233 protein-coding genes, 6 tRNA genes, 1 other RNA gene and 1 riboswitch (2 of these 241 running past the window's edge) are annotated in these 230686 nt (G+C 41.6%); of the genes, 92 read left to right on the forward strand and 148 right to left on the reverse strand.

The window, feature by feature from the left end; genetic code table 11:
- The 4 genes from gyrA to AC6CHI_RS04550 all read right to left on the reverse strand — a co-directional run.
- Nucleotides 1-1077, reverse strand: partial view of a DNA gyrase subunit A gene (gene gyrA, locus AC6CHI_RS04535; protein ID WP_498119673.1) — the 5' end (the start) only. It extends 1899 nt beyond the left edge of the window; 1077 of the gene's 2976 nt are visible here — the first part of the coding sequence; its start codon is at nucleotides 1075-1077; the stop codon falls past the left edge of the window.
- Between the two features lie 454 nt (nucleotides 1078-1531).
- Complete coding sequence (locus AC6CHI_RS04540; protein WP_458891357.1) at nucleotides 1532-2467, reverse strand: FAD-binding protein; 936 nt, start codon at nucleotides 2465-2467, stop codon at nucleotides 1532-1534.
- 17 nt (nucleotides 2468-2484) lie between these two features.
- On the reverse strand, nucleotides 2485-3237 hold the full coding sequence (locus tag AC6CHI_RS04545) for an electron transfer flavoprotein subunit beta/FixA family protein (RefSeq protein ID WP_458891356.1): 753 nt from the start codon (nucleotides 3235-3237) through the stop codon (nucleotides 2485-2487).
- Between the two features lie 493 nt (nucleotides 3238-3730).
- The gene (locus AC6CHI_RS04550; protein ID WP_458891355.1) at nucleotides 3731-4336 is read right to left on the reverse strand and encodes a LysE family translocator; all 606 of its coding nucleotides are present in this window, start codon (nucleotides 4334-4336) and stop codon (nucleotides 3731-3733) included.
- A gap of 116 nt (nucleotides 4337-4452) precedes the next feature.
- Between AC6CHI_RS04550 and AC6CHI_RS04555 the strand changes: the two genes are divergently transcribed.
- Entirely contained in the window at nucleotides 4453-4947 is a 495-nt protein-coding gene (locus tag AC6CHI_RS04555) for an Lrp/AsnC family transcriptional regulator (RefSeq protein ID WP_241627675.1), read from the forward strand.
- Nucleotides 4948-4955: 8 nt separating this feature from the next.
- The gene (locus AC6CHI_RS04560) at nucleotides 4956-5516 is read left to right on the forward strand and encodes a GNAT family N-acetyltransferase (RefSeq protein WP_498119675.1); all 561 of its coding nucleotides are present in this window, start codon (nucleotides 4956-4958) and stop codon (nucleotides 5514-5516) included.
- Here AC6CHI_RS04560 and AC6CHI_RS04565 read toward each other — a convergent pair.
- The 8 genes from AC6CHI_RS04565 to AC6CHI_RS04600 all read right to left on the reverse strand — a co-directional run bounded on the left by AC6CHI_RS04565 (nucleotide 5496) and on the right by AC6CHI_RS04600 (nucleotide 13423).
- Nucleotides 5496-5864 carry a hypothetical protein gene (locus tag AC6CHI_RS04565; RefSeq protein WP_498119677.1) on the reverse strand — a complete coding sequence of 123 codons (369 nt, stop codon included), beginning with the start codon at nucleotides 5862-5864 and terminating at the stop codon, nucleotides 5496-5498. The genes AC6CHI_RS04560 and AC6CHI_RS04565 overlap by 21 nt on opposite strands.
- Nucleotides 5865-6071: 207 nt before the next feature.
- Nucleotides 6072-6998, reverse strand: coding sequence for a site-specific tyrosine recombinase/integron integrase (gene xerA, locus AC6CHI_RS04570; protein WP_498119679.1), 927 nt, complete (start codon nucleotides 6996-6998; stop codon nucleotides 6072-6074).
- Nucleotides 6999-7009: 11 nt separating this feature from the next.
- Entirely contained in the window at nucleotides 7010-7624 is a 615-nt protein-coding gene (locus AC6CHI_RS04575; protein ID WP_498119681.1) for an alpha/beta fold hydrolase, read from the reverse strand.
- A 105-nt stretch (nucleotides 7625-7729) separates the two neighbouring features.
- The gene (gene dapF / locus AC6CHI_RS04580) at nucleotides 7730-8575 is read right to left on the reverse strand and encodes a diaminopimelate epimerase (RefSeq protein ID WP_498119683.1); all 846 of its coding nucleotides are present in this window, start codon (nucleotides 8573-8575) and stop codon (nucleotides 7730-7732) included.
- 11 nt (nucleotides 8576-8586) lie between these two features.
- Nucleotides 8587-9831, reverse strand: a complete 1245-nt coding sequence (lysA, locus tag AC6CHI_RS04585; protein ID WP_498119684.1) for a diaminopimelate decarboxylase — start codon at nucleotides 9829-9831, stop codon at nucleotides 8587-8589.
- Between the two features lie 23 nt (nucleotides 9832-9854).
- Nucleotides 9855-10079, reverse strand: a complete 225-nt coding sequence (lptM, locus tag AC6CHI_RS04590) for an LPS translocon maturation chaperone LptM (RefSeq protein WP_458891349.1) — start codon at nucleotides 10077-10079, stop codon at nucleotides 9855-9857.
- 133 nt (nucleotides 10080-10212) lie between these two features.
- Nucleotides 10213-11616, reverse strand: a complete 1404-nt coding sequence (locus AC6CHI_RS04595; protein ID WP_498119685.1) for an amino acid permease — start codon at nucleotides 11614-11616, stop codon at nucleotides 10213-10215.
- A 307-nt stretch (nucleotides 11617-11923) separates the two neighbouring features.
- A complete protein-coding gene (locus AC6CHI_RS04600) occupies nucleotides 11924-13423 on the reverse strand; it encodes an alanine/glycine:cation symporter family protein (RefSeq protein WP_498119686.1) in 1500 nt (499 codons plus the stop codon).
- A 351-nt stretch (nucleotides 13424-13774) separates the two neighbouring features.
- Here AC6CHI_RS04600 and radA point away from each other — a divergent pair, with 351 nt between their 5' ends.
- The 3 genes from radA to tehB all read left to right on the forward strand — a co-directional run bounded on the left by radA (nucleotide 13775) and on the right by tehB (nucleotide 17253).
- Nucleotides 13775-15157 carry a DNA repair protein RadA gene (gene radA / locus AC6CHI_RS04605; protein WP_498119687.1) on the forward strand — a complete coding sequence of 461 codons (1383 nt, stop codon included), beginning with the start codon at nucleotides 13775-13777 and terminating at the stop codon, nucleotides 15155-15157.
- 123 nt (nucleotides 15158-15280) lie between these two features.
- Nucleotides 15281-16255, forward strand: coding sequence for a Tim44 domain-containing protein (locus AC6CHI_RS04610; RefSeq protein WP_498119688.1), 975 nt, complete (start codon nucleotides 15281-15283; stop codon nucleotides 16253-16255).
- A 134-nt stretch (nucleotides 16256-16389) separates the two neighbouring features.
- Nucleotides 16390-17253, forward strand: a complete 864-nt coding sequence (tehB, locus tag AC6CHI_RS04615) for an SAM-dependent methyltransferase TehB (RefSeq protein WP_498119690.1) — start codon at nucleotides 16390-16392, stop codon at nucleotides 17251-17253.
- 64 nt (nucleotides 17254-17317) lie between these two features.
- Here the strand turns inward: tehB and cysN are convergent, their stop codons facing one another.
- From cysN to glnA, 8 genes are all read right to left on the reverse strand, one after another.
- Nucleotides 17318-18928 (reverse strand): sulfate adenylyltransferase subunit CysN, encoded by a 1611-nt coding sequence (gene cysN, locus AC6CHI_RS04620; protein ID WP_498119692.1) that lies wholly within the window; start codon nucleotides 18926-18928, stop codon nucleotides 17318-17320.
- Nucleotides 18929-18973: 45 nt separating this feature from the next.
- Nucleotides 18974-19882 (reverse strand): sulfate adenylyltransferase subunit CysD, encoded by a 909-nt coding sequence (gene cysD / locus AC6CHI_RS04625; RefSeq protein WP_026441297.1) that lies wholly within the window; start codon nucleotides 19880-19882, stop codon nucleotides 18974-18976.
- A gap of 220 nt (nucleotides 19883-20102) precedes the next feature.
- On the reverse strand, nucleotides 20103-20315 hold the full coding sequence (locus tag AC6CHI_RS04630; protein WP_458891342.1) for a hypothetical protein: 213 nt from the start codon (nucleotides 20313-20315) through the stop codon (nucleotides 20103-20105).
- A 103-nt stretch (nucleotides 20316-20418) separates the two neighbouring features.
- Complete coding sequence (locus tag AC6CHI_RS04635; RefSeq protein WP_498119694.1) at nucleotides 20419-21867, reverse strand: alpha/beta hydrolase family protein; 1449 nt, start codon at nucleotides 21865-21867, stop codon at nucleotides 20419-20421.
- A gap of 108 nt (nucleotides 21868-21975) precedes the next feature.
- Complete coding sequence (ubiA, locus tag AC6CHI_RS04640; protein ID WP_498119696.1) at nucleotides 21976-22857, reverse strand: 4-hydroxybenzoate octaprenyltransferase; 882 nt, start codon at nucleotides 22855-22857, stop codon at nucleotides 21976-21978.
- An 18-nt stretch (nucleotides 22858-22875) separates the two neighbouring features.
- Nucleotides 22876-23343, reverse strand: a complete 468-nt coding sequence (locus AC6CHI_RS04645) for a chorismate--pyruvate lyase family protein (RefSeq protein ID WP_458891339.1) — start codon at nucleotides 23341-23343, stop codon at nucleotides 22876-22878.
- A gap of 68 nt (nucleotides 23344-23411) precedes the next feature.
- Nucleotides 23412-23687 carry a hypothetical protein gene (locus tag AC6CHI_RS04650; protein WP_458891607.1) on the reverse strand — a complete coding sequence of 92 codons (276 nt, stop codon included), beginning with the start codon at nucleotides 23685-23687 and terminating at the stop codon, nucleotides 23412-23414.
- Between the two features lie 90 nt (nucleotides 23688-23777).
- Nucleotides 23778-25193 (reverse strand): type I glutamate--ammonia ligase, encoded by a 1416-nt coding sequence (glnA, locus tag AC6CHI_RS04655; protein WP_458891338.1) that lies wholly within the window; start codon nucleotides 25191-25193, stop codon nucleotides 23778-23780.
- A gap of 818 nt (nucleotides 25194-26011) precedes the next feature.
- Here glnA and AC6CHI_RS04660 point away from each other — a divergent pair.
- On the forward strand, nucleotides 26012-26803 hold the full coding sequence (locus tag AC6CHI_RS04660) for a transporter (protein ID WP_458891337.1): 792 nt from the start codon (nucleotides 26012-26014) through the stop codon (nucleotides 26801-26803).
- Nucleotides 26804-26856: 53 nt separating this feature from the next.
- Here the strand turns inward: AC6CHI_RS04660 and yddG are convergent, their stop codons facing one another.
- Nucleotides 26857-27744, reverse strand: coding sequence for an aromatic amino acid DMT transporter YddG (gene yddG, locus AC6CHI_RS04665; RefSeq protein WP_498119698.1), 888 nt, complete (start codon nucleotides 27742-27744; stop codon nucleotides 26857-26859).
- Nucleotides 27745-27990: 246 nt separating this feature from the next.
- Here yddG and AC6CHI_RS04670 point away from each other — a divergent pair, with 246 nt between their 5' ends.
- From AC6CHI_RS04670 to AC6CHI_RS04680, 3 genes are all read left to right on the forward strand, one after another.
- On the forward strand, nucleotides 27991-28575 hold the full coding sequence (locus AC6CHI_RS04670) for an NAD(P)H-dependent oxidoreductase (RefSeq protein WP_498119700.1): 585 nt from the start codon (nucleotides 27991-27993) through the stop codon (nucleotides 28573-28575).
- A gap of 8 nt (nucleotides 28576-28583) precedes the next feature.
- Nucleotides 28584-28910 (forward strand): putative quinol monooxygenase, encoded by a 327-nt coding sequence (locus tag AC6CHI_RS04675; protein WP_498119702.1) that lies wholly within the window; start codon nucleotides 28584-28586, stop codon nucleotides 28908-28910.
- Nucleotides 28911-29181: 271 nt separating this feature from the next.
- Nucleotides 29182-31152 carry an alkyl/aryl-sulfatase gene (locus AC6CHI_RS04680; protein ID WP_498119703.1) on the forward strand — a complete coding sequence of 657 codons (1971 nt, stop codon included), beginning with the start codon at nucleotides 29182-29184 and terminating at the stop codon, nucleotides 31150-31152.
- A gap of 518 nt (nucleotides 31153-31670) precedes the next feature.
- On the opposite strand, the gene AC6CHI_RS04685 is transcribed toward AC6CHI_RS04680, so the two are convergent.
- Nucleotides 31671-33323, reverse strand: coding sequence for an amidohydrolase (locus AC6CHI_RS04685; RefSeq protein WP_498119705.1), 1653 nt, complete (start codon nucleotides 33321-33323; stop codon nucleotides 31671-31673).
- A 942-nt stretch (nucleotides 33324-34265) separates the two neighbouring features.
- Here AC6CHI_RS04685 and AC6CHI_RS04690 point away from each other — a divergent pair.
- Entirely contained in the window at nucleotides 34266-35486 is a 1221-nt protein-coding gene (locus AC6CHI_RS04690) for a tyrosine-type recombinase/integrase (RefSeq protein ID WP_498120053.1), read from the forward strand.
- A gap of 312 nt (nucleotides 35487-35798) precedes the next feature.
- Here AC6CHI_RS04690 and AC6CHI_RS04695 read toward each other — a convergent pair whose 3' ends face one another.
- The 49 genes from AC6CHI_RS04695 to AC6CHI_RS04935 form a co-directional block, all read right to left on the reverse strand.
- Nucleotides 35799-37766 carry an amidohydrolase gene (locus AC6CHI_RS04695; protein WP_498119707.1) on the reverse strand — a complete coding sequence of 656 codons (1968 nt, stop codon included), beginning with the start codon at nucleotides 37764-37766 and terminating at the stop codon, nucleotides 35799-35801.
- Nucleotides 37767-38098: 332 nt separating this feature from the next.
- Nucleotides 38099-40294, reverse strand: coding sequence for a TonB-dependent receptor (locus AC6CHI_RS04700; RefSeq protein ID WP_498119708.1), 2196 nt, complete (start codon nucleotides 40292-40294; stop codon nucleotides 38099-38101).
- A 251-nt stretch (nucleotides 40295-40545) separates the two neighbouring features.
- Nucleotides 40546-40923, reverse strand: a complete 378-nt coding sequence (locus tag AC6CHI_RS04705) for a hypothetical protein (protein ID WP_498119709.1) — start codon at nucleotides 40921-40923, stop codon at nucleotides 40546-40548.
- Nucleotides 40924-41427 carry a lysozyme gene (locus AC6CHI_RS04710; RefSeq protein WP_498119710.1) on the reverse strand — a complete coding sequence of 168 codons (504 nt, stop codon included), beginning with the start codon at nucleotides 41425-41427 and terminating at the stop codon, nucleotides 40924-40926.
- Entirely contained in the window at nucleotides 41414-41674 is a 261-nt protein-coding gene (locus tag AC6CHI_RS04715; protein WP_498119712.1) for a phage holin family protein, read from the reverse strand. Before AC6CHI_RS04715 ends, AC6CHI_RS04710 begins: the two co-directional genes overlap by 14 nt.
- A gap of 59 nt (nucleotides 41675-41733) precedes the next feature.
- Complete coding sequence (locus AC6CHI_RS04720; RefSeq protein WP_498119713.1) at nucleotides 41734-45261, reverse strand: hypothetical protein; 3528 nt, start codon at nucleotides 45259-45261, stop codon at nucleotides 41734-41736.
- A complete protein-coding gene (locus AC6CHI_RS04725; protein WP_498119715.1) occupies nucleotides 45245-45424 on the reverse strand; it encodes a hypothetical protein in 180 nt (59 codons plus the stop codon). Before AC6CHI_RS04725 ends, AC6CHI_RS04720 begins: the two co-directional genes overlap by 17 nt.
- A gap of 8 nt (nucleotides 45425-45432) precedes the next feature.
- A complete protein-coding gene (locus AC6CHI_RS04730; RefSeq protein ID WP_498119717.1) occupies nucleotides 45433-45669 on the reverse strand; it encodes a hypothetical protein in 237 nt (78 codons plus the stop codon).
- A 7-nt stretch (nucleotides 45670-45676) separates the two neighbouring features.
- On the reverse strand, nucleotides 45677-46594 hold the full coding sequence (locus AC6CHI_RS04735; protein ID WP_498119719.1) for a phage BR0599 family protein: 918 nt from the start codon (nucleotides 46592-46594) through the stop codon (nucleotides 45677-45679).
- On the reverse strand, nucleotides 46591-47799 hold the full coding sequence (locus AC6CHI_RS04740; RefSeq protein WP_498119721.1) for a hypothetical protein: 1209 nt from the start codon (nucleotides 47797-47799) through the stop codon (nucleotides 46591-46593). Before AC6CHI_RS04740 ends, AC6CHI_RS04735 begins: the two co-directional genes overlap by 4 nt.
- 23 nt (nucleotides 47800-47822) lie before the next feature.
- Nucleotides 47823-51368 carry a tape measure protein gene (locus AC6CHI_RS04745; RefSeq protein ID WP_498119723.1) on the reverse strand — a complete coding sequence of 1182 codons (3546 nt, stop codon included), beginning with the start codon at nucleotides 51366-51368 and terminating at the stop codon, nucleotides 47823-47825.
- A gap of 63 nt (nucleotides 51369-51431) precedes the next feature.
- Nucleotides 51432-51986: a hypothetical protein gene (locus AC6CHI_RS04750; RefSeq protein ID WP_498119724.1), complete on the reverse strand. Its 555-nt coding sequence runs from the start codon at nucleotides 51984-51986 to the stop codon at nucleotides 51432-51434.
- A gap of 28 nt (nucleotides 51987-52014) precedes the next feature.
- Nucleotides 52015-52692 carry a hypothetical protein gene (locus AC6CHI_RS04755; RefSeq protein WP_498119726.1) on the reverse strand — a complete coding sequence of 226 codons (678 nt, stop codon included), beginning with the start codon at nucleotides 52690-52692 and terminating at the stop codon, nucleotides 52015-52017.
- 158 nt (nucleotides 52693-52850) lie between these two features.
- On the reverse strand, nucleotides 52851-52976 hold the full coding sequence (locus AC6CHI_RS04760) for a YHYH domain-containing protein (protein WP_498119728.1): 126 nt from the start codon (nucleotides 52974-52976) through the stop codon (nucleotides 52851-52853).
- A gap of 74 nt (nucleotides 52977-53050) precedes the next feature.
- Nucleotides 53051-53653, reverse strand: a complete 603-nt coding sequence (locus AC6CHI_RS04765) for a hypothetical protein (RefSeq protein ID WP_498119730.1) — start codon at nucleotides 53651-53653, stop codon at nucleotides 53051-53053.
- 524 nt (nucleotides 53654-54177) lie between these two features.
- Complete coding sequence (locus AC6CHI_RS04770) at nucleotides 54178-54651, reverse strand: phage-derived protein YdaY family protein (protein WP_498119731.1); 474 nt, start codon at nucleotides 54649-54651, stop codon at nucleotides 54178-54180.
- A 39-nt stretch (nucleotides 54652-54690) separates the two neighbouring features.
- Entirely contained in the window at nucleotides 54691-55626 is a 936-nt protein-coding gene (locus AC6CHI_RS04775) for a phage tail tube protein (protein WP_498119732.1), read from the reverse strand.
- A 62-nt stretch (nucleotides 55627-55688) separates the two neighbouring features.
- Nucleotides 55689-55910, reverse strand: coding sequence for a hypothetical protein (locus tag AC6CHI_RS04780; RefSeq protein WP_498119733.1), 222 nt, complete (start codon nucleotides 55908-55910; stop codon nucleotides 55689-55691).
- A gap of 6 nt (nucleotides 55911-55916) precedes the next feature.
- Nucleotides 55917-56171: a hypothetical protein gene (locus AC6CHI_RS04785; protein WP_498119735.1), complete on the reverse strand. Its 255-nt coding sequence runs from the start codon at nucleotides 56169-56171 to the stop codon at nucleotides 55917-55919.
- A gap of 1 nt (nucleotide 56172) precedes the next feature.
- Nucleotides 56173-56586: a hypothetical protein gene (locus AC6CHI_RS04790; RefSeq protein ID WP_498119737.1), complete on the reverse strand. Its 414-nt coding sequence runs from the start codon at nucleotides 56584-56586 to the stop codon at nucleotides 56173-56175.
- Nucleotides 56583-56957 (reverse strand): hypothetical protein, encoded by a 375-nt coding sequence (locus tag AC6CHI_RS04795; protein WP_498119738.1) that lies wholly within the window; start codon nucleotides 56955-56957, stop codon nucleotides 56583-56585. Before AC6CHI_RS04795 ends, AC6CHI_RS04790 begins: the two co-directional genes overlap by 4 nt.
- A gap of 3 nt (nucleotides 56958-56960) precedes the next feature.
- Nucleotides 56961-57218 (reverse strand): hypothetical protein, encoded by a 258-nt coding sequence (locus tag AC6CHI_RS04800; protein ID WP_498119740.1) that lies wholly within the window; start codon nucleotides 57216-57218, stop codon nucleotides 56961-56963.
- Nucleotides 57219-57252: 34 nt separating this feature from the next.
- The gene (locus AC6CHI_RS04805) at nucleotides 57253-57918 is read right to left on the reverse strand and encodes a hypothetical protein (protein WP_498119742.1); all 666 of its coding nucleotides are present in this window, start codon (nucleotides 57916-57918) and stop codon (nucleotides 57253-57255) included.
- 28 nt (nucleotides 57919-57946) lie between these two features.
- Nucleotides 57947-58318, reverse strand: coding sequence for a glutamate 5-kinase (locus AC6CHI_RS04810; protein WP_498119744.1), 372 nt, complete (start codon nucleotides 58316-58318; stop codon nucleotides 57947-57949).
- Nucleotides 58311-58691 (reverse strand): hypothetical protein, encoded by a 381-nt coding sequence (locus AC6CHI_RS04815; RefSeq protein ID WP_498119745.1) that lies wholly within the window; start codon nucleotides 58689-58691, stop codon nucleotides 58311-58313. Before AC6CHI_RS04815 ends, AC6CHI_RS04810 begins: the two co-directional genes overlap by 8 nt.
- Nucleotides 58688-59062: a hypothetical protein gene (locus AC6CHI_RS04820; protein ID WP_498119747.1), complete on the reverse strand. Its 375-nt coding sequence runs from the start codon at nucleotides 59060-59062 to the stop codon at nucleotides 58688-58690. Before AC6CHI_RS04820 ends, AC6CHI_RS04815 begins: the two co-directional genes overlap by 4 nt.
- Before the next feature lie 3 nt (nucleotides 59063-59065).
- Nucleotides 59066-59647 carry a hypothetical protein gene (locus AC6CHI_RS04825; protein ID WP_498119749.1) on the reverse strand — a complete coding sequence of 194 codons (582 nt, stop codon included), beginning with the start codon at nucleotides 59645-59647 and terminating at the stop codon, nucleotides 59066-59068.
- Between the two features lie 50 nt (nucleotides 59648-59697).
- Complete coding sequence (locus AC6CHI_RS04830; protein ID WP_498119751.1) at nucleotides 59698-60654, reverse strand: major capsid protein; 957 nt, start codon at nucleotides 60652-60654, stop codon at nucleotides 59698-59700.
- Between the two features lie 20 nt (nucleotides 60655-60674).
- Nucleotides 60675-61424, reverse strand: a complete 750-nt coding sequence (locus AC6CHI_RS04835) for a DUF6651 domain-containing protein (protein WP_498119753.1) — start codon at nucleotides 61422-61424, stop codon at nucleotides 60675-60677.
- A gap of 113 nt (nucleotides 61425-61537) precedes the next feature.
- Nucleotides 61538-61840: an Acb2/Tad1 domain-containing protein gene (locus AC6CHI_RS04840; RefSeq protein WP_498119755.1), complete on the reverse strand. Its 303-nt coding sequence runs from the start codon at nucleotides 61838-61840 to the stop codon at nucleotides 61538-61540.
- 52 nt (nucleotides 61841-61892) lie between these two features.
- Complete coding sequence (locus tag AC6CHI_RS04845) at nucleotides 61893-62165, reverse strand: hypothetical protein (protein WP_498119757.1); 273 nt, start codon at nucleotides 62163-62165, stop codon at nucleotides 61893-61895.
- 145 nt (nucleotides 62166-62310) lie between these two features.
- Nucleotides 62311-63435: a minor capsid protein gene (locus tag AC6CHI_RS04850; RefSeq protein ID WP_498119759.1), complete on the reverse strand. Its 1125-nt coding sequence runs from the start codon at nucleotides 63433-63435 to the stop codon at nucleotides 62311-62313.
- A 2-nt stretch (nucleotides 63436-63437) separates the two neighbouring features.
- Nucleotides 63438-64877 carry a DUF4055 domain-containing protein gene (locus AC6CHI_RS04855; protein WP_498119761.1) on the reverse strand — a complete coding sequence of 480 codons (1440 nt, stop codon included), beginning with the start codon at nucleotides 64875-64877 and terminating at the stop codon, nucleotides 63438-63440.
- Nucleotide 64878: 1 nt separating this feature from the next.
- Nucleotides 64879-66165 (reverse strand): terminase large subunit domain-containing protein, encoded by a 1287-nt coding sequence (locus AC6CHI_RS04860; RefSeq protein WP_498119763.1) that lies wholly within the window; start codon nucleotides 66163-66165, stop codon nucleotides 64879-64881.
- Nucleotides 66104-66646 carry a DUF2280 domain-containing protein gene (locus AC6CHI_RS04865; protein WP_498119765.1) on the reverse strand — a complete coding sequence of 181 codons (543 nt, stop codon included), beginning with the start codon at nucleotides 66644-66646 and terminating at the stop codon, nucleotides 66104-66106. Before AC6CHI_RS04865 ends, AC6CHI_RS04860 begins: the two co-directional genes overlap by 62 nt.
- Nucleotides 66647-66704: 58 nt before the next feature.
- Nucleotides 66705-67346: a putative metallopeptidase gene (locus tag AC6CHI_RS04870; protein WP_498119767.1), complete on the reverse strand. Its 642-nt coding sequence runs from the start codon at nucleotides 67344-67346 to the stop codon at nucleotides 66705-66707.
- Entirely contained in the window at nucleotides 67306-67782 is a 477-nt protein-coding gene (locus tag AC6CHI_RS04875; protein ID WP_498119768.1) for a hypothetical protein, read from the reverse strand. Before AC6CHI_RS04875 ends, AC6CHI_RS04870 begins: the two co-directional genes overlap by 41 nt.
- A 53-nt stretch (nucleotides 67783-67835) precedes the next feature.
- Nucleotides 67836-68693 (reverse strand): hypothetical protein, encoded by an 858-nt coding sequence (locus tag AC6CHI_RS04880; protein ID WP_498119769.1) that lies wholly within the window; start codon nucleotides 68691-68693, stop codon nucleotides 67836-67838.
- Nucleotides 68694-69491: 798 nt separating this feature from the next.
- The gene (locus AC6CHI_RS04885) at nucleotides 69492-70016 is read right to left on the reverse strand and encodes a hypothetical protein (RefSeq protein WP_498119771.1); all 525 of its coding nucleotides are present in this window, start codon (nucleotides 70014-70016) and stop codon (nucleotides 69492-69494) included.
- Nucleotides 70017-70125: 109 nt separating this feature from the next.
- Entirely contained in the window at nucleotides 70126-70602 is a 477-nt protein-coding gene (locus AC6CHI_RS04890) for a hypothetical protein (protein ID WP_498119773.1), read from the reverse strand.
- A 9-nt stretch (nucleotides 70603-70611) separates the two neighbouring features.
- On the reverse strand, nucleotides 70612-71019 hold the full coding sequence (locus AC6CHI_RS04895) for a DUF1064 domain-containing protein (protein ID WP_498119774.1): 408 nt from the start codon (nucleotides 71017-71019) through the stop codon (nucleotides 70612-70614).
- Complete coding sequence (locus AC6CHI_RS04900) at nucleotides 71016-71312, reverse strand: winged helix DNA-binding protein (RefSeq protein ID WP_498119776.1); 297 nt, start codon at nucleotides 71310-71312, stop codon at nucleotides 71016-71018. Before AC6CHI_RS04900 ends, AC6CHI_RS04895 begins: the two co-directional genes overlap by 4 nt.
- Nucleotides 71309-72103, reverse strand: a complete 795-nt coding sequence (locus AC6CHI_RS04905) for a hypothetical protein (protein ID WP_498119778.1) — start codon at nucleotides 72101-72103, stop codon at nucleotides 71309-71311. Before AC6CHI_RS04905 ends, AC6CHI_RS04900 begins: the two co-directional genes overlap by 4 nt.
- A complete protein-coding gene (locus AC6CHI_RS04910; RefSeq protein WP_498119780.1) occupies nucleotides 72100-73020 on the reverse strand; it encodes a YdaU family protein in 921 nt (306 codons plus the stop codon). Before AC6CHI_RS04910 ends, AC6CHI_RS04905 begins: the two co-directional genes overlap by 4 nt.
- Nucleotides 73013-73375: a hypothetical protein gene (locus AC6CHI_RS04915; protein WP_498119782.1), complete on the reverse strand. Its 363-nt coding sequence runs from the start codon at nucleotides 73373-73375 to the stop codon at nucleotides 73013-73015. The genes AC6CHI_RS04910 and AC6CHI_RS04915 overlap by 8 nt, the downstream gene beginning before the upstream one ends.
- Entirely contained in the window at nucleotides 73372-73668 is a 297-nt protein-coding gene (locus AC6CHI_RS04920; RefSeq protein ID WP_498119783.1) for a hypothetical protein, read from the reverse strand. The genes AC6CHI_RS04915 and AC6CHI_RS04920 overlap by 4 nt, the downstream gene beginning before the upstream one ends.
- On the reverse strand, nucleotides 73665-73982 hold the full coding sequence (locus tag AC6CHI_RS04925) for a hypothetical protein (protein WP_498119785.1): 318 nt from the start codon (nucleotides 73980-73982) through the stop codon (nucleotides 73665-73667). Before AC6CHI_RS04925 ends, AC6CHI_RS04920 begins: the two co-directional genes overlap by 4 nt.
- 53 nt (nucleotides 73983-74035) lie before the next feature.
- Entirely contained in the window at nucleotides 74036-74311 is a 276-nt protein-coding gene (locus tag AC6CHI_RS04930) for a hypothetical protein (protein ID WP_498119786.1), read from the reverse strand.
- An 8-nt stretch (nucleotides 74312-74319) separates the two neighbouring features.
- Complete coding sequence (locus AC6CHI_RS04935) at nucleotides 74320-74505, reverse strand: Cro/CI family transcriptional regulator (RefSeq protein WP_498119788.1); 186 nt, start codon at nucleotides 74503-74505, stop codon at nucleotides 74320-74322.
- Nucleotides 74506-74603: 98 nt separating this feature from the next.
- Between AC6CHI_RS04935 and AC6CHI_RS04940 the strand changes: the two genes are divergently transcribed.
- A complete protein-coding gene (locus tag AC6CHI_RS04940) occupies nucleotides 74604-75278 on the forward strand; it encodes a LexA family protein (protein WP_498119790.1) in 675 nt (224 codons plus the stop codon).
- A 48-nt stretch (nucleotides 75279-75326) separates the two neighbouring features.
- The gene (locus AC6CHI_RS04945) at nucleotides 75327-75605 is read left to right on the forward strand and encodes a hypothetical protein (protein ID WP_498119792.1); all 279 of its coding nucleotides are present in this window, start codon (nucleotides 75327-75329) and stop codon (nucleotides 75603-75605) included.
- On the opposite strand, the gene AC6CHI_RS04950 is transcribed toward AC6CHI_RS04945, so the two are convergent.
- Nucleotides 75586-75789, reverse strand: a complete 204-nt coding sequence (locus AC6CHI_RS04950; RefSeq protein ID WP_498119794.1) for a hypothetical protein — start codon at nucleotides 75787-75789, stop codon at nucleotides 75586-75588. The two genes, AC6CHI_RS04945 and AC6CHI_RS04950, sit on opposite strands and share 20 nt — an antisense overlap.
- Before the next feature lie 203 nt (nucleotides 75790-75992).
- On the opposite strand from AC6CHI_RS04950, the gene AC6CHI_RS04955 reads away from it, so the two are divergent.
- From AC6CHI_RS04955 to folE, 15 genes are all read left to right on the forward strand, one after another.
- Entirely contained in the window at nucleotides 75993-76247 is a 255-nt protein-coding gene (locus tag AC6CHI_RS04955) for a hypothetical protein (RefSeq protein WP_498119796.1), read from the forward strand.
- The gene (locus AC6CHI_RS04960) at nucleotides 76244-76624 is read left to right on the forward strand and encodes a hypothetical protein (RefSeq protein WP_498119798.1); all 381 of its coding nucleotides are present in this window, start codon (nucleotides 76244-76246) and stop codon (nucleotides 76622-76624) included. Before AC6CHI_RS04955 ends, AC6CHI_RS04960 begins: the two co-directional genes overlap by 4 nt.
- Nucleotides 76621-76929, forward strand: a complete 309-nt coding sequence (locus tag AC6CHI_RS04965; RefSeq protein ID WP_498119799.1) for a hypothetical protein — start codon at nucleotides 76621-76623, stop codon at nucleotides 76927-76929. The genes AC6CHI_RS04960 and AC6CHI_RS04965 overlap by 4 nt, the downstream gene beginning before the upstream one ends.
- A 10-nt stretch (nucleotides 76930-76939) precedes the next feature.
- Nucleotides 76940-78100 carry an ATP-binding protein gene (locus tag AC6CHI_RS04970; RefSeq protein WP_498119801.1) on the forward strand — a complete coding sequence of 387 codons (1161 nt, stop codon included), beginning with the start codon at nucleotides 76940-76942 and terminating at the stop codon, nucleotides 78098-78100.
- Nucleotides 78097-78771, forward strand: coding sequence for a putative quorum-sensing-regulated virulence factor (locus AC6CHI_RS04975; protein ID WP_498119803.1), 675 nt, complete (start codon nucleotides 78097-78099; stop codon nucleotides 78769-78771). Before AC6CHI_RS04970 ends, AC6CHI_RS04975 begins: the two co-directional genes overlap by 4 nt.
- 4 nt (nucleotides 78772-78775) lie before the next feature.
- Nucleotides 78776-79681, forward strand: a complete 906-nt coding sequence (locus AC6CHI_RS04980) for a hypothetical protein (RefSeq protein WP_498119804.1) — start codon at nucleotides 78776-78778, stop codon at nucleotides 79679-79681.
- Nucleotides 79682-79820: 139 nt separating this feature from the next.
- Nucleotides 79821-80093: a hypothetical protein gene (locus tag AC6CHI_RS04985; RefSeq protein ID WP_498119806.1), complete on the forward strand. Its 273-nt coding sequence runs from the start codon at nucleotides 79821-79823 to the stop codon at nucleotides 80091-80093.
- Nucleotides 80093-80470 (forward strand): hypothetical protein, encoded by a 378-nt coding sequence (locus tag AC6CHI_RS04990; RefSeq protein ID WP_498119808.1) that lies wholly within the window; start codon nucleotides 80093-80095, stop codon nucleotides 80468-80470. The genes AC6CHI_RS04985 and AC6CHI_RS04990 overlap by 1 nt, the downstream gene beginning before the upstream one ends.
- The gene (locus AC6CHI_RS04995; protein ID WP_498119810.1) at nucleotides 80463-81911 is read left to right on the forward strand and encodes a DNA cytosine methyltransferase; all 1449 of its coding nucleotides are present in this window, start codon (nucleotides 80463-80465) and stop codon (nucleotides 81909-81911) included. Before AC6CHI_RS04990 ends, AC6CHI_RS04995 begins: the two co-directional genes overlap by 8 nt.
- 46 nt (nucleotides 81912-81957) lie before the next feature.
- The gene (locus AC6CHI_RS05000) at nucleotides 81958-82227 is read left to right on the forward strand and encodes a hypothetical protein (protein ID WP_498119812.1); all 270 of its coding nucleotides are present in this window, start codon (nucleotides 81958-81960) and stop codon (nucleotides 82225-82227) included.
- Nucleotides 82228-82344: 117 nt separating this feature from the next.
- Nucleotides 82345-82929, forward strand: a complete 585-nt coding sequence (locus tag AC6CHI_RS05005) for an anthranilate synthase component II (RefSeq protein WP_100241397.1) — start codon at nucleotides 82345-82347, stop codon at nucleotides 82927-82929.
- Nucleotides 82930-83976 carry an anthranilate phosphoribosyltransferase gene (gene trpD / locus AC6CHI_RS05010; protein WP_498119814.1) on the forward strand — a complete coding sequence of 349 codons (1047 nt, stop codon included), beginning with the start codon at nucleotides 82930-82932 and terminating at the stop codon, nucleotides 83974-83976. It abuts the gene before it with no gap.
- A gap of 14 nt (nucleotides 83977-83990) precedes the next feature.
- Entirely contained in the window at nucleotides 83991-84797 is an 807-nt protein-coding gene (gene trpC, locus AC6CHI_RS05015; RefSeq protein ID WP_498119816.1) for an indole-3-glycerol phosphate synthase TrpC, read from the forward strand.
- Nucleotides 84798-85206: 409 nt separating this feature from the next.
- Complete coding sequence (locus AC6CHI_RS05020) at nucleotides 85207-85893, forward strand: Smr/MutS family protein (RefSeq protein WP_498119818.1); 687 nt, start codon at nucleotides 85207-85209, stop codon at nucleotides 85891-85893.
- Between the two features lie 93 nt (nucleotides 85894-85986).
- Nucleotides 85987-86535 carry a GTP cyclohydrolase I FolE gene (gene folE, locus AC6CHI_RS05025; RefSeq protein WP_171069590.1) on the forward strand — a complete coding sequence of 183 codons (549 nt, stop codon included), beginning with the start codon at nucleotides 85987-85989 and terminating at the stop codon, nucleotides 86533-86535.
- 57 nt (nucleotides 86536-86592) lie between these two features.
- Here the strand turns inward: folE and arsH are convergent, their stop codons facing one another.
- From arsH to AC6CHI_RS05040, 3 genes are all read right to left on the reverse strand, one after another.
- A complete protein-coding gene (arsH, locus tag AC6CHI_RS05030) occupies nucleotides 86593-87297 on the reverse strand; it encodes an arsenical resistance protein ArsH (RefSeq protein ID WP_498119820.1) in 705 nt (234 codons plus the stop codon).
- Nucleotides 87294-88343 carry an ACR3 family arsenite efflux transporter gene (arsB, locus tag AC6CHI_RS05035; RefSeq protein WP_498119822.1) on the reverse strand — a complete coding sequence of 350 codons (1050 nt, stop codon included), beginning with the start codon at nucleotides 88341-88343 and terminating at the stop codon, nucleotides 87294-87296. Before arsB ends, arsH begins: the two co-directional genes overlap by 4 nt.
- Before the next feature lie 209 nt (nucleotides 88344-88552).
- Nucleotides 88553-88876 carry an ArsR/SmtB family transcription factor gene (locus tag AC6CHI_RS05040; RefSeq protein ID WP_458891324.1) on the reverse strand — a complete coding sequence of 108 codons (324 nt, stop codon included), beginning with the start codon at nucleotides 88874-88876 and terminating at the stop codon, nucleotides 88553-88555.
- An 88-nt stretch (nucleotides 88877-88964) separates the two neighbouring features.
- Between AC6CHI_RS05040 and arsC the strand changes: the two genes are divergently transcribed.
- Complete coding sequence (gene arsC / locus AC6CHI_RS05045; protein WP_498119825.1) at nucleotides 88965-89387, forward strand: arsenate reductase (glutaredoxin); 423 nt, start codon at nucleotides 88965-88967, stop codon at nucleotides 89385-89387.
- Nucleotides 89388-89437: 50 nt separating this feature from the next.
- Here arsC and AC6CHI_RS05050 read toward each other — a convergent pair whose 3' ends face one another.
- From AC6CHI_RS05050 to hemE, 4 genes are all read right to left on the reverse strand, one after another.
- The gene (locus AC6CHI_RS05050; RefSeq protein WP_498119827.1) at nucleotides 89438-91321 is read right to left on the reverse strand and encodes an Lnb N-terminal periplasmic domain-containing protein; all 1884 of its coding nucleotides are present in this window, start codon (nucleotides 91319-91321) and stop codon (nucleotides 89438-89440) included.
- A 62-nt stretch (nucleotides 91322-91383) separates the two neighbouring features.
- On the reverse strand, nucleotides 91384-91854 hold the full coding sequence (locus AC6CHI_RS05055; RefSeq protein WP_498119829.1) for a DUF3015 family protein: 471 nt from the start codon (nucleotides 91852-91854) through the stop codon (nucleotides 91384-91386).
- A 145-nt stretch (nucleotides 91855-91999) separates the two neighbouring features.
- On the reverse strand, nucleotides 92000-92800 hold the full coding sequence (locus tag AC6CHI_RS05060) for a DUF817 family protein (protein WP_498119831.1): 801 nt from the start codon (nucleotides 92798-92800) through the stop codon (nucleotides 92000-92002).
- Between the two features lie 20 nt (nucleotides 92801-92820).
- Nucleotides 92821-93891, reverse strand: a complete 1071-nt coding sequence (gene hemE / locus AC6CHI_RS05065; RefSeq protein ID WP_458891319.1) for a uroporphyrinogen decarboxylase — start codon at nucleotides 93889-93891, stop codon at nucleotides 92821-92823.
- A gap of 204 nt (nucleotides 93892-94095) precedes the next feature.
- On the opposite strand from hemE, the gene AC6CHI_RS05070 reads away from it, so the two are divergent.
- From AC6CHI_RS05070 to AC6CHI_RS05080, 3 genes are all read left to right on the forward strand, one after another.
- Entirely contained in the window at nucleotides 94096-95349 is a 1254-nt protein-coding gene (locus tag AC6CHI_RS05070; RefSeq protein ID WP_498119833.1) for a L,D-transpeptidase family protein, read from the forward strand.
- Between the two features lie 174 nt (nucleotides 95350-95523).
- A complete protein-coding gene (locus tag AC6CHI_RS05075; RefSeq protein WP_498119834.1) occupies nucleotides 95524-96213 on the forward strand; it encodes a pirin family protein in 690 nt (229 codons plus the stop codon).
- Between the two features lie 156 nt (nucleotides 96214-96369).
- The gene (locus tag AC6CHI_RS05080) at nucleotides 96370-96900 is read left to right on the forward strand and encodes a hypothetical protein (protein WP_498119836.1); all 531 of its coding nucleotides are present in this window, start codon (nucleotides 96370-96372) and stop codon (nucleotides 96898-96900) included.
- Between the two features lie 39 nt (nucleotides 96901-96939).
- On the opposite strand, the gene AC6CHI_RS05085 is transcribed toward AC6CHI_RS05080, so the two are convergent.
- From AC6CHI_RS05085 to AC6CHI_RS05095, 3 genes are all read right to left on the reverse strand, one after another.
- A complete protein-coding gene (locus tag AC6CHI_RS05085) occupies nucleotides 96940-98388 on the reverse strand; it encodes a capsule assembly Wzi family protein (protein ID WP_498119838.1) in 1449 nt (482 codons plus the stop codon).
- 141 nt (nucleotides 98389-98529) lie between these two features.
- Nucleotides 98530-100056, reverse strand: coding sequence for a lysine--tRNA ligase (gene lysS / locus AC6CHI_RS05090; RefSeq protein ID WP_498119840.1), 1527 nt, complete (start codon nucleotides 100054-100056; stop codon nucleotides 98530-98532).
- A gap of 128 nt (nucleotides 100057-100184) precedes the next feature.
- Nucleotides 100185-100625: an SRPBCC family protein gene (locus AC6CHI_RS05095; protein WP_498119841.1), complete on the reverse strand. Its 441-nt coding sequence runs from the start codon at nucleotides 100623-100625 to the stop codon at nucleotides 100185-100187.
- 300 nt (nucleotides 100626-100925) lie between these two features.
- On the opposite strand from AC6CHI_RS05095, the gene AC6CHI_RS05100 reads away from it, so the two are divergent.
- On the forward strand, nucleotides 100926-101438 hold the full coding sequence (locus tag AC6CHI_RS05100) for a YqiA/YcfP family alpha/beta fold hydrolase (RefSeq protein WP_498120055.1): 513 nt from the start codon (nucleotides 100926-100928) through the stop codon (nucleotides 101436-101438).
- A 55-nt stretch (nucleotides 101439-101493) separates the two neighbouring features.
- Here the strand turns inward: AC6CHI_RS05100 and AC6CHI_RS05105 are convergent, their stop codons facing one another.
- Complete coding sequence (locus AC6CHI_RS05105; RefSeq protein WP_498119843.1) at nucleotides 101494-102039, reverse strand: adenine phosphoribosyltransferase; 546 nt, start codon at nucleotides 102037-102039, stop codon at nucleotides 101494-101496.
- Nucleotides 102040-102519: 480 nt separating this feature from the next.
- On the opposite strand from AC6CHI_RS05105, the gene rubA reads away from it, so the two are divergent.
- The 7 genes from rubA (at nucleotide 102520) to pgaD (ending at nucleotide 109845) form a co-directional block, all read left to right on the forward strand.
- Nucleotides 102520-102684 carry a rubredoxin RubA gene (gene rubA / locus AC6CHI_RS05110; RefSeq protein WP_100241419.1) on the forward strand — a complete coding sequence of 55 codons (165 nt, stop codon included), beginning with the start codon at nucleotides 102520-102522 and terminating at the stop codon, nucleotides 102682-102684.
- A 57-nt stretch (nucleotides 102685-102741) separates the two neighbouring features.
- Nucleotides 102742-103920 carry an FAD-dependent oxidoreductase gene (locus tag AC6CHI_RS05115; protein ID WP_498119845.1) on the forward strand — a complete coding sequence of 393 codons (1179 nt, stop codon included), beginning with the start codon at nucleotides 102742-102744 and terminating at the stop codon, nucleotides 103918-103920.
- Between the two features lie 57 nt (nucleotides 103921-103977).
- On the forward strand, nucleotides 103978-104916 hold the full coding sequence (gene estB / locus AC6CHI_RS05120; RefSeq protein WP_498119847.1) for an esterase EstB: 939 nt from the start codon (nucleotides 103978-103980) through the stop codon (nucleotides 104914-104916).
- Between the two features lie 13 nt (nucleotides 104917-104929).
- The gene (oxyR, locus tag AC6CHI_RS05125; RefSeq protein ID WP_498119849.1) at nucleotides 104930-105823 is read left to right on the forward strand and encodes a LysR family transcriptional regulator OxyR; all 894 of its coding nucleotides are present in this window, start codon (nucleotides 104930-104932) and stop codon (nucleotides 105821-105823) included.
- A 299-nt stretch (nucleotides 105824-106122) separates the two neighbouring features.
- Nucleotides 106123-108117, forward strand: coding sequence for a poly-beta-1,6-N-acetyl-D-glucosamine N-deacetylase PgaB (pgaB, locus tag AC6CHI_RS05130; RefSeq protein ID WP_498119850.1), 1995 nt, complete (start codon nucleotides 106123-106125; stop codon nucleotides 108115-108117).
- A gap of 12 nt (nucleotides 108118-108129) precedes the next feature.
- Entirely contained in the window at nucleotides 108130-109392 is a 1263-nt protein-coding gene (pgaC, locus tag AC6CHI_RS05135) for a poly-beta-1,6-N-acetyl-D-glucosamine synthase (RefSeq protein WP_498119851.1), read from the forward strand.
- A gap of 27 nt (nucleotides 109393-109419) precedes the next feature.
- Nucleotides 109420-109845 carry a poly-beta-1,6-N-acetyl-D-glucosamine biosynthesis protein PgaD gene (gene pgaD / locus AC6CHI_RS05140; RefSeq protein WP_498119852.1) on the forward strand — a complete coding sequence of 142 codons (426 nt, stop codon included), beginning with the start codon at nucleotides 109420-109422 and terminating at the stop codon, nucleotides 109843-109845.
- A 372-nt stretch (nucleotides 109846-110217) separates the two neighbouring features.
- Here pgaD and AC6CHI_RS05145 read toward each other — a convergent pair whose 3' ends face one another.
- The gene (locus AC6CHI_RS05145; protein ID WP_498119853.1) at nucleotides 110218-111840 is read right to left on the reverse strand and encodes an inorganic phosphate transporter; all 1623 of its coding nucleotides are present in this window, start codon (nucleotides 111838-111840) and stop codon (nucleotides 110218-110220) included.
- Nucleotides 111841-112280: 440 nt separating this feature from the next.
- Between AC6CHI_RS05145 and metH the strand changes: the two genes are divergently transcribed.
- The 3 genes from metH (at nucleotide 112281) to AC6CHI_RS05160 (ending at nucleotide 118240) form a co-directional block, all read left to right on the forward strand.
- Nucleotides 112281-115967 (forward strand): methionine synthase, encoded by a 3687-nt coding sequence (metH, locus tag AC6CHI_RS05150; protein ID WP_498119854.1) that lies wholly within the window; start codon nucleotides 112281-112283, stop codon nucleotides 115965-115967.
- Between the two features lie 112 nt (nucleotides 115968-116079).
- Nucleotides 116080-117363, forward strand: coding sequence for an AAA family ATPase (locus AC6CHI_RS05155; RefSeq protein WP_498119855.1), 1284 nt, complete (start codon nucleotides 116080-116082; stop codon nucleotides 117361-117363).
- On the forward strand, nucleotides 117356-118240 hold the full coding sequence (locus AC6CHI_RS05160) for a hypothetical protein (protein ID WP_498119857.1): 885 nt from the start codon (nucleotides 117356-117358) through the stop codon (nucleotides 118238-118240). Before AC6CHI_RS05155 ends, AC6CHI_RS05160 begins: the two co-directional genes overlap by 8 nt.
- A 112-nt stretch (nucleotides 118241-118352) precedes the next feature.
- Here AC6CHI_RS05160 and AC6CHI_RS05165 read toward each other — a convergent pair whose 3' ends face one another.
- Together AC6CHI_RS05165 and AC6CHI_RS05170 are read right to left on the reverse strand one after the other, a co-directional pair.
- Nucleotides 118353-118661 (reverse strand): endonuclease domain-containing protein, encoded by a 309-nt coding sequence (locus tag AC6CHI_RS05165; protein WP_498120057.1) that lies wholly within the window; start codon nucleotides 118659-118661, stop codon nucleotides 118353-118355.
- Nucleotides 118662-118817, reverse strand: a complete 156-nt coding sequence (locus AC6CHI_RS05170) for a hypothetical protein (RefSeq protein WP_498119858.1) — start codon at nucleotides 118815-118817, stop codon at nucleotides 118662-118664.
- Here AC6CHI_RS05170 and AC6CHI_RS05175 point away from each other — a divergent pair.
- The gene (locus tag AC6CHI_RS05175) at nucleotides 118816-119019 is read left to right on the forward strand and encodes an amino acid transport protein (RefSeq protein ID WP_498119859.1); all 204 of its coding nucleotides are present in this window, start codon (nucleotides 118816-118818) and stop codon (nucleotides 119017-119019) included. The genes AC6CHI_RS05170 and AC6CHI_RS05175 overlap by 2 nt on opposite strands.
- A 1-nt stretch (nucleotide 119020) precedes the next feature.
- Here the strand turns inward: AC6CHI_RS05175 and AC6CHI_RS05180 are convergent, their stop codons facing one another.
- Nucleotides 119021-119473 (reverse strand): hypothetical protein, encoded by a 453-nt coding sequence (locus AC6CHI_RS05180; protein WP_498119860.1) that lies wholly within the window; start codon nucleotides 119471-119473, stop codon nucleotides 119021-119023.
- A gap of 217 nt (nucleotides 119474-119690) precedes the next feature.
- Entirely contained in the window at nucleotides 119691-120911 is a 1221-nt protein-coding gene (locus tag AC6CHI_RS05185; protein ID WP_498119861.1) for an MFS transporter, read from the reverse strand.
- Nucleotides 120912-121013: 102 nt separating this feature from the next.
- Here AC6CHI_RS05185 and AC6CHI_RS05190 point away from each other — a divergent pair, with 102 nt between their 5' ends.
- Nucleotides 121014-121796: an AraC family transcriptional regulator gene (locus AC6CHI_RS05190; protein ID WP_498120059.1), complete on the forward strand. Its 783-nt coding sequence runs from the start codon at nucleotides 121014-121016 to the stop codon at nucleotides 121794-121796.
- A 16-nt stretch (nucleotides 121797-121812) separates the two neighbouring features.
- On the opposite strand, the gene def is transcribed toward AC6CHI_RS05190, so the two are convergent.
- The 7 genes from def to AC6CHI_RS05225 form a co-directional block, all read right to left on the reverse strand.
- On the reverse strand, nucleotides 121813-122298 hold the full coding sequence (gene def / locus AC6CHI_RS05195) for a peptide deformylase (RefSeq protein ID WP_498119862.1): 486 nt from the start codon (nucleotides 122296-122298) through the stop codon (nucleotides 121813-121815).
- A 991-nt stretch (nucleotides 122299-123289) separates the two neighbouring features.
- The gene (locus AC6CHI_RS05200) at nucleotides 123290-124585 is read right to left on the reverse strand and encodes a hypothetical protein (RefSeq protein WP_498119863.1); all 1296 of its coding nucleotides are present in this window, start codon (nucleotides 124583-124585) and stop codon (nucleotides 123290-123292) included.
- A gap of 102 nt (nucleotides 124586-124687) precedes the next feature.
- Nucleotides 124688-127312, reverse strand: a complete 2625-nt coding sequence (gene acnD / locus AC6CHI_RS05205; RefSeq protein WP_498119865.1) for a Fe/S-dependent 2-methylisocitrate dehydratase AcnD — start codon at nucleotides 127310-127312, stop codon at nucleotides 124688-124690.
- A complete protein-coding gene (gene prpC, locus AC6CHI_RS05210; protein WP_458891293.1) occupies nucleotides 127312-128463 on the reverse strand; it encodes a bifunctional 2-methylcitrate synthase/citrate synthase in 1152 nt (383 codons plus the stop codon). The genes acnD and prpC overlap by 1 nt, the downstream gene beginning before the upstream one ends.
- A gap of 101 nt (nucleotides 128464-128564) precedes the next feature.
- A complete protein-coding gene (gene prpB, locus AC6CHI_RS05215; RefSeq protein ID WP_458891292.1) occupies nucleotides 128565-129449 on the reverse strand; it encodes a methylisocitrate lyase in 885 nt (294 codons plus the stop codon).
- Between the two features lie 23 nt (nucleotides 129450-129472).
- Entirely contained in the window at nucleotides 129473-130156 is a 684-nt protein-coding gene (locus AC6CHI_RS05220) for a GntR family transcriptional regulator (RefSeq protein WP_498119867.1), read from the reverse strand.
- Between the two features lie 443 nt (nucleotides 130157-130599).
- The gene (locus AC6CHI_RS05225; RefSeq protein WP_498119868.1) at nucleotides 130600-133584 is read right to left on the reverse strand and encodes a heavy metal translocating P-type ATPase; all 2985 of its coding nucleotides are present in this window, start codon (nucleotides 133582-133584) and stop codon (nucleotides 130600-130602) included.
- Between the two features lie 81 nt (nucleotides 133585-133665).
- Here AC6CHI_RS05225 and AC6CHI_RS05230 point away from each other — a divergent pair, with 81 nt between their 5' ends.
- The 4 genes from AC6CHI_RS05230 to AC6CHI_RS05245 all read left to right on the forward strand — a co-directional run bounded on the left by AC6CHI_RS05230 (nucleotide 133666) and on the right by AC6CHI_RS05245 (nucleotide 137787).
- Complete coding sequence (locus tag AC6CHI_RS05230; RefSeq protein WP_458891289.1) at nucleotides 133666-134055, forward strand: MerR family transcriptional regulator; 390 nt, start codon at nucleotides 133666-133668, stop codon at nucleotides 134053-134055.
- 50 nt (nucleotides 134056-134105) lie between these two features.
- The gene (locus AC6CHI_RS05235; protein ID WP_498119870.1) at nucleotides 134106-134696 is read left to right on the forward strand and encodes a 5-formyltetrahydrofolate cyclo-ligase; all 591 of its coding nucleotides are present in this window, start codon (nucleotides 134106-134108) and stop codon (nucleotides 134694-134696) included.
- 148 nt (nucleotides 134697-134844) lie between these two features.
- Nucleotides 134845-137274, forward strand: a complete 2430-nt coding sequence (lon, locus tag AC6CHI_RS05240) for an endopeptidase La (protein WP_458891287.1) — start codon at nucleotides 134845-134847, stop codon at nucleotides 137272-137274.
- 132 nt (nucleotides 137275-137406) lie between these two features.
- A complete protein-coding gene (locus AC6CHI_RS05245; protein ID WP_498119872.1) occupies nucleotides 137407-137787 on the forward strand; it encodes a VOC family protein in 381 nt (126 codons plus the stop codon).
- A gap of 291 nt (nucleotides 137788-138078) precedes the next feature.
- Here AC6CHI_RS05245 and AC6CHI_RS05250 read toward each other — a convergent pair whose 3' ends face one another.
- On the reverse strand, nucleotides 138079-138978 hold the full coding sequence (locus AC6CHI_RS05250; RefSeq protein ID WP_498120061.1) for a M20/M25/M40 family metallo-hydrolase: 900 nt from the start codon (nucleotides 138976-138978) through the stop codon (nucleotides 138079-138081).
- Between the two features lie 206 nt (nucleotides 138979-139184).
- Here AC6CHI_RS05250 and rlmH point away from each other — a divergent pair, with 206 nt between their 5' ends.
- The 3 genes from rlmH to AC6CHI_RS05265 all read left to right on the forward strand — a co-directional run bounded on the left by rlmH (nucleotide 139185) and on the right by AC6CHI_RS05265 (nucleotide 141443).
- The gene (gene rlmH / locus AC6CHI_RS05255; RefSeq protein ID WP_458891285.1) at nucleotides 139185-139667 is read left to right on the forward strand and encodes a 23S rRNA (pseudouridine(1915)-N(3))-methyltransferase RlmH; all 483 of its coding nucleotides are present in this window, start codon (nucleotides 139185-139187) and stop codon (nucleotides 139665-139667) included.
- 115 nt (nucleotides 139668-139782) lie between these two features.
- Complete coding sequence (locus AC6CHI_RS05260) at nucleotides 139783-140559, forward strand: DODA-type extradiol aromatic ring-opening family dioxygenase (protein ID WP_498119873.1); 777 nt, start codon at nucleotides 139783-139785, stop codon at nucleotides 140557-140559.
- A 116-nt stretch (nucleotides 140560-140675) separates the two neighbouring features.
- Complete coding sequence (locus tag AC6CHI_RS05265; protein WP_498119874.1) at nucleotides 140676-141443, forward strand: DUF4377 domain-containing protein; 768 nt, start codon at nucleotides 140676-140678, stop codon at nucleotides 141441-141443.
- A gap of 67 nt (nucleotides 141444-141510) precedes the next feature.
- Here the strand turns inward: AC6CHI_RS05265 and gdhA are convergent, their stop codons facing one another.
- Entirely contained in the window at nucleotides 141511-142902 is a 1392-nt protein-coding gene (gene gdhA, locus AC6CHI_RS05270; protein WP_498120063.1) for an NADP-specific glutamate dehydrogenase, read from the reverse strand.
- A 293-nt stretch (nucleotides 142903-143195) separates the two neighbouring features.
- Between gdhA and AC6CHI_RS05275 the strand changes: the two genes are divergently transcribed.
- Both AC6CHI_RS05275 and nth read left to right on the forward strand, forming a co-directional pair.
- Entirely contained in the window at nucleotides 143196-143990 is a 795-nt protein-coding gene (locus AC6CHI_RS05275; protein ID WP_498119875.1) for an RnfABCDGE type electron transport complex subunit B, read from the forward strand.
- A gap of 2 nt (nucleotides 143991-143992) precedes the next feature.
- Nucleotides 143993-144691, forward strand: coding sequence for an endonuclease III (gene nth, locus AC6CHI_RS05280; RefSeq protein WP_498119877.1), 699 nt, complete (start codon nucleotides 143993-143995; stop codon nucleotides 144689-144691).
- 51 nt (nucleotides 144692-144742) lie between these two features.
- Here the strand turns inward: nth and AC6CHI_RS05285 are convergent, their stop codons facing one another.
- The 4 genes from AC6CHI_RS05285 to AC6CHI_RS05300 all read right to left on the reverse strand — a co-directional run bounded on the left by AC6CHI_RS05285 (nucleotide 144743) and on the right by AC6CHI_RS05300 (nucleotide 147660).
- Nucleotides 144743-144925: a hypothetical protein gene (locus AC6CHI_RS05285; protein ID WP_458891280.1), complete on the reverse strand. Its 183-nt coding sequence runs from the start codon at nucleotides 144923-144925 to the stop codon at nucleotides 144743-144745.
- Between the two features lie 85 nt (nucleotides 144926-145010).
- Nucleotides 145011-145670, reverse strand: a complete 660-nt coding sequence (gene adk / locus AC6CHI_RS05290; protein WP_044740200.1) for an adenylate kinase — start codon at nucleotides 145668-145670, stop codon at nucleotides 145011-145013.
- Nucleotides 145671-145755: 85 nt separating this feature from the next.
- Entirely contained in the window at nucleotides 145756-147072 is a 1317-nt protein-coding gene (locus AC6CHI_RS05295) for a DUF445 domain-containing protein (protein ID WP_458891278.1), read from the reverse strand.
- 60 nt (nucleotides 147073-147132) lie between these two features.
- Nucleotides 147133-147660, reverse strand: coding sequence for a hypothetical protein (locus AC6CHI_RS05300; RefSeq protein ID WP_498119879.1), 528 nt, complete (start codon nucleotides 147658-147660; stop codon nucleotides 147133-147135).
- A 253-nt stretch (nucleotides 147661-147913) separates the two neighbouring features.
- Between AC6CHI_RS05300 and mrdA the strand changes: the two genes are divergently transcribed.
- Together mrdA and rsmD are read left to right on the forward strand one after the other, a co-directional pair.
- A complete protein-coding gene (mrdA, locus tag AC6CHI_RS05305) occupies nucleotides 147914-149947 on the forward strand; it encodes a penicillin-binding protein 2 (protein ID WP_498119880.1) in 2034 nt (677 codons plus the stop codon).
- Nucleotide 149948: 1 nt separating this feature from the next.
- A complete protein-coding gene (gene rsmD / locus AC6CHI_RS05310; protein WP_498119881.1) occupies nucleotides 149949-150503 on the forward strand; it encodes a 16S rRNA (guanine(966)-N(2))-methyltransferase RsmD in 555 nt (184 codons plus the stop codon).
- A 317-nt stretch (nucleotides 150504-150820) separates the two neighbouring features.
- On the opposite strand, the gene AC6CHI_RS05315 is transcribed toward rsmD, so the two are convergent.
- Nucleotides 150821-151030 carry a hypothetical protein gene (locus AC6CHI_RS05315; protein ID WP_498119882.1) on the reverse strand — a complete coding sequence of 70 codons (210 nt, stop codon included), beginning with the start codon at nucleotides 151028-151030 and terminating at the stop codon, nucleotides 150821-150823.
- Between the two features lie 357 nt (nucleotides 151031-151387).
- Between AC6CHI_RS05315 and AC6CHI_RS05320 the strand changes: the two genes are divergently transcribed.
- From AC6CHI_RS05320 to AC6CHI_RS05330, 3 genes are all read left to right on the forward strand, one after another.
- Complete coding sequence (locus AC6CHI_RS05320) at nucleotides 151388-151573, forward strand: hypothetical protein (RefSeq protein ID WP_498119883.1); 186 nt, start codon at nucleotides 151388-151390, stop codon at nucleotides 151571-151573.
- Between the two features lie 638 nt (nucleotides 151574-152211).
- Nucleotides 152212-152415: a hypothetical protein gene (locus AC6CHI_RS05325; RefSeq protein ID WP_498119885.1), complete on the forward strand. Its 204-nt coding sequence runs from the start codon at nucleotides 152212-152214 to the stop codon at nucleotides 152413-152415.
- 329 nt (nucleotides 152416-152744) lie between these two features.
- Complete coding sequence (locus AC6CHI_RS05330) at nucleotides 152745-154370, forward strand: bifunctional 3-(3-hydroxy-phenyl)propionate/3-hydroxycinnamic acid hydroxylase (protein WP_498119886.1); 1626 nt, start codon at nucleotides 152745-152747, stop codon at nucleotides 154368-154370.
- 62 nt (nucleotides 154371-154432) lie between these two features.
- Here AC6CHI_RS05330 and AC6CHI_RS05335 read toward each other — a convergent pair whose 3' ends face one another.
- From AC6CHI_RS05335 to AC6CHI_RS05395, 13 genes are all read right to left on the reverse strand, one after another.
- A complete protein-coding gene (locus AC6CHI_RS05335; protein ID WP_498120064.1) occupies nucleotides 154433-155044 on the reverse strand; it encodes a glutathione S-transferase family protein in 612 nt (203 codons plus the stop codon).
- 127 nt (nucleotides 155045-155171) lie between these two features.
- Nucleotides 155172-156065 carry a LysR substrate-binding domain-containing protein gene (locus AC6CHI_RS05340; protein ID WP_498119888.1) on the reverse strand — a complete coding sequence of 298 codons (894 nt, stop codon included), beginning with the start codon at nucleotides 156063-156065 and terminating at the stop codon, nucleotides 155172-155174.
- Between the two features lie 11 nt (nucleotides 156066-156076).
- Entirely contained in the window at nucleotides 156077-157270 is a 1194-nt protein-coding gene (locus tag AC6CHI_RS05345) for an MFS transporter (RefSeq protein ID WP_498119889.1), read from the reverse strand.
- A gap of 1 nt (nucleotide 157271) precedes the next feature.
- Nucleotides 157272-157856, reverse strand: coding sequence for a TetR/AcrR family transcriptional regulator (locus AC6CHI_RS05350; RefSeq protein ID WP_498119891.1), 585 nt, complete (start codon nucleotides 157854-157856; stop codon nucleotides 157272-157274).
- Between the two features lie 165 nt (nucleotides 157857-158021).
- The gene (locus tag AC6CHI_RS05355) at nucleotides 158022-158546 is read right to left on the reverse strand and encodes an acyl-CoA thioesterase (protein ID WP_458891267.1); all 525 of its coding nucleotides are present in this window, start codon (nucleotides 158544-158546) and stop codon (nucleotides 158022-158024) included.
- A 320-nt stretch (nucleotides 158547-158866) separates the two neighbouring features.
- Entirely contained in the window at nucleotides 158867-159058 is a 192-nt protein-coding gene (locus AC6CHI_RS05360; RefSeq protein ID WP_498119892.1) for a hypothetical protein, read from the reverse strand.
- Between the two features lie 267 nt (nucleotides 159059-159325).
- Nucleotides 159326-160237, reverse strand: coding sequence for a patatin-like phospholipase family protein (locus AC6CHI_RS05365; RefSeq protein WP_498120065.1), 912 nt, complete (start codon nucleotides 160235-160237; stop codon nucleotides 159326-159328).
- A 378-nt stretch (nucleotides 160238-160615) separates the two neighbouring features.
- A complete protein-coding gene (locus AC6CHI_RS05370) occupies nucleotides 160616-162091 on the reverse strand; it encodes an alanine/glycine:cation symporter family protein (protein ID WP_498119893.1) in 1476 nt (491 codons plus the stop codon).
- Nucleotides 162092-162169: 78 nt separating this feature from the next.
- A complete protein-coding gene (gene gltS, locus AC6CHI_RS05375) occupies nucleotides 162170-163411 on the reverse strand; it encodes a sodium/glutamate symporter (RefSeq protein WP_498119895.1) in 1242 nt (413 codons plus the stop codon).
- 147 nt (nucleotides 163412-163558) lie between these two features.
- Nucleotides 163559-164938, reverse strand: a complete 1380-nt coding sequence (locus AC6CHI_RS05380) for a DcaP family trimeric outer membrane transporter (protein ID WP_498119896.1) — start codon at nucleotides 164936-164938, stop codon at nucleotides 163559-163561.
- A gap of 314 nt (nucleotides 164939-165252) precedes the next feature.
- On the reverse strand, nucleotides 165253-166605 hold the full coding sequence (locus tag AC6CHI_RS05385) for a DcaP family trimeric outer membrane transporter (protein WP_498119898.1): 1353 nt from the start codon (nucleotides 166603-166605) through the stop codon (nucleotides 165253-165255).
- 670 nt (nucleotides 166606-167275) lie between these two features.
- On the reverse strand, nucleotides 167276-168181 hold the full coding sequence (ypfJ, locus tag AC6CHI_RS05390; RefSeq protein WP_498119899.1) for a KPN_02809 family neutral zinc metallopeptidase: 906 nt from the start codon (nucleotides 168179-168181) through the stop codon (nucleotides 167276-167278).
- A gap of 40 nt (nucleotides 168182-168221) precedes the next feature.
- The gene (locus AC6CHI_RS05395; RefSeq protein WP_498119900.1) at nucleotides 168222-169148 is read right to left on the reverse strand and encodes a DUF808 domain-containing protein; all 927 of its coding nucleotides are present in this window, start codon (nucleotides 169146-169148) and stop codon (nucleotides 168222-168224) included.
- Between the two features lie 198 nt (nucleotides 169149-169346).
- Here AC6CHI_RS05395 and trpS point away from each other — a divergent pair, with 198 nt between their 5' ends.
- The 4 genes from trpS to AC6CHI_RS05415 all read left to right on the forward strand — a co-directional run bounded on the left by trpS (nucleotide 169347) and on the right by AC6CHI_RS05415 (nucleotide 174062).
- On the forward strand, nucleotides 169347-170360 hold the full coding sequence (gene trpS / locus AC6CHI_RS05400; protein ID WP_458891258.1) for a tryptophan--tRNA ligase: 1014 nt from the start codon (nucleotides 169347-169349) through the stop codon (nucleotides 170358-170360).
- 383 nt (nucleotides 170361-170743) lie between these two features.
- The gene (locus AC6CHI_RS05405) at nucleotides 170744-171385 is read left to right on the forward strand and encodes a YqiJ family protein (protein WP_498119902.1); all 642 of its coding nucleotides are present in this window, start codon (nucleotides 170744-170746) and stop codon (nucleotides 171383-171385) included.
- A 24-nt stretch (nucleotides 171386-171409) separates the two neighbouring features.
- Nucleotides 171410-173119 (forward strand): flotillin family protein, encoded by a 1710-nt coding sequence (locus AC6CHI_RS05410; protein ID WP_498119904.1) that lies wholly within the window; start codon nucleotides 171410-171412, stop codon nucleotides 173117-173119.
- Nucleotides 173120-173240: 121 nt separating this feature from the next.
- Nucleotides 173241-174062 carry a VOC family protein gene (locus AC6CHI_RS05415; RefSeq protein WP_498119906.1) on the forward strand — a complete coding sequence of 274 codons (822 nt, stop codon included), beginning with the start codon at nucleotides 173241-173243 and terminating at the stop codon, nucleotides 174060-174062.
- Nucleotides 174063-174086: 24 nt separating this feature from the next.
- Here AC6CHI_RS05415 and AC6CHI_RS05420 read toward each other — a convergent pair whose 3' ends face one another.
- The 13 genes from AC6CHI_RS05420 to sdhC all read right to left on the reverse strand — a co-directional run bounded on the left by AC6CHI_RS05420 (nucleotide 174087) and on the right by sdhC (nucleotide 190689).
- Nucleotides 174087-174473: a hypothetical protein gene (locus AC6CHI_RS05420; RefSeq protein ID WP_498119908.1), complete on the reverse strand. Its 387-nt coding sequence runs from the start codon at nucleotides 174471-174473 to the stop codon at nucleotides 174087-174089.
- A gap of 221 nt (nucleotides 174474-174694) precedes the next feature.
- Entirely contained in the window at nucleotides 174695-175450 is a 756-nt protein-coding gene (locus AC6CHI_RS05425) for a TorF family putative porin (protein ID WP_498119910.1), read from the reverse strand.
- Between the two features lie 70 nt (nucleotides 175451-175520).
- The gene (gene tynA, locus AC6CHI_RS05430; RefSeq protein WP_498120067.1) at nucleotides 175521-177773 is read right to left on the reverse strand and encodes a primary-amine oxidase; all 2253 of its coding nucleotides are present in this window, start codon (nucleotides 177771-177773) and stop codon (nucleotides 175521-175523) included.
- 167 nt (nucleotides 177774-177940) lie between these two features.
- Nucleotides 177941-178624, reverse strand: a complete 684-nt coding sequence (locus AC6CHI_RS05435; RefSeq protein ID WP_498119912.1) for a response regulator transcription factor — start codon at nucleotides 178622-178624, stop codon at nucleotides 177941-177943.
- A gap of 127 nt (nucleotides 178625-178751) precedes the next feature.
- Complete coding sequence (gene sucD, locus AC6CHI_RS05440) at nucleotides 178752-179642, reverse strand: succinate--CoA ligase subunit alpha (RefSeq protein ID WP_498119914.1); 891 nt, start codon at nucleotides 179640-179642, stop codon at nucleotides 178752-178754.
- 11 nt (nucleotides 179643-179653) lie between these two features.
- Entirely contained in the window at nucleotides 179654-180820 is a 1167-nt protein-coding gene (gene sucC / locus AC6CHI_RS05445) for an ADP-forming succinate--CoA ligase subunit beta (protein ID WP_458891250.1), read from the reverse strand.
- A gap of 171 nt (nucleotides 180821-180991) precedes the next feature.
- Nucleotides 180992-182425 carry a dihydrolipoyl dehydrogenase gene (gene lpdA, locus AC6CHI_RS05450; protein ID WP_016165823.1) on the reverse strand — a complete coding sequence of 478 codons (1434 nt, stop codon included), beginning with the start codon at nucleotides 182423-182425 and terminating at the stop codon, nucleotides 180992-180994.
- A gap of 60 nt (nucleotides 182426-182485) precedes the next feature.
- Nucleotides 182486-183703, reverse strand: a complete 1218-nt coding sequence (gene odhB, locus AC6CHI_RS05455) for a 2-oxoglutarate dehydrogenase complex dihydrolipoyllysine-residue succinyltransferase (protein WP_498119916.1) — start codon at nucleotides 183701-183703, stop codon at nucleotides 182486-182488.
- On the reverse strand, nucleotides 183703-186543 hold the full coding sequence (locus tag AC6CHI_RS05460; RefSeq protein WP_458891600.1) for a 2-oxoglutarate dehydrogenase E1 component: 2841 nt from the start codon (nucleotides 186541-186543) through the stop codon (nucleotides 183703-183705). Before AC6CHI_RS05460 ends, odhB begins: the two co-directional genes overlap by 1 nt.
- A 746-nt stretch (nucleotides 186544-187289) precedes the next feature.
- Nucleotides 187290-188000, reverse strand: coding sequence for a succinate dehydrogenase iron-sulfur subunit (locus AC6CHI_RS05465; RefSeq protein WP_458891247.1), 711 nt, complete (start codon nucleotides 187998-188000; stop codon nucleotides 187290-187292).
- A gap of 14 nt (nucleotides 188001-188014) precedes the next feature.
- Complete coding sequence (locus tag AC6CHI_RS05470) at nucleotides 188015-189913, reverse strand: FAD-binding protein (protein WP_458891246.1); 1899 nt, start codon at nucleotides 189911-189913, stop codon at nucleotides 188015-188017.
- A gap of 12 nt (nucleotides 189914-189925) precedes the next feature.
- A complete protein-coding gene (sdhD, locus tag AC6CHI_RS05475; RefSeq protein WP_004695554.1) occupies nucleotides 189926-190291 on the reverse strand; it encodes a succinate dehydrogenase, hydrophobic membrane anchor protein in 366 nt (121 codons plus the stop codon).
- The gene (gene sdhC, locus AC6CHI_RS05480; RefSeq protein ID WP_458891245.1) at nucleotides 190291-190689 is read right to left on the reverse strand and encodes a succinate dehydrogenase, cytochrome b556 subunit; all 399 of its coding nucleotides are present in this window, start codon (nucleotides 190687-190689) and stop codon (nucleotides 190291-190293) included. Before sdhC ends, sdhD begins: the two co-directional genes overlap by 1 nt.
- Before the next feature lie 997 nt (nucleotides 190690-191686).
- Between sdhC and gltA the strand changes: the two genes are divergently transcribed.
- Nucleotides 191687-192964, forward strand: a complete 1278-nt coding sequence (gltA, locus tag AC6CHI_RS05485) for a citrate synthase (RefSeq protein WP_100240904.1) — start codon at nucleotides 191687-191689, stop codon at nucleotides 192962-192964.
- A 107-nt stretch (nucleotides 192965-193071) separates the two neighbouring features.
- Here the strand turns inward: gltA and AC6CHI_RS05490 are convergent, their stop codons facing one another.
- The 4 genes from AC6CHI_RS05490 to AC6CHI_RS05505 form a co-directional block, all read right to left on the reverse strand.
- Complete coding sequence (locus AC6CHI_RS05490) at nucleotides 193072-194670, reverse strand: flavin-containing monooxygenase (protein WP_498119919.1); 1599 nt, start codon at nucleotides 194668-194670, stop codon at nucleotides 193072-193074.
- A 15-nt stretch (nucleotides 194671-194685) separates the two neighbouring features.
- Nucleotides 194686-195531, reverse strand: a complete 846-nt coding sequence (locus AC6CHI_RS05495; RefSeq protein WP_458891244.1) for an SDR family NAD(P)-dependent oxidoreductase — start codon at nucleotides 195529-195531, stop codon at nucleotides 194686-194688.
- Between the two features lie 16 nt (nucleotides 195532-195547).
- The gene (locus AC6CHI_RS05500) at nucleotides 195548-196504 is read right to left on the reverse strand and encodes a metal-dependent hydrolase (protein WP_498119920.1); all 957 of its coding nucleotides are present in this window, start codon (nucleotides 196502-196504) and stop codon (nucleotides 195548-195550) included.
- 193 nt (nucleotides 196505-196697) lie between these two features.
- Nucleotides 196698-197183, reverse strand: coding sequence for a type IV secretion protein Rhs (locus tag AC6CHI_RS05505; RefSeq protein WP_498119921.1), 486 nt, complete (start codon nucleotides 197181-197183; stop codon nucleotides 196698-196700).
- Between the two features lie 239 nt (nucleotides 197184-197422).
- On the opposite strand from AC6CHI_RS05505, the gene AC6CHI_RS05510 reads away from it, so the two are divergent.
- Entirely contained in the window at nucleotides 197423-199048 is a 1626-nt protein-coding gene (locus AC6CHI_RS05510) for an NAD+ synthase (protein ID WP_498119923.1), read from the forward strand.
- Nucleotides 199049-199165: 117 nt separating this feature from the next.
- Here AC6CHI_RS05510 and AC6CHI_RS05515 read toward each other — a convergent pair.
- Nucleotides 199166-199242 (reverse strand) — tRNA-Met (locus AC6CHI_RS05515).
- 251 nt (nucleotides 199243-199493) lie between these two features.
- On the opposite strand from AC6CHI_RS05515, the gene AC6CHI_RS05520 reads away from it, so the two are divergent.
- Both AC6CHI_RS05520 and AC6CHI_RS05525 read left to right on the forward strand, forming a co-directional pair.
- Nucleotides 199494-199628 carry a hypothetical protein gene (locus AC6CHI_RS05520; protein ID WP_498119925.1) on the forward strand — a complete coding sequence of 45 codons (135 nt, stop codon included), beginning with the start codon at nucleotides 199494-199496 and terminating at the stop codon, nucleotides 199626-199628.
- Nucleotides 199621-199833 carry a hypothetical protein gene (locus tag AC6CHI_RS05525; protein WP_498119927.1) on the forward strand — a complete coding sequence of 71 codons (213 nt, stop codon included), beginning with the start codon at nucleotides 199621-199623 and terminating at the stop codon, nucleotides 199831-199833. The genes AC6CHI_RS05520 and AC6CHI_RS05525 overlap by 8 nt, the downstream gene beginning before the upstream one ends.
- Nucleotides 199834-199907: 74 nt before the next feature.
- On the opposite strand, the gene AC6CHI_RS05530 is transcribed toward AC6CHI_RS05525, so the two are convergent.
- From AC6CHI_RS05530 to coaD, 4 genes are all read right to left on the reverse strand, one after another.
- Nucleotides 199908-199984, reverse strand: a tRNA-Met gene (locus AC6CHI_RS05530).
- A 73-nt stretch (nucleotides 199985-200057) separates the two neighbouring features.
- Nucleotides 200058-200435: RNase P RNA component class A (gene rnpB / locus AC6CHI_RS05535), an RNA gene on the reverse strand.
- Between the two features lie 27 nt (nucleotides 200436-200462).
- Nucleotides 200463-200726 carry a YfhL family 4Fe-4S dicluster ferredoxin gene (locus AC6CHI_RS05540; protein ID WP_458891238.1) on the reverse strand — a complete coding sequence of 88 codons (264 nt, stop codon included), beginning with the start codon at nucleotides 200724-200726 and terminating at the stop codon, nucleotides 200463-200465.
- A 1-nt stretch (nucleotide 200727) separates the two neighbouring features.
- Nucleotides 200728-201219, reverse strand: coding sequence for a pantetheine-phosphate adenylyltransferase (gene coaD / locus AC6CHI_RS05545; protein ID WP_458891237.1), 492 nt, complete (start codon nucleotides 201217-201219; stop codon nucleotides 200728-200730).
- A 251-nt stretch (nucleotides 201220-201470) separates the two neighbouring features.
- On the opposite strand from coaD, the gene smpB reads away from it, so the two are divergent.
- Complete coding sequence (gene smpB / locus AC6CHI_RS05550) at nucleotides 201471-201947, forward strand: SsrA-binding protein SmpB (protein WP_498119928.1); 477 nt, start codon at nucleotides 201471-201473, stop codon at nucleotides 201945-201947.
- A gap of 43 nt (nucleotides 201948-201990) precedes the next feature.
- Here the strand turns inward: smpB and AC6CHI_RS05555 are convergent, their stop codons facing one another.
- From AC6CHI_RS05555 to rluD, 3 genes are all read right to left on the reverse strand, one after another.
- Complete coding sequence (locus AC6CHI_RS05555) at nucleotides 201991-202557, reverse strand: flavodoxin family protein (protein ID WP_458891236.1); 567 nt, start codon at nucleotides 202555-202557, stop codon at nucleotides 201991-201993.
- A gap of 106 nt (nucleotides 202558-202663) precedes the next feature.
- Nucleotides 202664-203404 carry a peptidoglycan editing factor PgeF gene (gene pgeF, locus AC6CHI_RS05560; RefSeq protein ID WP_498119929.1) on the reverse strand — a complete coding sequence of 247 codons (741 nt, stop codon included), beginning with the start codon at nucleotides 203402-203404 and terminating at the stop codon, nucleotides 202664-202666.
- A gap of 84 nt (nucleotides 203405-203488) precedes the next feature.
- The gene (rluD, locus tag AC6CHI_RS05565; RefSeq protein WP_498119931.1) at nucleotides 203489-204541 is read right to left on the reverse strand and encodes a 23S rRNA pseudouridine(1911/1915/1917) synthase RluD; all 1053 of its coding nucleotides are present in this window, start codon (nucleotides 204539-204541) and stop codon (nucleotides 203489-203491) included.
- Between the two features lie 71 nt (nucleotides 204542-204612).
- On the opposite strand from rluD, the gene AC6CHI_RS05570 reads away from it, so the two are divergent.
- Both AC6CHI_RS05570 and AC6CHI_RS05575 read left to right on the forward strand, forming a co-directional pair.
- The gene (locus AC6CHI_RS05570) at nucleotides 204613-205602 is read left to right on the forward strand and encodes an outer membrane protein assembly factor BamD (protein WP_498119933.1); all 990 of its coding nucleotides are present in this window, start codon (nucleotides 204613-204615) and stop codon (nucleotides 205600-205602) included.
- Between the two features lie 183 nt (nucleotides 205603-205785).
- Nucleotides 205786-207693 (forward strand): DNA primase, encoded by a 1908-nt coding sequence (locus AC6CHI_RS05575; RefSeq protein ID WP_498119934.1) that lies wholly within the window; start codon nucleotides 205786-205788, stop codon nucleotides 207691-207693.
- A 19-nt stretch (nucleotides 207694-207712) separates the two neighbouring features.
- On the opposite strand, the gene hemA is transcribed toward AC6CHI_RS05575, so the two are convergent.
- Nucleotides 207713-208996 (reverse strand): glutamyl-tRNA reductase, encoded by a 1284-nt coding sequence (gene hemA, locus AC6CHI_RS05580; protein ID WP_498119935.1) that lies wholly within the window; start codon nucleotides 208994-208996, stop codon nucleotides 207713-207715.
- A gap of 78 nt (nucleotides 208997-209074) precedes the next feature.
- Here hemA and AC6CHI_RS05585 point away from each other — a divergent pair, with 78 nt between their 5' ends.
- The 12 genes from AC6CHI_RS05585 (at nucleotide 209075) to ribB (ending at nucleotide 216297) form a co-directional block, all read left to right on the forward strand.
- Nucleotides 209075-210787, forward strand: coding sequence for a tetratricopeptide repeat protein (locus tag AC6CHI_RS05585; protein ID WP_498119936.1), 1713 nt, complete (start codon nucleotides 209075-209077; stop codon nucleotides 210785-210787).
- A 9-nt stretch (nucleotides 210788-210796) separates the two neighbouring features.
- The gene (lolB, locus tag AC6CHI_RS05590) at nucleotides 210797-211378 is read left to right on the forward strand and encodes a lipoprotein insertase outer membrane protein LolB (protein ID WP_498119938.1); all 582 of its coding nucleotides are present in this window, start codon (nucleotides 210797-210799) and stop codon (nucleotides 211376-211378) included.
- Between the two features lie 11 nt (nucleotides 211379-211389).
- Nucleotides 211390-212220, forward strand: a complete 831-nt coding sequence (gene ispE / locus AC6CHI_RS05595; protein WP_498119939.1) for a 4-(cytidine 5'-diphospho)-2-C-methyl-D-erythritol kinase — start codon at nucleotides 211390-211392, stop codon at nucleotides 212218-212220.
- A tRNA-Gln gene (locus AC6CHI_RS05600) sits at nucleotides 212219-212293 on the forward strand. The genes ispE and AC6CHI_RS05600 overlap by 2 nt, the downstream gene beginning before the upstream one ends.
- 25 nt (nucleotides 212294-212318) lie before the next feature.
- Nucleotides 212319-212393 (forward strand) — tRNA-Gln (locus AC6CHI_RS05605).
- A 16-nt stretch (nucleotides 212394-212409) separates the two neighbouring features.
- Nucleotides 212410-212484 (forward strand) — tRNA-Gln (locus AC6CHI_RS05610).
- 92 nt (nucleotides 212485-212576) lie between these two features.
- Nucleotides 212577-212651, forward strand: a tRNA-Gln gene (locus AC6CHI_RS05615).
- Between the two features lie 36 nt (nucleotides 212652-212687).
- Entirely contained in the window at nucleotides 212688-213641 is a 954-nt protein-coding gene (locus AC6CHI_RS05620; protein ID WP_016165799.1) for a ribose-phosphate pyrophosphokinase, read from the forward strand.
- 100 nt (nucleotides 213642-213741) lie between these two features.
- A complete protein-coding gene (rplY, locus tag AC6CHI_RS05625; protein ID WP_241628088.1) occupies nucleotides 213742-214038 on the forward strand; it encodes a 50S ribosomal protein L25 in 297 nt (98 codons plus the stop codon).
- Between the two features lie 20 nt (nucleotides 214039-214058).
- Entirely contained in the window at nucleotides 214059-214640 is a 582-nt protein-coding gene (gene pth / locus AC6CHI_RS05630; RefSeq protein ID WP_458891226.1) for an aminoacyl-tRNA hydrolase, read from the forward strand.
- Between the two features lie 144 nt (nucleotides 214641-214784).
- Nucleotides 214785-215165, forward strand: coding sequence for an aspartate 1-decarboxylase (panD, locus tag AC6CHI_RS05635; protein ID WP_004990637.1), 381 nt, complete (start codon nucleotides 214785-214787; stop codon nucleotides 215163-215165).
- Between the two features lie 199 nt (nucleotides 215166-215364).
- Nucleotides 215365-215527, forward strand: a riboswitch (FMN riboswitch).
- Between the two features lie 110 nt (nucleotides 215528-215637).
- A complete protein-coding gene (ribB, locus tag AC6CHI_RS05640; protein ID WP_498119942.1) occupies nucleotides 215638-216297 on the forward strand; it encodes a 3,4-dihydroxy-2-butanone-4-phosphate synthase in 660 nt (219 codons plus the stop codon).
- Between the two features lie 60 nt (nucleotides 216298-216357).
- Here ribB and AC6CHI_RS05645 read toward each other — a convergent pair whose 3' ends face one another.
- Both AC6CHI_RS05645 and AC6CHI_RS05650 read right to left on the reverse strand, forming a co-directional pair.
- Complete coding sequence (locus AC6CHI_RS05645) at nucleotides 216358-216969, reverse strand: LysE family translocator (RefSeq protein WP_498119944.1); 612 nt, start codon at nucleotides 216967-216969, stop codon at nucleotides 216358-216360.
- Nucleotides 216970-217014: 45 nt separating this feature from the next.
- A complete protein-coding gene (locus tag AC6CHI_RS05650) occupies nucleotides 217015-217500 on the reverse strand; it encodes a DUF1289 domain-containing protein (RefSeq protein ID WP_458891220.1) in 486 nt (161 codons plus the stop codon).
- 204 nt (nucleotides 217501-217704) lie between these two features.
- Between AC6CHI_RS05650 and trhO the strand changes: the two genes are divergently transcribed.
- The 3 genes from trhO (at nucleotide 217705) to AC6CHI_RS05665 (ending at nucleotide 219848) form a co-directional block, all read left to right on the forward strand.
- Nucleotides 217705-218637, forward strand: a complete 933-nt coding sequence (gene trhO, locus AC6CHI_RS05655) for an oxygen-dependent tRNA uridine(34) hydroxylase TrhO (RefSeq protein WP_458891219.1) — start codon at nucleotides 217705-217707, stop codon at nucleotides 218635-218637.
- A 136-nt stretch (nucleotides 218638-218773) separates the two neighbouring features.
- A complete protein-coding gene (locus AC6CHI_RS05660) occupies nucleotides 218774-219397 on the forward strand; it encodes a DedA family protein (protein ID WP_498120069.1) in 624 nt (207 codons plus the stop codon).
- Between the two features lie 22 nt (nucleotides 219398-219419).
- Complete coding sequence (locus AC6CHI_RS05665; protein WP_498119946.1) at nucleotides 219420-219848, forward strand: ABZJ_00895 family protein; 429 nt, start codon at nucleotides 219420-219422, stop codon at nucleotides 219846-219848.
- Between the two features lie 12 nt (nucleotides 219849-219860).
- On the opposite strand, the gene AC6CHI_RS05670 is transcribed toward AC6CHI_RS05665, so the two are convergent.
- Nucleotides 219861-220739 carry a LysR family transcriptional regulator gene (locus tag AC6CHI_RS05670; RefSeq protein WP_498119947.1) on the reverse strand — a complete coding sequence of 293 codons (879 nt, stop codon included), beginning with the start codon at nucleotides 220737-220739 and terminating at the stop codon, nucleotides 219861-219863.
- A gap of 103 nt (nucleotides 220740-220842) precedes the next feature.
- Between AC6CHI_RS05670 and AC6CHI_RS05675 the strand changes: the two genes are divergently transcribed.
- Nucleotides 220843-221445, forward strand: coding sequence for a LysE family translocator (locus AC6CHI_RS05675; protein WP_498119948.1), 603 nt, complete (start codon nucleotides 220843-220845; stop codon nucleotides 221443-221445).
- Nucleotides 221446-221566: 121 nt separating this feature from the next.
- Here AC6CHI_RS05675 and AC6CHI_RS05680 read toward each other — a convergent pair whose 3' ends face one another.
- Nucleotides 221567-222091, reverse strand: a complete 525-nt coding sequence (locus AC6CHI_RS05680; protein WP_458891216.1) for a YecA/YgfB family protein — start codon at nucleotides 222089-222091, stop codon at nucleotides 221567-221569.
- Nucleotides 222092-222159: 68 nt separating this feature from the next.
- Nucleotides 222160-222369 carry a PA3496 family putative envelope integrity protein gene (locus tag AC6CHI_RS05685; protein ID WP_016165788.1) on the reverse strand — a complete coding sequence of 70 codons (210 nt, stop codon included), beginning with the start codon at nucleotides 222367-222369 and terminating at the stop codon, nucleotides 222160-222162.
- Nucleotides 222370-222787: 418 nt separating this feature from the next.
- Between AC6CHI_RS05685 and rpoD the strand changes: the two genes are divergently transcribed.
- From rpoD to AC6CHI_RS05715, 6 genes are all read left to right on the forward strand, one after another.
- Complete coding sequence (gene rpoD / locus AC6CHI_RS05690; RefSeq protein ID WP_498119950.1) at nucleotides 222788-224674, forward strand: RNA polymerase sigma factor RpoD; 1887 nt, start codon at nucleotides 222788-222790, stop codon at nucleotides 224672-224674.
- Between the two features lie 111 nt (nucleotides 224675-224785).
- Nucleotides 224786-225073, forward strand: coding sequence for a YbeD family protein (locus AC6CHI_RS05695; RefSeq protein WP_498119952.1), 288 nt, complete (start codon nucleotides 224786-224788; stop codon nucleotides 225071-225073).
- Between the two features lie 135 nt (nucleotides 225074-225208).
- On the forward strand, nucleotides 225209-225871 hold the full coding sequence (lipB, locus tag AC6CHI_RS05700) for a lipoyl(octanoyl) transferase LipB (RefSeq protein ID WP_498119953.1): 663 nt from the start codon (nucleotides 225209-225211) through the stop codon (nucleotides 225869-225871).
- Nucleotides 225872-225952: 81 nt separating this feature from the next.
- On the forward strand, nucleotides 225953-226486 hold the full coding sequence (locus tag AC6CHI_RS05705; protein WP_498119955.1) for a hypothetical protein: 534 nt from the start codon (nucleotides 225953-225955) through the stop codon (nucleotides 226484-226486).
- Nucleotide 226487: 1 nt separating this feature from the next.
- Nucleotides 226488-227672, forward strand: a complete 1185-nt coding sequence (locus AC6CHI_RS05710) for an iron-containing alcohol dehydrogenase (RefSeq protein WP_498119957.1) — start codon at nucleotides 226488-226490, stop codon at nucleotides 227670-227672.
- A gap of 243 nt (nucleotides 227673-227915) precedes the next feature.
- Nucleotides 227916-229310 (forward strand): APC family permease, encoded by a 1395-nt coding sequence (locus AC6CHI_RS05715; protein ID WP_498119958.1) that lies wholly within the window; start codon nucleotides 227916-227918, stop codon nucleotides 229308-229310.
- A gap of 68 nt (nucleotides 229311-229378) precedes the next feature.
- Here AC6CHI_RS05715 and AC6CHI_RS05720 read toward each other — a convergent pair whose 3' ends face one another.
- Nucleotides 229379-229933 carry a flavodoxin family protein gene (locus AC6CHI_RS05720; RefSeq protein ID WP_498119959.1) on the reverse strand — a complete coding sequence of 185 codons (555 nt, stop codon included), beginning with the start codon at nucleotides 229931-229933 and terminating at the stop codon, nucleotides 229379-229381.
- A 199-nt stretch (nucleotides 229934-230132) separates the two neighbouring features.
- Here AC6CHI_RS05720 and AC6CHI_RS05725 point away from each other — a divergent pair, with 199 nt between their 5' ends.
- Nucleotides 230133-230513: a winged helix-turn-helix transcriptional regulator gene (locus tag AC6CHI_RS05725; protein ID WP_498119960.1), complete on the forward strand. Its 381-nt coding sequence runs from the start codon at nucleotides 230133-230135 to the stop codon at nucleotides 230511-230513.
- 29 nt (nucleotides 230514-230542) lie between these two features.
- Here AC6CHI_RS05725 and AC6CHI_RS05730 read toward each other — a convergent pair whose 3' ends face one another.
- Nucleotides 230543-230686, reverse strand: the end of a protein-coding gene (locus tag AC6CHI_RS05730; RefSeq protein ID WP_498119962.1) for a tRNA (cytidine(34)-2'-O)-methyltransferase. The gene runs 339 nt beyond the window's last position; only the last 144 of its 483 coding nucleotides appear in the window; its start codon lies off the right edge, out of view; the stop codon is at nucleotides 230543-230545.

A 230686-nucleotide genomic window follows, 5' to 3' on the forward strand; every position in this document is an offset into this window, starting at 1 on the left:
CACTTCTTGGCGATGACGGATAAATGCCGCAATGATATCTTTAAGATTCATTAACTTTGGTTGCCCATTGTCTAGGCAGACCATGTTAATGCTGAAGGAATTTTCAAGTTGGGTATGCAAGAACAAGTTGTTCACCACAACTTCAGCATTTTCACCACGTTTTAAATCAATGGCGATACGCATCCCTTCTTTATCAGATTCGTCACGAAGCTCAGAGATACCTTCCAGTTTTTTCTCTTTCACCAATTCAGCAATACGCTCAATGGTTCTCGCCTTGTTCACCTGATAAGGAATTTCAGTAAAGACAATCGTGGTACGGCCGGTTTTCTCATCTTCTTCAAAATGATACTTACCACGAATATGCAAACGCCCCTTACCAGTACGGTAAGCATCTACAATGCCTGATTTACCGTAGATAATGCCGCCTGTAGGGAAGTCAGGACCCGAAATATGCTGCATCAAACCTTCAATGCTAATATTTGGGTCATCAGCATACGCCAAACAAGCATTCACAACTTCGGTCATGTTATGTGGCGCCATATTGGTCGCCATACCTACCGCAATACCGGTTGCACCATTAATCAGCAAATTCGGGATGCGTGTTGGCATTACTTGAGGAATGCGCTCAGAACCGTCGTAGTTATCTTCCCAGTCAACGGTATCTTTTTCTAAATCCGCCAAAATCTCATGGGTCAATTTTTGCATACGTACTTCGGTATAACGCATCGCAGCAGCGCTATCGCCATCTACAGAACCGAAGTTACCTTGACCATCAACCAACATGTAACGCAAACTAAAGTCTTGCGCCATACGAACAATAGTTTCATAAACAGCAGAGTCACCATGTGGGTGATATTTACCGATTACGTCACCTACAACACGGGCAGACTTTTTGTACGCTTTGTTGTAGTCATTACCCAATTCGTGCATTGCATAAAGCACACGACGATGAACAGGTTTTAGACCATCTCGTACATCAGGTAAAGCGCGCGATACAATCACGCTCATTGCATAGTCCAAATACGAGTGCTTGAGTTCATCCTCAATGGCAATCGGTCTAATTTCCGATACGCTCATGCATACTCCTTGTTATACAAGCAGATGTTCTGCCCGCATTTATATATCTTAAATCTTGCAAAAATTTAACTCAGGAAATTGAGCTAAAAAACTAAAATACAGCCGTAAATTTTAGCATATTTTATCACTTTTAGGTGGTGAATTAGATGAGTTAATTTCGTTAGTTTTCCTTTATTTATCGTATTTTTTTTAAACAATAAGTGGCTTTAATTTAAGTGGAAAATTAAGCTAAAGTTTCATGCGGTGTGCCGCATTATATAAAAAGATTTAAATGCTTGTTTTATATAAGTTATAAGAAGGAAAAATGAAGTTTTCATGTTTGAAGCGACTTGCTTCAGCACAGATCGCAACTTTCAAGCTGGCAAAAAGCAGCGCGAATACCATCAGTACTGATGGCATCAACATAAAAAAACGCCCTGTAAAGGGCGTTTTTTAAACTACAGCAGTTCAGTTATTAGATTTTAGATACTAATTCTGGCACTACAGTGTTTAAGTCACCCACTAACCAGTAGTCAGCAACTGCGTTAATTGGCGCTTCTTCGTCTTTGTTGATCGCAACGATCACTTTAGAGTCTTTCATACCCGCCAAGTGCTGAATCGCACCAGAGATACCGACAGCGATGTACAAGTCTGGAGCAACGATTTTACCTGTTTGACCCACTTGCATGTCGTTAGGAACGAAGCCAGCGTCTACCGCAGCACGTGAAGCACCTTGAGCAGCACCAAGCTTGTCTGCTAATGGGTCAAGTACTTTGTGGTAGTTCTCGCCAGAACCCACACCACGACCACCAGAAACTACAATACGCGCAGCTGTTAATTCAGGACGTTCAGATTTTACGATCTCTTCAGCAACAAACTTAGAGATACCCGCATCTTTAACTTCACTTACAGCTTCAACCGCCGCCGCACCACCTTCAGCAGCAACAGCATCAAACGCTGTACCACGGATCGTACCGACAATGATCGCTTCGTCTGATTGAACAGTCGCAATCGCGTTACCCGCATAAATTGGACGCTTGAATGTATTTGCAGATTCAACAGCAATAATATCTGTGATCATGCTTACGTCAAGAAGTGCCGCTACGCGTGGAAGAATGTTCTTGCCCGTTGTGGTAGAAGCCGCCAATACGTGTTTGAAACCACCTTTAGCAATGTCAGCCACTAAAGCAGCAACATTTTCAGCCAATTGGTTTGCATAAACAGCGTTGTCAGCAAGTAAGACTTTGCTTACGCCTGCAACTTTTGCAGCAGCATCCGCAACAGCTTGTGCACCAGCACCAGCTACCAATACAGTGATATCACCACCAATTTTTTGTGCAGCAGCAACAACGTTTAAAGTTGCACCGTTAAGTGTCTTGTTGTCGTGCTCAGCGATAACTAAAATACTCATGATTTTATCCTTCTGTATTAGATCACTTTCGCTTCATTTTTCAATTTTTCAACAAGCTCATCTACAGATTTCACTTGTACGCCAGCTTTACGATCAGCAGGTGGTTCAACTTTAACTGTTTTAAGTTTAGTTGTCGTTGTAACACCAAAATCAGCTGGAGACTTAGTATCAAGCGGCTTTTTACGCGCTTTCATGATGTTTGGAAGAGCAGCATAACGTGGCTCGTTCAAACGTAAGTCTGTAGTGATGATTGCTGGAAGTGATAATTCAACAGTTTGTAAACCGCCATCAACTTCACGAGTTACTTGTACTTTGTCGCCATCAACTTTAACTTCTGATGCGAACGTACCTTGACCTGCACCTAAAAGTGCGCCAAGCATTTGACCAACTTGGTTAGAGTCGTCATCAATCGCTTGTTTACCCAGAAGAATTAATTGTGGTTGTTCAGCTTCAACAACACCTTTAAGGATTTTAGCAACTTCAAGAGCACCAAGTTGGCTGTCATCAGCTTCAACTAGGATACCGCGATCAGCGCCAAGTGCCATTGCAGAACGAATTTGTTCTTGAGCTTCTTTAGGACCAATAGAAACAACAACGATTTCTGAAACAGTTCCTTTTTCTTTTAAGCGAACCGCTTCTTCCACTGCGATTTCACAGAATGGGTTAATTGACATCTTAACGTTAGTAAGGTCTACCCCACTATTGTCCGGTTTAACGCGAACTTTAACGTTGGCATCAACCACACGTTTTACAGCAACAAGAGCCTTCATGTAATCCTCGGCTGTTTTAGCAAAAGTAAATGTTGAGAAAAGTTAAACTAACTCTTCACTTAAAATTTTTTAGGTGTCCTATCTTGCAATGCGTATGGCATTTCGGTCAAGTCACAATTGCCGAATCAAGAGTAAAAATGCGTAAAAATGGCTGAACGCAGCGTTCAAAGTTTTATTTGCATCCAATTTCATTTTAAAACCCAGCTGGGTTCGTACTATTTTTATGCATTGATTTTTATTATTTTTTTACTTTATTTAGCTCATAATTATTTCTGATCAATTCTGAAAATTCTTAAGCTGATTGGCGCTATATACGACATTCTCATGGGAGTTAAAACTGTATTGATCTTGTCATTTTTGACAGCAAAGTGATGTTTGAAAGATCCAGTTCAAATTTTTAAGCTTGCTGTTCAACAGCGTGAATTCCGATCGGCATGACGCTAAGATTTTCTGCAAAACAAGCATGCTATGAATCACAGCATGCTTGTTCGACTTAATGCGCAATTAACCATGTTGCAGCCAGCATCAATAAACCGCCTGAACCTGCATCGACCCATTTTTGTTTTTTGGCATCTAATTGAGCATTAGCCGTAATTTTAGCAATCACAAAGCTTAAAGCAGTATACACCACAAGGCATAAGCCTATGAAAATAAAAGATAAGATTAATCCTTGTGTCACGGTATTTTCTGCATTGCGCATAAACTGCGGCAAAATGGCAAAATAAATCAGCATGCCCTTCGGGTTCAGTAACGAAGTTAAAAATCCTTTAGCAATCGGACTCCCTGCTTGCGCTTTAGGCACATGCAAGGCTTTGCTATTAAAGACCGCGCGAAACAAACTAAAAGCCAGATATAAAAGATAGGCAATCCCTAACCAACGGATTGTTTCAAATAGCATCGGAAAAGAAACCAGAATTGCTGCAATCCCCAACGCAACTAAGACCGAATGCACCATATATCCCATACACACGCCCCAAGTCGCCATAATGCCGGCCTTTAATCCTTTCGCCATGACTTGCGAAAAAATAAACAGCATGTCAGGTCCTGGGGTACACACCAGTGGTAAAACGGTCAACGCAAAGAGTAAATATACAGACATATCCTTTTCCCTTTCCCAGATAGACTGAAAGTGAAAATTAGTATCTGCGAATTTATATAAAATAGGATTGCAAATATTCTATAATTAGATTTATTTTTCGAATTTAATTCTACTTTATGAAATCATCTTCCAAGAATATTTTAATCAAGCTAGATCGCATTGATAAAAGTATCATTCAAGCATTGCAACAAAATGGTCGGATTCAAAATAATGATTTAGCTAAAGAAGTCGGACTTTCCCCATCTTCTTGTTTACGTCGAGTCAAACTGTTAGAAGAAGCAGGAGTGATCCAGAACTACACCACGGTGGTTGATCCACAAAAAATTGGTTTTCAACTGATTTTATTTTCACGCATTTGGTTGGTCGGTCAGGATGCTGAAACCATTGACTGTTTTATTGAAGCCATGAAGGAACTGCCTCAGGTCATGGAGTGTTATATTATTTTAGGTGAATGTGATGCCATGCTGAAAGTGGTGGTGCCAGACCTAGAAAGCTATCGTAAATTTCAGTCGACCCATTTAACCAAGAAAAATGGCATTACCAGCGTTAAGACCGATTTACCAAGCCAAATTATTAAACAAAGCTTTCAGTTGCCTTTAGAAGATTTATAAGAGACTTGATGCAGATGCAACTTGAAAGTAGCCGCTTGATTTTACGGCCTTGGCAAGAATCGGATCGCCTGTCCTTCTATCAGCTCAATGCCGATCCAGCCGTGATGCGTTATTTCCCCAAATGTTTATCTCGGGCTGAAAGTGATCAACTTATCGATAAGTTCCAAGCTTTAATTACAGCACAAGGCTGGGGGTTTTGGGCGGTAGAATTGAAATCGGCACAGCGCTTGATTGGCATGACAGGATTGCATCATCAGCCCGATCAATTTTGCTTTTCCCCGTGTACTGAAATGGGTTGGCGTTTTGCTCAAGAGTATTGGGGCTATGGCTATGCCACTGAAGCGGCACAACTTGCACTGAATTTTGCTTTTCAAACACTGCATCTTCATGAAGTCGTGGCTTTCACTGCATCAATAAACCATCCCTCTCAAGCTGTAATGCAGCGTCTAGGTATGCAGTATCAACAGGAATTCTTACATCCCGCCCTGCCAGCAGACAGTAGCTTGCAAAAACATGTCCTTTATTCAATTCGGCGCAGTGGATTGCGCTCAAACATGGGCATGACCTAAAAAATCTCGATGAACATGACTGAGTTCAATCAACTCATAATCGGACAAAGTAAAAATTTCCCAGACCGATTGAAAGTTTTGTGTCGTATCCATAATCGGTAGATGGCTGGCGGAGACATCCCATGTCGTGCCGTTCCAGACATAGCACTTTTGCGTGTCTTGTTGCGTGGCTTGAACCATACCCGAGGTATTAATACCATCAATCACAGAATTTTCAGGCAACAGTGGTTGAACTTCTGGTAAACAATATTCAATAAAATGCTTAATTTGACGCAAACCATAGCCTGCAAAAATCTCCTTTTGCACTTCGTTCAGCTGCTCATATTTTTCTTGTATGTTGGCAATCATGGTCTGCAATCCTCTACCCTTTAAAATTAAACAAAGCCGTGTGCATCAATTTCTGTTATCACACGACACTTATACGTTATCTTCTGGTTTTTTATTATTCTACAATAGTACAAAAACCTCCCATGCGGCTCTAACTTGTATTTAGCAAGTTTTGTACCAAGGCTCTTGCAGCATTGGGGAGGTTTTTTTTGATAGCATAGCTACAAATTATGACTGATTTTTGAATTGCGCTCGAGGATGAGCCTGATCATACACGTTAGCTAAACGGTCAAAATCGACATGAGTATAAATTTGCGTGGTACTTAAATTACTATGTCCCAACATTTCCTGTACTGCCCGCAAATCTCCACTATTCGACAACATATGACTAGCAAAACAATGACGTAACAAGTGCGGATGTAAATCGACATTTACGCCTGCCCGTTGAGCCTGAAATTTGACCCGATTTTCAATTTGTCGTGCACCTAGCGGATTACCTTTACGGGTAATAAACACCTGTGCATCCGGTACAAAATCACCCTGCCATTGGGGATACAAGGCTAACCAGTCCATGAGTGCTGTTTTGGCTTTAGAGCCAAACGGAACCACACGGGTTTTATTACCTTTACCCGTAATGCGTAATAATTGACGATTAAAATCAATATCTTTAATTTTTATACTTTGAATCTCTGCCAAGCGTAAACCACTGGAATAAAGCAGCTCTAAAATGGCTCGATCACGTCGCCATAACTCCTGATCGGATTCCTTTTCGGGTTCAGCCTGATCTAAAATCTGTTGAATCGTTTCAATATCAATCATTCCCGGGAGTGGGCGTGGCTGACGTTTTAGCTGAAAATCATCGGAAGGGTTCATGGTCAGATATTGCCCTTCCTGCGCCCATTTCATAAATTGGCGTATAGCCGACAGCAGTCGTTGCAAGCTACTAGAACTCAACTGCTGACGCTCAACTTTCACCGCCAAATATTCACGTAAATCTGCAGTTTCTACATCTTGCAGCATTAATTTCTTTTGCGCACAAAATTGTAAAAAGTCCCCCACATCTCGCTCATAAGCCAATAAGGTCAATTGAGATTGATTTTGGATTTCGCGCGCTTTCAACCACATGGCTAAAAGCTGCTGAGCGTCCTCAACCATGGCACTGCTCCTTATGGTCTTGAGTCAAATTGTAATAAGTAAGGCTTTAAATGTTCAGCAACCACGGCCGCATACTTTGCTGCAAAGGCATGATCACCCCCGTCAATAATATGCAGTTCTGCTTGCGGTAATTTTTGCTGCAAGGCTTGACCGACTGCCACGGAACTAATCAGGTCTTGATTGCCCCATAGCAACAGCACGGGCAACTTAATTTTTTCAAATTGCGGAGATAAATCAATTTGAGTTGTCACGAACCAGTCTGGATAATTGACATACTGATGCTGATAGTCGGTTCGCCAGTCTTGCAACTGAAAACATGATAAATCAATTCCGCCTGAGGTTGCCATGAGTACCAAGCCTTTAACCAAATCTGGACGGGCTAACGCGGCCTGTACAGCAAAAACGCCTCCCATGGATTGGGCAATCAAAATACATTCATCCTGAATCTGATTCAGGACAAAATCAGACAAACTGGCAAAGTCAACAACCGACTGCTGGCTTGGCTCGTCAGCAAAACCCGGATAGGCAATCACCTGTTTCGGATGCTGATTTTCCAGAGCTTGAATTAATGGCGTCCAAAAAGTTGTACTTCCAGATGCACCAGGGAGAAAAATTAATTTTGGCATGCACTTATAGTCAAGAATAGATTGATCTTTTAACTCAGCATAGCCGATTTTTGCCCATAAAAAAGCACCATCTTATGGATAGTGCTTTTTTCTTTCAAAATAAACTTAGCCTTGGAAATAGCGTAAATCGATACGGCCTTCATAGACATTTGCTGTTGGACCCGTCATCCAGACCACATCGCCATCACGCCATTCAATTTGCAACTTGCCACCCGCCAGTTCAATTTCAACTTGATTCGCCAATAAACCACGGCGCATACCCGATACAGCAGCAGCACATGCTCCTGTACCACAGGCCAAAGTCTCACCCACACCCCGCTCAAATACGCGTAAACGTGCATGTTTTTCATCAATGATTTGCATGAAACCCGCATTTACACGCGCTGGAAAACGAGCATGTGACTCGACTTGTGGCCCCATCGTTGCCACATCAGCCGTAATGACGTCTGGCACAATGGTCACCGCATGCGGGTTGCCCATATTGACCACGTCAATTGTAATCTGCTGCTGATTTGCCAATTCGAGGTCATACAAGTTTTCGGCTTGATCAGCTAAAAATGGAATGTCCTGTGGCAAAAATTTAGGATAACCCATGTTTACGCGTACCCAGCCATTCGGACCCAATTCCGGCTCGACGATGCCCGCTTTGGTTTGTACCTTAATTTTGGTTTTAGTGGTCAACTGACGCTCATGCACAAAACGCGCAAAACAGCGTACCCCATTACCACACTGTTCAACTTCCGAACCATCCGCATTAAAAATACGATATTTGAAATCGGCTTCTGGTACATCGGGTGGTTCAACAATCAGTAATTGGTCAAAACCAATGCCAAAATGACGATCTGCCAGACGTTGAATGGTAACGCTATCTAAATAAGCACGTTGACTAATTAGATCAATCACCATGAAGTCATTACCCAGACCATGCATTTTAGTAAATTCTAAAAACATTCCCTGACTCCTTAAGGCAACAAGTGTTCATTTGCCCAAAGTGACTCAACTGTTTCACGCTCACGAATGAGATATGACTCAGCAGCATCGACCATAACTTCAGCAGCACGACCACGGGTATTGTAGTTTGAACTCATCACAAATCCGTATGCACCAGCACCCAAGACCGCCAAAGTATCCTGTTCACGCAGGGCTAAATCACGCTCTTTCCCCAAGAAATCGCCGGTTTCACAAATGGCACCCACCACATCCCACTGTAGCGTCTCAACATCGGTGCGCGGAGTCACAGGTTGAATATCCATCCATGCTTCATATAGCGCAGGACGGATCAAATCGTTCATCGCTGCATCAATAATGGCAAAATTACGGTGATTGGTTGGTTTTAGTAAATCCACCTTAGTCACCAATACACCTGCATTCGCAGAAATACTGCGTCCGGGTTCCATATACACTTTTAAGCCCAATTTTTCTAAAGCGGGCTTCATTGCATTGGCATATTCAAAAACGGTAGGCGGCACTTCATCTTTATAGGTCACGCCTAAACCACCACCAATGTCGATATGTTTGAGCTGAATTCCCAATTCTTTGAGTTTTTCAATCATCAACATGACGCGATCAAGGGCATCCACAAACGGTTTCGTTTCAGTTAATTGCGAACCGATATGGCAGTCAATCCCGATAATCTCTAAATTGGGTAAACTTGCCGCATATTGATAGGTTTCAAATACCGTATCGGATGGAATACCAAATTTGTTTTCTTTTAACCCCGTCGAGATATAAGGATGGGTTTTTGCATCCACGTCTGGATTGACACGCAATGAAATCGGGGCTTTTTTACCCAATGCCGCCGCCACTTTCTGAATTCGGTCTAATTCTGCATAAGACTCGACATTAAAGCAGGCAATGCCAACTTCTAATGACTTTTGAATATCCGCTTCGGTTTTACCTAAACCAGAAAATACCACTTTGGAGGCATCACCACCCGCAGCCAAAACACGCGCCAACTCACCGCCAGTCACAATATCAAAGCCACAGCCGAGTTTGGCCAATACATTCAGTACCGCAATATTGGAGTTCGACTTTACCGCAAAACAAATTTGATGATCGATAAACTCAAAAGCACGATCCATGTCTAAGAAATGCTTTTCAAAAGCTGCTTTTGAATACACATACAGTGGCGTGCCGTATTGCTGTGCAAGCTGTTCAAGAGAACACTGCTCTGCATGCAATACCCCATTAATGCGGGTAAAACTCATGAAGATGTCCTTTCAGTGACAAGTTAAGGTGTAGATGATTGATTTTGTGTAGCAGGTTGTTGATCTGCTGGCTGGGTCGATTCAACTTGCTCAGTTTTTTGACCAGACTCTACATTTGGATATAACAAATATTTTGCACGTTTGTCATAATTTGAATCGCTTGGTAATTGCAATGCACCCGATTGACCACAACCGATTAATGAAGAGCCCAAGACCAATACACTTATGCAGCAAATGACGCGACGCATCTGACCACCTATCTCAAATTTTAACGAAGTATAACCCGATCAACGCATTGACCAAAGCATTAAACGCTAGAGATTATCGTCAGACATAAAAAAACGCCAGTTTTAAACTGACGTTTTTACAAACACAAATTGATTATTTATGTTTAGGTTTATAAAAACCAAAATAACCAATTGCGAGAATGATCAGCCAAATCGGACTGACCATCAGGGCTTTCATGGTGTCTGGTTCAAGTGATAACACGTAAATCATACCAATAAAGAATACGATTCCGATCCAGCAGGTCAATGGTCCACCCGGTAATTTAAAGGTCGACTTGGCATGTAAATCTGGACGTGTTTTGTAGTACACCAGATAACTCCACAAAATCATTAACCACACTAAAATAAACAGAATGGTCGACAAGGTCGTGGCCAGCGTAAAGGCTTCAACGGTGTTCGGAACAAAATACTGTAATGCTGCACCTGCCAACAAGCAGATTGCTGAAAAATACAAGGCATTGGCCGGAACAGCTCGCTTGTTCAAATGACCAAATGCTTCTGGTCCTTGTTTCTCACGGGATAAACCAAACAACATACGACTGGTAGAGAATACACCACTGTTCATCGATGACATCACCGAAGACAACACCACCAGATTCATAATGATCGCTGCTGCAGCAATACCCGCTTGACTGAACAAGTTAACGAATGGGCTCACGTCTGGATTGATCTTATTCCATGGCGTCACCGACATTACAATAATCAATGCAAATACATAGAAAATAATAATACGAACGGGAATTGAGTTAACTGCTTTTGGCAAGTTGCGCTCTGGATCTTTGGTTTCTGCTGCTGTCGTTCCGACCAGTTCCACCCCGACAAAAGCAAAAATGGCAATTTGGAAACCGGCAAGGAAACCTTCCATACCTGTCGGGAACATTCCGCCATTAGCCCATAAATGCGTAAATGATGCCACTTCGCCTGAAGTTGAAGTAAAGCCCGTGAAAATCATCCACAAACCAACAGCAATCAGTACCACAATCGCGATAATTTTGACCAAGGCAAACCAGAATTCAAGCTCACCAAATAGTTTTACCGTCATTAGGTTGAGCCCCATAATGAAGATAATTGCTGCGACGCTGATCATTGCCCCTTCAACTGGGCTAAAAGGCAGTCCATTATTGAAAAATTGCAAATAGTAGATAATCGCGGATAAGTCTGCGATACCAATCGTGATCCAGCACAGCCAGTAGGTCCAACCGACAAAATAGCCCGCCCAAGGACCGATAAGATCCGTGGAAAAATCAATGAATGACTTATATTTCAGATTTGATAATAGTAGTTCTCCTAATGCACGCATTACGAAAAACACCATTAAACCAATAATCGTGTAGATAAATAAGATCGAAGGACCCGCCAAACTAATGGTTTTGCCCGATCCCATGAACAAGCCTGTACCAATTGCCCCACCAATCGCAATCAGTTGTAGATGTCGATTCGACAAACTACGATGGAGTTCGCCTTGCGCAGCGGACTCATTCGAGTTTTGATTTAACATCGTGATAGAAACTCTCTAATAATCCTTTAAGATTTTTTAACCAAATTAATCCAAATTACACATTTGCACTATTTTTAAGCATGCCTTCGCTATGTAAGTTTTTGGGTCAATCTAAGCTAAACAACTATATCTGTATTGTTCAGCATTCACGCCTTATACAATTAGCGCCGATAATACGCACTAGATTGATGCAACACAATGCACTTTTTTGATACGTTAGTTCTAGATTTTCTACAATTGTTCGTAAAAAAAGCAGCCGATTCGGCTGCTTCTTTTAAGTTTTACTAAATGTTCGTGAGCTAACTTTCTATTGGTTGTTCTGTTTTTTCTTTAAACGTTCTTCCCAATAAGTTGCATTACGAATGCCGAGTTTGACTGGATCAAAAGTGAACTCTTTCACGCCTGCTTTTTGCTGCTGCTCGTAATCTTTCAACGCTTTCATGGTTGGTTTCCAGACAAAGTAAGTCAAGATAATCCCAATAATGTTAATCCATGCCATTAAACCTACACCAATATCACCGACGCCCCAGATATAACCTGTCGCACTGATTACACCATAAGCAACCGAAATCATAATGAAACACTTGGTGATGAATAATAGTGAAGGTGTTCTAGTGATGTAGCTTAAATAAGCAATGTTGGTTTCTGCAATATAGTAGTAGGCAACAATGGTGGTGAAAGCAAAGAAGAACACCGCCAAAGCCACAAAGATTTGACCAAAGCCACCAAATACCGTGCTGACTGCCATTTGGGTGAATGCTGGTGAACCAATTTCAACCGTTGCACCAATGTTTTGAACAATAAATTGACCCGCTTCTAAAGTACCTTGTACGTTATACATACCGGTAATTAAAATCATGAAGGCTGTAGCAGAACAAACAAATAAGGTATCGACATACACCGAAAATGCTTGTACAAACCCTTGTTGTGCAGGGTGTTGCACTTCTGCTGCTGCCGCTGCGTGTGGACCTGTACCCTGACCCGCTTCGTTGGAATAAACACCACGTTTAACCCCCCAACCAATGGCTGCACCAATACCCGCCATTGGGGTGAACGCATCTGTAAAGATCAGTTTAATCACACCCGGAAGTTCGTGAATATTCATTCCGACAATGACAAGCGCCATTAAAATGTAGCCTGCCGCCATGAATGGCACAACAAACTCAGCAAAACGTGCAATACGTTTAATACCACCAAAAATAATGATTGCTAATAAAGTCAAAATCACCACTAAAGCAACGAGTTTAAACGTTCCGACATTACCAAAAACAATCGAACCTTCACCGGTAATCTGGGTAAAGGCATTGCCGACCGCATTCGCTTGAATACCAGGTAGGAACAAACCACAAGATACGATCGCTGCAATGGCGAATAAAATACCTAACCAACGTTGACCTAGACCTCTATCAAAATAAAATGCTGGGCCACCACGGTATTGACCTTGATATTCAACTTTATAAATTTGACCTAAGGTTGATTCCACATAGGCGGTACTCGCACCTAAAAATGCCACCACCCACATCCAAAACACAGCACCTGGACCACCAAAGCCAATTGCGGCAGCAACACCCGCAATGTTACCTACACCAACACGTCCCGAAAGTGAAACGGCAAGTGCCTGAAACGAGGAAATCCCTTGCTCGGAGGAAGAACCACTAAATAGTAATCTCGCCATCTCTTTCATCTGACGCACTTGTACAAAGCGCGTCAAAATAGAGAAGAATAAGCCTGCCCCTAAACATAAATAAATAAGAGCCTTGCTCCAAATAATACCATTTACCCAATCAACAATTTCTGCTGCACTCATAGACATCAACCTTTTTATATAATTTGAAAATAGAGCAACCGCTAAATTTTCATTTGTTTGAGCAGGAGCAATATCTATGCCATTCTAAAACTAAGTTATGACAATAAATAAGCAAACACCCAAACACCTTCCTTGGAAAAAGTGAACTCAACAAATATATTGACTCAAAACACAGTGTTTCTTACTTGTAAAAGTCCTATATCATGTTATTTTTCTGAGCACTTCCCTTTAACCAGTGAATTACGAACCTTGTCTTTCCTTCTTAATCCTTAAGAAATACTACAGACGCTTTTAATTGTATTCGTAATAACTCTTTTTTATCTAATTTATACAAAATTTTCAATTTTATTTATGGCAAAAATTAAAACTGTTTACCGCTGCGAGCAATGCGGTGCCGACCATTCGAAGTGGGCAGGACAATGTTCTGAATGTGGCGAGTGGAATAGTCTGGTTGAAATAAAGGTTGAACCAGTTGTGACACATCGCGCTCAACCTAAAATCGGAGGCGGCTACGCAGGGCAAGCTGCCAGCATCACTACATTAAATCAAGTGTCTGTTTCGCATGAAACTCGTCTTGCCACAGGTATTGGTGAATTTGACCGCGTACTCGGTGGCGGCTTAGTCACAGGCTCCGTGGTTTTAATTGGTGGTGACCCGGGTATTGGTAAATCCACCATTCTTTTACAAACTGCAACTTATATGGCGGCAGCGAAAAGTTCTGCACTCTATGTCACAGGTGAAGAATCTTTATCCCAAGTCGCACTTCGTGCACAGCGTCTCGATTTGCCGACCGATCAACTTAAAGTCATGGCGGAAACCTGCGTCGAGCGCATCTGTGAGGTACTGGCACAGGAACGCCCTGCGGTTGCGATTCTGGATTCCATACAAACCCTCTATACGGAAACCTTACAGTCTGCCCCGGGTGGTGTTTCGCAAATTCGCGAATCTGCGGCCTTGCTAACCCGTTTTGCTAAAAATAGTGGCACTGCACTATTTCTTGTGGGCCATGTCACCAAAGAAGGGGCTTTGGCAGGACCGCGTGTACTTGAGCATATGGTGGACTGTGTACTGTATTTTGAAGGTCAGTCTGACTCAAGATATCGCATGATTCGTGCCGTAAAAAACCGTTTTGGTGCAGTCAATGAGCTCGGTGTCTTTGGTATGACCGATAAAGGATTACGTGAAGTCGCCAATCCTTCAGCCATTTTCTTAAGCCGTTATGATGAAGCCATTCCGGGTTCTATTGTCATGATCAGCCGTGAAGGTACACGTCCCCTCTTGGTCGAAGTACAGGCTTTGGTCGATGATGCCCATGGACAGCCTCGCCGTGTAGCACTCGGACTAGAACAAAACCGTTTAAACATGTTATTGGCTGTGATGCATCGTCATGGTGGGGTACAAACCTCTGGGCAAGATGTTTATGTGAATGTCGTGGGTGGTTTAAAAATTACCGAAACAGGCTCAGACTTAGCGGTACTATTGGCTTGTGCTTCCAGCCTCCGTGGCAAAGCGCTGCCACAACAATTGGCTGTTTTTGGCGAGGTAGGACTCTCTGGAGAAATTCGCCCAGTACCGAATGGTCAGGAACGCCTAAAAGAAGCCATTAAACATGGGTTTAAATATATTATTGTGCCACGCGCTAATGCACCGCAAAAAGCCATTGCTGGGGTGCAGATCATTGCAGTTGCCCGATTACATGAAGCCTTGACTGAAGCCATGAATCTCGCAGAGTAAGTCTGTAGGTCATAAAAATTTAACTGTGCAAATTTAAACAAAAAAATTGTGTTTTCTTATTGAAAAATGCAACAAAAGCCTGCATAAATGCAATGCTAATTTTTATTTTTATAGGAAAATTGAATGGAAGTTCGACAGCGTAGTTTAGTTGCAGGTATTTTAGCAGCGATGTTATTGGTTGCACCTTTAGCAGAAGCTAAACGTGCTGGTAGTGGTAAAAGTCATGGCATGAGCCGTTCTACAACATCCAGCCAGTCTTATCAACAACCTCGTCAAGCAACTCCTGCACAACAACCTGTTGCCCCTGCAACTGCACCGCAAAAATCTGGTCCAGGTGTTGGTACTATGGTTGCTGCTGGTGTAGCGGGTGCTGCTGTTGGTGCCGTTGCTGCCAATGCGCTTGCAGATGATCGCCCAGCAAGTCAAGCTGAAGCCGCTCAAGAAGAGAAAGGCGGAATTCCTGGCTGGATCTGGATCTTACTTGCTGCTGCTGTTGCCTTCTTCATTTTCCGCAAGATGGGCGCAAAAAAAAAACTAAGCTCTACTAATCCGTATGCACCGAATAATGGCGGTCAACCTGCATCGCCATTTGGTCAAACACCTGCGGCACCGCGTGCATCAACGGATAATACCAATATTTTTGGTCAATCCGTCGGTGGCGGTGCTGCAACTCAAGCACCTGTAAGCAATGCTCCGTTTGGCACAGCCTATACCAACAGCGGTAATCAGCTTCCAGATGGTACTGAACCTGCTGCTTTCTTACGTATTGCACGTCAACGCTTTAATCATATTCAATCGATGAATACCGCGAGCAATATTGAAGAAATTCGCCGTTATCTAACACCTGATCTCTATCAGTCGATGTATAACGACATTATGGCAAACCGTGATCAAGATGTAGCTGAGTTTTCTAACTTGAATGCGATGGTGACGGATTCTGCAACTGAAAATGGTCAATATGTGGTTAGCGTACGCTTTACCGGTACTGTGAGCGAAGATCTTAACAGCTTGCCACAACCCTTTACCGAAATCTGGCACTTTGTTAAACCTGCGGGCTCAAGCCAAGACTGGTTGGTTGCAGGTATTCAACAAGCTTAATTATGTGAATAATTTAAAACAGCGACTTCGGTCGCTGTTTTTATTTTTAGCAGCATCACGCTAATATCAGATTGAGAACATCATTCAAAATAGATTTTTTGCTAAGTTAAAGCTCGGAATATAAGGATGCCTATATGCAAACACTGCTGTGTTATAAATCACTGCCTATTTGGAAGCACGACACCATTCCACCCGCTTTTCAGCAAGCTCACAACACCAAACCTGGCACATGGGCAAAACTCCATATTTTAAAAGGTGAACTCGATTATGCTTTGCTCAGTGAGCAGGGTGATGTGACATCCCATCAGTATTTTAGCGTAACTGAACAACCTCCTTTCATCGAACCCCAAGCTTGGCATCGCATTGTCTCATTTAGCCCCGATATTGAATGCCAACTCAGCTTTTATTGCCATGCAGATGAATTATTCACGCAAAAATATCAGCTCGCCCCCACTCATTCAGAAATATTAGCAGCCCTCCCTGCTTTGCAAGGTGGTAAAGCCCTAGATGTCGGCTGCGGCTCGGGACGTAATGCCCTATTTTTAAGTCAGCATGGCTTTGAAGTGGATGCTTGGGATGTGAATCCGCAAAGTATGCAACATTTAGAACAAATTATTCAGACGGAACAGATTCGCAATATTCATACTCAACTGCGGGATTTGAATCTAAATCAACAGATTCAAAAGCAATATGATTTTATTTATTGCACCGTGGTCATGATGTTTTTACAAGCCAAAACAATTCCACCTTTGATTGCTCAAATGCAGCAAGCCACAAAATCAGGCGGATATAACTTAATTGTCTGCGCCATGGACAGTGATGATTATCCGGTCCAGCCTGATTTCCCTTTTAGCTTCAAAGCGGGTGAATTGGAAGCACATTATCAAGATTGGACAATTCTAAAATACAATGAAAATGTTGGTGAACTGCATCGTACCGATGAACATGGACACCGGATTAAACAGCGCTTTGCCACCCTCTTCGCTCAAAAAAATTGATTAAATAAGCTGCAGTTCAGCACATAAAAAACCCGCCAAATGGCGGGTTTTTTAGCATTGGATCTTATAAACTAACCAATTTCACAATTTGCTCTGCCAGTTCTTCCGCTTGTTCAGCAGTAAAACTCACATCAGTTGCATCGGCAAGGTCAGTAATGATTACTACACCCGTTTCACGCAACAACGCCACTTGTTCAGCCGTTAAGCCTGCTTTGGCAATGGCAACCACACCTTGCTGAATCAACAAGCTTTCCAAGACTTGAGCTTGCTCAAGCGCTTTTGCGGTTACAGTGACGGTCGCAGGTTTTTGACCCAAACGAGCTGCACGATCTTCAGCAGAAACAGGATTTGCATGTGCAGTCCATTCAACCGCTGCTTCCACCATACCTGCACCAACCGTGACATTGCTTAAACGGTCAATAAAGATAAATGAACCGGTATAACGGCTGTCTTGGTAACGGTCAAACACCACTGGCGCATCAAATTCAACGGTTAAGTCTGCAATTGCATTCAGCTCTAACTGTTCCACTTGAGTATGTTCAAGTGTATTCACATTGACGCGGTAGTTAATGGCGGTGACTTTGGCTGGAACTGTTTGCGTACCAATCTTAACGTTGTACAACTTACCTTTTACAAGCGGCTGGTCATTCATCCAAACCACAGTAGCACGTACACTACGTGACAAAGATGGCTCTTCACCCGCTTTAACCAACACGTTACCACGCGAAATATCAATTTCATCGTTCAACGTTAAAGTCACTGCCTGACCCGCAATTGCATGCTCTAAGTTACCGTCATAAGTCACGATTTCTTTCACTGTAGACTTTTTACCTGAAGGTAAAGCTACAATTTCATCGCCAACGTGTACTTCACCTAAAGCAATCGTTCCGCAGAAACCACGGAAATCGAGGTTCGGACGGTTCACATACTGCACAGGGAAACGGAATTCGCTCTTGCTTGAATCACGGGTAATTTCGACAGATTCCAAAATGCTCATCAAGGTTTGACCTTGATACCATGGCGTATTTGCAGATGCATTCACCACGTTGTCGCCATTCAAAGCTGAAATTGGCACAAACAAAATATTGCTTGGTTTACGGTCTAATTGCGCTACAAACTGTTGGTATTCTGCTTGAATTTCGCCAAAGCGCGTTTCAGAGAATTCCACCAAGTCCATTTTGTTAATCGCAACAACAATGTTCTTAATTCCCAACAAACTCGCAATATAGGTATGACGACGCGTTTGCGTTTGTACGCCATAACGCGCATCAATCAAGATAATCGCAAGGTCAGCGGTTGACGCACCTGTAGCCATGTTACGCGTATATTGCTCATGCCCTGGGGTATCTGCAATGATGAACTTACGCTTTTCTGTAGAGAAATAGCGGTAAGCCACATCAATGGTAATGCCCTGCTCACGCTCGGCTTGCAGACCATCGACCAATAAGGCAAGGTCAGGTGCATCACCGGTTGTGCCGACTTTTTTACTGTCGCGCGTAACCGCTTGTAATTGATCTTCATAGATCAATTTTGAATCATAAAGTAAACGTCCGATTAAAGTACTCTTACCATCATCGACGTTACCGCAGGTCAAAAAGCGCAATAAATCTTTTTGTTCATGCTGTTTTAAGTAAGCCAAAATATCTTGGCTAATTAATTCTGATTGATGAGACATTGCTCAAACTCCACAAATGCTTTGAAACCGAATGCTGAGTAACGCTTAGAAATAGCCTTCTTGCTTTTTCTTTTCCATCGAGCCAGCTTCATCATGGTCAATCATACGACCTTGACGTTCTGAGCTTGTCGCGAGCAACATTTCTTGAATAATTTCAGGTAAGGTATTCGCTTCTGACTCAACTGCACCAGTCAATGGGTAACAGCCTAAAGTACGGAAACGTACCGATTTCATTTGTGGAACTTCGCCTTCGTGTAAACGCATACGTTCATCATCGACCATGATGAGTGTACCGCTACGCTCAACCACTGGACGTTCAGCAGCAAAATACAATGGAACAATTGGAATCTGCTCTAAATAGATGTATTGCCAGATGTCCAACTCGGTCCAGTTGGATAATGGGAACACACGAATACTTTCGCCCTTGTTCACTTTACCGTTATATAAGTTCCATAACTCTGGTCGTTGGTTTTTAGGATCCCAACGGTGTTTATTGTCACGGAAAGAATAGACACGCTCTTTGGCACGAGATTTCTCTTCGTCACGACGTGCGCCACCAAAAGCAGCATCGAAACCATACTTATCCAGTGCTTGTTTCAAGCCCTGAGTTTTCATGATATCCGTATATTTTGAGCTACCGTGGTCAAATGGGTTAATCCCCGCATCACGACCTTCTTTGTTTTGATGTACGATCAAATCAAAGCCATGGGTTTTCGCCATGTTGTCACGGAATTGAATCATTTCCTTAAACTTCCAGCCGGTATCGACATGCAGAAGTGGAAACGGAAGTTTGGCAGGATAGAACGCTTTCAAGGCAAGATGCAGCATGACAGCTGAGTCTTTACCAATGGAATATAACATTACCGGATTTTCGAATTCGGCAGCTACTTCACGAATAATGTGAATACTCTCAGCTTCAAGCTGTTTAAGATGAGTAAGTCTTTCCTCATTTATTGACATCGACAACACCGATTTACTAATTCGTGCTAATTACACATTCAACAATTGATATTCATTATAGAGATTTACTATTCACAACTATTGCTTGTTTTATTATATTGATATGCAAAATAATCATATAAAGCATAACTAATAATAAGTATAAGTTTTCAAGCTATAGTCAATCTCAACCCTTTTTTTTAAAACCTATTGCAAAAACTGAAAGGATTTATGCCTACTCGCTTTTTGCTTGTGAAGCAGCTTCTTGCTGCTGCCTTAACTCAACCCGCTTTTGAATTTCTGCACGTTCTAGATCATATTGCTTTTTATTCTCTGCATCGCTCTTTGCTGCTAAAAACGCCATTCCAATCACAAACATTGGAATGAGTAGACCCAATACCATTAATTTCCAAGGCAACGCTTTTTTAGTCACTTCAGGTTGGCTCATACGAGATTACTCAAATCTAAAATCTTTAAATGCGCAACAATATAACAAAAAAGAGCCTCAATGATGAGACTCTTTTTCAACTAAGCATTTATCTGAAAACAACTTAGAAATTCCCTGTACATTGTGGATCGGTACTGGCATCTTTCTGAGCATCAGTTAAGACAATTCCAGTAGCCGCAGGCATATTGCTCTGAATGAAATCTACAGCTGCGGCATTTCTACACACAATGGCTTGGGTATGCGTTGCATTAGGAACTATCGTCAGTTGATATCCATCTGCATAAGCATTTTGCGGGAAATACTTGGTCGCATTCGTTTTCATATTTGCAAACAGCGCTTGAGTCACGACAGGTAATACCGCCTGATCTTTTTCCCCTTGGATAATAAACACAGGGGTTTTTATGACTTTTTCAGCAGTTGCATTGGTTGCAGGCTGATTATCTAGCAAAAACTTCTGAACCACTGGATCTGTTTTAATTTTATTTAAATCAATACCGTATTGCGCAATAAGATGTGTCGGATCTTGCAAGAAAGCCAGAACACCGACTTTAAATTGTTCTTGCAGGCCATTTGCACGATCAGGGTCTGCATAGCTTAAACATGCCCCATCTTCGCCTGTACGCCCATAGGCTTTTTCTGCAATATCAGCTGCACCAGCAGTAAAAATAGTTTTTAAATCATAATCTGGCTGATAAGCTTTAATCCCTGAGCTCGCCAATGCAGCATATGCTAATAGTTCCGCATAACCATCAGCAATTTGATCAATCATCGCTTGACCTTGTTCTGCTGTGATTACGCTATTTGCAACCGCATAACGGACTTGTTGCAATTTCTCATCTAAAATATTTAGACCACTGGCTTTAGGTTGACCATTTGCATCTAAATTAAATTGAGGATCAATATAAATTTGAATAATTCGACCTAAACTTGATGCTGGTGCAGCAGCTACTGCCCCTTTATAACTTGTATCAGTATTGGCAAATTCAGCAGTCCCCAATGATGCATGCCCCCCCTGTGATTGCCCAATTGACATCCATGCACCATTTAATTGAGTGCCATAATGGTCTTTTGCTGCTTTCACCGCGGCTATTGCAGAATTCGCTTGGCTCGATAAATTCAAATAAGGATGCACACCAGGTGTTCCTAGGCCTTCATAATCTGGCGCAACCACCACATAACCTGCGGCTAATAAAGTATCCGCTAGAATCTTAAAGCGAGGATTCAATAAATTTTTACTTGGTGCACAACCATCACCCCCACCTACTGTACCGTGCTCCCATACCACAACACGATAACCATCTTTAGGTTGAATGGCTTTTGGAAACAATACCATGGCAGTGGCTGTTGCCGTTTTCCCTTGCAGATTCGTCATATTGTAAGTCATGACTTTAATCGATGAAGAATTATCTATGGTGTCTAATGAATAATTGCCTTCATATAAGTAAGTTTTATGAGTGTCCTGCGCAGTATTATCATCATCGTCATGGCAAGCCGTTAAGAACAGACTCGAAAATGCAAATGTCAGTGCCAACGCTATTTTTGTGCGCTTCATAAAGTATCCTTTTCATCTTTGTTGTTGTCCGCATGAAACTACATGCAAATTGATTAAGGCATAAAAAAAGTGCCCTGTATAGGACACTCTTTTAACCACATAGTCATTTTAAACAGTTAATTCTAAAAAGATTCCTATAAAAATCAGCATTCCCACCCAGCGATTGTGACGGAATGCCCAAAAACAGATTTGTGGATTTCGATCTTTGGTTTTGACGGTTTGATAAATAAAATCACCTGCAACCAGCAGCAAAGCCAATAAACCAAATGGCATCAACAGCTGCTGTAAATACAGAGCACTACCGATTAAAACTAGACTCAAAACCTGCAACAACGCAATAATTTGAATATCATATCGCCCAAACAAAATCGCGGTAGATTTAACGCCAATCTTTAAATCATACTCACGGTCAGTAATGGCATATTGCGTATCATACGCCACTGTCCAAGCCAGATTACCGAAATAAAGTAGCCAACAGGTTAAATCTGGTGTTACCCCGACTGCGCTATACGCCATTGGAATTGACCATGAAAATGCCGCACCCAAAAATACTTGCGGTAAGTGGGTATAACGTTTCATGAACGGATAAATAAAGGCAAGAAACAAAGCACCAAAAGACCAATAAAAGGTTTCTATGGGTAAAAACAACAACATACCTGCACTGGCCAAAACCAAGACTAGAAACACATATACCGCTTCTTTCGCACTAATGATGCCTGTTGCCAAAGGTCGTGTTTTGGTTCGTTCGACATGGGCATCCACTTTGCGATCTGCAAAATCATTAATTGCGCAGCCTGCTGCACGCATAAAAATAGTACCCAAAATCATGGGGATAAGGATACTTAAGCTTGGCATACCGCTATTGGCAATCCACAGTGCCCACATGGTTGGCCAAAAAACCAATTCAGTACCAATCGGCTTATCAAAACGACATAAATAATAATAAGCTTCTAAGCGTTCACGCCAAGTAATCTGTTGCACCGTAGCCATGAAAATCCTTCAAAAATTTCACAATTTGGTTTTGCGAAGATACTGCAGAAAAGCAGGTAAAAATGTCTCTTGCACAATAAATTTGCAACCGTGCCAAGTATAACAACTTTGTCGGGTCCAGCCTTCATCCAGCCAAATCACTCGGCGCTCACATTTCGGTTCAGTTCGATCAAACAAGAACCAACCAATCGGTTTTGTACCGATATGCTTAAAAATTCTGGCACGGCGCTGCAGACTTTGAATCGGGAAAATACTTTTGGCTTTGACCCACGGCTGCTGTTCACATCCATACAGATAGCTTTCACGCACCCACGAGGTGTGATGGAATGGCACTTGCATCCATGTCGCATCAATAAAATTCAAGCGCTGAAAATGCTCTTTTACCGGCTTAACACTGAACTGACCCTGCGCAACATCAGTTAATTGCTGAGTTAATGAACCAGAGGCTTGTAGCCATGTTTTTAGCTCAGCTGGAATTTGCTGCATAAATTTACCTACGCAATCACGCTGTGTAACTTGTAAAGATTAATCGAATTAAGTGAATACAGAATTATTTAACAATTATCGGTCTTGGCAATGATTTCAAACTGCCCATTAGGCAACTTTTGTAAAATAAAACCTTCCGTACTGATATAAAAACTTTGCGGATAGTCATAATCCAAAGCCATTTCAGGACTTTTTAAACCTACAAACTCTACCTGCTTATACCCCTCAGCTGTACGTGCGACCTCTATATACACGACGGGTGAAAAGTTTAATTTAAAACCTTTAGTGTGATCTTTGACATCGACCCAAGGATAAAAGCCGGTCTGTTTTTTCCGCTGTGCCATAAATTTGAAGACTAAATTTCTATGTGCAACCATGATACAAAAAAAACCCGCACGAGGCGGGTTTTTTTACAGTCATTCTTCTTAAAAGAATTACAAGCTGTAGTACATGTCGAATTCAACTGGGTGAGTTGTCGTGTTAAGACGACGTACATCTTCAGTTTTAAGTTCGATGTAAGCATCAAGCATTTCTTTAGTGAATACACCGCCTTTTAATAAGAAGTCGTGATCCGCTTGAAGTGCTTCAAGAGCCATATCTAGGCTATGCGCAACTGTAGGGATTTTTGCTTCTTCTTCAGGAGGAAGGTCATACAAGTTCTTGTCAGCAGCTTCACCTGGGTGAATCTTGTTTTGAATACCGTCGATACCCGCCATTAACAATGCCGCGAAACCTAAGTACGGGTTCATCATTGGATCTGGGAAACGAGCTTCAATACGCTTGCCTTTAGGGCTAGAAACGTAAGGAATACGGATAGAAGCAGAACGGTTACGTGCTGAGTAAGCAAGCATAATTGGTGCTTCAAAGTGTGGTACTAAACGCTTGTACGAGTTTGTAGAAGGGTTAGTAATGGCATTCAATGCACGAGCGTGCTTGATGATACCACCGATGAAGTAAAGCGCCATTTCAGAAAGACCAGCGTATTCATCACCAGCAAACAAGTTCTTGCCATCTTTAGAGATCGACATATGAACGTGCATACCTGAACCGTTGTCACCAACCATTGGCTTAGGCATGAAAGTAGCAGTTTTTGCATATTGGTGTGCAACGTTCCAAACAGCATATTTAAACTGTTGTACTTCGTCAGCTTTACGTACCATTGTGTTAAAGCTTACACCAATTTCTAATTGGCAAGATGCAACTTCGTGGTGATGTACTTCTACACGACCTGGACCCATGATGTCTTCAATTTTTGCACACATGTCTGCACGCATATCGTGTGAAGAATCTACAGGAGGAACTGGGAAGTAACCACCTTTAACACGTGGACGGTGACCAGAGTTACCTGATTCATAGTCTTTACCCGTAGACCATGCTGCTTCTTCAGCGATCAATGTATGGCGAGCGCCAGACATGTCGATGTCCCACTTCACTTCGTCAAATACGAAGAATTCTGGTTCTGGACCAAAGAATGCAGTATCACCAATCCCTGTAGATTTTAGGTATTCTTCTGCACGACGTGCAATCGAGCGTGGGTCACGGTCATAACCTTGACCAGTTGATGGCTCAATAACGTCACAAGTAACAACTACTGTAGGCTCAGCAAAGAACGGGTCGAGGAAACAAGTTTCAGCATCTGGGCGTAAGATCATGTCTGACGCTTCAATACCCTTCCAACCAGCGATAGAAGAACCATCAAACATTTTACCATCTTCAAATGTATCTTCGTCGATAGTATCTGCTGGGTAAGTTACGTGTTGTTCCTTACCTTTAGTATCAGTAAAGCGGAAATCGACCCATTTTGCGCCACTTTCTTGGATGAGTTGTAGGACCTTGTTCGCCATGCTCATTTTGCTCCGATGATTTTTTGTTGCACCCGTGGAGTGCGTGTTAGTAGTTGGCAGTTATAAAGCAATTCTCATACCAACTTTCAAAAAGCAAAGCTAAAACATTGAATTATTTATCAGAATACAAAATTTTCAAACTTTGCTTTGACCCTATTATACTGTTAGAAAAATGAAATGCACCATATTCAAACATTTTCATTATTCGGTTTAAAACCATGACACAAAAAGAACCAAAATAGTGCAAATTAATGTGAATGACATAATGCGGTGCATTTTTAAGATTAAAATACAGACGATATTTTGATTTAATAATAATGCTCTTCGCTATTTATCATTTTTTCTGATATTTAATATTTAATTACATCGACCAAATGCATATTTCACTCAATTTTGTGGGCTGTGAAGCCCCTATCCACAATGCCTTCACTGTATCGGATCATCCCTTATCCCAATAATGCACCACTTTATGACAATTAAAACCAAACATGCAAAAAGCAGGAATCGTCTCAATCAGCCCCACCTAGACTTGGCCAAAGAAAGCTTAACAACACTTATACTGTTGATAAAAATTCGCTGAAATTATAGACATGATTAAAAATTTGACCAATACTACAAAAATGGATGGCAACTACATCTCCTTATCATAACAAGACGTATATTCAAGGTAGGAAGCAAACATCTAGAGAAATAAATGTTGCTAATAAATAACTTCAGAACCTGTAAAACAGGAACATCAACAAAAATTGATACAGCTTAAAATTTACATCTAATCGTCATACTTGAAAACAATGTAATACCAGCTGATCACCCAGAGGTAGATTATGAAAAAAAGTATATGTTTTGGTATTTGTACTCTTCTTACCGCAACTAGTTATGCCGCAGATACGGCGGATCTGGCCAAACAATTATCCAATCCCGTCGCCAATATGGTAAGTGTGCCTTTTCAGTTTAACTATGATGAAAAAATCGGTGCAAATGAAGACATAGAACGCTATCAACTCAACATTCAGCCCGTTATTCCGATTAGTTTAAATGAAGACTGGAATTTGATTTCACGTACTGTGCTGCCTGTTGTGGTGCAAACGTATGGCGATAGTGCTAAAGACGATGATTGGGGAACGGGTGATACGGTACAAAGTTTATTCATTTCTCCTGCGGAACCCGGCCCTGGTGGCATTATTTGGGGGGTGGGTCCTGCCATGCTATTTCCGACTGCTTCCGAAAAAACCTTGGGCGCAGATCAATGGGGGCTTGGACCGACAGCCGTCGTGTTAAAACAAATAGAAGGCTGGACATTAGGCACACTTGTCAATCATATTTGGGCGGTTGAACATAAAGACAATGCCGAAGGGGTCAACAGTACTTTTATTCAACCTTTCGTCAGCTACACTTATCCGAGTAGTTTGACACTGACACTGAACACTGAAACCACTTACGATTGGAACAGTGAAGATGCAGTGGTCCCGATTAATATGACTGCAACTAAAATTGTGAATTTGAATGGACAATTGATCAGTATCGGCGGTGGTGTACGTTACTGGGCTGATGACACGACTGGTAGCGCTAAAGAATGGGGCGGTCGTTTAATTGCCTCCTTTATTTTCCCCAAATAACATTGCCCCTATTTCAGCATAATCAAAAAAAGGAGATCAAGCATCTCCTTTTTCTATGTGCGAATTCGAGTCGCCCACCAACATAAAAATGAACCACAGCAGACCAAAACTGCCCCCTGCCAAAAAGACCAAGTCAGTTCTAAATTGAGTAAATGCATCGCAATCAGCGATGAAATAATCGGGGTAAAATAGGATGCAGCAGTCAGCAGCTGGATATTGCCATGCAAAATACCAACATTCCAAGCGGCATAACCCAGTCCAAATGCCGCAGCACTCAAAAATAAATATATTAGGGTATGCAATTGCACATCAGGAATTTCGAAATTCCCGATCCATATAAATTTAAGCCACAAAGCCACAGAGGTCAGGCAGAAAAACAAAGCTATGGCATTTTGACCGTTACCCAATTTCTTGGTGACTACACAATAGCTAGCCCAAATAAAAGCCCCTATAAAGGCCAGAACATAGCTGATAGGATTCGAGGCGATATTGTATGTAAGCTGATGAAAACTAAACTCGCCACTCCCCACTTGGACTTGAATAATGCCAAATAAAGTCAGCACTATTCCCAATAGCACTAAAGGATGAAATTTTTGCTCGCGAGTCAAGATTAAAAGCAAGACCGTGAGGCTGGGCCATAAATAATTAATAATACTGACTTCAACAGCTTGCTGACTGTTTTGTGCAAAAGCCAAAGACAGTGACAAACATAACTCATAAGAAACAAACAAGCCTGAACCCAAAAGCAAATATTTTTTCGGAAATGCACTGAATTGAGGAGGTCTAAACAAAATCAATAAGATGATTGAACTCAAGGTATAGATTAAGCAAACCCCAAGTATTGCACCAAAGCCCTCAGTGACCTGTCTTAATAATCCTACAATAGAAGCCCAGAACAGAATGGCACATAAGCCAATCGCTGTGGCTAGACGCGGTGACATATCGCTCAACTTAGTCTTGGTAAAATTTAGCTGAATGTAACAATAGACAATGCTGCTTACAACTGTATTTAAAATTATTCAACTTTTTCAAAATTTTTACGCATCACCTTTATCGGACAGATACAGGGCTGATTGACAAAATTATTGATTTTTAATCAATAATATTTTGCAGATTCATTACTTTTTCAAACTTAATCTCATTTTTATACTCATGCCTAAATTGCAACATAACCCTTAGGTCTTTTCATGCAGAATATTTTGATTGTGAATGGCGCAAAACAATTTGCACATTCAAATGGTGAACTGAACAATACCCTGACTACGTTTGCTTCATCACATCTTGCACAACGCGGTTATACGGTGAAAGTGACGCGTACAGATGCTGACTATGATATTCAGCAAGAAATTAGCAACTATGTTTGGGCAGATGTGATCATTTACCAAATGCCAGGCTGGTGGATGGGCGCTCCATGGACCATGAAAAAGTATATTGATGATGTTTTTACTTTAGGTCATGGCACTTTATATGCCAATGATGGTCGCTCCCGTAGTGATGCACACAAGAAATATGGTTCTGGCGGACTCATTCACAATAAAAAATATATGTTATCGCTCACTTGGAATGCCCCCCTTGAAGCCTTTCAAGATCAAGCACAATTCTTTGAAGGTGTGGGTGTGGATGGCATCTATCTGCCTTTTCATAAGGCCAATCAATTTTTGGGCATGCAAGCTTTAGAAACCTTTATTGTCAATGACGTCATTAAAGCCCCGAATGTCCCGCAATATTTAGCCGCTTATCGCGCACATTTAGATAGACATTTTGCAGTATAAAGGACTTCATGATGCTGACCGTGATTGCAGAAATTCAAATTAAAGACAGTGCTGAACATTTTGACACTGTGCTAAATGCTTTTAGAAAAGTAACGCCATTGGTGTTAAAGGAGTCAGGCTGTTATGGATATGAGCTTTATAAGGATCTAGATAACAAAGCTCATTTTCAGTACATGCCTAGCAATTCGATTATTATGTTTGAAAAATGGCAGTCTTTAAGCCATTTGGAACAGCATATGCAAACCACGCATATGCAAGAATTTCAAGCGATGGTCAAAGATGTGATTCAGGACACCAAAATTAGAATCATGCAATGCGGTTTACCCCACATTTAACGCGATTCTCGTTTAGTCATGATGCAAAAACTGCCCCCACATGCTGTAAAAAACAAATAAAACAGCCTGCCCCTAGCAGGCTTTTCGATAATAAATATTTGGGTCATGCCTTGTGCACAAGATCAGAAATTTTGAGAAAAAAACTCAGTGTTAAAATAAGATAATCAGCTCAAAAATAATGCAAGATTAAAAAAAAATATGATATAAAAAAAGTCTACCAGCGCTCTTAATAATTAATACACAACAATGCACCTAACACTGGAGTATAACTATGAAAATTCGAAATGAGAAACTTCTATTAGGACTACTAACAGCAACTTCTCTATTTGTCAGTGCAGACGCTTTTGCTGAAGGGACAGCATCAGCAGCAACAATAAAAGCCAATAAAGAGGTATTAAACTCCTTACCTTTTAACGATACCGAAGATTTTAAAAATGCAACCCGTGGTTTTATCGACAAACCAGCATCATTAGTTATTAAAGATACGAAGGGTAATATCGTTTGGGACATGGATAGTTACACCAAGTTTATTAGTATAGATAAACCCGCCCCTGCTACAGTCAATCCCAGCCTATGGCGTAATGCACAATTAAACGTGCAGTATGGCTTATTCAAAGTTACAGATAATATTTATCAAGTCCGTGGTTATGATCTTTCCAATATTACATTTATTAAAGGTAAAACTGGCTGGATTGTATTTGACACCGGCATTTCTGCGGAAACAGCAAAAGCTGCGTATGAATTAGTGACCAAAAATTTAGGAAAAAGACCTGTGGTAGGCGTGGTCTATAGTCACTCCCATGTCGATCATTACGGCGGAACACGAGGTCTGGTTGATGAAGCTGATGTCAAAGCTGGCAAGGTCAAAATCTATGCACCAGAAGGGTTCTTGGAACATGCTGCAAGTGAAAGTGTGATTGCTGGTAATGCGATGAGCCGTCGCGCTATTTTCATGTATGGTGCATTACTACCGCGTAATGCTGCTGGCGGTGTAAATGGTGGTTTGGGACAAACCACGTCAACAGGTACCGTAACATTACTACCTCCAACCGATATCATTACCAAAACTGGTCAGACTGTAACTCTAGATGGCGTCAAAATGGAATTCCAAATGACACCAGGAACAGAAGCACCTGCCGAAATGAATACATGGTTCCCTGACTGGAAAGCCCTGTGGATGGCAGAAAACACAACCAACACCATGCATAACGTACTCACGCTGCGTGGTGCTCTTGTTCGAGATCCCCTTATTTGGGCTAAATATTTAAATGAAACCATTGATATGTACGGCAAAGATGTACAAGTTAAATTTCAAAGTCACCACTGGCCGCTATGGGGCAATGAACAAATCATAGATTACTTTAAGAAACAAAGAGATATTTACAAATACACCCATGACCAGTCTGTAAACTTACTGAATAAAGGTTACACAGGTAAAGAAATTTCAGAGATGATTCAATTTCCAAATGAACTGGATCAATTCTGGGCTGGTCGAGGCTACTATGGTACCTTACGTCATAACTCACGTGCAGTCTATCAGCGTTATATGGGCTGGTATGACGGCAATCCATCAAGCCTAAATGATCTTCCGCCGACTGAAGCCGCGAAGAAATATGTGGAGTATATGGGGGGTGCCAATGCAATCATGACCAAAGCCAAAGCGGACTATGACAAAGGTGAATATCGTTGGGTTGCTGAAGCTCTAAAACAGGTTGTATTCGCAAACCCAGATAATACGGCTGCAAAAAACCTATTGGCCGATGCTTATGAACAATTGGGCTTCCAAGCAGAAGCAGGCACTTGGCGTTCTGTTTACCTAGAAGGGGCATATGAGTTACGTAAAGGTACGCCAAAAGAAGGTGGCGTAAACACCTCAAGTCCAGACACCATTGCTGCTATGACACCCGATATGCTCTTTGACTACATGTCGATCCGTTTAAATGGACCTAAAGCAGCGGGCAAGAAAATGTCATTCAACATCGAGTTCCCAGATTTGAAAGAAAACTATGGTTTAACTTTAGAAAATGCGGTACTCAACTATAATAAAAAAGAAGTTGCCTCTCCGACTGCAACTTTAGTACTAAACAAATCTACCCTGAATGATATTCAAAATGGTGTGATTACATTTGACCAAGCTATCAGTAATGGATCTTTAAAAATCACAGGTAACTCGGCTGCCTTTAAAGATTTATTAGGCATGATGGATACCTTCCCATTCTTCTTTAATATTATTACCCCGTAGTTTTTAAACATCCGGAAATCAATCATTCACATCGAATGAGACTGCATTGACAACAACGCCCAATAAACATTATTGGGCGTTGTATTCTTGATACCGCTGTTCCATAAATCCATTTCACCTCTATATTTTTCTTCAGCATTTATACTTCATGAAATGAATATCGCTTATACCTCTCATTTAAACCTTAGGTTTTCTTCAAACCACATTCCCTATCTAACTCATGATTATTTTTATATCTAAGCAATGGAGGTTGCTGACTCATCCAGATCACGCTTGCTTTGCTAGCAATGGTTAAAAGCCAGCAAGATATAATAGAAAAATTATATAAATAAAATGATTAAGGGATTTAAATATCAAATTGGGTAATAGAAAATTAAAATCATGAAAAAGCCCAAACTTTATAGGTCGGGCTTAATTTTAGTGACTATAAGCAATCTAGTTAAACAATCATAACTCAGTTTGCGTAAGCGATTGGGTGTCTATGTTACAACAACTCACTCCCCGCTTAACTGAATGCGCTATTTTTGATAAACCACATTCCCTTCCTTAATCGTTTGAATCACCTGAATATCTTTGATTTGTTGGGGATCAACTTTTAACGGGTTTTTATCCAGAACAACCAAATCTGCCAATTTGCCTTTTTCGAGAGTTCCCTTCGAGTTTTCTTCAAAGTATTGATAGGCTGCCCAACTGGTAATTGACCTTAAAGCATTATAAGGGCTGACACGTTCTGCGGGTCCAATCACATCACCTGAGCGACTAATGCGGTTGACCGTTGCATATAAAACCATCAGGCTATTGGGTAATGCAACGGGTGCATCATGGTGTTGTGTAAAGATCATACCTTTATTTAAAGCTGTTTGCCCTGGAGAGATGCGGTATGCGCGTTCTTTGCCAAAGGTAACATCACGATGCCAATCTCCCCAGTAATAGGTATGCATTGCAAAGAATGAAGGAATGATCTGCAATTGCTTCATACGATCTAACTGGTCAAACCGAGCCGTCTGGGCATGAATGGCAACGCTTCTTCTGTCGTTATTACCATATTTTCGAGCGGCTTTATCCACGGCACTGAGATATTCATCTAAGGCTGCATCCCCATTGGTATGCGCTAAGATCTGCCAATTATTTTTATAGGCCGTTGCAACCAATTGATCAACTTTACTTTCATCTGGAATTGCAGGGTAACCTACATATGTTTTCGGCTGCCCTTCTGGCGGAATCAAATACGGCTGAGTTAGCCATGCAGTACGCCCTTGGGGTGAACCATCCAAAGAAAGTTTGGCGCCCGCAATCCTAAAATGCTTGCTATAAGATTTTTGTGTTCCATGGCTCTCTAAATAAGGCTGTTGCGCCTGAATATCCGGATAGCAAGCGATATCTACCGTTAAACGATTTTGTTGCCCCAAATCCTTCCATGTTTCGCAAATATCGGCTGTGGCTCGTCCTTCTTGCAAGGTTGTATATCCAAAGCGGAGATAGGCATTAATACCAGCAAGGGCAATTTTTTCATTTGCATCTTTATCATATTTCGCCATGATTGCGAATAAGGGCTGAAACATTGCCATTTCTTCTAGCACACCATTTGGCACATTCGAATTTTTTTCACGACGAATTACACCACCAGCTGGATCTTTCGTATCAGCCGTATAACCTGCCAACTCTAGCGCTTTATGATTCATCGCCCCCAGATGCCCTGATTGATGAATGACTAAGACAGGATCCTCTTTCGAAACTTTATCCAATTCATCCGCAGTAGGATGACGCAGTTCTTTTAATTGCGCATCGTCATAACCAAATCCAATAATCCACTTATATTTACCGACAATGTTTTTTTTATCAGTTTTCCATTGCCTTAAGTTTTGAATAAGTGAATCAATGTTATTTACATTGCCATCTGGTGGTGCAAGTAAATTAGCAGCGATCGCCTGAAATCCTGCATTATAAGCATGTCCATGCGCATCAATAAAACCAGGCAATAGCGTTTTACCATCCAGATTAATTTCACGGCTTTGAGGTGCAATTTTCCGAGCATCGGCCACATCGCCAACAAAACTAATTTTACCTCCCTGAACAAGAATCGCTTGTACATATTGAGGTTGATCTCCCACCATCGTCACAATATCGCCATTAAAATAGAGCTGTGATTGTTGAACTGGTGGAGATGACATACACGCGACCAATGGAAAGATCAAAGGCACTGTTATTAATAATTTTTTCATTATTTTATAGTCTCTATTATTGAATCAAAAATAGTTTATACCAGATTACTAACGGAATATAGCGCCTATTTTTTAGACACAAGATGTAATTTTAAAAATACCTTACCCTCCCCTAATCACGCCCAGCAGATTCAATTATCTTAGCCAACTTCAGCTAAGAACAACCCAGCCACCATCCCAATCAGCGAATATAATATGCAGCCTCGTTGATCTCTTCTGCTTCCTCATATTGATAATATTATATGTTTGATTAAATTATATTTTTTCATGATAAACTAAGGAAAAACAAGCACAAATAAGTGAAAGTTTGAGGTCGCTTACTTAGTTACTTTGGTTAATGTTGCTTTCGAAATTTTAGAGGATCTATGAATACTATTAATCAGTATTCAACACACAGCGAAAGAACAAGATGGATTGAATGCAAGGATTTTCCCCGATCCTGAATATCCCCCAAGAGCTCAATAGGTAAATGTATACTGAACGATATCACAAACTATTTTAAGAAGGTTCAAAGCATGACTGCCCACTTTCTTATGTTCAGTCAGTTGTCACAAACCCATCAGAATCTGCTACAGTAGCCGCTTAAGAAAGCGGCTTTATTTTGTTCATTAAATAAGGGAGCTTTCTTCATATTGAGTATTCAATTGAGTACCCAAATAGTAATTTTTAAATACTTGCATAAATTTCAAAAGGTTGCAGAAAAAATGCTTCTCATGATCGAAAAGAAGCAGAATTGTAAACTATTATAAATTACTATAAAGATTAATTATTTAGCCTTTCAAAATATCTATTTTCTATAAAATACTGTCAAATATTATCAAATGACATAAAAAGCTTTTGTGAGTAAGATTGTGAGTAAGCACTCCAATAATGATCCGTTACTCACACACCATGCTTAATGACACTAAAATCAAACAGTTAAAACCTACTGAAAAAATGTATCGAATCGCCGATCATTCGGGATTATGTCTTGAGGTGCGTCCAAACGGATCTAAGCACTGGCGTTTCAGATATCGCTTCTTGGGTAAGGCATCAATGTTGAGTCTTGGTGAATACCCTATTGTAAGCCTAGCAAATGCCAGACAAAAGGTCGTAGAGCAAAAGACACTGCTCGATCAAAATATTGATCCAGCCAAATACCGTATAGAAGAAAAAGAGAAGGCCAAACTACAACAGCTTTCCACTTTCCGTGAAGTGGCTTTAGAGTGGTATGAAACCAAACAAAGTAAACGCTCTGAGTCATATCGCCTAACAGTTCAGAAGTCATTTGAGCGCGACTTATTCCCTGCTTTTGGCCATAAAGATATTAAGACTGTAACACCGTACGACATTCTCAAAATGCAGAAAGACACCATCAAGCGTGTCACTAAGCAAATGAATCACGGTACTGGTGAATCTACCGCTATCCGTAATCGCCAAATCGTAAATGCTATTTTTAACTACGCTATTGCGAATCTACTATGCGAAACCAATCCAGCAGTATCATTAGGCCAAACAGTCGAGCGACCACCAAAAGAAACAGCACGACCAATGACACAAGATGAAATGGCTCGCTTTCATGCTGCTATGAAGACCAGTCGAAGTACTGAGATGGTTAAGAATGCAATTATGCTTTTGCTCTATTCGATGATGCGTTCGGTGGAGATCTGCCGCTTACGTTGGGAATGGGTGGATTTTGATAAGAAATTGATCACCATCCCTGCAGCAACTAAAGAGCAGCTTGAGCAAGGTGAACGCAATATCAAAATGAACCGTATTCACTTGGTACCACTCAGTCACCAAATGATTAAGATTTTGGAAAATCAAAAACTTCAATCTAATGACGAACTGGTGTTTTGCTCAGTATTCAATAAGAGCAAGATCATGAACAAAACCACCATTAATAGAGCATTGGCTTCGATGGGTTTTAATTCACTAACCGCTCATGACTTCCGAGCTACAGCTTCAACTCTTCTTCACGAAGCAAAATACAGCTCTGAATGGATTGAATTACAGCTTGCACATGCTGATAAGAATGTAGTCCGTGGTACCTACAACCATGCGCAAAGCTTAGATGATCGTCGGCAGATGATGCAAGATTGGTGTGATATGGTTGATAGCTGGAAGGAATAATGAAAAACTGGCTCTACTTTTACATCGAATACACAATCAAGAATGGTGAGCCATTTTATAAAGAACCAGGATGGGCTCTTGGGCTTAAAAGTAGATATATAATTCTTAGTAATGTTTTGAGTTAGAGGTTCCTCTATGTGCTAATACTACCTATTACTAACTAAAAGAAATTTTACAATTCTAGCTATCAAAAAATCGACTCGAACTAAATTTAAAAGATCATATTTTGAAGGGTTCAAATAAGTTTGATTATATTCAGAATGCTCCAGTAGATTTTATTTTTAAAAACCTCTGGAGCAATTTATAAAAACTTTACTTAATTTTTTTTATGTTTTCTGCGTAAGCAAGCGCAATTTGCTGTGAAATATAGCCTAACTGACAATTATCACCATCAACATGTGAATGCGTTAATAGGTCTGAATTAAAGGTTGAATTAACTATTTTATAGTTCGTGGATTGCACCGATAAAGGTGCATTACTTGATTTTAATTTCTTAGTAACAGGGAATACACGGCCTTCAAAAATAGTGGCTGAAATCGGAATGTCTTTCAATTTGACTGGATCGACTGTGTATGGGTCTTGCTCAAGAATAGTGAAATTTGCAATTTTGCCAGGCTGAATACTTCCCAGCCAGTCTTCTTTTCTCCATGAATATGCCGCCTCAATAGTAATTGCGCGTAATGCTGCATCAACACTAATTTTTTGAGATGGCCCAGCGACACGGCCACTAGGTGTAATGCGGTTTACGCCAGACCAAGCTAAATAAAGTGGATCAGATGGAGCCATTGGTAAATCGGAATGGAATGAAAGATGTTGAGTATGCTTTAAGATTGATGCACTACGCACCATCATATCTGCACGTGCAATGCCTAAACCATCTGCATATTTGTCTGCGAATCCAACAGTGTAATAAGGATTAACACTAAAAATGGCTCCATTTTTTGCCAGTTGCGCAATTTGCTGTTCATTAGAGTTAGCAAAGTGGACCACAACAAACCGGTGATCGACCTTTGGGTTTTCTTTCATGCGCTTTTCTAAGGTTGCAAGTACTACCTCTGCTCCTAAATCACCATTCACATGAATATGTAATTGATAACCTGCATCCCAAAAGAGTTTGGCACGACGTTCTAATTCATCAGGTTGAATTATCCACTCACCATGGTGCCCGTCCGTGTAGGGTTCTTTCATTTGCATCAGTTGTGAGATTATTGCTCCATCTGCAAACAATTTAATCTCTTTAGGGAAGAACATGATTTTTTTGCCTGATGTTTCAGGTGCTGTAGCAATCGTTTCTTCCACTTTGTCCAAGGCATTATCTAAACCGACTGCATCTACAATTCCACGACCATCAGCTAAGAAGGTTGAATACATTGGTGTATCATCAGCCCCTAGAATTTTTTCGTATAATTGCCACATTTCTGGAGAAACAATAGCACCTGGCTCATTGTAAGCTGTGACTCCGTTAACATGGGCATAGGCAACCATTTGTTTTAAACCAAAACTAAGTCTTTCTGGAGTTGCAATAGCTTTGAGCATTTTAGGCATAACTGGAGTATTCATTAAGCCTTGTTCCCAGAAGTGCCCTGCCTTATAGTCAACCATTTTACTTGCGGCCCCTTTATTTTCGACATCAGACGCTTTGATATCTAAAAGCTTTAAGGCTGCTGTATTCAAATACACTTCATGGCAAGAGCGCTGCCAAACAATAATAGGACGAGTTGAACTAATTTTGTCTAAAGCTGCACGGTCTAATGGTCCATGCCAAAGTTTGTGATAGCCCCAAGTCACAAGCAATTCATTAGGATCTTTTAAGTTCTTTTCAGCAAGAACTAATTTTTCCATATACTCTTTTTGTGAATTGGCTGCTTTAAAGGTTCGCTCTGGTAAATTCCAATCTTCGGTTGCAATAACTTCAGTTGCTAATGTCAGCGCACCAAGTACCGGGTGTAAGTGTTGGTCAATAAACCCAGGCATAATAATTTGGTCTTTAAATTGATTATTAACATTAACCTTAATTTTCCCTGCTTGCTGTTTTAATTGCGAGAGAGAGCCAACCCCAATAATGCGCTTACCTCTCACCGCAACTGCCGTTGCTTCTTTAGGTGTATTTGCCATAGTAATTACACGTTTGGCGGTAAAAATGGTAATACCTTGATTGCTTGGGGTTAGAGAGGATGTATTGTTAAATGCTTCATTCATGCTTCCGTCGGCAAATACAGACAAAGGAGACATCATGAGTAGCGATGAGAGTATAAGAAGTGGTTTTTTAGTTAATTTCATACTTTTCTCATTATGCGTTTTTAAAATTTATTTATGAAAAATAACAGCTTTTCTGTATTAAGCAAAACTTTAAATAAGTCTAAAATTATTCTAAATGTTAAAGAACCTAAATAGATACCGGTACTGGGAACCACGTGAATTAGATAACTATCGTGAGTTGACTGTAATCAATAGCCTTAGTACGAAAACAAAGCCTGTTTTAAGCTAAAACACCTTAAAGAACAATAAAAGCGCTCCAGTGCTCAGGGTTCTGGAACGCTCTTAGTTAAAATATTGCTAATCCGAAGTTAAAACATTTCGTATAAGGCGTATTATCTAAATTTAAGAAAAATCTAATAATTCACAGTGTAACTTACTGCAAAAGTACGACCTTCCGCAGGGATTGCTAATAATGAATTCACATTGGTCTCTGCTGCTTGTTGGGCAAAAACAGTTTTATATTGTTTATCCCATACATTATAAACGCCAAAGTCAACACGCCCTTTTGCTAGTGGGAAATGTGCCAACACATCCATAGTGGTATAACCTTTAATCTCTGCTGCGGCATTATAATCATCACTATACCCCTTAGCAGCAAGTTCTAAATCATCTTTATAGGCTTTGTCTGTCCCTTTAATGGCTAACATTTGAGCACGCACACCATAACCATCGGCATTACTCCATTCTGCAAATAAAGTGCCTTTCATTGGTGAAACTGCAAAGGCATTTAATTCGTGCCAATTATCCGCAGCATCTTTATATTGACCACGCGTATAACCCAAAGTTCCACCTACTTTATAGTTGTCCATAAATAGATAACTCACTGTGGCTTCTGCACCATAAATGCGTTGGTCGGTATCGACTACTTTGACATCACTGTTCGCAAAGCTGACGAATTTGTCCGAAGTATTATAAAAAGCCGTTATATTTGTTGTTAAACCATTATCCTGATTAGTACGCCAACCCAACTCATAACTGTTTACAGAAATTGGCACAATACCAGAAGAATCAATATTCGCAGTTACGCTATTACCTCGTAAAATGCGCTGTATATCGGGGTAACTAAAGCCTTGAGAGAAATTAGCATAAATTTGCTGCGCATCAGTCAATTTGTAAACAGTCCCTAAATTAAATAAGAATTTATCGGAATCTGTTGAGCCAGCAGGTCGATATGTAGAATCACTTGCGGCACGCCCATTACGATAATAACTCTTATTATCTGCTTGAATGTACTGATATCGCACACCAGCTTGAACATTTAAGCGATCTGTTAAAGCATAGTCGCCCTGTAAAAATGTCCCTATATTTTGAATAGTTGTATCTGGTCCATAATCTGAAACATAATTATTAGGATTGGAATTTATAAATTTTAAATGGCTACTATCTGACTCTAACCAATCTACATATTGATGATCTTTTTCTCGGTCATAATCTAGACCATAAGTCAGCTTTAAATCTCTATCTGCAACTTTTAAATCTGACTGAATGGTGGAGCGAATACCTGCGTAATCAATATTTGACTGAGACTGGGAGAAAACAGTTGAAGCTGCCCGACGTGCTGGATAAAAACGAGATTTCTCATTACGATAATAGGCTTCAATATTTAATATTTGACCTAACATATCTGTATTTTGATATTGAGTATTTATAGCATAACGCTTAGTAAATGGTTGATTTTGTAACTGTAATCCTTTTTTTGGTGTATAGAATTCTGAAGTGGTATCGTAATCTACCCCATATTCGGTATCTTGTTCATCTTTATAATATTGCGCACCAAAACTTAAACTTTGGCTATCAGTCAAATTAAAATTCAGTCGTCCATTTACATCAATTGTATCGGTATCCATCGTGCTGCCCTGCCACGGGCTTAATGAAATACGATCTCCTCGACCATCAAACTGTGAACCACGGCTGGTATAGTCTACGCCTAGAAAACCATCTACTTTGTCATGGGCAAAAGAGGCGGTCTGTCCAACTTGATAAGCCAGACTATCACTACGGAAATTATCAGCGGCAGTCACACCCAACTTGGTCTGAAAACTGACAGGGTCAGATTTGTCTGCTCGTTTAGTAATAATGTTAATAATACCCCCTGTTGCGCCAGAACCATAAATGCTGGTCGCACCCGAAACGACTTCAATATGATCAATCATATTCGGGCTAATACTGTTAAGTTGACGCGCGACATCACGTGATCCTGTTTGAGATACTCCATCAATCATAACGAGTACATTACGTCCACGCATAGTTTGACCATAGTTACTAGTTGTTCCACTGCTTGGTGCAAGCGAAGGTACTAGCTGCGCTAAAATATCTGCAACTTTACGGCCTGTTCCTGCCTGTTGTGCAATTTCATCCGATGAAATGGTTTGGACTGTTCCGGCAATTTCAGCAATGCTTTTTGGTGCTCGTGTTGCTGTCATAACAATAGTGGGCAGCTTCGCTTCGACATTTTGTGTTTCAGCCCCCATCGCAACAGAATCATCGGCATAAAGTTGAGTACAAATTGCCGTTGTAAGCAAGCAAAGACTGAAGTGAGACAGGCGCATTATTATTACCTTATAGTAAAATATTTTTACGAATGATAATCATTAACAACACAAATGTAAAACTTTTATCAATAATATTTATTGTTCCCATTTAATATAATAACCATCATAGAAAATGCCCTCACTTGAGGGCATCCACAATAGCACCATGCTTCGCCTTGCAGTCGTTATATTTAGCAACTGCATCAATTGACCAAAGCAATACCTCTTTACCTTGCCCTGACTCTAACTTTTGCAAATCAGAGCAAGGCTCAAGGAGGTTCGCTGGAATTGTTGGTGATAAGTGAGTTGATTGCTGACACCCCATCATCATCAAAACAATGCTGCTGATAAGTAGGACGATCAATGATCTTTTGCACTTCACGTGTAACCGTTTCAACTTTGATGCGTTGCTTTGATTTTTCAGCTTCATAATCTGAGCTCACTTTATTGATTTGATCTTGCTTGACTGCCAAGGCTTTAAGATGCTTTTGCTCAATCTCTTGCACTTTGGCTATGCACTTGGAATCTGCTTCTTTTAGTTGCCCCGCTAAGCGATTGCTGTAGGCCAGTTGGCACACCCATAAAACAAAAAAGATCGCAATTGCGATCCAAGTTTTGAACTTCCATAAGACTGTGATTATTGGCATTTACTGTGCCCCCATACATTTTTGATAACGTTCTTGCTGACGAATCCAAACGCCATAACAATTGTTGGATCGAATACTGCAGTCACGCTTGGCCACATACTTCCACTTCAAAAGAGACTTGCACGCCTGGACATACTGCCCCGCTTTTAGGTGGCGGAGCATCGAAGATTGGTTCCAGTTGGCTTGGCCAAAATTGTAAGTAAAGTCGAGGTATACGTCGTATTCGACTTGAGACAGTTTCACTCCCAGCATTGATTTACGAAAAGCTACTTCATCTTCAACCACATGTGCTTTTGCCCATTCCTGTGCAGTTTTACGTGTAATGGGTGGATCAGTCATTTTGATTTTGCTGCCATCTGGTTTTGTGGTAGACCCAATGCCTTGAGTCACTACCCCGCCACTGTCTTTGTAAGGTTTTGCTGAGTAACCCTCTTTGATTTCTAAAGACGTAAAAAAAGCAGCCGAAGCTGCTAATCCCATCACCCAATATTTAATCTTTGACATTGCACTCCCCCTTGCGTTTTTTCTTTTCTAGCTCATGGATCTCTTGCTCACGCTGATCTTTACGCTTTTGAAATTGTCGGTTCGACAGAAAGTTCATAAAGCTGATAATTAAGCCTGCCAAACCAATCCCGACACCAATTAAAAACCCCCAGTCCCATGTTGCTGCCCATGAAATAATTGTGAGTCCAGTGCCAGCTGTCGTTGCAACTGGTCCTGATGCCTCGATCACTTGTGCTGCATCTGTCATGCAATTCCCCTATTTTTGGCAATAAAAAAGCACCCTTGCGGGTGCTGTTAAGCTTGTTATTAAACCACTGGCGGTTCAGTTTTATATGGATGTCCTGCTGGTAAATTGGCAGTTAGACCATACTTATGAGCAGCCCAGCCAAAAAGCTTAGACCGATCTGCAGTAATATCGGTAAAACCAGTTAGCATCGTTGCACACTTCACTGAGGTTACACCACCACCTGAATTTCCTCTTAAAAATCTAATTCCAGAACCATCATTGTTTGCAAATGCAGTTCTAGTTGCTGTAGCTGTAAAGTTGGTATCCAGGACATCATCTACATAAATTTTGATACCTGTCTGTAGGTCAACTTGCACAAGTACCATTTTCCAAGCGTTTGATGTCCGCACATTAGGTGAATATGCATTCCAGTAACCGCTAGCCTCACTTTGATGTGTATTAGCAACAAACCTCTGGAAACTAATGTTATATGCACCCACCTCAAAGCGTCTTTTGCCAATGTTAAAGAAGTATTGCTCTACTGATGTTTGCGTATTGATTAGCATAAATAGCCAAGCATAACGCTGCCCGTTAAATAAATTTGCAGGCGTTGAACTAGATATAAACCCAAGTGAACCAGATGAATAATATTTCGATCCAATCGTTGCATCAGTTAACAATGGTGCTGCACTTGTAGTTGTAAAATCATACGCATTCCCAGAAAGATCATGCGCTGTAGTAATATTCCCAGAACCATCCGCTATTTCAGTATTCGCATCCAGCCAAATCAACTTAGCTAAAAGTTCAGGAGTCCATAACTCTGTAGCTGATTTCACAAAGTTATATACAAAGCGCTGATAAGACTCATAACCATTACGCAATGAATACAGCTCTAATCGATTATTTAAAGCCATATCTGACTTTAAAATCGTTGCAGGGCTTGTGATATTGCTTGCGCTATCAATTAATGTATCAGTATCTGAATCAAATAGTTGATATGAGTAAGTAACACCATCCTCGATTGTTACTCCAGAGTCAAAAAATCCAAGAATTTCTCCCCCTGTTTGCTGTTTACGATTGCGATGAACCCATGAAATTTGCATATCCAATGTTACTTCTTCAATTGGATAATATTCATCATTAATTTTTACATTTGCTGGCGGATAAGGGCGAATTGCTCGGGCTTTCATTTCAATTGGAATTGAGCCTTTATTCTCAAGCATGCCTGATGGAGTTGTGGTTAATGCCGAGACTAAGACCTCCTCCCCAGCAATATATTCTGTTGGATCGTAATCAACATCACTTCCGCAGAAATATAATTTCGTACCAACACCCCATTCCTGCGGAACAGTATCCAAGGCGCCACGTTTAACTGAAACAATCCCTGTGTATGGATCCACCCCTTGAAATACCATCCACTCACTCGGCGTACCAATCCAATCACTGCCACATTTAATCAATGTTCCGACCGAAATATTAGCAATCATTTTCCAGTTTTTAACTGTAAAACTAGAGGAAACTCTTGAGATGATTTGATCTAAATCTGCCGTTTCTGAATATTGAATTGAGCCTGCTCGCTCCCATTCATCACCGTTATTCGTCATCATCACGGCATAAAGTGAATTCGATTGAGGTCTTTCTGCAACCGTACCAACCAACCCAATATCACTGTCATATATAAGCTGATCATCAACTTTACGCTGACCAAGTGCCATAACTGCTAAGTAATACGGCATTTCAAATGGCTCGTACTGACAGGCAAGCGGTGGCAATGGAGAAGTATCAATCTTGTCGTCAATCACAATGTTGTTGGTTAATTCGCTTGAATATGACACAACCTCAACAAATTCAATGCTAACCGTATTATCAATTCCATTGCCGAGATTGATGCTCATAATGCGTACCGGCAAATCTACAATGCCTTTTCTGGACCAATTGATCTTTACAACATCATAGCGATTCCACTTTCGTGCTTCGTTGTATCCTGTGCTAAAAGTGCCTTTCCAGCACGGTGTTGTGTACTGCTTAAGTTTCCACTGTGCGACGATAGCGGCATTTCTCTGATTCATAAAATATGGAAAATCTGCATCTTCAGCATTCACAAATCCGTTTACGTTTTTGATCGCTGCATTTTCTGAAACAGAGAATGATGCATATTTAATATTTTCACGATCGTAAAAACTGACATTCAGTTGATTAATCGCTTCATCAGCATTCTGCACTTCAAATGAAATTGACTTGATCTTGTTTTCAGCAAGTGTGTGGATTTCATTTTCTTCAAACCAATCATCCCGAAATAGCACCATTTCATACAACCCAGTCTGACGATTGACCCGAATTCCAGCCTCAATATGTGAGCAAAGTTCATTGATGGCATCGATACAAGATTTTTCAGTGATCGCCCATGAAATGCCTAAACCATCATCCCAAATGCGATCAGCAGCTTTCATGAAGTTTGTATCATTCACTTCTGATTCAGGCTTATTCATGGCTGTATCATCAGTGAGAATTTCACGGATTTTATGGATTGGGTTGATGTCACTGGCTGTAATTTTTACTTCTAATTTAGCTCCCGCCCAAATACATGCAAATGGCCTTGGAGTATTGGTTAAGTAATAATGTGCACCCGAGTAAAATTCAAATTTGTAAATCCCTTTTTCTAAATCAAAACTGAAATTAGTCAGTGTGTAATTGCTTCCTGTAGACGATAATGCTTGAACTAAGGTATATGTTTCATCATCATTTTTTTTATAAAAATTTACATACGCTAAATTCGATGACAATACGACCTTACCAGCAAAAACCCCTCCCATCCATTGAAAATCACCAGCGAAATTAAAGTGTCGCGCAGTTGTTGTGCCCAAATCGCCATCTGGAGGGAATTCATTAAATTGTGTCGGTGGAAGGATTGTTCCCCCCAGCAAAGATAATCCGTGTGCTGAAAGCAAACTCTGAACAGCGTAAATACTCGGCTCAGCTTCAATCTCTATCATTTCTGTGGTGCTATATTGATAGCTTTGCTCAATATCAAAAAAAGGAAAAGCGCCTGAACCGAAATCTCTTATTGTTTCACTGTTTACACCTTCCATTTGATAAATCATTTTTCCCCACATTGGTGGGCTAAATTGCACAATATCAGCTGAACTGGAATACATAGGTATTACCCCGATTTCAGCTTTTGCATCATACCACTGCTCACTCCCATCATTTTTGACATGGATTCGACTTGGCCAGAGCAACATTTCTTTTGGGTAGCCAGAGTTGCCGAGGTAAAAATTCTCAAATGCAAGATAGGATTGAAATGGATATGCCAATGGAGGTATCTCATTTTCAGCTAAATACTCTGCATAAAACGAGACTGGGTCAGGAGTGGCTGTGCCATATCGCGCAACAATTACTCCAGATACACCCCCCTCATTCTCTCCAAACAAATTCGGCTTGTTAATCGTACCTACTGTAAGTGCATTGCCCTGATCATCAACCAATGGATTAAGCCATCCGCGATTATCAAAATTAATGCCTAATAACTTCTCAATCGGATTGCCAATAAACAATAGAAAATTGGCAAAGTATTTGTAGCCTGTAACTTGTTTACTGCTCCCGCCCATTTTTTACATACTCCACAACTTGCTGTGCCATTGCATCATTGGCTTGTTCAACAATTTCAAGATCAATACCGTTTTTAAGAAAGTCCTGCCAATCCCAACCTTGAGATAAAAAAAATGCCCGCGAACCGCGAGCACACATCTTTGTTTTGCGTAAATCTGACATATAAATTTTCATTTCTTGCCGCCCTTAGAATAGATTGGCTTAGTGGTTTGTCCCCAAATATGCGTCATGTTTCCATACATATGCGGGCTACCTGCAATGTCTGAAAATGAAGTACCTTCATCAGCAATGGTGCCATCCAACTGATTGGGTTTTTGCTGATTCTTCTTCATTTGCTTACGCATTTGGATGTAATTCCACACCCCGACTGCAAGTGAAATTACAGCCGCAATTATCAGTAATGGCATATTTCTCTCACTTGATTAATCCAACCACCGTCGGGTTTTCATTTGGAATAAACGGATGTCCAGCAAAACGAAGATTGTTGGCAAACTTCGCATGACACATTTTCAAAGACCGATCACAACCTGGTGCAACACGGACCACATCCCCAACTTGCAAACCCACATGCTGCCGAAACAACGTAGCCGCTGTGCCAGATCCAGTAGTCAATAAAGTGTGCACACCCTCTTTCAGTAATAATCCAAGGTACAAGTAGCCCTCGGCATAAGTCTTAGTTTCCACCACCGGATCACCGTCCTGATAAGTCGGGTTACCTTGGCCATCTAGAACTGGGTTGCCCTCAGCATCAAGTAAGGGAACTTGCTCAAACACAAGATTTCCATTTTCATCAATCACCTGTGTGGGATTCACGGTGAATGCGATGTTCAGACTGTTAATCGCAGTGATGGTTACATCAAAGGACCATTGCTCAAAAGAAAGACCGCAGAAGCGGTCATAAATTGAATTCGGGCAAGGAGCCTGAAACTTCCGAGTTAAGATATTTCGATTGAGAAAGGATTCACCAGTTTCACAAACCAAGGTCATTGTGTCAGCATCTTCATCAAATTTCGGCTGTGTCACTCGCCCTTTGTGCAGGACCAGTGTTTCATTATTCAAAAGCTCTAAAATGGTGATGGTGACACCGCCATAAAAGATCTTATTGATGAAGATTGCTTTCAGGTCATCCCCATTTTGATTAAGCAAACTCATCTGCGGAAATGTGACTTCGGTATCACACTTATCAATGCTTTCATCTTCAATGGCAGTACGCTGTAATCCTCGTACTGGCAGATATTCAATACTGTTATGCGTTACTGCTTTGCGCGCACTGGTGAAGTTCCAAACCTTATCACCATGTTTGAGCTGATAGAGTTCTACTCGGGTTTTCATGAGGATAGCTCCACAATCGGTACGGTGACTTGGCTTTTGCCTGCACCTAAAAACTGAAATTCAATTTGATCTGCATCGAAACGATGTAGGCCCAAATAACAAATCTTTTGGATTGCGCTACGCTGCACATTCAATGCCGGTGAGACTGTCAAAGTCGTTGCTGTTTTGGGTGTAATCGCATGCACTGTCCAGACATCATTCACCTTGACCGCAATATGCTTTCGATCCGCTTCCAAAAAATACGCTGTATCAGTGTTCAGTACGTTATAGACCGTACCCGCATTGGTGATGTTGATATGCTTTTCATATAACGGCATCCAAAATGCTTTATAGCGACCCATACGACGAAATAGGAATCGTCGGTAGGCATGAAGCTCAGACCAGTCCTTCAGCACAGATTTAAACGGCTTCATGTAACGCGGCTTGGCATGATGGGTGAATTGCTGAAATCCACCGACACTGCCATCCACAATGCTTTGATGCTGGGTCAGCGTCATTTCCAAAGAATCACCATTCAAGCGTAATGGATTGAAATACAAGTCATCGCCCAAGTACTGCGTTGGCAAATCACCATCATGCTCTGGTAGATCTTCAGCAATCACTCGAAAGACCACTGAAGCATTGGACCAAAAGCCACCCGCATTAATCGAGGCATCACCATCAATAATGCAGATTCGTAAAGGCATCATCACCGCATTAGTGGCTGTGATATTTTCAGATAGTCGAAAGCCATCCTGGTATTCAGTAATTAATGGTTGAATGATTTCATTGGTTTCTGGATCTCGGATTTCCTCCTGAGTGATGATGTAACGCCCGATCTCGGTGATTTCGACCACCTGAACACCTTCACTACTCTCCATAAAAGCAAAACCGACTTTTAAGTCGGCTTGAGTGCTGATTGTATCTAGGATAATGAAGTCATCATCCGCAATATCAGGAATGCTTCGTTTCACCTGTCGCAGTGGTATGCCCCAGTACTTACGCAAATTTGCATACAACATATGGAACATGTCACCCATGGCTTTCTGCATTTGCACGTACTTAAAGCTCAGGATCTGCCGTGGTGCATCGCGTAATGCATTTCGCTCTTCACTACCATCAAATGATTCGTGCACTTCGGTTAAGAACTCGAACCGTTCTGTAGATTCAAGCAGAGGGCAATTTGTTAATACATGCACCTCGCCATATGACGTTTGTATTTTCATTTTGTCCTCAATTAAGCCTTAGGTTATACACCCAAGGCTGCTCGGTTGCGTTTAAAGTACTTCACAAATGCTTTAGATCCATCAGGACTAAACAGATAGTCGCTCAAGCTTTGTCGCTCGTCCACAATTACGAAGTTTGGATTGAGGTTGACGTTTGCCTGTGCGCTACCACTGACTTTAGCATTCGCCTGAGCCTGCCGTTCAGCCTGCATTTCAGCACCACTGTTAATCGCATTAGGTTGAGCTTTTGCAAGACGATTGGTATCTCGTTGATCAGCTAAATACTTTGTTAAATCGGTATTCTGCTGAGGGTTAAGAACACGCTCACCACCATCTAAAAGCCATGTGCCTTCACGAGGGATATTGTCGATACCGTTGTGAGCCATACCAACTGGACTTAAAGCAGACACCGCAGCCTGAAGCAATCCCGTCTCCATGGTAGCAGTCGCAACGGCAGGCAAGTTATAAGGGAATGGTGCCGAAGCCCAAGCCGCTGAAATGGCTGTGTAGCTATTCATTGCGGTTGAGAATAGTGCAAAACCTTTCTGAATTCCTCCAAGCACTGCATAAGCCGATGATGACTCATCAACCATATCCATCATAATATCTGCAAATTGAGCACCATAAGCGGCTTGTAAACCAATTGATTTTGATTGGTAATCACCCTCAATCGCTTTCATTCGCTCGTGATGTTCAAACCAAATTTGCTCTCGCATTCGAGCAATTTCACCAAGGTCAGCATTCGGATCTTTCTCCATTTGATCGACCGATGACATCTTGGAGTCAAATAGCTCTTGTGATGCTTCAGTACGGCTAAATCGAGTCTGTTGCAACTGCCATTGACCAGAAGTGCCAGTCATATCAGCTTGGATGCCACCCCAGTTCTGCACAGCTTTATTAAAACGGTTCTGAACTTGCTGTTGTTGAGCAGCTAGGCTTAAAGCAATTTCTTGCTGCTTCTGCTCCTTGCTCAACTTGGAGTTATTAAGAATTTGCTCTCGCTCTAAACGGTAACGCTCCTCCATTGCCGCAGTTTCAGAAAGCAAAGCTTCGCGCATTTGGAAAAGCCGCTGCTCTTTGGCGAGTTGGATTAGTTTGAGTTCTTGATTGGCCTGATCTGATAAGGACTGCAATGCTTGATTTTTCATATCATCATTCATGTCTGAATTAAGCTTAATCATTAGTTCATTGATATGAACCTTTCTATCAAGCTTTTGCTCTTCAGTATCATTCCAATCATTGTATTCCTGCTGCAACTGGGTAATGTAGAGTTCTTTTTCTAGTTCAGATCGATTCTTGGCATTTTGAATATACCCCTCTGTATCTTTTGAACTGAAGTTTGCCTTCCGAATGCTATCAATTTCAAGCTGAAGATCTTTCTCAATTTTTTTCACTCGATCAGCATATTTATAATAAATGCTCTCTCGTAATTGGAACTGCTCTTCACGCTTTCTCTCATCCTCTCTGTTATTTTTTTCAGCTAGCTTTTTGGCATCGGACTGAGCTTTAGACCTCTGACTTATACTGCTTGCATAACGCTGTTCAGCCTTTGATCTTGCCTCGATCAAAGCCACACTTCGCAAAGCCTGATCAATTTCTTCTTGTGTAAGAATTGCACTCTCACCCTTTGCTTTTTGCAACTCTAATATTGCTTTAGCTTGTGCAGGTGTTCTACCTTGGTTCATCAAGCCAATCGTATAAATATCATCAAAAGCTTGAGACTGAATGCTTTTTAAATAGTCCTGATGAGCTTTAGCAGCATTACTCGCAGCATTCGCATTGTCATCTAGCGCCTGTGTATTTTGGTCAATCTGGGGTACAGCATTAGACGCTGCATTACCAGACAATAACACTTTTACTCCATACACAGCCTGAGCATCAGCCGTCTTTTGAGTTTTAATGCGCTGTTCTTCGTATTTCTGATTCAAGTCAGTGATTTGGTTGATTTGATCAGGGGTTACAAAATAAAGCTTATTGATCTGCTTAATAGCATCATCTTGACTAATAATCCCCTGACGTACCTTGTTAGAGATAGCTCGGATTTTTTCCAAAGATTCATAGCTAACCTGATTTTTAGCCGCATAGTTTTGGAGTGAAATTACGGCACTGTTGAATTGCTGGTTCAGTTCATCAAGTGCTTTGTTTTGAGATTGAAATGCTGATGCTAAATCAGACTTGGCGCTCTGACGTTGAGCACCCTCCAAAGCCAATAGTTCATCCTTAGTTTTACTTGCTACTTGAGCTTGCTCTTCAAGTTTTTGATTTGCCTCAGCAGCTCGACCACTGAAGTACATATAGCCTGCTGCCAATGCCGTAACACCAAGCGTTATCGCTCCAATAGGACCTCCAACCAATGCCAACATTCTAGCTCCAATTGCTCGACTGGCATTCAAAGCATTTTCAGCAGCAGTTTGCGCTGCAATTGCAACAGTATTGTTTTTCACTGCAATATTATGAGCAATCTCCGCCTGAGTTAAACGCAGGGTCGCAGCTGCACGCGCTTGTCGTGTGGTGGCAGAGTTAAACTCTACACGCGCCATATTCATTTCGGTGAGTGCTTGTGCTGCTGCTAATCGTGTACGCTGAACCTCCACAGCAGCCAATTGGGTTTGCATCTGCAAGTCAGCAGTCATAGCTAGACGCTTCTCAATGGTTGCGTTGATTGATGCTTGAACAGCAACAGTCTGAGTCACAATGGCCTTGGTAAGTAAGGCTACGCCACCCAACATCCCAATATTTGCAATCGACTCTAGGTTTTGGCTTAACAGCAAAATTGAAGATGAAAGTAATTGTGATGTGCCAGATGCCTTTCCTGCTTCCCCTATATATTCGGTCACGCTATTACTCAATACAGCCATTGATTGCTTAATAGTTGCATCTGTTTTAGCAAATTCAGCGTCCGCTGTCGATGACATCGATAAAAGTGCTTTAGTGACTTTTTCCGCTGTTAATTCCCCTGCTTCTGCCATTGCTTTTAATTGCCCAATTGGAACACCCATTCCTTGTGCTAAAAGACGCATGAGGCCATAACCATTTTCCATTACTGCATTAAATTCATCTCCACGTAATTGGCCATTTCCAAGCGCTTGCCCCAGTTGAGTAATCGCTGATGCAGCCCCCTCAGCACTAGATCCAGAGAGCGCGATACCTTTTGAAACTGTTTCAGTTAATCTTGAAATGTCTGATTGTGCTATGCCAATTTCTTTGGCGTTCATAGCTAATTTTTGATAAACAGTTGTAACTGACTCCCACGAAGATCTTGATCGCTGAGCAATCGCGAAAGTATCTTTCATGGCATTATTAAGTTCGGTTTGCTGTGTTGTTACAAGCTTTAGTTGGTTTTGAATACCTGTATAAGCATCCATTTTGCTGATAGCAGAACCCACAGTAACAAGCCCAGCCATATAGCCTGCAAGATTACGTGTTGCCACAGACATGCTATCCATAGACTTCGTAGCAAACTCACCTTTCTTTTCAATACTTTCCAATTCTCTAGCGAGTGCCTGAGCATTCTGCTTGGCATAAACTGAGTCAATCTCAATGACTAAGCGGCTTCTTTGTTCAGGCATTTCACTTTCCTTTGGGCAATAAAAAACCCCGCATTCGCGAGGTTTGGGTGTTTAAAAAGTGGGCTAGAGTTTCTTGTATTCCTCTAGCATTTCATTAAATTTTTCAGCAAATCCAGTTAAATCTGTTTCACCATCTCTATTGTATTCATATGGCCATTCTTTATATCTAGTATAGGCAACCTTACCGTTTTTCATTTGCTCTATGACTTTTTGGGGTGTTTGGCTTGTGCCTTCATAGCCATAAATTGGCTTATTTTCATCAATCTTGATTGTGCTCTGTGATTTTGGAAAGTGGTCTCTTCCAACATATACGCTATAACTACCATCAACAATACTAACCATTAGGTTGCTATGAGCTTTAGAAAGTGAACATACCTTTTTCCCATTAAATCTATCTTTATTGCAACTTGCATTCCAATCAAGTGGCGACCACTCGGGCACATAGGTTTTTTTATCCAAGCTTAAGTTATATTTTCCATCTACTTTATTTTGTGGGCTTGAATAGATTTCATCTGCGTAGAGAAATGAACTCCATATGGAAAATATTACTATTAGAACTATCTTCATAATTGCCCCAAATGTATATAATTCAGAACAAGATACTAACTCTCCGGTCAAAAAGAAACCTCCCGAAGGAGGCTCACTTTTAGAAGTTATATCTCAAACCAGCTTTATACGTCACACCATCAACATCCAGATCTGAAGAATCACCTGATACACACATTCCGCCCGAACATACTTCTGCATCGTTATTGAAAAACCATTTGTAGCCGAAATTTGCGAACACATTTGAGTTTGGCGACATCTTGTAACCAACCTCAAAATTAATCGGTAAGGTTATATATTCGAGGTTAAGATTAACATTTGCATCTAAGTCTGGAACATATCCGCTTTCATCTAACCATGCATAACCTAGTCCAATGCCTGCAGATGTGTATGCATTTCCACTTTCCATTAATTGATATTGCATTCCTACAGCGACCTCATTGAAGTCCATGTCTGATGCATCTTGGTACTGATACTCAGCATACATGCTGAGTCTTGAGTTAAGATCGGCAGTACCATTCAAGAAAAACCCGTTAAATTCCTCATCACCACCAAGGTTATTTGACCCAATCTTTGAGCCAGCATAACCAAATGCAACTGAATAACCAGATGCACCATTATAATTATTCTGCTCCATCCGAACTGCCTGGGCCTTAACTGGTTCGCCCATTTGCTGAGGCATTTCATTATTGATAGCTAGAGGTTGTTCTTGCCATTGGTTTGCATTGGTAGTTCCTGCAACCAAACCCATTAATCCAATTAAAACTAATTTTTTCATAAAGCACCCATTGTTATTATCGCTACAGAATTTAACAAATGCTTCATAAAAAATCTATGATCATAGATTTCGTTCTCTAAATAAGATCTTACAAGGTGATGCACATTCCAGCTATTTTTCAACCATTCAATAAAAAAGCACCCTAGGGTGCTTTTTTTCTAGTGACAGTGTCTCTCACCTGTTTTGTGATTCGTATGACAACCGCTGCTATCAGTACCTCCACTGTGAGCAAATACTGCTGAAGTAAAAGTTACCATCAATAAAACTGTTAATACTTTCTTCATGTGACCCTCATTATTATAAAGTGGAGCCTTTTTGTATCACAATTCGATTAAATTTCAAGCAGTCACTCTTAATTCTATTGGTAGGTTGTTTTTAGGCCTATGTATTTCAATTTCAAATCATCAATACCATCAAGCACTCTAATTAATTCTTTGTAGATTTTACCGTTTGTGTCTACAGACTCTATTAAATCGAAGTATTCATTCATCATCGTTTCTGTGGGCGTGTAATCTTCAAACCCAAAAGCGAAAAATTTAGCTACTTGATATTCGGCTTCACTCTTAAAGTTCTTTTGTTCAGGAAGATTTAGTCTTTCTATTTCAAGTGTTGTGCCGTAATTACATACTCTTTCAATTGTTAGATAGGCAACAGTATCAGGTGGAGGAACAAGCTTATACTCCTTGCCAGTTATTGATTCCACCATTTCATCTCCATGATATTTATAAGTATCTATCACGGTATAGGTATCATTAACACAATCAACTTTAGCTCTTATAGTTCTATTTTCAGTTTTGCCAACATGTTTTTCCCAAAACTCAAATTGGTGTTTTTCTAATGGTTTTACTGAATCAACATCATAGTAATGCTTAATATTATTAGATTTACCCATTACCTCCCAGCTCGCACCAAAGCTAAAACTCGAGGCTAACAAGCCTGTAATCAAGATTAATCTTCTCATGAATATCCCTTATTGTTCTGCAATAACAATACGTGTTTTACTCGCACTTCTAAGAGTAACCATTGGCTGCTGTGAAGTAGTCTAGAATCTTATTTTGCTGAATATACGAATTTACATCAAACGGCTCTTTATTGTTTGTTTATTCAGCAAAATTCGTTCGCGACATCTAATCATTATGAATGAGCCTACTGCAAAAAAACATAGCTAATAGGCTAACCGTATTTTTTCTTAGATAACAACAAATTATTAAGCTTTACCCATTCTCTTATAAGCTCTATCCAAATACAGGTTATCCAAAGCAAACACACAGCGCACAAAGATATACAACTCACACGGCGCATCATACAGCTCTAAATAAGACCTTATATTGGATGAGCCAAGTGCAAGCGGTGTGCCTTGTTCGTATGGCCTTGCCCGCGCAATCACGTTATAGGCTGCAAGAATGCTATTCGCTACAAAACTATACTCGGGTGCATCTTCTGGTTTACGCCCGAGCTTTTCGCGAATCTTCTTCTGGTGTTCAGTTAATCCACCGTCTCCGGTGTGCCATCGGTAGAGTTGGATGACTTTCCCAAAGTTTCAGCCTCTAGCTTGTCCGCTTCGATCTGAATCAGGACAGCTTGAGCTTTAATGAAGTTCCAGATCTGCATCCCAGTCTTACCCATGCTAAGTAATTTAGTTGCGTTCTCTGCCGAATAAGACACTTCAACTTCTTTGCCTTTCTCCAAGAAAACCACATCCTGCCAATCTTCAATCAAGTGACACCCAGCAGCCTCCATGAGTAGATCATGCCAGAGCTTGTCCTCACCGGTTGCCATTGATACGTTATAGCCTTTGGATGCAATCTGATTTTGTGCACGTTCCAAGCCAACTAGGTAAGCCTGATAATTGGCACCACGGATTTTAAATTTTGCCAGCACTTTTCCAGTTTCAGCATCCTTGTAATCCTTCCATGCGGATACATTTTTACTCTCTTGAATCGCTACTTTTAAAGCCATTTTCTTATCCTAAAAATAAAGCCCCGTATGGGGCTCAAGTTATGCAGTTGTGCGTGTAATGGTTGGTGCTTCTTTAACGTGGCGGAACTCCATTGCAAGCGTATGATCGTCGGTTGCATTGGTGTCTGATAAGCCATCGTTATCAAGTTCCAACTTGGTGAAGTCAAAGCCGTATGCGTTACCCAATGTATCTTCAATCCCAATTTCAGCCGTCATGGTCTGGCGTGTTTCCACATATGGAATCCATGCTTTTGATGTGGTGGTCAATGCAAGCGTTACATTCAAGGTGATTGATACTTTACCTTCTGTGTAGCGATTCGGGATTAAGCTTTCGTTACCCAAACATGGCTTGGCAGTCAGGTTGTTGTTGATCGTAATAGTGAAAGATTCAGCACATGCAGTACCAACAGTCGATGCGCCATTGATTTTGAATGTATTCACGTTGATTGATGACAAGAATGGTGTCGTTGTCGGCGCTAGAGGTGAAGCCACGGGAGTAACTGCTGGACTTTCGTATCCAGTCGCACTAATTGAAGCGCTTCCCGTGATCTTCCCTTCAGTATCGCCTTGAATAGTAAGCTGACCAATACGACAACCTGAAAACACTTGAATTAGGCCAACTTTCTTGTCGTGCTTAACAATCGTATAGGTTGGTAATGTATCACCACCAATTTCCAAGGTATCTACACCAGGAGTACCTGAAGCTGTAAACACATTGCCAGCCACCCCTTCAAAGAACATATCTTGGCTGAGTGCTGATAATTCATATTCAATATTCCCTACCGCTTCACCAGAGGTTGCTGAAGATCCTTGCTCAAATCGGGTATCAATACATTCATCGGATTGCGTGACTGAAACGGATTTTTTTAATGAATCCGAAGTTCGGCGCAAGGTATGCCATACAGGTAATGTAGGCAACGTGTTGGGACTATCTTCTTTTGCAATGTGGATAACCACATCGGTGCCTTTTGACATGGCATTTGCTCCTTATAGGCGTAAAAAAACCGCCATATCGGCGGCTGTGTTCAACTTTAATCTTATGAAGCATTGCTTCGATATATTGATTTGAATGACAGAATCTTGACCTCATTGCCACATCGAGCACAATGATTATCAAAACCCGCATAATAAATACGCATAAGTTCTGTTATGGTTTTATTTTCTAAATGCTCAAGCACACTTGGATCAGAGCTAAGCAACCTGATTTGACTTATTAATTCTTGTCGCTCATTTTGATAACGAAGATAATCTGCGCTCATACTAATTCACCCTAAATTCTGCCCAGATCTATAAAGCATCAACTCTTGATACATCGCTGCAATTTTTGACTCGCTTAAATTGCGCGAAATTTCAAACTCATAGGTTTCATTTTTTAGATTTAAATTAAGGGTTGCTACCGCATATTCCTCTGCCTCTTTGCGACTATCAAAACTGCCTATTAGTTTGTGATTTCGATTGTGCGGCTCACCATAATCACAAGTGAGCAACCTGTATTCGTACAACTCTTCAGGCATTTCCATTTTAGTTAACCCTAAATTCCGCTCGAATCAATTTAGCATAAAAATTATCATCATCCACGCTTTGTGGTGCGTGAACCAAATAGATTTCCAAATCACCCACTGAATACGACTGCAAGTGATTAGCCCAGCTCTCACACAGCTTTGTCATTGTGATAGTGCCGGTATTTTTGGGTGTGAAGCATTGGATTGCAATGATGCCGTAATTCCGAATACATGGTTGATTTCCAACACCCGCAATGTTGCTATCAGCATATTGAATTGCTACTCGGCACCATGGTTTGTCGCTTGGCGGTTCAAACGGTTTGCCACCAACCAATGGCTGATTAATTAGCTGAATATTTACCTTATCCAAACCAGTAAAGACAAATTGACCAATCCTTTTTTTAATTTCGGTTTCTGCTTGGGTTAAGTTCATTTTACGTTTCTCATATTTAGAAAGGCTATCGAATAAACCCCATAAGGTGCTTGTTTAGAGTGTCCAATTTCTAATGCATAAGCATGGCCAGCATTGGTCTGGATGAAAGCTTTGTCACCAAGCCTGAATTTCATAATTTGAGCAAGACCTTTCGATATAGTGCTTGCCCCGCCAAGGTCATTATGGTTTGGATCGAATTGATAATCTTCTTGACCTATTGATACTTTATGGCTACCCCTATAGGTTCCATCCATTACAGGTGAACCAAACACCACTGATTGAATGCCTATTGTTAGAAGCCGCTTAGCGCGTTCTTCACCCTGCTTTTCAATCTCATGCGTAAAGTTCGTCGGTTTGTTTTTCCAGCCCATCACCTACTCCCGATATTCTACTGACACCACCCCGAATAGGATTTCATGTGCTATATCACCATTAACCAATACAGCCTTGCACTCAATGTCTGTCTTAATTCGAATTAGGAAACCCTTTTCAATATCAACATAGAAAGCATCTCGAATGCGCTCACCATCTAAATACACAGCTTTAATATTGGCAGCTCGTACATCCACATGAAAGGCTTTGTCGCTATCAGCTGCGCGCTGAATAAGTTTTGAATCATCTAGATAAATCATAAATTTCACCCATTAAAAAACCCACTGAAGTGGGTTACTTTGATTTAATTTTCATGTCGCTTAGTGATTCAAAAAGCTGGGATTTTAAAGAGCTAATTTTCTCCAACCCTCTAGTAACCTCTATCATGTACGTTAACCTTACATCTGTTGGTATTTTTTCCGTATCTGGGCGATTCTCATCAAACTTCAACAGCTTGATTTTGTCCTCTATTTTATGAGTTGTATTAATAAAATCAGACAATTGAGATGCTATTAAAGGTGTAAATGAGCTTAAACCTTTAATGATATTCATATCATTTGCTAAAGCCTTTCTCATATCAAACAATGAGCCTTTGGTGTGATGTTTAATTAAACTAACATCATGTCCTATTACTGAAATTGCTGGCTTATAGTGGCTATGCCATAAAATTAACTCAATATCATTAATATCAATTAGAAGCTTATCGGCAATACTATCGAGCTTCTTTTCAACATGCTCATTTCTCCAATCAGTAAAAAGTATAAATGCAGCAACTGGAGCAAGAAACGCAGCAGTAATCCCTAGCCCATCTTTTAATAAATCATATATATCTTCTAATTTAAGCGGTTTAAATAACCATGAGCTTTCAAGTAGAAAACCAACAATTAGATACAAAATTAAGAAAACAATAGTCCAAAACACAACATCCTTAATTTTCTCTTCTAAATTATTTTTAGCCATAAATCCCCCTAAATTTAGAGGGATATTACTAAACTTTCCTTAACTGGCAAATCCAAATACTATCCGTTGGATCTACACTAATATTCACAACCTTAAAGTTCCCTTTTGCAGCCGCCCACACATCACCAATCTGTGGCACCTGAGTTACTTCATTTTGCAGCACCGTGGCCTTACAGTCTGTCACCTGATAATCAGCAGGCTTCACCAAATCTTTAGCATACGAGCCAAATAACACGCCTCTTCCGTTATAGGCTTCTACCGTAACGGTTGGATAGGTTTCAGTTTCAAAATCAAACTCACCTGATTGAATCTCTTTGGAGCAAGTGAAAGTACTTACAGCATCGCCTAGTTTCTTATTAAAGGCTTGGGCTACTTTGGATTGAACCTTATTCTTAATCATGAACTTCACTTTCCTCATACATGTTGAATAGATCCAAAGCAATGCGCTGAATAGAATAAGCTTCAAACTCTTTACTTGGCTCTTTCTCACCCATCAAAACTTTGATTCGCTGCCAAACATGCACAGCTTCATGCAGTAAAAGTGCATGGTTTTCAAGTAGAGTCAGCTCTCCAGATTCACCAAGCTGAACTATGCAGTATTTTCCGTTGTCATAATAATCAACCTGAGCATCAGCTCCCGCAGATAAAAACCTATCCGTATCAGTCATGTCATCAAACAATAGATCCATATGAATCTGGTTACGTGCCAAGGTGTACTTAACATGCTCAAATGGGGAGATATACCACTCAGGCACGTAATTGGTATTTATCATGCCCGAAACACCTCAAACCCAAACCCTTTAGGCTTTAAATCTAATGAATCAATATAAGCCTTTGCAATTTGCTCATATTCAGAAATTTCCACGCTACCCTCAGCATAAGTTTCACTGACCTGCACTGTGTCAGCTTTTACACTTTCACTGGTGGTTTGGCGTGCAACACCAGAGTAAATAAAACCTGCCTGAATGCCTTTAATAATTTCGCATGCAGCTTCTATCAATAAAGGATCTACAGGATCAGGCTCATAGCCAATTTCGTTTTTAAGCCATGTATTGGCTAGCAGAATAAGTCGAGCCTTATCACTATCTTCGGCAAAGTCTGCCCCAAGGATAGATTCAGCTTCGGCAACAGTGATAAAGCTCATAGGTTATTCCTTTGGTTGCTCTGCTTTTGATTCAGCCGCTTTTGCAACCTTCGCTTCAGCAGCATGTTTCTTGAGTTTGGATTCAAGGTCTTTTACTTGGGCCAATAAAGCTTCTTTTTCAGCAGTTAACTTTTTGCCAGCTTCACGTTCTTTATTGAGCTGCTCTTCGGTTTCTGTAAGTTTTTGAGCTACTGCATCAAATTGTTCAGTTGGAACTAATCCGCTTAGATCGGCTGGTTCGCCTTGTGCAAAACCTGCTTTTAATGTCTCAATCTGTTGCTTTAGATTATCGTTTTCAGCCTGAACTTTTACACACTCGGCTTTTGTGTCATCAATGACTTTCTGCAACTCAGGCGAAATACCAACCTTTACGTTCGTGGTAATAATTTTCGCATTATTCTTTGCGATTAAATCCAAATACGCTTTTGGAGCATCACCGGCTACTTCTAAACAAGGTTCCAAAGTATCACCTTCATGGTAAGCACTTGCCTTACGAAGGATATAACCTTCCTCCTGAAGCTTCTTCACATTTTCAGGTGAGAAATCATCGGTAAAATAGAGTCGCTTATTTGATTCTTGTTTCATGTTAAATATTTCCAATAAGGCAAAGAAAAGCCCCTTTCGGGGCGGTTCACTTAGGCAGACTTGATAAGCACGCCAGCAGTATCTTTAATGCTTGACGCTATCAGATCCCAATTGGTTGGTGTACCAATTGCCGCATCAGTAGGTGACTTACCGCCTGCTGATGTATCCCATGCGTAACCTTTCACGCCAGCACCGAAAGTCCATTCAGCTTGGTAGGTGTATTTAATGTTCTCACCACCAGTACCCGGCACAAGTTCAGCATTAAAGTCGTTGTTGTCATTTACAACCACCGCACCTTCAACTAGACCAAGCGTGTTGTAAAAAGCTGTACCAGCATTATCACCAACCAATGCTGGAGCGTCAGTCACAACAAATACACGACCAAACGGATCTCGCACAACGTTTACACCGTCATAACGGAATAGGTTTTCAGAGTTGGCCAACGCATTATCAAAAAGATTATGCATTGTGGTGGAGTGAACAATCCAAGCGCGAATTGCACTTGAACGATCACCTAGTTTGGCTGCACCTTTGTTGAGCAAGCGGAATGATGCTGCAGCAGTACCATCACCGTGCACCGCATTAACATTGCCTGAAATCGCAGAAGATGCGCCCAAAATACCCGCATTCAACATATCTGCTAGACGGGCTTTCGCCAGCTGTTCACCAATAGTCAAAGCTGCAAGCTCTGGATTTTGGAGAATCCAAGAATACTGTTGCTTTTCATATTCAATTGGAGGTGTACCCGCTGCAACCTTGACTGCCACATCAAGCATTTGCTCTAAGCGTTTTGCCTCAACAGTCCCGGTGCCGTATGCGTTACGACGACGGACAATACCAGCTATTGCTTTGAATGATGCTTCAATGTTGAAGTCACCACCAAAAGGCTCGTTAATCAATTGAATGGCACCCTGAGAGGCTTCATTAAATTTTTCAATGTCCTGTGCCACTGTTTCAGTCATTGCAGCATAGGTTTGCTTATTAAAAACTTGTAAATCAAAAGGCATGAGCCTCTCCTTAAATTAATTTATGCTTGTTCGCCCACTTGCTTCATGTAAGCAATTTTTTCTTCTTTGGTTTTGCATTCTGCCAAAGATTTAGGGCCTGATTTATTTCCACCACCACCTTGGAATCCACCGCCACCAGCTTGAGAGCCTTTCAAAATCGAATCCTTGTACTGGTATCCACCAACCAAAGTTTCTAAGGCTTCGTCAAAGTCTGCGATTTCACCAGGGCGAGTGCGTGAATAGATTTTTTGACCATCTGAACCAACTGCCACGACTTTGCCGTTTTCAATCTGGAAGTTTTTTCCAAATGTGGCCTGAATCATGTCTACTGGCACAGCGATGTTGTCTTGAATGTACTTAGAACGAGCGAAACCACCGCCAATCAATTCACTGTGTAATTGCTGCTGCACAGAATCGCGCTCAGTGGTTAATTGCTGAATTTGTGGTTCATAGGTCTGCTTGAGTGCTTCAGTAATTTCAGCCTTCACCTTGTCTACCTCACCTGCATCCACAAGTTTTTTAGCATCCAAGTTTTGAACAATGTTTAATGCTTCTTTTACTTTCACTGGGTCAAGCCCTTCAAAAGCCTTAGCCTGCGCTTCAAATTGTTCTTTGGCTTCGCGATGAGTTTTAGCTTCACCATTCAGGCGTGAAATCGTTGCTACTGTTTGCGGTGCATCAAACGCTACTTCTTTACCATCATCATGAACATAAACAGGCTTACCATCCTGAACCACTACGTGACCGTTTTCGTCTAATTTCAATTTCATAAGTCATCCGACCCTATTTCTAAAATGAGCATCCGCTCGTTACGCTGTCCGCATCCGCTTTCAGCAGGCAATAAAAAAGCACCCGGTTGGGTGCTCTATTTGGATTTGATTGTTTAGAAGCTAATTGGCTGAGCCACTGAGCGAACAAGATACATAAGCCCTGTTTGAAAATCTGTCTTTGCCATTGCTGCAAAACGCTCAGGAGTAGCAGTCTCAAGACGATCCCATTCCTGCAAGTCATGAACTTGCTGCCCTGCATCACACTTGCAATTGTATCGCTGAGTTGCAATGTGCTTTTGAACCTTTTCAATAACAGCTTGAACTTGTGGTCCAATTGCTTTGATTTCATTCATCAGGTCAATTTCTTCCTGTGATAAATCGCGATAGCCTTTGATTTTTTGATGCTGGTTTTCCATTTTTTTTACTCACAAAAAAAAGAGCCTATTGGCTCTGTTGAATTTAATTCACTTAAGTTTTGGTTTTTAAATATTCACGAGTACATGTTTGGAATGCAATAAACCACATCTTCAACCAATGATTTGCAGTATTACGCATTACAATTGCGTCAGCTCGACCATTATTGAATTTAGGCTTAATTTCGTATTCCATAGAAAATTGATTGAACTCAAGAACCTTGTGATGATCTTCGAGGTTGGTTTTTTCAAGCCTTTCTAATACCTCGCGCTCAAATAACCATACAGTACGCTCCAATCCTGTTTCTTTGGGTTCTGACTTAGTCATATTGCTACCGCCTTTTTAATTGACCACCCAAGACCAATCCACATCATTTGTCTGCGCACTGGATTGGCCTGAAATGGAATAACAACAAGATCCATGCTTAAGATGTAGCGAATTTCATTAATATCTAGAACGGATGTAATTGATTTCATAATCCAACTACCTCAAAAGTTTTTTGATCCAAATCCCTGAGCTCCGCCAACGTATAACCCCGCTTATTCAAGGGATCAGCAAACTTGTCTAGGCTGTATTCACCTTTTTGGTACAGCTCAAACTTCGATTTACCCAGCCATGTACGCTGAAAATTTTCATCCTGATCATCAAACCAAGTTTTAAACGATGTATTTGCATCAACCTGACCAATGATGCCGTCACGCTGATCCTTTGGAATGTCTTTAACTTTTCGCGCATCAGCCACAAATGGTCTTAAACCTGCAACATTCCCATCCTTGTCACATGGCGCATAGGTAGTGCGGTTATGGGGATGAACTGGGAACCGCGGTCGCTTCGGATCATCAATTGCGTATACGGTTCCGTCAATTGAGGCGCAGTACTTGCAGGTGCGACCGTCCAAAGTGGCAACGGCCTTTACATAGTCATAGCCAAGTGCTTTGTAGGTATCAATGTATGTCGCATTACTAATATGGCTTCGTGCTGTACGAACCTGCCGCTCAATTGAACTTCGACTTGATTCAAGCAAACCGTCTTTATAATCATTTGCTTTGCGGCCTTTAATGCGCTGAATGATTTGCTGATTAGTTTGCCCTTGTGAAATACCATCACGAATGACGTATTCCACTTTCTTTCTAAGCGAAGCAGCAATATCGGCAAACAGATACTCAACCAACTGGCCACCAGCAAATGGCGTACCCTTTATAGTCTTGTAAATCTTTTCCGCATTTACGACTGCCGCAGAACCAGCAATCAATTTTGCTGAATATGTAGCTTCATACATTGCCAGCTGCAAGGTGGACTGATCAAACTCGTCAAACAACTCTACATCTAAAGACTTGAACCACTCATTCAGAATAGATCGAATCTCTTGAATGTTTTTGCTGGTTTTGTTTGTGCTTAAAAAGTTAAAACTCTGTAGCGCTTTGCGTTCTGACTCTGACAACTCGTTTAAAAGTTCACTGAGTCGCTGCAATTGTGCATCAGAGATCTTATTAAATTTCGCTGTCAGCTCATTTACAGCTTGAGATGATGCACGATACAAATACGCAGAATGTTGGCTCAGCGCATCAATTAAGGCTTTCTGCGCTGAAGTGTTCATATTTACTCACCATCATCAGGCGGGTTATTCACACCACCATCATTTTGCTGTTCAAGTTTCTTAACAACATCTTCCCATTTATCTTCAGGAAGTGTTCCGGTTTGCTCATAGTGATACCAAACATACCAAGGGATACTGCCATTCAAACAAGCCTCGTAAATTAAACGAGAACGCACAGGATCGTATTTCGGCTTATTAAAATCTTGAGCGATGGTAAAGCTGAGTTGATTTGGCTTTAAGTCGTATTCCGGCATCACAAACTTTGCGCACCAGCGCAATGCATTGGTGAATGCCTCAGACACATTGGCTACCACCAATGACAAAACCGAGTGCTGAATAGAGCTGTCATTGTCTGCTTGGGTTGCAGTCTTGTTGGCAGAACCCACCTCAATCAAACGCGCACCCAGCTCTTTCATCTGGTTCCACTTGTCATTCATGCGTTCATACGCAAGACCATTTTTCTCAGCTTGGACCATCTTCGCATCAGTCGGGATACCAGAGCGACTACCAACACTAGCACCAGACTCTTTCACCATTTTGTACTGCTCGGTAGTGATGCTTGGAAAGCACAATGTAGGCTGGCCAACAATGAAAGCTGATTCCTCAACATCTGCTGTGCTGCAATAATATGAAAGCTCCATGGTGCCTAATTCATACAAAGGCGCAGTTCCAATTTCATCAGAGTTATCAACCGCTCCACAGAAAGTGAAAGGGATGTAATCCCAAGGCTTGCCGTGATAGTCGGTCGGGATAAACTTATCTCCCTCCACCCACTCGCCTTTTTCGTTCTTGGTGTGAAGTTGAACCGTGTAAACATGACCACCATTTACAGCTTCTTCTAGCGTTAAGATTCGATACTGATCAAAAGACTCAACACTAAAACCATTACGCTTTTTCACCGTTTCAAGCAATTTCACGAAACTTAGCTTCTTTTGATTGCCGACGACAATGTAATCCCAGTCCCTGATTGCTGCGGCATTAATAATGTGAATCATCGGAAAAGCACCTTTGTTCTTTTCCTCTTCCTTGTTCTTGCTTGGAGCAACAACAGGAAAATCCACGTACACACCGCAACGATAATTCTTATTGACCAATCGGGTCGCACGCTGCGCACTCTGCCAGATAGAACGACCTGCACCATCTGCATTACGCTCCAAGTATTCCAAGTCGTTAGGTCGATTGAAAATTGGGGTTTTGCCAAAAGCCAAACCAATATGACTTGCCAACGTTCGACTTGTTACACCAGGGAAGATGGCACGAAGTAAATATTCTTCATATCGCGCACATCCTTTCTGGTCATTTTTAGTCTTAAACAGTGCTGGCAAGGGTAGATACGTTTCACGCTTTGCCTTAATGACTTCCTGACCACCACAAACATCATCCAGCTTATTCCAAGTGTTAATGTGCTTATCATAGTCAGTATGTGTTGTTGTAATGCTCATATTAGAATCCAAATATAGGTAAATCTATTCGTGTAACTGGCTTGATAATTGGGAAGCGCTTGGCAATTGGATAACCACCGGCATCCCCAACATGGTCTAGCCCTGATTTTTTATCAGGCATCCCAAAATCATCATAAATTTGCTGCTCTAGTGTCTCGGTAAAGCGCGGGCATTTATTGGTATTCACCATCAACGTACGCTCACCCTCGCCATTCAAGATCAAAGCATTCACTGCATTTATTCGATCCTTAATCGCTGGGTTTGTGCCATCTACTTCGACGGTGAATCCTTTATCTCTCAAAATTTGATGATCAGATTCACTACTATTTTTCGAAGACTTGGCTTGACCAGCCGCATCAGGGATTACAGTCATTTCATGAAATGGAAAACGCTCGATAAGCAATTGAGCCATGGTCGGTGTATCTCGTACCCCAACCATTTCATCCAGAGCTAAAGGCTTGCCCTCACGAATCACATAAATCACCGCTGCCATCTTAAGGACGTTAAAGTCCATGCCGATAATTAAAGGCTCATGGGGCTGAATTTCTGCATCCGTATGATTTAGTTTTCGATCAAAATCCGGATATACCGCACCACTGGTTAAGTTTACGAATTGCCCCCGCAGATAAGCTGAAATTAATTGTGGTGGATAAGATTCATAAAGCGATGAAATATAATCATCTGGCAAATTAGCTTCATTGTCATAAGTCGAAGCCTGAATCATTCCATACAGTGCACGTTTCGCAGGTGTTGAATTGGCTTCTTTGACAAATTGCTGATAAGTAAACTTAAAACCTTCTGGCGTAGTCGCAACATCAATACCATTGGTCAAACCCGCTTGCTTGTAACGCATACGAGCAATGATTTTTCGCCATGCTTGTTGTGCCTTCACTGTAGGCATTACATCCAATTCATCAATTAGACCATGACCAATCTTAAAACCAACGATCGTTTGTGGTTTTTCCATAGAACGGCAAATAATCGTGCTTCGATATTGCCGACCATAGTAAATATCCACTTCCTTATTTGATTCGTAGATCTTGGTCTTTAATCCCCAGTCAAAGGCAACCTCATCAATCGTAGGAAAGAAAATATCTCGGATTTGCGGATACGTTGGAGCAAAATAACCCAGTGGTACCTTAGGAAACTCCCAAGACTTATCGCAGAGACTTGAGCATCCTACCCAAGTTTTACCACTACCAAATCCAGCGACAAATGCACGAAACTTATTTTTCAGCTGTAGAAAGTTCGCCTGCGGAACATTCAGTGTCGGATTGATGTTCGGCATTTGATTTACTCGCATCTACGACCTGTATGGTCACCTTGACTGGGGTTGGATCGTTAGCTCCCTCACCATCACCATTTTTAATCTTGTCTATTTCTAGTTGCTTTAATTGAATATCCAAGAGTTGAATCTCATAACCATGCATCTCGTCTTTAAATTGCTTGATCAACTTGGTTTTTAGAATCCTATTTACCTTTGGATCGTTATATATCTTCTGTAATTCTTTAAGACGTACAGCCTTATTTGCTAAAGGAATATCAAAAACATTGGTCTTAAATTCATTTCGAGTTTTATAAAATAAATCCTTTAGTTTTTTGCTTACATTTCTGCACGTTGCCTTAGTTGGATCATATGAAGCGACTTGTTGGCGTTCAATCTCAATACCAAATTCTTGTCTTACAGACTCTACGACTTGTTGAGGACTTTCAAAGCAAGCAAGAGACTGAACTATAAATATTTTTACAGGCTCTCTAAGCGTTGCCATAAATGCCCCTTTGTAAGACTACGTAAGACTAAATAGCCAAAAAAAAGAGCCATAAGGCTCAATTAATTAAACAAGTCCCACAACACGCAGCGATATTCTTCTCTGATACAAACGGCGCTTGCTTAGCAACTTCAACAAGCCTTTTCACGTTCTCGTTTGCTCCCCAGCGTTTAACCACACCAATGAATTCTTCTACATCATGAGCAGCCAAGTAATGCTTAGGTAAGCCAGTGTGGTCGCTGTAGATGATTTCACCATCTTCATCACGCTCAACACCAATGTGATAAAGCTCATGCTCGATCAATGCACAAAAGTCATGGTCATTCGAGTTTTCACAAAAACTGGCATCAATAGTAATGAGATAGACAGGCACATAGCCAAACCAATCCCGCATCTGTTGTTCCTGGCGTGCTTTCTTCCAACCACCTTGGTTAAACATCACTTTTTCACATTGACCCAATACCATTCGCTTTTTAGCCATACAAGCAGATGAAGCCCAAGCAAATGCTAAGAATGTTTCGTCATCATGTAGTAGCTCAGCAATATGGTCATGGTCTGGATTGTGAAGCTCACCACCAAGTGTTAAGAAATTTTGAATCACCCAGTCTTTTAGCTCCACGGCGGGTGCTAAGCGAATCGCTTCCTCTTCCTCCGCCTGATCAATCAGATCCGTTGGCGGGAATGGTCTGATCTGGTCCATTGAATGATTCTCTCCTTAAGTTTTTAAGCCATTGAGATGCAAATTTAGCTTCTATCTGCAATGGTCCAAATTCATCAATCTTGTATTTGTTAGCAGACTCTAATCGAACAATGGTAAAACCCATTTCGGCAGCATGATCATATCGATCCATACTCCAAGCTTTATTTGCTAATTTGCCACGGCGTCCACCCGACCAAGGTCCACCAGATATCTCAACCAAAATTCGATGCTCAATCAAATGAAAATCAAACCGCCAATGCTTGGTAGATTTAAACTGAAATTTCTTCTCGTACTTGATGCCTAAGACATTTAAAGCCTGCTTAAATTCTTCTTCTGCTTCTAAATATACGTCTTTAGCTTTAGGTAATGGTTTAGAGCGTGGTCTCGTTTTGGGTGGGCGCTTTTTAGTTTTCCAGAAGTAGTCGTTTTCGTTCATAAATTGCGCCCAATAAAAAACCACCCGAAGGTGGCATTTTTTATCTATTAAAATCACTGTATATCTAATGAGAATCTAAAACCAGTTTCGTATATTTTATAGATAAATTTCCTTTGTTCATGGTTCATCTCTAAACCTATTGTTACCGCATCCGCTATTAATTTATTGTTTGGATCTGAATTTAATATTAGGTCAATATTTAAACTTATAATTTCAAAATCTCTCTCAAAAGACATCATTACTTTTCGTGCATTTTGAACTGCCTCTACAGGCGAACCGCCCAACATAACACCTAAGCCTGGTCCAAAATATTCTGTTCCATCTTGCATTGTAATTGTGGTGTTGAAGTTTTTCTTTCTTAATACTCTATGTTCTTCAGCTGTTAAAAATTTACCTGTATTTTCACTTTTGTAAAGTAAAAGTTCTGTCGGCCAGTTACTATGAAGGATTTCAATAATACTTGTATCACACCAATCGCCATGTGAAAAAATACCTAAAATATATGCTTTGCGTTTCACAAAAAAAATAAATAATAGATCTTTAGTTCTTTCAACAAAACCATCTTCTTCAATATTTCTACCCAAGTGAAAATGCTGAATTTTCCAATGTGACAACATATCATCATTGTAGTTTATTCTTTTTAAGTTTCTACTTTGATACTTTTTAAGTGGTTTACCTTCAATTATATCTTTAACTATTTCAGTATATGCAACTGAATATTTAGCTGGAACTGTTAAATCATTTGCCTCTACTACCTCTCTTGGGTATGTGCTTACAATCCGGTACTTATATTTTTGATAATCATGTACTGATCCGTGTTTAGTGGGTTTATATTCAATAAACTCGCCTGCTAGTGTCTCTCGACAATAGTTATCATAGTCATCTAATATTTTATTAACTAAATTAACCATTTCAGATACTTATTAAATTAAGTCTATTCTTTTATAACATATAAAAATGCACCCTACTAATATAGCTAGACAGAATTGCTAGCCATATAGCTAACAATGAGGGAAAAACTAAAAAAGTTAGCTATTTAGCTACTTGATCTCTTTCAAACATTCTCGACACACATTGATCTCTTCATCATCAATCGTGTAGTCAATTTCTATAGCACCATGAAATCCAAATAAACACATTAAAAATCGGAGCATGATGTTCTCCTGAATCATTCGAATAGCTACCACAGAAGCTCAGTGCTGTGGTCCACGGCTACTCACTTACTTTAAAAACCACTGGATAAGCACAGTATTTTTAGTTTCAGCTTTCGTATTCATTTTTTTGGCGGGGCATCACTCCCAATTCTGATTTTACTTTCCTGCATATCCTATCCATGCTCGATGAACTACATGGGTTGTATCCTATTTCGTTGGATCTATACGTGCTTACTCAAACAGTCTTTAGCTAATTAGCAAGCCTTAGAATGTGGGCATGGCTTTACTTCAGGCAACAAAAAAGCCTCACGTGCGTGAGGCCTCAGAAAAATTAACTTATTACTTCGATTTGTTACCGCCCAGGCCTTTTGGCATAGAATCCCCCACAATTTTAATTGGTGGTGTTGGGGCTGGTGGTGGTACTGGCTTAGATGCGCATATGCTCATATTATCTATGCTCCAGTTTACTTTTATCGCTTCTCTCTTCAACAACTATTGGTGGCCTATCAACTTCAGGCGGTACTGGTTTATTAGATCTAATCTTTTCCATGTTACTCAAATGATTAAAATATCAACAATTATTAATAGTACAGTTAACACAAAAATTAATCCACAGAATTTTATCTCCCCAAATGCCTTATTCAAATATTCAACTTTTATGGCATTTCTATCTTCATATGTCTGAATGATCTCAGCCATATCTATTGAAAGATAATAGTAGATTGTCGTTAATTCATTCTGTGTAAAGTAATGGACCATATTCTTATTATTTTCCAACTTTCCAACCTTACTAACCTCCAGAACATGGAATAAATTTCTGGCAATACTAGACAATGATAAGAAAACTAAAACCATCAATAGAACAATAATATAAAAGATGAAAGATTTGTTTGCCACATCAAACAAATACTGTTTTGAAAATATACTCACAGCTGCAATTATTATTGATGTAAATGTTAAATATTTGGCAGCTTTATCCTCATGTTTTGCATGCAACGCCTTTACACTTTCAAGCCCTTTTAATTGAAACTCATATAATGCTTTATAGACTTCTTTATCAAATTGATCTTCATCAGCCATACACACCCCAAAAATGACAAAACCCCGCATTTGCGAGGCTTTTTAATGGCGTTAATTACACAAATCGCCAACTTACCACAAATATGCCATAACCTGTGTACACAAGCAATCACTTTTGAAGTAAGTCTGATTTTAAATTTGGATAACGCCCCGAGATAAATGCCAATGCGCATTTCATATCCTGGCGAATTTGAATTGTAGATGTCTCATACATTGCCGCCACTTCCCTGAGCTTCTTATTTTCAACACAAATTTGCCAAACAACGTCCATCCATTCTTGCAATGGCTCACTCTCGATTTGGCGTATATCCAAAACAATCCGCTGAAAAGCACGTGCCTCATTATCAGAAATTTTACAAGCAGTACCTTTTCTCAATCGCGGCTCATTGAAGTTTTCATCATTCATGTATTTTGCAATTAATTCTTCACGCTGCTTCTGAGTGAGCTTGCGAGTCGGTAGTGATTTATAAACCAACTTCTTCGTTTCAGTGTCCCCATTCATCCACGCACCAAATTGACGAAACCAATCTTCGGTACTGAATTTTGCCCAATCTGTAGTTTGCATAATTGTCACTGCTGCATTCATTCCATCACCTCAAACTTCTCTTACGTCTATGTTGTGCACTGTTTTCATCAAGTGTTTCTTGTTGCGATAACTCGCTAATTTTCTTGTAGCTGCCGACTTCACATCCTCCACTACAAACTCTCCAGTAATGCGGTAATACGTGAAATCAGCAAAGTATCGTAATGCTGGTTTTGCTCTTTTCTCCCCTTCAATCTTTGTCTTTGGTGCCAATTCAAATTTGGTATGGTGCTTTAGGTCTCTGATCTCTCCGCATTGCTGCATCGCTTTAAGTTCGATGTAACGTTGATGTTCCTTTTTGCTATCGAAAGTCATTCCATCAAGTTCGACCTTCATGGCTTTAAACTTGTTCCCCTTACATTTCGATTGCTTTGGTTTCGGGAACATTTCACGGTACTGGGCAACGCTGATTGAGGTCACTTATTTACCCCAAACAACTGCTTAGACTTCTCAGTTGCAACGTATGTATGCACCTTGTTCGATGTCTTATCCTTTCTCTCCAAATACCCCAGCGCCTCAAGCGAGCGAAGGTATCTGTTTAAAGTTGGTCTATCTTTATCGGAGACATGCTCTGATAGATCCCTCCATGAAATAGGCTCTTCACGGAATACAGCAAACAGAAGAACCTCAAGCATTGATTCAAATGTTTGCGCATAGGTGAATTTTCTTGAGCCTTTGCTGTTCTTATCCTCAATTTTGGTTTCGACACTCACGCTCCACCTCCTACCAATGCAGCAATATCTCTAGGCACAGGTACACCATCACGACGACACATTTCTGCATACGCTGCTGGGTTATCAAATGGATCTGGACCAAGTTCTTGCTTTACCGGTTGTTGTTTTTTAGTCGGCTTAAATTCCTGTGGTTTTTCTACATGGCGATTGCGTATGTTCATGCGCTGTTTCAGGTTTTCTAAAGCTAATCGAGCATCCTCCCTTTCAACCGGCAGATGTTCTTTCTTCTCGTTATTCCAAGTCAGTTGAGCAGGTTCTTGATACCACTCTTGCACGCGACCTTTCAGTTGAGCCTCAGCAAGATATTCCTCATACAAGCGAATGAACTGGCGCTTTGCTTCATACATCTCACCATCTGTGATTAGCAGCATTACTTGATCCAAGGCAAACTTGGCAATCGTGGTAATTTCTTGGTATTGCTCTTTGTTATCAGCAAGTTTGGTCTTTTTATGATGTACGATCTTGGTGTACTCGCATGCTTTCACCCAAGCCTTTTGAGCATTCCACCAATCTTGGCCAACACACATTTCTTTGAAATCAGCAAAGCTGGGCATGTATTTTTTACCTGATGTGCTGAGCAAGACAATTCCACGATCAAACTGATGCTTAGTAACTCCACTCAAAGCATTACCCACGATTGCCTCAACCATGCTCATAGGAATTGCTGTTGGTCCTTCAGCAGGAAAGTTTTTATTGAACTGTGATGCATGCAGTGTGCGTAACGTTGCAATCAGGAACTGGATATCGTTTTGAGTGATTTGGTTGTTCATGAACGAAATCCTCCTAACGCTGGAACTTCAGGGGTTACATCAATCACATTGGATCTTTGTTGCTCAGAAACCATGTTCATGAAATATCCCGGTTGTTCAGATTGGTTCTGTTGTTTGGTCAATTGAGTTTGTTTTTCACGGTTACGCTTAACTTGATCCTTGTTGTTTTGAATCCATGAATACCACTTCACCAACCAGACACTTGGTGTATTTGGGTTTGTTGTATCCGTTGCTGTAAACCAATCACCAAAGCTAACAAACATGGTTTGAAGATCTTGTGAGTTCACATCGGTGTATCGATTTGAAGCCAATGCAATGAAATCTTCATGGATTGGATATTGGTTTGCACATTCCAGTAACGTGTAGCGCTTATGGTCTTCCTGTTTGTACGTTGCAAACTGAATTGGAGGGACACCTGAATTTTCAGCCTCGCGCGTATTACTACTACTATCTATAAATTGGTTATCGGTTAATGGTTTATGGTTAAGGTTTTTTTGGGTTTCATTTTCAGAACCCAAATTAACCGAGTGGGTTTTTTCTGGGTTATTAGAATCACCATCATTTCCACCGCTTGGGTTTTCATTTGATGATTTCTTAGGAGGTCGCCCACCTTTCTTACCATTTTCACGATTTTTCTGAGCATTCCCTTTATAGCCAAGGATTTCGGCATCACAACGCTTGTTGTGAAAACCATCTTCTTCATCGGTAAAGAAGTCTGCGAGTACATTTAATACAGCTTGTTTTTCTTCTTCGGTATTTGCACGTAACCGACGGAAAACCGACTGGGTTTCTTTGGGTAATGGAGCTTCATTCAAATAATAAAAATCCAATGCACGGCGATAGAAGCATTCTTCTAGTGCTGTTAAATGCACAGTATCCCGAGTGAAGTCGCCAATGTGATGTAAATATTTATGCATGATCAACTCCACTTAGTTTCACCAGACCACGCTTTTCCAACTGACGAATAATTCGAGGTTCGACAAATTCGTTGTTGAGCTTGTAGCGTGTTCTGGATTTTTCTTTGACTTGAATTAATAGAGCACCTTCCTGCATGGCGTGACGGATCGCTACGGCAGCCCCCCCCATTTGAGTTGTATGCTCGATAATGAAATATGCCTCTTGTGCTGCAATCGCCGCATTCATTTTTGACAACGGCATTGCGGCTAATTCTTTGGCTGTATAGACTTTTACTGGCTCAAGCAACTGAATTACAGACTCAATTGGTGCAGGTGCCTGAGGTGCCTTTTGACCACGCTTTGCTGCATATCTCATGCCTCACCAACCTTAGGCTTAACATAGCCACCAAATGCCTGAACTTTTTCAGCCTTAATCAGACTCGTTATGACCTGATGTGCCAGCCAGTTGGTTATGCGGAAGCAATATGCCATCTGCTGAGCAAGCTCTTCTTTTGTCACTGCAGCGTTATCTGCTGGATAACCACGGCGTTTTAGATTTCCGCGTTTTACCTGATAAATTTTTTCCAGCATTTCTAAAGCAGGCTCGTAAAAAGATTGAACCTGTTGTGTTTGTTTATGCTCTGATTGCTTTTGAAAATGTCCGTTCATGATGCCTCCGATACGAATAAGGCTACTGGAGGATCTAAACGACGCTTGGCTTTAAGCTCTGCCACTGTAGCTGTACGAATCACCAAGCCTGACACTCGACCAATGCGATGATCTGTGTGCCAAAACTTCCCGTCAAAGCCCGTTAATGTAAGCAAGTCTGTTACTGAAAGTAAGTCAAGGTTTTTAAGCACCACAACATCACCAGGTAAAAAATCAGCCTTAGGCTCAAAGCTCACCAAACAGGTTGAGCATTGTTCTTCTGTAAATTCAGTGCATTTGCCAGCACATGGGTGTTGTGGTAAATTTATAGTCATATTCAATTCCTGATATGTGTTTTGAATTACCTGAAAAAGCCTGATCCACGAAATCAGGCTTTTTCTTTGCCTAAATTTCCGTGAATCCCTTCAAATCCCTCTGGAAAGCTCACTTCAGTAGACAAGTCCCGCACTAAAGCTGCCAATCCCAAGCGCTCAAAAGATTTTGCTTGTAAATTAAGAACATGCCACTCACCCACGATTTCTTTTTCAAGTAAGAAAGCGAGGTATTGAGCAAGGTCTTTACCCTTAATTTCAGCGAGAGTTTTTGCTCGCTCATGTATTTCAGGAGACAAGCGGACATGTGTAGATTTTTTATCAAGACTCATAAGGTCACCTATGCAACTTCTGCGTTTCGTTTTAATGGTTTATTGCCATTCGCAATATCGCGAATTTGGTATTCACGAGCTAAAGGGATTTGTTTTTCATCCCACTGGCTAATTGCGTTATGTGAAATCCCTAGCTTTTCTGCCAACTGTGTAACTGTGCAATTAAGCAGGGTTAAAGCTTCAGACTTAGTCATCCGAGCACCCTTAAAAGTAATTTAACTTACCTAATTAAACTACATAAAACTTACCTAGTCAATTGGTAAGATAACTTACGATCTAATGGTGGTGTGATATGGAAACTTTAGGTAGTCGCCTGAAAGCCTTACGGAAAAATAAGAAAATTACACAACAAGTTTTAGCTGATGCTGTTGGTGTCTCTAAGACATCAGTTATCTATTGGGAGAAGGATGAAAATATCCCTAAACATGAAAGTTTGATAGCTTTAGCGAAAACACTAGACACAACCACTGAATACATTCTTACTGGAAATGGTAAACCTCTAGAGGAAAACCAACCCAACATCATCCCTATAGCACCTAAAATGGCTCCTGTTCTGTCTTGGGTTCAAGCTGGCGTGTTCACTAATGTTCAGGCAGTTGATATGTCACAAGTTGAAGAGTGGCTACCTCTACCAGACGATTGTGAAGATTGCTTTTATTTAAAAGTTCAAGGCATGAGTAATTACCCGACTTTTCAAGAGGGTGATTACATCTTGGTAGATCCCTTGGTTCAGTACTGCGACATGCAATCTGGTGATGTGATTGTGGTTAGAAAACACGATGATGCGACTTTTAAGAAATTAGTGATTGAAACTGATGGGACTAAGTACCTACAAGCACTAAACCCAGACTTCAAACCAAACATCATCCCTCTTGATGAAGATTGCTTGTTTGTTGGTGAAGTAATTGATTCTGTTAGGTATGTGTATCGTTCAAAACGCAGAAATAAAATGAAAAATGGTCAATAAGCTGCGAACCCGACGCAGCTCCTTAGAACGGATCGGGTGGAGATAATAATGCCTTACTATGTTGTCAGTTACGATCTACACAAAGGAAGAAATTATGTTAAAGCGCATCAGGGAATTGTTGCAGTTAGCAACAACGTGTGGGCAAAACCATTGGAATCTTTTTATATAATCCACAGTCAAAAATCAGCAATACAAGTTAGAGATGATCTGAGAGGCTATTTGGACTCAGATGATTCTTTGGTGGTCATTATTACTGACTTGAAGGACTGGGCTATGTTGAATATCGACATTAAAGCCTTGGAATGGGTTAAGGGTGAGTCAACTTAATTGTATTCTCCCCTACAATCCCAATACCGTTATCGTTATCTTCTTGAGCCTTGAGAACAGAATCAAGGTGCCCTTGATTACCATCAACCTTGACATCCTCTAATAGTGTGTAAGAACAGCCCATAATTTGAACTTTATTTCCTTTGGGGATTATAGCAACCTCAATTGCTTTTTGATTGTCCATAACAAACTCCATCTAACCCATCCCTGTGATGGGTTTTCTTTTGTCTATTAAAACACCTAAAGTAAGTTTTACAAAATAAAAAGTAATTTAAATTACCTGTAGTATTGACCAAATAAGTAAGTTAACTTACCATAAACCTCGTAAACATAAAAAAGCCCGCAGGGACTGGAAATCTAGCGGGCTTGTAACGTAGCGAGGTCATTATGAACCAAACAATCAAACACAGTCAAATGCCGAAGTTCGTAAAGAACCAGAGCTGCACAACTTCTCATCTATACCAGCACCCTACTGTTGAAAACACAGTGCAGTACAAAAGCAAATCAGGTTTAGTGCGCGCCTCTATCACTGCAATCATCTGTAGCGTTTCGATTATTTCAGGTCTTTTCAGTTGCACGGTGGATCAACATGCAACCGCTGCTCAAGTTGAACACATCGTTAAAGCAGGAGTTCAGCCATGAGTAATCCAGAAACTATCGAAATTCACGACTTAAGCACTATCCATAAGCTTTGTAAATTTGGTGCAGATCACAGCATGAAAGGCTGTTCTTTCACTGAAATTGTTGAGCGCATGTTTGCTGAGTTAGCTAAAGCCCAAGAAGCAAGAAGTGTAATTCTGTCCTGCCAGCAACTTAAAGAAGCTGTTGAATTTGGCGCACCTGACCTTTTTCAAGAAGCCAAGGAAGGTGATGACCTACAGTTCCAGCTTGAAACTGAAATGGCTATCGAATTTAGAAAGGATGGTCATAGCGGTCCCGGTTACTACTGCTGGTATTTAGATTTGCCAGAAGAAGGTTCAATCATCCTTGGTGAAGTAGAACAGGAGCAAAACTCATGAATGCTCAAGTAAAAACAAAATTTGCTGAGTTCATCAGCATGGATGCAAACCGCAATATAACTATGCGCCTTGGTCCTACTGTTTATATTCAAAAAGGTGCTGATATTTTCTGGCAAACGAAGTCGGGAGAGTTGCTATTAGTCACTGATGAAACCCATGCAACCAAGCCATGGATCCGCGAAAACTTTAAACGTGAACTTGCTTTCCAAAAACGTAAAACTTTAGCAATCGGCTTGCAATCTTCACACATCCCTTCACAAGACCGTCGTGCGTTTAACAGACGCATGGGACGAGTTTGGGCTTAAGGAGGAGAACATGGGAATTCAGGTATTTACTCCCGAAAAAACACTGCTTGTTGAAAGTGTTATTTGCTACCTATACACCGATCCTGGTTTAGGTAAAAGTTCAATCGCTCACACGGCGGAAAGCGTTGTGATTTTTGACTTTGATAAAGGTCAGCACCGTGTTTCTCCAGAGCTGCGACGCGGTTCTATTGTTCGCATGGATAATTGGTCTGATTTGGAGAGCCTCAAAGACAGTTTTTATGATGGTTATAAAACTATTGTTGCTGACACTGTAGGTGCAATGCTTGATGCAATCAAGGATCAGCTATTAAAGAACCCAGATAATAGACAGCGCGACCAAACATTAACTCTAAAAGCCCAAGGTCTTGCTGGTAACAAGTTTATGACCATGGTTCGTAAATGGCAGTCACTTGGTAAAGATGTAGTATTCATCGCTCATGCCATTGAGGAAGAAGCTGGAAAGGAAAAGCTTAAAGTCTATCGTCCTGACTTGGCGGGTAAAAACAGAAACCTGCTATACCGTATGGCTGATGTAATGGGGTATTTACATTCATCTACCGATGCTAACGGGGATAGCGCTCGTACGATTTACTTTAATCCTGCGCCAACACACCATGCTAAAAATTCAGGGCGTTTAGGCCATGTAATCACTGCTGAAAGTGGTGCTGAGATCTGCACGGGTCAAGTTAGTGTTCCTGATTTAATGAACTCACCAACTTTCTTGGCGGATCTATTAAAGCAAGCAAAAGATCACATCAATACGCTTACACCGTTACAGGCAGCAGAAATCAAGGCTCAAGCTGATTTGAGTAACTTTAAACAAAGCTGCGATGAAGCAAATCATTCTGGCGATTTAAACCAACTAACTCAGTCGCTTGACTCTGAACACAAGTATGCAACACCGATGTGGCATGCCGTGCAATTGCGTGGCCGTGATATGGGCTGCACTTTTGATAAGGAGAAAAAACGTTGGTTTGATCCACCTAAATTTACTGGGATTAATGAAGTTCAACGCGACCAGTTACAAGCCTTCATCGATGAGCGCGGTTTAGATACTAAATTCGTGTGTGAGCATCTTGGCGTTGATTCATTGCTTCAAATTGAAATCTCACAAATCCAAGCCGTTCAACAAGAAATCGATAATCTCGCTAAACAAGGTATGACTGCATGAGTGCCATTATTTTAGATACCGAAACCCACACGATTGATGGCTACCCTATCGAGATTTCACATTCACCTTGCTCTTTTGAGCGGGGTGTTTTGGAGGTAGATCATAGCCGTAACTTTGACCAGTACTTCTCATGTCCTGAGCCTATCGCATTTGGTGCTATGGCGGTTCACCACATTATTGAAGCGGATCTGGTTGGTTGTCCAAGCTATAACACTTTTCGCTTACCTGCAGGTGTGACTCATATCATTGGCCACAATATTGATTACGACATTCGAGCCATTCGTTTGTGTGATTCATCTATTCAGGTAAAGGCGATTTGTACTCTTGCCCTGTCTCGAATGGTTTGGCCAGATGAGTCTCATACTTTGAGTGCTTTGTATTACCTGATTATGGAAGACAAAGCCTTAGCCCGTTCTCATTTAAGAAAAGCCCATAACGCCAAATGGGATATCTATTTCACAGGTGTCGTGCTTAAAGCAATTGCTGAGAAGTTGGGTGTCAAGGATATGCAGTCCCTTTACCTTTTTTCAGAACAGGCACGCATTCCAACCAAGATCACTTTCGGAAAACACAAAGGTATGGCGATTAAAGACCTGCCTTCAGATTACGTTGTTTGGCTACTTAAACAACCTGACTTAGACCCGTATTTAGTTAAAGCATTAAAAGGATAAGAACATGAATATTTTAAATGGTACCGAAGCTTTTTCTGCGCTTGCTGCAGGTCAAAAAATTGAGTGTCGATTGATTCATGACGACCATGATTTTCAAGACATCAAACAGTTTACGGCGACAGTGTATTTTGATCCTCGTTATGAATTCCGCATTGCGATCAAGTTCTTCCAAATTGGGGAAATGAATGTTCCTGAACCTATTAAGGAAGCACCAGCTAAAGGCACTCAATGCTTTGTTCCTTCTATTTTGACCGAAGAACTGACCAAGTCATTCAAATGGAAAAGCTCAAGCTCAGATTTGGCATTGATGCGGCGCGGTCAGATTCACCTGTTAAAAGAAAATGCTGAAACACATGCTCTTGCATTAATTTCTGTTAGCGGCGGGACTGTTGAAGCGACGGATGAAACCGCCTCAAATGATGTAGAAGAAAAGCCATCTGTTGAAAATGGAGAGCCTCAACCTGAGATTGTCCCGCTAGAAGAATGTGAGGACAATGCGGTTGAATTAGAGCCCGCGCAGACAGAAGAAGAAAATGTCGAAGCTGTAGTTCAACAAGCTCAAGATGAACACTATCAAAAGCTTTTGGGAGAGCTACTTGAACGTGCATCAAAAGCTCAAACACCTGCTGAAGCAAACGCTCTTTATAAGTACACAGTCCGATGGACTGAAGAACAACGCAAGCCATTAATGGATGCAATCCATGCACGCTTAGTTGTGCTTAATCCACCAGTTGAAGATGCCTCATTGTCAGTTCGTATTTCCAAAGCTGCGGATCTTACTGAATTGGATGCTTTAGAAATTGATGTTTCATCATGCGATGAGTTCATCCAACCAAAGCCAATGGAGTTGGTACAAAAACGTCGTGCGGAGTTAGATCCATTCTTTAGTCCACTGGGGAATGCATCATGAAATTCAAATACTCAACAATCACCCGAACACTTACAGTGTACGGGGCAAAGATGGACCACATTTTCCACAACGTCAGTGTTGGTGAAATTGAAGAACTGGTGATTGATGCCAAGTTTAAAGAAGCAGTCTGGAGAAAATGATGAGTATTAAAGAATTAGAAATTAAAAAAATTGATGTGGGTTTAGCTCCAAGCGCCATAGCTCAAGATATTTTCACTAAGGCAGTTTCACCAGTAATGGGCATTCTCAAGCAAGAAGGCGGTGATGCAGTAAAAGAATTTTCATTTTGCACAATGTGGTTAGCCATGGGCTTGTATGTAAATAACTTAAGCACCAAAGATGCCGAGAAAGCTCTAAACCACGCAACTACCAACATAATCATCCAATTGAAGAAATTGCGGGGTGAAATTTGATGGATATTAGAAACTCAGCTATTACAGCAAAAATGGTTATTCATTCTCTTTTGGCACTTCTTGAAAATGAGAATGTTGATATTTCATCCGTGAAATTCAAAGTTGGTTCTGATGGTAATGGGTATGAAAGCCCTGAATTTGAACTGGAAAAGTTGGTTAGCTTGGCTATTGATGGGCTTGTTGAAATAGAAGAAGCAAATGCAGTGCCTGAAGGGTTTGTTTTGGTGCCGAAAGCATCTTTGAAGGTAGCTTTATCTTGGATGGATGCTGACATTGATCCATGGCAAATGGGTGGAGATAGCTTCTTGGAGTTATATGAGCATAAACCAATTTTAGAAAAAGCCATGATCGAAGCACAGGAGCAAAGTCATGAATGACCTACTCCCACATGAATTGATCATTGACAACTTTGCTGGCGGTGGCGGTACAAGTACAGGTTTAGAGCAAGCTTTCAAGCGCCCTGTTGATGTTGCCATCAACCACGACCCAAAAGCGCTTGCAATGCATCGAGTGAATCACCCTGAAACTATGCACTATTGCGAAAGCGTTTGGGATATTGATCCAATCGAAGTTACTGGCAATCAACCTGTTGGGCTTGTTTGGCTATCACCTGATTGCAAACACTTCTCTAAAGCTAAAGGTGGCAAACCAGTTGAAAAGAAGATACGCGGTTTAGCTTGGGTTGCACTTCGTTGGGCTGCAAAAGTTCGCCCTCGAGTAATCATGCTTGAGAATGTTGAAGAATTTAAAACTTGGGGGCATCTCAACTCAAAAGGTATGCCTTGCCCTATGCGAAAAGGAAGGACTTTTAATAGTTTTGTGAATGCGTTAAAGAAGCAAGGATATGAAGTTGATTATCGTGAGTTACGTGCATGTGATTATGGCTCCCCTACTATTCGCAAGCGATTCTTTTTGATTGCTCGTCGTGATGGTTTGCCGATCCAGTGGCCTGCTCCTACACACGGAAGCCCTGATTCTATCCAGGTGCAAAAAGGAAAGTTAAAACCATGGCGTACTGCAGCGGAATGCATTGATTGGTCGATTGAATGTCCGAGTATTTTCACACGTACACGCCCACTGGCATCTGCAACACTTGAGCGAATTGCTGGCGGTTTAAAGAAGTTCGTTTTTGATAATCCTGAGCCATTTATTGTTGATGGAATTGCACCTGTACTTACCGAATGTGCTAATGCTTCCAACAAAAGATCCATGCCAGTTGATGAGCCGCTAAGAACTATCTGTGCTCAAACTAAAGGTGGTCATCATGCACTGATTTCTGCTTTTTTAGCCAAAAACTACACAGGTGTTATTGGTAGCTCAGCAAAAGAGCCAGTGCATACAATTACAGCAAAGGATCACAATTCACTTGTTGTTAGCCATTTATCGAAGATGAAGAACAATTGCATTGGTCAGGAGTTGAATGAACCGATCCATACAATGACTACAGTAAATCAGTTTGCGGAAGTGCGTGCTTTTCTGACCGCATTTTATGGCAATGAGAAAGATGGGAACTCTATTGGGGAGCCGCTGCGCACAATTCCAACACGTGACCGTTTTGGACTGGTCACTGTAGGTCAACAGCAATACCAAATTGTGGACATTGGCTTTCGTATGCTTCAACCGGTTGAGCTTTTTAAAGCACAAGGTTTTCCTGACTCATATATTTTTGAGAAAGGACTTGATGAACATGGCAATGAAATCCGCCTAACTAAAACTGAGCAAACTCGAATGGTCGGCAATTCGGTTTGCCCTCAACTTTCACGCGCTTTAGTGGAAGCTAACTTTAAACACGAAAATAAATATCGAGGTGCAGCATGACTATCAAAAGTACGCATGTTGAAGAAAGTTTGAAGGAGGTGACTTGATGAAAACAAGCGCAGAGCATGAACTGCTTCAGGCAATTTTTGATGAGATGCAGGCTCTTAAAAAAGCAGTAGCGGTAAAAGATGAGCGTCGAGTGAATGTCCGTGAATTTGCCCAGCGAATGAATGTCACCCCCGCCACTCTTTACAACAAAATTAAAGAGGGTCATGTGAAAGAACCACTTAAAGATGGCAAACTAAGTTATTGGTTAAATAGTTATGTCAATGAAGTTGTCACAAGAGTTACAAACTCTGCTAAAGTAGCCGCCTAGAGCGGCTTTTTTATGCAATCCGCTTTTGATTCAAAATTTCTAATGTGAGTAACATTGTGAGTAACACAAGCAACATCACACCGTTATCACCTTTAAAAACAGAGGTTTAAATCCAAAATGCTTCTAATGATCGACAATTATGACTCTTTTACTTACAACATCGTCCAGTATTTTGGCGAGTTGAACCAAGAAGTGAAAGTTGTCCGTAATGATGCCGTGACCTTGGAGGACATTGAACGATGGCAACCGAAGTATTTGGTTATTGGTCCAGGCCCTTGCTCACCGAGTGAAGCCGGTATTTCTATTCCTGCCATTCAACATTTTGCAGGCAAAATTCCCTTGCTTGGAGTATGTCTAGGCCATCAAAGTATTGGGCAAGCTTTTGGCGGCAAGATTGTTCGTGCCAAAACCGTGATGCATGGTCGTTTATCGGACATGTATCACAGTGATAAAGGCATTTTTAGCAATCTACCTTCGCCGTTTTCAGCAACGCGCTATCACTCTTTGGTGATTGATCAAGCCAGCTTACCAGATTGCCTTGAAGTTACTTGCTGGACTCAAGAAGCCGATGGATCAATGGAAGAAATTATGGGGGTTAAACATAAGACACTGCCTGTTGAAGGCGTGCAGTTCCACCCTGAATCGATCCTCAGCCAACACGGACACCAAATCTTCAAAAACTTTTTAGAGATTTATGCATAAATGAATATTCAACAAGCTTTAAATCATATTACCAAAAACATCCATCTGACCCAGCCACAAATGGAAGAAGTCATGCGTACCATCATGAGTGGCGAAGCCACAGATGCACAAATTGGTGCACTCATGATGGGATTACGCTTAAAAGGCGAAAGCATTGATGAAATTACGGCCGCTGCGCGTGTGATGCGTGAGTTTGCCACAAAAATTGATGTCAGCGATGTCCCTAATCTAATTGATATTGTAGGCACAGGTGGTGATGGTCAAAACTTATTTAATGTCTCCACTGCTTCTGCTTTTGTGATTGCAGCAGCCGGGGCGACGATTGCCAAACACGGTAACCGCGGTGTTTCAACCAAATCAGGTTCTTCTGACTTATTAGAACAAGCAGGAATTAATCTTGATTTAAACATGCAACAAACTGAACGTTGTATTCGTGAAATTGGGGTTGGCTTCCTGTTTGCACCGAACCACCACAAAGCCATGAAATATGCCGTCGGTCCACGTAAAGAACTGGGTATTCGTAGCATTTTTAACTTACTCGGCCCGCTTACGAATCCGGCTGGAGTAAAGCGTTTGGTCATTGGCGTGTTCTCGAATGAACTGTGCCGCCCAATCGCAGAAGTGATGAAGCAACTCGGTGCTGAACATGTCATGGTAGTGCATTCTAAAGATGGGCTAGATGAAATTAGCCTCGCCTCTTCAACCTATGTGGCTGAACTAAAAGATGGTGAAGTCACTGAATGGGTGATTCATCCTGAAGATGTTGCGATTGAATCGCAAACCTTAAATGGTCTAATCATTGAAGATTCTGCTGAAAGTTTAGCGCTGATTAAAGATGCCTTGGGTCGTAATAAATCTGATCGTGGTGCCAAAGCTGCCGATATGATTGCCTTGAATGCAGGTGCAGGCATCTATGTTTCTGGTTTAGCCAGAAGCTACAAACAAGGCGTTGCTTTAGCTCATGACATTATTTATGGCGGACAGGCTTTAGAAAAAATGAGTGTACTGTCTGAATTCACAAAAACACTCAAACAATACGAAGCTTAAGGAAGATTGCCCTCATGGTGGATATCGCAAACACGATTTTAGGTAAAATTGTAGATCGTAAACATGAAGAACTGGCTGATCGCCTTAAGCAACGCAGCTTGCATGATGTTGAACAATGGGCACAAGCCGCTACGCCTGTGCGTGGTTTTGCTCAGGCCTTAATGCATAAACGCCCAGGTGTGATTGCAGAGATTAAAAAAGCCTCGCCATCTAAAGGGATTATTCGTGAAAACTTTAATCCTGCCGAAATTGCAGCGCAATATGAGCAAGCGGGTGCAGCATGTCTATCTGTATTGACTGATGTGGATTTTTTCCAAGGTGCAGATGAAAATATTCAAATTGCACGCACGCACTGTGCATTGCCTGCATTGCGTAAAGATTTTCTGGTTGACCCGTACAATGTCATAGAAGCACGTGCACTTCATGCCGACTGTATTTTGTTGATTGTGGCGTGTTTGTCTGATCAGCAACTCGAAGAAATGTCGAAAACGGCATTCGAACATCATCTGGATGTATTGGTTGAAGTGCATGATGAAGAAGAGCTTGAGCGTGCGCTACAACTTTCTGAGCACTGCTTATTGGGCGTGAACAACCGTAATCTTAAAACCTTTGACGTGGACTTAGACACCTCTATTCGTTTGAAGAAATTGCTCGATCCTTCTCGTCTCCTCATTACCGAAAGTGGCATTGCAACCCCAGAAGATATAAGTATGATGCAGGAACATGATATTCATAGCTTCCTCGTGGGTGAGAGCTTTATGAAGCAACCTCGTCCAGATCAAGCTTTTACTGCTCTGTTTGGTCAACCTAAAGACATTTAAGCCTGACATTAAAAAGGGTAAAACAGTGTTTTACCCTTTTTTATAGATAAACTGATACTGGCAAACTTAGAAAAAAACTTTTCTTATAATCACTAAAATAAAATGTTTTATTTCATTTCAATCATTTTTCTGACCTTTATCGTATTTTATTATCGGCTTAATTTAGCCCATTCAGTTCAAGCGAATTTATTTGCTAATCATTCTTTTATTAAGCTCGATTTTCAAAATTTGGCGTACCTTATAAACGCCTCCAATCTCTATCTTCCAGAATCCCTTATATTAAAAAATCATTCTCAAACTAAAGCGACACTCCCTCTCCCTCTTGGCATAAATGTAATTTAGTTCAATTCAGCGCAAATTCAGACTATAATTGCTGCTTAAACCTTATCTTGCAGTTATTTCTGAAATTATGAGCAAACATGATTCATCGCTTTCTAAAGATCAGTACAACCTACTGAAAGCCTTTAAAAAGCAAATCAATCATCCCCATTCAACGTCGGTTGCCCAGCAGGCTGAAGCTAAAAAGCAAGCTGAAGCAACAGAGCCTGATGATGCCGAATTGTTTCTTAAATCCATGCAAGGCGTACAGAAAATTGATACGGGCAATACGGCATACATAACCAAAACTCCCAAAAAGAAATTGGATGCCCAAGTTCTAGCAAAACGTGCAGCTGCAGTGGGTCCCACAGAGTCAGAAATGGCCGAACTGTCGGATACCCAAGCCATGCTCAACCCTGTAGCCAGTCAAGCAAACCTGAGCTACCGGATTGCCACTTTGCAACACAAAGTCTTTGAAGATTTAAAAGCCGGTAAATTGCGCTGGTTTGAAGCCGTAGACTTGCATGGTTGTACCGTCGAACAGGCGCGTAGTGCGGTACTACAAATTATTCAAATGGCAAAAGATGAAAATCAGAATGTCATTAAAATTGTCCATGGCAAAGGACCAGAAGCCATTTTAAAAACCTATGTAAATGGCTGGTTACGTCAGCATCGTGATGTGCTCGCCTTTGTCAGTGCGCCCGATAATCAGGGTGGTACAGGTGCGGTTTTAGTTTTACTAAAACGTACAGAAAAAAATCCAAAGTACAAACAGTAATCGGATTTTAATATTAAACACGGCATTGTTTGGGTTTTCTGATACAATGCCGTCCTTGTTCAATATAAGAGTAAGTGAAAACGTCTTATGTCTATGCAGCAATCCTACGCAAACATTTTAACTGCCGTTGGTGAAGACCTGAATCGTCCAGGTTTGGTTGATACACCTGTGCGTGCTGCTAAAGCGTTTTCGTATTTAACGTCTGGTTATAGTAAGACGCTAGAAGAAGTCACCAATAAAGCGGTATTCCCGTCGGATAACCGTGAAATGGTTCTGGTGAAAAATATTGAATTTTATTCGCTTTGCGAACACCATCTCCTTCCTTTCTATGGTCGCGTTCATATTGCCTATTTACCAGAAGGTCATGTCCTCGGCTTATCTAAATTTGCACGTATTACTGAAATGTTTGCCCGTCGTTTGCAAATTCAAGAAAATTTGACGCAGCAAATTGCAGAAGCAGTTGCTGAAGTGACTCAAGCACGTGGTGTCGCTGTAGTCATCGATTCAGCACATATGTGCATGATGATGCGCGGTGTAGGAAAACAAGAATCCACGACCCGTACTGTTTCATTTATCGGCGAGTTTAAAACCGATAAAGAATCACGTCGTGAATTTCTCAGTGCAGTGCCAGAAAGCTACTAATTCATTTCAATGCATCGCCAAAAATAAACCCCGACAGATTCGGGGTTTATTTTTATCTTATTGCGAACGTTGATTCACACGCTTCGATAGCTGTTCTGCGCTTTCAACCCGTTCAGAATAACGATCGGTCAGATAGGCGGATTGTCCACGCGTCAGCAGCGTAAATTTGAACAACTCTTCCATCACATCCACAATGCGGGTGTAGAAAGACGAATCTTTCATTGAGCCATCTTCTTCAAATTCTAAGAATGCTTTCGGAATCGAAGACTGATTAGGGATGGTAATCATGCGCATCCAACGCCCCAAGATACGCATTTGATTAACGGCATTAAACGATTGCGAGCCACCGCAAACCTGCATCAATGCCAAGGTTTTACCCTGCGTGGCACGAATAGCACCTGCCGCCAGCGGAATCCAGTCAATTTGCGCTTTAAAAATCGAGCTCATCGAACCATGTCGTTCTGGTGAACACCACACCATTCCTTCCGACCATGCCAGCAACTCATGTAACTCTTTAACTTTAGCATGTTCAAGGTCGGCATCTTCTGGCAAAGGCAGGCCTTTAGGGTGGAAAATTCGGACTTCCGCACCAAAATATTCCAGAATTCGCCCTGCTTCTTGTATCGCCAAACGGCTATAAGAACGCTCTCGATTAGAACCGTACAACAGTAAAATTCGAGGTGGATGTTCGATGGATTTGGCTTGTACCTGTTCCAAGGTTGGTTTAGGCAGTAAATCTAAATCAATATGGGCAAAGCTCATCCCAACACCTCAGTTTTAAAATATTTTTTTCTTAACCACAACGACACGCTGACCAAAGCAATTAACACCGGAACTTCCACCAAGGGACCAATCACTGTGGTAAACGCAACTGGTGAAGCCAAACCAAAGGTTGCAATTGCTACAGCCAATGCCAGTTCAAAATTATTACCTGCTGCGGTAAAGGAAATTGCCGTGGTACGTGCGTAGTTATTGCCCATCCATTTGCTCATAAAGAAGCTAATAAAGAACATCACCACAAAATAAATCGTCAATGGAATCGCGATACGCAGTACATCCAGCGGTAGGCTCACCACTTCCCCACCTTTGAGGCTAAACATCGCCACAATCGTGAATAACAATGCCATCAAACTAAGAGGACCAATTTTAGGTAGGAAATGGGTTTGGTACCATGCCAAGCCTTTTTGTTTGACTAAAATGAGTCGGGTTAGAAAACCTAACAAGAATGGAATACCCAAATAGATGAAAACAGCTTGGGTAATCATCCAGAAACTGACTTGAATAACTTGCGCTTCCACTCCGAAATACGGGGGTAAAAAGCTCAAAAACAACCACGCATAGCTACTAAAAAACAAAATCTGGAAAATACTGTTAAAGGCAACTAAGGCTGCAACGTATTGATTATCCCCGCAAGCCAGATCATTCCAAACCAAAACCATGGCAATACAACGTGCCAGTCCAATTAAAATCAAGCCCGTCAGATATTCTGGATAAGACTGTAAAAAAACAATTGCCAGTACAAACATCAAACAGGGTGCAATCAGCCAATTTTGTAGCAAGGACAAAGTCAGCGTGCGTTTATCTTTAAAGACTTCAGGCAAGGCGGCATAATCCACCTTGGCCAAAGGCGGATACATCATGACGATCAAACCAATCGCGATGGGAATATTGACACTTCCTACATGCATTTGGTTCAAAGCCACCGAAGCTTGAGGAATAAAGACCCCAATGGCCACCCCAAGCGCCATAGCAATAAAAATCCACAACGTCAGGTTGCGGTCTAAAAAAGAAAGTCTGGAAGAAGCCATGAGATTACTCAATCTAGGAGATTTTATTCATTGTCCGAATGGGGCAATTTGCGCGGTCTTTTAATCCGCCTAAAACAAACTCAAACAGAGATTACGAATGATCACAAAACGAATCAGGCATATCGCATACCTGAACACTCATTTTCAGTCAAAAATCAGCATGAAAATGCGTCGTTCCCGAGCAGCTCTTCATTTCTAATTTCAGCAGATTAATCGCAGTGAACGTTCAGCACTCCATCCATATAAGACGAATGCATCTCGGTTTGTGCTGATTGTGCAATTATCAATAACACCGCCTTGGCCCATTCTGGTAAGTCTGGATTCACGCGGTAATAGACCCATTGCCCCTGGCGCTGGTCTAATAAAACCGACAGATTTCTTAACAATGCCAAATGTCGTGAAATTTTCGGCTGACTTAACTGTAACAACTCAGTCAGTTCACAGACACAGACATTTTCTCGAGCCAGAACCCATTTGATAATCGCCAAACGAGTAGGGTCGGAGAGACATTTAAAAAAATCAGTTTGATCCATTGTGCAGCCCAAATTTAATGATTGCAAATATACGGATATCCATATATAAATGCAACAAAGTTTATTTTAACCAAATAAAGATGTCGAAATGATTAAGATCTATCATAATCCTGCTTGCGGTACGTCCAGAAATACCCTTGCACTGATACAAAACACTGGTCAAGAACCAGAAATTATTGAATATCTCAAAACCCCGCCTACTAAACAGGAATTGATCGATTTAATCAAGCATTCTGGTCTTTCTGTGCGTGAAGTCATACGAAAAAATGTGCCACCTTATACAGAACTTCAGCTTGAAAATTCAGTACATACTGATGATCAACTCATTGATTTTATGCTGCAATATCCAATTTTGATCAATCGTCCTTTCGTCGTAACTGAATTAGGCGTACGCTTGTGCCGTCCTTCTGAAGTGGTTTTAGAAATTTTATCCGCACCGCAGCGTGGTAGTTTTTGCAAAGAAGATGGCGAACTATTAATCGATGAACACGGTCAATTAGTCAAAAAATAGATTCCATTAAAAAGGCACTTCCAAAAGTGCCTTTTTTTATCTGCTCAAACTTAAAAAAACCGCACATAACCCAAGCTGAACTTATTCCAGTCCTGATGGTCTTGACTTTGATATTCCCAAGCAACTCGAACCGCATTCTGCGTATTAAATGCATATTGTAATTGTGAGTTAAGGCGAAGCTGCCATGCATGGGCATCTTCCCAATATGGTAACTCGACTTGCACAATAGAATTTATACGCTCAGTCCAAATATTTTGACAGCCTAGGGTTGGACCCAAGCCTATTCGCCAGCCCTTATCCAATGATTTTCCACCTTGTAGATAGGTTTGCATCTGTGCGTAACATAAATTTTCACGTTTGGCATCTGCATAGCTATACCCCATTTGAGTTTTTAAACTCACCACGCCATGCTGATCATCTGGGCTAAACTGACCTGATGATGTTAGGGCTTCTTGTTGCCACCCCAAATTAAATCCCCAAGTTAAGGGTGTCTTAAATGCCGTAATCGGGTTATACGAATTTACTGTAAGAAAATCAAAATGCTCTAATTTCAATTCATCATCACGGACTTGTACAGCACCATCCCAAAACAGTAATTGCGTGCCAACACGATAACCTCCTTGGGGATCAATCAAATCATGGTAAGCCTGACGATGGCTCAATTCTATAAAGTTATCGCCCTGAACCTGCCCCGCTTTAAGGCTAAAATTGCGTGCATCATGCGACTGTGTTGGATCCATGCGCGGACGTTCAGGCGCTTGACGCTGTTTATCTAAATCAATCGCACTGCGCAGCGTTAACAGTTCACGTAAATTTGGCTGCGCAAAACTGACATCAACTTTTCGGGCAACAAATTGTAGATATAAATCGTCATAGGCCATTTCTAAAATTTTGGCACGATCAATTTCAGTATATGGCGCTAAAATTTCTGCTCTTTGCTTTTGCTCAGCAAATGCCACCTGATGAGCCGTTTTCGCCAAGGCTTGACCATGTTGTCGAGCTTGAGCCAATAATTGCGTTTCTAAGGCGGGACGATACACAGTTTCACTCACGATCCCCTGCTGATCAATAGCCTTAATGGTCTGCATCGGAATGGCTGCAACTTTAAATTGCTGCTTGAGATTGAGCTCTGGTCTGACCAAATCAATCAGCCCCAATAGACGGTATGCGCAATTATCACTGACAAAGTAGTAAGGAAAACTTACATGCTGCATTTCCCAAATATGCTGAACCAAAAAACGGGTTTCATCAGGATTTAAATTCAGCTCATATTCCCATAAATCACGGCTTTCTAGGTCGCCATATTCTTTTACTTTTCGATAATACGGCATTAATGAATATTCGCCAGGATATTGCCCAGTTAAGCCTTTCCACGCAAATGACCAACCATCAGCCCCAGCAACCGTCGCCGCATAATTGACTGCATAAGAAACCAAATTCAGTTGCTTTTGATCTTTAGGGTCGAGTCGCAATAAGGTGTGACCGAACATAGAGCTTGGATTGCCCATAAAGTCAGTGGCATAAATTAATGTGGCTTTATAGGGTTTGATTTCACCCAGCCATTTATCCAATTCTGGACACTCAACATTCGGCAGTGCCGTATTCGGAATATTTAACTGCTTGATCAGCCATTGACTGCGAGCAGGAAAACGACAACGAACGGATTGATTGGCAGCGGCGGGTTCAAATAAGGCAGCGACATTGGCATTTAATTCTGCCTGCAAATGCTTGCCACCCTCAGGAGTCAAGAAATAACCTGCGTAACTGACCTCACTTTGCCCTTTAGCGTCTGCATACATCAGCCGTTGCCAAGTCGTCTGCTGCGCCAATTGCTTTTGCGTTGCCAGTTGTATAGAGGAAATGGAAGATGTTGGCTCTACAGCATACGCCATGCTCGAACCTAAAATAGCCGTAAATAATGCAATCTTTTTCATTCAAATTTAATTTTTTTCATATAAAAAACCCTGCCGAATTGACAGGGTTTAGCAGCTATCGATTAAACGTAAGCTTTGAGTACGGTGTCTTTCGCCATGACAGCTTGTAAAGACGTTAAAACTTGATAAGAATCTTTATTCTCAGTTGAATAGATTTCAGCAAAGTTTTGTTTAGATACCGCGAAGAAATGTGCTTTATCTTCTGCTTTAATGTTGAGTAATTCCGCAAGTACATTCAAGCTTTCGCCTTGACCGACTGCCATATCACGCGCCAAAGATTCCGCATTTTCATTGGTAAAAGTTACAACTTGAGCAGTGACTGTACCTGAACCACTACAGCCGAGCGTACCAAATGTAATACCGAATAATTGGTTAGCGAAAAGACCATTTGTTGTTGCGGCAAGGAGTTTTGCCACTTTACCTGATTGACCAGCCCAAATCTCAGAACCGATACCACAACCTGCATCGTTATCTGCAAATGCTGCTGTAGAACCTATTGCCAATACTGCTGCTAACGCTACTTTTTTTAACATTGCACTTCTCCAGAATTATTCTCTGAGTGTTCTAATTATTTACATGTAATGTTGGATTACACAAACTTAGATTATCCGTATATCTCTAATAACGCAAAACAATTTATACTAAAGTTATAAAATTTAATATAAGTTATTAAAATAACTAATTATTTAGCTTCCAACAACCATATAAATCACGTGTTCCAAGTATTTTCAGCACCAAGACTAAACTTAACAATAACAATAAGTACCATGAACCCAGTTTGCCCCAGCCGACCATGTGCCACGCATCCACCTGACTCGGATAAAGCCAAATTTTATAGAAGGTACTGACATTCTCCGCAATCCAGATAATAAAAGCTAAAACCCATAAAATAGGTAACATCGGCAGTTGAATACTGTGATGTTGCAACTCAAAACTGATTTTGGTTTTCCAGAACATCCACACACTCCAAGCAAACAATATATAGCGGATATCTGGAACAAAGAATTTGCTCATGAAGTTGATATAGGACAAGACGGCCAAGGTCAACATATGGCCAAATTTCGGTAAAAACTCAAAAGACACATTATAAAGTCGTAAAGATCGGGCAAAAAAACTTCCCACGGCGGAATACATAAAGCCCGCGAATAATGGCACCGTCCAAATTTTAAACCATGCAGGTTGCGGATATTGCCAAGACGCAATTGCTGGATGGGTCAGAAAAATTTCCATCGCCATGGCCATAATATGGAATAAAGCAATCACTTTGGCTTCGGCCCAAGATTCCAGCTTTAAATACAACAAACAAAATTGGATAACTAAGGCATAAAAGAGCAAATAATCGTAACGATAGAAGCCATAATGCTGTTCATAGCCCAGTGGTGCGGTCAGTACAAATGCGATTAACAATAAAATTCCAAATAAGGCAGCCGAAGCTGCCTTATAAGAAAATTCAACACAAGATTTTGCGACATTTAACACGTTAAAACTGCACCTTCTACTTAGAGGTACTTGGCGCTATATTCATGCACGGTATCAATAAATACCTTCGGATGATCGGGATTGACCCATTGGGTAATGCCGTGTCCTAAATTCGCCACATAGCCAGTTTTTTCACCATTTGCGTAGGCATCATCTAACATTGCATGTGTCGCTTTTTGAATTGCTTGCGCCGAACCATACAACGTTGCAGGATCTAGGTTACCTTGCAATGCTGCTCGCCCATTCACCACTTGTCGTGCTACAGATAAGTGTGTGGTCCAATCCAGACCCAAGGCATCAGCACCTGTAGCCACCATCGGCTCTAACCATTGACCACCGCCTTTAGTGAATAAAATCACTGGAATTTTACGTCCATCTTTTTCACGTTTTAAACCGCACACAATTTTCTGCATGTAGTTCAATGAAAATTCGATATATTCACGGTGTGCCAATGCCCCGCCCCAACTATCAAAGATTTGAACAGCTTGAGCACCTGCATCAATTTGTGCATTTAAATAGTCAATCACGGCAATCGCCAATCGATCCAGTAAAGCATGCAATACTTCAGGCTGGGCATACATCATATGCTTGGTATATCGGAAATCTTTACTTGAACCACCTTCAACCATATAGGTGGCAAGCGTCCACGGACTACCCGAAAAACCAATCAACGGGACTTGACCACCCAAAGCAGAGCGAATCGTGGATACGGCATTCATTACATAATCAAGATCAGATTTTGCATTAAATGTTGGCAAATTCATGACATCCTGTTCAGTGCGAACAGTTTTATGGAACTTAGGCCCTTCACCGGCTTCAAAATACAACCCTAAACCCAGAGCATCAGGCACGGTTAAAATATCGGAAAATAAAATAGCCGCATCCAAGTCATAACGACGCAAGGGCTGCAAAGTTACTTCGCAAGCAAATTCAGTATTTTTACATAAAGAGAGGAAATCACCAGCCTTGGCACGTGTTTCACGGTACTCTGGTAAATAACGACCTGCCTGACGCATCATCCATACAGGCGTTGTATCAACAGGCTCACGTAATAAGGCACGCAGAAAACGATCATTTTTTAAGGTCGTCATTGACTTTCCTAGCTTCATTTAATCTATGCAGCATCATAACAAAAAGGACTAAATTTTAATAACTTCTCTCGCTATTAAAATTTATTTTCAGGTGACATAGAAACGCATATTTACACAAAACAAATACTGCATCTACCCAGTTTTTCTGCAATACTTGCGTAGTTTTGTCACATAGTAAATGAATAATTCTTAAGGTTGAATTACATGTTCGTTCGCACAATACTCGCAATGAGTTTAAGTTGCATTTTTGCTGGCACTGCATTTGCCACAGCTACTACTGCTGAACAACCCTTAAATCCGAAGGTCATTGCGAATACTGCTATTGAAGATCCGATCAATCCTCTTGCAACTGGCTCAGCTTCAGCGGCACAAGATGTCAATGCTGATGCGCAAATTACGCCACAAGAACAACAGGACTTAAATAAAGCTTCGCAAACTTTGCAAAATCTTCAACAAACTGAAGATAATACTGCTGATATTGGTACAGCGCCTGCTAGTGCAGCAGTTGCTACCTCAACAACACCAGCAGCAGCGACTTCTCCAGCCGTTAAAGCATCTTGGACACTTGATGGCTTAAACAATGCCATGTGGTCTGACAATATTGGCAAAGGGCAATTCCCTGTCTATGCTCGCACTCAAGTGATGTTGAATAATTCACATGCTTCACCAGGTGCGATTGATGGTACCAGCGGTAAAAATACCTTAAAAGCCTTAGCGACGTTTCAGCAAATGAATGGTTTAAAACCTACAGGCACGCTCACTCAAGAAACTTGGGATAAACTGGTTTCTCTGCAAGGCAACCGACCTGCTTTTGTGGAATACACCATTACTGATGCTGATCTTCAAGGTCCATATGCACCATCTATTCCACACGACTATGCATTACAAGCAAAAATGAAAGGCTTGTACTACACTCGTGTGACTGAAATGTTGGGTGAAAAATTCCATATGGATGAAGATTTCTTAAAGAAACTTAATCCGAAAGCAACATTTAAAAAAGCAGGCGAAAAAATCATTGTGACCAATATTCGCAATGAATTACCTGAAGATATTCATTTGATCGTTGCGCACAAAGGTGCGAAACAACTGTATCTATTTAACAGTCGCAACCAAATGATTGCATCTTTCCCTGCAACGATTGGTAGCTCTGACACACCTTCTCCGGAAGGCACTTACAAAGTAACGGGTGTCGCACCAAATCCATGGTACAGCTATTCACCAAGTAACTTTATTCAGGGTAAAAACTTAAAACCATTGTCTTTACCACCAGGTCCTAACGGTCCTGTAGGGAATATCTGGATTGGATTAAGTAAAAAATCTTTTGGTATTCACGGCACACCAAACCCTTCTGCGATTTCAAAAACAGCATCGCATGGCTGTATTCGTTTAACCAACTGGGATGCCAATGATTTAGGTAAAAAAGTCCGTTCTGGCGTGACCGTTAAATTCTTAGAATAATCTTAAATTCTATACAAATAGCCTGCTAATGCAGGCTATTTTTTTGCTAAAAAACAGGCTAAGTTATCAGTTTTGTTGCATAAACAGGATGATTCGTCGCTTAAATTCAGTTTAATCAACACTATTACAACACTAAGATAAGCTCATGAAGATATTAGAAATAGGCTGATGATCATGCAAAGTTTTGTCCATCATAGTGAAAACCGAGGTCACGTAAAAGCGGGCTGGTTAGAGTCCAAACATAGTTTTTCATTTGGTCAATGGTATAACCCTAAGTATATGGGGGTGAGCGTGTTACGCGTTATCAATGATGATGTGATTGCCGCACATAATGGTTTTGGTACGCATCCCCATGACAATATGGAAATTTTAACCTGTGTCCTAGCAGGCACCATCTCGCATCGTGACAGTATGGGCAACGAACGTCACATCCGTGCTGGTGAATGGCAACTCATGAGTGCAGGTACTGGCGTGCAACATAGTGAGATCAATCAGGGAGATACCCCTGTGCATATGTTGCAAATTTGGATTCAGCCTGATGTGCGTAATGCTGAACCCAATTACCAGCAAATCACATGTGATCCAAAGTTACAGCCAAATCAATGGCATCTGATTGCTGGTGCAAATTCGAATGCCGCCATGCATATTCGACAACAATGTGAAGTAAAAACGGCCTTTTTACAAGCGTCTCATACTTTAGTGGTAAAAGCGGTGCATCAAGTCAATTATGTACACATGATTACAGGTGAAATAGAGATCGAGGGTCAGCATTTAAAAGCAGGTGATGCGATGGCATTCGCAGAAGAAGCCTCCCTCAAGGCTTTAAGCGATAGCCAGTTTATCTGGTTCGATTTACCAGCTTAAAGCGTAAGCCCACACATTTTTGCGTGGGCTTTATTTATTCTCATACACATTTAAGATTGATTGACTCTATCTTGAGATAATCTTTATCTCAATCCAGCATGTTTATTCCTTGATCCAAGATCTAAACTCATCTGATTTTTTGGCGAGTCTTGATCTATGTTTGATCTTCACAACATAAAATCCAAATTACAACAGCAGCAACTGGCCGGACATATTCATCAACACCAAAACATTCTGGTCTTACAGGAACCCAGCTTAGAAGATGGTATACCATTAAATGTCTTCGCACAGCATGAGCTCAGTGATGATCAGGTCGGATTACAATTCGGTCTTCAAATAACAGAGAATCAGCTGAATATGTTGGTCGGACTCACTTATAGCAATCAAAATCCATTGAATGAAATAGGCATCCATCAACTTAAGGGCAAACTACGTGCCTTTAATCTGCTTTATAGTTTTTATAATTACCCCAAAGCACTATTTTTAATAGAGTTTCCCCTATGTTCTAGCTCATCTTTTATTTTAGCGCGATTGGAAACGATACTGCTTCACACGCAACAATTAAGTTTTATTGAAACCGCACTGAAAATTAATCCGATGGGTGAAGCCGTTCAATGGATTAAACAATTTATTTTTCAGCAAATTTTATCTATGAAAATTAGGATTCAACAGGCGCTTCAAGCATAAAAAAAGCCTCACATTAGTGAGGCTTTATATAAAAATTAATCAATATCCCCATGCTTTCGGGTCTAATGGTAAATCCACAGCGACAGAAAGCCCTGTATCATTGCCATGCACATCTGAATCACTCACCCAACCATTTAACTTCAAAGGAATATCAGGTCGCATATAATGCGTCCAAGTTAAGTCGAGTGCTTTAATTTCATCTTTTTCTGCAAAGGCTTGATTAATATCTGAATTCGACTGATTCACTTTAGCCATTAAGATGCGCCCTGAGACTCTGTTTTTAGCATCAAAACGTATATTTCCGCCCATCGAATACATTTCTCCATCACCGCCCATGGCATGACCTAATGGGAAACCGTGTTGGTAATAGCCATCTGTATAAACATAATGATTATAAGAGATACCTTTTACATCACCATTCGTTCGTGTATCTGCCCATTCTGTATAGAGTTGAAATGGCATATTTTTATAGCTGGAAGAAACATCCATCCCAGCTAAATACATTTTTTTGGATGGCAGTAGCCCTGCTTCATCTTCACCGATATATTGGCCGTACAAACTGAATGGTACATTTAACCATTGGTTTAAATTTAAACGGGCATCAAAGCCTGCAAGTTGGTTTGACTTATCTTCATCAGAGCTATAGAAATTGTCATTTCCTTTAATGGCATTCCAGAAAGAATCCCAACTTTCAGAACGACCTTCCCCTCCCCATTGAAGAGTACGCGAAGCACCCAGTTCCAAATAAGGCAACGGTTGCGCAGTTAAACGAAATCCCAGTAATTTTGCATCAGGAATTGCATCATAATCATCGAGTTGTCCAGCAAAGGCTTGATATTGCCATGGTCCAATCCAAGATAACCATTTGCTTTCAAAGGCACTTTGATCTGCACGCTGCATTGTAAAACCATACACAGGGCGACTAGCATCCCCGCGAATCAAGCTACCATCATGACCTGGTCCCCAATATGTTGGGATTTGACCCGCGATTAACCACTGATTCCAAAGTTTACCCGCTAGATAAGAACCTTCTACATTAATGTCACGATCCTGACCATTATCAATCATTGGGTCTTGTTCGACATTAATCTTTAATTTTGCATCCCAATTTTCACTACCAGCATTTAATTCTAATGCGCCTACATATTGAGCTTTATTACTTTCAGCATAGACTTGGGGGAATTGCTTTTCATCTGTTGCTGCAAATAGGCTCACTTTAGCCATGTGATTATCTGCACTTAAACTGGCTAAAACAGCATCAATTACTTTTTGTTGTGCTGGTGCACTAACCTTTGCTTGTGACAATGCACGTTGAATCTCATCCCCACTCATTGGCCATGTGGAAGTACTGATTTGAATAACACCCTGTTGATTTAACCAATTCAAATCCGAACGTAAATCTTCATTATTCACGACAATCCCTTGCGCAAAACCCGATGACGCTGACAAGAGTAACAACGCCGAAACTAAAGATTTTTTTAAAAACATTATCGTGACTTTCTCGTTAGTTAATTCTGCCGACTACCATATTTTCTTTGATTCAAGATTGCAACCTGAGTATTGATTTTTGTTGTAAATCTGCAATAAAAAACCCGCCGAAGCGGGTTTTTTACAATAACGAATTTTAGCTTAGTCTTTACGACGCATATGTGGAAATAGAATCACATCACGAATACTTGGCGCATCAGCAAACAACATCACCAAACGGTCAATACCAATCCCTTCACCTGCAGTTGGCGGTAAACCATACTCCAAGGCTTCAACAAACTCGGCATCATAATGCATGGCTTCATCATCACCCGCATCTTTCTCTGCAACCTGTGCTTGGAAGCGTTCTGCTTGGTCAATTGGATCATTCAACTCAGAGAAGCCATTGGCTAACTCGCGACCACCAATAAAGAACTCAAAACGGTCTGTAATATGCGGATTATGGTCATTACGGCGTGCTAAAGGCGATGTTTCCGCTGGATATTCAGTAATGAAGGTTGGTTGACGTAATTTAGTTTCAACGGTTTCTTCAAACACGATGGTTTGCAACTTACCTAAACCAAAACCAGGTTTCACTTCTTCTTTTAACACTTCTTTAGTGAATTTGGCCAAGAATTCACGATCATTCACATTTTCAGGGGTGAAGTCCGGATTGTTTTCAAGAATGGCATCAAACATTGAAATTTTCTTGAAAGGACCTTTAAAACTAAATACTTCGCCTTGGTATGGTACATCAGTGCTACCCAAAATATCCAAAGCCAGTTTTTCTAGCATGTTCTCAGTCAACGCCATCAAGTCTTTGTAATCTGCATAGGCTTGATAGAATTCAATCATGGTGAATTCAGGGTTGTGACGCGTCGACACCCCTTCATTACGGAAGTTACGGTTGATTTCAAAAACACGCTCAAAACCACCCACAACCAAACGCTTTAAATAAAGCTCTGGTGCAATACGCAAGAATAAAGGCATATCCAATGCATTATGATGTGTTTCAAATGGACGCGCAGATGCACCACCAGGAATCACATGCATCATTGGCGTTTCAACTTCCATGAAACGTTCATTGTTTAAAAATGCACGGATACCAGCAACCACTTTGGCACGAATTTCAAAGGTCTTACGTGTTTCTTCATTCACGATCAGGTCAAGATAGCGCTTACGGTATTTCACTTCAGTGTCATTCAGACCATGGAATTTATCTGGAAGTGGGCGTAAAGATTTAGTCAACAATTCAAAATGTTGAATGTGAACGTACAAATCACCTTTACCAGAACGGCCAATATAGCCTTTCACCGCGATAATATCGCCAAGATCTAAGCTCTTAATCGTTTCTAAAGTTTCAGGACTTAATTCTTTACGTGCTACATAAAGTTGGATACGACCTGTCATATCCTGAATGACGATGAATGAACCACGGTTCAACATCACACGACCCGCTACAGATACATATACATGTTCTGCTGCTTCAATTTCTTCTTTGCTTGTATCTGCAAACTGTTCTTGTAAATCTTGCGCATAGTGTTCGCGCTTAAATGAGTTAGGCCATGGGCTAACGCCCGTTTGTTTGGCTTGATCTTCAATTTGCTTCAATTTGGCATGACGCTGTGCAATTAAATCGTTTTCGGAAATGGGTTGTTCAGAAGTCGATTGAGCGTTGTTTTGCGTCATCTCTGCCTCGTAAAATTTACTAAAAAATGAAGTGCTATAGCATAGCAGATTACTTCATGATTTCGTATGATTTATCACAAACAAAAATATGGCTCACATTTGAGCTTTTTACCGAGGGACTGCAACTGCTATTGTTCTGCCAATTCTTTTACTCTTTTTAATCCATGCTCGAATGCCTGATCCATCATGTCCTTATAGGCATCAATCGTTTCCAGCTCTACCGTGAGCAGGGTTTTTCCATCAACCTCTTCCAAGTTATATTGCTCTAATGCCCCTTGCCATTGTTGCACCTCAGGACTACTTAAATCCTCTACGCCACCTTGCAATAAACCTTGATATTGAAAAATTACCGAACTGTTCGGGATGTACACTAAAATCGTGGTGATGAGACCGTCACCTTGCGTATCTAAAAATAACGCCCTAGCCCCAACCTTCCATTCGGTCTGTATTTTCGATCCCTCAGCAAAATAAACCGTCCATTCTGTATAGGTGTCGGGTGACCAAAGAATATCCCATACTTTTTCAGGGCTTGCATCAATACTGATGCTATAGCGGAGATGTTCTACCATTTTATTGTTCTCATGCTTTGTTCTTCCCTCCAAGTTACTGAATATTTTTAATTGATAGTAAAATAAATCGTTAAAAAATATTAACCCACTACAATCAAGGTGAAGAAAAACAACAATAAATAGAGAAATTTTAAATACGTTATTTACAAATATTCAACAGGCCTTCAATGCTGTTAGACCAAAAGCTAAGATCAAACCCGTTTAAAGATTCGTACAATCAACTGCGCTTTAAAAAGTTGAAAAGTGAATATTTTTACTCACTCCATCTTCGTGAAAAGAGTCCGTATGAATGCAATAACAATGAATATAGATCACTCCAAAATTCTTTTCTTTCATGGCTTAGATTCGTCCAAAGAGTCGACTATATTTCATGCCATTGATTCCAATAAAAAATATTGTGTGGATGTCAATTACCGAAATCTCAGTTATTTAACTGTAGAAGAGTTTTATCATAATGCCCTCTCTGCCATTAAACCCGATCTATTAATTGGACATAGTCTTGGAGGATATTGGGCGCTTAAGATGTCGTTGCAACATCGCATTCCGTGTATTGTTGCAAATCCTAGCCTTGCTCCAGATTTTCGTGAGGATTATCAAGCCATTTCGGAACAAGATCTGGAGCATGATATCCCACAGATTGCCTATATTGAACTTGGGGATGAAGTACTGGATATGTATGCCACCACCAGTTTTCTTGAACCCTACATGCAAGTGGAAGCAGTTGAAGGTGGGCATCATCGTTTAGCTGCACCAGAACGCCTGAATGCTTTAATTGCTTATATTGAGCAAACCTTTATATTGCAAAAGCCATAAAAAAAGCCAGTCAATAGATGACTGGCTTATATGGAATATCTAGCAATCTTGAAGCTTAAGCAACTGCCGCTGCTAAAGGTTTTGAACTTTCTTCTAATACTGTCCACACCTTAAAGCCTAAATCCTGATGCATCGTCGGTAAATCTAAAAAGATACTTGCACCCAAGACTTGATGATGACATTTATCCATCAATTGTTTGACTGCTTTTAAAGTTCCACCTGTCGCCAGTACATCATCCACAATAATGACTTTTTGCGGTTGAATATCGGCTGCAATTTCTAAACGGTCGACACCATATTCAAGGCTATAGCCCACACCTACCACTGGAGGCGGTAATTTACCTGCTTTACGAACCAGCAATAAGCCTTTGTTTAAACGCTGAGCCAACAAACTCGCAAGTACAAAACCACGCGCTTCAACAGCTACAAAACTTTCAACTTCTGCCAGCTGCTCTGCTGGAATGCTCGCAATCAACGCGTCAGCCAATGGACCAATATTGCTCATGAATAAAGGGGTTAAATCATAGAAGCAAATCCCTGGTTTTGGGAAATCTTGGACAGTACGAATGTGTGACCACAACACAGCAGACAAATTTTTCATGGGAGAGGATTTTAAAACAAAAGGAATAGGTGAATTTTAACGTTTATTCAACTTTTTGAATAGTAAATATACAGCATATCCCGCTTGTTTGGTTTTTTATGATTCTTACAAGACATTGAATTTAAAAAATAATTTTTATATAAAATATTAACTATAGACCTAGGTTATCTTAATATAATAATTTAAGCCTTTTAAATCTGCTCGACTTTAGTCGGATAATACACGACTCATCCATTTTTTGAGCCTACAACTTGAAATTGTCTAACAAAAATACACTGCTGTGTTTGAATTGATATATTTTGTCCTGCTCAGCCATTCTGATTCATTATTCTCTAATTAAAATCCGATATTTGCTTTACATTCGTCCTAGAACTGCGTAAAAATTTAGGCGAAAATAACGCTAGCAATTAGATCATTAGAGCCATGCGGTATATGAGTTATTGCTGATCTTAATTGACCCGATCAGAATTGGAGAATCAGATGAAAAAGTATCAATGCATCGTTTGTGGATGGATTTACGACGAAGCAGAGGGCTGGCCGCAAGACGGTATCGTGGCGGGCACCAAATGGGAAGATATTCCAGATGACTGGACTTGCCCTGACTGTGGTGTTTCTAAAGCCGACTTTGAAATGATTGAAATTTAATAAGAACAAAAAGACCCTGAGTGTGGTCTTTTTTTACAACCTATTTGGGAGAACAAAATGCATCCTATCGTTATCATTGGTTCGGGTATGGCTGGCTATACTGTAGCACGCGAGTTCCGTAAGCTAAATGCAGAGCAGGAACTGGTTATGATTACTGCAGATGAAGCCAGCAATTATGCCAAGCCAACGTTATCGAATGCGCTAGCGGGCAAAAAATCTCCTGAACAAATTGCATTAGGTGATGCAGAAAAGATGAGTGCTCAACTCAATATGCGGATTGAAACACATACTTGGGTGAAAGAAATTCGTAGCGAGCAACATCAAATTATTTTAGAAAAAGATGGGCAAGTGACCACACTCGACTATGCCAAATTGGTTCTGGCGATTGGTGCTAACCCTATTCGCCTTGCGATTGCGGGCGATGGCAGTGACGATATTCATGTTGTTAACTCTTTAAATGATTATAAATTATTCCGTAGCAATTTAGACAAACGCCAAGACAAACGCGTCGTGATTTTAGGTGCAGGTCTGATCGGTTGCGAATTTGCCAACGATTTACAAAATACAGGGCATCAAGCCACTGTGATTGATTTAGCTGCCCAACCTTTAGGTCGTCTACTGCCTGCCCATATTGCGACAGCGTTTCAAGAGAATTTGGAAGAAACTGGCATTCATTTTGTGTTGGGCACAACGGTAGAAAAAGTCTCCAAAGTCGAGAATGGTGATTATCTTGTCACTTTAGCCAATGGACAATCTGTCATCGCTGATATAGTACTCTCCGCAGTGGGTTTACAGCCCAACATCAGTCTGGCCAAAACTGGGAATATCCATACCAGTCGTGGTGTCATCACCAACAGTCATCTGGAAACCAATCAGGCGGATGTCTATGCGGTAGGTGACTGTGCGGAAGTGAATGGCACATTACTGCCTTATGTCATGCCTATTATGCAGCAAGCCCGCGCCTTAGCAAAAACCTTGAATGGTGAGCATACTGCGGTTCATTACCCTGCTATGCCTGTAGCGGTAAAAACACCTGCTGCACCGCTGACGGTTCTCCCTGCGCCGATTGATGTGGAAGTGAATTGGGAAACAGAAGAGTTTGATGATGGCATGCTTGCCAAAGCACTGGATAATTCAGGCACGCTGCGTGGATTTGTTTTACTCGGTGCCACTGCTGCAAAGCAACGTCTAGCACTAACAAAGTTAGTTCCAGACTTGATTCCTGTCACAGTTTAAGTTCAATATATAGAGGACATTCACATTTTGAGTGTCCTCTTTAGGGGAGCAAGAAGAATGAATAGCGCATTACAATTCAAAAATTCACCTTATACCCCGTTTATGCATGAAACCAAGGTAGACTTGGGGAATGGTATTGAATTACACGTTGAAGTCGGTGGACATCCTGAGCATCCCACCATTCTGTTAATTATGGGTTTAGGCGCTCAATTATTATTCTGGCCTGATTTCTTTTGTAAAACATTAATTGACCACGGTTATCGGGTGATTCGTTACGATAACCGCGATATTGGCTTGTCTTCTAAAATTCGTCATCAAGGACCACGGCTGAATACCATTAAATTAATGGGACGTTTTGCCCTCGGTTTAGAAAATCAAGGGGCCCCTTATAATCTGCATGATATGGCAGATGATGCTGCGTTATTAATTGAACGCATGGGACTCGAGAACGTATTTGTGTTGGGTGCCTCCATGGGCGGAATGATTGCCCAAATTCTGGCGGCAAAAAATCCAGACAAGGTCAGTAAATTAGGGTTGGTCTTTACCAGTAATAATCAACCGTTATTACCCCCTCCTTTTCCCAAACAACTGTTCAGCTTAATTGGAAGACCTGATTCGAATGATGAAGAAGGCATTATCAACCACAGTTTGAAAGTGTTTAACATGATTGGCTCGCCAGGTTATATCAACCAACTCGAGACCATGCAAACAGCACGTAAATTATATCAACGAAGTTATTACCCAGCGGGTGTACTTCAACAGTTTTTAGCAATATTATGTACAGGCTCCTTGCTACAACTGGACAAGCAGATTCAACAACCGACCCTCGTGGTGCATGGTTCACGCGATCGCTTGCTCCCACCTAGCCATGGTAAGGCTGTTGCAAAAGCAATTACAGGCGCTAAGTTTGAATTAATTGATGGAATGGGGCATGATATGCCTCCGCATTTCATTCCTCATCTTAGCGGATTATTTGCTCACCACTTTAAATCTTAAACATTAGGACACTATGGCTGCATTACCATCCCTGAGACAGCTGTCATACCTTGTAACACTGTCGGAAACGCTGCACTTTACTGAAGCAGCGCGTCGTTCGTTCGTGACCCAATCTACTCTTTCAGGTGGGATCATGGAGCTTGAACGCTTACTGGGTGGCGTACTCGTTGAACGTGACCGCCAAAATGTACGTTTAACCCCACTTGGCGAACAAGTGGTCGCCCGAGCCCGTGTTCTACTTGCCGATGCTCAAGACTTAATGCGTTTAAGTCGTGAAATGAGTGAGCCTTTAACAGGTGACTTGCATTTAGGGGTCATTCCAACAATTGCTCCATTTATTTTGTCGCAGTTACTTGAAGAAGTGCATAAACAACTGCCAAAAATTCAGTTGCATTTGCATGAAGCACAAAGTGAAAAGATTGTTGAAAAACTTGAACATGGCAATCTAGACATGGTGTTGCTGGCGCTGCCGTTCGACACGCGTGGTTTAAAAGTTGCTGAAATTGCCAAAGAAGACTTGTTCTTGGTGTGTCACAAATCTGATCAGCGTTCAGCGCAAGCTGTGACACTGGAAGATCTGGATTTATCCCGTTTGATGTTACTTGAAGAAGGACATTGTTTACGTGATCACGCTTTAAGTGCTTGCCCGATTGGTGAACGTAAAAATGACCATCGCTTAAAAGCCAGTTCACTACCGACACTGATTGAAATGGTCTCAGCAAACTTAGGTTTTACTCTGTTGCCTGAAATTGCTTTACACACCAATATGATTAAAGCCAATCCTGATTTGGTCGTAAAACCGATTGAGGATGCACCAAGTCGTACCTTGGCTTTAATTACCCGTAAAAGCACCCCGCTTCAAAGCGAATTTGATGTGCTGTTACAAATTCTGCAAAAGATTACCTAAATCTTGGATCTTTAGCTCCACGATTAAAAAGACCAGTCATCATACTGGTCTTTTTTTTGGCTGATTTTTTCAGGTAACTGATCTTCACCCTCAAATACAGCCAAGTTTTTCAGTATTGGATTGTGTTTTTTCTGTATAAATCATGAGAAAAAACACATTTTTTTAAGAAAACTTTCAGCTTCAGTGTCTATAAATGCGCGATGAACAAAAGACCTTAGTCGGCTCTCAGAAATAAATACAAATTTGAGTTTTTGTGGTCACTAATCTCCCGTAAAAAATCGCATTTAGAAGATATCCATATGCTGACTCGTTTTGCATCGCCTTTGTTGCCGTTGTGCTTAGCCGTGTTATCTGCATTCAGTGCCACTCTCAGCACCGCAGCAGAACCTACAAAAATTGATCCCTCAACCCTGACCATTATTGGCTACCATGAAATCACGGATAGCAAAGATGCGCTGATTCCAGCCTATGCGGTAACGCCACAACAATTTAGTCAGCACATGGATTGGCTCATAAAAAATGGCTTTCACTTTGTCAATGTCGAGCAATTGATTCAGGCACATCAAGGTAAATACCGCTTACCGACCAAGCCCGTTTTACTCACTGTAGATGATGGCTATCAATCTTTTTATACCCATGCCTACCCGATTATAAAAGCCAAACATATTCCCGTGGTGTTAGCGGTGGTCGGTTCATGGCTCACGCCAAAAACCACTCAACCGGTGCATTTTGGTGATGATGTAATTCGCCGAGACAAGATTCTGACTTGGTCAGAACTCAAAGAAATGCAAGACAGTGGTTGGGTTGAAATTGGCAATCACAGTTTTAATTTACATCGCGGCATCAATGCCAATCCGCAAGGCAACTCCGAACCCGCTGCCATTACCCGCGAATATGATGCCCAGCATCGGCGTTATGAAAGCGATCAACAATATACCGCACGAATTACTCGTGACCTAAAAACCAATAATCAGCTCCTCACCGCCCATGGGCTAAAAGCACCACGCGTCATGGTTTGGCCTTATGGCCGCTACAACATGCAGGATGTGCAGATTGCCAAACAATTAGGCATGCCGATTACCATCACTTTGGATGATGGACCCGATCATGTCCGTGGTTCATTACAGACCTTAAATCGCATCTTGATTGAAGGCAATATGACCACTGCCGATCTTGCTCAAGAAATCAAAAATCGTGAGATGAATTTGGGGGATAATAATCGTGCACAAAAAATCATGCACATTGATTTGGACTATATCTACGACCCAAACCCCGAGCAGCAAGAACGTAATTTGGGGATTTTATTAGATCGTATTCGTACCATGGGCGTAAATACCGTCTATTTGCAAGCCTTCTCTGACCCCGATGGTGATGGTTCTGCGGATATGGTGTATTTCCCGAATCGCCATGTGCCTATGCGCGCTGATTTATTTAATCACGTAGCGTGGCAGATTCAAACCCGCACCCAAGTCAGCCGGATTTACGCTTGGATGCCTTTATTGGCATGGGATTTACTGAAAAACAATCCTGTGAGTAAAGATGTCGTGGTGACTGAACAAGTCAGCACAGATCATTTGAATATGGGCTATTTACGTTTATCTCCCTATTCCGCTCAAGCACGCCATACGATCAGTGATATTTATCAAGATTTGGCCAAGTCCACACCATTTAACGGCATTTTATTCCATGACGATACCACCTTGTCCGATTATGAAGATGCTAGCCCAAGTGCCTTAAAGGCTTATGCTGCACAAGGCTTACCGACAAATTTAGCGCAAATTCGTGCGGACGATGCGCTATTACAAAAATGGACCGCGTATAAAACCAAAAGCATTGATGATTTTGCTATGCAGCTTGCCAGCCAAGTTCGTCAATACGAGCCTTTCTTGCTCACAGCACGCAATCTCTATGCACAAGTGGCACTCAAACCTTATGCGGAAAACTGGTATTCACAGTCTTTAGAGCAGTCCTTACAACGTTATGATTTCACCGCCATTATGGCCATGCCTTATATGGAACAGGCCACTGATGCAAATCAGTTTTATCGTGACATTCTGCAACGGGTCAAAAGCTATCCGAACGGCATCAAGAAAACTGTATTTGAACTGCAAGCCACCAACTGGCGCACCAATCAGAAAATCCCATCTCAAGAGCTAGCTTCAACCATTCAAGATTTGTATGCACATGGGGTCATGCATGTTGCCTATTATCCGGACGACCCCATTCAAGGACATCCTGATGCAAACGTGATGCATGATGTTTTTGCGACCAAATCTTCTCAATTAGTGCCTTAACAGGAGTTACGCATGTACCCGTATTTTACTCAAGGCTTGCGTCATGCACTCAACTTTGTATTTTATTATCCGCTGTTTATGTCTTATCTCTGGATGTTGGGCGCACTGATTTTCTATGCCAAAGAACGCAAGCAACCCGCCTATCAGCAGCCAGCAACCTTAAACCAATACCCCTTGGTTGCTGTACTTATCCCCTGTTTTAATGAGGGTGATAATGCTGAAGAGACCATCAGCCATGCCTTAAAAATCGACTATCCGAATTTTGAGGTGATTGCGATTAATGATGGCAGCTCCGACAATACTGCTGAAGTACTGAATCGGCTTGCCCAACAATATGAACGTTTACGTGTGGTGCATCTGGCGCAAAATCAAGGTAAAGCCATGGCACTACAAGCGGGCAGTCTCGTGACAGAAGCAGAATTTCTGTTAGGGATTGATGGCGATGCCCTGCTTGATCCACATGCGGCCACATGGATGATGCGACATTTTATTCAAAACCCGAATATTGCAGCGGTGACAGGCAATCCCCGCATTCGCACCCGTTCCACCCTGCTCGGACGGATTCAAGTCGGTGAGTTTTCTTCCATTGTGGGGATGATTAAGCGTGCGCAGCGTAGTTTTGGACGGCTATTTACCGTTTCTGGCGTGATTACCGCATTTCGTAAAAGTGCAGTGCATCAAGTGGGGTACTGGTCGCCCAATATGCTCACCGAGGATATTGATATTACTTGGAAACTGCAACGTGCAGGCTGGGACATTCAATTTGAGCCGAATGCCTTGGTGTGGATTTTAATGCCTGAAACGCTATCGGGACTTTGGAAACAGCGGTTACGCTGGGCCATGGGCGGTGCACAGGTGCTGATTAAAAATCTGGATGTATTGTTAAAGCCGCAATTGAATTTTTTATGGCCTTTGATGCTAGAGCTATGCCTGACCTTGGTCTGGTCCTATTTGATGCTCGTCCTCGCCATCTTATGGTTCATCCATTTCATTTTCCCAATCACAGCACTGAATGGCATTAGCTCCCCTTTCCTGCCTTATGGCAGTGGTGTCTTGCTGGGAGCCACCTGTCTGATTCAGTTTGCTTTAAGCAAATGGATGGATAGTCGTTATGAACCCAACTTAGGTAAAAACTACTTTTGGATGATTTGGTATCCGTTTGTGTTCTGGCTGATCACCCTTAGTGCCACCATTATGGCTTTTCCAAAAGTGCTACTCCGTGGCGAAGATAAACGTGCCCGTTGGGTCAGCCCTGATCGTGGTATTCGTTTATAACGTTTTACATATTTAGAGTAACTTCAAATGAAATCACAACATGATTTAGTGATTGATTTACGCCAGCATTTACCATGGCATAAACGCTATGTGTCGAATACCACCACCGCTTTAATGTGGGGGGCTTGGCTAATGCTGTGGCGTCCCTTTTTACTGGTGTGGATTTTGATTCAATTGCAAAAGAGTGCCGCAGTCCATCATCTCCTGAATGCCCTGAGTCTAAGTCTTGAATATGGCGGGCTAGAGCTACTGCTGTGTAGTGTGGGTTTATTGCTCTGGAATCGCTTTATGCCGTCTGCAAGTGTGAAAACCGAATCACATGCGCAGCCTATGGCAACTCAGCAATATGCCGATTATTTTGCGCTGGATAACCAGAAAATTGAACAGTCACGGCAGCATAAAATCACCACAGTACATCACAATGCCCATGGGCAAATTATCGATCTAGAATAAATAAATAAATAAACAGCCTAATCTAAGTAAAAATAATTAACCTCAAGTTCTGCTTGGGGTTTTTTATCTATATGCCATTTGAGACTCATAAAGCCCTTTAAATAGCTCAGTCAACATTCTGTTCAATACTCTAGATCAAATCTCATTCTTGGCTCCTAGCCAGATCCTTTATTCAGCTATGTACTGCAATCATTGTACACTTCTCAGCTGCACGGGACTGATTGTCTGATTTAGGCTACGAAAGTCTATACCACACTAGATCCCACAATACTTTGCATAGCATTCTTGCAACCAATCCAGCATTCGATAATTTCACAGGCACAAAAAAAGCGCTGACAGATGCAGCGCTTTTATTTCGTTGCTTAAAATAACTTAAGCAACGAACTGGAGGAATAACCAGTATAAACCACCAGATAAACAGATGGTGGCAGGAAGTGTAAAAATCCATGCCGAAAGAATCGTCTTCACTGTAGCCAAGTTCAAACCTGACTTATTGGCCACCATCGTACCAGCCACCGCACTATTTAATACGTGCGTGGTTGATACTGGCATACCAAAGCCATCTGCTGCTGCAATGGTAGACATCGCCACAAGTTCAGCCGACATGCCTTGACCATAAGTCATGTGATGTTTACCAATACGCTCACCTACAGTCACTACAATACGCTTCCAGCCGACCATGGTTCCTAGACCAAGCGCCAAGGCAACTGCCACTTTGACCCATGTCGGGATGTATTGTAAGAAACCATCGAGATTGCTGCGGTATTCTTTCACAACTTTTTTGTCTGCCTCAGACATTGCAGGTAACTGATCTGCTTTGTCTAAGCGTTTGAATGCCGTCGTGCTTAAATACATGTCATTACGAATTGAAGATACCGCATCTTCAGGGATGTTTTTCAAGTCGCCATATTGTGCAACACGGTCACCCAAATGATCAGTCAAACTAGCCAAAGCTGGTACTACAGCTGGCGTCATTTCTTTGGTTTGAATATACGTGGTAATGGTTTGACGCGCTTGCTCATCTGGAATATCTGCGTGTGCAGGATAAATGGCTACTGCCGCTTGAGATGACAATTGCTCAAATGACTGGATATGCGCTTGATCGAGGTTTTTATTCAATGAATAAGCCAATGGCACCAAACCAATCAAGATCAACATGATTAAGCCCATGCCTTTTTGACCATCGTTTGAACCATGTGCAAAACTCACACCGGTACAGGTAAAGATCAATATGGCACGAATCATCGGTGGTGGTGGCTTATTGCCTTCAGGTGGTTGGAACAATTCTAGCTGACGCTTGAAGATTTTCTTCACCAACAAAAATACGATCGCAGCAAATGCAAAACCGATTAATGGAGAAAACAACAGCGCTTTACCCACTTTCATGACTTGGTCCATATCGACACCGCTGGCGCCACTACCTGAATGCAACAGGTAATTCATTACCCCTACACCCAAAATAGAACCAATTAAAGTGTGCGAACTCGATGCTGGAATACCCAAGAACCAAGTGCCCAAATTCCATAGAATTGCCGCAATCAGCATGGCAAAGACCATCGCGAAGCCTGCACCTGAACTCACATTCATAATGAGTTCGACTGGCAGCAAAGCGATGATGCCGTAAGCAACTGCTCCGCTGGCAACCATTACCCCAAGGAAATTACAAAAACCAGCCCACATGACCGCAACAGGTGCAGACAATGCGTTGGTATAAATAACAGTTGCAACTGCATTGGCTGTGTCATGGAAACCATTCACAAACTCAAAGCCTAAAGCAATCAGTAATGCCGTCGCTAAAAGAATAACTGAATACAAACTTAACGGTGGCACATGCGACAAATCAGCAGAGACCTGAAATCCGATATAAATCAGAGTCGCAATAATGACCGTAAAAAACACCGGCATAAAAAATTTCGGTGTTGGAACATGCACATTCGTCGATTTGTTCGATGCAGAATGCATACGATCTTGGACGGGAGGAATTTTTGAATTCATGCAGACGGTTAAGAGGATAATAAAATCCCCTTATTGTTAAATTAAATTATGACAATTATATGACAAACAGGTGCCATATAAAGCCAAATTTTTAACAATTGACCTGTTTTAAATCACTCTGCCCTAACTTGGTGATGATTTTTTGTTGTAAATCAGTTTTTTTCAAATACTTATAACAAAAAAATATTTCATGCAAAAAAGTAAATGAAATTCTGAATTGTAAAAAAATTTATCGCCTATCGATGTACTTTCACCTTGAATTCGAAACGGATTCATCTTGCCTGTGTAATATTTCATTTCTATGAAAACAGCTGATAAAGCCATTTTTTTGCATGAATCCTGCTAACTCGCCAGTCGAAAAGCTGAATTAAACTCAAAATAAGCCTGAGTTCTGCTAAAATATGCGCCATTTCAAGAATTGTCGTGTATTGGGGTTATTTATGTCCACGCTTACCACCCTTAGAGAACTTCTCGCCGAGCGTATATTGATTATTGATGGTGCAATGGGCACCATGATTCAGCGCCACAAGTTAGAAGAAGAAGATTATCGTGGTGAGCGTTTTGCAGATTGGGCACACGATCTGAAAGGCAACAATGACCTCTTGGTACTTACTCTGCCGCAAATTATTCAAGGCATTCACGAAGCTTACCTCGATGCCGGTGCAGACATTATTGAAACCAACAGCTTTAACGGCACACGAGTTTCCATGTCTGACTACCACATGGAAGATCTGGTTCCTGAAATTAACCGTGAAGCAGCACGTTTGGCCAAAGCGGCTTGTGAGAAATACTCAACGCCTGAAAAGCCTCGTTTTGTGGCGGGTGTATTGGGACCAACCTCACGGACCTGCTCGATTTCACCGAATGTAAACGACCCTGCGTTCCGTAACATTACTTTTGATGAATTGAAAGAAAACTACATTGAAGCGACGCATGCGTTGATTGAAGGTGGTGCAGACATCATCCTGATTGAAACGGTATTTGATACCTTGAACTGTAAAGCGGCAATCTTTGCCGTGAAAGAAGTGTTCAAGCAACTTGGTCGTGAACTGCCCATCATGATTTCAGGCACCATTACCGATGCTTCAGGTCGTACCTTAACCGGTCAAACTGCGGAAGCGTTCTGGAACTCGGTACGTCATGCCGACTTGCTCTCGATTGGTTTTAACTGTGCGCTGGGTGCCGATGCCATGCGCCCCCACGTGAAAACCATTGCTGATGTGGCGGATACCTTTGTTTCCGCCCATCCCAACGCAGGCTTGCCAAATGCCTTTGGTGAATATGACGAAACACCTGAACAAACTGCGGCATTCATCCAAGAGTTTGCTGAAAGCGGTTTGATTAACATTACCGGTGGTTGCTGTGGTACCACACCAGATCATATTCGTGCCATTTACAATGCCGTGAAAGACATCAAGCCACGCCAAGTGCCTGAAACCGTACCTGCCTGCCGTTTAAGTGGTTTAGAGCCGTTTAACATTTACGACCACTCACTCTTCGTTAACGTGGGCGAACGTACCAACGTTACCGGATCGAAAAAGTTCCTGCGCTTAATCCGTGAAGAAAACTTTGCTGAAGCCTTAGAAGTTGCACAGCAACAGGTTGAAGCCGGTGCACAGATCATCGACATCAATATGGATGAAGGCATGCTCGATTCGCAAAATGCGATGGTGCACTTCCTGAATCTGGTGGCATCTGAGCCTGATATTTCCCGTGTGCCAATCATGATTGACTCATCAAAATGGGAAATCATTGAAGCGGGTTTGAAATGCGTACAAGGTAAACCTGTGGTGAACTCGATTTCCTTAAAAGAAGGTTATGACGAGTTTGTCGAAAAGGCACGTTTATGCCGTCAGTACGGTGCTGCGATTATTGTCATGGCCTTTGATGAAGTCGGTCAGGCGGATACCGCTGCACGTAAGCGTGAAATCTGTAAACGTTCTTATGACATTCTGGTGAATGAAGTTGGCTTCCCTGCTGAAGACATTATTTTTGACCCGAACGTGTTTGCGGTGGCAACAGGGATTGAAGAACACAATAACTATGCTGTGGACTTTATTGAAGCCACAGGCTGGATTAAACAAAACTTGCCACATGCCATGATTTCAGGCGGTGTATCGAACGTTTCGTTCTCATTCCGTGGCAATGAACCTGTACGTGAAGCGATTCACTCGGTATTCCTCTACCATGCCATTAAACAAGGCATGACCATGGGGATTGTGAACGCTGGTCAAATGGCGATTTATGATGACATTCCACAAGAGCTGAAAGACGCGGTTGAAGATGTTGTTTTAAACCAGAACCAAGGTGAATCTGGTCAACTTGCGACAGAGAAACTGCTTGAAGTCGCTGAAAAATACCGTGGTCAAGGCGGTGCAGCAAAAGAAGCGGAAAATCTGGAATGGCGGAATGAATCGGTTGAAAAGCGTCTGGAATATGCCCTCGTTAAAGGCATCACCACTTATATTGACCAAGATACTGAAGAAGCACGCTTAAAAGCTAAACGTCCACTGGATGTGATTGAAGGCGCACTGATGGATGGTATGAACGTGGTGGGTGACTTGTTCGGTTCGGGCAAAATGTTCCTACCGCAAGTGGTGAAATCTGCGCGTGTGATGAAACAGGCTGTGGCTTGGCTTAACCCGTATATCGAAGCGGAAAAAACCGGTAGCCAGTCTAAAGGTAAAGTGTTGATGGCAACCGTAAAAGGTGACGTACACGATATTGGTAAAAACATCGTGGGCGTCGTCCTTGGCTGTAATGGTTACGACATTGTTGACCTTGGCGTAATGGTACCGTGCGAGAAAATTTTACAAACTGCGATTGATGAAAAATGTGACATCATCGGGTTGTCAGGTTTAATTACCCCATCTTTAGATGAAATGGTGTTTGTAGCCAAAGAAATGCAACGTAAAGGCTTCAACATTCCATTGCTAATTGGGGGTGCAACCACCTCTAAAGCACATACTGCAGTAAAAATTGACCCGCAATATTCCAATGATGCGGTGATTTATGTGGCCGATGCTTCACGTGCAGTCGGTGTGGCAACCACGCTGCTTTCGAAAGAAATGCGTGGCAACTTTATTGCCGAGCATCGTGCTGAATATGCCAAAATTCGTGAGCGTTTAGCCAACAAACAGCCAAAAGCAGCGAAACTCAGCTATACAGAATCGGTTGAGAATGGCTTTAAGATTGATGACAACTATGTACCACCAAAGCCAAATGCTTTGGGTACACAAGTGATCACTAACTATCCTTTAGCAACGCTGGTTGAATATTTCGACTGGACACCATTCTTTATCTCTTGGAGCTTGGCGGGTAAATTCCCGAAAATTCTAGAAGATGAGGTGGTCGGTGAAGCAGCAACGGATTTATACAATCAAGCGCAAGCGATGTTGAAAGACATTATCGACAACAACCGTTTTGATGCACGTGCGGTGTTTGGCTTATACCCTGCACAACGTACAGGTGCGGATACGGTTAGCGTGTTTGATGAAGCTGGTCAGACTGTTACGCATACCTTCGAGCATTTACGTCAGCAGTCGGACAAAGTGACAGGCAAACCAAACTTGTCTTTGGCGGACTATATTAAACCTACGACAACTCAGCAAGATTATTTGGGCGGCTTTACCGTGTCAATTTTCGGTGCGGAAGAGTTGGCGAATGAATACAAAGCCAAAGGTGATGACTATTCAGCGATCTTGGTTCAGTCTTTAGCGGATCGTTTTGCCGAAGCTTTTGCCGAACACTTACACGAGCGTATTCGTAAAGAGTTCTGGGGTTATAAAGCGGATGAAACGCTGAGTAATGAAGAACTGATTAAAGAGAAGTATGTCGGTATTCGTCCTGCGCCAGGCTATCCTGCTTGCCCAGAACATTCTGAAAAAGCGGCATTGTTTGACTGGTTAGGTTCTGAAGCGAAGATTGGGACTAAGTTGACTGAACACTTCGCGATGATGCCACCTTCTTCTGTGAGTGGTTTCTATTACTCTCACCCTGAAAGCGAATACTTTAACGTGGGCAAGATTTCTCAAGATCAGCTTGAGGATTATGCGAAGCGTAAGGGTTGGTCACTGGATGTGGCGAAGCGTTGGTTAGCACCAAATTTAGATGATTCGATTGCGTAATTAATTAAATTTCTGCACCTATTATATAGGTGCAGAAATCAAAATATTGCACCTTTTACTTAATAATAATAAAATTCAGGAACTTAAAAACAAACATCAAACTGGTGAAATAATGTACCATTTAAAAAGTGCCCAGATTAAAGGTTTTTGGGGAACAAGAAACATTGAATTACAATTTAACTCTCATAGTAATTTTTTAATAGGAATAAATGGTTCAGGTAAAACAACCTTAGTAAATTTAATTGTATCTTGTTTAGAAGCTGATTTTGAAAACTTAATGTTATCCGAATTTAATGAAATTATTATTTCTTTAAGAGCGGAAAAAACAAACCGAATTGCATCACTTAAAATTACAAAAAACAATGAACAAATTTCATTTTTCTTTAAAGAAAATTCTAAAGATAATTATCAATCCATTCTAAATGATGAGTTGAATGAGTTTCACCGATATTCCAATCATTTTAGAAATGATTTTAGACGAAAAAATATTTTCAAACATAGAAGTCAACTATCTAACTTATTCAATATTAGTTGGTTATCTGTACATCGAACTAAAACTGACTATCGTGAAATCAGAGAAAAATATGATTCAAGTATTGATTTAAAATTAAATGAATTATCCAATGAATTAGTAAGACTTTTTTCATTTTACAATCAAAAAATTACTGAACAAATAGATCAATTTCAGAAACAAGTATTCTTATCTTTATTATTTAAAAGAGAAAACAAACATAGTGTTATTGATTCTTTTTTAAAATTAGATTCAAAAAAAGAAAAAGAAGCCCTAGAAAATATTTACAAACAATTCAATCTTGATTCTTCAGATTTAAAATCAAAAATTAGTAATCACTTTTCAGCTTTAGATAAAGCTCAACAGAAATTAAAAAATTCAGAGAATCATCAACCCATAGAATTAAATGATTTCTCAGTTCTTTTTAGTACTGAAAGAATTGATTTTATTGTAGAAAAGTGGAATGACCATTTAATACAAAAATCTAAAATAGAGGAGCCTAAAGATAAGTTCCTAAATATTCTAAACTCCATGATGCAAAGAAAAAAATTTTATATCAATGCACGCAATGAATTAGAAATTATTACACAATCCCAGAAGCCACTTTCATTAAGCCAGCTTTCTTCTGGTGAAAAGCAATTATTAATTATCTTAGGTGAAGCATTTTTACAGCAAAATAAAAGATTTATCTACTTCGCTGATGAACCCGAATTATCACTACATATTAATTGGCAAGAGCATCTAGTACAGCATTTAAAGGAACTAAATCCTAATGCACAAATAATTTTTGCAACTCACTCACCAGATATCGTTAGTTGTTTTGGTGAAAATATCATCAATATGGAGAAAATAATCACCAATGCAGAGGTGTTATCAAGTGAATAATACTCCTTTCAATCGATCTACATACGGTCAGTCCAATCAAAATGCTTTTCAAAATGCCGACCTAACAGCATATACAGAAGGTGGGAAAAAAAGCTATACCATTATTCAGATCGAAGATGGTAAATTTAGCCCAACTTCAATAGATATTGATTTTTGGAAAGCAGTACTAAAAATACATGGTTGTCATAGAAAAATTCATTTTAAAGCTATAGGCTCTAAAACAAGTGGAGATGAAATTACTCAACGTATCGTTAATGGACAGATTAAAAACACTCTCATTTTTAAAGATAAGGATTTAGACCATTATTTTGAGAAATATATTACCCACCCAAATATAATTTACACAAAAGGTTATAGCTGGGAGAATGATGTTTTTACTCAAGAAAATATTATCAGAATAATTAACAATTACATTTTTGATGATATACCTATGAATGCTACCAGCAATATTGAAAATAGTTTTAAAAATCTAGAAAAGATAGGTTCTAAAATTTTGAGATTAGAAATAATTTTTCGATCTCATGGTTTTAAATTTTTAACCGATGTATCAGGCGAAGCACTTATCAAAAATGGTGAAATTGATATGAAATTTCTTATAAATAAAGTTAAATCTATTGCGAAAAGCACAAATGTTTGTCGCCCATTCAAATATACTAAGATAAATAGATCATTCAACTTTTATCAAGACTGTTACGGAAAAGTTTTTGAAAGTATAGCCTATCATCTTACAGTTAAAATATTAAAAGAACTAACGGATATAAAAAATATTTCCAAAGAGATTTTTCAGAGAAATGCCATGAGTAATTACTTTAACTCACTCCAGAAAAATCAAGATGATTATTATTATACGATTGCCAAACAAATTAATTCAGTTTAATCGTATACAACTCTACTCCCCCCCCTTTCCCTCCATTAAAAAAATGGAGTACAGTGAATCTAATATTTTTTAATATATTCGCGTAAAGTCCCCCTTTCTAAAAGGTGAGAAACTACGTTTCGCAAGAGGGGGATTCCAATCTCTGTTTAGCAACCCAATAAATTTGTTCCACCACAGCATCAGTTTCAGTCAAAATCTGCCGATTACTAAACCTCAGCACCACAAGCCCTAACCCACTTAAAGCCTGATCTCGAATTTGATCAGCCAAACGACCATCTTCGGTGTAATGTTGTGCTCCATCACACTCAATGACAAGGTTCGCTGCGGAACAATAAAAATCCACAATAAAGTTTAGGATGGGCTTTTGCCGATAAAACGGTAATCCTAAAATTTGCTTACAGCGTAATCTTTGCCAAAGCAGTTATTCTGCATCAGTCATATTGCTCCGCAAATCACGCGATGGAAGTTTTAAGTTTTTGTTATAAGGTTGCATCACACGCTCTTCGTTTTTATATCTTCTTTTAAGAATCTTGGCATAATATCTAGCAGAAAATAACAATGCACGAAACATCATCATGAACACTACCCAACTTTTCCTCGGTGTGATCTTTAGCTCCATTGGTTTAGGCTATTTTCTCTATGGCAAAAAGCAAAAAATGACTGTGCCCTTTGTAGCCGGTCTAGTTTTAATGGTTTTCCCTTATTTTATTGAGAGCAATTTCCTGCTGAGTGGCATTGGAATTTTACTGTCGATCATCCCCTATTTTTTGCGTTTTTAAGCTATTCAAAAGATTCAAATTTGATGTCCACGACATTCCAGTGATGCATCATCTCACGTAAAAACACGAAGTAAACCAGACTGAATACACCCTGTTCCGCCACTTTACACACATAATATTCACGACGCTCAATAAACGCATTAAAACCACTTTCAAGTTCTACGCGGTCTATGCTGTGCTGATTCGGGAAAAATAAAGTTAGTACCTCTTGAAGCAAAGAATCAGTACTGATGGATCTTTTAGGCTGTCCGTATTGGATGGGAACGGATTCTAATATTTCTTCAATCACATAGATCATGAGCTCGATGGCCAATTCATCCAGCACACCATGACGCATACTGTTCGACTGAATAAAGCCTAAACCTTTATCCACCTGAAAGTGCTGCCCGTCTATGTCGAAACTGAGCTGTTCTAAACCTAAGGAAAATTGAATTACAGCATCGGGATTCGTCATGGCTGTCATCCTCCAAAACTAAAGTGCATCCACAGCCTCGGCATCAGATCTCTTACATCATTGCTGCATCCGCTTTATTTTTCTCTCATAGCGAAAAACAAAAAACGGATGTAAAAAGTTCGATGCCTTACATCATTACAACGCAGCTAAAAGAAAAACGCACCATCTTATTCTTTTAAGATAGCGCGTCTAAGCCTAAGGTTCTGCTGTAATCGGTTTAGTTTGCTTGGGTCTTCGGTAAAAATGCCGTGGCAAAACCGAGTAAGGGCAATAATGAACACACGCCAAACACCCATTCAATGCCTTTTAAGTCGGCCAAATAGCCCAAACCTGCTGCGGCAATCCCACTCACCCCAAACATTAAGCCAAACATCAATCCTGCAATCATGCCGACACGCCCGGGTACAGCTTCTTGCGCATACACCACCATGGCAGCAAAGGCAGAAGACAACACTAAACCAGTCAGGACTGACAGCACCGTAGTCCAGAACAGATTGGCAAAGGGCATCATTAATGCAAACGGTGCCATGCCAACAAAGGACACCCAAATGACCGCTTTACGTCCAATTTTGTCGCCAATTGGGCCGCCTGCAAAGGTGCCTAAAGCCACCGCAGCCAAGAAGGCAAACAGATGTAACTGAGCCGATTGCAGACTGATCTGGAATTTATGCATGAGGTAAAAGGTAAAATAATTACTGATACTAGCGATATAAGTAAATTTGGCAAACATCAACACACAGATGGTGGATAAGGCAATCACCAACTGACGACCATGCAATTTGCTTGGTACCTGCTGTGCTTTAGCCGCCAATTGTTTTTTACTGTGACCAATACTCCAGCGGCTCACGCCAAACAATACCCAGATGGCAAGCAGTGCAAACACAATTAACAAGGCCACCGCATGTTGCCCAAACGGCACAATAATCAGTGCAGCTAATAAAGGTCCTATTGCAGTACCGGTATTGCCCCCGACCTGAAAGGTCGATTGTGCCGTCCCAAAGCGCCCGCCCGATGCCATCCGTGCCACGCGTGAAGCTTCAGGGTGAAAGGTGGATGAACCCACTCCAATTAAGGCAGACCCGATCAGTAAGATGGTAAAACTTGGTGAAAATGCCAGCAATAAAATACCGCTCAAGGTCACCAGCATCCCCAGTGGCAACAAATACGGTTTGGGATGTTTATCGGTATATAGACCAATCCACGGTTGTAGCAAGGATCCCGTAATTTGATACACCAATGAGATGAGTCCCACTTGGGCAAAACTGAGTGAAAAATTGGTTTTCAGCATCGGATAAATCGCAGGCAGAACAGCTTGAATCAAGTCATTCAGTAAATGTGCCAGCGCCACTGCACCGACAATTTTCACAATCATCCCTTGTGGCTGAAGACTTGCCACAGCGTCATCCATGCTTTCCTTGGCCTGTATTGAAGAGGTCATAGCCGAAAAACTCCAATCATTGATCTTTCAACAAATATTGTAAAATGTCATTCAGAGCGATATCTTCCAATAATCCCTGTCTAAGTGACAAATTTCATGAAAATGTCAGATTCGTTGATTGAAACCGAAATGTCCGAACTGGTGATTGGACTTTCTTCCGAACATACTTACCGAGAAATCACCCCTGCCCATCATCATTCACGCGCCCAGTTTCTATATGCCTCGACTGGGATTATTCAGGTTTTTACTCCGAATCATGTCTGGCTGATTCCGCCCATGTGTGCACTGTGGATTCCCGCCTATGTGGAACATAGTGTGATTTCTTTAAGTCGGGTCAAAATGAATACTGCACTGGTCAAAGCTCAAGCAGCATCGGTTTTGGGTCAGCAGTGTTTTATTATTCGAGTCAGCAAGTTATTGCATGAACTACTGATTCGTTTAAATGCGATTGAACACATTCCAGCATCCGAATTACTCAGTTCCGATGAACTTTCTCGCGCCTTACAAATTCTAATCTTTGATGAAATTCAAAAAGCCAATTCACTACCGATTCAGATACCATGGCCACAGGACAAACGCCTGATGAACATTTGCCAAACACTTTTAAATGCACCGCAACAGCATAAAGACTTAACGACTTGGGCCGATGAAATTGGCACCAGTGCCAGAACCCTCATGCGCATGTTTCAGAAAGAAACAGGGCTGTCTTATCGTGCATGGTTACAACAAATGCACATTGCCCAAGCCCTGAGTAAAATTGCCAGTGGTGAGTCCATTGCTCACATATCGGAGTCCCTTGGCTATACGAACCCGAGTGCTTTTAGTGCCATGTTTAAAAAGCATTTGGGACAAACCCCGCAGCAATTTAAATATAAAGACGAATAGCGCGGTGAGCCTTAAGTTAAACCGACAAGCGGTCTACAAATAAAATTCCATTCAGATGATCGACTTCATGTTGCACAATCCGCGCTGGAAATCCCTCAAATGAGGTTTCCATAACATCACCTTCTAATGTGTGATAAAGCACTCGGATAGCTTGTGCCCGCTCAACCTGTGCACGTTCATTTGGCACACTTAGGCAGCCTTCTTCACCCATACAAGTGCTTTCAGAAAACTCCAAAATCTGCGGATTGACCATTACAACGGGCTGCATTTCGGGTGCGTCGGGATAACGCGGATTAGGTCGTGAAGCAACAATAATGATCTGTTTAGAGATATACAATTGTGGTGCGGCAATCCCGACTCCATTACGTTCTAGCATGGTGGCATGCATAGCAGAAGCCAATTGCATGAGCCAATCACTATTAAATTCTGTGTCAGCAACTGGCGCAGCTTTCAGTTTTAAAATGCCTTCACCACGTTCTGCCACAGGTAAAATTACGCTCATCACTTAACCTTTTTAGTCTCAATTAACTCATCGTATCCTTATTTATTCAGGCTGCTATCATCTCTCTCCTAGAGGCAAGGTAGCGGCTCATTCATACTTATGGATACACCCGCTATCAACTCTAATATAGCCAATCCTCAGGAATTATTCCAATTTAGAAAAGTTAAGAAATCTCAGGCAAAACTTGGAATTTTTTTTAAATAATTTCAAATACTTTAAATAAAATTGATCTTTCTGTTCTTGGCTTTCTATACGGTCTGAACTAAAGGAGTAAAATGTACCGTTCAGTCAACTTTATTGGGAAAAGGATGTGCTATGAAGTGATTACATATTGACTCAAGTCTGTCGATCTTTGTTATAGAAAAAAAGTGAAAAGTAAAATTGAGTCGCCAAACTAAATCTACGCCTAACTTTAAAGATTTATGCATGATTATGATACTTAATGAATGCCGCTTAACGAAAAGCCCTATCGAAGGTGACAGGGCTTTTATTCAAAACAATGGATAACGGTTTGTATCAATTTCTAAATAAATGTGTTGTTAGCAGAGAATGCAAAAATAGCAGCCAGTTTCAGGTTTCTTATAGCAGTAACTATTTGTTCTCCAAAGATTTTAGAAATGGTGCATATACTATAGCGTGATAGTTTTGATTGTTTATCGACCTTTCTGACAAGTAGTGGTGTCGAAAAGGTTAAGGATGGCATTTGGATGTTTGGTCTATAAAGTTTTAAAGATTTTACGGACTGTTGACCTACATATTTTTCATAAGAAGACACACAGAATATTTTAGAAGATGAAACAACAATAATAGGTTCAAGCATCAGGAGTGTGAGATAAGACAGGAGTCATATCTAGCAACCAAATATGAAAAAGCCCAACAGAGCATTTGGCTTTTTCATTAATATAATTTAAATAATTATATTAATAATTGCTATTTTTTAGAATTTTAGAAAAAAAATGTAGTCTAACCAACCTGACCTTTTGTACTATATTTATTTATTTTTTCTTAACAATATAAAAAAATCTTCTTCTTTATTTTCATCACAGAGTAACTCAATAAAGCGCTGCTCAGGAAACGAATTAGAGATTTTTTCCAGCACAATATTACCTAGTGCTCTGAGCCTGCGTAGTTTCGCGGGCGCTTCTATTCTTCTTTTTAATAAATCATTTGATTTTATTCCTTCTACAAAATAATTCGCCGCATGATCATCAAATAGTTTAAACATATCAGGAATATAGCTTGCTGCACCGTCAGCATAAAAATCTGTTCGATTCCAACGTGCACTTGAACCCATTCTTCCTACATAAGTTTTAGTAAGCGAAAGTACATATTCAGGTAATAAATCTTCAGGTATTAAACTAGCATAAGGAACTAATGCTTTAACAGCATCATTCTCTCTAGGAAAATCATCAAATGATTCTGTTAAGTTTTTAACTAATGGATCAATCTGATATCTACGAGCAACAATTGACAAGTAGTTTTGAGTTTTTACCAATTCAATAAAATTAAATGCAGAAGTAGTAATTTCAGCATTACCTTTCTGAATTTCCTGATCAATACGTCTTGCTACTTGTATTTTGATATCCTTAGGCAACACTTGCCACAAAATAGGAGCTACAAATTCTACATTTGAGCGCAATACACTATTAGATTGAGGATGGATATATGCAGAATAAAGTCTATTAGCTAATTCCTTTTTATAAATTTCTGGTAAATCACCTAAAGCACTCTCTATAGCAACAATATTCCGATCAAATGATGATTCAGCCAAATTAGAAATGTAGTCATTTACATCAATAATTTGTGCAGGGTATTCAGCATTAAGAACATATTTAATACAGTCATCCATCATAGCCAAAACTTTAATTATTGATGGATCACTGCTTTTAGGATGACCAGAAAAAATATGCCTAGTTTCCTTAGCATGTTTTAGTATTTTACTTGCTTCCCAACCAATGACTCCTATTTTATAAGCACCATCTATCAATTGATCATCATTTACATAATTTTGAAAATCTTCATAAGTTTCAATTTTTCTACCTATTTCAATAGATTGATTAAAGAGCTTTAAACTACGGAACATAATTTTATTTCGTAGATCATCTACAACAGCATTCCAAAATGAACCAATCGAGCTCCTATATCCACCTACTTGCAATACTTTAATAGCCTCAATTATATAAGGATCATCTCTTAATTCTTCACGAACAGATATTAAAGCTCTTTGCATCAATGGAATTATTTCAGCTTGCCCATCTGGTATCGAAACAATTATTTCTTGCTTCATCAATCACCTCAAAAATTTATGAAAATAATTTGTTTTTTATTTTTAATAAAAAAACCCCACTCTAAAGTAGGGCTTTTTTTAAGCAATTTCAAATACTTTGAATTAAGCTCTTAATTGCTCTTTCTCTTCTTGGCTTTCCAGAAAGTCCTGAGCAAAACGCTGTAATACACCACCCGCTTCATATACAGATACTTCTTCTTCTGTATCTAGGCGGCAAGTCACAGGCACTTCCACAATTTCATTCTTACCATCAGCCGTGGCGCGCTCAATCACTAAAGTTAAAGTCGAACGTGGCGCAATGTTACCAATCACGCTGTATAGCTCAGTGCCATCCAACTTTAAGGTTTTACGGTCAGTCCCAGCTTTAAACTCAAGCGGCAACACGCCCATACCCACCAAGTTCGTGCGGTGAATACGCTCAAAACCTTCCGCAACAATCGCTTCAACACCTGCAAGACGCACGCCTTTGGCAGCCCAGTCACGGCTTGAACCTTGACCATAGTCTGCACCTGCGATGATGATCAGCGGTTGCTTACGGTTCATGTAAGTTTCAATCGCTTCCCACATGCGCATGACTTCACCTTCTGGCTCTACACGTGCTTTTGACCCTTGCTTAATGGTGCCGTCTGCACGAACCACCATTTCGTTATAGAGTTTCGGGTTAGCAAATGTTGCACGTTGTGCAGTCAAATGGTCGCCACGATGCGTCGCATATGAGTTGAAGTCTTCTTCTGGTACACCCATTTTGTGCAGGTATTCACCAGCCGCAGAGTCCATCAAAATTGCATTGGAAGGCGACAAATGGTCTGTGGTGATGTTGTCCCCTAAAATTGCCAACGGACGCATGTTCGCCAACGTACGTGGTGCAGCCAACGCCCCTTCCCAGTACGGCGGACGGCGAATATAGGTACTTTGTGGACGCCAGTCGTAAAGCGGGCTTTCGGCCTCTACGGTTACGCCCAAGTCAAACATAGGAATGTAAACTTTACGGAATTGTTCAGGCTTCACCGCTTCTTTTACTAGGGCATCAATTTCAGCATCTGAAGGCCAGATGTCTTTCAGGTAAATCGGATTCCCGTCTTTGTCTGTACCGAGTGCATCTTTTTCGATGTCAAAACGAATCGTCCCCGCAATGGCATACGCGACAACCAGCGGTGGAGATGCCAAGAACGCTTGTTTTGCATAAGGATGGATACGACCATCGAAGTTACGGTTACCCGAAAGCACCGCAGTTGCGTACAAGTCACGGTCAATAATTTCTTGCTGAATCTTCGGATCGAGCGCACCTGACATGCCGTTACAAGTGGTGCAAGCATAGGCCACGATACCAAAACCGAGTTGCTCTAGGTCTTTCAGCACACCCGCTTCTTCAAGATACAATGCAGCCGCTTTAGAACCCGGTGCAAATGAAGATTTTACCCAAGGCTTACGCACTAAACCCAGCTCATTGGCTTTACGCGCCAACAAACCAGCCGCTACGGTGTTACGTGGGTTAGAAGTGTTGGTACACGAGGTAATTGCCGCGATGATGATCGCGCCATCAGGCATTAAACCATCAGTACGGTTTTCAACCACACCCGCAATACCTTTTTCTTTCAGGTCAGCAGTCGAGACACGTGCATGTGGGTTTGATGGACCTGCGATGTTACGCGTCACCGTAGAAAGATCGAAACGAAGAACACGCGGATACTCTGCTTGAGTCATGTCCGATGACCACAGACCAATTTGTTTCGCGTATTGTTCAACCAATGCCACTTGTGCATCTTCACGACCTGTCAGGCGTAAATAGTCAATGGTGTTTTGGTCGATGTAGAACATCGCAGCCGTTGCACCATATTCTGGGGTCATGTTGGAAATCGTGGCACGATCCCCGACTGACATGCTGTCTGCACCTTCACCGAAGAATTCGAGATATGCACCTACTACACGTTCTTTACGCAAGAACTCAGTCAATGCCAATACGATATCGGTTGCGGTAATGCCCGCTTGACGCTGACCGACCAGCTCAACCCCAATGATGTCTGGCAGACGCATCCACGATGCACGACCCAACATCACGTTTTCCGCTTCTAAGCCACCCACGCCCACAGAAATCACACCGAGTGCATCGGTATGTGGCGTGTGTGAGTCTGTCCCCACACAGGTATCTGGGAAGGCTACGCCATCACGCGCCTGAATCACTGGAGACATTTTCTCCAAGTTGATTTGGTGCATAATGCCGTTACCCGCAGGAATCACATCGACATTTTTAAATGCAGTTTTGGTCCACTCAATAAAGTGGAAACGGTCTTCATTACGACGATCTTCCACCGCACGGTTTTTTTCAAACGCGTCTGGATCAAAACCACCGTATTCCACCGCTAATGAGTGATCCACGATCAACTGGGTTGGCACCACAGGGTTAACTTTAGAAGGATCACCGCCTTTGTCTGCAATCGCATCACGCAAGCCCGCAAGGTCAACCAACGCGGTTTGACCCAAGATGTCATGACACACTACACGCGCAGGATACCAAGGGAAATCCAGATCCTGACGACGTTCAATCAATTGTTTTAAGTATGCAGTCAAGTTTTCTGCATCTGCGCGACGGACCAACTGTTCGGCCAACACTTTAGAGGTGTATGGCAGCGTCGCATAAGCACCGGGTTGAATATCTTCAACCGCTTGGCGAACATCATAGTAGTCTAATGATGTGCCTGGTAAATTCTTACGATACTGGGTATTCATTAATCACGCTCTGCTAATGGTTTAAATTCGAGATTTTCAGGGCCCGTATAGTTCGCGCTTGGACGAATGATTTTGCCGTCTTGGCGCTGTTCAATCACGTGTGCTGACCAACCTGCGGTACGCGCAATCACGAATAGCGGGGTGAACATTGCAGTTGGAACACCCATTAAGTGGTAGCTGACTGCACTGAACCAGTCGAGGTTCGGGAACATGTTTTTCACTTCTTTCATCACAGCTTCTAAACGCTCTGCGATTAAGTACATTTTTTTGTTTTCTTGCGCATCCGCCAATTCAAGCGCCACTTGCTTAATCACTTCGTTACGTGGGTCTGCAATGGTGTAAACAGGATGACCAAAACCAATCACCACTTCTTTGTTTTCTACACGCTTACGAATGTCCGCTTCGGCTTCATCGGCATTGTCATAACGCTGTTGAATCACGAATGCGACTTCGTTGGCGCCACCGTGTTTAGGACCACGTAATGCACCAATTGCACCGGCAATGGTGGAGTACATGTCTGAACCAGTACCTGCAATTACACGTGAAGTAAAAGTCGATGCGTTGAACTCATGCTCTGCATACAAAATTAATGAGGTGTGCATCGCTTGAATCCATTGTTCACATGGCTTTTCACCATGTAACAAATGCAAGAAGTGTGCACCGATTGAGTCATCATCAGTTTCTACTTCAATACGTTTGCCGTTGTGGCTAAAGTGATACCAGTACAGCAACATTGAACCGAAAGAAGCCATCAGCTTGTCTGCGATGTCACGTGCACCCGCATAGTTATGGTCTTCATGTTCTGGAGTTAAACAGCCCAACACCGATACGCCTGTACGCATCACGTCCATTGGGTGTGCATACGGCGGTAGCTGCTCTAATGCTGCTTTGAGTGAAGCGGGTAAACCACGTAACCCTTTCAGTTTGTTTTTATACGCTTTCAGTTCGGCTTTATTCGGTAATTTGCCGTGTACCAAAAGGTAAGCCACTTCTTCAAATTCGCTTTGACCCGCAAGGTCTAAAATGTCGTAACCACGGTAGTGCAAGTCATTACCACTACGGCCTACGGTACAAAGTGCCGTATTCCCTGCAACTTGACCGCTAAGCGCGACTGATTTTTTTGGCTTAAATCCTGTTGTTGTAGCATTCATGAGATCTTCCTTCTTCCATTGGGTGGATCAAATTATTTTTATTCATCGTGACAACTGTATTTCCTGTGCTGACACGATGAATGGTCTAGTCAATAGTGTTGTTATTTATTTTTTACAAAAGATGCATCAAGGTATTGTTCAAACGCATGGTAGTTGATGCGGTCATACAATTCTTGACGGGTTTGCATGGTATCGACCACGTTCTTTTGCGTACCTTCTTTACGTAAGGTGGTATACACATTTTCTGCGGCTTTGTTCATGGCACGGAAGGCAGAAAGTGGATACAAGGCAATGCTGACATCCGCAGAAGCCAATTCGTCCGTGGTAAAGAGTGGCGTCGAACCAAATTCGGTAATGTTGGCCAAAATAGGCACATGCGTCGCTTCTGCGAATTGTTTATACATTGCCAATTCAGTAATGGCTTCTGGGAACAGCATGTCTGCACCGGCTTCAATATAAGCACCTGCGCGGTCAATTGCTGCCTGTAAACCTTCTACTGCCAATGCATCGGTACGCGCCATAATCACAAACTTGTCGTCACCACGTGCATCTACAGCGGCTTTAATACGATCCACCATTTCTTGTTGTGAAACAATGGCTTTATTTGGACGGTGACCACAACGCTTGGCACCAACTTGGTCTTCAATATGCATCGCGGCTGCGCCAAACTTGATTAAAGACTTGGTGGTACGCGCAATGTTAAATGCCGAAGCACCAAAGCCTGTATCGGCATCGACCAATAATGGTAAATCACAAACATCGGTAATACGGCGAACATCGGTCAACACATCATCAAGGTTGCTAATGCCCAAATCGGGTAAACCTAAAGAACCCGCTGCCACCCCCCCGCCAGATAAATAAATTGCTTTATAGCCTGCACGTTTAGCCAATAAAGCGTGATTGGCATTGATGGTGCCGACCACTTGTAATGGATGCTCGCTTGCGACTGCATCACGGAATTTTTGTCCTGCTGATAAGGTTGACATAGGTTCTCCCTCTTTCCTCATGATTAAGAAAAATGTTGTTGAATATTCTGGTATGACGCAGCAATGTGGCGTCGCATAAGCAGCTCAGCCAATTCCGCATCACCTTCGGCAATCGCGTCTAAAATACGAATATGTTCTGACAAGGCTCTGTGTGGACGATTTGGTGTTTTGGAATACTGAATTCGATACATCCGAATCAAGTGATACAACTCATCACATAGCATCTTTTCTAGGGTTTTATTGCCGCAGTTTTTAATGATGCAATAATGAAAATCGTCCTGACCCTCTTGTAAGTAATAGCCTTTCCCTTCTTTAAAATCTGGGTCTTGTGCATGTTTATGCAGCACTTCACGCAAGTTTAGAATCTGTTGTTTGTCGATGCTTTGCGCTGCCAAACGGCATGCCAGACCTTCTAGATTTTCACGGATTTGATATAACTCAAATAACTGTTGATCTGACAAAGACACCACACGGGCACCCACATGGGCAGTCCGCTCCACCAATTTTTGTCCTTCAAGGCGGTGAATCGCTTCACGTAAAGGACCGCGACTAATGCCATAAACCCGCGCCAATTCAGGTTCAGAAATCTTACTGCCAGCTGCAATTTCACCACTGACAATTGCAGTTTGAATCTTTCTGAAAATTTGGTCGGTTAGCGTCGCATTCGAGGCTTGTTTGGTCTGTGTAGACAGCTCATCGGTTCGCATATTGTCAACAATCAGTTTAATTATTAGCTAAAATAAGCACAAATAAATTAAAATGCAATAAGATTGTCAACAACTTTGGTCTTAGACTTGAAACCATATCTAGAGATGACTTGACAATCCTTCTGTAGCATCATATCTGGTATCTATCCTGAAAGTTGTGCATAAGAAAATCCATATAATTCATTTTAATTCAATGTTTTAAATCTTATATCTGTGTTTATTTTTTTAGCGTAACCACATTTTTTTACTATTAGTGTACTAGCCCTCGATTCGCTGCTGCGGTAGCAAAATCACAATCTGATGCCGAGTGACCCTTGAGTTTTATTGTCGACACTTTATAGATGGAGCGACGCTCTCATTGTTATGCCGTAAACAGTAAAAAGCCTCAAGAGAATGCTTGAGGCTTTTGTTACGATTTATAAGCATGTAGTCAACATGCAAACTTATTTTGCCTTTTGTAAACGTAGCGCATTCAACACCACCGAAAGCGAACTGAGTGACATTGCCACGGCAGCAAACATTGGAGTTAATAATAACCCTGTGAGCGGATAAAAAATCCCTGCGGCTACTGGCACGCCTAAACCGTTATAGACAAACGAAAAGGCCAGATTCTGTTTCATATTGCGTACCCCCAGCTTCGCCATATGTAAGGCATCGGCGGCACCACGAATATCGCCTTTCACCAAGGTCACTTGCGCGGTTTGTTTGGCAATATCAGTGCCGTTCCCCATGGCAATCCCGACATTGGCTTGCGCCAGTGCAGGCGCATCGTTAATGCCATCCCCTGCCATGGCCACAACTTTGCCTTGTGCCTGATACTTTTTCACCAGCTCCAATTTTTCGGTTGGGGTACAATTGCCATGTACATGTTGAATCCCCAGCTCTTTTGCCACCAGCTTTGCATTCTGCTCATGATCACCTGTTGCCATAACCACTTCAATGCCATCGGCCATGAGTTGCTGAATCACCTGCTGTGCATTGGCTTTAATCGCATCGTGAATCGCAATATATGCCAGTACTTCTTGGGAATTACTCAAGAAACTGATGACATTCCCTATGGCACGTTGCTGATCTAACTGGCTTTGCAGATCTGCATCTAAGCGAATGCCGAGTTGTTCCAGTAACTTTTGACTCCCGATATATAACGTTTGTTCGCCAATCTGCCCTTTGACCCCAAAGCCTGTCACATCCTCAAAGTCTGCCACTTTCAGCAATTGCTGCGCAGGTACAATTTGCGTCAGGGTTTGCGCAATCGGATGACTTGAATACTGCTCAATTGAAGCAATCCACTGTTCCACTTGCGCCTGTTCCACTTTAGGACTCAGCAACTGGATTTCTTTGAGACTCGGCTTGCCTTCGGTCAAGGTTCCGGTTTTGTCGACAATTAAGGTATTCACCTTGCTCAGGGCTTCAATGGCTTCGGCATCTTTAAACAACACGCCTTTTTGTGCCGCACGACCTGTGGTGGCCATCACCGACATCGGGGTGGCTAAACCAAGTGCGCACGGGCAGGCAATAATCAGCACGGCCACCGCACACATCAGTGCCAAGTCAAACTGCGCGCCACCAAAGATCATCCATGCCACAAAGGTCAATGCACTGATCAACAACACCACAATCACAAAATACTTGGCGAAGATATCGGCTAGACGTTGTAACGGGGCTTTAGAACGCTGGGCTTCTGCCACAGTCTGAATCATTTTGGCTAAGGTGGTATTGGCTCCCACCGCAGTGGTTTGTATGCGAATACTGCCTTGCTGGTTCACGGTGCCGCCAATCACGCTGTCGTGAACTTGCTTTTTCACTGGCACAGGTTCACCGGTCATCATGGCTTCATCGACATAGGTTTTACCTTCAACCACCACCCCATCCAGTGGAATCTGTTCACCCGAGGCAATCTGTAAAATATCGCCCTGCTTGACCATGCTAATTTCCACTTCAACCACTTGATCGGCTTGTACCAATTTGGCGGTGTGAACTTGCAGTTTGAGCAAGGCTTTTAGTGAGTCGGCAGTTTTGGCACGAGCTTTCAGCTCCATGATTTGACCGAGCAAACTTAAGGAAACAATCATACAGGCCGCTTCAAAGTACACAGCAACCCCATGTCCGGTTTTGGCTTCCACGGGAATCAGGCTTGGGAACAGGGTCGCCACGACACTGTAAATATAAGCGGCTAACACGCCTACCCCAATCAGGCTCCACATATTTAGATTGCCGGTTTTATAAGAGCTCCAACAGCGCTCAATAAACGGTTTACCCGCCCACAACACTACAGGAGTCGCGAGGACTAGCTCAATCCACGGCTGAATATGCGGTGAAATGAAACTATGAAGATGTGAACCCATCGCCATTACAAACACGATTAAGGTCAGCGGTAAAGTGACCCAAAAACGATGACTAAAATCCACCAACTCTGGGTTTGGTGCATCATTTAAAGTGGGTTGCATTGGCTCCAATGCCATACCGCAAATTGGGCAAGTTCCCGGACCTTTTTGCACAATTTCAGGATCCATCGGGCAGGTATAATCCATATCTGCGGCACCCTCAGGTACAGGACGCTGATCTGGCGGAATTAAATAAAACTCAGGATCAGCCTTAAACTTGTCTAAGCAAGAAGGGTTACAGAAATAATAGGTCTGCTGCTGGTAATCGGTTTTTAATTCTGTATTCGGATCCACAGACATACCGCAGACTGGGTCGATAAACTCAGCTGCCCCCGATGGCGCAGGATGCTCATGTTGATGTTTCCCTCCAGCACAACAGCTACTTTTGGCAGCTTCAACTTTGGGCTTTGCTGCGCAACAGCTCGACTGAGTTTCCTCTGCCTGTGTTACAGGGCTTTTCGATGTGCTATCGCAACATGAGGTGGTTTTTTCAGGCTGTTTTTGCTTAGAACCACAACAGCCCGAAGTGGATGTCAACATTGCTGCTGTATCTTTAGATTTTACATAAGCCTCTGGATTGGCAATAAATTTTTGCTGACATTTTTCACTGCAAAAATAGTAGTTCTGTCTCTGCCATTCCGTATGCGGTTTGCTTAAGTCCGTCACAGTCATGCCACACACAGGGTCAATATATTGCGCTAAGACTTGTGACTGCTCCTTCGCTTGCTGCTTTGATGTACAACCACAGCTTTTGGATGCAACGGGTGCAGCTTCAACCTTAGCTTCAGCAGAGGCTTCCGTTACTTCTGCTTTCGTTTTGCTGCAACACGTCTTTGGTGCTTTTTCTGAGGATACATACGCCGCAGGATTGGCAGAAAATTTCGTTAAACAAGCTGAGCTACAAAACAAATAACGTACGGACTGATGCTCATAGACATATGGAGAATCTGCCGCAACTTTCATTCCACAAACGGGATCAATCTCGATTAGGATTGGCGATTCTTTTTCTTTGGAACAACAAGAGGTTTTATTTTGCTCGCTCATGGGGTTCACCATTTATTTCTAGATTGTGCTAGCATAAAGTCTGTACCTAGGTACTGAGTCAAGCCTTTTGGAGATTATTTTATGCTCACTATTGGCAAACTAGCAAAACACTGCCATGTGAATGTCGAAACCATTCGTTATTATCAACGGATTGGGTTGATGCGCATTCCTGAAACGACTCAAAACTATCGTTACTACAATCAACAAGATATTGAAACCTTAAGTTTTATTCAAAAAGGTAAAGATGCTGGTCTGCAACTGAGTGAAATTCAAGACCTGTTACAATTACAATTAGATGACCGCGAAAAAGTCCGTGAAGTCATTCAACAACGGCTGGAAAAAATTGACCAGCGGATTCAGGAACTGAATGCTTTAAAACAGCGCCTGTCAAGTTGGATTGATGAATGTAAAACCACTACAGACAGTTGCTGTCCTATTTTACAAGCACTCAAACAAGACGCTGAACATTAAGCATTTTTCAACTCGTTTAACGCCAACTTCCACAAGGATACTGCTCTGCCATGTCGCATGATCTAAATCAACTTCGTAAAAGCATTCGCCAAAAACGCAGAGCAGTATCGGCATTTCAACAGCGTCATTCTGAACAACTTATTATACAACGCCTCAGAATGCTGCCCGAATTTAAACATGCCAAACGGATCGGTATTTATTTACACGCTTTTGGTGAAATCCAGACCCATAAAATTATTCAGTATTGTTTTCATCAAAAAAAATCGGTCTATCTCCCGATGATTTGCAATATGAATCAGCACTTAGTTTGGGTCAAAATTTCTCAGAACCAGTTTCAAAATCGACGCTTTTCACATCATCCACTGGGTATGCAAGAACCCATGGCCAGTCGTGGACAATCGGTGTCGCATTTGGAGCTGTTATTAATGCCTTTATTGGCATGTGACCGCTTGGGAACTCGTATTGGAATGGGCGGTGGGTTTTATGACAAAACGCTTGCTGCTGCCCCCTATCACCGTCCCTTTCGTCTCGGTTTAGCCCACCATTTTCAATTAGTCTCGGAACGCTTGCTGCGAGAAAAGTGGGATCAACCGCTCGACGCCCTGCTCATGCCGGAACAATATTTACGCTTCAATCGTTAAAATTGGCATTTTTGACTGTTGTGAATACTTAAAAATCACATATTTAGTCATTTTTTATACAATTTGTTTTGACCTGCCCTTGTATTTTTTGAAATACCCATCACTATTAAAAACATGGCAACATCGTTGTCACTCATTAGGAGTGCCCATGTCTGAAATTATTATGAATCAAGAAACCTTAGAGCCTCAGGTTCCAAGTGTATTACCGCTTTTAGCGTTACGTGACGTGGTGGTTTATCCGCACATGCAAATTGCGCTATTTGTAGGTCGTGAAAAATCGATCAATGCAGTTGATGTGGCTCGTAACAGTGACAATCTAGTATTTGTAGTTGCGCAGAAAGATTCTCTGACAGAAGAAATTGATCACGACAACTTATACCAATACGGTACTGTCGCGAAGATTGTGCAAGTTGTGAATCATGAAAATGATGAGAACTGTATAAAAGTATTAATTGAAGGCTTACATCGTTCTAAGCTAGAAAAAATCATTGATGAAAATGATTATCTGACTGCAGAACATGTGCTTAGCCCAATGTCTGTCCACATCGACGAAAATACCCAAGAAACTCGTGTTCAAGAGTTACGCACCTTGTTTGCACAATACGCTGAAGCAAAACTGCGTAATGCCCGCGAACTGGTCGCGGCTGCCAACAAGATTGACGATTTACTGCAATTGTTATTCTTCGTGGCAACACGTGTTCCATTGAATATCGATGTGAAGCAAAAATTCCTCGAACATGATGAATTTGAAGCGCACTTACAAGAGCTCATGACCTATTTGTTGCAACAGTCTGAAGAGCAACAGATTGAACAGACTTTACATGACTCTGTAAAACGCCAAATGGAAAAAAATCAACGCGAATACTTCCTCAATGAAAAGATGAAGGTCATTCAGCGTGAACTTTCCGACATGAATGGCGGTGCTGAAGACGACGTTGCGGAAATTGAAAAACGTCTTGCTGAAGCGGACTTGCCTGAACATGTCCGCAAAAAAGCGGAAGCAGAATTCCGCAAGCTTAAAGCAATGCAACCCGCTTCCAGTGAAGCAGCTGTGGTACGCAACTATTTAGAGGTGATTTTAGATACACCTTGGAATAAAGCCAGCAAAGTCAGCATCAACCTTGCGAAAGCACAGGAAATTCTCGATGCAGACCACTATGGTCTAGACGATGTTAAAGACCGTATTGTCGAATATCTGGCTGTACAGTCACGCGTGAAAAAGCTTAAAGGTCCGATTCTATGCTTAGTGGGTCCTCCTGGTGTTGGTAAAACCTCACTCGGTGAATCTGTAGCAAAAGCCACAGGCCGTGAGTTCGTGCGTATGGCTTTAGGTGGTGTACGTGACGAAGCTGAAATTCGTGGTCACCGTCGTACCTATATCGGTGCGATGCCAGGTAAAATTGTGCAGTCGTTAACCAAAGTCGGCGTTAAGAACCCATTATTCTTACTCGACGAAATCGACAAAATGGCACAAGACTACCGTGGCGACCCTGCATCAGCCTTGTTAGAAGTACTCGATCCATCGCAAAACAACAAATTCAACGATCACTACCTCGATCTTGATCTGGATTTGTCTGAGGTGATGTTCATCTGTACTGCCAACAGCATGAATATTCCAGAAGCCTTACTCGACCGTATGGAAGTGATTCGTCTACCGGGTTATACCGAAGATGAAAAAATCAACATTGCTGAGCGCTACCTCGTTCCTAAAGCCATTAAGAACAATGGCCTACGTGCCAAAGAACTGACTGTGCATGAAGAAGCGATTCGCGATATCGTGCAACGCTACACCCGTGAAGCTGGTGTGCGTAGCTTAGAGCGTGAAGTGTCTAAAATTGCGCGTAAAGTGGTGAAAGAAGCGGTCAGCAAAAAAGCGAAAAACTTGCAAGTGGATGTCACTTCGAGCAATCTTCCTGACTACTTAGGTCCATACAAATTTGACTTTGGTATGGCAGAAGATGAAGCTCAAGTCGGTCGCGTGAACGGTTTGGCTTGGACTTCGGTCGGTGGCGAGTTACTCACCATTGAAGTTGCTGCGGTTAAAGGTAAAGGTAAATTCATCACCACCGGTTCTTTGGGTGATGTAATGAAAGAATCAATTACCACTGCAATGACCCTTGTACGTACTCGTGCCGATGACTTGGGCATTGAATCTTCACGTTTTGAAGAAACCGATGTGCATGTGCACTTACCTGAAGGGGCGACTCCGAAAGATGGCCCTTCTGCGGGTCTGGCACTCACAACAGCATTGGTATCTGCGTTCACAGGCATTCCAATTCGCCCTGACATCGCCATGACGGGTGAAACCAGCCTAGGTGGTCGTGCCATGCGTATTGGCGGTTTGAAAGAAAAATTGCTTGCTGCACACCGTGGTGGCATTAAATTGGTCTTCATTCCTCAAGAGAATGTCCGTGATTTAGCGGAAATTCCTGCCAATGTGAAAGAAGGTCTGGAAATTAAAGCCGTGAAATCCATTGATGAGATTTTACCCCTTGCCTTAACGTCTATGCCTGAACCGTTGCCTAAAACACCCATTGTGAAAACAGTGGATGAAAGTAAAAAGGCAGCCCGTCACTAATTTCAGTGAAAATGAGAAAGAGAGCTTCGGCTCTCTTTTTTTATTACAATTTACTCTGCATAACACCACACATCGGGCTGCTTTTATCCCCTAAAATGAATGGCACACCAAGGATGCAACAGGACAATTACAATGAAAAACCCTGTCGGATGGTTTGAGATTTATGTGGATGATCTCGAGCGCGCTAAACAGTTTTATGAAGCTGTATTTAATATTCAACTCAGCACACTCACTCCGCCCTCAGATGAGATGCCTCTGCAAATGCTGGCTTTTCCTTCAGATATGCAAAGTTATGGAAGCTCTGGTGCATTGGTGCACATATCAGGAATTGCCGCAGGGGGCAATAGCACATTAATCTATTTTTCATGTGAAGATTGTGCCGATGAAGCTGGCAGAATTGATGCCGCAGGTGGCAAAATTCATCAGGATAAAATGTCGATAGGTGAATATGGATTTATTGCTTTAGCCTTTGATAGTGAAGGAAATCTGTTCGGCTTACATTCAATGAAATAAGATCAAAAATCGATAATATCAGCGGTTTAAATTCTGAGTTCAAACCTAAATCCATCTACCATATTGTGCGGTATTTAAACTTGAAAAAGTTTAGCTTAACCCCATATCTATTATAAGAAGATATATGCGCTGTATGTTTCTTCATTCATAAAGGTTATCTGTTTCTCCAGGCGGGTAACCTCTTGATCGCAGTCCTTAAACTATTCAAGGACTGCGTTTTTTTCTAAATTTTAACTCAATCTTCAACTTGACCAAGATCAACTACCGTCATCTTTAAGCTCAGCAGCGTGTTTATTTTAAAAGTGTCTGGACCAAACCATTAATGACTTGCGTCATTTTTTCAAGGTTTAAAGTTTTTAAGGTGTCCGCCGTTGTATGATAATTCTGGTTACGATAAGACGCCGTATCGGTCACCATAATCGCAGGAATGTCATAATTCCAATAATTGCCATGCCCTGAAAAATTAATTCCCGGTGTAAACGCTGGCGCAACCAAACGCTGACATTCTAATTGCCTTAACTGCTGCATGGCTTCACAAAAATTTTCACCTAAGCCACGTGAATTAATATCACTCACGGCCGCAATAAAATTGCCATGGCTTGGATAAATCCATTTCAAGCCCACAGGATATTCCTGTATCAGCGCGGCATCGTAATAGCCAATCATTTCCAGAATATACACCCCCTGAATTTTATCGCGCTGTGCCTGAATTGATTTGGCATGTACATAACTGCCCATGTATTCCGTGTTGGTATAAGGTGGCTCTTCTAGCGTATAAAACACAAATTCAACATTGTGATTCAGGTTGTTTTTCTCTTGCGACAAAATACGGGCGGTTTCTAAAACCCCTGCTACGCCAGAAGCATTGTCATCTGCTCCTACCTGTTGGCCAAACACGTCATAATGTGCCCCTACAATTGCTTTTTCGGGTCGTCCTACATTTAAAGCACACACCACATTGCGATAGTTTTGTCGATTCACAATATAGTTTTGGAACTGGCAAGGAATGCCGAACAAACGCATTTGCTCTTTAATCCAAGCGGACACCCGATTTAACTCTTCAGTATTTTTATGGTTCCGGAACGAACCATTACCCATAATCTGCTGTAAATAGACCTGTAAATTTTGCACATCCGCCTGCTGGCTGATTGCAGAATTCGCCTGTATAGCGCTGGCATTCAACAGGAACATGAGGCTGAATACCCCGAGCCAGCTTGTTTTAAAAACCCTGTTTCTTTGCATTTATTGTTATTCCATGACTTTTGCAAATTTTTAATCACTCTCTAGTGCATTAATGCAACAGCCAGTAATTATTTTCAATTGCAAAATGTATATGCGCATCAGATTACTGAGTTTCGACGTTATAATTCTGCTGAATTTATCTGCGATCGCGAAATATGAAAATACGGATTCTGACTATTGGTCAAAAAATGCCTGCTTGGGTGCTGACAGGTTTTGAAGATTATTTCAAACGAATTCAACCTTTTGTACAAACGCAAATTATTGAGCTCCCGATGGCCAAACGGGGCAAAAATGATTCAGAAGCAGATATTTTAAAGTACCGCCAAATTGAAGGTGACAGTATTTTAAATGCCTTAAAGTCCAATGAAACCCTGATTGCCCTTGAAGTTGGTGGGCGCGAATTCAGCACAGAAAAACTGGCTGAAACCATGAAATCATGGATGCTGGAAGGTAATGATGTCGCATTGGCGATTGGTGGTCCAGATGGTCACTCTGAAGCAGTGCGTAAGGCGGCTGCATGGCACTGGTCGTTGTCCAAACTCACATTGCCCCACCCACTGGTGCGTGTCATGCTGATTGAACAGCTCTATAGAGCCATGAGCATTAACCACAATCATCCTTATCATCGTGCAGGCTAAAGCCTGTTATTTATCATTTCATTATTGCAACAATACGTTGAATAAAAGCTATTTCTTCATATATTTGCCTTTGGCATGATAACCCCATTCTCTCCTTCAACTTAGGCGCAAGACTATGAATCTTCAAACTTTACCTGGTTTATTTATTTCACATGGTTCGCCCATGCTTGCGCTTAATCCTGAACAAGTGGGTCCGGCTTTACATCGTTTAAGTCTGAACCTGCCACGACCTACAGCAATTGTCATCATGTCTGCACATTGGGAAAGTCAGGCACTCGAAGTAAACACGGGGGTGCGCCCTGAAACGTGGCATGACTTCCGCGGTTTTCCGCCTGAACTCTACGAGATTCGCTACCCTGCGCCGGGTCAACCTGAACTGGCAGAAGAGATTTTAAAACATCTTTCCGAGGCTGGATTGGAAGCACATGCCAATAATAGTCGCCCGCGCGATCATGGCGTGTGGATGCCCTTACTGCATATGTTTCCTGAGGCCGATATTCCTGTCGTTGAAATATCCTTACCTATGCATATGAGTGCACAGCAGATTTATCAAATTGGTCAAATCTTGTCTGTGTTAAGGGAACAGCAAATTTTACTGATTGGTTCTGGCAGCATCACCCACAATTTGGCTGAACTTTCATGGCATGGTGATCGCCAAGATGTGCCAGTTTGGGCATCGACCTTCCGTAATTATGTGGTGCAAAAACTCAGCCATCAAGATTATGACGCGATTTTAGACTGGCAAACACTCCCTTATGTGCAGCGTAACCATCCAACCCTAGAGCATTTTGCACCTTTATTTTTTGCCATGGGAACAGGCAACCGATTCAATATTGTGCATAGCAGTTTTACCATGGGGGCTTTAGGTATGGATATTTACCGTTTTGACTAAAATTTTATGAATGTTAAAGAAATGAATACAAATGTTGTACAGGTATTCATTTCTTTTTTTTATTAATCAATTAACCTTTAGTTTTATATCTTTCAGACCAAAGTGTTAATTTAAAAATGAAATTGAAATACGTTTTACTTGCTTTATTACCTTTTTCTTTAGCTGCTTGCCAATCAACTCAAACTCAATCAAATTTGGATCAAGCCGTGAATGTTCAAACAATTCCAAATCAGAACAAAACCCTTGCTGCCTATGAATGGATCAGCACCACATCCACGACACCAAAACCTTTAACCTTGTCTTTTAATGAACAAGGTCAATTGGCCGTTAAAACCAGCTGTAATGGCCTAGGTACCAACTGGAAAATTGAAGGTGACAAAATAATCACGGGTGCCATGATGGGCACAAAAATGGCTTGCGCAGAGCCAGCCATGCAACAAGAGCGTTTAGCTGCTGAATTACTCGGTGAACGTGCAATTCAGTTCAGTTTAAATAGCCAAAATGTTGAAGCACCGACTTTAACGCTCACTTCAGCCAAAGGTGAAAAACATGTATTTGTCGGTCAGATGACAGCTGAAACCAAATACCAATCTCAAGGTGAAATCATGTTTCTCGAAATCTCACCTGAAACTAAAGCCTGCTCTGGTGTCGGCCCAATGACCTGCTTACAAGTTCGTGAAATTAAGTATGATGACAAAGGGCTAAAAACAGCCATCGATAAAAATTGGACTTTATTCTACAGTCAAATCGAAGGTTATCAGCATGACCCTAAAACACGTCAAATCATCCGTGTAAAACGTTTTGAACGTCAAAACCCTGCCGCAGACCAATCGAAATATGCCTATGTAAAAGATATGGTGATCGAAACTGAAACTGTGAAATAAGTTCGATGCACAAAAAAGCCGATACAATGCATTGTATCGGCTTTTTCACATCATAAAAGCTTAGGTTTTAGAACACACCTTGAGCCAACATGGCATCTGCAACTTTTACAAAGCCCGCAATATTGGCACCATCCACATAGTTGACGCTACCATCCGTTTTGGTTCCGTACTTCACGCAGTTACGATGAATGTCTTTCATAATGGCATGTAAGCGCTCATCCACTTCTTCAAAGCTCCAGCCCAAACGAAGTGCATTTTGTGACATTTCTAAACCAGAGGTTGCCACGCCGCCCGCATTGGATGCTTTACCTGGTGCATACAAAATATTGGCTTGAACAAATTTTTCTACCGCATCTAAGGTTGAAGGCATATTGGCACCTTCGGCCACACACAAAACACCATTCGCCAACAGTAAATCAGCATCTTCACCAGTGAGCTCATTTTGAGTTGCACAAGGTAATGCGATGTCACATGGAATACTCCAAGGACGTTGACCTGCCAAGTATTCGAAACCATGTTGAGCCGCAAACTCTGAAATACGACCACGTTTTACGTTTTTCAGTTCCATCACTTCAACCAGAAGTTCGTCAGTAAAACCATCTTTAACGTAAACTGTCCCGTTAGAGTCAGAAAGTGAAACCACTTTCGCCCCTAAGAACATGGCTTTTTCAGCGGCGAATTGCGCCACATTGCCTGAGCCCGAAATGGTCACTGTTTTACCTTCAAAACTGTCACCACGGGTTTTTAACATTTCTTCGGCAAAATACACCGTGCCGTAACCTGTAGCTTCTGGACGTGCCAGTGAACCCCCAAATGCCAAGCCTTTACCTGTAAATACGCAAGACGTGTCATTGCTAAGCTTTTTCATCATACCGGCCATATAGCCAACTTCACGACCACCGACACCAATATCTCCTGCTGGAATATCCGTGTTTGAACCTAAATGGCGATACAGTTCAATCATCAATGCCTGACAGAAGCGCATGATTTCACCTTCTGACTTGCCTTTCGGATCAAAATCAGAACCGCCTTTTCCGCCACCCATTGGCAAGGTTGTTAAGGCATTTTTAAAAGTCTGTTCAAAACCTAAAAATTTGAGAATCGATAAATTGACTGAAGGATGGAAACGCATTCCGCCTTTGAAAGGACCAATCGCTGAATTGTACTGCACACGAAATGCACGATTGACATGGGTATTGCCCTGATCATCTACCCAAGATACTCGAAATTGGATCGCACGTTCAGGTTCAACCAAACGTTCAAGTAAACCATGTGCGGCATATTTCGGATTCTTTTCAATAAATGGCCAAAGACTGGTCATCACCTCTTCGACGGCTTGTAAAAACTCGGGTTGCTGTGCATCACGGGCTTTTACGTAATCTAAGAAGTCGTTCAGGCTACTATATTTCAACACTTTATCCTCAGCAAAAAATGGATCAAAATAGGTCAAAATTAAAATAAGTGATAAATTTTGGCGCAAAACATTAAATAACTTTTGATCAACTTCCACAACATAAATTTAAAATACTGTAATATTTTTAATATATAACAAATAATTATATTAACTATTCCTGAAACTATTCCGCTGTACTTTATCAACCTAGACTTAACAATCCTGTCACAAATTGCACCATTTAAAAACAGCCATTGCATTAATTTGGAACACAAGATAAATCATGGGAATCATGTTAAAATTCACAAAATTTGATTCTATTTTTCTAATCCTGTTTTAAACACAGGCGTGGTTTTCGCATGATTTCGCAAATTGCTCTCATCCAACAGATTGACTCCTTACTGCCACAAACCCAATGTGGTTTATGTGGTCACCGTGATGGTTGTTTACCTTATGCCAAGGCAATTGCAGAAGGTGAAGCAGCGAACAAGTGCATACCGGGTGGGCAACCAGTTGCTGATGCTTTAGCCTATGTGCTGCAACGCCCGTATTTACAAGCAGAAGAAAGTGTCTGGCCCATTCAGCAAGATGGCCGTCCACAGCGCATGAAAGCTGTTATTCGTGAAGATGAATGTATTGGCTGCACCAAATGTATTAATGCCTGCCCTGTCGATGCGATTATTGGTTCAGGTAAATTAATGCACAGCATTTTGACTGACTTATGTACTGGCTGCGAACTGTGTATCCCACCTTGCCCGGTCGACTGTATTGATCTGGTGGAAGATTTAAATGCCCTGCCGAACGATGCAGCGCGTCTGGCAGAGCAAAATGATTTGCGTCATCGCTATTATGCACATATTCAACGTGAAGAAACGCGTCGACTGCATCGTAAAGGCCCTGTGGTGCGTGCGGAAATTGACACGGCGCTTTTCGCCCAGTTCGCTACACAAATTGATTCGGTCCCTGCCATTGCCGTGACTGAAAAAGTATCGGCTCTTGTCGACACTCAGGATGCCAAGTCAACCATTGAACTGGCCAAGTTGCGAACCCAAATTAAGAAATTGGAAAAACAGTTAAGTGTCCGTGAAGATGCGACTAAACGTGCGCAATTACAGACCTTGACTGAGCAATTGAACGTGCTACAAGGACTGTGATCATGGCAACAAAAGCATCAACTGTGAAAAACATGACCAAGAAGCAGATCCAAATCTTCTTTGAGCGTTTACGTGATCAGCGTCCAAATCCAACCACGGAATTGAACTTTTCCAGCCCGTTTGAATTATTAATTGCTGTGACTTTATCGGCTCAGGCGACCGATGTGAGTGTCAATAAAGCCACTGACAAGCTTTTCCCGATTGCCAATACCCCAGAAGCGATTTTTGGCTTGGGCGTGGAAGGCTTAAAGGAATATATTAAAACCATTGGTTTATATAATTCCAAAGCCGAAAATGTCATTAAAACCTGCCAGATTTTGATTGAACGACACAACAGTCAAGTTCCCAATAATCGTGCGGATTTAGAGGCCTTGCCAGGAGTGGGGCGTAAAACTGCCAATGTGGTCCTCAATACCGCATTTGGACACCCCACCATGGCAGTAGATACGCATATTTTCCGTTTAGGTAACCGAACTGGTTTGGCGGTGGGCAAAAATGTGCTTGAAGTAGAACACCGTTTGGTGAAAGTCATTCCGAAAGAGTTTATGGTCGATGCCCATCACTGGCTGATTCTGCATGGTCGTTACTGCTGTATCGCACGCAAACCAAAATGTGCCGAATGTGTCGTGGCTGATGTATGCAACTGGCCAGACCGTTTTGAATTTGGTGCGGCACGAGCCATACCTGTCACCAATCTCTAAAGCTAAAGTGCATGTCACCTCGGCATGCACTGCGATCTCAAAAGATTCTGCTTATTTTTCAGGATTTTTCTGTTTTAATTTCGGATGGAGTTCATACTGGGGCTTTGCCGCAGTTTTACTTGCTTCCTTTTGTTTTTGTTGAGTTTCTCTTAGCATTTTAAAGCTGATGTATAACAAACCCAGCAACAAGGCCAAGCAGGCAATCACTAAAATGATTAAACCAATTTTTAACAAAATCGTATCCTCAAAAAGTTCGGACAAATAAAAAGAGCCCTAATATGACTTAGGACTCTTTTAAAGTCAAAAATTCAGTTTTGAATTATTTTGACTGGTCTAAAATCGCGAACAAATCTTTTTGTACGTCTTCAATTGCACGTAAACCATTAAGTTTGTCGTAAGTCGGTGCATTTTCACCCGAAGCAGCACGACCTTGGTAGAATCCAACCAACTGTTCAGTTTCGGTATGATATGAACCAAGACGCTTACGAATGGTTTCTTCTTGGTCATCTGGACGTTGCACCAAATCTTCACCCGTTTCGTCGTCTTTACCTTCAACTTTCGGTGGGTTGTAAACAACATGATAAACACGACCAGATGCAGGGTGCTGGCGACGACCAGACAAACGCTGAACGATTTCTTCGTCAGGTACATCAATTTCGATCACGTGGTCGATGTTAATACCTTCTTTTTCCAAAGCTTCAGCTTGTGGAATCGTACGTGGGAAACCGTCAAAAATGCAGCCGTTTACACAATCAGGTTGAGCGATACGTTCTTTTACAAGACCAATGATCAGTTCATCAGAAACCAGACCACCGCTTTCCATTACGCTTTTAGCTTTAAGACCTAATTCAGTACCTTCACGAATTGCAGCACGGAGCATATCACCGGTTGAAATTTGTGGGACATTGTAGCGCTTACAGATCAACTGAGCTTGTGTACCTTTACCTGCTCCAGGTGGTCCGAGTAAGATAATGCGCATAAAAAAACATCCTCATTTAAAACAATATGTATGATACTTCGAGCCAACTTTCTTGCAGATCTGAACAGTCGGCATGAGCATCTAATTATAAGAAAGCCACAAACAAATGTATTGTACCAGCTATAAATCCAGTGACCCCACCTAATACAATCAGAATCCATTCGTCTTCCTGAAATGCAGGACGTAATAGGTTCTGGAATTCTTTCGGCGTTAACTCTCGAATACGCTCTCGGAACATTTGAAAGATTTTCTGTGCACGGCTCGCATTGAACGCAGGGTCGCATACTGGCACCATCGTAATTTCAATTGAGCGATCAATCAAGTCCGTCTTGAGTTTTGCGTACTCTTTTGGCCCTAAAGACAACTGTAATGAGGTCCGAACCAGAGGAGTTTCCATAATTTGGTTAATATGGCGTTTGACAATACGACGGGTTTTGTCTTTTTTCCCACCATACATCATTTCCGTCATGATGGATTTTAACGTAATCAGGTCTTCTGTGACTACACTTGCGAACACGTCGGAAACTTCTTCCTGACGTTTCATAAATGCACCCTGGATGTTATAGGTGCCAATTCTTGGCCAGACTGGTTTCACCCATGGGAACTTACGATCTTTAGTTAATTCAGTCAGTTGCGGATAGCGTACATAATGCGGTTCAATCGGATTAAAGACCATCCAAATCGCAATCCAGTTGGTTAAAAAGCCCCAAATGGATGCCCAAAACGGTACGGTCCAGTGCCATGGCACCACAAACCAAACGATCATCTGGAAAATACCAAAAAACATACCAATTAAGGCACTAATATGCCAAATAAAGTTGATTTCCTTCTGACCCACTTTCAGGAACATACGCACCATTAAACGGCGATCACCCTCCATTTGGCTGACCACCATCTCACGCATATCTACCAATGACTCAACGTTCACCGTTAATTCTGTTACCAGTTCTTTCAAAACTTCGGGCAGCTGTTTATGTGCCTGCGCATAAATACGGCGCTTAATCGAATAAGGCAGGTTTTCCCACAAAACCGCATTACGATCGACCATGACTTCATCAATCAGATGTTCCAGCTCAAAGCCGACCTGTTCACCAATAATCCGTGCCATATCCTCAGGATCCATGGCATCGAGAAATTCCCGTAAAGACCCCAGTTTAGATAAGGTATTATCGGTAATAATACCTGAAATACGTCCCGCTTTACGTGGCACAATGCCCTGCCAGCCAACAGGCAAAGGGCCCAAATGGAATCCCCAAAAATTAATTGGGTAGAACACCATTTTCAAAGCCATCCAGACGTGAGCCCAGGTCACAAAAGCAGTTACAGGAATAATGCTTAGCACAGCCCAAAAATCGGGACGGTTCAAAAAGGTTTGCCACAACTGATTGATGTACTCAAGCATGCATATATTCCAAAATAGTGACCAAATAACAAAGATTCATTCTTAATTTTTTTAAACAGGTTATTTTCTGCCTAAGCCCATACTAAGTGTATAAGAGAATTGTATTTTCGGTTCAATGTGCTCCACAACCGTCCCCTCACGATTCTTTAATTCTTCTCCTGCCCCGATACCTACGCTAAAGGTGCTAATGCGATCTGGATCTAATAAAACATATGCAAGATCCACACCCGCACCGAATCGTGTTTCATCTTTATTATCCACTTGCTTACTGCCAATATGCCCAGCATAGGCGCCAATATAATACCCATTTTTATCCTTCCCCGTGAAATAGTAGGGATATCTAAAACCGAGTTGAGCCCCAAAAGGTGAATCATCTGTCAAAAAAAAACCGACCTTAGCATAGGCTATACCATAAGGGTTGACCCATTCAGTATTTAAATGAATTAATTGTTGAGTTACCCCGGCACCAACATTCCACATTTTGGCACTTTCGGGTGTCAATTTCGCGTCAAGGAAATTATTCTGATCTTTTGCATAAGCTGTATTGAGTAACGTAATTAGAATTAACAAGGAATAAACTCTTGTCATTATTGTCACCTTTGTCCTTATTTTAATTTGTGCATGCATTCCAGATTTTTTGCATGTTTTTGACTTTAACAGAATTGTTTCTATTCCTATATACAACACCTTAGCTTTTTGCTGTCTGTAAAGTCAAATCGTCTGGTTGCAAGAAAACAACCCAGCCGTGCTTTCTCCACGCAGATAAGCATTATCAAAGCCTGTGACTTGGGGTAGAATAGCCCCTTCCTGATTCCCTCCCAGCAGTGTAAGTCAATCGCGTATGAAGCAGCACTTTCCTTTAAAAAATGTCCAACAAGAAAAGCGCATTTATCGCAATCGAGTCTTTATTTCTATTGGGATTGTCAGTTTTTTCATGCTGCTGTTAGTGACACGCTATGCCTATTTGCAAATCATGCAATATCAGCAGTTCTCAACAGCATCAGATCAAAACCGTATTCGACTACAACCGCTCGCCCCTGCACGTGGTTATATTTACGATCGAAATGGCATTTTGCTGGCTGATAATTATCCAGTATTCACCGCAACCATGAGTCGCGCTGATATTGATAATATTGATGACACCATTAAACGCCTTACCCCCATTTTAAATTTGACTGACGAAGATATTGAACGCTTCCAGTCGCGTATTAAAACCTCAAAAAAAACAGAACGGGTTTCCATTAAACTGAATTTGACCGAAACCGATATCGCTAAATTCAGTGAAGTTAAATTTCAGTTTCCTGGCGTCAATATAGAGACCCAAATGACCCGTTATTACCCTCATGGAGAGCTGTTCGCGCACGTGATTGGTTATGTGGGACGTATTAACGACAAAGAGCTGAAAAGTATTGATAAAGATTTATATGCAGGCACCAACCTGATCGGCAAAATCGGGGTCGAAAAGTCTTATGAAGAATTACTGCATGGTGTTCCTGGCAATGAATCCGTAGAAGCGGATGCTCATGGCAACGTGCTGCGTCATTTGGGACGGAAAGAACCAATTCGCGGCAATGATTTATATCTTTCTCTGGATTATGGCTTACAAGTCGTTGCAACCGAGCAGCTGGCTGGTCGTCGTGGTGCAATTGTAGCTATGGACCCACGCACCGGTGAAATTCTTGCTCTGGTTTCCAGTCCAAGCTTTAACCCGAATTTATTCGTGACTGGGATTAGTCATACTGACTATAGCGGCTTACGAGACAACCTAGATCAACCGCTCTACAACCGTGCCGTGCAAGGGGTGTATCCCCCAGGTTCGACCATCAAACCGATGTTTGGTTTAGGCGGTATTCATTACGGTTATGTTGACTGGGGCACGGCTATTTCAGATCACGGCTATTTCACCCTTCCTGGTGATTCACACAAATTCCGTGACTGGAAAAAATCAGGTCACGGCGTGGTAAATTTGCATAAATCCCAAGTGGTTTCCTGTGATACGTTCTACTATGTGCTCTCTTACCGTATGGGCATTGAGAAAATGAATTCTTGGATGCGTCAATTTGGTTTTGGACAAAAAACGGGAGTCGATTTACCGAGTGAGAGTGAAGGTTTATACCCTAATCCAGACTGGAAAATGCGTACCCGCAAAAGCAAATGGTTAAAAGGTGAAACCATTTCGGTCAGTATTGGTCAGGGTGCTTTTACGGCGACCCCGCTGCAATTGGCCATGGCAACCGCAATTACGGCCAATCATGGCGCACATGTAATTCCGCATGTACTTCGTTCGAGTAAAGGTGCCAAACAGCATAAAGTTTTGAATGCACCAGATGGTCACATTCAGTTTAATGGTACGGATGATGACTGGGTCAAAATGCGGGATGCTATGGTTGATGTAATTGAAACCGGTACAGGCCGAGGCATCCGTACACCAATGTATAAAATTGCTGGTAAAACAGGAACGGCACAGGTTAAGAGTATTGCACAAGGGAAACGCTATAACGAAGCACTGTTAACCGAACGTCAACTCGACCACGGTTTATTTGTGGGTTTTGCACCTGCGGAAAACCCTGAAATTGCGATTGCCGTGGTTTGGGAAAATGGTCGACATGGTGGTTCTGCGGCACAACTTGCCCGCCCTGTATTTGACTATTGGTTACTCCAGCGCAATAAGACCCCAATTAAACCAGAAGGTCATCAAATCAGTGGTGGCTTAATGACTGCGGGCATTAAACCAGGCGAACTCCCAAGTGGCTCGGGGGTTCCGAATACGAATACCAATACCAACACACCAACTAACTCAGCAACGTCTCCCCCCCCTACAGCACGCCCGCAAGCGCAAGCTGCGGCTGCAAATGCTGCAGAGGAAAGTGAATAATATGAAAAATCAGCTTAGAATTATTGGCGGTGAGTGGAAACGCCGCCAACTGGCTTTTGCCAGTATTGAAGGCTTGCGCCCCACACCAGACCGAGTACGTGAAACGCTGTTTAATTGGCTGATGTGGGAGATTCAGAATGCTCAAGTTCTTGACCTATGCACAGGTTCAGGTGCCTTAAGCTTTGAAGCTTTATCTCGTGGTGCTAAACATGTCACCATGATTGAACCTGACCGTAGCCAAGCGCAATTTTTAAAGCAAAATATTCAGTTATTAAAAGCTGAGAACTGCGACTTAAAAGTTGCTACGGCACAGCAGACCCTGCCTAGCTTAAAAACTATGTTTGATCTAGTTTTTCTTGATCCACCCTATAGCTTAAATCTCTGGCAAGAATTGGCACAACTCACGGACCCGCTGATTGCCGAAAATGGATGGATTTACGTAGAAGCAGATCGTGATTTAAGTAGCCTAGATTTACCGAGCACATGGCAACAAATCAAACACACCAAAGCAGGTACGGTGCGGGCGGGCTTGTATCAAAAATCCAAAGCTGTTTAATGGCGAGAAATGCCGAGCGGCGGTTCTAGTTATTGTATGTGTTTTCCACAATTGAAGTCATCAATCTGAGGATTTGAGCATGACGGCACTGGTGAATCATGCTCCTGCTCACTTCCGCTAGCATTTTAAAAGCCCATCAACTGAATTACAGCTAAAACCCATCACACAATATTTTCAGTTCATTCTTTTACTTGACGTTTTAGCGCTCAATTTTCTTATTCATAATGAAACAATCTAAATATCCCTCGATTGAATACCAAGGGAGCTCAACATAAAAACCAGAAGGAGAAGCTGATCTCCCTCTGGCGTCATGATACTCATAAATCAATTAATGGGTATCGAATAAAATCAACGGTGGGAGATGAACCATTTTTATCCTTCATATATTTTTGATTCGATGGTTCTGGTTGATAATCCGTCTGTTGTAGCATCGGCGTAGAATTTGAGTTGCTCATACCCGTACTATTAGATGTACAACCTATAATCAAGCCTGCTGTAAGTGCAAGCAACAAGGCTGTTGTTCTCATTTTCACTCCCCTTTTAACTAGGGTCGAATCTATATTATTCTCCTTTCATCGGGCATAAAGCTTTTATGTTTGTGCGTTTTTTGTACTATTTTTTAAAATGTGCCAAGCTAGTCTCCAATATCCTCATGTGGAAACCCTGTTTGCAACGCCTAATCCCATTTCTAATCTCGTTTTAATCTAAACAAACGTCCTTATTCAATATCTAAATCGTGAAGTTCAATCCATCATTAACTCTGGATCACTTTTCTGAGCAGCATGTGACGATTCCTTACCACTTTATTTAATGGGGCAATGGTCGAGTTTGCTTATAATCCGGTCGTTGACCAGGCGGTCGACCTTCTGGCGGACGATGCACTGGTGGCCGATTTTCCGGACGGTGATTATGGGGTGGCCTATAGTCTGGATATCCATCATCCCAACCATATGGTGGTCGATGATCATAGTCATAATCATAACTGTAACGATGGTGATGGTCGTACCAGTCATCGTCATACCAAACACAACCCGACAACATTACAACGGCAAGCGATGAGAATAGTATGAGTTTTATCATGATGTTCCCCCTGTTGATTTGGGTACTTGTTTTTATTATTCAGTATAAACATGAATGAAAAACAAACAACATGTTCATTTTTTGTTATGCCTTGACCGTGATCTGCACCAAGCCTCCGCTATAAATGAATACAATATTTAGCAACTTAAGGCTCTTAATTGTCAGCCAGAATTCCCCCCTTCAAAAGTATGCCCTAAGCTTATGTCATCCGACTGATCTATTCCTCTGAACACATCTGAAACAGTGCAGAACAGCATGAAATTATTTCGCTGTATTTATGATCAAAATCATGAAACCGTAATATTTTTTTACAAGTTCAATGAATCAGAATATTGAAGATCATGGCTGATACGTAGCTTATTGTGCAATTTCCGTAAATCAGACTCACTCAATTTCATGCATTTGAAATATTTACATACATATTCTGCCGAAGCTTTCATCTATTTGTTACCGTCGCTACACAGTTCCCATATTACTGTACTCTTCACGTAATTCAATGCGTTTCACTTTGTTGCTTTAATTGCTTGAAACAGCCTGAATCCTTAGCATGAAGCCTGTTCTTACTTAAGTGATGATGAGTAGAACAACTCTAATTAATCTCTTTTAACAACGATTCAGGATGCCAATTATGAAATTAACTCATATCCTACTTGCCACCACCTTTGCCGCTGCGACAACGACAACTTTTGCAGCAACCACAGAACAGCCAAAAACAGAGGAAAAAGTGATTGTGTCGACCCAAGAACAGCCAGACACTGCTGCGATGGATGCAACCTCTGCACAACCAACTTCAGCTACCGCGGCTGCGAGTGAAGCAGCTCCAGCACAATAAAACGTAGCCGACCAGTTTTTCTAGCACATTCACTCCACCTCATTCACTCGAATGTGTTAGAAAATCGCAGGTGAATCAGAAGCTTCTGATTCACCTGTTTATCTTGAAACACCGAGAAAACAACTCCACGTAGGATACTCATGCATAGTTATTAATGATGACTACCTTGGCAAATCTTATAACTTTAAAAATAATAAATAATTATAAATCAAATATATAAGATAAATACTTGCGCTGATCACAGTACGACTTAGACTAGATCTCCACTATGGCATAGCTTGTATGAAAATGCGGCTTGACCGTTAATAGCCTCATTGTGAATAGATTGAATGGAATTCGCTGTGAGCACACGCAATACTGAATTTAAGACTGAAGTGGCTATCTTAGGTGCAGGTCCTGTAGGCCTGACCCTAGCAAATTATTTAAGCAAACAAGGTGTGCAAGTCACGGTTATCGAACAACTTGACCAGCTCATTGATTACCCACGTGCCATTGGTATTGATGATGAAGCCTTGCGTACAATTCAATCTCTGGGATTAGTTGAACAGGTATTACCACATACCACCCCCAATCATGCAATGCGCTTTCTTACCCCCAAAGGGCGTTGTTTTGCCGATATTCAACCTTTAACCCGTGAATTTGGCTTCTCGCGTCGTAATGCATTTATTCAACCCCAGGTGGATAACGTATTACTGCAAGGACTCAAACAATATCCGCACACTCAAGTGCTATTTTCGCGTCAGTTAACCGAGTTTAGCCAAAATGCTGAAGCGGTTACCTTAAAAATGCAAAATAAGGAAGGACAAGCGGAAGTCGTGAAAGCGCAATATTTAATTGCCTGTGATGGTGGCAATTCCGTGGTACGACGTACTTTAAATATTGGCTTCGATGGTAAAACAGCCCCCAATCAATGGATTGTGATTGATATTGAAAACGACCCATTGGCAACACCGCATATTTACTTATGCTGTGACCCAGTACGTCCTTATGTTTCGGCAGCCTTGCCACATGGCATTCGTCGTTTCGAATTTATGGTAATGCCAGGTGAAACTCAGGAAGAACTCAGCAAACCAGAAAACATCAATAAATTATTGGCCAAAGTCTTACCCAATACGGCAAATATTGAAGTGATTCGTCAACGGGTCTACACTCACAATGCCCGCATTGCAGATCAATTCCGTGTAGACCGTATCTTACTGGCGGGTGATGCAGCGCATATTATGCCGGTTTGGCAAGGTCAGGGTTACAACAGTGGTATGCGCGATGCCTTTAATTTAGGCTGGAAAATGAGCTTGGTGATTCAAGGTAAAGCAGGACCTGACGTATTAGATTCTTATCAAGTTGAACGTAAAGATCATGCCAAAGCCATGATCGATCTCTCTGTCATGGCCGGTCATGTACTGGCACCACCAAAGAAATGGCAAGGTTTTGTCCGAGATGGTATTGCCTATGCCCTGAACTATATTAAACCGATTAAACAGTATTTATTGGAAATGCGCTTTAAGCCCATGCCGCAATATCATGACGGTGTATTAATTCCAAATACGCAAAAACACTCACTGGTCGGCAAAATGTTTATTCAACCTAAAGTTGAATTGGCCTCGGGTGAACAGGTGCTGTTAGATGAAGTAATTGGAAATGATTTTGCGATTTTGGCATGGGGTGTTGACCCACAATGGGGGCTATCTGAAAGCAGCGTGCAGCAGTGGCAAAAACTCGGGGTAAAATTCATTCAAGTGTTGCCTGCAATTCAGCTGCAAAATGAAAATCGCAAACAATATCATGGTGTGATTTGTGTCGGTGATATCGGTACAGAAATCCGCACATGGTTTGGTCGAACCAATGATTCGATGGTGGTTTTACGCCCGGATCGCTTTGTAGCCGCTCTGGCTATTCCGCAAAGTATTGATCAGGTGAGTCAGGCTTTATTTGCCAAGCTACATTGCAGCGTATAATTCCTACCAAATTGAACAAACAACCCAGCAGCAATGCTGGGTTGTTTGTTGACTAAAGTGCTTTATTTAATGGCCTGAAACCAAGCAATGTCTTGAACCGAATCACGTGTTTTCATTAACTGCAGAAAAGGTCGGGCTTCGTCAAAATAAGGAATGAGTTCATATGACATGGCATAGACCAACCAATAGGCCAAATATAAATCTGCTGCAGTACACTTTTCCCCAAGCAAATACGGTTTAGCCTGACTTAAACCTTGCTGTAAAAATTGGAATAGGCGCTGCTCATCCCCAAAACTGAGCCCCATCTTCTTACTTTCAATCAGCTCTGCGGCAACATTCAAGTTTTTGACATCCATATATTCGGTTAATGGCCCATGAATAAAGAACAGCCACTTTAAATACGCTCCACGTTTTGGGTCATCCAGTGCCGGGGCAAAATCTTGCGCAATATACTTATCCGCCAGATAAGCAATAATGGCAGGGACTTCCGTCACCACAATCTCACCATCCACCAGACATGGAACTTTTGCCATCGGATTTATGGCCAAATATGCAGCCTGATGGATCTCTTCATAACTCATATTGATCAGCTCGACCTGATCTTCAATCTTCAGCTCTTTCAGAAAAGGTAAAATCGTATTGCCTCGTGATTGCGGATGGGTATATAGCTGCATCATTGTTATGGTTCCACTGTCGATATTTTGCGCTACCTTAGCATGGCTAGCACGGCAACTACGTGGTTGTTCTGTCACGCTCTCTAGACTGCTGGATATCTAAAGCAAAGCATGTATGTCCAAAGGGTTAGAACATGGCCGTATAAAATTGTTCTTTCAGAATTTTTAAAATCAGTTCAATCGCTGCACTGCATTGCTCTTTGCGATAACTGGCATATAGACCAATGGTCGGTAAAGGTTCGAGGGTATTTTTCACCACAATTTTATCGCCCAACAACGGAATCACATAGGCTGGTACCAAGCTCCATCCCACGCCCATGCCCACCAAATTTACATTGAGTAAGATATTGGTGGAATGCTGAACCACATTAACATTCAACTTCGATTGTTTAAAAAAATCCTGAATAATTTTATATAGTTGTGGTGAAGCACCTTCATCGCTGATAATAAAATCCTGCTGATTAAAACTTTTGATACTGACATGACGCTGTGCGGCCACAGCCGAATCTTTCGGGACAATCAGTGCCAAGGGTTCATTAAAAATTTGAACATTTTCCAGATCCTCTGAATCATCGATATAACGGGTAAAGGCAATATCAATATCGCCTTTTTTCAACGCCTTAAACTGCTCGGCATCTGTCAAACTATGAAAATCAATTTTCAGCTCAGGAAAATGGGCACGAATATTGGGCATGATATAAGGAAATATTTTCATTTCTGCCACAGGCACAAAGCCAATATGCAGTTGATCTTTACTTGTGTTTGCCACTTTGCGGGCATCAGAAATGGCTTTTTCCGCATGTTCCAGACTGAGTAAAGCTTCCTTTAAAAAGGCTTTGCCCTCCTCCGTCAGCTCTACTTTACGGTTGGAACGTAGCAGAAGCTGTACCCCCACTTCCTGTTCTAAATCCTTGATCTGCTGACTTAATGAAGGTTGTACGGTACACATGCGCTGTGCGGCTTTGGTAAAGTTCAACTCCTCAGCCACCGCGACAAAATAGCGTAAATGTCGTAATTCCATCGATATTCTCCTCAGGGTTGAACCTGTTTGAGTTGAGGGGCAACGGCTATGCGGAAAACAGCTAAAGTGGCTAATGTAATGAGTGCACACAATAAATAGGTCTTACTGTAGCCCCAATAGGCAATCAAAATTCCCATAATCACCGAACCTAGCGCGAGCCCCAAATCAAACAAGGTGAAATAGGTCGAAACAGCATGCCCGATGCGATGTTTAGGAACCGTCTGAATGGCAACGGTTTGTAAGCAAGGAAATAAAGTGCCATAGCCCACGCCAATTAATATGGCCGAAAGCCAGAGTACCCAAGGCTGATGCAGTTGACTTACCACCGCCAAGCCTACGGCAAATAACGCAAAGGATGGATAAATCACGCTACTTGGTCCTTTTTGATCGAACCAGCGCCCAACCCAAGGTCGGACCAGAATCATGGAACAGGCAAAGACCAAAAAGAAGGTGCTGGTATACGCCATCAGCTGTTGCGTTTCAGTGTAAGCCGCGATAAAACTCATCACACTGGAATAGGAGAAAGCGGTGAGCAGTGCGACCAATCCAACCGAAAGCACACGCATTTCAATGACATCTTGCAGCGCCAATTTGGATTGATGTGGCCGGTGCTCCACTGGCGATGTCGACTGGGCAATCGGAATAAATAAGCAAAACAAGAACCCCAGACTCATTAACCCAGATAAGACCGCAAACAGCAGGGTAAAACTGGCATATTGACTTATCGTGAGCGCCAAAAGCGGACCGAAAACCACGCCAAGATTGGTTGACATGACAAAATACCCCATGCCCTCACCTTTACGCTGCTCAGGAATAAACTCGTTCGCGACAGGGACTGTAACGGTGGTTAAAATACTGAACCAAATCCCATGAATAAACCGCACCAACAGCAAACTCCACATGCTGTCGATCCATAAATAACTGAACGCAAACAGCACGAATAAGGCTTCTGAACCACGGAAACTAAGTTTAATCCCTATCTTTTCTGCAATTAAACCTGAAAATGGACGGACCAAAATGGAGGAGATAAGAAATAGCGTCAGTGCCAAACCCGCCTCTTTCACACTCCCGACAAGGTCTTTCATAATGTAAATTGGCAGCACTGCCAGTAAGGCAAAGTAGTAAGTAAATAAAAAAAGATTATTCACTACACAAAAAATAAAAGCACGATTCCAAAGCTTGAATCCATTTTCAACTGTGCCCATCTCATGAACTCAACTGTGCAGTAGAAGTTGCAACACGTGCGGGTTGTAACACCAGATTGAGTAAGGCTTGAATATAGGCTTCGTCAGGCTGTCGATTAAAGAAAATCATTTGATAATGAATCGGCGCGTACAAGGTATCCAGCATCAGTTCAAAGGGATAATCGGCTCGAATTTCACCACGTTGAATCGCCAAATCAATCAATTTCCGTGTTGCTTCACGACGCGGCAATAAATACTGACTAAAAAACTCACCAGCAGCTTCACGGTGTTCCGATAAAACCACCAAAAGTGCACGCCCAATCGGACGATGCAGTGCTGTCGCCAGTTTGAATAATTGTTGTTTTAAATTAAATTCAAGACTCTGTGCATAATCCAATTCAAATACCGAAGCCGTTTCCTGTTTGAAAGCTTCAAACACCAAGTCGGACTTGTGTTTCCACCAGCGGTAAATGGTTGATTTGCCAACCCCTGCCCGTGCAGCAATGTCTTCAATGGTCAATTTACTGTAGTCATAATCCTCAAGTGCAGCAATGACTGCATCTAAAATACATTGTTTACGACGCGAAGTTTTTTCAACATCTGACATAACCCACCCAAAACGAAACGATACGTATCGTTTTATATTAAGATAAAATTTCTCGTTCTACCAGTGAACTACGACTAAGGTGAAATATTCTGGGCATTCGGCATCACAATAAAAAAAGCCAGTGGCTTTCATAACGCACTGGCTTTTTTGCATTCGCTGAAAATCTTAACTTGGAGTCGAAGATTTCTTATAAATACTGCAAGAAGGATGATGGTTTTCTTGTAAACGTGCCACTTTGCGCTGTTCTGCGGCTTCAAAACGGCAACGCTTCCATTCATTGCTTAAATCAAGCGGTGGAATCTGTTTAGGCTTACCGGTTTCGTCTACGGCAACCATCGTGAAATAACAGCTATTGGTATGACGTACTGTACGTTTTTGAATATTTTGAGCTTCTACACGAATCCCAATTTCCATAGAAGTACGACCAACATGATTCACACTTGCCAAGAAAGTCACTAACTCACCAACATGAATTGGCTCTTTAAAGTTCACTTTATCTACCGATAGTGTCACAACATAACTACCTGAATAGCGGCTTGCACAGGCATACGCAACCTGATCGAGCAACTTAAGAATAGTTCCACCATGAACATTACCCGAAAAATTTGCCATATCTGGAGTCATCAATACAGACATGGTCAACTCCGACTGATCGTCTAAAATAGGAGTAATTTGATCTAATGGGGACATCGCGTTCTCTAGACTCTTGCAAAGATAGGAGGATATGTGGTGATTATTATATAACTTTTGTCATAAATAACATGTTCAAATCGGCAATAATGTCATCATTATTACTTATAGTGATTAATACATCATTCAGTAAAATATATATTAATCCAGTCAACTTTCAGCCAAGCCTATGATTTTCTTAATTTTGATAAAAATTCAGCAAAATTAAAGTAGAAAAATCAACTTTTATTATGCCATAAGCTTCGACTCAATTATTGCAAAATAATGATGAACCTAACTCGATGATACTTTAAAGATGCACGCTATGACTCTAGACAGCATTAGCTTAATGCCAGCATCTCTTGGGCGACATGGTCATATTCAAGTCGTTGCTGCCCCGCTATATCAGCGACTATGCGATAGGAACCATCATTATTATAGGCAACAATTTTGAAGATCATATGCGGTAAATTTGCCAGTTTAACCTGCTGCCCCACGTGCAGTTGGCGCCCAACTATTGTCGTTTTTGTCATGTGTAATAGATGAAATTATCATGTTAAAAATACAGTATATTCAGCACAAGGATTGAAGTAAATCGCTTGCGAATGTTTCTGCTACAAAAGCACCATTCTTATACAATTTCTTTTTATTTCAACAATATATAAAAATATAATTTAAAAATATATAGCTTTTATTTACTCAACAATAAACGTCATCTATCTCATTCTATTCCGTCTATGCGCTTTGCCAATACCATATTGCATGACAGGTCAATGCATCCCCTTACCGGTACAACCATCTTAATTTTTCACCGAATATTGCGGAATTTTATAGCCTTGAGAATAATGCTGTTGATCAAAAACTTTAAAAATCTGACTTAATTGTTGATCGGTGGCCTGAATACCGGCCTGCATGGTCTCCTCACGCCCTTTCACATCAAAAATATGTGATTTCTCCCTTAAATCTGTTTGAATCACAATATCCGCATGTTTTAATTCCTCTTTGGCTAAATGGTTCTGCATAATATTAATATTCTGGTTAAATAACCCCCAAACATTGCTGGTTTCAGTATGTTCAGGTTGTGCCAAAATATCCACAGCTATCACAATGTCCGCACCCAAATCCCGCGCTACATTGACTGGTACAGGACTGACCAATCCGCCATCCACATATTCTTCACCTGCAATTTTGGTGGGAATAAACATGCTCGGAATCGATACAGAGGCACGCACCGCCTGCCCGGTATTGCCGTAATTAAACACCACCTTTTTGCCTTCTTTAAGCTCCGTTGCCACCACATACATCGGAATTTTTAAATGTTCTAGCGGTGTATTCAGCACTTGTTCATTCACATAGTCTTCGACTTTTTTTCCATCGAAGAATCCTGTCATCGCCAGTTTTACATCCCGAACATCATTCGGCTTCATACTCAGCGCCACTTCACGCAATTGTTGTGCATTTTTACCACTGGCATAAATCGAGCCCACGACGCTTCCCGCACTCGTGCCAACAATTAAATCGGGATGAATGCCATATTGTTCTAATACTTGAATTACACCAATATGTGCATAACCCCGTGCACCACCACTGCCTAAAACCAAAGCCACAATCGGGCGATGTTGCGTTTGTTTCAGTTTTCTAAAATCTATACGCTCTGCTTTAACCTGAGCATCAACCAGAACATTTTTTGTTGCCGCATGACTAGGCAGCATAGCGGACTGCGCCATACTCTGCCCTGACACGGTGGTGAACAGCATTCCAATAACAAAACATGACTGAAGTGGCTTCAAGGCGAATTAAACTCTCTGCAAGACTGTGGCTATTCTATGCAAAACCCAACATTTGACTGTTGCATTTCGTAAAACTGACATTTAAGCCCGTTACAATAATGAATAAAAAAAGCGAAATCATGGAGAAAGTGCTACTTTTTTGCAATTCCAGCCAGCTCGCATTAATGCTTAACGAAGCCAATCTCGAAATATTGCACGTTTAGTTTACCCAGCCAGCTTTCGGTCAAACTGGATATTACAGACATAAAAAAGCCAGTCTTAGATTTAGACTGGCTTTTTAAAGATCCAAAATTTGGCAGATTACCAAATATCTGAATTCACCTTATCTTTAAACTTAGGATGATTATCCAACTTAAACTCAGGTTCTTTAATTCCCTGTTTTAACTGTGAGGTATAATCTTTCAAAAGCATTAAAGCAAAAGGCGTTAACAACAGAATGGCAAATAAGTTGATGGTTGCCATTAAGCCCATTGATAAGTCAGCCATTGACCAAACCAGCGGTACGCTTGTGATTGCACCGAAGTACACCATAAATAGCACCAGTAAGCGGAACACAAACATCACTTTACGGTTGTTATTAATGAACTGCATGTTACTTTCGGCATAAGCGTAGTTACCGATAATGGACGAATAAGCAAACATAAATAAAATGATGGCAAGGAAGTCATCGCCCCAGCTACCAATCTGGTTCACTAGCGCCATCTGGGTTAATTGCACGCCTGCGAAACCTGCATCATGGTACAAACCTGATGACAAGATGATAATGGCTGTACATGAACACACCACGAAGGTATCCACAAATACGCCCAACATTTGGACCAAACCTTGGTTCACTGGGTGTTTCACATCAGATGCCGCTGCTGCGTTCGGTGCAGAACCCATACCCGCTTCATTCGAGAACAAACCACGTTTGATCCCCATCATCATTGCCATGGACACCATCGCACCAAAGAAGCCACCTGCTGCTGCATCGAACTGGAATGCATGAGAGAAAATCAATTGGAAAATGTCAGGCAAGATCGGCAAGTTTTTCACGGCAATATACAACGCAACCGCTAAATACATCACCGCCATCAACGGTACAAAACGCTCTGCAACCACCGCAATACGCTTAATCCCACCGAAAATGATCACACCTGTCATGAACACTAAAATGAGACCAACCCAAGAAATTTCAAACGAGAAAAGTCCCAAGTTCAGCATGACATTGGCTTTATCCCAGCCCCATGCATGTGAGGTTGCATCAATAATCGAGTTGGCTTGTACTGCATTAAACACAAAGCCATAGGCTAAAATAAGTGACAGTGCGAATACCACACCCAACCATTTTTGTTTTAGACCTTGGGTAATGTAGTACGCTGGACCACCACGGAACTGCTGGTTTTGCGTGTCGCGTACTTTAAACAGCTGGGCAAGAGATGATTCAACGAAGGCAGAACTCATCCCTAAAAATGCAGTAAGCCACATCCAGAACACCGCACCCGGACCACCAATCGCAATGGCAATGGCGACACCTGCCACGTTACCTACACCAACACGGCTCGCAAGACCTGTTACAAAAGCCTGAAACGGGGTAATCCCATGGTCATCATCGCCCTCTTTACGGCTCGATTTCATGACCTTAATACTGTGAAAAAATAGGCGAAGCTGTACCGCTCCCGTAATTAAGGTATAGAACACCCCAACCACAACCAAAAATACAACCAGAAAGTTCCATAAAGGATCATTCAGCATCTGTACCCAAGACATCAGGGTCGCATTTAATTGTTCATCCATTTTCTTATTCCTTAAGACTCAGCAGATATTGTTTGGCAATTCAAAAAAGGCCTTGAGAACAAGACCTTTTGCTATCACTTAAGCGATGAACTTAAGAATAAGTTGAATTACAGTTGCATTGATCAAGTCAACAAAGAATGCGCCACAGAGTGGAACAATCAGGAAGGCTTTATGTGAAGCGCCATACATATTGGTAATGGCTTGCATGTTGGCAACCGCAGTTGGGGTTGCACCCATACCAAAACCACAGTGACCCGCAGAAAGTACTGCTGCATCGTAGTTTTTACCCATCACGCGGAAAGTGACAAATGCTGCATACAATGCCATGGTAATGGTTTGAGCACCTAAAATTACCACCAATGGACCAGCGAGGTCTGCAAGTTGCCATAATTTTAACGAAAGCAAGGCCATCGCTAAGTACAATGACAGTGAAGCATTACCAAACACATCAATCGCGCGGTCAAAAATACTTACTTTGAATACGCCTTCAAGGATGTTACGTAAAATTACGCCACCGCCTAAAGTCCAAACAAAGGTTGGAAGTTCAAACCAAGTTCCTTTACTGACACCTGTCATAAACTCTGCAAAAGCCAAACATGCTGCAAACATACCTAAAGTAGTAATTGCATTATCCGCAGTAATTAAACGTACTTGGTGCGGATATTCAAACGGTGCTGTTTCTTCTGCTTCTTTCTCGGTCATTGGCGTATGATCACGCTTTTCAATTTGCGCATCAGTTTTTGCTTCAGCCAATTGATAACGGTTAATCAACATCTTAGCCAAAGGACCACCGATTAAACCACCGATGATAAGACCAAAAGTCGCACTGGCCATACCCAGTGCCAAAGCGCCTTGAATACCATGTTCAACTTCTAGGATTTCACCCCATGCACCCGCAGTACCATGACCACCTGTTAAAGTGATCGAACCTGCAATCAGACCAATGAGAGGATCAATACCCAGTAAAGTCGCGAGACTGATACCGACAAAATCTTGCACCACAATGAATGAAGCAACGGCAATCAAGAAGATAACCAAGCCCATCCCACCTTCTTTGAGCTTAGAGAAGTTTGCGCTTAGACCAATAGAAGCAAAGAAAATTAACATAAAGCTAGTTTGTAATTCACTGCTGGTGCTAATGCTAAAACCCCATAAGTTATATACGACTAGGGAGAGGATCGCCGCAACTAAACCACCTGCAACAGGCTCAGGGATGTTATAACGACGTAAAAAGTCGATGTGATTCACAAGGAATCGACCCAATAACAATACAATGACTGCTGCGATTAGCGTATAAAACGCATTAAAAGTAAGTGCCATAATTCTTTTCCGCCAATTTTATCTGTTATTATACAGATAAATAATAACGCCCTAGGCATGAAAAGCTGCAAGCAGCAATTTGTACAAACAGTGAAACACTCTGTACAAAAAATACACTTGCAGTTTTACCCTTAGAGCAAGAGAATTTTAGAAGTTGTAACGTGCCATTGCGCCTACGCGATTATCTTTACCAGTTTTACCAGAGAAAGTTTCACGTTCACCATAAACATATTCAACCCCTAGCGTGACTGGAGTCACTGGGCTGTACATGACATTGAGCCAACCTTGTTGCAAGGTTTTATTCTGTACTGTATCTGTAGAAGCTAAATTATTAGCATAATCATTACTGTCATTCGCCAGCATTAATCCATATCCTAAGGTACTGCGTACTTTTGGATTAAATTGGTAGGTTGCACCTACAGTTAATGCATCAAACTCATTTAAATTAAGACTCAAGTCATTCGCATTAATATTAAATGGACTATTGGAATAAAGCAGAAACTTATCATCGCCCTTAACGTGTGAGTAGTCACCCATAATTTGAAGTTGCTTACTCAATTGGTACTTCACACCAGCTGCGAGTCCCCAAGCAAACTCAGACTCATCTTTACTGATTTGTTTTGTGCCAACGACGACACCATCGGCATCTTTAACATCCTGAAATGCATCTCGACTACGCACTTCTTGAGATAAAGCACGGATTGAAGTCGTACCTTTACCCTCAGCAAAGCTATGCTTCACTTTAGCTGTTAATGCTGGGAAGCGGTTATCGTCACGGCCTTTTTCTAGCCCGACAAAGTAAGAAGTATCTGCACTTAATTTGTCACTATAACGTACCATCGGTGTACGGAATGTGCCAATGCCTAATGGTGAGTTAAAATCAAGCATTTCAGGCTGTAAATCAGTTGCTAAAAAGCTAGATGTCGTTTGACCAAGCAACCAATTATTCAGCGTTAAATAGGCATGGCGAATACGTAAAGAATCATTCGTGCCGCGGAAATCAACTTCGATTTTTCCGCCAACATTCTGTCCTTCAATCGGTGATTTAAAATCTAAGCCCAAACGGGTTGTAGTCGCTGTGCTATAAAAACGATCTTCTGTTTTTGTTTTATCTGCAGCATTATCCAATGCCACCGCATTGATACGGTTAAAAATCGCATTGCCACCCTCGAACTGATAAGAGGCATCACCACGAACAAAACCATACAACTTAACTTCAGCACCGCCCGCTGTTTTAAGCTGCAAAGGTGAAGATTTTTCAACAGTCGGGTTATTAGCGACAGACGTTTTCTCAACGGCAGTCATTGTCGTATTTTTAGGCTGAGGCGCACTCGTAACTGTTGTGGCTTGCTGTACTTGCGGGAGATTTTGCTGGATTAAAGCTTTCAATGCTTCAACTTCTGCGCGTAATTGTGCAATTTCCTCTTGCTCTGCTGTTGCTGCATGAGTCGCTGTCATCATTAGAGTTGCGATAGTAACTGCTAAACTCTGACGAATCGCAGGCTTCTTCATGAGGGATAAACTCATTCCAAGCTCCTTGTTCATGTTGTATTTTGCATAATCATCACGATCCATTTGAATAGATATGCACAAACAAATAGATCGATTCGTTCCTGCCAATTTCGCAATTGACAGCTACAGAATTGAAAGCGCAGTATTATGCTGCTTTTTTGTATAAAGTTTTATTATTTTTTATTAACTCAGTTTTAATTGATTCTAATTTAATCTAGAGCAACTATTCAGACACGCTTAATTATAACCCGATTATTTTCGTAAACTCATTGTTTAAAAACATAAAAAAAAGAGGCCTAAGCCTCTTTTTCACAGAATGATTGCAAAATTTAGAAATTATAGATAGCTACGACATTCACACGATTTTCCTCACCTGTTTTACTGGTTAAAGGTGTCGTTGCATTTGGTGCAGAGAAGGTCTCACGTTCACCATAAGTATATTCAAGACCCAAGCTTACAGGTTTTACAGGGCTATAGAAGACGTTTGCCCACGCTTGCCATAAATCTTTGTTCAACGCAGCTGGAACCTTAGATGCGTTAATATAGTCAAGATCGGTATCATGATTCATATAACCATAGCCCAAAGTACCACGCAACTTTGGATTAAACTGTTGAGTAATCCCGACAGTAATCGAGTCAAATTCGCTTTGCTGAATATTTTTGTTTGCATCAATTGCATAACCTGGGTTTGACCATGAAACAAAACTGCTATCCCCTTTTACATGGTAATAATCAGCTTTTAAGGTCGTGCTAGGTGTGACGTTAAATTTAGTTCCTAAACCAACACCCCAAGCCACTTTTTCATCATCTGAAGTTTGCTTGTCTGCTACCATCGTACGTGCTGTCACAATACCAGCATTGTCGGCAAACTTGTGATTAAAACGTGCAGTTAATGCAGGAATTCGCATTTGGTTATCTGGATCTGAACCTAAGTTCCAAGACGTTCCAGAAACTGAGTCAGAACTATATTTAGAATCTTCTAAAGCAAAGACTAAGTTTGTTTGAGGACTAAATGTACTGGTATAACGCACTTGCGGCGTACGTTTAACAGCACCACCCACATAACCTAAAGCATCAATTGATTCTGGCATATAGTCAGGTACGGCGAAGTTCGACCATGTTTGACCAATTAACCAGTTGGCATAAGTTAAATAAGCATGACGGATACGCAAAGTATCATTGGCGCCAAGAAAATCGACTTCAACCTTACCTGCAACATCACCACTTTGGGTTGGGGTTTTAAAATCAAAGCCTAAACGGGTTGCAGCCAAAGTCGATTTGAAAATATCGCTATTGCCTGGTGTACCTTCTAAAGCGGCTTTGTTAATTTGGTTATATGGATGTGCTTTATTTGGACCACCATCAATCTGGTAGGTCGCATCCGCGCGCACATTACCATAGAAATTGACTTCCGCGCCCCCTAACGTCACGCCTAAGCCTTTTTTCTCTGGTGCAGGTTTTGCGGGTGAAGTTTGTGCTGGTGCCTGAACTTGATAACTTGGTTGTGCAGCCATTTGTTTTTGCTGTTGAGCATACTGCTCCAACATGCCACGTAATTCCTGTACTTCTTTACGTAACTGTTCAACTTCCGTATTGCTATCTGCCTGTACAGTCCCCGCTGCGATCATACCCATCGCCAATACCAAGGTTTTTACACGTACAGACGTCTTCTGAATTGCCATTCTAAATTCCCTATTCATTACATTACACGTTATTGGTTGTTCATTCCAATGAACATTTCTTGAGCCAAAATGTGACAGATAAGTCTAATATCGACTATATATGCTTTAGTCGAAGGCTATTTTTTTGTTTTTTATATAATTTACCATTTTGTTTGAACTAAATTTGAGCTAAGTCTTTGTGTTCTCGACATAAGTATTGAATAATTATCCAAAAATAATGAATTAATATTCATTATTTCAAATTAAAGCGGTTCACGGAATGATCTTTTTCACCCCACCCAATACCTTTAAGGTATTAAATTCAACCTATTAAATGTAAAATTTACGTAAATTAATACCTGAATATTTCATGCGGAACTTTCCATTCAGCATGTGCCACGGATTCTAAGCAAAGAAAAATTATCGATAAAAAGACTCGATATCGCATTACCATACTCAGCCCTGTTATTGTACTCAATAAGTTCAAATATTTAAGCCGCCATAGTAATGAGTCATCAGCAAACCCTGAATAAAAATTATTTTGAAATTTTAATAAGATAGAAATCACTTCATGTGGCGTATTGCTGTCTTCTTATTTTTATCATCAAGTGGAATAAAGAATATCGATCAAAAACCACAAAGCAAATTTCCAATGGCATAAGCTCATCACACCATTGGAATAAAAGCAGGATTAAATCGCCTGATTAAAGGTATCACAATCCTTCAGATTTCCAGTTTGAAGTCCTGTCTGAAACCATTTCATCCGCTGCTGACTGGAACCATGGGTAAAGCTATCCGGCACAACCTGCCCAGTTGCTTGTTTCTGTAGATAATCATCGCCAATTTTATGTGCCGCATCCATGGCTTCTTCAATATCACCCTGCTGTAAAAATTGCGTGCGTTGCTGATTATGGTACGCCCAAATCCCCGCTAAACAGTCTGCCTGCAACTCTTGGCGTACCGAAAGCTGATTCGCTTCTGCTCTAGACACTTGAGTCCGCGCTTGATGTACCTGTTCAGAGATGCCTAAAAGATTCTGCACATGGTGTCCTACTTCGTGTGCCACCACATAGGCTTGGGCAAAGTCACCCGCTTGATCTTGGCGAGTTAACTCGGTTTGGTTTTTTTCTCCACTAATCCCCATTTGCTGACGCATATCTTTAAAAAATGTCGTATCGATATAGACTTTCTGATCGACTGGGCAATAAAAAGGCCCCATGGCAGATTGTGCCGCACCACAGCCAGAATTCACGGCACCAGTAAACATCACCAGTTTAGGGGCAACATAGGCTTGATTAAGCTGTTGCTGAAACACCCTCTCCCAAGTATCTTCCGTATCGGCTAGCACCGTACCAATAAAATCCATGGCTTCTTGCTGCTCGGGTGTCGGATGATCCAAACCTTTAGTTTCTGCTCCAGACGTTTGTTGTGTCACTTGCTGTGTGGCTTGATAAGCTTGTTGCGGATCTACTCCAAAAAACTTCCATGCAACAAATGCAACCACCAAACCGATAATGCTAATGCCACCCATTTTTCGACCACCGCCACCACGGCGATCTTCAACGTTGCGACTCACACGACGACCTTTCCATTGCATAGCCGTATTCCTTAATTTTTATGAAGTAGATTGCTATAGCTTAAGCCTGTTTAGAATTCGGCCAAATCTTTTTAAACACAGTCAGTACAAGAATCACAGCCACGCCAGCCGCAATACCAATCATTAAATTAATTAAAGTGGGGGTTAATGCTCCCACAATATTTCCAATATTCGGAATCAGTTCTAAATGATCAACGGTATCTTCAGTAAAATGATGAATCAGTGGAACAGCATGGTTAATGATGCCACCGCCAACCAAAAACATAGCAATGGTGCCAACCACGGTTAGGGTTTTCATGAGCTTAGGGGCAAATGCCAACAAAAAGCGTCCGATTATTTGCTTTGCGTTCGATGTTTGCTCGGTTAAATACAATCCAATATCATCAATTTTCACAATTAGGGCCACAAAGCCATACACACCTATCGTCATGACGATCGCAATCACACTGAGTACCGTAAGCTTGCTGATAAATGTTGCTGTGGCAACAGTCCCCAATGAAATGACCACAATTTCAGCAGAAAGGATAAAGTCGGTACGTACGGCCCCTTTTATTTTTTCTTTTTCATAGGTCACTAAATCAGTTTCAATGCTTTGCAGTTCTTCTTCTGCTTCCTTTTCATTGGTCGCCTTACGGTGTTGCAGGCTGTGTAAAACCTTTTCCACCCCTTCATAACACAAGAACAATCCACCCAGCATCAATAAAGGATTAATCAACCACGGTGCAACCACACTAATCAATAATGCCAACGGCACCAAAATCAGTTTATTGACAAAAGAACCTTTGGCCACACTCCAGACGACGGGTAATTCACGCTCTGCACGCAAACCACTCACCTGTTGCGCGTTTAATGCCAAATCATCCCCAAGTACCCCCGCAGTTTTTTTTGCTGCAACTTTACTCATGACGGCCACATCATCTAATACCGTCGCAATATCATCTAATAATATTAATAAGCTACTCGCCATTATATTTATCCTAAAAAGTTTGCTGTATTTTAAATTGCTCTGAAGAAAAATACTGTATTTAGTTGATGATTTAAGATGAGATTTGATTTTTTTGTTTTTCTATTTTTTTGTGACTGACATTAAAAAAAATTATACCGTACAATGTAGCCATTTATTTGACTGCAGTTGTAGTGAAAACACTACTTTTTGGAAAAGAAAATGAGTAATCAAGATAATCGTCCCGTCATCTTGACTGGCGACCGTCCTACAGGGCAACTTCACTTAGGTCATTTTGTTGGTTCTTTACGTTCACGTGTAGGTCTACAAGATTCGCATCACCAACATTTGTTATTGGCAGATGCCCAAGCACTGACTGACAATGCGGATAATTTCGAAAAAGTCCGTCGTAATATTATTGAAGTTGCAACTGATTACTTAGCTGTGGGAATTGATCCAACAAAAACCACCATCTGCGTGCAATCTTGCTTGCCTGCATTAAACGAACTCACCATGTTGTACCTCAACTTTGTGACTGTGGCGCGATTAGAACGTAACCCGACCATCAAATCTGAAATTCAGATGCGTGGTTTTGAGCGTGATATTCCAGCAGGCTTCCTGTGCTACCCGGTTGCACAAGCAGCCGACATCACGGCGTTTAAAGCCACTGTTGTTCCTGTGGGTGAAGACCAGATTCCAATGATTGAACAGACCAACGAAATTGTGCGTCGTATTAATCGTCAAATCGGTCAAGATTTATTGCCTGAATGTAAAGCCCTCCTTTCTAATATGGGCCGTTTACCTGGCTTTGATGGTAAAGCGAAGATGTCGAAATCTTTGGGCAACACCATTGTGTTGGATGCCAGCGATAAAGACATTAAGAAAGCCGTCAACGCGATGTACACTGACCCAAATCACCTGCGCATTGAAGATCCAGGTCAGGTTGAAGGTAATATTGTATTTACTTATTTAGATGCATTTGACCCAAATAAAGAAGAAGTTGAAGAACTCAAAGCCCACTACCGTCGTGGTGGTTTAGGCGATGGCACTGTGAAAAAACGTTTAGAAGGCGTGTTAAAAGAACTGATTGGCCCAATTCGTGAACGTCGTATCGAATTAGCAAAAGATCCTGATTATATTATGGATATTTTGAAAGCCGGCACCGATAAATGTCGTGATATTACTCAACAGACTTTAGATGAAGTCAAATCTGGTTTGGGTGTATTCCACTTCTAACATCATTTTTGCATTCAATTTTCAATTAAAGACCTAAACTTAGGTCTTTAATTTTTTTAGCATAAAAATAAATCTGCTCAATCACAAGACTCTCTTACTCTTAACGTGATTTAACAGGATTTAACGTGATTGCTCATGAATTAAAGCGTATTTCCAATTATTCTAATTTCATAGTTTAGAGCACCTAAACTTATAACATTTCTCCTTAACCGAACTGTGTAAACAGATTCGTTGTTCTACGCAATGATCACCCCAATCGTTGCGTATTTTTTTGTCTCAAAGTTTCTTAGACTTAAGTTCATTTCAATGCTATCTTAGAGAATAAAGAATAAATTTGTACTTTATTTGTTATCAATAACTTAATAAAAATAGAGAATTTGAACATGTGGGAACTAGTGACACACCCGTCAAATCTGGTATTTAGCATCTCCATCTGCCTGCTGTTTTTATTTGCCTTTTTAGAACTGACTTTATTGCTCCTAGGCGGTGGTACTCAGGGCGTTCTTGATCAGCTTTTACCCACGAATCTCACCTCTCCCGAAGTAGAGATTGATACTGAAGCTGGTTGGTTGGTGCAGGCTTTGGACTGGTTATATCTCGGACGTATCCCGCTGCTAATTTGGTTTATTATTTTTCTGACCATTTTTGGTTTATTTGGTTTCTTTCTACAAAGCCTCGCCCATCTGCTCACAGGAAACTTTTGGAGTGCTTGGATTTTAGCACCTGCGAGCTTGTTTTTATGTATGCCCTTGGTGCGTTGGGCCGCGAAAATTGTCTCCAGAATTTTACCGCAAGATGAAACTACAGCCATTTTTAGCGAAGAGTTGGTGGGTCGCACTGCCATAATTATACTCGGTATTGCGAAACCACAATCGCCTGCTCAGGCTAAAGTAAAAGATCAATTTGGACAAATTCATTATGTTCTGGTCGAACCTGAACAAAATGAATTCTTTAAGCAGGGTCAACACGTGATTTTGACCCAAAAAACTAAAATTGGCTTTCAGGCCATTCGTTCTGAAACTTAACAATACTTCAATTTTGAGAATAAAATGTTAAATCCCAACCTTATCAATGCATTGGTAATTGCAGGCATTATTTTTGTCGCAATTATTGTGATTGGCTTCATTGTCGCCCGTTTATATCAACGCTCCAGCAAAGAGATTTCTTTTGTACGCACAGGGTTTGGCGGAGAAAAAGTCATTCTGAATGGCGGTGCCATTGTTCTGCCTGTGTTACATGAAATTATTCCGGTCAATATGAATACCTTGCGCCTCGAAGTTGTTCGCGCAGAAGACCAAGCCCTGATTACCCGTGACCGTATGCGTGTAGATGTGATGGCTGAGTTCTATGTACGGGTAAAACCAACGGCTGAATCCATTGCAACAGCAGCACAAACGCTAGGCAAAAAAACCATGTCACCGAATGAATTGAAAAATTTGGTTGAAGGCAAATTTGTCGATTCACTGCGTGCGGTTGCTGCCGAAATGGCAATGGAAGAATTACATGAAAAACGGGTCGACTTTGTGCAAAAGGTGCAGCAAGTCGTTTCAGAAGACTTATTTAAAAATGGTTTGGAACTCGAAACCGTATCTTTGACAGGTCTTGATCAAACCAGTTTTAAATATTTTAATCCACAAAATGCCTTTGATGCCGAAGGTCTGACCAAGCTGACAGAAACCATTGAAGATCGTCGTAAAAAACGCAACGTGATTGAACAAGATGCTGACCTTGCTATTAAAACCAAAAACTTGGAAGCAGAACAGGCGCGCTTGCAAATTTTGCGTGAAGAAGAATATGCCAAATTGCAGCAAGAACGTGAAATTTCAGTACGACGTGCTGAGCAACTGGCGGAAATTGCTGCTCAAGAAGCTGCGAAAAAGCGTGAAGCCGAAGAAGCACGTATTGCCGCTGAACGTGAAGTTGAATTAAAGCGCATTGCCTCTGCACGTGATGTCGAAAATGAAAATATTCTTAAAGCACAAATGGTGCAAAAAGCTCAAGTCGAGCAAAAGAAAACCATTGAGCTAGCAGAACAGGAACGTGCTATCGCGGTCGCGGAAAAGTCACGGGCGGAGTCTGAAGCCAAAGCTCAAGCCGACCAAGCACGTGCCCAAGCAGTAAAAGCCGAAGAAGAAGTCCTAACCGTGCGCGAAACCCAACGTGCCGAACGTGAAAAAGCCGTTGAGCTGGTAGCCGCTAAACAAGCCGCAGAAAAAGATGCGATTGCGATTACTGTAGCGGCTGAAGCTGGTAAAAAAGCAGCAGTAGATGAGGCTGAGGCAATTCGTATTGCCGCAGAAGCGGAAGCAGAAAAAGCCCGCCTTAAAGCCAAAGGTGAAGCCGATGCCAAGGTGCTACTTGCTCAAGCAATGGAAAAACAATATCAAGTAGATGCTGAAGGTACCCGTGCTGTACACGAAGCCAATAACACCTTGTCGAGCGAGCAAGTGGAAATGCAGATTCGACTGGCTCTGCTCAAATATTTACCCGAAATCATTCGTGAAAGTGTCAAACCAATGGAAAATATTGATGATATTAAAATATTACAAGTCAATGGCTTAGGAAATATGGCTCATTCACAAGGTCACGATACTCCTCATGAGCATTCCAACACTTCACTCTCCGATCAAGTCGTTAACAGCGCTTTGCGTTATCGCTCTCAAGCCCCATTGATTGATAGCTTAATGAGTGAGCTTGGTCTTCAAGGTGGCGACATTAATGGCTTAACACAGCAATTAAAACCCCAAGCTAAAGTCTAAACGAGATGAAAGTGGAATCAAGCGCAACACATGTTGCGCTTTTTTCTGCAAAACATTACAGAGTTATTCACGTTATTCATTTAGAATTCAAGCATATAAAAACTCAGTCCAAGGAGCCTACATGCAGCTGCCGATCTATCCTGCTTTGTGGTTTGATAATCAAGCAATTGCAGCCTTTGAGTTTTATTGTTCGGTGTTTCCTGATAGTGAAATTCATCAGCACAATTCAACCGTAGTAAAAGCATCACTTGCCAATCAATTATTTATTGGGATCAATGGCGGCCCTTACTTTTTGCCCAATCCTGCTATTTCCTTTACCGTGCTTTGTTCAAGCCGTCAGGAAATCAATACGCTTTGGCAAAAATTAATGCTGGGTGGTGCCAGTTTAGTCGAGTTAGGGCATTATGAATGGAATGCTTATTATGGCTGGGTGCAGGATCAATTTGGCTATACTTGGCAGTTACAACTGGCACAACTCGAACCCAATCAGCAACGGATTATTCCCAATTTACTCTTTTGCGGCATGCATCAAAATCAATGTTCACAGGCATTACAGTATTATCAAAAAGTTTTTCCCGACTTTCACCGTCAGCACATGAGACGTTACGCTTCGGGCGAATTAAAAGGTCACATCCAACACAGTGTATTTAGCCTCAATCAGCTAAAATTCATGGCAAAAGACAGCCCTTCACAGCATATCTTTGACTTTAATGAAGCCGTATCCTTTGTTATTCCTTGCAAATCGCAGCAAGAAATTGACTATTATTGGAATTATTTTACTGCACACGGCTCAGAAAGCTGGTGTGGCTGGTGCAAAGATGTCTACGGTATTAGTTGGCAAGTGATTCCAGAAAATATCAGCGAAATCTTAGCGACTCGGCACGGAGCACTCGCTGCGCTAACCCGCATGAAAAAAATCATCATTCAAGATTTACTGATTTAATTGATATTCCAGTGCAAATACAATTTATAAAACATGTACCCAGAATAACCGGATCAGTTGCCCTCGATCATATGGAAAACTGGACAGATACTCATAGCCAACTTTATTTCTTTGATTTAACTTAATTTCAATGCCATAACCAAAAGAGATGCTTAAAGCATCTAAATCAGTACTATTAAACTCCCCTGTACCTAATTTATGGCTAAAGTTATCCGTGTTATAAGCGGTATAGTTAAAAATACGAATGTATTCATTTTCATAAAAATTATGATCGAGCACGCTATAGTCTTTTTCTTCTTGATCATGCTTTTGCGCCAGTTTCTGATAATACTGAAAAATATCTTCATCCATAGATTCAGTCAGATATACATCTTCATTTTCCGCATGAGTCACATTAAGGCTAAACAACACAAGAAAAAACAACCGACAACTGAACAAATGAATTTGGCTTAACATCTGCAACACTATGTCTTCAAAGAATTATTTTAAACCTACTATAGCATAGCCAAATTCGAAGCTGCACCGAACAGCTGTATATTTCACGCGCGGTCATTTCGTTTATGCATATGCAGAAAACATAAGCCTCATGATGAGGCTTATGTTTTAACTAGATTCTAGCGCGGGTCTTTGATTTAAAACTGTTTACTAAGCGAAAACACCACACTACCCTTCATTATATTGGCATCGCTATCAATATTATTGTCAATCCAGACCAGTTCGGAATTCAAACCAAGTACTTCCGCTCCGAGTCCAATTTTATAATCAAAATAGTCATCTTGACCGCCATCACCACCAAAGGCTTTGCTAAATTGTTCATTGTCTTCGAGTTTGGTATAACCCAAACTCGAAACAAGTTTGATATTTTTATAAACAGGTAGCTTATAGGTGGTATTTAAATAAATTTCTGTACCCGATTTGAAAGCAAACTCAGGTGAATAGAACACCCCTGCGGTGAAATAATCCTCTGCAGTGATCAAGTCACTGTGATTATAATTCACCCCAAACTCACTAAAGTCGGTGTGGTATTCTTTTATCGTGCCAGGATAATTAACATCAGCATAGTTAATATCTAAAAATGACTTTTCTGTCAGCGGTAAAATATAGCCCACAAAAAAATCCGCTTCTACATTTCCACCTGCGCCCACATCTGCATTCGAAGCCCAAAGACTTAAATAAGCACCTGAGCGGTGAGAAAAGTTTAATGCCCCCTGAATCGCAGGGTCACGATTCGACATTGAAACACCACGAAAACGATAGTCCGTTGCCATGGTCATTGAACCTGATACGCTAATTGCAGGTGCAATTGCTGAACTGTCTTCTGCCCAAGTCGCAGCTGAAGCCGCACATAACGACAACATTACTAAAGGTTGCACACATTTTTTGAACATAAATTTCCCCAAATCGATTAGATGACCATACCGCATAGGAGATATGGTCTTTTCAATTGTGATTCCCTGCTTAATGTTGATGAGTACTATCTTTCGGTGTGTTCAAATTCAATGACGGTGTTTGATCAAAGAAATTCCATGGTTTCAATAACACGTTCACCCATTCTGTCGGCATAATTGGCCATTCTTCTGCGCGCGCAACATGCGTGGTACCTGTGGTTAACCAGACCACCAAGTCTTTGTTATCAATATCATCATTATTTTTAACAAATTGACCTAAACCCGTATCTTTATCCGAACGGTTTGGATAGGCGCCCTCTGGATAGAGTTCATTCGGGTTATATTTTGTCACCCAAATTTGCTTATCCATAAAGTTCAAACGCTTGAATAACCACTCATCTGGGCTAAAGTTTGCACCTTTCGCGATTGGGTGCGTTCCGCCAGCATATGGAATAAGTTGATATGAGACAGGGTTACCCACCTTGTTTTCTTTTGAGTAATTACTGATTAAACGAATGGTAGATGGATCGAATTTTTCTGCTGCATTCTGCTCCGTACGTACCACATGCTGTTCAATTTCCATCGCACTTTTACGGATCCCCTTCTTGTTCACATTCACCACAGGGTTCATATGCGTCAGGGTATTCTTTTCACCATCGACATCTAAATCTAAACGGAAATTATAAATATGTTGGTGAGTCGTACCGACAATATTGTGATCCAGCAAAGTTCCGTAACGCGTATCCTCTTTGGCTGTCGCATCATGCATAGTCGATGATTTGACCCCTTTTACCGCTTCAATGCCTGTTGCACCGGCATTAATGCCCATCGTCCCGTTATCAGAGAAGACCCAATCAAACATGTAATCATAGTTGCCGACGGTACTGATCCAACGGACCACCAACTCACGGCGTTCCACACTCACATTGGCTTGCCCCATTTCCTGATGTTTGAATTCAGGTCCAGCATAGCGCTCAAATACGGCAATGGCATTTGGAATGGTAACTGGATTACCCTGATAGTCTGCAATGACAGCATCAAGTAATACGGCATTTTCTGGCACATCTTTGCCCAATTCGATGGAAGAGGTCAGTGTGCCCATGCCATATTCACCAGAATCGAGATATGACTTGAAGTACCAGCCCATATCTGGATCACCATAAGGTACGACCATGCCGCCCAGATTCCCCTGATACATCACTTTGCGTTTCACGCCTTTATCTTTAAAGGTGACCGTACCCAGCTGTAAGCCCACGCGAGAATCCAGTCCGACGTGGAAGCACCAATTGCCCCAATGAATATATTGCCCTGTAATGCTGTAGTTTTTTCCCTCTGGCTCCGTAATATTTAACGGCTTCCGTGTTTGAGCTTTCTGATCACGACCATCATAGGGACGAGCCGCCATCGGCACTGGGACTAAACTGCCCTCTTCAATTTTGATGATTTTCTTTTTCTCTAAATCAACCACAGCCACCAAGTTTTCAATCGGATGTGCCCAGTAATTCCCATCACCCACATCTAAATAACTGACAATTTTTAGTAGACTCAGCTCTTTATTCAACCCATCCTGACCACCAAAATAGCCCACGGTTAATGGCGTTCCCACCACTTTGGTTACATCCGTGATGCCACGTTTTGCCAAAGCGGCATGATATTCAGGGCTCTTTTGAATAATTTCTTGCACCGTCATGAAATCATCCAGCAAAACCATACCATGCGTTGCAGGTAAGACTTTCCAGCTGGTCACTTGCTGCTTATTCAGGTCAACCACCCCCTCAATAATATTATCGTTCTGTAGGAGGCTAAATTCGGCTAAACGTGGACCATTATAGCTTTTATGATTCAGTACACTGTCCCACACCGCATTTTTCTCAGGCTCTTGCAAACGAACGCGGCTAAAACGCAAAGTTTTAGGTGCACGTTGATCGGCCTGAATCACTTTAGTGACAACTTGAATCTCTTCCCCAGTGAGCGTATTCAAAGGGTGTTTAACTGTTTCAACCTGAAAAGTTTGATCTAAACCCGATTGGAAAATTTCATTTGCCAAGGTTTCAGAAGCCATGGCTTGGCCATTTTTAACCACAATCGGTGCTGAAATTTTTAATGGTTTACCATTCACCATAATGGTGGTTGAGTTCGGTTTGGCGCGCACCAAGGTCGAATTTTTACTGATGGTATAAACATTCGCATATTGATCTTGCTGTACAGTTGCACCAACCGATTGCATAGCCTGCTGCAGCGGTAACATTTTAGCCGCCTCACCATGCGCCATCACTTGAGTTGCACATGCGCCAATCGCCATTACACCCATAATATTTGACATTTGCTTCAAATATTTGCTTAGTTTTTGTGAATGTAATTTCTTCATCTTGAATTCCCTTCGTCGCAGACACAATTTTTTCTATGCTGAAAAATTACGCTGTTCCTGAAATAAAAAAATCATCCCAAAGGATGATTTTTAAAATTCACGTCAGATTTCTCATTTTGAGGCTAAAGATGAATACCGCATAGCACCCGACTCATTAACTCCTGCCGACTTTTCACCTGTGTTTTTTGATATATATGTTGTAAATGGGTTTTTATCGTAGACACACCACAATGCATCTCATCGGCAAGTGCTTGGTTGTTTAATCCTTTACATAACAAATTCAGTATCCTGCACTCCTTTCGGGTTAAAGACTCAGTTAAAGCTTCATTAAAAGTATTTACCTGATGATGGGTCACAGCCAACACCTGATTAAAGCAACTGACCGTTAAATCATAATACGACTCAACCAATTTAAGGTCTTGTAACGAAAACGGCTCGAGTGCATTCGAACGCACCAAACTCATTCCCTTTACGGGCACGCCATTCTGCCGAAAGAACAGTTCAAGGGTATCTTGTACATGCCATTTTTTTAAAAATTCATCATATTCTTGATTAGATTCAGCCGTGTGTAACACGCTAAATTTAGTTTCAGGCTCATAATAACTGTGCATGAAATGTACGGGATCAAATTGTTGTTTCTTCCCCAAATATTCATCTGCCGCCTGATGATTAATGCCTTGAAATGAATATTGACTCCCCGTCATTGCCGAATCGATATTAAAGGCAACGAATCCTTCAAAAGGAATCACTTTCTGAATATTTCGGCAAAACTCATCACTAAACTGGTTCCAATTAACTTCTTGCATTGAGGTAAGAGAATACTATTTCGAATTGTTGCCTCAATTCAGCAATATATATACCAAAGCCGTACTCCATAAAAAAAACCGCATACTAAAGCCATAGTATGCGGTTTTTAAGATTAAAGCTCGGGTATTAAACCAGACCTTTGTCTTTTAAGACTTGATACATGGTCGAACCCAGTTCTGCTGGACTACGTGTATAGGCCATGCCGGCACGTTCAAATGCTGCGAATTTTTCTTCTGCAGTACCTTTACCACCCGAAATAATCGCTCCCGCGTGCCCCATACGTTTGCCTTTAGGTGCAGTTACCCCAGCGATATAACCTACCACAGGTTTCGTGACATTTGACTGAATATATTCAGCAGCCTCTTCTTCTGCCGTTCCGCCAATTTCACCAATCATGATAATCGCGTCAGTATCTGGGTCATCTTGGAACAATTTTAATGCATCAATTTGGTTCATTCCTGGAATTGGATCTCCACCAATACCAATACAAGTAGACTGACCTAGTCCCAGTTTCGTAGTTTGCGCTACCGCTTCATAGGTTAAAGTACCTGAACGAGAGATAATCCCAATACGACCTGGTTGATGAATATGCCCTGGCATAATGCCAATTTTGCATTCACCCGGGGTAATTACACCTGGGCAGTTTGGTCCAACCAAACGTGTGCCATTGCCATTGGTTTCTAAATAACGCTTGGCTTTTAGCATATCCAGTGTCGGCACACCTTCTGTAATCACCACAATCAGACCAACCCCAGAATCTACTGCTTCTACAATTGAGTCCAACACATAAGGAGCAGGTACATAAATAACCGATGCATCCGCATGCGTCTCACGTACGGCTTCTTTCATGGTATTAAAAACAGGTAAATCTAAATGTGTTGTTCCACCTTTACCCGGAGTAACACCACCGACCACTTTGGTGCCATAATCTAAGGCTTGAGCAGAATGGAATGTGCCGTTTTTCCCTGTAAAACCTTGTACCAAAACTTTTGTGCTTTTATTAATTAATACGCTCATGCTGGCACTCCTTATGCTTTCACTGCTGCAACAATTTTTTCTGCGGCATCGGCTAAGCCATTGGCAGAAGTTAATTTCAAACCTGATTCATCTAGAATTTTCGCGCCTAATTCTGCGTTATTTCCTTCTAAACGAACCACAACAGGAACCTCAACATGTACTTCCTGTACTGCAGCAATAATCGCTTCAGCAATCATGTCACAACGTACAATCCCACCGAAAATGTTAATCAATACCCCTTGAACCGAGGTATCTGCCAAGATTAATTTAAAGGCTTCAATCACGCGCTCTTTGGTTGCACCACCACCGACATCTAAGAAGTTTGCCGGTTGTCCACCATAAAGCTTAATGATATCCATGGTCGCCATGGCTAGACCTGCACCATTGACCATACAACCGATATTGCCTTCTAGAGCAACATAGTTCAAATCAAACTCTGATGCTTTCAGCTCACGCTCATTCTCTTGTGATTTATCACGTAAAGCAGCGACTTCAGGAATACGATATAGCGCATTCGAGTCGATCCCAACTTTGGCATCAACACATAGGATTTCACCATTTTCACGTACAGACAGCGGATTAATCTCAAATAAAGCAAAATCATTTTCAACAAATGCCTGATAAGCAGCGGTCATGATTTTTACAAACTGAGCAATTTGTCCATCTTTTAATTTCAAGGCAAAAGCGACTTCTCGCGCCTGAAAAGGTTGTAAGCCGACCAATGGATCAACTTCAACTTTAATAATTTTCTCTGGTGTTTCTTCCGCGACTTTTTCAATTTCGACACCGCCTTCAGTGGATGCCATAAAAGTCACACGGCGGCTAGAACGGTCAACCACCGCACCAAGGTACAATTCACGCTCTACAGGATAAACATCTTCACAGACCAGTATGCTGTTGACAGGCTGTCCATTCGCATCTGTTTGATACGTGACTAAGCGAGTACCGATAATTTGGTTGGCATAGTCTGCGGCTTCTTTGCTTGATTTTACAACCTTGACACCGCCTGCCTTACCACGACCACCGGCATGCACTTGCGCTTTCATTACTGCAAATTTGCCACCCAGTTGCTCAAAGGCTTGTACGGCTTCATCTGCGTTCGTTGCCAATACGCCTTCTTGAACAGGCATACCATATTTTTTTAATAACGCTTTGGCTTGATACTCATGTAGATTCATTGACTAACCTTTTACTACTTCTTCGCTTTGTTATGGGGTGACTAACCTTCAGACTCACGTCTATCCGGATTAGCTCTTGTTTCATTTTTTCTTTCTTATTTGTAGTAGATTGTGTGGCTAAAAACAACCTATAAAATTAAAAAGAGCGGTTAAACCGCTCTTTTTTTGATCTTACTTACGCTTACGCTGAATTGCGTGAATTGCACGGCCATCTACAGCCAATGCAGCTTCATGTACAACTTCAGAGAAAGTTGGATGACCAAATGTCATCAATTGAAGATCTTCAACACTTGATACGAATTCAAGTGCAATCATACCTTGGTGAACGATATCAGACGCAGCAGGTCCAATCACGTGCATACCCAATAAACGGTCAGTTTTTGCATCCGCAACGAACTTCACAAAACCTGCATTTTCACCAGCAGCCATTGCACGACCATTTGCAGCGAAACCAAATTGACCAGTTTTCACTTCATGGCCTTTTTCTTTGGCTTGCTCTTCTGTTAAACCTACCCACGCCGCTTCTGGGTGTGTATAGATTACAGAAATGATGGTGTCATAGTTCACTTGTGCAGCATGACCGTGAATACGTTCAACAGCCATTACGCCTTCTTCCATTGCTTTATGCGCAAGCATTGGACCACGGACTAAGTCACCAATTGCATATACACCTTCAACAGAAGTTGCACACCAATCGTTTACTTCAACTAAACCACGTTCAGTGAGTTTAATACCTGAATCATCAGCCAATAAACCTTCTGCATAAGCACGACGACCAACACAAACGATTAACTTGTCAAAAGTTTGAGTCTTATCTTCGCCACCTTGCGTGTACTTAACTGTCACTTCACGACCGTTAACTTCAGTACCTGCAACTTTAGCGCCTACGCGAATGTCTAAACCTTGTTTAGTCAATACTTTTTGGTAATCTTTAGCCAACGCTTTATCAGCCATTGGTAAGAATGCATCCATTGCTTCAAATACAACAACTTCAGCACCTAGACGACGCCATACTGAACCAAGTTCTAAACCAATGACACCAGCACCAATAACACCTAAACGCTTAGGAACTTCTTGGAATTCTAAAGCGCCAGTTGAATCAACAATAATGTCTTGATCAACAGGAGCTACAGGAATATTTACAGGCACAGAACCAGATGCAAGAATCACATATTTTGGCTCTAAAATTTGAGTTTCACCTTCATGAGAAACAAACTCAACTTTTTTACCCGCAAGTAATTTACCAGTACCTTTTAACCATTCGATACCATTACCTTTAAGAAGGCCATCGACACCCATAGTTAATTGGTTAACGATTTTATCCTTGCGATCCAGCATTTTAGCCAAGTCAAACTTCACTTCACTTGTTGTAATACCGTGATCATCTAAATGATGAACTGTATCTTCATAGCGATGAGAAGAATCAAGTAAAGCTTTAGAAGGAATACAACCCACGTTTAAGCAAGTACCACCTAAAGATGGCTTACCTTTGTGAATACGTTTTTCGATACAAGCAACTTTAAAACCTAACTGTGCTGCACGAATCGCTGCTTCATAGCCACCTGGGCCACCGCCAATTACAACAAGATCAAATTGTTGAGACATGTTTATCTCCAAATACAGGCTTAGAGGATCACTCTAAGCCTGGTATTTTTATGCTATCGATTAAAGGTCAAGGATTAGTTTAGCTGGTTCTTCTAACAATTCTTTGATTGTTACCAAGAAACCAACAGCTTCTTTACCATCGATTAAACGGTGGTCATAAGAAAGCGCTAAATACATCATTGGCAAGATTTCTACTTGACCATTTACCGCCATAGGACGTTCTTGGATTTTGTGCATACCCAAAATTGCAGTTTGCGGCGTATTCAAGATTGGTGTAGAAAGCAATGAACCGAAAGTACCACCGTTAGTAATGGTGAATGTACCGCCAGTCATGTCTTCGATACCCAACTTACCGTCACGTGCTTTGTAAGCGTAGTCACGGATACCGTTTTCAACTTCAGCGTAGTTCATACGGTCAGTATCACGTAGAACAGGTACGACTAGACCACGGTCAGAAGAAACTGCTACACCGATGTCGTAGTAACCGTGATAAACGATGTCATCGCCATCAATTGAAGCATTCACTGCTGGGTAGCGTTTAAGTGCTTCAGTTGCTGCTTTAACAAAGAATGACATAAAGCCAAGACGTGCACCATGACGCTTCTCAAATGCATCTTTGTATTGCGCACGCATTTCCATGATTGGCTTCATGTTCACTTCGTTAAACGTAGTTAACATTGCAGTTTCTTGAGTTGCTGCAAGTAAACGTTCAGCAACACGCTTACGAAGACGTGTCATTGGAACACGTTTCTCAATACGTTCACCTACTGCAACGCTTAATGGTGCAGCAGCAGGAGCTGCTGGTTTAGTTTGATGGTTAGCAACATCTTCTTTCGTGATGCGACCACCACGACCAGTACCTGCAACATCAGTAGCAGCAATACCAGTTTCAGTTAACGCTTTACGAACTGCAGGAGCTTGGTCTTGTACTTGTTGAGCACGTTCTACAACTGGCGCAGCACCCGCTTGAGTGTTCGCAGCAGCTTGTTCAACTTTCGCTTCACCTTGAACTGCTTCAGTTGCAGCAGCACCAGAAACCGCACCTTCTTCAAACTGAGCAATTACTTCAGCAGAAAGAACTGTGTCACCTTCATTTTTGATGATTGCAACGATTGTACCGTCAGCAGGAGCAACTACTTCTAAAACAACTTTATCTGTTTCAATGTCACAGATCACTTCATCACGTGATACTGCTTCACCTGGTTGTTTGTGCCAAGTTGCAATCGTACCGTCCGCAACTGACTCTGGGAATACCGGTGCTTTAATTTCGGTTGCCATTATTGAGATTCTCCTGATTGTTCAGCTACGATCGCTAAAGCGTCATTAACCAGCTGAGCTTGTTGTTTTGCATGCAAATATGGTGAACCACAAGCCGGTGCAGCAGAAGCTTCACGACCTGCATAACTGATACGTACTTGTTTACCTGATTTCATTACATCTTCGTATAAACGAGGAGCAATAAACAACCAAGCGCCTTGGTTCTTAGGCTCTTCTTGAGTCCAAACTACATCTTTAAGGTTCGGATAAGAAGCCAATACTTCAGCAATACGTTGTTCTGGGTACGGGTACAATTGTTCAACACGGACAATTGCCACGTTATTTAAACCTTGTTCACGACGTTTTTCGAGTAAGTCGTAATACACCTTACCACCACAAATCACGAGACGAGTTACGTCCGATTTGTTGATTTGATCCACTTCATCAATCACAGTTTGGAATGTACCGTTTGCAAGTTCACTTAAAGTTGAAGTTGCAAGTTTGTGACGAAGTAAAGACTTCGGTGACATGATGATCATTGGCTTACGAATTGGGCGAATTGCTTGACGACGTAAAGCATGGAAAATTTGCGCAGGCGTTGTCGGCGTCATCACTTGCATGTTGTCTTCAGCACATAACTGTAAGAAGCGCTCTAAACGTGCAGATGAGTGTTCAGGACCTTGACCTTCAAAACCGTGTGGTAACAACATGGTTAAACCACAAACACGCTCCCACTTGGTTTCACCAGAAGCGATGAACTGGTCAATTACAACCTGTGCACAGTTAGCGAAGTCACCGAACTGAGCTTCCCAAATCACCAAGCTCTTTGGCAATGTCGTTGCGTAACCATATTCAAATGCCAATACTGCCATTTCAGACAATAGCGAGTCATAAACAGCAACACGCGGTTGGTTTTCTTTGATGTGGCAAAGAGGAATATAAGTCGAACCATCAACTTGGTTATGCAGTTTCGCATGACGATGTGAGAATGTACCACGACCTACGTCTTCACCCGTTAAACGAACTAAATAGCCTTCATCTAACAGAGTTGCATAAGCTAAAGTTTCAGCAGCACCCCAGTTCAACGGCATTTCACCCGTTTGCATTTTCAAGCGATCATCAATCACTTTTGCTACTTGGCGCTGCATCACAAAGCCTTCAGGAAGCTGACGCATAGTGCGACCAAGTTCTTTTAAGCGATCTTCAGAGAACGTTGTATCCCAAACATCTGTATAGTCATGACCCAAGTACGGAGTCCAATCTACAAACATTTTTGTATTTGGCTCAAGTACCAGTGCATTCGCAACGTGATTACCCGCTTCTAAATCAGCACGGTAGTCTTCAATCATTTGATCAGCTTTAGCACGATCCAACACGTTTTCTTGAACCAATTGGTCTGCATATAGAGCACGTGTTGTTGTTTTCTTGTTGATGACTTGATACATCATTGGCTGTGTTGCAGCTGGCTCATCCGCTTCGTTATGACCACGACGACGGTAACAGAACATGTCGATGACAACATCTTTACGGAACGTATGACGGAAGTCATGCGCCAATTGAGCAACAAACAATACTGATTCAGGATCATCACCGTTCACATGGAAAATCGGTGCTTGGATCATTTTCGCAATATCAGTACAGTATTCTGTAGAACGTGCATCACGCGGATCAGATGTTGTGAAACCGACTTGGTTATTCACAACAATATGCACTGTACCACCTACGGTATAACCGCGAGTTTGTGACATTTGGAAAGTTTCTTGGTTTACACCTTGACCAGCAAATGCCGCATCACCGTGAACAATCACTGGTAATACATCGTCACCGCCGATGTCTTTACGACGAACTTGACGTGCACGTACCGAACCTTCTACTACTGGTCCAACGATTTCTAAATGCGATGGGTTAAATGCCAATGCCAAGTGAACTTCGCCACCTGGAGTCATTACATTTGAAGAGAAACCTTGGTGGTATTTAACGTCACCAGAACCTTTTTTGTGTATGCTCTTACCTTCGAACTCACCAAATAGGTCTGCTGGGTTTTTACCCATGATGTTAACCAATAGGTTTAAACGGCCACGGTGTGGCATACCAATCACAACTTCTTTACAACCTACAGAACCTGCACGTTGAATCAAAGCATCGACCATTGGAATGAAAGATTCACCACCTTCCACGCCGAAACGTTTTGCACCGACGTATTTATTACCCAGGAATTTTTCAAGGCCTTCAGCTGCAGTTAAACGCTCTAATACGTGTTTCTTCTGTTCTGCAGTGAAATTAAATTGACCACGTGCACCTTCAAGGCGTTGTTGAATCCAACGTTTTTCTTTGGTATCAACAATATGCATGTATTCAGCACCAATCGAAGCACAATACGTTGCTTCCATGGCTTGAACCATTTCACCTAAAGTTGCTTCATCTTTACCGATAAGTAAATTGCCAGTATTGAAAACAGTATCTAAATCTGATTGGGTCAAGCCATGAGTAGCAAGATCAAGATCTGGAACGATTTCACGTTTCGCCAAACCTAATGGATCAAGCTTTGCTTTTTGATGACCACGGTTACGATACGCTGCAATAAGTTGTAATACGCCAATTTGACGACGCTCATGTTCAGTACTCACTGTGCTTTGAACCACGGCCTGTACACGACTTGAATTGCGACCTAATAAGAGGAATTGCTCACGTACATTGCTGTGTGGTTGATCACCTTTCGGGAATTTATCGAAGTATGTACGCCAATCAGCTCCAACTGATTCTGGTGACGTTAAATACTGCTCATAAAGTTCTTCAATATACGCTGCACTATCAGCGGAAAGTTCAGTGTCAAGACGCAAAGCGTCAGCAACTTCTTGCATTTGTGGACCCATTTCCTATTGCAAAAATATTTCAGGTGCTTGTTAAGCAACCCCATGATTGATAATGTCAAATTGGTAACATGACATCAGTCCCCAGCAGACATTTGCCTTTGGGCGTTATCACCACATTAGGATTATCCTGATGTGAAAAATGAACAACAACACCCTCAATGGCATCATCACTCATCCATAAATACTCGACCGAAACCGAGCAATTTTTTGCAAAATCGTTTTAGAAAAGGTAAATTCTCGATTTAGCTTTTCTAAAACCACTTCTTGTTTAAATTTTGTGCTTATTTAACGAGAAAATGCACACAAATTAACCACTTTTTTTCAATATAACGATGTATCAAATCGTAACATGAACCCTTACATGCAATTGATTTTTTTGACACATACCATTCATAAATCAGCTAAATACACATTGATTTACATCAGGTAAACTATGGTGCGTCATCACTCAACAAGATGCAATTTAGACCAAAGTCCAATTTCAGTTTTGCTAATAACAAAAAAGAGCACCTTTTCACAAATTGCCCTTTTATAACGTTACATCATAGCATTTATTTTACCCTACTACTGCATTCTCGCCATAGATAATCTTCACCTTTTTACATGAATCGCACAAATTCTGATTAGCCTTTCACCACTCCACAGCAATCCGATCATTTCAGCAGCAAAATTGCTATTCAATAAAAAAAGCACACTCGAAAGTGTGCTTTTTCTGCATTCGCTAACTGTAAAAATTAGCCAGCCATATCTAAAAGCATGTTACGGATGTGACCGATTGCTTTAGTCGGGTTAAGCCCCTTAGGACATACTGACACACAGTTCATGATGCCTTTACAACGGAACAAAGAGAATGGGTCGTCAAGACGAGCCAAACGCTCTTGAGTTGCTGTATCACGAGAATCGATGATAAAACGGTAGGCATTCAACAATGCTGAAGGACCCAAGAACTTGTCTGGGTTCCACCAGAATGATGGGCATGAAGTCGAACAGCATGCACAAAGAATACATTCGTACAAACCATCTAAGTGTTCACGGTCTTCAGGAGACTGTAAACGCTCTTTTGGTGGCGCAGGTTGGTTGTTGATCAAGAATGGATGAATTTTGTTGTACTGATCGTAGAACTGATTCATGTCCACAACTAAGTCTTTAACCACTGGCAAACCAGGTAAAGGACGAACTGTAATCACTTCTGGTAAATCGTTTAGGTTCCAAAGACACGCTAAACCATTTTTACCATTGATGTTCACACCATCAGAACCACAAATACCTTCACGGCAAGAACGACGGAACGTTAAAGTTTCATCTTGTACTTTCAATGCAAGAAGTGCATCAAGCAACATACGGTGCTTATCAGTCAATTCAAGCTTAAAAGTCTGCATGTAAGGTGCTGCATCCTTATCAGGATCGTAGCGGTAGATATTAAATGTACGAGTACCTCTACTCATCTTACTTCTCCTAATTAGAATGTACGTGGTTTAGGTGGAATAGCTGCTACAGAGAGCGGCTTGTAGCGCACTGGCTTGTACTCTAAACGATTGTCAGCAGAGAACCATAACGTGTGCTTCATCCACTCATCATCACGACGACCATATGGGTATTCTGGATGATCTGGAGACTCTTCAAAATCAACAACCGTATGCGCACCACGACACTCTTTACGTGCAGCAGCAGAAATCAGAGTCGCTTTAGCCACTTCATACAAGTTTTCAACTTCTAATGCTTCAATACGCGCAGTGTTGAAAACTTTAGATTTGTCTTTCAAATGAATGTTGCGAACACGTGATTCGATTGCAAGGATTTCTTTCACACCTTTGTCAAGCAACGCTTCTGTACGGAATACACCAGCATGGTCTTGTACGATATCACGGATTGCATCAGCAACTTCTTGAGCATTTTCACCTGAAGTTGACTCATCCAATTTACGGATACGCGCAACAGTTTGCTCAAGTACAGTTGTAGGAAGCGGTTGATATTCATCACCGTGGTGTTTAGTCACGTAATCAATGATGTGTTCACCAGCAGCTTTACCAAATACAACCAAGTCAAGTAGTGAGTTGGTACCTAAACGGTTTGCACCATGTACAGATACGCAAGAACATTCACCAATTGCATAGAAACCCTTAACAGGTTTCGTGAAGTTACGCTCACCCGCATTGGTCGAGTAAACATCAGTATCTTTGTTGTAGTTGGCTTCAAGCGGTGAAGTTTCACGACTTTCAGGTACAACAACTTGACCATGAATGTTCGTAGGAATACCACCCATTTGGTAATGGATTGTCGGTACTACAGGAATTGGCTCTTTAGTGATGTCAACGTTCGCGAATTTCTTACCAATCTCGAATACAGATGGAAGACGTTTCATGATTGTTTCAGCACCCAAGTGCGTCATATCAAGCAAGATGTAATCTTTCTTCGGACCACAACCACGACCTTCTTTAATTTCTTGGTCCATAGAACGCGATACGAAGTCACGTGGTGCCAAGTCTTTTAAAGTTGGTGCATAGCGCTCCATGAACGGCTCACCCGCATCGTTACGAAGGATTGCACCTTCACCACGACAGCCTTCGGTCAACAATACGCCTGCGCCCGCAACACCCGTAGGGTGGAATTGCCAGAATTCCATATCTTGTAATGGAATACCTGCACGAGCCGCCATACCAAGACCGTCACCAGTGTTGATGTAGGCATTAGTAGATGCACGGTAAACACGACCCGCACCACCTGTAGCAAACAATGTCGCTTTGGCTTGGAATACTGCAATTTTACCGGTTTCTTGGTCAATTGCCGTTACACCTAAAACATCACCCGCTTCGTTACGAATAAGATCAAGTGCAATCCATTCAACAAAGAATTGTGTACCCATTTTCACGTTGCTTTGATAAAGCGTGTGAAGAAGCGCGTGACCAGTACGGTCAGCAGCAGCACAAGCACGTGGAACCGCTTTTTCACCGTAGTTAGCAGAGTGACCACCGAATGGACGCTGGTAAATCGTACCATCTGCATTACGGTCAAATGGCATACCCAAGTGTTCTAATTCATAAACAACCTGTGGTGCTTCACGCGTCATAAATTCGATCGCGTCTTGGTCACCTAACCAGTCAGAACCTTTAACAGTGTCATAGAAGTGGTAGTGCCAGTTATCTTCTTGCATGTTACCAAGAGATGCACCAATACCACCCTGCGCCGCAACAGTGTGTGAACGTGTTGGGAATACTTTAGTTAGTACCGCAACTTTCAAACCAGCTTGAGCAAGTTGGTAAGACGCGCGCATACCTGAACCACCACCACCCACGATGACAGCATCGAAAGTTTCGTGTGGAATATTTGTGTAATCTTCTTTAGGGGTTATAGCGCCCATGATCTATTCCTATCAATTCGCCCAAAAAATCTGGATTGCCCAGATCGCATATGCAAATACAGCAATAATTACTGCTGAAGTCAGTACAAGGCGTAAACCTGAAGCTGAAGGACCCATTTGACGAGTAGTCACATAATCCGTGAATACCTGCCACATACCGATCCATGCATGTGCAACAAGAGATAAGACTGCTAATAAAGATAAGATCTTCATTGGAGCTGTCATCATAAAGCCGTACCACTGTTCGTAGCTAAAACCGCCATTGCATAGGATCCAACCTAATACAACAACTGTATACACTGCTAATACGACAGCACTTACGCGTTGGATAAACCAATCACGAGAACCTGAACCCGTTAAACCAGTAGCACTTTTCATTAGATAACAATCCATACAAATGCCGCAATGATACCGATTGCAGACAAGATCAATGAAATAGTAGCTGCGACACGACCACTTTGCAGTTCTTCAGCAAAACCTAGATCCGCAAGTAAATGCTTAACACCCGCAATAAAGTGGAAAATTAAGCCGGCTACAAATACCCATACGACAAAACGCACAATGAAACTATTAAAAATAGCTTGCACTTGCGTAAAACCTTCTGGAGAAGACAATGACTTGTCTAAAATCCATAAAAGTACCGGTACGAGTAAAAATACGATGACACCAGATAGACGGTGTAAAATTGATGCAATAGCCACAGGGGATTTTAAGTTTACTTCTAAAACTTGACCCATGGACAAATTGACAGGTCTGTTGCTTTTCACAGCGGGCATCCTGTAAGTAAAAACTCCATCCGGAGTTTGTTGGAATTAATTCGAAGGAAAGCTGGCATTGTCAGGCAAGCAAATGCCTAAACTTAGAACGACACCGAATTATAAAACGCGAAAAGTCAAAATACAAACAATCAAAGACTGGTTTTTTAACAAAAAAACCATAAATAAGAATCATTAACAACACTAAACATTCTATATAAACCAATAATTTAGCATCAAACCAATGCTATGCTATTGGTTTTTATCACTTATCCAGTGAATTTTACCATTCATAGCCCCTCAGGTAGATACCCGATCTTTAGACTAAAGATATTTAGAACAATTACTCAGTTTTACCTTCAGTTTATTTTATAGAAGAGGACTTGCATTTCCTATCAAAATGTTCACTATTTATTTAAAGCCATATTTTTAAGATATCACCAGATTAAATAACAACTTAGCCAAAATAAAATACAGAACACGAATAAATTTTATGGATTAAAATTACACAAAAATTGCAAAAACTAACGCTTAAAGTCTATTTTTTAATCAATTTTAAAAATTTAATGAGTTATTTTTTAACCAATCAGACACATCTTTAGTCTAAGAATTTCATGCCAAATTTCAGCCTAAAATGGAATAAAAACTAAACAAAAATAGATGTAAGTTATGAAAATTAGATAAATTTCAATTCTAAATGCTCGTACCATTTGTTCAAAAAAATATGTCCTTTATTTTTTATAAATACTTACAATTCAGCAGATGTCCCGTTTTTTTTCTGCACCTCAAGAATAATTTGACTTATTATAGCGGCGCGGTGCTGTGATTTTACTCATTTTTCTAAGGAAGGATTTGACTAAACCTCTGTGGGCGCGTCAGTTTTTATCCATAAGTATAATTGACAAAATTCCAGTACTCTCTAATCTTATTAGCAAATTTTTGATCCGTCTGATTCGCGCATTAAAAGATTAGTACTACGAGTCAGATTAAACATTCACCAGGACAGGAGATCTATTGAATGTCTGAAGCAACTGGCAAAAAAGCCGTATTACAGCTTGATGGCAAAGAAATTGAATTACCAATTTACAGCGGCACATTGGGCCCAGATGTAATCGACGTTAAGGATGTGTTGGCCGCAGGTCACTTTACTTTTGATCCTGGTTTTATGGCTACAGCAGCTTGCGAATCAAAAATTACCTTCATTGATGGTAACAAAGGTGTACTTTTACACCGTGGTTACCCAATTGACCAACTTGCAACTAAAGCTGACTACTTAGAAACTTGCTACTTATTATTAAATGGCGAACTTCCTACAGCTGAACAAAAAGTTGAATTTGACGCTAAAGTTCGTAACCACACGATGGTTCACGATCAAGTAAGCCGTTTCTTCAATGGTTTCCGTCGTGACGCTCACCCTATGGCAATCATGGTTGGTGTAGTGGGTGCACTTTCTGCGTTCTATCACAACGGTTTAGACATCGAAGATGTTAACCACCGTGAAATTACTGCGATTCGCTTAATTGCGAAAGTACCTACACTTGCAGCTTGGAGCTACAAGTACACTGTAGGTCAACCATTTGTTTACCCACGTAACGACTTGAACTATGCAGAAAACTTCTTGCATATGATGTTTGCTACTCCAGCAGACCGCGATTACAAAGTAAACCCTATTCTTGCGAAAGCGATGGACCGTATCTTCACGCTTCATGCTGACCACGAACAAAACGCGTCTACGTCTACAGTACGTTTAGCGGGTTCTACTGGTGCTAACCCGTATGCATGTATCGCTGCTGGTATTTCTGCACTTTGGGGTCCTGCGCACGGTGGTGCGAACGAAGCTGTTCTTAAGATGCTTGACGAAATCGGCACTGTAGAAAACGTTGCTGGCTTCATGGAAAAAGTGAAGACTAAAGAAGTTAAGTTAATGGGCTTCGGTCACCGCGTTTACAAGAACTTTGACCCGCGCGCTAAAGTAATGAAAGAGACTTGCGACGAAGTTCTTGGTGCACTTGGCATCAACGATCCACAACTTGAACTTGCTATGGAACTTGAGCGTATCGCACTTTCTGATGAATACTTCATCAAGCGTAACCTTTACCCGAACGTAGACTTCTACTCAGGTATCATCCTTAAAGCGATTGGTATCCCAACAGAAATGTTTACAGTAATCTTCGCGCTTGCACGTACTGTTGGTTGGATCAGCCACTGGTTAGAAATGCACAGCGGACCTTACAAAATTGGTCGTCCACGTCAGCTTTACACTGGTGAAGTTCAACGTGACATCCAAGGTCGTTAATTCGCAAGAATTGATGAATCAAAAAACCACCCTCTCGGGTGGTTTTTTATCTTTGCAGAAAACAAGTCGATACAGCTACTGGCTCACTGCGAACAATCAATCAAGTTTTAACTGACCTGATAATTGTCTAAATCCAACTTTTGCAGTTTTTGCTTTAATTGCTTGAGTGACCATGGCCAGGCTGCAAAATTACGGCCATTTTGATCCAGATAATACGATTGACAGCCACCCCGTTTAAACACTGTGGTCTGTAAATGTTTTTGCACATCATGATTATATTTCTGAATTACATTAGATTTAATTTCGATACGCTGAATACCCTGATCGCGCATTTGCAATAAGCCACTGATAATGTAATCCAGCTGCGCTTCAGCAATCCCAATAAATGAATCATAGACCAAAATATTCGGTCCCAAGACTAAAAATGCATTCGGCACCTGTTCCAAACTGGTGCCTAAAAAGGCTTCTGGAGAGCTATCTTGCCAACGCTTTGCTAACAATTGCCCTTTGGCATCATAGACACATTTTCCAATCGGGGGATGTGAAACTTCAAACCCCGTTCCCCAAATAATCACATCAACCGCATGCTGTTCGCCATTGGCTGCAATAACGTTATTGCCTTGTATTGCAACCAAACCTTGTGGCAGCAGTGTGACATTGTCTTGCTGTAGGGCTGGATAATAGTTATTGGCAAATAACAGCCTTTTGCAGCCAATTGAAAAGTTTGGAGTCACATTTTGACGCAAGCGTTGATCCTGAATTTGTAGTTTTAATAACTGCTTGCTCAGTAGATTGATGGGCTCAAGTACTTGCGGATGACGTAATCCAAAGTTAATGCCATTTAGAATCTGAGCGACACTGCTGCGCCACATTCTCTGTATGTCGGGATATTTTGCGATTATTCCTTTTGCCGTTTCATTTAAAGTCATATCAGCTTTAGGTAGAACCCACGGTGCGGTCCGCTGAAATACAATTAAGTCTTTTACGATAGGCTGAATTTGAGGAATAAACTGAATAGCAGATGCCCCTGTGCCAATCACTGCAACCCGTTTTCCCGTTAAATCATAATCATGCCTCCAGCGGGCTGAATGAAACATTGCCCCTTGAAAGGTTTCAATGCCCTTAATTTGGGGCAAGGATGGCTCAGTAATGGGTCCAGTCGAGAAAATGACCGTTTTGGCGAGAAACATCCCTTGCGATGTTTGCAGTTGCCATTGCTGTTGGGATTCATCCCATTTTGCTGATACAAGCTCATGATTGAACTTAATGTTTTCCATCAAATTAAATTTCTGAGTCACATCTTCCAGATATTGCAAGATTTCTGCTTGTTTCGCAAAAAGATGACTCCACTGATGACTCGGTGCAAATGAAAATGAATATAATGCTGATGGAACATCACAACCGCACCCTGGGTAGGTATTGTCACGCCACGTCCCGCCCACCCGCGCGGCTTTTTCTAAAACGATAAAGTCATGATAGCATGCCTGTAGCATTTTATAGGCAGCGGCAATACCTGAAATGCCTGCGCCAATCACAATACAATCATACACATGCAGGCTTACTTGGCTGTTCTCTTGCTCACGTGTTTGTCTGGCTTTGGCTTTTCGTGGTTCTGAAGTCTCATCCGCATCATTTTGTGGATTAGACACGGGACCGTCTAATGTAATTTCTGAGGTAGATCCTTCATTTAAGCTGTTTTCGGTCATGTCATTCTCTTATTTTTATTTCACATACTTTTTAAACAGTGGATAGCCCATTCCCAATAACTTGGCATATAGGTTAGGAGCTGCACGCTTCATCCACCAAAACAATTTGGCATCTGGCTGAGGAATGGTATACAACTTGCCAGCATCGAGATGATCCAGCGTTTTGATCGCTACTTGCTCACTACTCACAAATGCATGATTCATCAATAAATCATCGGCTAATCCAGCATAATGCTGAGGTAAACGCCCATGCTTCATAATATTGGTTGGAACCAAGGTTGGACACAGCACATTGACGCGTATATTGGCACTACGCAACTCTGCCGCTAGCGTTTCAGATAGTGCCAGCACACTTGACTTGGTCACGTTATAGGCGGTCATTTCAGGGGCCGCTGTAAACCCCGCTGCCGAGGCAACATTTATAATTGCCCCATAGCCTTGTTGTTTAAATTGAGGTACAAAATAATGGCAACCATGTATTACCCCCCATAAATTGACCTGCATACACCACTGCCAATCTGCCAAACTGACTTCATCAAACTTCCCACCTAAGCCCACGCCTGCATTATTAATAATGAGTGTGGTGCTATGCCCCATCAATTGTTCGGCTTGATCAGCCAAAGCCTTGACCTGATCTGCATCTCCCACATCGCACTGCAAGGCATAACTCGCGGTTGGATATTTTGCATGAATTAAAGCCACCGTTTCTTTAGCCGCGGCAAGATTGAGGTCGGCACATATCACGCGACTGCCACGCTTCGCCAGCTCTAAGGCAAAACTGCGCCCAATACCACTCCCTGCGCCAGTCACCACGGCATAAGCTTGATAACTTGGTTTGGAGCTGTGATTAAATTTCAACATTTCAATTCCCCTCTCCTTAACAACGTAAAGCTGGGGTAAATTCACGCGTAAAATATGGCAATAAAATGCCATGTTCGGGATGTAGCAGTTTCTCTTTGTAATAACTTAAGTAGGCAGAAGTATCATGATCATTGGGGTGAAAATCAGGACGTAAATAGTCAAAAATATGCCGAAAAGTGCTGCCATAGACGCCATCTTTAAAACCAAAAATTAAACGAACACTCTGCGGCAGTTCCTTCCAATATCCCCAGCGGATTATGTTTTTCGGTTGTCGATAGAATGGCACCAAAACAGCCGCGGCTGAAATTAGCACCAGAATGGTAATTAATGCAGGGAAAAAACCGGCTATGCGTAAGGCATAATTATTAGAAAGCGATTGAAACACATCATAAGCAATATCTTTGTGTTCAGATTCTTCCAGCATGTGCCACATCCAGATGGCACGTTGTTTCTCATCTTGCGAACGAAAGAATATCGCTTCATGTTGCATCATATATTCAGCCAGTACTGCCGTAAAATGCTCAATACCGGCCATTAAAGACAACTTCATGGGTTGCGGTAAGCGATTAAAACCATATTCGAAGACCCAACCTGCCCATGTCCGAAATAACCGCACAGGATAATCAACCTGCAATAAAGCATCGTTTAATTCATTATGCATTTTGGAGTGAATGGCTTCCTGCCCAATTAAAGCCGTGACCCGCTGCTTTAATAACGGATCTTTGAGCAAGTCGCGATGATAACGCGCAGTATCTATCACCAAGTCTTCGCCAAACGTCAGGAAAATCGAGAGGGATGCAAAATATGCACTGGCCAATTCTGCATTCAAAAAAAACTTATGATCAATTTGCTGGGAATCAAAATCAAAACGCATATGCCGAATCGGAATCATGGCTGACTGCTGTTTGGCATCAAATTTAGGGCCTGAAAATACATGGCGAAATGTATTTTTGAATGGCGTAATGAATTGCATACGGAGTCCTTATTTTTCTACTGTAATTGCAACTTGCCAGCCCCACACCATCAAATTGGTCGGGGCTACAGTAAAAAATTAAGGGAGCTATAAACCTATGCCACTAGCAATTCAATTCATTTGATTTGCAATTTATGCCTTTCCCCACGCTTGTCGGACAGTTTAAAGTGAGAATTATCTGGACGGGACAGAATCATGCTTTGCGTGCCAAGAACGGAATACAGTCCTCATAAGCACGACAGTCCTGCCGCTGCGCTCTTTTTATAAAATAGTCTTGAACCATTTGCGCCTGTTGCTCTATGCCATAATTCAAAAATAATTTACCTTGCTGCAAAACATAGCGATAACGACGATCAAAGATGGCTAAACGTACCACCGCAATTCCATGCTGAAATTGCCAAACATGAGTCATTTCATGAATAAACCAAGATTGCACACGTAAAGCGCTTTTAGAAAAATCTTCGCAGTAATTTTGTGGATGAAAATAAATTTGCCCATTGGGACTGAGCGCATAATTTTTCAGTATGAGTTTATGCGCCACAATTTGGACTCGGTCCAGTGCTATGCTGTCTGCGAAGATACTACGAACCAATGCTTTTTCACCCACTGTCAGCTCCCTGCGAGAGACTACGCCAAACCCGCGGAATTGCTGCATCAGTGTTGATAAGTATCGCGGCATATCTCTAACCTTTTCAGTGAAATAAAATATACAATTCATCTGTTATTATGAACAAATCTGCTCAATGCAAATAAGAATTTTTTTTGGATTTATACACTACATTTGTCGCAATTCGTATATAGTATCAACGCAAATTATTTATTTATTATTTTGTCGTTAATTACACAGTACTGAACCCACAACGATAAAAAACTCAGTCGTCTGTGTATACATCCCTATAGCTTTAGGATTAAGTTGGAATGAAAAGTTTTAAGATTGCCCTAGCACAATTCTCTCCGCACATTGGCAATATCGAAGCAAATGCTGAAAAAATGCAACAATTGGCAAATGAAGCCAAAAAGCAACAATCAGATTTAATTATCTTCCCAGAATTATCAACGATTGGATATCCAGCAGAAGATTTATTACTCCGCCCAAGTTTATCTAAACGTACTGAAACCGCCTTCGAACAACTGCGTCAAGTAAAAGACATCGTCATGGTGTTTGGTTTTGTGAACCAAACTGAAGATGGTCAACGCTACAACTCAGCAGCGGTCATGAAAGATGGAAAAATTCTGGGCATCTATAACAAACAGAATTTACCAAACTACGGTGTCTTTGATGAAAAACGTTACTTCAACGAGGGGCATCAGCACTTAGTCTTTGAATATCTAGGGCACAAATTTGGCTTACTTATTTGTGAAGATATTTGGTCACTCAATACGGTTCAACAATTGGCACAACTCAATGTTGAAACGGTACTGGTACTGAATGCATCCCCTTATGAAGTAGGTAAACCGCAGCATCGTATTGATACCATGCAAGCGTTGGCGAAGCAGCTAAATATTAATTTGGTCTACGCCAACCAAGTGGGTGGTCAAGACGACTTGATCTTTGATGGAACCAGTTTCGTCATCAATAAAGATGGTGCTGTTGCCTTACAAGCGCCAAGTTTTAAAGAAGCATTATTTTATGCAGACTACCAAGTAGAACAGCAAAGCTTCCAAATTGCGGAAAGCGAGCCAACACTTGGCACTATGGCTGAAATTTACCAAGCTTTGGTCATGGCAACTCGTGATTATGTTCAACGTTCAGGATTTCCAGGTGTCATTCTTGGACTATCCGGTGGTATTGACTCAGCCTTAACGCTGGCAATTGCTGTTGATGCAATTGGTGCGGACAAAGTACAAGCCGTCATGATGCCTTATACTTATACTTCACAAATCAGTGTAGAAGATGCCGCAGCGCAAGCCAAAACTATGGGCATTACCTTCGGCATTGCTGAAATCAATCCGATTGTAAATAGCTTTATGCAGACGCTTTACCCATTCTTTGGTAATGCACCTGCCGATGCGACCGAAGAAAACCTTCAAGCACGTGCACGTGGAACGCTGTTAATGGGGCTTTCAAATAAGTTTGGCAATCTGGTGCTTTCGACAGGTAACAAATCTGAACTTGCAGTGGGTTATTGCACACTTTATGGCGATATGGTCGGTGGCTTTGCGGTACTCAAAGATGTGTACAAAACCATTGTATTTGAATTGGCAAAATACCGTAACAGCATTGCAGAAACCCCTGTCATTCCTGAACGCGTAATTACTCGCCCACCGTCTGCCGAATTACGTCATGATCAAACCGATCAGGACTCTTTACCGCATTATGATGTTTTGGATGCGATTCTTTATGCCTACATTGAAGAAGATCAAAGCCAAGATGACATCATTGCCAAAGGCTTTGATGCAGAAGTCGTGAAGAAAGTGATTCGCCTCGTCGACTTTAACGAATACAAACGTCGCCAAGGTGCCATCGGCCCACGTATTAGTTCACGTGCCTTTAGCCGAGAACGTCGCTATCCAATCATCAATGGCTGGAAAGCTGGTGTTTAAGTCTAGATAAAAACAAAAAGCCCAAACAACTGTTTGGGCTTTTTTATAGCTACTTTTTTTAAATATATTTTTCGCGCACAAAAAAAGAGACCAAGCTGAGAGCTTGGTCTATAAAAATGGTGGCTATGACGAGACTTGAACTTGTGACCCCCGCATTATGAGTGCGGTGCTCTAACCAACTGAGCTACATAGCCGTAAACTGTGTGCGCATTATGCAAAGTTCAAAGCCTAGCGTCAACCCTTTTTTATACGCAAATGATCACCGAATAAACAAAAACACTTTAAACCATCAAATTTATAGCAAGCCTCTCTTTTTAAACTTATTTTTATGTCCATGCTGTACCGAAGTCGGCAAAATTTATGCGAAAGATCATGAAAAAGAAATTCTATTTTTGCTTCATGCTAAGTACAGCCGCATTGAGCAGTTGTCAGCGTATATCCCCTGATGAGCGACTATAACGGTGTACGACGTGATGTTGCGAGCTATATCAACGCCAATCCTTTGTTTAACCTCAAAGATCGAGAACTCTTGGTTAACTCTGCCCAAGGACAACAAAAAATTCTGACCGTAGATGGTTAGCCTCACAGAGCAACATAAGCTCGCTTTAGAGACAGCCGAAGCACGCTACTGCTCTAGTCAGCATATCAGTTTAAAAAAATTGAATTTAGTCGATCGTAAAATCTTTGCCCTAGCAGAACAACAGACCAATTTGCAGCAGATTCAAAACTTGCAGATGCGGATTAACTTTAGCCCGGATATGCTTGACTGCACGGGAAAATTTTAAAATACAAAACTAATTTATAACTTTGACTTTTTTCAGGCAAAAAAAATCACGTTATAGGAACGTGATTTATAAAATGGTGGCTATGACGAGACTTGAACTTGTGACCCCCGCATTATGAGTGCGGTGCTCTAACCAACTGAGCTACATAGCCGTAAACTGTGCGCGCATTATGTGTTTTTCTCTGCGGTACGTCAAGTACCTAATGCACTTAATTGATCAAAATTTGATGAAGTGAGCCGATAAGCCGGGTTCTGTCGTGAACGATCATTCCTCTAGGCGTACAATCACTCATACGCTCCAGCGACCTACCCGGATCCAGCATGGGCCATGCCTAAAGGATCCCTATTTGGTCTTGCTTCCGGTGGGGTTTACCATGCCATGAACTGTTACCAGTCATGCGGTGCGCTCTTACCGCACCCTTTCACCCTTACCTCCGATTCCAATTGCTCGAAACCATAATGAAGGCGGTCTACTCTCTGCTGCACTTTCCGTCGGCTCACGCCGCCCAGGCGTTACCTGGCACCTTGCCCGTTGAAGCCCGGACTTTCCTCCCCTGCTTTAGTCACGGAGACCTCCACAGCAGCGATCGTCTGGCTCACTTCGAAGGCGCATCTTACCAAATTTAAAAACTATTTGCTTGTGCTTTTTTGAGCAATTAAACGTTGATACTTTTCCATCAACTGTTCTTGGCTTTCTGCATGATTGGGATCTAGCGGAATACAATCTACAGGACAGAACAGTTGGCACTGTGGCTGATCATGATGCCCGACACATTCTGTACAAAGATCAGGGTTAATTTCGTAAATCAGTTCACCCATAAAAATTGCTTCATTTGGACAAACAGGCTCACAAACATCACAATTGATGCATTCATCAGTTATATATAAAGACACTCTACCAACCTTGTTGATGCTTCTGCTCAAAGGCTTTGACCACCGCCTCAGGAACGAATTTGGTGACATCGCCTTTCAGACGTGCAATTTCACGAATTAACGTGGAAGAAATAAATGAATATTGTTCAGATGGAGTCAAGAATACTGCTTCAAAACGTGAATCTAATTGACGGTTCATATTTGCCAATTGAAATTCATATTCAAAATCAGAGACGGCACGCAAACCACGCAATACCGCTGTGGCATTTTGTTCACGGAAAAAATTCACCAATAAACCATCAAAACCAACAAATTCAACATTCGGAAGATGGCTCAGAGAAGCCTGTGCCAGTTCAACGCGCTCTTCTAACTTGAACAAAGGATTCTTATGGTGTCCAATCGCAATTGCAACAACCACCTCATCAAACATTTTAGACGCCCGAGTAACGAGGTCTACATGTCCATTGGTAATTGGATCAAATGTTCCTGGATAGATTACGCGAGTTTTAGACATCCATTTGTACTCTGATTCATTTTATTGGGGGCTATTTTAACAAAATCTTGTTTTTTTGGCGAAGAAACTCTATAAATTTGAAAAATCTTCACTATTTGGTCAAATATTAGTACGCATTTTCATTTTTTAAAATAGCCTATCCATCAGGCGACAAGCTCTTCGCTTTATATTAAAGCTGGCCTAGAGCATTTAAGAATTGTCAGTGCCATCATGTTACGGCACAATAGTCATAACTTTGGAAGTGACGAATTATGGCGAAAGCAACTGTAGTGAAGAAACATAATGGCGGAACGATTGCGCAAAATAAGCGCGCACGCCATGATTATTTCATTGAAGAAAAATTTGAAGCAGGACTCTCCTTACAAGGTTGGGAAGTCAAATCCTTACGTGCTGGCCGTATGACACTGACGGAAAGCTATATTTTATTTAAAAATGGTGAAGCCTATTTATTTGGTGCACAAATTCAACCGCTTTTATCTGCATCTACACATGTTGTGCCTGAAGCAACACGTACGCGTAAATTGCTGCTGAATCGTAATGAAATTGCCAAATTGTTGGGTGCAGTCAACCAAAAAGGGTTCTCATGTGTCCCTTTAGCCTGCTACTGGAAAGGTCCATTAGTCAAGTTGGAAATTGCTTTAGTTAAAGGTAAGCAACTGCACGACAAGCGTGCTACAGAAAAAAACCGTGATTGGCAACGTGATAAAGCCCGCCTATTTCACAAATAACAAAAACCTCCCGATTGGGAGGTTTTTTTATGAAACGCATGGATCAATAGTCAGCCTTTAACTCGACTAAATATTTACCAAACTTACGTGCTGTTTCCAAATCCCCTTCGGGTGGGGTAACTTCCACACTAGCATTGTCTGACTGTGTCATTAAGCCCAAAAAACTGGACATACGATTAATATCTTGCAGACCACGTCCCGTTGGCATAAACGGTAAACCTGCCCACAACATACCATGCTGCATCGCAAACAGATTAATCTGCTGCAATACCGCCAATTTATCGCCACTTAAGCCACCACCATTGGTAAATCCTGCCGCAAGCTTGCCTTGCCATGCACGAGCCAACCAGCGCTTGGAAGAATCTTCCATAAATTGCTTAAGTGCAGAAGTCAGACTGCCCATATAGGTTGGGCAGCCCATAATAATAATATCGGCTTGATCTAGAAGCTCCCATTGCACTGCGGCAACAGAAATCAGGTGCACATCTGCACCGGCCTGCTCTGCGCCTTGCGCAATATATTGCGCCACCTTAGCCGTATGACCATAAGGACTATGATAAACCACACACACATGAACAGGAGCAGGAGAAACAAGATCAGTGACAGACATGGAAACTTTTAAAACCAAATAATTAAGTCAAGTTTAACACTTTTCGCTCGTCGGAGGGAGAGCAGGCAAAATCAAAACATTACACCTTGCTTAACAGGCACAGGGCTCATTTTAAAAATACAAACGTCGCCATACGACCCGTTTTAGCATTACGGCGATATGAATAATATTCTTCCGCTTGGCGGTAGGTACATTGATCCCCACCTAAAATCTTCGATACCCCATGTTGCTGCAAGATATAGCGAGCAATCGCATATAAATCGGCAAAATATTTACCCGGTTCTTTGGCTGGTTCAAAAGCAGAGCTTAATGCAGGATATTTGGCACAAAAAGTTTGTTTAACTTCAGCTCCAACTTCAAAACATGGCTGACTAATTGCAGCACCTAACCATGCCCAAGCCGGTGGATGTTGCATCGCAGCGATGGTGTTTTCGACAATTCCATGCGCCAGTCCACGCCAACCAGCATGTAAATTAGCAACCTCTTGGGCATCGGCATCCCCTAAAACAATCGGCAGACAATCTGCCGTCATCATCATTAAGGCATGTTGTTTGCGCTGCGTGACCAGACCATCACCTTCAGGGGCAGTAAAATGAATTTGTTCATCCACGCGGTGACAGATTGTGCTATGGGTTTGCGTCATCCATGTGATTCTATCCACCCCAAAACTAGAAAAATCTTCGAGCAATTGCATGCGATGCTGTTGCACTCGTTTCGCATCATCCTGAACATGCAATGCCAGATTAAAACCCGCTAATTCAGGTTTTTCCGAAGCTAAGGCATGCTCATGATGTACGCGGGTTTGCCCTACACAGATCCCTTCTGGCAATCCTTGAACAAATTGCATGTTTTATTCCTTATTATAAAATCTTCATTCTTCACGGTACGACTGATGGAAAGCCATACCGTGAAGTCATTTCAAGTCAGCGACTTAATACGCAGCATCTTCGCTACGCAAAACGTCAACCAATACTGCAAAATCTTCTGCCCATGGTGCTTCGAACATCATATCTTTGCCAGTACGCGGGTGAACTAGGCCCAACTGCGCAGCATGCAATGCCTGACGTTTAAATGTACGCAAGGTATCATTCAAAAGTTCAGATGCACCCGCTGGTACTCGAACACGCGGCATATAAACCTGATCACCCACTAGGCCAAAACCGATGTAAGAAAAATGCACACGAATCTGATGGGTACGACCGGTTTCCAGACGCGCTTGAACACGGGTAAAATGTTGGAAACGCTCTTTCACGTTGTAATGTGTGACTGCATCTTTACCGCCTGGTAATACCGTCATTTTCACGCGATCCACTGGATGACGTTTAATCGGCTCATCAATCGTACCGCCTGCAATCACGTTGCCATACACGATTAAATCATAAACACGGTACACCGATTTATTCGCCAATTGCTTGCTTAAAGCGAACTGCGCTTCGAGGTTTTTCGCAACCACCAATAAGCCACTGGTGTCTTTATCAATACGATGTACCAAGCCTGCACGTGATAATTCAGCTGCTTTCGGATAGTGATATAACAGCGCATTCACCAGAGTTCCTGAAGTATTGCCAGCACCTGGATGCACGACCATACCGACCGGTTTGTTAATGACAATAATGTCATCATCTTCATAGACAATATTTAAAGGGATATTTTCAGGCTGACTGGTGGTCTGTGCTTCAAGCTCAACATCAAGTGTAAGCAGCTCATTTCCTTCAGATTTGTACTTTGGTTTGACAATGTTACCATTTACCAACAAATGCCCGTCCTTTAGCCACTGCTTGAGTTTTTCGCGTGAAAAGTCGCTCCAAACATTGGCCGCAACCTGATCAATACGTTGCCCTAGGTAGCTCTCATCCAATTGAAATTGCAACGATAAACGTGTTGCAGTTGCATCAGAAGTATGGTTATCTGCTTCGTCTGTTTCTTCAAGTAAATTGAAATCAGTTTCTGCAAAATTTGTGTCAGTAGATTGTGCTTGGGTCATTTGATCATTCAAACAAAAGTGGTTTAATAGCGCAATTGTAGCTCATTGCCCGTAATAACAGAGGAATTTTTATGTCGCTACCACGTTATAAAATTACAATGCTCGCTCTTTCTTTAGGCATTGCGTCTGCAATGGTGGGCTGTAGCAGTAATCCAAAAAAAGAAGTGGTGGATACAGGCCCACAATTAAGTGAGCAAGTGTATATACAAAAAGCTGAGAAAGCGCTGGATAACGGTCAATATACTGATGCAGCCAAGTACCTAGAAGCAATTGATACCTACTACCCGACTGGCGATTATGCGCAACAAGCTCAACTCGAGTTGTTGTATACCAAATTCCAGCAAAAAGATTATGAAGCAACCATTAGCCTTGCCGAGCGTTTTATTCGTTTAAATCCGCAGCATCCAAATGTCGATTACGCCTACTATGTGCGTGGTGTCGCGAATATGGAACAGAACTATGATGGTTTAATGCGTTATACCTCATTAAAACAGTCCCATCGTGATACCAGTTATTTAAAACTGGCTTATCAAAACTTTGTCGATTTTATTCGCCGCTATCCATCTAGCACCTACGCGGTTGATGCTGCACAGCGTATGAAATACATTGGCAATGAATTGGCTGAAAGTGAAATGAATGTGGCACGTTTTAATATTAAACGTAAAGCATGGTTGGCTGCTGTAGAACGTTCGCAATGGGTGATTGAACATTATCCGCAAACACCGCAAATTCCTGAAGCATTAGCAACAGTGGCATATGGCTATGAAAAGTTGGGCGACCAAGCCACCGCGCAACAATATATTGATGTGTTAAAGCTGAACTATCCAAGCTTGGTTAAATCGGATGGAACTGTAAATTTACGTGCAGCTCGCAAAGAAGGCAGTTGGGTCAACCGTGCAACCTTGGGTGTATTTGGTCGTGAAGAACAAAGCACAATCGAAACACCAAAAACAGCTACACCCGCAGAGCAACGCAGCTTAACCAACCGCATGAGTTTTGGTTTACTGGATCGTCCTGCAACTTCAACAGAAACACCTGCATCAAGCACATCTGCTGAATAAAACCGCAACACATCGTGCAATTTCACAAAGGGCAAGTTATCATACTTGCCCTTTTGTTTTTTGTATTTGGCTTGATCAAAATGATTAAACCCTATACAACTAAATAATATTCTTTTGCTCAGTTTGTTTTACACAAACTTGGCTTTGCATTTTCATTTTGCTGCTCCAATCACGATAACGACTATGGCTATTCCTCAACACACGATAGATCAAATCCTCGATCGCACAGATATTGTCGACTTGATTGGTCAACGCGTGAAGCTGAAGAAAACGGGACGGACCTACTCAGGTTGCTGTCCGTTTCATCAGGAAAAATCGCCTTCATTTCATGTCTATCGTGACAAACAGTACTACCACTGCTTTGGCTGTCAGGCCAATGGTAATGCCATTCGCTTCCTGATGGACATCGACAATCGCAACTTTGTCGATGTGATGAAAGACTTATCGAGCCAAGCAGGCATTGAACTCCCCAAAGATAATCAAGATTCCAAACGTCTATCCTATAAGCGTGAAACCAAGCCCACGCCAGAACAAAAAAAGTCCGTTCCGGAACAAAAATCAGCTTCTATTCCTAGCGCTGTAGCGGCACCCAATACCAATACTCCTGTGGATGTAGATTTTGATCCATTTGAGCAGTTTCGAAATGTCGATGATCCTTTTGCCCAGTTTGAGCCCTTTCAGGAATTTCATGAAGCACCGGCACAAGATGGTAATCTCTATGACCTACTGGAAAATGTAGCGCAGTTTTATGAACGGCAACTACCACAAAGTCAAAGCGCACAACAGTACTTTAGACACCGTGGCTTAGGCCCAGAAACGATTCAATTCTGGCGTTTAGGCTATGCCCCTGAAGACTGGCAACATCTAGAAAAAGCCTTTCCGCAAGACATTCAAGGTTTAAAATTACTGGGTTTAATTCGTACCAGTGATAGTGGTCGAGATTTCGACCTGCTGCGTGATCGGGTAATTTTCCCGATCCGTGATGCCAAAGGCCGTGTGGTCGGCTTCGGCGGTCGTGCCCTGAATGATGAAATCAAACCGAAATACATCAACTCGCCTGATTCCGAAGTGTTTCATAAAAATCAGTTACTGTATGGGCTGTATGAAGGGCGTAAACAAAAAGCCCAAGACTGGCTGATGGTTGAAGGCTACATGGATGTTATTGCACTACAACAAAATGGCATTTATGGCGCTGTGGCAACATTAGGAACCGCGAGTAATACCGAACATTTAAATATTCTGTTTAAACAGAATAACCGCATTACCATTGCCTTCGATGGCGATGCCGCGGGTCAAAAAGCGGCACGACGTACCTTAGAAATTGCCTTACCTTTACTCAATGATGGTCGTGAACTGAAATTCTTTGTCCTGCCAAATGATCATGATCCTGACTCACTGATTCGTCGCGAAGGTTTGGAAAATTTTCAGCGCTTATTACAGCAAGCCCCTTTGCTTTCTGACTTTGTCTTTGCGCATTTAACCCAAAATCAGGATATCAGCAGTCCCGAAGGCAAAAGTCTGGTCATGGCGGAACTGCGCCAACTGACGGAACTGTTACCGAAAACAGGCTCCTTCCGCTATTTGCTCAACCAGTCTTTTAAAGAAAAACTCGGCTTTGGCAAACGCTGGACGCCGCAGCTCAGTAATGATGCCTCTTTATCGTTTAATATTCGTACCAAAGATGAAGACTTTGCCATTGCAATTCTGATGCACCATCCTTTTTTATATATACATTTTGAAACTTTGCGGGCTTTTGTCCCCAACCACGAATTACTCTCGTATATTTTAACCATTCTGAACCGAATTTTTGATAATTTACCAGATGATCAGGAACTGGCAACCTATTATGTTTTGGGCGCTTGTAGCAGCTATAGTTTAGAAATTGCCGATATTATGCGTCGTACCAATATAGAAGTATTAACCCATGCACCGGAAATGGCAGATAAACTGGCTACCGAATATGCGCTAGCATTACAAGAAAAGTATTTACGCCAAAAACTGAAAGACCCGAATTCACTGTTAGAGTCGCGTAATTTACGCCAGCAACTGAATGAACTGACCAAGAAAATTGGCTTACGTTTACTTACCTAAGCCAACTTAAATCAATCGATTATTTTTTAGCTTTGCGACGATGTTGCTCAACCTCTGTCAGGCTGTGCTGCAAGTATTCTAAATAAGCAGGATCTTCCGCTTTTGCCGCTTCTCTTAAAACAATTGAAGTCGGATGTAATAACTTCTGCGTTAAGCGATGGGCAAACTCGCGCATAATCTGCTCGGCATTTTCACCTTTGGCTAAACGTGCTAAGGCCAGCTGTAACTCTTCTTGCTGTAATTCATGCCCATGCATGCGGTATTGATGAATCGTTGCACCTGCGGCATTGACGCGTTCATGCGTCACCAGCTCAATCGCCAACTGATTGACCATGACTTCGGCTTCAACCGCAGCTTGGCGACGTTGTGCCAAATTTTCATCAATCACCGACTGTAAGTCGTCCACCCCGTAAAGATAAACACCATCCAGTGATTCCACCTTCGGCTCAATATCACGCGGCACTGCCAAATCGACTAACAGCATCTGCTGATAACGACGTTTCTTTAAAGCGCGTTTGACATCCTGATAAGAAATGACCTGATGCAAACTACCTGTACAGCTAGAAATCACATCAGCACGATATAAGTGCTCAGCTAACTGGGAAAAATCAATAATTTCCACATCGACCTGATGGGCAATTTCTTGGGCTAACAATTCGGCACGTTCACGGGTTCGGTTACAAATCAGAACTTTGCCCACCCCCATCTCGGCCAAATGTTTAGCGACCAAGCTATTCATTTCACCAGCCGCCACAATCAGCACAGTCATTTTTTCAGGTTGGCTAAACACTTGTAATGCCAGTTGCGCAACAGCATAGCCCATGGAAACGGCATGGCTACCCACCGCAGTTTCTGAGCGAACTCGCTTCGCGGCATAAAAGGCGTATTCAAAGATTCGGTTTAAATTACCTGAAACAGTATGGGCTTCTTTAGCAATAGAAAGGGCGGATTTAACCTGCCCTAAAATTTGCGGTTCACCCAGCATTAAGGAGTCTAGTCCACTGGCCACCCGCATTAAATGCGTAACGGCTTGCGCATTTTCATAACGATAGACATGATTGACCAGTTGCTTAACATCTAAATCATTTGCTTGGGCGAGCCAGTTTAATACCTCATCCGCATTTTCAGAGATGGCATAAACTTCTGTCCGGTTACACGTCGACACCACCACCAAATCATTTAATTCGGTGTTGTGACTTTGCTGAGCAAGCAATACACTGAGCTTTTCGGCATTAAATGCAATTTGCTCACGCAACTCTACAGACGCGGTTTGATGGTTGACCCCCAATGCAAAGAAAGACATATCAGATCATCAATTCATTAAATTTATGCTATTGTGCAACATCGGTGTCATAAAAAGCATTACTTGGATCAAGAAAAATTGCGTCAAACATACAGCCGTATGAACGGCACGACGATAAAGCACTATTCTACCACATTCTTACTGCTTGGTAGCATGGCTTCTCTTCCTCATGTCAGAGCATCAGAGGCAGTTTATCATGCAAATTCAAATAATAATGCCATAAAGCAAAGTATGATAGCCGAATTCGCTTTGGCTTATCATGACATCCCGACCGCTTTGCACAACTATACCGTCTTGGCTATTCGCAGCAATTCCACGCTGGTCAAGCAACGCGCCTTAAACATTGCGCTTGAACAGGATGACTTAAAAGCTGCACTGGATATTGCCACCCATTGGGTGGTGCAAGAACCAGAAGATGTCCCTGCCTTATTTTATTTATCTCACATTGCGCTAAAAGCACATGAATATGAGCTGGCAGCAGAAATGCTGGATAAAATTTTAAATATCGACCCGAATGCCGATCTAGAGCAAATTTTGGCCGGAATTTCCCCAGAATCGCAACTCGATCGTGACGTGCTCCTGAAGACCTTAGCTGCGAGCAAAGAAAAAGATAACCCTTCCGTACTGGTGCTGATTGCAGGACTAGAAGCACAAAACGGTCAATTCGAACAAGCACTGACCACCATTAATCGTGCATTACGTAAACGCCCGAAGGTTACAGGCTTTATCCTGATGAAAGCGAATCTGCTGAATGCTTTGGGCAACTCAGAAGAAACCCTGAAATGGTACAGCACATCGAGCCGCAAACATCGCGATAATTTAGAGGTTCGCCTTGCAGAAGCTAAATATCTGATTAAATTAAACCAGTCAGAAACTGCACTCAAAAAACTCGATAGCATTTTAAAAACCTGGCCAAAACAGGAAGAAGCTTTATTTCTTGCTGGCTTAACCAGTATTGATTTAAAACAGTATGAAAATGCTGAAAAATATTTGGTTGAACTCCGCTACTCCGCCCAGTATCAAAACGATGCCTATTACTATCTGGCAGTCAATGCAGAGCGCAAACAGCACTTTGAAACAGCCAAAGCCTATTACCGCTTGGTGGATGGCAGCCTCTATCCTGTTTCCAGACGCAGCATGATTAACATCTATGCGCAGCAAGACAAACTTCAAGATGCCTTGCGCTTTTTAACCCAAGAGCGCGTCAATTATCCGCAGCACGCCAGTTTTTTATATCAGGCGCAAGCCGATATTTTAAAGCGCATGAACAACAATAAAGCAGCACGTCGCTTATTGGATGAAGCCATTAAAAATCTGCCCGATGATCCTGACCTAATTTATGCCGAAGTGCTATTACTCGATCCCTTTCAAGATCGGGCCAAGTTGGAACAGTTACTCAACAGATTACTGGAAATCGAACCGAATAGTCCAACCTATCTCAATGCTTATGCCTACACACTTGCCTTGCAAAACCGACGTTTAGATGATGCTCGGCATTATGTCGAACTGGCCTTAGAATACACCCCAGATCAAGCTTCAATTTTAGATACCTTGGGCTATATCACCTATTTACAGAATGATTTTGAAACATCGGCACAGGTGCTTGCTAAAGCTTATACCTTAAGCAATAGTGTCTCGATTGGCGTGAGATATGCCAAGGCTTTGTATATGCAAGGGAAAATTGCAGAATTTAGCGCGGTGTTACAACAATTAAAACAAAAACATCCAAATGATCCGCAATTGGAACAACTTAATTCGTTACTGTTACCTCAACAAGTGAAAAAGAGCTAATTCATTTTAATGCGTGTATTGTCCAAAGTCGGTCTTACTCTATTGACCAGCAGTGTTTTTGCCCTTGGCGGCTGTCAGCAATTTACTCAACCGCAAATTCCGGCTGAAAGCCCAAGTGCGTCAGAGCAGAACAATTTTAATCTGCAAGGTAAAATTGGGGTCAGAACCCCCCAACAATCTGGCAGTGCTTTTTTCACTTGGCAGCAACAACAGCAAGAATTTGATATTGAACTCAGTGGCATTCTCGGTGTAGGCAAAACGCAAATTACAGGTAAACCTGGTGCTGTAAGCCTAAATAGCGCCAAAACAGGACTTATTCAAGCTGCAACACCCGAAGAGCTACTGGAGCAAGCCACCGGTTGGCAAGCCCCGATTACGCATTTAATTAACTGGGTACAAGCCCGACCAGCAACCTTACATGCTCAAATCAATAAAGATACGGCAAACCGCCCTCAGCAAATCATAGAGGATGGTTGGCAAGTCGATTTCAGCTATAACAATACTGCGCAGCTCCCAAATAAATTAGTTCTGAAACAAGAACTTGAATCTGGTAAAGAAAATCGTATTACAATGTTGATTCACAACCGTTAATTTGGCTGGCTATGATTCGTGTACCTTCACCTGCAAAACTGAATTTGTTTTTACATATCACGGGGCGCCGTGAGAATGGTTATCATGAGTTGCAAAGTATTTTTCAACTCATCGACTTATATGACTGGCTAGAATTTGAACCCACGGTGCAAACTGACATTCAAATTCAAGGGTTAAGCAGTGTAGACCTTGAGCAAAACTTAATCTACAAAGCCACTCAAATGTTAAAACCGTTTGCCCAGCACCCGACCGGACTTAAAATTCGGATTGAAAAAAATATTCCCATGGGTGCAGGACTTGGAGGCGGATCGTCAAATGCAGCCACCACCCTTATTGTTGTGAACCAACTCTGGCAGTGTGGATTAACGATTGAACAACTTGCAGAGTTGGGTGTGAAGCTCGGTGCAGATGTGCCTATTTTTGTTCATGGACAAAATGCATGGGCTGAAGGCATTGGAGAACACTTAACATTCATAGATTTAGCTCAAAAAAGATTCATTGTGCTAAAACCTGACTGTTTTATCAGCACTCAACTACTTTTTTCACAAAAAAAGTTGACAAGAAACACGAAGCCATCTAAATTTTGCGCCTATCAGATAAAGCCATCTGACTTTGGAAATAACTTTGAACCTCTGGCAAGAAGTCTATATCCTGAAGTCGATGAAGCGATGCAGTATTTAGATCAGTTCGGTGTTGCAAAGCTTACAGGTACAGGTGCTTGTGTTTTTACTGAGGTAACTGCAGAGATGCACGTTGATGAAATTCTTAAATATGCACCATGTAAAGCTTACTTGGTAAACAGTTTAAATGAATCTCCATTACGTCATTTCCAAGTTCAATAGGGGCGTCGCCAAGTGGTAAGGCAGCGGGTTTTGATCTCGCCATCCGTTGGTTCGAATCCAGCCGCCCCTGCCAATTTTCACCTGTAGATGTATGTATTAGGGGCGTCGCCAAGTGGTAAGGCAGCGGGTTTTGATCTCGCCATCCGTTGGTTCGAATCCAGCCGCCCCTGCCATATACACATCAAATTTAGGGGCGTCGCCAAGTGGTAAGGCAGCGGGTTTTGATCTCGCCATCCGTTGGTTCGAATCCAGCCGCCCCTGCCAATTTCAAGTTTAAAAGACAGAACACATCTTTGCTTCTTCTTGTTAATTTTCCTTGACATGAACGCGCAAAAATATTAAAGTTCTGCCGCATTAGGGGCGTCGCCAAGTGGTAAGGCAGCGGGTTTTGATCTCGCCATCCGTTGGTTCGAATCCAGCCGCCCCTGCCATCTCATTTCAAACACACCAACCGCCAAGGGTGCTTCATGCCCAATCTTGTCGTTTTTAGTGGAACTGCTCATCCACAATTCGCTCAAAAAGTCGTAAGCCATTTGCACATTCCTTTAGGTGCAGCATCAGTTTCAACCTTCTCTGATGGTGAAATTGCTGTTGAAATCACTGAAAATGTTCGTGGTAAAGACGTATTTATCGTACAACCTACTTGTGCCCCAACTAACGATAACCTGATGGAAATCTTAGTGATGGCTGATGCATTGCGTCGCGCAAGTGCTGGTCGTATAACTGCTGTTATTCCTTACTTCGGTTATGCACGTCAAGACCGTCGTCCTCGTTCATCTCGTGTTCCAATCACTGCAAAAGTTGTCGCAGATATGCTGACTACTGTAGGAATTGACCGTGTTGTAATGATCGACCTACATGCAGACCAAATCCAAGGTTTCTTCGATATCCCTGTAGACAACATCTACGGTACTCCTGCATTGCTTGCTGACTTACGTCAACAGTCTCATGACAACCTTATGGTTGTTTCTCCAGACGTTGGTGGTGTAGTTCGTGCGCGTGCTGTTGCTAAACAAATGGGTGATATTGATCTTGCGATCATCGATAAACGTCGTCAAAAAGCGAATGAATCACAAGTGATGCATTTGATTGGTGATGTGAAAGGTCGTGACTGTGTCATTGTTGATGACATGGTAGATACAGCAGGCACTTTATGTAAAGCTGCTGATGCACTGAAAACATTTGGTGCTCGCCGTGTTGTTGCCTATGCAACTCACCCTGTACTTTCAGGCAAAGCCATTGAGAATTTGAAAAACTCTGTAATCGATGAACTCGTTGTTACAGATACAATTCCATTGTCTGAAGAAGCGCAACAGCTTGGTAAGATTCGCCAAGTTTCGGTTGCCAGTATGGTTGCTGAAACAATTCGTCGTATTAACAACGAAGAATCTATTAGCGCAATGTTTGATAGTTATCTATAATATAGCGCTGAAATTCCAAAGCCCTGCCCAGTGCAGGGCTTTGTCTCACTAGGTCGGTCGCAGATCTAGTTTATTTAAACTTAAATTAAGGATGTCTATCATGGCAAACTTCGTATTAAACGCACAAGCACGTGAAGCAGCTAACCAAGGGAAAGGTGCGAGCCGCCGCCTTCGTCACGCTGCACAAGTTCCAGCAATCATCTACGGTGGCAGCGCTGAACCTGTAGCTGTTACTTTAGAACTTCGTGAGCTTGTTAAAGCTTTAGAAAACAACGCTTTCTTTGAAGAAGTTGTTGAAATCAAAGTTGGTGACAAAGTTGAAAGCGTTAAAATCCAAGCGTTACAACGTCACCCAGCTAAAAACACTCCTATGCACGCTGACTTCAAACGCGCATAAGTGTTGAATGGTGTAAATTAGTGTCAAATATTTCGCTAATTGTTGGTTTGGGCAATCCTGGAAAGGAATACGCCCAAACCCGCCATAATGCAGGCTTCTGGTTTGTAGAACGCATTGCAGACAAATATGGCATTACATTAAAAGCCGATCCTAAGTTCCATGGAATTAGCGGTCGCGGTAATATCGAAGGTCAAGACGTCCGTCTGCTTATACCAACAACCTTTATGAACCTTTCAGGCAAAAGTGTTGTTCCCTTCTGCAAATTTTATCAAGTTGCACCTGAAGCAATGTTAATTGCCCATGATGAGCTTGATATGAATCCTGGTGTGATTCGCCTGAAAACAGGCGGCGGTCATGGTGGTCATAATGGACTACGTGACATTGTTCCACATCTGGGTCCGAATTTTCATCGTCTGCGTATTGGTATTGGTCATCCTGGTTCAAAAGAACGTGTCTCTGGGCATGTGCTTAGCAAAGCGCCAAGCAGTGAACAAGGGTTAATGGATGATGCAATTGACCATGCACTTTCACGACTCAAGTTACTCGTGAATGGTGATATCCAGCAAGCAATGAATCAAATCAATGCTTATAAACCCAACTGAATTTATTTGAATTGTTGAACAATCCTTCTTGCCATGTTGCTCATTTCAGAGCAAAATGCGTTTTTTGCCGATTACTCATCCAGTAAGAAGCGATTGATTTAACCATAAGATAACGGTCTTAGGTCCACTCAGGAGACGCTCGCCATGCTATCTCGTTTATTAAAATGCAAAATTCACCGCGCTGTTGTTACACATGCAGAACTTCATTATGAAGGTTCATGTGCAATTGATGGTGTGTTAATGGATTTAGCTGGCATTCGTGAATATGAAGAAATCCATGTTTGGAACGTTACCAACGGTAAACGTTTCGCAACCTATGCGATTCGCGGTGAAGATAATTCTGGCATTATCTCTGTGAACGGTGGTGCTGCCCACCAAGCTGATGTTGGTGATCTAGTCATCATTGCAACTTTCGGTGACTTTACCGAAGCTGAAGCCAACGCACACAAACCACGTTTAGTCTACGCGAACCCAGACAATACCGTAAATCACACGGCAAACTGTATTCCTGTACAAGTGGCATAAGATGTTTAAAAAGCTCGCAGATTGCGAGCTTTTTTATTACTGTGAAAAGATAAAATTCTCTAAGCTCCCCTTCTCATGATTCCTTTCTCTGCTTGCTTGAATCCATAGCTGATTTTCTCAAATGATTTTCAGAAATACAGATAATGCTGTCATTACATGAAAGATCACATTTTTTAAAAATCAGTTTATAATCCACCTACATCGCTTCAGGGCGGGGCGCAATTCCCCACCGGTGGTAATTTCAGTCATAGTATTCCCAATACTGTCTGATTCAGCCCACGAGCATAGAATGTTTATTCATGACATGCAGATTTGGTTCAATGCCAAAGCCGACGGTATAGTCCGGATGAAAGAAGACGACGTTAGCAAACCTACTCTTGATGGCTAAAGTCCATTAGAGTGCTTTGTTACGAGCCTATTTTCAAATGTCCTGAAATGTTCAAGCGTATAATCCACTTACGAGAGCGTTTCAATGTCTAGCTTAATTCAACCTGAAATCTTTTTTTCAGCTCTACCTCCTGCCGAACAGCGTATCCAACAAGCTTTAGCCGATATCCGCCAAGGCAAACCAGTCTTGGTCATGGATGATTTTGATCGTGAAAATGAGGCCGATTTAATTATTGCGGCTGAGACTTTAACAGTTGCCACCATGGCACGCATGATTCGTGATGGCTCGGGCATTGTATGCCTATGTCTCACCAATGAGCTTGCCGACCATTTAGAACTACCACCGATGGTGAGCGATAACTCTAGCCAGTTTAAAACTGCTTTTACCGTGACCATTGAAGCGGCTCAAGGGGTAACAACTGGGGTTTCAGCACAAGACCGTGTAACCACCATTCAAGCAGCTACCCGTACCGGTGCAGTTGCTCGTGATTTAAATCGCCCTGGCCATGTGTTCCCCTTGCGAGCACGAGATGGTGGCGTACTTAGTCGCCGAGGTCATACTGAAGGCACCATCGACCTCGCTCGTTTAGCTGGGCTTAAACCCGCTGGTGTTTTGTGTGAATTAACCAATCCCGATGGAACTATGGCTTCGGGTATTCAAGTTCTGGCATATGCAGAAACGCACCAGCTTACGCTGATTACCATTGAGGAACTGGTGCAATATCGCTTAGCTCATCAAGTCTAAAAAAAAGCTGTCCCAATTTTCACATTGGGACAGCAATGTTTATAGATTGAAAAGTCCGAATTAGAAGACAGTCGCATAAATTCCGTAGAGTGCCACGACAATTAAAATTCCACCACAACAAGCTAACAAATGCTGATACAGCTTAGAGCGTGAAAAGCGGTTAAACATCAAATACACACAAGACAGTGTCGCAAAATCGAGTGCAATCCAACTGACGGTCAGAATACTTAAACTCAAATTCAAATTTGGCGTAATCTGTACAAATTGTGGGAAGAAGGAAGCAAAGAAAATAATATCTTTAGGGTTTGAAATGGCGACAAGAAAACCCTGCTTAAATCCACCATTCTCAACCGTGCCTGACGTATTCTCAGCACCAACCTCACCCTGCCAAACTTCTCTTAAAATTTGGATACCCAAATAAACAATATACAGACAGCCTAAAATCTTCACCGCATTGAACCATTGCTCACTCACGGTCAGGAAACCCTTTAAAATGGCAACAGAGGCTGCAATTAAAATCAGAGATGCCAGATTGGTACCAAAAATGGTTTGCAGTGCACGTCGATAGCCCCCTTTTAAGCCCGCACTCGCCACCAGCAACATCACTGGACCTGGGGTTGCAATCATCACAATGACCGCAAAACAATATAAAAAGTATTCAATATAATTCACAAGTTCTAACTTTCTTTTAGTCCGTATTCAGTTGAAAACAATCCTTTAATCACCCTCGGATTCACGTAATAAGCTATGGCTAATCCCATCTGCACGTAAAAATGCCAAATCATAACTGGCCGTCGCCAAGGCCAAAACACGACGTTCAAATTCTTGCCACAAGGGTTTCACTTGCTGCTCTGCTATACCCAAGCCACTTTGATGGGTGAAGTTTTTATTCTTTTCGCAAATTTTGAGGGCATGATATAACTTGCGCCCTTTCGAAGCATCTGGTCGTAACCGCACACGCTTGGACAACACAAAGCCTTCCACATGACGTAAATCAGCAAAGGGCAACATTGGAACTAATATCTGATCCAGTTGAGCATCTAATCGCAGCCAAACTGCATGTTGTTGTTGTGCCGTGTAAGTATTCCACTTAATCACTTCATGATTAAAACGACGACACCCCCGACAAACTGCATCACCAAAGACCGTTGAACAACGCCCAGCACAAGGCGTAAGTGAAGCAATCCGACGATCATTACTCAAAATAAGCTCCTGAAATCAGTAAGATACAATCTTAAAAACAGTCATAAAGGTTTTTTAACAGCCATTAAAAACCATGCCAGCATAATACCTTTTCTGACCACATTAAAAAACCATAATTCTTGATGGGTTTTCTCGCTTATTACAGCAATTCGCGCTAAAATACGCGCCTTAAATTTTATCCTTCGTTTATATTTGGAGTACTCCATGAACGCTACTGTAGAACAGCTTGCACCTGTAGAACAGCAAGCGACCTCTGGTTGGGTTGTTGCCGCACTTTATCAATTCAAAGAAGTTCAGGATCCTGCTGATCTGCAACAACGTCTTTTAGACTTGGTAAATTCTATCAACCTGTGTGGTACTCTAATTGTGGCGGGTGAAGGAATAAACGGTACGGTTGCCGGTGACCGTGCAGCTGTTGATGCAGTTCGTCAATTCCTGTTAAACGAAGGTTTTCACGCAATGGAATATAAAGAGTCGCATAGCTCTGATAAACCATTCCGCAAAATGAAAATTAAACTTAAAAAAGAAATCGTAACGCTCGGTGTTGAAGTTAAACCGCGTGATTTAGTCGGTCACTATCTCGATCCAAAAGAATGGAACGAACTGATTGCTCGTGATGATGTGATTCTAGTCGACACGCGTAATGACTACGAATACAAAGCAGGGACTTTTAAGGGTGCGATTGACCCGAAAACAGAAACTTTTCGCGAGTTTCCTGAATACGTAAAACAAAACCTTGCTGAACATAAAGATAAAAAAATCGCCATGTTCTGTACAGGCGGTATCCGTTGTGAAAAATCGACCTCTTTGCTTTTACAAGAAGGCTTTGAGGAAGTGTATCACTTGAAAGGTGGTATTTTAAAATACCTCGAAGAAACACCAGCCGAAGAAAGCCTGTGGGAAGGTGAATGCTTTGTCTTTGATGGTCGTACTGCCGTGACTCACGGTGTAGAAGAAGGTCAAAACATTAAGTGTCACGCCTGCGGTTGGCCATTGCTTCCTACTGAAGTAGAAGAACCAAGCTATGAACATGGTGTGTCGTGCAAATATTGCGTAGACAAAACCACTGAGAAGCAAAAAGATGGTTTCCGTATGCGTCAATCTCAAATTGCAGCAGCAAAACGCAAACGCCTGTAATTGTGTCTATTGAAAAAAGCCTCCCCTGTGGAGGCTTTTTTACATGGCAAGATCATAGCAAACAAATACAAAACAATGCTTTACCCTACTTTCAAATCCCACTAGGATAAATGATCTTTCACTTTCATAAATGTCTATGAACCTGACAGACTGGATTATCTCCATTATGGAGCAATTGAGCTATCTCGGCATTGCCCTACTGATGTTTTTGGACAATGTTTTTCCGCCGGTTCCTTCCGAAATTATTATGCCCTCTGCAGGTTACTCCGCCTCACAAGGCGAACTTGTACTCTTTGGGGTCATTATTGCAGGGTGTATCGGCTCTTTAATTGCCGCTGCCGTACTGTATTGGGTCGGCTATAAATTTAACCACGATGCTATTTTTCGTTTTGTCGACCGATACGGCAAATATTTTTTTATTAAATCGGCAGATGTAAAAACAGCACTGGACTGGTTCGAGCATTATGGGCATCGGATCGTATTTTTTGGGCGCATGGTGCCCGCGGTGCGTTCCCTGATTAGTATTCCTGCCGGCATGAGTCATATGCCGTTTTGGAAGTTTATGTTTTATAGCAGTTTGGGCACCATCATTTGGACCACTTTTTTGGCCTGCGTCGGTTTTTATTTTGGTGAGAACCAAGTCTTAATGCATCAAATTTTCAGCCAAGTTGGCTATGTGATGATCGGGGTTGTGATTTTAATTCTGTTATGGATTTTCTACCGACGACATCAGCGAAAATCACGATCTTCTACCGATTAAGCAAATCTATTGAGGAATTTGCATGACCCATTATTTAAAACATTTTGCTGCCGTCTATAGCATTGCCTTGGTGCTTTTGGTTGCAGTCTTGATCTTTGGACTCCAGTTCAGTGGGATTACGCTGATTCCTGCACTGATTGCATCCGCACTCATCAGTGCAGGACATTTTGTCAAAAAGGAACAACGTTTACCGAGCAATGATGAAAAAATTCAATTGGTCTGGGGCTGTAGTGCCGTTGCCGTTATGATTGCTAGTTTCTTTGTATTCTTTTTGGTTCTCATGAATCCGCAGGCCGAACAAATTTTAAAAGCAGCCGATGAAGCTGGACTGGGTCTTGCAGCCGTGATCATGCTCTGCCTAATTGCGATTCATGGTGCAATTTTCCATTTCGCCTATGGTTGGTATGCCACTTATCGTTTTCAAAAGCTGAAACAACAGCCCTCTGCATAACCGATGTTTACATTATTTCAGCATGCTAAGTTTGGATTGGCTCGCATGCATTTCTTCGGTGAGCCACTGCTGAAAAATCACTTTGCGTGGATCATCGTCAAAAGGTGAAGCTGAAAGTAAATAATAGGCCGAGCCATCGGGAATGGCTGGTGTCAGTCTGTGAAGCATTTGAAAATCAAATTCCTTTTCAACCATATATGCTGATACCACGGTTGCCCCTAAACCTGCTAAACAGGCTTCTATGCACAAATAAAAGTGTTCCAAAGATACTTTTTCGAAGGTGTGAAATTGTGTTTTATAACGCTCTTTTAATTGCGACCACATTTTAGGTCGAGAACTAGAAATAAACAGCGGTTGCAACGGATCAATCTGATTTTGCCGTGACACGCACACCATATATTCATCGGCTAATTTTTCGCTATAAAGCGCTTTGCCCCAATCAAAATCATTGCGTCTAAGCGCTAAATCAATATGCTGAGCATTAAAATCAGCGACTCCCCCAGCGGTTAATAAACTGATCTCAATCTCAGGATAGCGCTGTTTAAACTGAACCAGACGAGGAATCAGCCATTTCATGGCAATCGTTGGCTCACAAGACAAAATTAAGGCTCTATTGCAATGGCTTGATTGATTGAGCTGTTGTAAGCACTGATCAATTTTCGGAAATACTTGCTCACAGCAATCCAACAATACTGTACCAGCACTCGTCAGTTGCAGCTTTTTTCCTTCCCGAATAAATAAATTACAGCCCAGCAACTCTTCTAAGTTTTTTAATTGTTTACTCACAGCACTTTGCGTCACACATAACTTTTCCGCAGCAACGGTTACACTCTCATAGCGTGCGATATAATAAAAAAACTTAAGGGAATTCAATGACCATCGCTCAATCATTCCAAAAACTCATCCTTTTACACGAAATAAAGTCGATTTTAAATATAGCAAATATATGAAAAATATATAAATCCTTTAGTTCGATTCAAATAAGGATCTATGAGTGAATGAAATAATAGCGATTTCGATCATCACATTACTAGCTGTCATCAGCCCTGGGGCTGACTTTGCTCTTGTCAGCCGTAATAGTTATTTATATGGTCGCCAAAGTGGTATCTATTCGGCTTGTGGTATCGCCAGCGCTGTATGGATACACATTGGCTATAGCCTGTTAGGTCTGAGTTTTCTAAAACATCATATGCCTAATCTTCTCGATGTTATTCAATATGTCGGTGCACTTTATTTGATGTATATCGGCTATAAAACCTTTACACAACATCCTATTGTTGAACGGACAGCATCGAACGCAGCTCAGCGCTGGCAAGCATTCAGACAAGGTTTTTTCACCAATAGCTTAAATCCAAAAACTACCCTGTTTGTAATGAGCATCTTCACACAACTACTCTCAAACCAAAATCATATGCCAACCTTAATTGGATACGGAGTTTTTATCTCTGTTAGCCACCTCTTTTGGTTTATGCTCATTTCCTTATTTTGTTCCACGCCTACCATTAGAAATAAAATCTTACAGCAACAAATGACTATTAACTGTTTAATTGGCAGTATCCTGAGTTGTTTAGGTCTGAGTTTATTGCTTGTTCACTAATCCAAAATAATTGAGCTAGAGAAGCTCAATTATGAAATTTTGCAATAAAAAAACGTCCGCTAAGGACGTTTTTTATTTTTCGATGAATCCTACCTGCCATCCATAATAGCAAAAATAAGCTTTACGCTGGGGTGTGATACATCAAATATAATTCATTTAAATTGTCTGGAATTTCTTCAGCTAACTCATCCATCAACTGACCGTTGCGACGGAAAGATTCCATTTGCGGATCTTCTTCATCAATGCCACTAAACACCATGATCGGTAAAGTCAGGTCAACCAATTGCTCTTCATATTCAGGGGCAAACCATGCCTCTTCATTTAAGAACATCGCATCAACAAAACCGACACTCCAGTCACCTAGGCTTGATTCCACATCGGCTTCTTCAATCTCGAAAGGAAACTCAATCCCTTCCTCATTGGCCAAATTCTGACGAATACTGTCTAACCAAGATTTCACTTGTGCAATAATCTCGGCAGGAACTTTTTTCTGATTGCTTTCAAAAAGTTCATCTAACCAACCATCAAATTGCGGACCAACAGCAATTGCACATAAAAAACCATGAGTCGCTGCAAAATCTAGACCATACTCATTTTGGTCACCATCTAGATATTCACTCAAAAGGTCTAAATCTAAAGCACTCATTTCATATCCAAGCTTAAAATTGTAAGACGTAGCATAACACTTTCAACGCACGATTCTCATCGTGTGTATCAATCATCTTCATCATCAAAGTCGTCGTCATCGTCTATATCATAATCAAAATCTTTTAACTCGCGCTCTAAACGGCGTTGTGCGAGTAAATCATCGATTAATCGACGTTTTTCCAGCGACTCTTTTGCGCTAATCTTTCCTGATGCCTCGTCAAAATTGACGTCATCATCACCGTAGTTATCATCTAATTCAAAATCTGTTGAAGACACTCAAACTACCTCAGAATAAAAATATAATGGGTCTAGGCGCTATTTATCCTGCTTCAGAATCCTTGTCAAGATTTATTTAAATTTATCCCATTTAATTTGAATTTTAGTCTTTATTTTTAACCATTTTTTATGGCATGATATAATCCACCTTGCGTCTTTCTGTTTTTCGGTATTTTTAATATCAAATCCAAAAATTTTGATTTGGATTTTAAACTGACAAGCGTGAGGGATGAACTTGAAAATAACAATTTCACCCCCATCTTTATCACTGAATTTACATTTAATATTTTATCAGGCGGCTTATAAGCTGATTATTCCTGATGAGATACATTGCAATTTACAGATTAAATTTATGAAGCGAACTGAGCTATCTAGCGCGGTTTTTCACAATTACAGATTCAACCAAGAGTAAGCAAAGATGAGCGATATGACTTCCCCTACTTCGCAAGTAGCGGCTCTGATTAGCCGAGGCAAAGAGCAAGGTTACTTAACTTATGCTGAGGTTAACGATCATCTCCCAGACTCGATCACTGAAAGCGAACAGATTGAAGACATTATTCAAATGCTTCAAGACGTCGGTATTCCAGTTCACGAACGTGCACCTGAATCTGACGATACCATGTTCGAAGACAATGCAGAAGCTGCGGATGAGGTTGCTGAAGAAGAAGCTGCTGCCGTTCTTGCCTCTGTAGAAAACGAACCTGGTCGTACTACCGATCCTGTACGTATGTACATGCGTGAAATGGGTACGGTTGAGCTTTTAACCCGTGAGGGTGAGATTAGCATTGCGAAACGGATTGAAGAAGGTATTCGTGATGTCCTGCATTCTATTGCCTACTGGCCAAATGCAGTTGAAGTCGTTTTACAAGAATATAATGATTATCTAGAAGGCGAACGCCGTCTAGCTGATATTTTATCAGGTTATTTAGACCCTGAAACTGATGATGAAATTCCAGAAGTTCTGGAAGAAGTATCCGAGCTGGAAGAAGAGGAAGAAGCATCAACCAAGTCAACTAAAGACGTTAAATTGGATGATGATGACGAAGATGAAGAATCTGAAGGTGATGATGACTCTGAAGGTGATTCAGGCCCTGACCCAGAAGTGGCAAAAGTTCGTTTTGAAGAGTTAGAAGCAGCTTGGAATGAAACCAAATCTGTAATTGCTAAACATGGTCGCAACAGTGAAGAAGCGAAAGCTTCGCTTGAAGCACTTGCTACTGTGTTTATGATGTTTAAATTTACCCCGCGTTTATTTGACATCATCTCTGAAATGATCCGTGGCACACACGAACAAATTCGTACCTCTGAACGTGAAGTGATGCGTTATGCAGTCCGTCGTGGTCGTATGGATCGTACGCAATTCCGTACCTCGTTCCCAGGTCAAGAATCAAACCCAGCTTGGTTAGACGAACAAATCGCGAAAGCACCTGCTGAGCACAAAGCACATTTGGAAAAAGTTCGTCCAGACGTACTCGCATTCCAGCAAAAAATTGCCGATATCGAAAAAGAATTGGGCTTGAATGTTAAAGACATTAAAGACATTTCTAAACGTATGGCCGTGGGCGAAGCGAAAGCACGTCGTGCGAAAAAAGAAATGGTTGAAGCCAACTTGCGTTTGGTAATTTCGATTGCGAAAAAATACACCAACCGTGGCTTACAATTCTTGGACTTGATTCAAGAAGGTAACATCGGCTTGATGAAAGCGGTCGACAAGTTTGAATACCGTCGTGGTTATAAGTTCTCAACCTATGCAACCTGGTGGATTCGTCAGGCGATCACCCGTTCGATTGCAGACCAAGCACGTACCATCCGTATTCCAGTACACATGATCGAAACCATTAACAAGATCAACCGTGTATCACGTCAACTTCTTCAGGAAATGGGCCGTGAGCCGACTCCAGAAGAATTAGGCGAACGTCTGGAAATGGACGAAGTTAAGGTCCGCAAAGTGCTTAAAATTGCCAAAGAACCGATTTCTATGGAAACGCCAATTGGTGATGATGAAGATTCGCATTTGGGTGACTTCATTGAAGACAGCAACATCACCTCTCCAGTGGATGCGGCAACTTCAGAAGGCTTAAAAGAAGCGACTCGTGAAGTCCTTGAAAACTTAACTGAGCGTGAAGCAAAAGTCTTAAAAATGCGTTTTGGTATTGATATGCCAACGGATCACACTTTGGAAGAAGTGGGTAAACAGTTTGATGTAACACGTGAACGTATTCGTCAGATTGAAGCCAAAGCTTTACGTAAATTACGTCATCCTTCTCGTTCTGAACATTTACGTTCATTCCTTGAAAATGACTAAGACCGTATGACACGGATAGAGGCCTTGAAAAACAAGCAAGCGCCTCCATCTTGTATCTATGTGAAACACAACGCCTGCTCTCCCGCAGGCGTTTGAAATAAGGGCGCTACAATGTTAGACCGTACACCATCTCGCGAACTTCAAGAACATCTTTGGGTTTTCCCAATGGATTACCCAATTAAACTCATTGGGGCAGCAGGTGATGAGTTACGCATTGCAGTCGTTGAAATTTTGGTAAAACATTTTCCAGAGTTTGATGACGAAAGCTTGCGTATTCAACCATCACGTACAGGGAAATACCATTCTCTGACGGCTCAACTCCGTTTCGAAGAACTTGAACAAGTCCATGCACTTTACGCAGATTTAGCCGCTTGTCCATTAATTAAGACCGCGCTCTAAATTCCTAAAAAACACGCAATCAAGCGTGTTTTTTTATGCCAATTCTACCGCCCCGTTTAAGAATAACTCCCCTATCTTGCGCTGCTGAGCTTATAATTTCCAGTAATTGCAAATCTTGATAAGGACGCTGCAAACGTGACTGATCCTGTTCTAAAACCTACTCTAATCATTCGCCAATTTAATCAGCTAACGCCTTATGCAGACCGTTTTCAGGAAATGAAGCAGTTCACTGAACAACGTCATGCGGAAACACCCGATGAACTTTGGTTGTTACAACATCCCGATGTGCTCACCCAAGGACAAGCTGGCAAACCAGAACACATTCTAATTCCATCTAATATTCCTGTGGTGCAAAGCGATCGTGGGGGGCAAGTCACTTGGCATGGACCGGGTCAGTTGGTGGCTTACTTTATGTTTGACTTAAACCGTTTAGGCTGGAATGTCCGTACGCTGGTGTCCTATGCCGAAAATTTGATGATCGAATTGTTGAAAAAATACGGCATAGAAGCTTATGCCAAACCAGATGCACCTGGGGTTTATGTGAATGATCGTAAAATTGGTTCACTCGGTTTTAAGATTCGCCGCGGACGCAGTTATCACGGGCTCGCCTTAAATATTGATTGTGATTTGACTGGTTTTCACACCATTAATCCTTGTGGTTATGCTGGACTCGAGATGGTGCGTATTCATGACCTTGTCCTACAAAATCCGCCAAATTTTGAAAACATATGTGCGGATATCATTGAAACTTTAGAAAACAGCGGGTACTTTAATAAAGTCCAAATTGTTCAACAATAAGCACTTTACTTTTACCAGTAAAATAAATTAGAGTATTTACTCTAAATAAAATAAAAGACTCCTAAACAAAGGGATAAGCTAGTGATTTTAAATAAATCAGTAAAGCCTGCTTTACAACTTGCCTATGTCAAACTCATGATGGATGTGATTGGCAGAGGTTTAGTCATGGCAAGTCAGGTGGATGATGAAATTAAACAGGAAGTTGCCAAATTTCCAGCCAATTTTATCTTATCCATGAATGTTTTTCCGCGCGGACCCGCGTTTATTGCCCAAGTCACTGATGACCATCAATTGGTGCTCATAAATAATACTGAGCAAAAACCTGATCTGACCATTACCTTTAAGCATCTGAGTCATGCTTTTCTGGTTTTTTCATTTCAAGAAAGTACAGCACAGGCTTTTGCTAATGATCGGATGATTGCCGATGGTGACCTGTCCTATGCAATTCGCTTGGTGCGCTGCTTAAATAAAATGGAAGCATTAATTTTACCGAAATTACTGGCCGAACTCGCAGTCAAACAATATCCACACGAACTTAGCCTAAAAGAAAAACTGACAGGCGCAGCCAATATCTATCTTAAATTGGCTCAATCATATTTCAAACGGAGTGCATAACATGGCAAAGCCTTATTACGAATTTTTTTGTCCAGTTAAAGTTATTGCAGGCAATGCAGCGTTAGAACACATTCCATTTGAACTGTCTACCCTAGGTGCAAAACGTCCGATGATCATCACGGACAAAGGCGTGCGTAGCAACCAGTTACTGGCTCCAATTGAGGCTGCTTTTGAATCGACAGATGCTGTGATTGGCTGTATTTTTGATGATGTTCCACCCGATTCAAGTTTAGATACGGTTCGCCAAGCTGCTGCTCTGTACCGTCAAAACCAATGTGATGCCATTATTGCAGTAGGTGGTGGTTCAGTGATTGATACCTCCAAAGCCACCAATATTTTAGTCAGTGAAGGTGGTGAAGATTTACTTCAATATTCTGGTGCGCACAATTTACCTAAACCATTAAAACCTTTTTTTGTGATTCCAACTACATCGGGAACAGGCTCTGAAGTTACGATGGTTGCAGTGGTATCTGATCCTGCCAAAAATGTGAAAATGGCTTTTGCATCTTATTATTTGATGCCTCATGCGGCCATTCTAGACCCACGTATGACGCAAACCTTACCACCGCATTTAACTGCCATGACGGCAATGGATGCACTCACGCATGCGGTAGAAGCTTATACCTGTATGGCTGCCAATCCGATCAGTGATGCCTATGCAACTGCCGCAATTAAAAAAATCTGTAGTCACTTGTTTAATGTCTTAGATAATCCCAACGATGCGCAAGGCCGTTTAGAACTGGCTCAAGCGTCTACCATGGCAGGCATTGCATTTTCCAACTCGATGGTCGGTTTGGTGCACTCTTTGGGACATGCTTTGGGTGCTGTAGCCCATCTCCCCCACGGACTATGCATGAATCTGTTCCTTCCATATGTATTGCAATACAACAAAGACGTGAATGGTGACAAAATTGCTGACTTGCTACTCCCTTTAGCAGGTGCAGATATCTATGCACAAACTCCTGCGCATCTGCGTGCTGAAAAAGCCATTAACACCATTCAAGCCATGCGTGACCGTTTGTTCAGCTTAACCAAACTCCCAAGAACGCTTCAAGAAACCGGAAAAGTCACTGAAGCACAACTGGATGAAGTGGCAGAAAAAGCTCTGAATGATGGTTCTATCATTTACAATCCAAAAGAAGCGACTCTTGAAGACCTCCGAGCGATCCTGCAAAAAGCTTGGTAAAACAGCGTGATCATTTAAAGCCTGATGTATAAACATCAGGCTTTTTCGTCAATGACACTAGAGTCATTATTTTTTCACCTATTTGGCAGAGAATTTGCTAAAAAATTCTACAAAATTACTGACAAGTGCCATCAATTTAGGATAGATTGGCGCACTTTATTTACTCGTAGGGGGGATCGTTCGTCTCAAACGATCCTTATAAACATGACTGATCCTTGATCAACGATTAAGAGGATAACGCCGTTGACAAATATCTCTGGGACTCAATCGGCAGCTAAACTGCAGAAAACGCTTGGACTTTGGCACATTATCATCATTGGTTTAGCTTATATTCAACCAATGACTTTGTTCGATACTTTTGGCCTAGTATCAGAAGAAAGCCATTATCATGTTCCGACCTCTTATATTATTGCCCTGATTGCAATTTTATTTACCTCCATTAGTTATGGACACATGATCCGTCGCTATCCATCTTCGGGTTCTGCATATACTTATGCACAAAAATCGATTCACCCGAATGTCGGTTTTATGGTGGGTTGGTCATCATGGTTAGACTATCTTTTATCACCAATGGTCAATATTATTTTGGCGGTGATTTATCTTGAAGCCTTATTCCCTAATGTAAACCATTGGGTTTGGGTGTTTGGTCTAACTGCATTTATGACTGGGGTTAACCTTCGTGGTGCGCGTTTTGTTGCCAACTTTAACAGTCTGATTGTTTTCGTTCAGTTAGGTGTAATTGCTTACTTTACATGGATGGTATATCAATTACTTGCTGCTGGTGTGAATGCAGATGGCACTTTAGTCAATGCAAGCTATCAACTCTGGAGTCTAGAACCATTTTGGAACGAGATGACCACTGTTGGTGCATTAATTACTGGTGCAACCCTACTCTGCTTCTCATTCACAGGTTTTGACTCGCTCAGCTCTTTGGCTGAAGAAACCAAAGATACTGAAAAGACTTTGCCTAAAGCCATCTTTATGACGGCATTAATTGCAGGTATTATTTTCATTATCAGTACCTACTTTATGCAGATCTACTTCCCGAATGATCCAAAAACCTATTTTGAAGATGTTGCTGCAACCCAGCCTGATATTTTACAGGCAGTTGGTGGCGTAGCCTTCAAAACAGCGGTACTGTATTTTGCGATCGTAACGGTTATGGCATCAGGGATTTCAGCACATGCTGGCGTATCACGCTTAATGTATGTGATGGGGCGTGATGGCGTGATCAACAAGAAAGTATTTGGTCATATTAGTCCGAGAACGTATACACCATCTTACAACATTTTAATTGTTGGTTCTGTTGCACTGACCGCGGGCTTTATGGATCTGGATATCGTGATTTCAATGATCAGTTTCGGTGCATTAACAGCCTTTACTTTTGTAAACTTGTCTGTGATCTCTCGCTATGCATTACGCGATGGTCGCACCAAAACAGCCAAAGAAATCATCAACTTTGTGGTGATTCCAATGCTTGGTTTCATCAGTATTTTTGCGATGTGGCTCGAAATTGAAGAAACCGCGTTGAAATACGGTTTGTGGTGGGCAATGTTTGGTATTTTATACTTAGGCTATAAAACCAAAGGCTTCAAACAACCTGCTCCACAGCACAATGAGTTTGATGATCATCACTAATTTGTAGTGTTAAATTCATTAAAAAAAGACGCGTTAGCGTCTTTTTTTATTCAACTTGATCTCAACAGTTAAGCAACAAATTTCTGCGTAATTGCAGCAATACGCTGCGCATACTCTTCAGCTGTCTGCAAATCACCGGATGGAATCTCTTCGACTCCGGCATCTGAAGGCGTTTGCACCAATAACCCAACAGAACCACCTAAATTATTCACATCCTCTCGGGTTGCCGATTTACTATTTGCAGGTAATAAACCGAGACTCACCCAAATACCACCATGCTGTGAAGCCAAGGTCTGGAGTTGAATTAAGGTCACTTGCTTATCACCATTCAAACTTGCGCTATTGGTAAATCCTGCAAAAATTTTGTCTTGCCACGCACGAGTGAACCATTTTTTTGAGCTCGCATCTGCAAACTTCTTAAATTGCCAAGGGGCTGACCCCATATAGGTGGGCGCACCGAATACAATTGCATCAGATTGATCGAGCGTGTGCCAATCTTGTTCTTGAATTTCACCATTGCTATCAATTTCTATTAAATGCGCTGCAATTTTATTTGCCATGGTTTGTGCAATTACTTTGGTATGACCATAGCCAGAGAAATATACGACTGCAATATTCGACATCTTGTTTTCCTCATCTTGACATCATGCTGGGTTAGCCCCAACTGAGCTTCTCAGCAGAACCCTTTCGCACTGAACAGCTTTACCGTGTATGAATCCATGATACACTTATGCAACCTAGTATCAATTAGTTACCACTTGGTAACTGGTCTAGCAAAACGGTGTTTGACTGTTCCAAACAGATAGATTCGGCAGGTGTGATATGAATAAGCCAATGAAATTTAATATTTTTCACCCAGAATGTCCTGCACGACTATTTTTTGAAAAATTTGCAGACAAGTGGATTCTGTTAATTGTTTATACGCTGGATCAGCGGCCTCAGTACTTTAACGAACTGAAAAAGAATATCTTAGGTATTTCACCTAAAGTACTGTCGCAAAAATTAAAAATTTTAGAACGGGATGGTTTTCTAACACGGACAATTCATGAAGATAATGTGATTCGCGTGGAGTATCAACTGACAGGAATTGGCAAAGACTTTGCGCAAAATGCCTATCAACTCAAAGACTGGGTCGAAGCCAATATGGAAAAAGTTCTCGATTTAAGGGCGGGATTTGACCAACGCCAAGAGCACGTAGAGTGAGTTTAAACTCACTCTACTTTTATAATGGATTATTCGGCTAAAGACTTAAAGCCTTGCTGACGCCAAGCTTCATAAACAATCACGGCTGTCGCATTCGATAAATTCAAGCTTCTAGAATTTGGTGCCATTGGCAAACGAATCCAATGTTGCTGAGGAAACATTAAACGGACATG

The sequence above is a fragment of the Acinetobacter sp. GQ146 genome (genome assembly GCF_059758585.1).

Excerpts from the sequence above, each read along its gene's own strand:
- AC6CHI_RS04540 (WP_458891357.1), bottom strand. The coding sequence starts at position 2,467 with ATGAGTATTTTAGTTATCGCTGAGCACGACAACAAGACACTTAACGGT.
- AC6CHI_RS04545 (WP_458891356.1), bottom strand. The coding sequence starts at position 3,237 with ATGAAGGCTCTTGTTGCTGTAAAACGTGTGGTTGATGCCAACGTTAAA.
- AC6CHI_RS04550 (WP_458891355.1), bottom strand. The coding sequence starts at position 4,336 with ATGTCTGTATATTTACTCTTTGCGTTGACCGTTTTACCACTGGTGTGT.
- AC6CHI_RS04555 (WP_241627675.1), top strand. The coding sequence starts at position 4,453 with ATGAAATCATCTTCCAAGAATATTTTAATCAAGCTAGATCGCATTGAT.
- AC6CHI_RS04560 (WP_498119675.1), top strand. The coding sequence starts at position 4,956 with ATGCAGATGCAACTTGAAAGTAGCCGCTTGATTTTACGGCCTTGGCAA.
- AC6CHI_RS04565 (WP_498119677.1), bottom strand. The coding sequence starts at position 5,864 with ATGATTGCCAACATACAAGAAAAATATGAGCAGCTGAACGAAGTGCAA.
- xerA (WP_498119679.1), bottom strand. The coding sequence starts at position 6,998 with ATGGTTGAGGACGCTCAGCAGCTTTTAGCCATGTGGTTGAAAGCGCGC.
- AC6CHI_RS04575 (WP_498119681.1), bottom strand. The coding sequence starts at position 7,624 with ATGCCAAAATTAATTTTTCTCCCTGGTGCATCTGGAAGTACAACTTTT.
- dapF (WP_498119683.1), bottom strand. The coding sequence starts at position 8,575 with ATGTTTTTAGAATTTACTAAAATGCATGGTCTGGGTAATGACTTCATG.
- lysA (WP_498119684.1), bottom strand. The coding sequence starts at position 9,831 with ATGAGTTTTACCCGCATTAATGGGGTATTGCATGCAGAGCAGTGTTCT.
- lptM (WP_458891349.1), bottom strand. The coding sequence starts at position 10,079 with ATGCGTCGCGTCATTTGCTGCATAAGTGTATTGGTCTTGGGCTCTTCA.
- AC6CHI_RS04595 (WP_498119685.1), bottom strand. The coding sequence starts at position 11,616 with ATGTTAAATCAAAACTCGAATGAGTCCGCTGCGCAAGGCGAACTCCAT.
- AC6CHI_RS04600 (WP_498119686.1), bottom strand. The coding sequence starts at position 13,423 with ATGAGTGCAGCAGAAATTGTTGATTGGGTAAATGGTATTATTTGGAGC.
- radA (WP_498119687.1), top strand. The coding sequence starts at position 13,775 with ATGGCAAAAATTAAAACTGTTTACCGCTGCGAGCAATGCGGTGCCGAC.
- AC6CHI_RS04610 (WP_498119688.1), top strand. The coding sequence starts at position 15,281 with ATGGAAGTTCGACAGCGTAGTTTAGTTGCAGGTATTTTAGCAGCGATG.
- tehB (WP_498119690.1), top strand. The coding sequence starts at position 16,390 with ATGCAAACACTGCTGTGTTATAAATCACTGCCTATTTGGAAGCACGAC.
- cysN (WP_498119692.1), bottom strand. The coding sequence starts at position 18,928 with ATGTCTCATCAATCAGAATTAATTAGCCAAGATATTTTGGCTTACTTA.
- AC6CHI_RS04630 (WP_458891342.1), bottom strand. The coding sequence starts at position 20,315 with ATGAGCCAACCTGAAGTGACTAAAAAAGCGTTGCCTTGGAAATTAATG.
- AC6CHI_RS04635 (WP_498119694.1), bottom strand. The coding sequence starts at position 21,867 with ATGAAGCGCACAAAAATAGCGTTGGCACTGACATTTGCATTTTCGAGT.
- ubiA (WP_498119696.1), bottom strand. The coding sequence starts at position 22,857 with ATGGCTACGGTGCAACAGATTACTTGGCGTGAACGCTTAGAAGCTTAT.
- AC6CHI_RS04645 (WP_458891339.1), bottom strand. The coding sequence starts at position 23,343 with ATGCAGCAAATTCCAGCTGAGCTAAAAACATGGCTACAAGCCTCTGGT.
- AC6CHI_RS04650 (WP_458891607.1), bottom strand. The coding sequence starts at position 23,687 with ATGGCACAGCGGAAAAAACAGACCGGCTTTTATCCTTGGGTCGATGTC.
- glnA (WP_458891338.1), bottom strand. The coding sequence starts at position 25,193 with ATGAGCATGGCGAACAAGGTCCTACAACTCATCCAAGAAAGTGGCGCA.
- AC6CHI_RS04660 (WP_458891337.1), top strand. The coding sequence starts at position 26,012 with ATGAAAAAAAGTATATGTTTTGGTATTTGTACTCTTCTTACCGCAACT.
- yddG (WP_498119698.1), bottom strand. The coding sequence starts at position 27,744 with ATGTCACCGCGTCTAGCCACAGCGATTGGCTTATGTGCCATTCTGTTC.
- AC6CHI_RS04670 (WP_498119700.1), top strand. The coding sequence starts at position 27,991 with ATGCAGAATATTTTGATTGTGAATGGCGCAAAACAATTTGCACATTCA.
- AC6CHI_RS04675 (WP_498119702.1), top strand. The coding sequence starts at position 28,584 with ATGATGCTGACCGTGATTGCAGAAATTCAAATTAAAGACAGTGCTGAA.
- AC6CHI_RS04680 (WP_498119703.1), top strand. The coding sequence starts at position 29,182 with ATGAAAATTCGAAATGAGAAACTTCTATTAGGACTACTAACAGCAACT.
- AC6CHI_RS04685 (WP_498119705.1), bottom strand. The coding sequence starts at position 33,323 with ATGTCATCTCCACCAGTTCAACAATCACAGCTCTATTTTAATGGCGAT.
- AC6CHI_RS04690 (WP_498120053.1), top strand. The coding sequence starts at position 34,266 with ATGCTTAATGACACTAAAATCAAACAGTTAAAACCTACTGAAAAAATG.
- AC6CHI_RS04695 (WP_498119707.1), bottom strand. The coding sequence starts at position 37,766 with ATGAAATTAACTAAAAAACCACTTCTTATACTCTCATCGCTACTCATG.
- AC6CHI_RS04700 (WP_498119708.1), bottom strand. The coding sequence starts at position 40,294 with ATGCGCCTGTCTCACTTCAGTCTTTGCTTGCTTACAACGGCAATTTGT.
- AC6CHI_RS04705 (WP_498119709.1), bottom strand. The coding sequence starts at position 40,923 with ATGCCAATAATCACAGTCTTATGGAAGTTCAAAACTTGGATCGCAATT.
- AC6CHI_RS04710 (WP_498119710.1), bottom strand. The coding sequence starts at position 41,427 with ATGTCAAAGATTAAATATTGGGTGATGGGATTAGCAGCTTCGGCTGCT.
- AC6CHI_RS04715 (WP_498119712.1), bottom strand. The coding sequence starts at position 41,674 with ATGACAGATGCAGCACAAGTGATCGAGGCATCAGGACCAGTTGCAACG.
- AC6CHI_RS04720 (WP_498119713.1), bottom strand. The coding sequence starts at position 45,261 with ATGGGCGGGAGCAGTAAACAAGTTACAGGCTACAAATACTTTGCCAAT.
- AC6CHI_RS04725 (WP_498119715.1), bottom strand. The coding sequence starts at position 45,424 with ATGTCAGATTTACGCAAAACAAAGATGTGTGCTCGCGGTTCGCGGGCA.
- AC6CHI_RS04730 (WP_498119717.1), bottom strand. The coding sequence starts at position 45,669 with ATGCCATTACTGATAATTGCGGCTGTAATTTCACTTGCAGTCGGGGTG.
- AC6CHI_RS04735 (WP_498119719.1), bottom strand. The coding sequence starts at position 46,594 with ATGAAAACCCGAGTAGAACTCTATCAGCTCAAACATGGTGATAAGGTT.
- AC6CHI_RS04740 (WP_498119721.1), bottom strand. The coding sequence starts at position 47,799 with ATGAAAATACAAACGTCATATGGCGAGGTGCATGTATTAACAAATTGC.
- AC6CHI_RS04745 (WP_498119723.1), bottom strand. The coding sequence starts at position 51,368 with ATGCCTGAACAAAGAAGCCGCTTAGTCATTGAGATTGACTCAGTTTAT.
- AC6CHI_RS04755 (WP_498119726.1), bottom strand. The coding sequence starts at position 52,692 with ATGAAAAAATTAGTTTTAATTGGATTAATGGGTTTGGTTGCAGGAACT.
- AC6CHI_RS04760 (WP_498119728.1), bottom strand. The coding sequence starts at position 52,976 with ATGAAGAAAGTATTAACAGTTTTATTGATGGTAACTTTTACTTCAGCA.
- AC6CHI_RS04765 (WP_498119730.1), bottom strand. The coding sequence starts at position 53,653 with ATGAGAAGATTAATCTTGATTACAGGCTTGTTAGCCTCGAGTTTTAGC.
- AC6CHI_RS04770 (WP_498119731.1), bottom strand. The coding sequence starts at position 54,651 with ATGGCTTTAAAAGTAGCGATTCAAGAGAGTAAAAATGTATCCGCATGG.
- AC6CHI_RS04775 (WP_498119732.1), bottom strand. The coding sequence starts at position 55,626 with ATGTCAAAAGGCACCGATGTGGTTATCCACATTGCAAAAGAAGATAGT.
- AC6CHI_RS04780 (WP_498119733.1), bottom strand. The coding sequence starts at position 55,910 with ATGAGCGCAGATTATCTTCGTTATCAAAATGAGCGACAAGAATTAATA.
- AC6CHI_RS04785 (WP_498119735.1), bottom strand. The coding sequence starts at position 56,171 with ATGGAAATGCCTGAAGAGTTGTACGAATACAGGTTGCTCACTTGTGAT.
- AC6CHI_RS04790 (WP_498119737.1), bottom strand. The coding sequence starts at position 56,586 with ATGAACTTAACCCAAGCAGAAACCGAAATTAAAAAAAGGATTGGTCAA.
- AC6CHI_RS04795 (WP_498119738.1), bottom strand. The coding sequence starts at position 56,957 with ATGGGCTGGAAAAACAAACCGACGAACTTTACGCATGAGATTGAAAAG.
- AC6CHI_RS04800 (WP_498119740.1), bottom strand. The coding sequence starts at position 57,218 with ATGATTTATCTAGATGATTCAAAACTTATTCAGCGCGCAGCTGATAGC.
- AC6CHI_RS04805 (WP_498119742.1), bottom strand. The coding sequence starts at position 57,918 with ATGGCTAAAAATAATTTAGAAGAGAAAATTAAGGATGTTGTGTTTTGG.
- AC6CHI_RS04810 (WP_498119744.1), bottom strand. The coding sequence starts at position 58,318 with ATGATTAAGAATAAGGTTCAATCCAAAGTAGCCCAAGCCTTTAATAAG.
- AC6CHI_RS04815 (WP_498119745.1), bottom strand. The coding sequence starts at position 58,691 with ATGATAAATACCAATTACGTGCCTGAGTGGTATATCTCCCCATTTGAG.
- AC6CHI_RS04820 (WP_498119747.1), bottom strand. The coding sequence starts at position 59,062 with ATGAGCTTTATCACTGTTGCCGAAGCTGAATCTATCCTTGGGGCAGAC.
- AC6CHI_RS04825 (WP_498119749.1), bottom strand. The coding sequence starts at position 59,647 with ATGAAACAAGAATCAAATAAGCGACTCTATTTTACCGATGATTTCTCA.
- AC6CHI_RS04830 (WP_498119751.1), bottom strand. The coding sequence starts at position 60,654 with ATGCCTTTTGATTTACAAGTTTTTAATAAGCAAACCTATGCTGCAATG.
- AC6CHI_RS04835 (WP_498119753.1), bottom strand. The coding sequence starts at position 61,424 with ATGAAATTGAAATTAGACGAAAACGGTCACGTAGTGGTTCAGGATGGT.
- AC6CHI_RS04840 (WP_498119755.1), bottom strand. The coding sequence starts at position 61,840 with ATGGAAAACCAGCATCAAAAAATCAAAGGCTATCGCGATTTATCACAG.
- AC6CHI_RS04845 (WP_498119757.1), bottom strand. The coding sequence starts at position 62,165 with ATGACTAAGTCAGAACCCAAAGAAACAGGATTGGAGCGTACTGTATGG.
- AC6CHI_RS04850 (WP_498119759.1), bottom strand. The coding sequence starts at position 63,435 with ATGAACACTTCAGCGCAGAAAGCCTTAATTGATGCGCTGAGCCAACAT.
- AC6CHI_RS04855 (WP_498119761.1), bottom strand. The coding sequence starts at position 64,877 with ATGAGCATTACAACAACACATACTGACTATGATAAGCACATTAACACT.
- AC6CHI_RS04860 (WP_498119763.1), bottom strand. The coding sequence starts at position 66,165 with ATGCCGAACATCAATCCGACACTGAATGTTCCGCAGGCGAACTTTCTA.
- AC6CHI_RS04865 (WP_498119765.1), bottom strand. The coding sequence starts at position 66,646 with ATGGCAACGCTTAGAGAGCCTGTAAAAATATTTATAGTTCAGTCTCTT.
- AC6CHI_RS04870 (WP_498119767.1), bottom strand. The coding sequence starts at position 67,346 with ATGGACCAGATCAGACCATTCCCGCCAACGGATCTGATTGATCAGGCG.
- AC6CHI_RS04875 (WP_498119768.1), bottom strand. The coding sequence starts at position 67,782 with ATGAACGAAAACGACTACTTCTGGAAAACTAAAAAGCGCCCACCCAAA.
- AC6CHI_RS04880 (WP_498119769.1), bottom strand. The coding sequence starts at position 68,693 with ATGGTTAATTTAGTTAATAAAATATTAGATGACTATGATAACTATTGT.
- AC6CHI_RS04885 (WP_498119771.1), bottom strand. The coding sequence starts at position 70,016 with ATGGCTGATGAAGATCAATTTGATAAAGAAGTCTATAAAGCATTATAT.
- AC6CHI_RS04890 (WP_498119773.1), bottom strand. The coding sequence starts at position 70,602 with ATGAATGCAGCAGTGACAATTATGCAAACTACAGATTGGGCAAAATTC.
- AC6CHI_RS04905 (WP_498119778.1), bottom strand. The coding sequence starts at position 72,103 with ATGAACAACCAAATCACTCAAAACGATATCCAGTTCCTGATTGCAACG.
- AC6CHI_RS04910 (WP_498119780.1), bottom strand. The coding sequence starts at position 73,020 with ATGCATAAATATTTACATCACATTGGCGACTTCACTCGGGATACTGTG.
- AC6CHI_RS04915 (WP_498119782.1), bottom strand. The coding sequence starts at position 73,375 with ATGAGATATGCAGCAAAGCGTGGTCAAAAGGCACCTCAGGCACCTGCA.
- AC6CHI_RS04920 (WP_498119783.1), bottom strand. The coding sequence starts at position 73,668 with ATGAACGGACATTTTCAAAAGCAATCAGAGCATAAACAAACACAACAG.
- AC6CHI_RS04925 (WP_498119785.1), bottom strand. The coding sequence starts at position 73,982 with ATGACTATAAATTTACCACAACACCCATGTGCTGGCAAATGCACTGAA.
- AC6CHI_RS04930 (WP_498119786.1), bottom strand. The coding sequence starts at position 74,311 with ATGAGTCTTGATAAAAAATCTACACATGTCCGCTTGTCTCCTGAAATA.
- AC6CHI_RS04935 (WP_498119788.1), bottom strand. The coding sequence starts at position 74,505 with ATGACTAAGTCTGAAGCTTTAACCCTGCTTAATTGCACAGTTACACAG.
- AC6CHI_RS04940 (WP_498119790.1), top strand. The coding sequence starts at position 74,604 with ATGGAAACTTTAGGTAGTCGCCTGAAAGCCTTACGGAAAAATAAGAAA.
- AC6CHI_RS04945 (WP_498119792.1), top strand. The coding sequence starts at position 75,327 with ATGCCTTACTATGTTGTCAGTTACGATCTACACAAAGGAAGAAATTAT.
- AC6CHI_RS04950 (WP_498119794.1), bottom strand. The coding sequence starts at position 75,789 with ATGGACAATCAAAAAGCAATTGAGGTTGCTATAATCCCCAAAGGAAAT.
- AC6CHI_RS04955 (WP_498119796.1), top strand. The coding sequence starts at position 75,993 with ATGAACCAAACAATCAAACACAGTCAAATGCCGAAGTTCGTAAAGAAC.
- AC6CHI_RS04960 (WP_498119798.1), top strand. The coding sequence starts at position 76,244 with ATGAGTAATCCAGAAACTATCGAAATTCACGACTTAAGCACTATCCAT.
- AC6CHI_RS04965 (WP_498119799.1), top strand. The coding sequence starts at position 76,621 with ATGAATGCTCAAGTAAAAACAAAATTTGCTGAGTTCATCAGCATGGAT.
- AC6CHI_RS04970 (WP_498119801.1), top strand. The coding sequence starts at position 76,940 with ATGGGAATTCAGGTATTTACTCCCGAAAAAACACTGCTTGTTGAAAGT.
- AC6CHI_RS04975 (WP_498119803.1), top strand. The coding sequence starts at position 78,097 with ATGAGTGCCATTATTTTAGATACCGAAACCCACACGATTGATGGCTAC.
- AC6CHI_RS04980 (WP_498119804.1), top strand. The coding sequence starts at position 78,776 with ATGAATATTTTAAATGGTACCGAAGCTTTTTCTGCGCTTGCTGCAGGT.
- AC6CHI_RS04985 (WP_498119806.1), top strand. The coding sequence starts at position 79,821 with ATGAGTATTAAAGAATTAGAAATTAAAAAAATTGATGTGGGTTTAGCT.
- AC6CHI_RS04990 (WP_498119808.1), top strand. The coding sequence starts at position 80,093 with ATGGATATTAGAAACTCAGCTATTACAGCAAAAATGGTTATTCATTCT.
- AC6CHI_RS04995 (WP_498119810.1), top strand. The coding sequence starts at position 80,463 with ATGAATGACCTACTCCCACATGAATTGATCATTGACAACTTTGCTGGC.
- AC6CHI_RS05000 (WP_498119812.1), top strand. The coding sequence starts at position 81,958 with ATGAAAACAAGCGCAGAGCATGAACTGCTTCAGGCAATTTTTGATGAG.
- AC6CHI_RS05005 (WP_100241397.1), top strand. The coding sequence starts at position 82,345 with ATGCTTCTAATGATCGACAATTATGACTCTTTTACTTACAACATCGTC.
- trpD (WP_498119814.1), top strand. The coding sequence starts at position 82,930 with ATGAATATTCAACAAGCTTTAAATCATATTACCAAAAACATCCATCTG.
- trpC (WP_498119816.1), top strand. The coding sequence starts at position 83,991 with ATGGTGGATATCGCAAACACGATTTTAGGTAAAATTGTAGATCGTAAA.
- AC6CHI_RS05020 (WP_498119818.1), top strand. The coding sequence starts at position 85,207 with ATGAGCAAACATGATTCATCGCTTTCTAAAGATCAGTACAACCTACTG.
- folE (WP_171069590.1), top strand. The coding sequence starts at position 85,987 with ATGCAGCAATCCTACGCAAACATTTTAACTGCCGTTGGTGAAGACCTG.
- arsH (WP_498119820.1), bottom strand. The coding sequence starts at position 87,297 with ATGAGCTTTGCCCATATTGATTTAGATTTACTGCCTAAACCAACCTTG.
- arsB (WP_498119822.1), bottom strand. The coding sequence starts at position 88,343 with ATGGCTTCTTCCAGACTTTCTTTTTTAGACCGCAACCTGACGTTGTGG.
- AC6CHI_RS05040 (WP_458891324.1), bottom strand. The coding sequence starts at position 88,876 with ATGGATCAAACTGATTTTTTTAAATGTCTCTCCGACCCTACTCGTTTG.
- arsC (WP_498119825.1), top strand. The coding sequence starts at position 88,965 with ATGATTAAGATCTATCATAATCCTGCTTGCGGTACGTCCAGAAATACC.
- AC6CHI_RS05050 (WP_498119827.1), bottom strand. The coding sequence starts at position 91,321 with ATGAAAAAGATTGCATTATTTACGGCTATTTTAGGTTCGAGCATGGCG.
- AC6CHI_RS05055 (WP_498119829.1), bottom strand. The coding sequence starts at position 91,854 with ATGTTAAAAAAAGTAGCGTTAGCAGCAGTATTGGCAATAGGTTCTACA.
- hemE (WP_458891319.1), bottom strand. The coding sequence starts at position 93,891 with ATGACGACCTTAAAAAATGATCGTTTTCTGCGTGCCTTATTACGTGAG.
- AC6CHI_RS05070 (WP_498119833.1), top strand. The coding sequence starts at position 94,096 with ATGTTCGTTCGCACAATACTCGCAATGAGTTTAAGTTGCATTTTTGCT.
- AC6CHI_RS05075 (WP_498119834.1), top strand. The coding sequence starts at position 95,524 with ATGCAAAGTTTTGTCCATCATAGTGAAAACCGAGGTCACGTAAAAGCG.
- AC6CHI_RS05080 (WP_498119836.1), top strand. The coding sequence starts at position 96,370 with ATGTTTGATCTTCACAACATAAAATCCAAATTACAACAGCAGCAACTG.
- AC6CHI_RS05085 (WP_498119838.1), bottom strand. The coding sequence starts at position 98,388 with ATGTTTTTAAAAAAATCTTTAGTTTCGGCGTTGTTACTCTTGTCAGCG.
- lysS (WP_498119840.1), bottom strand. The coding sequence starts at position 100,056 with ATGACGCAAAACAACGCTCAATCGACTTCTGAACAACCCATTTCCGAA.
- AC6CHI_RS05095 (WP_498119841.1), bottom strand. The coding sequence starts at position 100,625 with ATGGTAGAACATCTCCGCTATAGCATCAGTATTGATGCAAGCCCTGAA.
- AC6CHI_RS05100 (WP_498120055.1), top strand. The coding sequence starts at position 100,926 with ATGAATATAGATCACTCCAAAATTCTTTTCTTTCATGGCTTAGATTCG.
- AC6CHI_RS05105 (WP_498119843.1), bottom strand. The coding sequence starts at position 102,039 with ATGAAAAATTTGTCTGCTGTGTTGTGGTCACACATTCGTACTGTCCAA.
- rubA (WP_100241419.1), top strand. The coding sequence starts at position 102,520 with ATGAAAAAGTATCAATGCATCGTTTGTGGATGGATTTACGACGAAGCA.
- AC6CHI_RS05115 (WP_498119845.1), top strand. The coding sequence starts at position 102,742 with ATGCATCCTATCGTTATCATTGGTTCGGGTATGGCTGGCTATACTGTA.
- estB (WP_498119847.1), top strand. The coding sequence starts at position 103,978 with ATGAATAGCGCATTACAATTCAAAAATTCACCTTATACCCCGTTTATG.
- oxyR (WP_498119849.1), top strand. The coding sequence starts at position 104,930 with ATGGCTGCATTACCATCCCTGAGACAGCTGTCATACCTTGTAACACTG.
- pgaB (WP_498119850.1), top strand. The coding sequence starts at position 106,123 with ATGCTGACTCGTTTTGCATCGCCTTTGTTGCCGTTGTGCTTAGCCGTG.
- pgaC (WP_498119851.1), top strand. The coding sequence starts at position 108,130 with ATGTACCCGTATTTTACTCAAGGCTTGCGTCATGCACTCAACTTTGTA.
- pgaD (WP_498119852.1), top strand. The coding sequence starts at position 109,420 with ATGAAATCACAACATGATTTAGTGATTGATTTACGCCAGCATTTACCA.
- AC6CHI_RS05145 (WP_498119853.1), bottom strand. The coding sequence starts at position 111,840 with ATGAATTCAAAAATTCCTCCCGTCCAAGATCGTATGCATTCTGCATCG.
- metH (WP_498119854.1), top strand. The coding sequence starts at position 112,281 with ATGTCCACGCTTACCACCCTTAGAGAACTTCTCGCCGAGCGTATATTG.
- AC6CHI_RS05155 (WP_498119855.1), top strand. The coding sequence starts at position 116,080 with ATGTACCATTTAAAAAGTGCCCAGATTAAAGGTTTTTGGGGAACAAGA.
- AC6CHI_RS05175 (WP_498119859.1), top strand. The coding sequence starts at position 118,816 with ATGAACACTACCCAACTTTTCCTCGGTGTGATCTTTAGCTCCATTGGT.
- AC6CHI_RS05170 (WP_498119858.1), bottom strand. The coding sequence starts at position 118,817 with ATGATGATGTTTCGTGCATTGTTATTTTCTGCTAGATATTATGCCAAG.
- AC6CHI_RS05180 (WP_498119860.1), bottom strand. The coding sequence starts at position 119,473 with ATGACGAATCCCGATGCTGTAATTCAATTTTCCTTAGGTTTAGAACAG.
- AC6CHI_RS05185 (WP_498119861.1), bottom strand. The coding sequence starts at position 120,911 with ATGACCTCTTCAATACAGGCCAAGGAAAGCATGGATGACGCTGTGGCA.
- AC6CHI_RS05190 (WP_498120059.1), top strand. The coding sequence starts at position 121,014 with ATGTCAGATTCGTTGATTGAAACCGAAATGTCCGAACTGGTGATTGGA.
- def (WP_498119862.1), bottom strand. The coding sequence starts at position 122,298 with ATGAGCGTAATTTTACCTGTGGCAGAACGTGGTGAAGGCATTTTAAAA.
- AC6CHI_RS05200 (WP_498119863.1), bottom strand. The coding sequence starts at position 124,585 with ATGAAGCAAGAAATAATTGTTTCGATACCAGATGGGCAAGCTGAAATA.
- acnD (WP_498119865.1), bottom strand. The coding sequence starts at position 127,312 with ATGAATACCCAGTATCGTAAGAATTTACCAGGCACATCATTAGACTAC.
- prpC (WP_458891293.1), bottom strand. The coding sequence starts at position 128,463 with ATGAATGCTACAACAACAGGATTTAAGCCAAAAAAATCAGTCGCGCTT.
- prpB (WP_458891292.1), bottom strand. The coding sequence starts at position 129,449 with ATGTCAACCTTATCAGCAGGACAAAAATTCCGTGATGCAGTCGCAAGC.
- AC6CHI_RS05220 (WP_498119867.1), bottom strand. The coding sequence starts at position 130,156 with ATGCGAACCGATGAGCTGTCTACACAGACCAAACAAGCCTCGAATGCG.
- AC6CHI_RS05225 (WP_498119868.1), bottom strand. The coding sequence starts at position 133,584 with ATGAGCGAGCAAAATAAAACCTCTTGTTGTTCCAAAGAAAAAGAATCG.
- AC6CHI_RS05230 (WP_458891289.1), top strand. The coding sequence starts at position 133,666 with ATGCTCACTATTGGCAAACTAGCAAAACACTGCCATGTGAATGTCGAA.
- AC6CHI_RS05235 (WP_498119870.1), top strand. The coding sequence starts at position 134,106 with ATGTCGCATGATCTAAATCAACTTCGTAAAAGCATTCGCCAAAAACGC.
- lon (WP_458891287.1), top strand. The coding sequence starts at position 134,845 with ATGTCTGAAATTATTATGAATCAAGAAACCTTAGAGCCTCAGGTTCCA.
- AC6CHI_RS05245 (WP_498119872.1), top strand. The coding sequence starts at position 137,407 with ATGAAAAACCCTGTCGGATGGTTTGAGATTTATGTGGATGATCTCGAG.
- AC6CHI_RS05250 (WP_498120061.1), bottom strand. The coding sequence starts at position 138,978 with ATGTTCCTGTTGAATGCCAGCGCTATACAGGCGAATTCTGCAATCAGC.
- rlmH (WP_458891285.1), top strand. The coding sequence starts at position 139,185 with ATGAAAATACGGATTCTGACTATTGGTCAAAAAATGCCTGCTTGGGTG.
- AC6CHI_RS05260 (WP_498119873.1), top strand. The coding sequence starts at position 139,783 with ATGAATCTTCAAACTTTACCTGGTTTATTTATTTCACATGGTTCGCCC.
- AC6CHI_RS05265 (WP_498119874.1), top strand. The coding sequence starts at position 140,676 with ATGAAATTGAAATACGTTTTACTTGCTTTATTACCTTTTTCTTTAGCT.
- AC6CHI_RS05275 (WP_498119875.1), top strand. The coding sequence starts at position 143,196 with ATGATTTCGCAAATTGCTCTCATCCAACAGATTGACTCCTTACTGCCA.
- nth (WP_498119877.1), top strand. The coding sequence starts at position 143,993 with ATGGCAACAAAAGCATCAACTGTGAAAAACATGACCAAGAAGCAGATC.
- adk (WP_044740200.1), bottom strand. The coding sequence starts at position 145,670 with ATGCGCATTATCTTACTCGGACCACCTGGAGCAGGTAAAGGTACACAA.
- AC6CHI_RS05295 (WP_458891278.1), bottom strand. The coding sequence starts at position 147,072 with ATGCTTGAGTACATCAATCAGTTGTGGCAAACCTTTTTGAACCGTCCC.
- AC6CHI_RS05300 (WP_498119879.1), bottom strand. The coding sequence starts at position 147,660 with ATGACAAGAGTTTATTCCTTGTTAATTCTAATTACGTTACTCAATACA.
- mrdA (WP_498119880.1), top strand. The coding sequence starts at position 147,914 with ATGAAGCAGCACTTTCCTTTAAAAAATGTCCAACAAGAAAAGCGCATT.
- rsmD (WP_498119881.1), top strand. The coding sequence starts at position 149,949 with ATGAAAAATCAGCTTAGAATTATTGGCGGTGAGTGGAAACGCCGCCAA.
- AC6CHI_RS05315 (WP_498119882.1), bottom strand. The coding sequence starts at position 151,030 with ATGAGAACAACAGCCTTGTTGCTTGCACTTACAGCAGGCTTGATTATA.
- AC6CHI_RS05325 (WP_498119885.1), top strand. The coding sequence starts at position 152,212 with ATGAAATTAACTCATATCCTACTTGCCACCACCTTTGCCGCTGCGACA.
- AC6CHI_RS05330 (WP_498119886.1), top strand. The coding sequence starts at position 152,745 with ATGGAATTCGCTGTGAGCACACGCAATACTGAATTTAAGACTGAAGTG.
- AC6CHI_RS05335 (WP_498120064.1), bottom strand. The coding sequence starts at position 155,044 with ATGCAGCTATATACCCATCCGCAATCACGAGGCAATACGATTTTACCT.
- AC6CHI_RS05340 (WP_498119888.1), bottom strand. The coding sequence starts at position 156,065 with ATGGAATTACGACATTTACGCTATTTTGTCGCGGTGGCTGAGGAGTTG.
- AC6CHI_RS05345 (WP_498119889.1), bottom strand. The coding sequence starts at position 157,270 with ATGGGCACAGTTGAAAATGGATTCAAGCTTTGGAATCGTGCTTTTATT.
- AC6CHI_RS05350 (WP_498119891.1), bottom strand. The coding sequence starts at position 157,856 with ATGTCAGATGTTGAAAAAACTTCGCGTCGTAAACAATGTATTTTAGAT.
- AC6CHI_RS05355 (WP_458891267.1), bottom strand. The coding sequence starts at position 158,546 with ATGTCCCCATTAGATCAAATTACTCCTATTTTAGACGATCAGTCGGAG.
- AC6CHI_RS05360 (WP_498119892.1), bottom strand. The coding sequence starts at position 159,058 with ATGACAAAAACGACAATAGTTGGGCGCCAACTGCACGTGGGGCAGCAG.
- AC6CHI_RS05365 (WP_498120065.1), bottom strand. The coding sequence starts at position 160,237 with ATGCTGCCTAGTCATGCGGCAACAAAAAATGTTCTGGTTGATGCTCAG.
- AC6CHI_RS05370 (WP_498119893.1), bottom strand. The coding sequence starts at position 162,091 with ATGGATGAACAATTAAATGCGACCCTGATGTCTTGGGTACAGATGCTG.
- gltS (WP_498119895.1), bottom strand. The coding sequence starts at position 163,411 with ATGGCACTTACTTTTAATGCGTTTTATACGCTAATCGCAGCAGTCATT.
- AC6CHI_RS05380 (WP_498119896.1), bottom strand. The coding sequence starts at position 164,938 with ATGAGTTTATCCCTCATGAAGAAGCCTGCGATTCGTCAGAGTTTAGCA.
- AC6CHI_RS05385 (WP_498119898.1), bottom strand. The coding sequence starts at position 166,605 with ATGGCAATTCAGAAGACGTCTGTACGTGTAAAAACCTTGGTATTGGCG.
- ypfJ (WP_498119899.1), bottom strand. The coding sequence starts at position 168,181 with ATGCAATGGAAAGGTCGTCGTGTGAGTCGCAACGTTGAAGATCGCCGT.
- AC6CHI_RS05395 (WP_498119900.1), bottom strand. The coding sequence starts at position 169,148 with ATGGCGAGTAGCTTATTAATATTATTAGATGATATTGCGACGGTATTA.
- trpS (WP_458891258.1), top strand. The coding sequence starts at position 169,347 with ATGAGTAATCAAGATAATCGTCCCGTCATCTTGACTGGCGACCGTCCT.
- AC6CHI_RS05405 (WP_498119902.1), top strand. The coding sequence starts at position 170,744 with ATGTGGGAACTAGTGACACACCCGTCAAATCTGGTATTTAGCATCTCC.
- AC6CHI_RS05410 (WP_498119904.1), top strand. The coding sequence starts at position 171,410 with ATGTTAAATCCCAACCTTATCAATGCATTGGTAATTGCAGGCATTATT.
- AC6CHI_RS05415 (WP_498119906.1), top strand. The coding sequence starts at position 173,241 with ATGCAGCTGCCGATCTATCCTGCTTTGTGGTTTGATAATCAAGCAATT.
- AC6CHI_RS05425 (WP_498119910.1), bottom strand. The coding sequence starts at position 175,450 with ATGTTCAAAAAATGTGTGCAACCTTTAGTAATGTTGTCGTTATGTGCG.
- tynA (WP_498120067.1), bottom strand. The coding sequence starts at position 177,773 with ATGTCAAATATTATGGGTGTAATGGCGATTGGCGCATGTGCAACTCAA.
- AC6CHI_RS05435 (WP_498119912.1), bottom strand. The coding sequence starts at position 178,624 with ATGCAAGAAGTTAATTGGAACCAGTTTAGTGATGAGTTTTGCCGAAAT.
- sucD (WP_498119914.1), bottom strand. The coding sequence starts at position 179,642 with ATGAGCGTATTAATTAATAAAAGCACAAAAGTTTTGGTACAAGGTTTT.
- sucC (WP_458891250.1), bottom strand. The coding sequence starts at position 180,820 with ATGAATCTACATGAGTATCAAGCCAAAGCGTTATTAAAAAAATATGGT.
- lpdA (WP_016165823.1), bottom strand. The coding sequence starts at position 182,425 with ATGTCTCAACAATTTGATCTTGTTGTAATTGGCGGTGGCCCAGGTGGC.
- odhB (WP_498119916.1), bottom strand. The coding sequence starts at position 183,703 with ATGGCAACCGAAATTAAAGCACCGGTATTCCCAGAGTCAGTTGCGGAC.
- AC6CHI_RS05460 (WP_458891600.1), bottom strand. The coding sequence starts at position 186,543 with ATGCAAGAAGTTGCTGACGCTTTGCGTCTTGACACTGAACTTTCCGCT.
- AC6CHI_RS05465 (WP_458891247.1), bottom strand. The coding sequence starts at position 188,000 with ATGAGTAGAGGTACTCGTACATTTAATATCTACCGCTACGATCCTGAT.
- AC6CHI_RS05470 (WP_458891246.1), bottom strand. The coding sequence starts at position 189,913 with ATGGGCGCTATAACCCCTAAAGAAGATTACACAAATATTCCACACGAA.
- sdhD (WP_004695554.1), bottom strand. The coding sequence starts at position 190,291 with ATGAAAAGTGCTACTGGTTTAACGGGTTCAGGTTCTCGTGATTGGTTT.
- sdhC (WP_458891245.1), bottom strand. The coding sequence starts at position 190,689 with ATGCCCGCTGTGAAAAGCAACAGACCTGTCAATTTGTCCATGGGTCAA.
- gltA (WP_100240904.1), top strand. The coding sequence starts at position 191,687 with ATGTCTGAAGCAACTGGCAAAAAAGCCGTATTACAGCTTGATGGCAAA.
- AC6CHI_RS05490 (WP_498119919.1), bottom strand. The coding sequence starts at position 194,670 with ATGACCGAAAACAGCTTAAATGAAGGATCTACCTCAGAAATTACATTA.
- AC6CHI_RS05495 (WP_458891244.1), bottom strand. The coding sequence starts at position 195,531 with ATGTTGAAATTTAATCACAGCTCCAAACCAAGTTATCAAGCTTATGCC.
- AC6CHI_RS05500 (WP_498119920.1), bottom strand. The coding sequence starts at position 196,504 with ATGCAATTCATTACGCCATTCAAAAATACATTTCGCCATGTATTTTCA.
- AC6CHI_RS05505 (WP_498119921.1), bottom strand. The coding sequence starts at position 197,183 with ATGCCGCGATACTTATCAACACTGATGCAGCAATTCCGCGGGTTTGGC.
- AC6CHI_RS05510 (WP_498119923.1), top strand. The coding sequence starts at position 197,423 with ATGAAAAGTTTTAAGATTGCCCTAGCACAATTCTCTCCGCACATTGGC.
- AC6CHI_RS05520 (WP_498119925.1), top strand. The coding sequence starts at position 199,494 with ATGAGCGACTATAACGGTGTACGACGTGATGTTGCGAGCTATATCAAC.
- AC6CHI_RS05525 (WP_498119927.1), top strand. The coding sequence starts at position 199,621 with ATGGTTAGCCTCACAGAGCAACATAAGCTCGCTTTAGAGACAGCCGAA.
- coaD (WP_458891237.1), bottom strand. The coding sequence starts at position 201,219 with ATGTCTAAAACTCGCGTAATCTATCCAGGAACATTTGATCCAATTACC.
- smpB (WP_498119928.1), top strand. The coding sequence starts at position 201,471 with ATGGCGAAAGCAACTGTAGTGAAGAAACATAATGGCGGAACGATTGCG.
- AC6CHI_RS05555 (WP_458891236.1), bottom strand. The coding sequence starts at position 202,557 with ATGTCTGTCACTGATCTTGTTTCTCCTGCTCCTGTTCATGTGTGTGTG.
- pgeF (WP_498119929.1), bottom strand. The coding sequence starts at position 203,404 with ATGCAATTTGTTCAAGGATTGCCAGAAGGGATCTGTGTAGGGCAAACC.
- rluD (WP_498119931.1), bottom strand. The coding sequence starts at position 204,541 with ATGACCCAAGCACAATCTACTGACACAAATTTTGCAGAAACTGATTTC.
- AC6CHI_RS05570 (WP_498119933.1), top strand. The coding sequence starts at position 204,613 with ATGTCGCTACCACGTTATAAAATTACAATGCTCGCTCTTTCTTTAGGC.
- AC6CHI_RS05575 (WP_498119934.1), top strand. The coding sequence starts at position 205,786 with ATGGCTATTCCTCAACACACGATAGATCAAATCCTCGATCGCACAGAT.
- hemA (WP_498119935.1), bottom strand. The coding sequence starts at position 208,996 with ATGTCTTTCTTTGCATTGGGGGTCAACCATCAAACCGCGTCTGTAGAG.
- lolB (WP_498119938.1), top strand. The coding sequence starts at position 210,797 with ATGCGTGTATTGTCCAAAGTCGGTCTTACTCTATTGACCAGCAGTGTT.
- ispE (WP_498119939.1), top strand. The coding sequence starts at position 211,390 with ATGATTCGTGTACCTTCACCTGCAAAACTGAATTTGTTTTTACATATC.
- AC6CHI_RS05620 (WP_016165799.1), top strand. The coding sequence starts at position 212,688 with ATGCCCAATCTTGTCGTTTTTAGTGGAACTGCTCATCCACAATTCGCT.
- rplY (WP_241628088.1), top strand. The coding sequence starts at position 213,742 with ATGGCAAACTTCGTATTAAACGCACAAGCACGTGAAGCAGCTAACCAA.
- panD (WP_004990637.1), top strand. The coding sequence starts at position 214,785 with ATGCTATCTCGTTTATTAAAATGCAAAATTCACCGCGCTGTTGTTACA.
- ribB (WP_498119942.1), top strand. The coding sequence starts at position 215,638 with ATGTCTAGCTTAATTCAACCTGAAATCTTTTTTTCAGCTCTACCTCCT.
- trhO (WP_458891219.1), top strand. The coding sequence starts at position 217,705 with ATGAACGCTACTGTAGAACAGCTTGCACCTGTAGAACAGCAAGCGACC.
- AC6CHI_RS05660 (WP_498120069.1), top strand. The coding sequence starts at position 218,774 with ATGAACCTGACAGACTGGATTATCTCCATTATGGAGCAATTGAGCTAT.
- AC6CHI_RS05665 (WP_498119946.1), top strand. The coding sequence starts at position 219,420 with ATGACCCATTATTTAAAACATTTTGCTGCCGTCTATAGCATTGCCTTG.
- AC6CHI_RS05670 (WP_498119947.1), bottom strand. The coding sequence starts at position 220,739 with ATGATTGAGCGATGGTCATTGAATTCCCTTAAGTTTTTTTATTATATC.
- AC6CHI_RS05680 (WP_458891216.1), bottom strand. The coding sequence starts at position 222,091 with ATGAGTGCTTTAGATTTAGACCTTTTGAGTGAATATCTAGATGGTGAC.
- rpoD (WP_498119950.1), top strand. The coding sequence starts at position 222,788 with ATGAGCGATATGACTTCCCCTACTTCGCAAGTAGCGGCTCTGATTAGC.
- AC6CHI_RS05695 (WP_498119952.1), top strand. The coding sequence starts at position 224,786 with ATGTTAGACCGTACACCATCTCGCGAACTTCAAGAACATCTTTGGGTT.
- AC6CHI_RS05710 (WP_498119957.1), top strand. The coding sequence starts at position 226,488 with ATGGCAAAGCCTTATTACGAATTTTTTTGTCCAGTTAAAGTTATTGCA.
- AC6CHI_RS05720 (WP_498119959.1), bottom strand. The coding sequence starts at position 229,933 with ATGTCGAATATTGCAGTCGTATATTTCTCTGGCTATGGTCATACCAAA.
- AC6CHI_RS05725 (WP_498119960.1), top strand. The coding sequence starts at position 230,133 with ATGAATAAGCCAATGAAATTTAATATTTTTCACCCAGAATGTCCTGCA.